This window comes from Croceitalea sp. MTPC5, from assembly GCF_036985505.1.
Lineage (GTDB): Bacteria > Bacteroidota > Bacteroidia > Flavobacteriales > Flavobacteriaceae > Croceitalea.
In genome coordinates this window covers 575,935-806,620 of sequence record NZ_BTGQ01000001.1, presented here as the reverse complement: position 1 = coordinate 806,620, position 230,686 = coordinate 575,935, and the positions used below count along the sequence as shown (strand labels likewise).

Genomic DNA, 230,686 nt, shown 5'->3' with positions numbered 1-230,686 from the left:
AGGGTGGTGTTCAGCAATATCCCGTCCTATTTCACCAAATTGCGGCACCAATGCAAACGGAAGCAATAACACGAATATCCACATAAAGAAATGGTTCAGCGTGGCAAAATGCCTGGGATAGGGAAAATTTTTGATACGTTCGCTTTTGCCCTGTAACGTAAACAACTCTTCTAAAACACCTTCCAATTTTAAAAAGGCAAACTCCCAAATGAGACCTCGCTCCTTAAGTTGCCTCAAATGATGTGATTGTTGGTATAAAATAGCAGTTTGTTTGTTGTTCTTTTTTAGTACGTCTTCTAAATCCCCTTCTGAAAGATAGGGTTCTAAGTCACTGGTCAGCTCAAATTCATGTTCTGGTGGTCTGGCATCCCAATCTTGATTGGTTCTGTGTTTTGCAGTAGTCTCCCATGATCGTTGTGCCCTCATAGCATGTCTTAGGGCCGTCATCCAGGCAATATGGCGATAGGTCAATACCTCAATTTCCTTTTGTAGTTCTTCGTTCTGTAGCGGGTTTTCAGCTTTTTCATTGGTGACCATGTCTTGCACGAACATCCCGAAGGTTCGTGAGGTATTGACCACCCCACCCCAAATTTTTCGGGCCTCCCAAATTCTACCATAGGCGGAGTTGTTTTGAAAACCGATGACAAAGGCCACGGCGGTACCTATTAAGGCCAAGGGCGTCCAAGGAATTTTTAGCCAGGCCAAGTCAAGAAAATAATATGTGGCGACGACGCCCAAAATGATGATGATAAACAATAGGGTCTCAAAACGGGTCCAAACCGCCATATGAAAGGCGGAATAGGTTTTTTTGGTGTACATGGAAGCAGTTTTTTCTAGGAGACAAGCTACGAAATTATGACTATTAAATGACGTTGGTATTTTTAATCGATATTTCGCTTTTCATATCGAAAATATGTTTAGCATTAGTTGATCGGTTTGAATTTAAGAAAGGGATCTTACCAAGAAAAACAGACTAAGAAATTTGTAGTTTAATAACGCTACTTGTGAAATGAAAGCTTATAGTATTTATCTAGTTGAAAAACGATTGTTCGGATTTCATTCAAAAAATCTTTTCAGCACTAAAGTATCAGTATGATATTTTGATTCAATTTCACTTTTATAGTTTACTTTTGCCCTCATAATGCTATCTTTTAATTCAAGGATTTTCCAACTTCGGTGAGGAATAGAAGGCACCATACTATATAATTTCATTTTCAAAAATTCATTATTGCTACTGTAAACTAGTTCTGATGTATTGGTTTCTAAACAATTGAATTTAATTTCATTTGAATTGATTTCATAGATGCATGGCCAAAGTGAGTCAATTGGAAAAGGGGAGGGAGGTGGTTTAAAATTGATTTCATAGTTCTTCTGCCAAAACTCAGAAATCCATTTTCCAGTAATAGTTCGCTTATTTAAAAACATCTTTCTTTTGACAAATGTAATTGTGTGGTTTTCGTTAAATGGGCTATATAGGCGTGCTTCAAAACGATCTAATTGAATCTTGGTAAAGTAAAAATGATTTATTCCTATTCTAATTAATGGGTAGATGTTTTTACCAAGTTGGTAGTCAAACTTACTGTGCAAGTTAACATCAATTAGTATGGAGTCTTGTGCATCATAAATCATTTCCCATGAAGAATCCTCTTCATTCTCAATCTTCTGGACATAAACATCGTAGGTATTTCCAGGGAAATTATCTTTTAAATCGAAATATTCTTTTCGTTGCCAAAAATAAAACGCAGCTGTCAAGACCACAAACGTCAAAGCTATTGCGAGAATAACTTTAATGAGCTTGGAAAATTTTATAATAGTCATTTATAGAATCAATTAATTCTTATCCCCCAAATACTTCGCCGTAAACGACGCATTACTATGCACCATTGCTGAAGTACTTTCTGCTATAAAATCACGACTGTTCGCATAAAATTTTAATTTTTAGAATTGTAAAAAAGCCAAATCCAAAAAAAAACAACCAACAGCTCCAGTTACATTAAAAAACAATAGTGTTTTATTCTTATTGTACTTATTAAAAATTGATAAAGTACTTGGTATGAGATATAAGTTTCCAATTAAGGTAATTGGTAAAATCATCGTTCCAAATCCCCAGCAACAACCAAACTCATTCATTATTTGTAATGTCCCAGGTATAAAAAAGAAGATGTTGGATAAAACAATGAATATTGCTAAAAAAATGTTTATAATACGGAATTCTTTGCCCATCGCAGCTAAATCTTCTCCGCTAAATACTTCGCCGTAAATGACTCCTTACTTTTTACGATTTCTTCAGGAGTACCTTCCGCTAGTAGATAACCCCCATTTACACCACCTTCAGGGCCAAGGTCAATGATATAATCCGCACATTTGATCAGTTCAATATTGTGTTCGATGACAACAATGGAGTGCCCTTTGGCCAATAATTCGTCAAAAGACTTCAAGAGTTTCTTGATGTCGTGAAAATGAAGTCCTGTAGTGGGTTCATCAAAGATAAACAGGGCTTTTTCCTTGGTATTTCCTTTGACCAAAAAAGAAGCTAGTTTAATACGTTGTGCCTCACCACCAGAGAGTGTCGAAGAGCTTTGCCCCAAGGTTACATAGCCTAGGCCGACATCTTGCAAGGGTTGTAACTTGTTTACGATCTTATTTTGTTTGTGGGTTTCAAAGTGGGCAATGGCCTCATCAATGGTCAAATTGAGAATATCATTGATACTTTTACCCTCAAACTTTACTTCCAAAACCTCTCTTTTAAAGCGTCTGCCATCACAAACATCACATTCGAGGTGTACATCGGCCATAAATTGCATTTCTACAGTGATTTCACCTTCACCCTTACACTTTTCACAGCGCCCACCATCGACATTGAATGAAAAGTGTTTGGCCTGGTAGCCACGAAGTTTACTTAGCTTTTGGGTCGCAAACAAGGCCCGAATATCATCATAGGCCTTGATATAGGTTACGGGATTGGAACGAGAGGACCGGCCAATCGGGTTCTGGTCCACAAATTCCACATGCTTGATTTGGGCATACTTGCCATCTACTTTTGTGAATTGGCCAGCCTTTTCACCATAACCGCCCACTTCCTTTAATATCGAAGGATAGAGTATTTTTTTGACCAAAGTACTCTTACCGCTACCGGAAACCCCAGTAACCACGGTCAGCATGTTCAAAGGAAAAGTAACATCAATATTTTTCAAGTTGTTTTCACGGGCACCGACAATTTGAATATAGTTTTTAGAATTACGCCTTTCTTTCGGTACCGCTATCTCCATCGCTCCGTTCAAATAAGATGCGGTCAACGAATCTGATTGTAGTATGGCTTTCATTGGCCCCGTCGCGACGACCTTGCCCCCTAGGGTGCCCGCCTCTGGGCCAATGTCGATAACTTCGTCTGCCGCTTTCATAATATCTTCATCGTGTTCCACTACAATAACGGTATTGCCCAGGTCCCGTAACGATTTTAACACTTCGATCAAGTTTTCCGTATCCTTGGGGTGTAGGCCGATACTCGGTTCATCCAAGATGTACATCGAACCGACCAAACTACTGCCCAGTGATGTCGCCAAGTTGATACGCTGGCTTTCCCCACCTGATAGGGTATTTGATTTACGGTTCAAAGTGAGATAGTTCAACCCTACCTTATTCAAAAAATCCAATCGCGTGTTGATTTCCTTTAGCAAGCGTTTTGCAATGTGGGTGTCATGTTCTGATAGTTGCATTTCTGCAAAGAAGACGACCAAATCTTTTATCGGCAATTCAATAATATCAGAAATGGACTTACCATTTACTTTTACGTAATCAGCTTCCTTTCGTAACCTTTTTCCATTGCAAAGGGAACATTTGGTCTTACCGCGATAACGCGAAAGCATTACCCGATTTTGGATTTTATAACTTTTCTCTTCTAACTGTTCAAAGAACTTATGGATACCTATAAAATGGTCATTACCATTCCAAACCACCGATTTTTGGTCTTCAGAAAGTTCGAACCAAGGCTTGTGTATGGGGAAATCAAATTTATAGGCGGAGTTCACCAGTTGTTCGCGATACCAGCCCATACTTTCGCCACGCCATGGGAATATGGCCTCTTCATACACCGAAAGTGCCGTATTGGGCACGACCAAATCGGGGTCGATACCGATGACATCCCCATAACCTTCACATTTCGGGCAAGCGCCATAGGGGTTATTGAAACTGAAAAGGTGTACGTTGGGTTCTAGAAACTTCATACCATCCAATTCAAACTGATTGCTGAATAGCCGTTGCGTTTTCGTATCCAATTCCTCAATGGCACAATTTCCCTTTCCCTCGAAAAAGGCATTGTCGACCGCATTACCCAATCGGTTCAAAAAATCTTCGTCCGTTTTAACTACGATCCTATCCACCACCAAATCAAATTGCTTTCCGATAGTCTCGGGTACTTGATCGATACGCATGATCTCCCCGTTATATTTGATACGTGCGTAACCTTGTTTTGAGAATAGTTGTAACGATTTTAGGGCATCCCTATCTTCTTTTATATGTATAGGGGCCAGTAAGAGCAATTTTGTACCTTCTTTAAAGTTCTTTACATAATTGACCACATCGGTGACCGTGTTCTTTTTGACCTCTTCGCCCGAAATGGGGGAGATGGTCTTGCCAATACGGGCGAACAACAACTTGAGGTAATCGTAAACCTCAGTAGTCGTGCCAACAGTCGAACGGGGATTTGTGGAATTTACCTTTTGCTCAATGGCAATGGCAGGGGCAATGCCCTTGATATAGTCTACTTTAGGTTTATCGAGCTTCCCTAGAAATTGTCGCGCGTAAGACGAGAGGCTTTCCACATACCTACGTTGACCTTCTGCATATAGGGTGTCAAAAGCAAGGCTCGACTTTCCGGATCCGGATAATCCGGTGATGACGACCAACTTGTTTCGGGGTATAACGACGTCAATATTTTTGAGATTATGAAGTTTGGCACCCTTTATGATGATGTTTTTCTTGGGGTCAACGTCTAAAACAGTGGGCATTTGCGTATATTTAAGCAACAAAGATACAATTGATTGTACTTAATGTCTATATTGTTAACTTTGACATCTAAAATAACGCATATCACAACATAGTTTTTCATGAGGAGCCCCTTGTAACTATATTTGGTGTGTAATTAAAATCCTGATAGGCCTATACAGAAATAATTACTTTTTTAAAATTATACTAATAACTCAAAGTCCAAACCCTTGGTGGTCTGGCGCTAATTTTAACCAAAAAGTAATTTGTATGGAACTACAAATCGACGACTCGATATTGGTAAGCAATTATGTTGCAGGAGACGAAAAAGCCCTTGAAGTCTTAATTAACCGACACAACCAAAGAATTACCAGCTTTATTTATTCCAAAGTTCTGGATCGGGATATTACCGAAGATATTTTTCAAGATACTTTTATCAAGGTCATCAAGACCCTAAAAAGGGGTTCTTACAATGAAGAGGGCAAATTTTTACCTTGGGTCATGCGAATTGCGCACAACTTGATTATCGACCATTTTCGTAAGAACAAAAGAATGCCAAAGTTCGAAGGTAATGATGACTTCAATATTTTTTCGGTTATCAAAGATGATAAGTTGAATGCCGAAAAGCAGCTGATCAAAGACCAAATCGATAGTGATTTGACCTTATTGATTGACGAACTACCAGATGACCAGCGTGAAGTTTTGATGATGCGTATCTATAAGGATATGAGCTTTAAAGAAATATCTGAAAACACCGGTGTCAGCATCAATACTGCCCTAGGCCGTATGCGCTACGCTTTGATCAACCTAAGAAAAATCGTTGACAAACATAATATCGTTTTAACGAATTAATCTGCATTAGGTCGAACGGAGCAATATTTCCATTTTACTGGCGTTATCCTATCATAACATTAATGCTAGAATATGGAAGAAATTTACTCTGAAGAACAAAAAATTTGTAGAATCACAAAGGCTAGACCTGAGACAGTCTCGTTTTTGCTCGCATTCTCTAAGTCAATGAAGGTCATTGATTGTAACAACATGAAATTCGAAACGGTTTTGAACTAAACCTCGGATTCAATGAATTAAAAAAACCGCTATTTAGCGGTTTTTTTAGTTTTATAATAGTCGTTCAATACCGATTTTCTGCCAATAGTCTTCGTGATGATGTCTTTTTCCAAATTCCATCCCCGGGCCGGTGAATATTCCCTGCCATACCAAATGATTTGAAGATGCAAATCATTCCAAAGTGCTTTCGGAAAGAGTCGTTTGGCATCTTTTTCAGTTTGTACCACATTTTTTCCATTACTAAAACCCCATCGGTACAATAACCGGTGAATATGGGTATCTACAGGAAACGCCGGAATTCCAAACGCCTGTGAAACTACCACACTGGCCGTTTTATGTCCGACGGCAGGTAGTTCTTCCAACAGTTCCATCTCTTGAGGGACCACTCCATTATATTTTTCAATCAAAATTTTAGAAAGACCGTGTATTCCTTTTGATTTCATGGGCGATAAGCCAACGGGTTTTATAATTTCCCTGATTTCTTCAACAGTCAATTTGACCATGTCGTAAGGATTATCGGCCCGTTCAAAAAGTAGGGGGGTTATTTTGTTTACCCTTACATCGGTACTTTGTGCGGATAACAATACCGCTATCAATAAGGTGTAGGGGTCTTGGTGGTCTAGAGGAACTGGAATAGTCGGATAAAGTTCTTGTAAAGTTTGAATCGTAAAGGCAACCTTATCCTGTTTTGTCATTTTTTTGTTTAATTTTATCAAAAATATTTTAAACAAAAATAATTTTGATATGAATACTTTAAAAGAAGGCGATAAAGTACCTGAATTTTCATCAAAAGACCAAGATGGAAACACTATAAATTTATCTGATTATCGTGGTAAAAAGCTTGTTGTTTTTTTCTATCCACGTGCCAATACTCCGGGTTGTACGGCCGAAGCATGTAATCTACGTGATAATTATGCCGAGCTGCAAGCGCAGGGGTACCATATTTTGGGCGTTAGCGAAGATTCTGAAAAAAAACAGACTAATTTTAAAAATAAATACGAGTTCCAGTTTCCGCTATTGGCCGATGAAGACCATACGGTCATTGATGCCTTTGGTGTCTGGGGACCAAAAAAATTCATGGGCAAGAGCTATGACGGCTTGCATCGTACTACGTTTATCGTGAATGGAGAAGGTGTCGTTGAGCGGGTTATTTCAAAAGTAAAGACCAAAGACCATGCTGCGCAGATTCTTGAGGCGTAGTCTCAAAAAATCACCCTAATAGGATCAAATACAAAATTATTTGGTCCTATTTTTCCTTTACTCCTCTTCAACTTCTTCTGCCTCAATTTGCTTGCGAACAAACAGCTTTTTTTCTTTAATGACTTCGGCAATACCTTCGGGCAACATTTCTTCCCAACCTTCTTCGCCATTGGTAATGCGCTTTAATACTTCCCTAGAGAAGATATCCATGATATCGGGGTCGTAATCAATGATATCCATGACCTTATTATTGTACTTAAAGAATTTGTACAGTTCTTTCATACGGGGGTGCACCTTAACATTGTTGCTGGTCATTATCTGCCCCGTATTTGAGTCTTTCATGGGGTAGAGGTACACTTTTAAATCTTTAAAGAACAGTTTACCAAAGGCCTCTAGAATACCACCACTTAAATGGCGATAGTATTTTTCATCAAAGACATCGACCAAATTATTGACCCCCATAGTCAAGCCGATACGTGCCTTGGTGTAATTGTTCAGGTACTCTACCAGCTTGTAATATTCTTGAAATTTCGAGATCATTACGGTATGACCCAGGGAGCATAGTAACTCGGCCCTGTCCATAAAGTCCTGTTCATCGATTTCACCTGATGCCCGCAGATTTGATAGTGTAATCTCAAAAATGACGATGGTATTGTCGTAATCTACGGTTTGTTCGCGCACGAAAATATCGTATGATTTTTGAAACATGTCCATATTTACCTTGGTAACCGGCCTGAAACTCCCTCTTAGGGCTAAAATATTCTTCTTGTATAAAATGGATGCTGGCAAAAGGTTATTACCATCAGGACCAAACATCACGGCATCGGTCATGTCATTTTTAATAAGTTGTAGGCTCATTAAACGGTTATCGACACCTTTAAAACTGGGCCCGGTAAAGTTGATCATGTCAATCTCAAGGGTGTCCTTGTCGATATGATCATAGAGGTATTTCAAGAGCTTTCGCGGTCTATCGTGTTTGAAATAGGCCCCGTAAATCAGGTTAACACCAAGTATACCCAGGGTTTCTTGCTGTAACCGTGCCTCATTTTGTTTAAAGCGAACATGAAGTATGATCTCATCGTATTCTTTCTGTTTCGGATCCAATTGAAACCGTAGGCCTATCCATCCGTGCCCTTTGTAACGCTTTGAGAAATCTATGGTGGCCACGGTATTGGCATAAGAAAAGAACAAATAATCAGGATTGCTGTTTCTGTCGATTCGCTTTTCCACCAAATCCATTTCATGGCGCAACATTGTTTTCAATCGGGCTTGGGTCACATAGCGTCCATCCTCCTCAATCCCATAAATGGCATCACTGAACGATTTGTCGTAGGCGCTCATCGCTTTGGCAATGGTGCCAGAGGCCCCCCCTGACCTAAAGAAATGCCTGGCCGTTTCTTGGCCGGCACCTATTTCGGCAAAGGTTCCGTAGATATCCGGATTCAAATTGATACGAAGGGTTTTTGCTTTTATGGATGGTACGTTTTCAAAACCACCAACTTTAGTACCTAAGGGAGCCATGTATATGTCTTTGTTGTTAACAAAGTTAAGAAGTTAGAAAAATCTTTTAGACAAATATGTTATAATTTTGACTTAAATGGATTGCAGTTTGAAAATCACTTTTTTGGGTACGGGAACATCTCAGGGAATTCCGATTTTGGGGAGCCGACATCCCGTTTGTTTAAGTGCCGATGAAAAGGATAAGCGACTGCGGGTTTCCGTTCTGGTCTCATGGGCCGATTGTAATTATGTCATTGATTGCGGCCCCGATTTTAGACAGCAGCTCTTGCGAAATCCTATCGATCAATTGAATGGTATTTTATTTACCCATGAGCATTCAGACCATACCGCGGGTATCGATGATATACGACCTTTTTTCTTTCGACAAGGTGACATTCCCATATATGCCCATGAGCGGGTGGTGAAAGCCTTAAAAAGACGGTTTGATTATATTTTTGCCGATGCCGACAGGTACCCGGGAGCTCCGGCAGTAGCTATAAATTTGGTCGATAAGCATACGCCTTTCGAACTTTCAGGTCTTAAAGTGACGCCCATTGAAGTACTGCACAATCGATTACCGGTACTTGGCTATCGTATTGGGGATTTTGTGTATTTGACCGATGTGAAGCGCGTTGAAGAAGAAGAACTTTCAAAACTTGAAAACTGTAAGGTGTTAGTGGTGAATGCTTTGCGAATCGAACCGCACCATTCCCATTTTAATTTGGAAGAGGCGTTGGAGTTCGCCAACAGCGTAGGGGCTGAGCGTACTTATTTCACACATATTAGCCATCTTTTGGGATTTCACGAAGAAGTTCAAAAAGAACTGCCCGAAGGTGTATTTTTGGCCTATGATAATTTGAAAATTACGATTTAAAATGAAAAAGAATATTTTTCTGTACCTCTTTGTCTTCGTGTCGTTGATTGCGTTGTATATGATTGTCAATGGTAACAAAATACAAAACGCCAATCAAATGGAAATCGAAAAACTACAGGATGAGGTATCGGCACTAAAAGATTCGGTACAGCAAGAAAAACTGCGGGTTTTGGATATGCAGTACTTCTCATTGGAAAACAACGACGATGCCCTGGCCTACTATGACCATTTGAGTTTGAAGCAGCCCACACGTTATATCGAGGATAAGCTTTTGGAAACCAACGAGCGCCGGGGCGATAATCCGTTGATACCGTATGAGGGTATGGAAAGTGATTTTAAGATCAACAAAATAAAGGTAATGAACCATAAATGGATCGTTGCTGATTTTTCAGACGGCCAATATTGGGGCGATTTGATCATCAAGTATGAGTTAAAAGACGATTTAAGCGTCGATTTCACCCTACTTGACCACTTGTTGTATACTCGCAGTAATTAGGCTATTTCCTTTATTCATCTTGGTTTTCTGGGGAGATGCGATAGGTATAGCGCTCAGGTCCCACTAGTATACTATCGTTTTGTATAAAAGGGATAAGGTACTTTTTGGCATAATCGCGGAACCCAACGAAGTTTGAGACTTTCCATTCGAGTTCCACGGCTTTTTGGTCCGCATAATCTTCCATTCCCCTTTTTTCGTCGACCAAGCCAATGAATGTAGTGTTGGTCGTTTGATAAATCTTGGTCCAACCTTGATCGGCGACAAGTTCATAACCCAGCCTTTGTTCATAGAACCGTTGCATTTTGAGCATATCATTGTGATAGGTCCAGGTAATGGTACCGTAGAAGTCCAAATCAGCTATTTTGGTCTTTACGGGCCTTACCGTGGAAAGGACAGCCATGAAAAGTTCATTTTCAGGGTGCTGTTTAAACTGTTCAAATTCCAATAAATAGCCTCCTGGGTCAATAGCTACGAAACCATCATGAGGGCCGCCTACCCGAGGTTTGTAGGTGTATTTTATAGGTATGTCCTCACGCTGTACATGGGCATACCATGACGCTAATTCGTCGGTCAACAAGGCAATTGCCGTTGACTTTGGGTCTTTGATGGTATGCTTTTCATCAAAGGGATGCAATTGAATATACCCCTTGCTACTGATTTGAAATGTACTACTATCCTTTTGATGAAGGCCCAAAGTGTTTTTGTAAAAGGAAATGGCCCCCTCTAAATCAGCATAATACAAATGTGTCGTTTGTTCTTTGACCTTAAAAGAGGTGAGGTCGCGGTATGCTGAGTTTTTACGAAGTAATTCGTTGATTCCTTTTGGGCTATACCCCAATAGACGGCCTAAGCGCCTTGAGTTGGCCTCTAAGGCTTTGAAATCTTTACTTTCGATGACCAATGCATCCTCTTTCCACTGCAGATATTGGTGCAATCGGTTTCCCTTATAAATCAGTACTACTTCTTTGCCCTTAGCGATATCATCGGGAAATAATAGTGAATTCGGAAGGTTTTCCTCGCGGTACAACGCTACATCATAGTCTTGGGCAATACCCTCAAAATCATTCCACAGGGCATTCACTTCGTCGGTTTGCATCGGATAATGAAAAGCGACGGGTTTGGCATCGTTGGCGACCATTTCACAATACACCCCAAAAGCTGTTAAGGCTTGATGGTCTTTTGTATCACAAGAATTGAAGAGCAGTACGATTCCGAAAAAGGCTAAAAACCATTTTAACATAAAGGTCACTGATGGTTGATTCAAAACGTTCTGTAATCGCCCCCTAAATATTGGTTCGCTTCCGCTTCGGCGAATTTGGCATTCGCACTGTCCCAATGTAGGGTCTCATTCGGAAAGCGACCTGCGATAACACCTAATAAAATGGTTTCCGTCAGGCGTGACGCATACGAAAATGGTGCTGTACATTCATCTGTTCCCAAACAGGCGTCCACAAATTGATGGTAATGCTTTGGACCTTCTGAGGCGTAATTGCGAATGGGTTTTCCCATGTTGTGGATTTTTTCTATTTCCGCGATTTCAGCCGAGATATCCACATATTCACCATTCACTATTTTTTTTGGGAGCTCCATAAAGTGCGGTAATAACAGGCGCCCCTTTTCACCGATGAACATCGCGCCTTGTTCAGGCAGTTGCCCCTGTTCGGTTTGTTTGGTCTCTAAAGAGATCTTATCCTTTAGATCATCTTTGTCACCAGTGTCATCTTGATTTTTCGTACCACTGTTTTCCATTGCCCCTGGTAATCTAAGGTCTTCATGCAGTTGAGGGGCTCCCGGACCATCATACCAAACCCATTTTAGGGTGTCGGCGGTATATGCCGTACCCGGAAATTCATAGGTTACCACATTGTTTTCAGGATATCCGAAGCCATTCGGTGCCCTGCATTCATTTTTAATGGTCATCGGTACATCTAGCGCCAAGGCATTGTAGGGCGTATCAAAAATATGTACGCCCATATCGCCCAAGGTGCCACAACCGTAATCCATTAACTTTCTCCAATTACCGGGATGATAGACGTTTTCTTTGTACGGTCGTTCAGAAGAAGTCCCTAACCATAGGTTCCAGTCCAAGGTTTCCGGTACTGGGTCTTGTCCCACTGGTTCCGCCCCGTCATACCCCCAATTTTTTGGAGACCAGGCCCGTACGGTATGTACCTTACCGATAATACCCGACTGGATCAATAGGGTTGCCAATTTATAGTCATAAAAGGAGTGGACTTGAATCCCCATTTGGGTGACCAATCCTCTCTCTTCTGCTATTTTTTTCATTTCCCTTGCCTCAGAGACATAGTGCGTAAGGGGCTTTTGACAATAAACGGCTTTGTCCATATTCATGGCCATTAAAGAGGCGGGTGCATGGGTGTGATCCGGGGTAGAGACGATAACGGCATCTATTTCTAGGGCCATTTCGTTGAGCATCACGCGATAATCGGTGTAGGTATTTGCTTTAGGGTGTAATTTTTTTGCTGCTGCCAAATTATTGGCATCCACATCACACAATGCCATTACATCAACCTTTTGGTGTGAAGCGATATCCCTTAAATCTTCGGCACCCATATTGCCCACACCAATGTGGGCGGTGCGTAAGCGTTTTGTATTGGTAGGTGGTTTGGGATTATTTTTGGCCTCCGTTTTACACGCCAATAAAATGGAAGGCATTACAGCTGTCGAAGAAGCTAAAATAGCTGACTTTTTCAGGAAGTCTCTTTTTTTCATCGAATAGGAAATTTTGGTTATTACGTAAGGTACTAAAGCTTACCTACAAGATACCGCAATTTTATGAAATAGTGCCAGATGAAACCAATGATGCGGCAGCTGTTGTGGTGTTAGGTATGCAAAAGCCATAACAAGTTAGGTGCAAAACAAGGGTAAAACCATGAGCTGGCCTCTGGAATCGTTTTTAAAGCGTATTCTTTTTTGAAAGTATCTTGCTACCTGAAAGCCAATTGTTTTTCGAGCCAACTTTTAAACGAGTGGAAATTCTGGGGCGCAACCCCATGGCCAACGGGAAACTCCTCATATTGATGCGTGATACCCATTTGGTTTAAAAAAGGCGATGCTTTCTGCGCCCATTCTATTGGAATCACCTGATCGACTTGCCCATGGGAAATATAAAAACTTAACTTAGAATGGTCTTTTGAAGCATAAGCGCTATCTAAAATCCCTTCATTGATGTAGCCACTGAGCGCGATGACATTCTTGATTTTTTCAGGATAGGATAGTGCCACGGCATAACTTAGTATCGTTCCTTGGCTAAAACCAAGTAAGGTAATGTTTGATTCATCAAGATCAAAGGCCTTGCAGGCCCCTTCAATAAAGGCCACGATTTTTTCGCGCGATGCAATGGCCTGTTGGTCATCGCTCCATTTCCCTTGTTCCGCGTCAAAATTAATGGCGTACCATGCGTGCCCGTAAGGGTCTAAATCGTATGGGGCACGTACCGAAAGCACGCATAGTTCTTGTGGTAGTTCGCTTGCGAATGAGAATAGGTCTTCTTCATTACTACCATAGCCATGCAGCATTATCAAGACCGGTGCGTTCTTTTTTTGTGGTGTAGCCGGGCGTACCAGATATGTCATTGAAAGTGGGGGAGTGTCCATTAATGTGATTTAGGGAATAAAAGTAAACCATTTTTGAAAATACCCCCCTAGATACGGTAGCAGCTTTGTTTTTCCCTTTATGGCCTGTGAAAAACCATATCCCCAGAGTATAAGATACCCTACAAACAATATTGGGGAGACGTAGGCAATACCCGTAAAAGATACCACAATCGCCAGGGCATGGAATAGTAGATGTATACCGAATGCCTGTCTAATATGAAATCGGGCGTATGCATTTTTAGGTTCCATGTTCATGGTCATGGCGATTAAACTGCCAACGATGGTGAAATAGGCGATTAAAGCCGCATTTTTTCCTTCAGTGATTTCTTTTGGGGACATTACTTAAAAATGGATTTTCCGTTGTTGATACTGCCGTAGACCTTCCCTTTCAATTCTTTCCCCAAGAAAATGGCGTTTTTCGATTTTGAATGGATATCCTTCCCTTCAAAAACATATTTTACCTCTGGGTCGAAAAGTGTCAGGCATGCTTTTTGGCCTTCTTCGATTTTAGGGGTATCCATTCCGAAACGTTCCCGGCCTTTTGTCAAATAGGTAATGGCCCCATCAACGCCATAGAGATTGTTCAAGGCGCCAAAAGCACTTTCTAAACCTATAGTGCCAAAACCTGCGTTGTCAAACTCCACTCGTTTTTCTTCAATGGTCATGGGTCTGTGATCTGAGGTCACAAAGTCTATCGTTCCATTTTGTACCCCTTTGGCCAAGAATATCGTATCCCGCTTTGTTCGAAGTGGGGGTTTGACCTTAAAATTGGTGTCGAAACTTTCCAATTCCTCATCGCAAAGTACCAGATTATGAATGGCGACACTGGTGGTAACGTTCAATCCTTTTTTCTTGGCATTGGCAATGAGCTTGACCGACGCTGCCGTTGAAATCGTCGGAATGTGAAGCTTGCCCCCGGTATATTCCAGAATATAAAGGTCTCGGGCTATTTGAAGTTCTTCGCTAAGACTCGGAATACCCTTGAGACCTAATTTTGTGGATATTTCCCCTTCATTAACGATTCCTCTGCCCTTTATGGCCACATCCTCAGGAAAAGAACAAACAAGCCCATCAAAATTCTGTGCATAGAGCAGTGCGATTTTTAATAGATTACTGTTGTTGATAGCACGTTTATAGTCATAGAATGCTACTGCGCCCATGGTGTGCATGTTGAACAGCTCAGCCAGTGCATCACCTTTTCCATCAAGGGTCAATGCCCCCAAAGGATGCAGGGTCGTACTACTACTTCGAGAACTTTCCTTTAAAAAAACTATGTCAGACCCCGTATTCGGCAAAGGTTTGGTATTGGCATTGAGCAAAACATCGGTAAAACCGCTTTTACCGGCCACCTCAAGGCCATTGGCAATGGTCTCACGTTCTTCATAACCGGGTTCCCCAAAACTGACACTACTGTCAAACCAACCCACAGAGACACAGAGATTGTCCAGTTTTATTTCCGTGGTGTTTTTTGGTAAGGCTATTTTCGCAGCTATTTTGGTTATCGTACCATTGGCAATCAATATGTCCCTAGTCTTATGGTGGAGTGCAGCAGTAGCGGGAGCGTATATTTTGGCAGACTTAAGAAGTAGGTTCATGAAAGAAATTTTTGTAGCAATACTTCCGTTAATGCAAAAAGCAAGGCAAAAATAACAAACCATTTCCAATAGTCGGTTATTGTATTATCTTCTTGAAGTTGTTGAAACAAGTCAGAAATGGAACTTCCTACCTTTTCCGCATTCAAGTCCTGTGTATTCCTATAATTTAAAATACCCTCCGTTCTTGCATGGTTGAATGCAATGTGCTGAACGGTATCACTACCGTTCAGGGCCGCATAAATTCCATCTTCGTCAAGGTATTCTGAAAAGCTTAGTTGTACACGATCATTGAATCTTTGCTGCATCGGCACATATTCCTTCCCTTCTTTCCGTAATTTGATAATATGATCCCGGTCAAGATCAACTGCGATATCCAATGAGGTTTTAGTACCCAAGTTTTGATATAATTGTGCAGTTTTCAAACTGTTTTGGGCTAGATTATAAAATGTGGGAACGATTAGTGGGGAACCGGTAAAATTGGAGTTTTCACCAGCTAAAGATGCCGTAAACACATGCAATTGATCATCACCGACCAAAAAACCACTGCCGTTGGCATAAGATAAGGCCCTGGGTGCGTTGTAATCGATTTGAAAAGACGTTTGCACTTCAGGATAATCAAAATTGGTGACTTTTTTTTCAAATACATTTTTGTATAGGGGATGGTCAAATGAAATTTGGGTAATCGACTGTTGGGAAGCTGTCTTACCCATGAATTTGATACCCGCCAATGCCGATAGAAAGGTATTGTAAGAAGAAAAGTCAATGTCAACCCCAGGAACGACAACAAGATGGCCGCCATCGTTGTAATAGGAAATCAATATGTTTTGAAGGCTGGTCGGTACGGATTTAAGTCCATTTAGAACCACCAGGTTCTGCGTTGAGATTTTACTATAGTTGAGTTCTTGAAGTGAAAAGGAAAGAAAATCGAATTCATCTGGCGTGAATAAACGAGTTAGATAGTTATCATTTTGCCCATTTATCGCCAGTACTTTAATAGGGTCTTTTTTCGCGATAGTAAAATAAAATTGATTATCGTACCGTAAGCTATTATCCTCAATTGCAAGTCTTGCCTTGATCTCGTTACCAATAGGTAACGAAAACAAAACCTCTGAAGTTGATTTCCCCTTTGGTTCAACGGCGGTCTTCGCAATTAGGGTATTGCCATCAAAAAGAGAAATGGGTAGATTTTGATCTTCTGCCAGTCCACTCAGTACCGCGATCAATTCTATTTGGTTGTCTTTTTCCTCCCCGAAATACACAGAATCAATAGCGATATTGGTGGTATTTTCAGGGGTCATTTGGGCCAGGTGTACCTTGAGGTTTTTTGTGGAATCCACACTGCGCTCTTTTAAAAAAGAATCTTGAAAATCAGAAACCACAATCAGGTTTTTTTGACTATTGGTATTATCTGAAAATAAGCTGTTGGCCTTGAGCAGAACGGCTTCGTATGTCAACTGACCTGGGCCGGTATTCAACGTCAGCAATTGATTTTGTATGGCGTCGAAGGAGGTGTTTTTGAAAGTCTTTCGGTTGGTAAAGAGGCTTATGTCACTTTCTTGCGGAACCGACTTGATCAAATCTTGAACGGCCTTATCCAAAAGACTGAGTCCATCTATTTTGGCCTGCATACTAAAACTATCATCTAAATAGATAACGGTTTCTTTTTCTTGTAATACCGTTTCCTTGGCAAAAAAGGGTTGCGCAAAGGCCAACACTAAACAAGCCAGTAAGAGTAATCGTGTACACAACAACAACCACTTTTTGAGGGTGTTGCTCTTACGTGACTCGGCGACTACCTTTTGCAGCATAGCTACATTGGTAAATGGTGTTTTTTTAAATTTTCGTAGTTGAAATAGATGGATAAAAATCGGAATCAACAGTAGGAGTAGGGCCCAAAGAATTTCTGGATGTTTAAACTGCATTCTTCAAATTGATTTTGTAAATATACGGCTTTAAACGGTTGACCTTTTTAGCTTTTGTTGTTAAGGGAATGGTAATTTTGTTCAAGGGTCAAGGGTCAAGGGTCAAGGGTCAAGGGTAAGGGATGTTGGTACTGTTTTATAGTTCAGCAAAAGAAATAGAAATCTTGCATGGGGTGTTGGTTCCGATTTCTAAAGTAATCCTTGATGTCTTTTTGCGCATCTTCATTGGCCACGGTTACAATACTTTGCGGATTATCAAGGTTTTCAAGTTCTGAAAAATGATACAGGCATTTACCATATATTTTTTTATTGATTTTTTTGGGATTGTCACATAACCATAAAAAGGGGATTTCGCGCTCTAGGAGCACTTTGGCAATGGTTTTGCCCTTAAAACCTGCCCCCCAGACCACCAAAGGTCTTTTTCTATCGTAATCGAGCCTTAGAAAATAGTGGATTTTAATATCCAGAAAATAATTTTGGGCATAATGTTCATGGGTTCTTGAGGTGCGGGTGTCATAATCGCGCCATAAGTGGAGCACTTCATCGCATGGAATCACCTTTATCCCCCTTTCATAAAATCGAAAGGTAAGGTCATAGTCTTCAGGATAGCGATTGGGTTCAAAACCCTTACATAGTTCAAAATCGTCTCTATGAATGAGCCAGCAGGGTGAGGGTATGACACATTCTTTGTAAATCTCTGAGTAGTTGCTCCCTTTTTTGGTCAAATCGTTGAGCCATGCTTCATACCGTTGGTATCCGTTACTAATGCCCGTAGCTGAAAAATACCGTACTTGACCCACGGCGATATGACCCTTACCAAACTTGAATAGAGCTGTTCGCATTACTTCAAGGCGGTGAGGTTTCATGATATCGTCAGAATCCATTCGGGTGATATAGTTTCCAGTGCTCAATCGATATGCAGTTCGTAAGGCAGGGATAATTCCTCTGCCCTCATTGGCATGCACTTTGATCCGAGGGTCTTTTTGTGCGAAACCTTCCGCCACTTGGCGACTGGCATCGTCTGAATGGTCATCAATGGCAATGACCTCCCAATCTTGATAAGACTGTGCGCAAATAGAACCTAAGCATTCCGGCAGAAAATGTGCCGTATTTTTAAAGGGAATAAGAATACTGACCAAATCAGGTTTATCTTTTTAAAACCTTGGCGATTTGGGCTTCCGCCATTTTACCAAGAATCGCATACCCTTTTGGGGTGAGGTGTACCTCATCAGTGGTCAATTCTTTGGGCAAACCATTTCTATCGTCGGCCATTTCAGAAAAATAATCCAAATAAGGTACCTTTTGGTTTGCTGCCATGGATTTCAGCATCCCGTTCAATTTTGGGATTTTGATATTGGGCTGTAATTTTTCTTCCCGCCAGGGGTAGTCGTATGCCGGTAAAACGGAACAAACTACAGGGGTAATATTATTAGCCCTTGCCAATTCTACCATAGACAAAATATTATCCCGAATTTCTTCAAGGGTAATCGGCCCCGTGTTTTTGGCAATATCATTGGTACCAGCTAAAATCAGCACCACTTTTGGCTGCAGGTTGATGACATCTTGCCGAAAACGAAGCAACATCTGCGGTGTTGTTTGTCCGCTAATGCCCCGATTTACGTACGGTTTTCCATGAAAGAATGTTTGTGGCCAACTTTCCGTGATGGAATTACCCATAAAAACAACCCTATTTTCATCGCTTTTTGGCGACTCTAGTTTTTCATTGGCGCTTTTGTACTTTTCCAAGTTGGGCCAATCTTGGGCTTTTATTTTTTGTGAAGCCGTAAAAATTGATATGAGGACTAACAAAATGATTTTGGTTTTGGTCATTGCTTTAGTTTTTCGCTTTTTGGGGGTGTTATCATAATATGGGCGCGGTGTGTACCCGGATTCATCAACCAGGCATGGCCAGGTGGGGTAGGGGTTGTGGGCAGCCCCGTGCTTTCACCTGTAGCAAAGGGAACATAAAATACATAGCGCACATATCCGTTCTCAATTGCGTTGGTTTTGGCATTTACCTCACCAGTAAAAACACAAAGGGTGGTCTTGTCAGGCATTTTTAATTTGCCTGATTTCACTTCTTGTTCGCGTATATCAAAGATTTCTTGGAATGCTTTTCCTTCTTGCTTTAGTTGACGCCCCCGCGCCATAAATCCATCGAGGTCTTTATGATAGGCCGCAGTGGAGAAAGTTTCTTTTTTGGGATCGGATGCTATGGCGATATAATCATTGTTTCCTTCCCGTAAGGTCACAAAGTTGCCCGATGTGTCATAGCCGTATACTTTTGCCCCTTCTTTATAATCTTGCGGAACGGCCATCAGTGCGGTTTTGATTTGCCATGCTGCTGAAGGCACGTCTTGTGAAAAACTGGGTAGAACCAAACAAATTCCCAATACAATGAATACGGCTCTTTTCATTTTTTACGATTTAGTATTTGGCGCTTTTGCCCGTATTCGAAGTCCTTTTGATAAACGCGCGGATGTCGTCATTGGCTTTTTGTAGATCTTCTCGCCTTAGGTACATCATATGGCCCGAACGGTACCCTTTAAAATCAAATCGGTCTTTCATGCTGCCACTTGGATCAACCTGCCACATGGTATATTTGGCCTGAAAATAGGTTGTAGCACCGTCGTAGTAGCCTGATTGTATCAAAACATTGAGATAAGGGTTCTGGGCCATTGCCTGCCTAAGGTTATCCCTCGTATTGTCATCATCATTGTTCCATGGCCGAACAGGGCCGAACATATTGTACTTAATATCCGTTTTGAAGTTGAGTTCCTCTTGTAGATAGTAATTGATGGCCGGGGTAAAACTATGGAGCCATGAGGTGAGTTCCGAACTATAATCGGGGCGCATACCGGCCAATTGCCGATCGATCCCCAAGTAACGGGAATCTAACCTGCCTACGGTATAACCGCGGTCTTTTAAAAGGTTTTTCCAAAAATATTGAACGGGTACTACAAGGTTTTGATCCAATATTTCCTTTTTTGAAAGTCCCGAATAATACGCCATTTTTTCTGCTACGGTATTCTTTTCCGTCTCACCGATGAATCCTCCTTTGGCCAATGCCGGAATCAGGGTGTTCACAGCATAACCTTCAGATTCTGGCAACACCTCTAAAAGGTCTTTTTGTTGTAATTCTGGTGGTAAAGCCTTGTGGTGCCAAGCGGCGGCGGTAAAATACGGTAGACTGATGGCATTTTCGACGGCACCACCGGTATTGTATAATTTATAATCAGCAGGTGAGACCATAATTACCCCATTCAAATACATCCATTGTTGGTTTTGCAAGGCCAGTGAAAGCCCCATAACACGGGTGCCACCATAACTTTCCCCAACAATATATTTTGGGGAGCGCCACCTATTATTTCGGGTCACAAAAGTATTCAACCACTCGGCCAGGTATTTGATATCGGCGTTGATACCAAAAAACTTTTCACGATCTACTTCCTTACCACTTTCAGGAATGGTTCTTGAATAGCCGGTATTTGCCGGGTTGACATAGACGATATCGGTAACGTCAAGCACAGAGAAAGGATTTTCCTTAACCCCATAAGGCTGTACGGGATATCCCTCATCATCGATTTTGAGTATACGAGGTCCGGTGTAGGCCAAATGCATCCATACGGAGCCTGAGCCAGGACCACCGTTAAAGGAAATCAATAAGGGCCGCTTTGTTCTATCCTTTACATTGTTTCTAGTGTAATAGGTATAATGTAACGATGCAATGGGTTCCCCCATTTCGTCCCAAACAGGTTGTGTGCCGGTCGTTGCCGTATAATTGATGGATGCACCGTTTATGGTGACGCTATGTTGTGTGGTTACCGTAGTGTCAATAGGAAGTTTACGGGATTGCGAATACAAGGCAAACACTGCAAATAATGCAGCCAACGAAAGAGTTGTTTTTTTCATTTTTGGTTCAATTAGTCTGTTTTAAAAGTAATGATTTTGTTCAAGAAATTGTGAATACTAGGTTTTCGAAGTGATTGTTTTTTATCTTTAAAAGAACTTTATCATGTAAATATCAAATGAAAAGAAGAAAATTCAACGCAACACTGGCTTTGGGTTCCAGTGGAATCGCATTGACCTCGAACATACCCATGGCCTGTGCCATTGATACCAAACAGAACAAAAAAAAATTGGGTATCGCCCTTGTAGGTTTGGGCCAGTATAGTACCTACCAGTTGGCACCGGCGTTACAAGATACCGAGCATTGCTATTTGGCCGGAGTGGTTACGGGGACCCCTGAAAAAGAACAAATCTGGGCCGACAAATACAATTTGCCCAAAGCGAATATTTATGACTATGACAATTTTGATACCATTAAAGATAACGATGCCATAGATATTGTCTACGTGGTCTTACCGAATAGTATGCATGCTGATTTTTCAATACGTGCCGCCAGGGCCGGAAAGCATGTGATATGTGAAAAACCGATGGCCATGAATGTCGAGGAGTGTGATGCCATTATGGCCGCGTGCAAGAAGGAGGGGGTCAAATTGGGAATGGGTTATCGATTGCACTCTGAGCCCTATACCCAAGAAGTAAAACGCTTCGTAAGGGAAAAAACGTTCGGCAATGTCAAATACATTTCTGCTGATGCCGCATATCATTCCACGACCGATCCTGACCAGTGGCGTTTGAACAAATCGTTGTCAGGGGGTGGTGCCTTGGTCAATATGGGGGTCTATGCCATACAAAGTGTGATTTACGGAACGGGTGAGAACCCCATTTCGGTTTCCGCACAAGAATATAGTACGAGGCCCGATTATTTTAAGGATACCGATGAAACGATTACGGCCCAATTTGAGTTTGAGAGTGGTGCCGTAGGCAATATCATGACCTCTCATAATGCCAACGTGAACAAGCTGTATGCTTCTTGCGATCAAGGTTGGTTCGAGCTGAATCCGGCCAACAATTATGGGCCTTTGAAGGGCAGGACCTCTGAGGGGACCAAAATAAGTTTTCCACATGAAAGCCAACAAAAATTGCAAATGGATGATTTTGCCAAACACATTCTTTTTAATGCCCCAAATCTAGCCCCTGGTGAAATGGGAAAGCGAGATATGATGATTGTAGAGGCCATTTATAGATCGATAGCCGAGGGAGGGAAAAAACAGGAATTGCATTTTGAACCTGAGTACGGATTTTCGAAATGAATATTTGAATGCTATTTTTTCGCAATTACGACAGATGGGTTAAATGTGTTTTCGTCTGCATTGTAATGTTCGCCTTGTTTTTTCGTTAATATGCGTTATCCACATGATGCCCTTGCTTAAATTTATTCGACCAATTTTGTACTTTAAAGTCCTGTTTGAAGGCCTGATGCTGACTTATCAATAGTCCTATTTACAAAAGACAACTGATAGAAGTCATATAGCGATAAGTTCCTGTGCTTTGGGCACAAAAGTTTCGGATGCAGGTCGGGACGGATTTCTTACGTAATCCGTCACTTGGATACTAATTAACGTGGGTTCGACGTAACAGCAGATCCAAAAGGGAACAAAAGTCAACAAAAATAGACAGTTGTCACCCCGAGCGCAGTCGAGGGCTTGAAAGAATGTCCATGTTAAGAGCGGTTTCGACGGAGCTTGTCTTGAGCGAAGTCGAAAGGCCCAACCTGACATAAGTCTATAAATCACGAGAAACCTAATAAGTGACAGGTTTCTTACGTCGAACCCACGTTAGTTAATAAAAGTTATGATTTCATACGTTGGTTTCCCTATTTGGAGCTTTCCAAGAATAGGGAAGTAAGCCGCTCAAATCGAAAAACAGGAATAGAACTATCAATTTATACATTTAAAAGAGTATGGATGCGGGTCATCCCAAATCAAAAAAATTACCACCCTGAATTAAACTAGCCTTTATTTTTATTGCAAATCCATCCTAGTGAACTTTTAAAATTCTAAAAATCAATGACTTAACATTAATTTTTATTTTAAATTACAACTAGGTGACCATAACTTAACATGTTAACGATTTATTAAAAAACGCATGACTTAAAGTAAATATGGGATTAACGAGGGCCTTAATTACCTCTTCTAATTTTGATGCCAACATAATCCTAAAAACTTTAAATCATGCACATGAAAAAAATTGTAGTAACCCTTTTATTTCTGACTTCCCTTTCCGTTGGGTTCGTTGGTTGTGAAGGAGAAGATGGTCTAGATGGCCGTGACGGCATCGATGGGGTCGATGGTCAAGATGGTGTTGACGGCGCAGATGGGGAAGACGGACAAGATTTGACCGTAGATGATCTGGTGCCCTTGGAATCTTCTGTGGTTCCTGATGAGGTATTCGAACTCAAAGGTGGTTTCGCAGGCAGTGCCAATCTTGAGATGGTCTTGTCATCCGCCGACATTCTTCCCTCTGATTCTACCTTTGTTTACGGTTCTTTTATGGACGGAGCGGCCTTATATCGAAACAATGATGGCACCTATGCGTTTATCAACAATTTGGAATCCGATTTTTCAATAGCCCGCATTCGAATGAATGGTGAACTTCAACCTATGGAAGGGGATTATATCGTTAGCGCAACGGCCACCGCTTTCACCGCACAATGCTCCGGTTCTTCAATTACCCCCGAAGAGCACGGTTTCGGACCCTTGTACCTTTCTGGTGGGGAATGGGGCGGCAATGCCAAAGGCGTCTACCGGGTAAATCCATTCAGAAGTCCTGATGATCGTGTAGAAGCAGAGAGGTTGCCAGCCCTTGGGGAGTGGTCGACTGAAAATGCCGTTGTTATTGGAAAAGATGCCTATCCAAGCCAAACAGTGGTTTTTATGGGCGATGATGACAGTAACAACTCCTATCCAGAATCACACTTTGCCATGTATGTGGGTAGTCGCGGCGATTTAAGCGGAGGGGAACTTTACGTTCTTCGCGGAAAAGACACTACGGAAACCGCTATCGGCGGTGGTGGCCTGAAATTTGAGATGGGTATGGTTGAAGATGCCGAATATGAGGTGGAATGGGTAAGGATGACCGAAAGGACCATTGATGAATTGAACCAAGAGGCTATTGATTCCGTTGCCATTGGGTTTCAACGTATCGAGGATATTGATTGGCAACGAGGTTCTGCGGACAACAATAGAAACATTTATTTCAATGCCACGGGAAGATACCGTTCTGATAACCCAGATTTGGCCAATAGGGGTACTACTTTTGGCAGGGTATACAAATTGGAGCTAAATCCTGATGATCCGACTGGTGATGCCAAGATTACAGTGGTCATCGACGGTGACCGCGAAGGCGGTAATGGTGACGGAATGCATTCCCCAGACAATATTTTGGTTACCCAGAACTATGTTTACATTCAAGAAGACCCTAATGGGTACCAAGATTTGAATCCTGATATTCAAGGCTATGCCAAGCTATGGCAGTATGAAATTGCCACAGGCGCTGTTACTGAGGTCATGGAGTGTAACCAGACCGCTGCGACGGAATTGGGGTATGGCACATTGACCAATTACTGGGAAATTACGGGTCTTATCGATGTCACCGATATCATTGGGGCCAGTGAACCGACCTTTCTAGGCGGTGCACAAGTGCACGGGTGGAATTTTAGCACAACACCTGCAACTGCGGTAAGGGCCGATGGACTCAAGTTCTATGATCCCACGGCTATTGATGAAGGATCGGCAAGGTTGGAAGGTTCCTTCTTGTTTAAGATTACAGGCTTACCAAGATAGTTTTTTTGAAATAACTTAAACAAAAGGTTCCCGCTGAAAAGTGGGAACCTTTTATGATTAAAACACGTTTCCCTTATGCATATCCATCGCGTATTTTTTAATGTATTCATATTATTTTTTTTAGTCTTATCCTGCAAAAATAAAACAGTTTCAAAAGAGGTGGTGGCCAATGGTGTTTCACCGTATAACGAAGCTATTAGGCAATATTATTTCAAAACATTGGACAGTGCCGCTTTTTACATGCAACAATTGGATACCTTGAACCCATTAAGTAAAAACAGAACAGCTTTTCTCAACAGCAGAAAATGGTACAAAAGGGTAGAACCCTTGCTCATGGCCTATGACTATCAGAATTACCTTTCTATGAACGCCCCAAATCTTTTAAAAGTTGAGATAGATGACTATCAAGACATTAAAGTGGTAAAACCAAAAAGCTATCAAGTTCTGGAGGAAATGCTTTTTGGGGAAGATGACGTCAAGCATGAAGAAATGCATAGGGTCATCAACTATCTTCAAGTCAGGATACCCTACATACGAAGAAACCATATCATATATAGACAAACAAACCGGCATCATTTGAAAATGGTGAGGGATGCCATTGTTAACATCGCTACTAAGGGAATAACGGGATTTGACTCCCCAATGCTCTCGAATTCATTGGAGGAGGCCGTTCAAAATTACATCACCCTCAAACAGGTGATGGACATTTTTAAAGATGCCTATACCGATAAATCAATACGGTCTGATTGGGTCGCGGCAATAGACGCCTCCATACGATTTTTACTAGCCTCGGATTTTGATTCTTTTGATCGTTATATATTTATAAAAGACCACACGAACAAACAATTAAAACTTGTCAACCGCACTGCGAAAGATTTGAATATCAAATTAAATACATCAAGAGCCTTAAACCCTACTTCTGAAAATCTTTTTGCAAAGGATTTTTTTAACCTTAAAATGTTTTCGTTACCCGGTTCCCCGCCCATTACTGAAGAAAGGGTTTCCCTTGGGCAAACCTTATTCAACGATAAGGCACTGTCAAAAGATGGCTTGATGAGCTGTGCCACCTGTCATATCAAAGCAAAGGCATTTACAGACGGTTATCCCAAGGCTTTGGGCAACGATGGCAGGCCTTTGTTGCGAAATACCCCCACATTGTCGTACGCCGTTTATCAGACCACCATGTTCTATGATGGTAGGGGCGATGGCTTAGAGGCCCAAATCGTCAGTGTGGCCAATAACGAAAATGAATTCCATGTAGACTTGAACACGATGGAAGAAAGGGTCAAGAACAATACCATGTATCAATCGCAATTTGATTCGTTGTACCCCGATGGGGTCACCAATCGTAACGTACGACATGCCATGGCCACTTACATACGAAGTTTGGCACCATTTGATTCTAAGTTTGATAAAAACATGCAGGGCAAAGAAGAATCGTTAACCTCTAAAGAAAAACTTGGCTTTAATCTGTTCATGGGCAAGGCGGCCTGTGCTACTTGTCATTTTCCGCCGGCTTTTAACGGCACCGTACCCCCCAAGTACATGGAAACCGAGTTTGAAAATTTGGGTGTTCCGAAAAACGCGAGTTTTGAACATCCCATACTTGATGGGGATTTAGGACAATATTTTCCTTATAAGGTGGCGGAAAGAAAATCTTTCTTTAAGACTTCAACGGTACGAAATATAGCACTTACTGCGCCCTATATGCATAATGGGGTCTACCAAACCCTCGATGAGGTCATGAATTTTTATAATGTGGGTGGTGGTCAAGGTATGGGCCTTGAGGTTCCGTATCAAACGTTACCTCCAGATTCCCTTGGTCTCACAACAAAAGAGACCGAGGCCATTATCGCTTTTATGAACACATTGACCGACAAGGCGTATGGAACATCGAACTGAACCACCATGACTAAAGACCAATAGGTTTGGGTTTCGTCCAAAGGCGATTAAAGAACTATTAGTTACCGCCAATGGCTTTACGTCTTGTGCAAAGCGAAAGAAAGATTGTAAGGAAAAATATCGAAGTTTTCGACTAAAGGCAAGGGATTTGCCCCTAGATTGATTTATTAAAACTTTTCGAACACGCCCAATCCGAAAAGCGCAAAATCATATTTGACCGGATCGTTCGGGTCCAATTTTCTTAAATTATCATCCAATTCGGCTAAAGCTTTGGCATCGTTTTGCTTTCGTTTGAGCAGTTTTAGCTTTCGAGCCACATTGCCCGAGTGCACATCAAGGGGGCAAGAAAGTTTAGCGGTCGGAATTTCTTTCCAAAGATTAAAATCGACCCCTTTCATGGAAGAACGTACCATCCAACGTAAAAACATATTGATACGTTTTGCCGCTGAACCCTTTAAGGGATCTGAAACGTGTTTTTGGGTACGGACTTCATGGGGCAGTTCAAAAAAAAGTTGTTTAAATGTTGAAATGGCCCCTTGCAGTGATTTCTGCCCTTGCCCTAATGAAAATATCGGTTCAAGGCCACCATAATGGTTATAGATATGTCGCAATGCGGTAATGAAATAACCCAGATCTTGGCCATTGAAGGTTCGGTGCACAAAAGGGTTCAATGCATCCAAATCATTTTTATGGTGGTTCAGTACGAAATCATAAGGACTATTGTCCAACAGTCCCATTAATCGAGAGGCATTATTTATAATACTTTTGCGGTTGCCCCAGGAAATGGTCGCCGTTAAAAAACCGCTGATCTCAATATCTTCCTTTTTCGAAAACCGATGCGGAATCTGTAGGGGATCGGCCTCTAAAAATTTGGGGTGCTCGTATTCTGCCGCTTTTTCATCTAAAAAGCGTTTTAATTCCCCTTTGGTCATGCCCCCGGGTTTACGATCAAACCATCGACCATGGTCAGTTTACGATCTGCCATATCGGCCAGTTCTTTGTTATGCGTTACGATAACAAAAGTTTGGCCGAATTCTTCCCGTAATTTAAAAAATAGCTGATGCAGGTTTTCCGCGCTTTCCGAATCTAGATTACCACTGGGTTCATCGGCAAAAATAACCGAGGGTGCGTTGATCAGTGAACGGGCAACGGCGACACGCTGTTGCTCGCCGCCCGATAATTCTTTGGGGCGATGGCCATGGCGGTGCGACAGGCCCAGAAAATCCAATAGCTCTTTTCCCCTTTTTTCAGCTTCGGCCTTTGGTGTTTTTTTGATAAAGGCCGGAATACAAACATTTTCCAAAGCGGTAAACTCAGGTAATAGTTGGTGAAACTGAAAAATGAAACCAATATGTTCATTTCTAAACTTAGCCAATTTTTTGTCGTTGAGTTTGGTGACATCAATACCTTTTATCTCAATACGGCTAACCGGCTTATTCGTGGGGGTATCCAAGGTACCTAAAATTTGAAGCAGGGTGGTTTTTCCTGCACCCGAAGGCCCTACGATAGAGACGATTTCACCAGTATCGATTTGTATATCAACACCTTTAAGTACCTCTAGGTCCCCGTAATACTTTTGAATAGTGGCCGCTTTGATCATAGCTTCTTAAATTGATGGTGAAAGTAAGCATTAGTGGGCATTGCACAAAAATGGGATTCGGGTCTTTCGACCAAATTACTAAGCAAAAGTTAAATATATTGGTTCTATTGTTTTATCGGATTAATTGTTTAACATTTACATAAAATGAGTAAACAAAAATATCAAAATTTGGAAACCGCGATTTTTGCCAATGGATGTTTTTGGTGTACGGAAGCGGTTTTTCAAAGACTTGAAGGCGTATCGGAGGTTTTTCCAGGATTTACCGGTGGACACATAAAAAATCCCCCTTACAGAGAAGTCTGCACGGAAAGAACGGGTCATGCAGAAGCTGTTCAAGTGCTTTTTGACCCTTCGGTGATTGCCTATGAGGCGCTTTTAGAGGTGTTTTTTGCCACACATGATCCCACAACGTTGAACCGACAGGGCAATGATGTGGGTACCCGATATCGAAGCGAAATATTTTATACTTCCGCAGCACAAAAAGAGGCTTCTGAAAAGTTTATCTCCTTTTTAGAAAAGCAACGTATTTTTGATACTCCGATAGTAACTGTAATTTCTGAGGCCCAACCGTTTTATAAAGCTGAGGAAGTGCATCATAATTATTACAATGCGAATACCGAACAACCCTATTGTCAGTTAGTTATTGACCCTAAAATCAAGAAGATCCAAAAATACCACGCAAATAAATTAAAATCAGTTTCCCAATAATATGGCACCGTATAAAAACCTAGAAGAATACAATATCAACATTACCAATGAAGTCAAAGATCGTTTCGCGAAGATCATAGACGAAATAGGGGAGGACGTTGATCGTGAAGGCCTTGTAAAAACACCAGAGCGGGCAGCAAAAGCAATGCTGTTTTTAACCCAGGGGTACAAACAAGATGCTGAAGAGATTTTGAAAGGCGCCATGTTCAAAGAAGATTATGATGATATGGTCATCATAAAAGATATTGAACTATACTCGTTGTGTGAGCACCACATGTTGCCATTTTTCGGTAAAGCCCATATCGCATACATACCTAATGGCCATATTGTCGGTTTGAGCAAGATCCCGAGAATCGTGGATGTGTTTGCAAGAAGGTTACAAGTTCAAGAACGGCTTACCCATGATATTCTAGAATGTTTGAACAATACCCTAAGGCCCAAGGGTGTAGCAGTGGTCATTGAAGCTTCACATATGTGTATGATGATGCGTGGTGTCCAAAAACAGAACTCGGTAACGACGACTTCCGGTTTTAGGGGGCAATTTGAAAAAATTGAGACCCGAAACGAATTTTTAAAATTGATCAGCTCAAATTTGTCTTAAATTAACCGGTCTTCAATTTGTTGTATTCCAAACGGAAGTAGTACTTTTCAGCATGTCAAAATTAAAGGACACGAAATTTCAAAACCTGTTTCTCAGTTTATTGTTTGACGCCTTGGGCATGCTTTCATTTGCAATACCGGGTATTGGTGAGTTTACCGATGTCATCTGGGCCCCAATAGCAGGTTGGTTGATGACCCGAATGTATAAGGGAAAATTAGGCCAAGCGGCAGGTGTGGTCACTTTTGTTGAAGAGCTCGTACCTGGGTTGGACGTTGTACCCACCTTCACTATCATGTGGATTTACACCTACTTGCTTAAAACAAAAAAAAAGGAATCTTAAAGTGTTTTGCGGGCCTAATCAATTCAGTTTGAAATGAAAAAAATCCTTCAAGCGTTATTACTTATTGTATTTCAGCTTTCATTGGCTCAAAACACGTTCAAAGCTAGTTTTGAAAATAGCATAAGGCCCTCAAAGGAACAGATACGTATCGATGTTTCCGATGATTTAGGGAATACAGGGTATTTACCGGTTTCCATTGTGAAAGGCAGTACTAAGGGACCTATTTTTACAATAATCGCTGGAGTCCATGGTTTTGAATATCCTCCAATAATTGCAACACAGCAATTACTACAAGAAATAGATACAGCCAAGCTCAAAGGCACCCTAATTTTTATTCCCATAGCCAATAGGGGTTCATTTTATTCCCGCACACCCTTCATGAACCCGCAAGACAATGTCAATTTGAACAGTGCTTTTCCGGGTAATTCAACAGGGACGATTACCCAACGTTTGGCCAATGTGATTACCAAAAATATTATTCCGGTAACCGATGTTCTTTTAGATATTCATGGTGGGGATGCCCCAGAAGATCTATTATCATTCATATGTTACTACGATAACAAAAACAGACCTAAGCAAACCAAAAAGGCTAGGGAGCTTTCAGAAAAAAGTGGATTTGAATACGTGGTATCTTACCCCTACACCATAGCTGACAATGAGCCAGCAAAATATACTTTTAAGCAGGCGGTTCAAGATGGTAAGGTTGGCTTAAGTATGGAAAGTGGAAAATTAGGGAATGTACATGAAGAAGCGGTTGCGTTAATAAAGAATGGGGTGTACAATATACTTGCTGAAATGAACATGTATGGCCACAGTACATTGCATAGCCCTAATTTTACAAAACTTAATGATCAAGTGTATATCAGCTCGAAAGTTCAAGGTATATTTTATAGTTCATACAAAGCTGGTGACTTCGTTACAGAAGGTGAGCTTATTGGATATACTACTGATGAATTCGGCACGGTAATCGAGGAATATAAAGCCTCAAAAACCGGTATCATTTTATACATGCTTAAAACACCACCCGTCAATATAGGTGACACCGTGATGTGTTTGAGCTCGTATTTAAAAGAAAACGAGTAGGTACATCACGGACCTCAAGTATCAGTTCACTAACTGTGTGTACAACATTCGTCACCCGCACATTTGCAATACTTTCTGTTATACAAGTGCAAAAATATGAGGCTTACGGATGGTACATATATAGCCTCTTCCAGCAATGAAAAGAAAGAAAACTTTTCATTCAAGATTACTGTTGCCAAAAGTATCCAACTTATCCAAAGCGCCAATCGAACCTGTGGTTTTGAGCTAGTTTTACCCGACCACCATACTGCGACCAATGAAACCACGAAAAAGAGGATATCGAGAAAATCCCACCATTGTGGATGAGAATCATAATGTATACTTAAACCTGCCTGCGCAACGAATAGAAAAGGAGTCGTAATGTAATGTATCAAGCACAGGCCACTGGCTAGCGCTCCGATTAGATTATGTGACAATGCTGTTTTTAATGTTCTCATATGGAATTTAGAACTGTTTAAAAAAGTAATTTTACTAATGGTTTGTGCACTACATTGTACAAGGTGGAAAACATTGGTTTGTGTATTGCTCAACTAAATATGCAAATGAAAACGTTTGATACTTCTAACTGAACCTAATATTCCATCTTCCTTAGTAACCAAAACTCTTGTGCTGATAAAATGTTGATAATTATACTTTTAGGTTTAACCTAAGTCTTAAACTATTTTTAGGATAAATCGCTTTAGTTTAATAAGACTCCCCACCATTTTTACTAGCAATATCATAGGCCGTCAAATACAATGTCTATTCAAAGGCTTTTAAGAAAAAATAATCTACCGGGAAGAAAAGGGTGGACCCCTCATTGAAAGGACCTTAAGTCTTCTTTCTAAGAAAACATCCTTATGGGTGGAAATTAAAATACCAAGTAAGGCAGTGAAGACCAAAACCAACGTGTTGGACCATATACCAAAAGATTGCCCCAAAAATTGGGCGCATAGCTCACAGGCAATATTGGTTTCGTCAATTTGGGAATGGATACCCATATCAGTGCTATGGGCCTCAAAACCATGGGCGATAAAAACATGAATGGTATGGAATGTCAACTGCAGCAGCAATACGGCTGCCAGTAGCATTACAATATACCTATTTGTTTTCTCGCTTCTCATTGAAAAGAAGGGAGTAGCAGTACACTACTCCCAATATTACTACTAATTAATCGAATTCTTTGGGTACTTGTATTTACTGAATGTTCAACAAAAATGATAAGTTGAAATCAGTATCGCCATCGGTAGCACCAGTGGTGGCCGTCTTAATATCTGGCTGGTGCTGTAACCTTGCGGTGAAATTGCCTCCAGCTAAGGGGGCAGCTCCGGTAGTCCACGTAGTCTCTAGCCCAACGGGGTTTCCTGATCCATCTTGGTTGTCAGAATCCTCATCTTCATAATTTATTGGGTTGGATGCCATATCGATATTACCATCACCAGTAGGGTCAGCAAATGCGCCATCAGTGAAACTGAAGAAAATCTGATGTTCATCATCTTCGTCTTCAATCTCTTCACCGATATCTTCGACATCGTTTGGATTTAAAGCGTTCTGAATTACAAATGTTAAGACGTAAGTCGTATTCACACTTAGGGTAATGCCAGCAGGATCTACGATTAAATCTTGAACGCCTTCCCCATCTGGATCTACGGCAGATGCGGTTACCACATCAGTCGGGTCTGTAGTGTTGGTAAATACCAACGAAACATTGGTAATGACCTCTACTTCTTCTTCTTCTTCTGGTGCGGCATCATCATCATCACTACAACCTACTATGGCAATAGCGGCAAACAAAAGGGCCATTAAACGCAAATTTTTCAATTGATCGATCGTTTTCATTTTTTCTTTTTTTTAAGGATTTAATTGTTTTACTAATTCTAAGTTACTATTGTGGTACTATCTTTTTAAATTGTTAAGGTGCTCTAGCCGTCATGGATATATATAGGGATATTTTGATACCGCATTTACTTTGAGTTAAATTTATAATTCAAGGTGAATAGGATGTTTCTTCCGGGTTCATCGGCAAAAAACCGCAGTTCATTCAAATAATCCCGATAACGGGAATTCAATAGGTTTTGTGCCGTAACACTTGCACTCAGGTTTTTCCAACCAAAGGTCCAGGAAAGATCCAATAAAAAATAACCTTCGGGGGCATCGGTGAAATCAAAGATTTCAGAATCGCTCGTTATCATTTCGGACCCATCTACCAAACTTTCAATCGAAACTGTACGTGGCGCTTGAAATTGTCTAAAAGTGTAGCTTGGGCGTATGGTCCATTTCGAGGAATCAAACTTCCAGATTTTACCTTGGTTCCATTCCAATCCATAACTGGTCGAGATAGGGGGTTGGTTGATCAAGGCCTCATTCTCGCCTATGTTTCTCGACCACAAGTAATTGATGCCAAAAGTTCCTGAAATTTGATTGGTCCATTGCCTTTTCCAACTGTAATCGGCACCTAAGAACAAGGCATCCACTTGATTATAAATAAAAGCTGTCGTCGGTCCCCTTACGCTTCCCGAGACTGTTATGGGTCTATCAAAAATATAGTTGTCTATAAAATGGGAATAGACGGTAAGCTTGTGGGAGTTACCGTTCTTATTGGTCTCAAATTCGTTAATGAACTTAAAACCCCGTTCGGGCTCGACATTACTATCATCCAGTGCAATTACCTCACTCGTGTCAATGGGGAAATCACCATCACTGTCCGTAAATCGCAGTAAGCCATAAATCAGTCTAAAACCTTCTTGCCCAAAGCTGAAAAGTTCTGCCACATTGGGGGTACGCCATGCCGAACCGATATTTGTCCTGAAAACACTATTTTCAGAAAAACGCCTTACATAACCCAATGATGCCGTGAAGTTCGTAAAACTATAGTTGTCCCTAAAGATATCTTGATTGGTCTCTCGACCTCGTACATCGTTGGTCTCAAAATCAAAACGAAGGCCGGCTTCAAAGGTGTTTTTTCCAAAAGTAATGCTCTCTACCCCAAAAGCGCTAAACCGATCCGTGTTGTAGTTGGGAATAAAAGGAGTGGTCTGGGTACCCGGGTTATTGTCATTGTTCTGACTAAAATATTGAACACCGAGTAGGCCGTCCAATCCATGCCATTTAGGATGTTTCCACGCCAACTGGTAATCGTAGGTCAATAAATCAAGGTCGATGATGGGCAGTTCAATATTTCTGCGTACATCAAATTCATCTCGTTGATTCAATTGTATTCCGCCGATAAGTGTAAGTTTTCCTGTATCTGAATACCACCAATTGACTTCTGCTTTTGCCAGATGGTGTTGTGTAGTTTGATTCGGTGCGGTAATGTCATAAGAAAAAGGGTCGGCCGGTTCAGGGGTGCTGGCATTGAATGCTTGGATCAATGCTTCGGGGCTATTTACAAAAGAGGCCCTTAGTACCCCCAGGTTTTGGTCGATATAGCTATACTGTACTTTGAAGTCCCATTCATCTTTATGGTACAATACGCCCAACCCAAAGGCACTTTCTTCTTTTCCGGTGTTGGTGAGATTATAGTCTGGGGCTTTACGATCGCCTATTCTAGTGTAGTTGCCATTGGCATAATAGCTCCACTTTTCCGTGCCGTGTCCGATTTCAAAGGTGGTATGGTATCCGCGTCCGTTGGTTTGGTACCCGGTACCGATATTCGCATACAAGGGATTGTTCAATAAAAGCGGATTGGATTCTACGACAATGGCCCCCCCGAGGGCCTCTGGCCCATAGCGCACCCCAGCGGCACCTTTTATTACCGTAATGCTATTGGCAGAGGCGATATCGATTTCAGGGGCATGATCCGTGCCCCAATTTTGAAAACCATGTTTCACGCCATTATTTAAGATTAAGATTCGATTACCGAACAAGCCATGAATGACCGGTAATTGAACATTGTTACCCGTAGAGATGAAGGTCAAACCTTGCTCTTTTGCAAGAACCGCCGCAAGTGATCGTGTCGGGTTACTGACAATCTCGGCCTTTCCTACGGTGACCTGGGCAATGGTCTCCGTACCTTCTTCCTTGTTTCGTTTCGCTTGAATGATTACCTCCTCTAAATCCGTCACCTCTTCGGTCAAGTAAAAATGCATCGCAGAATCATGTTCATGGTCTTTGGTTGAATCGGCATACCCAATACAAGAAATAATGAGCGTATTTTGTTTGGAACATAGCCCATTGATCTCGAAGTAACCTTTGCTATCGGTAGTAGTGTATTTTTTCGTACCCTCGACCTTAACAACCGCATTGGGTACGGGTTCTTCGGTATCGACGTCAAGAACCTGGCCGCTCGCTGAAAAGCTGCAAGGTCGATCCTGACCATTGATCGATACTACATAGGTAATGAAAAAAGATGCTAATAAAAGCTTAAGCTTCATTAGAGCATGACATTTAATTGTTCTTAAATACTTTGGAAACCCTTGTTTAATTTAGGATTAAAGTGAATTGAATTGAGGAAAGACCTTATATTAAGGTAGGAGGGGGACGACCGAAACGAGCGTCATCAAAATGTGATTTGAGCTGAATGCCTTCATAGGTAGCTACCTGTTTTGAAAAAACAGGAACCTCATCAGCCTCTGGATGAACAATTTGATCGGGAGTAAAAAATTCAACGACCTGGTTCGCAATGGCGTGCTCGCAGAGCTCGCAATCATCAACATGGGTATCGTCGGAATAATGGGAGTAGATAGGTAAAGCAGATACCTTTAAGGCAATCAGCGCAAACAATAAAAGTGTATACAACTGCTTTTTGGTTACCATAAGCTACAAATCTAAGTTTTTTGCCCAAACCGCCAATGTTAATAAAATCATAATTCTATTTAAATAAAAAGCCCAAGCCTAAGCGTTTCAGCATTTTCTTTTCAAAAGCCCAAAAGAACGTAAACTGGCCGAATAGCCATCCGAAGAAAACCAATAAAACTTGGTAGATGGGGAAAATAAGCAGAATACGAACAGGCCAGTAGATCCAACCAGAAACCATTTCCTTTTCCAAACCAATAAAATTGGTCAATGGAGCGGCCAATTTCGCTGAAGCACTGCCCGTAATCGCAAAAACTATAAATATGATTATGATCTGAAAATTGGAGTCAATGCCCCATCGTTGCTTTAGCTTTTCCATTGAATAAATTTGCAGCGCAAATGTAAAACTTATATTCTGGGAAGAAAAGGCCCCAATCGTTGATTAAAGCGTCGTTGAAAATAGATGAAATAATTATAAAGCTGGTAATTGACATCATAACCATAGTCGATGCCATGTTCGTAATTGATTTGCAATTCGTAGAGCAATGGGTCAAAAACCCTAGGTTCAAGAACCCTGCGATTCCACTCCAATACATAAAAATAGTTCCGTTGTTCTAAAAAGCTTTGGGAATAATAACCTTTAGGTTGTGCAATTTGATTCAACCACCTATTGAAGCCGATATCCATGATAATGATATCGTATTCCAAATCTGTTTCCCCGACTTCTTCGTCAGGGTCATCTTGTTGGACGAACAGTTCTTTTTCTTTTTCGGTCAATTCAACGTAATCGTCTTGGCCCAATGATGACATTGAATAGCATAAGAGGAGGATAAGGGTAAGGTATACTTGTATCTTTTTCATATTCATAAAATACGAAAAAAGCCGTTTAGAATAGCTAAACGGCTTGTTAAATCCATTTGAATAATCATTATTTTCCGAATAGGCCCCCTAGTAATCCACCGAGTCCACCTTTCTTTTGGCCATTTCCAGAAAGTACCATGCCGGCCAAATCATCGATAACGCTGCCATCACCGTCAGAATCTAAAAAGCTCTCAATCAAACTCTGTTGTTTATTGGCAGTTCGGGTGCCGCCCATAAGGCCACCCAACAATCCACTTAAGGCATCGGGACTGTTGACGTTCTGTTGTCGGGTCTGTTTACCTAGATATCCTAAAAGAATAGGTGCAGCTATCTTAAGTATTTGACCGACCGAACCGGCATCAATACCCGATTTGTTACTGAGGGCGTTTTCTACTTGAGGTTGTTTTGAACCGAATACATGACCAAGAATACCAGCACCATCGTCCATTACGTTTTGGTCGACCCCGCCACCAAAAAGGCCGCCCAGGTTATCCAATATACTGCCATCGTGCTTAGACGACAAGGCACTCATCAGGCCTTGGGCGCCACCTGGTGTCGAAGCATTTTTTTTCATCGCTCCCATGAGCAACGGCATGGCCATGGCCAATACATCTGCCGTTTTGTTCTCTGGTTGCCCGGTTTGACCTGAAACACCGCTGATCAATTGTTTGCCGATAGGGCTATTTAATAAATCCAATAATCCTGACATTTTATAGTACTGTTTAATGTTAATGCGTTAATGTACAAAAAAGAACTCGATGCACATAGTATTGGTTATAAGTCTATTGCAATAAATTGATTATTTGGGTAGCTAATTCCATTCCGATCCTTTCTTGCGCTTCTTTGGTCGCTGCGCCGATATGGGGCGTTAACGAGATATTCGGATGCATCAGGATTCGAATTTCCGGATTAGGCTCTGACTCGAATACATCAAGACCGGCAAACGAGACTTTACCGGATTCCAATGCATCTACCAAGGCGACTTCATCCAAGGTTCCTCCCCTTGATGCATTGATAATACCAACCCCGTTTTTCATCTGGTCGATTTCAGCTTTTCCAATGACATACCCTTTTTGTGCCGGAACATGAAGTGTGATGAAATCAGAAACCTTCAAAACTTCTTCCAATTTGTTGTTTTGAAGTGTAAATAGCACTTTTTGGCCATCAAAGAAATTGATTTCTACCTCTTGTGTTTCGTTGTGATGATCTGTGAACAATACCTTCATGCCAATGCCCAATGCAATCTTGGCCACTTCTTGCCCTATTCTTCCAAAACCGACAATACCAAGTGTCTTACCGCGCAGTTCACCACCGTTGGCGTATGATTTTTTTAATTTTTTGAATCCACTATCGCCTTCTAAGGGCATATTACGGTTGGCATCATATAAGTAACGCACCCCACCGAACAAATGGGCGAAGACCAACTCGGAAACTGATTGGGATGAGGCCCCTGGGGTATTGATGACGTGGATGCCTTTTTCTTTTGCATGATCACCATCGATATTGTCCATACCAACACCGCCACGTCCAATAAGTTTTAAAGTAGGGCAAGCATCAATCAAATCTTTTCGAACTTCGGTAGCGCTTCGTACCAAAAGGGCGTCAACCTGATTTTCGTTGATGAACTTCTTCAATTGTTCTTGGGCGACCCTAGTGGTGATAACCTCAAAGTTGGCTTTCTGCAACTCTTTAATTGCGGGTGGTGAAATTCCGTCGTTTGCAAGTACTCTCATTTGTCAATGTTAAATGCTAAGTTTTAAGTTGGCTTGTTTTTACAATTTTTGTCAGGATTTTAATCAATTCTTCCGTATCCTCTAAATAAGAATTTACAGGCGATTCAACTATTTTTGCTTCTTTTATGAGCCTTAACCAATATCTTGTTTCCCCAGCCTCTTTAGAGGCAATGGCCATTTTTGCAATAAAATCTTTTTTTGTTTGCCCCGCCCCAGCTTCACTAATATTTATTTGCACCAATACTGGTTGCTGAGCGCAATAGCTGATTGGCAAAAATAAATTCGTGTTGATCCCTAAGCAATTTTACAAGTGAAATGATACTTAATGAAAATTCAAAGCTTTTATTCTCTAAGATACTAGTCATTTAAAGCTTGAAATTTAAGACTTAAAATTAAAAATCATCCTTTACGTTCCAGTTCACTCATGATGTCGACTAAAGTACCTACACTCTCTAATGATAGGGCATTGTACATTGAAGCGCGATAACCACCTACCGAACGATGACCATTGATTCCATTGATTCCGGCCTCTTTGCATTTGGAATCAAAGACTTCTTTTAGGGTGTCGTCGGTAATATTGAAGGTTGCGTTCATATGAGAACGATCTTCTTTGGCCGCAAATCCAGAGAAAACCGGATTCAAGTCAATTTCTGAATAGATAAGGTTGGCCTTTTTTTCGTTGAGTTCTTCGATCGCAGCGATGCCCCCCAAGTCTTTTAGCCATTGTAGGGTCAACATCGATACATATACCGCAAAAACGGGCGGTGTATTGAACATACTATCTTTTGCGATATGGGTCTTATAATCCAACATGGAAGGAATTTTTCTGGAAACCTTTCCGAGAACGGACTCTTTGACTACTATTAAAGTGGTACCGGCAGGGCCCATATTCTTCTGCGCACCTGCATAGATCAAATCAAATTGGGAAAAGTCTAATTGGCGTGAGAAAATATCGGAACTCATATCACAGACTAACGGACAATCCGTTTTCGGAAATTCTTTGATTTGGGTACCAAAAATGGTATTGTTCGATGTTAAATGCAAATAATCCAACCCCTTGGGAATAGTATATCCTTTTGGGATATAATTGAAGTTTTGTTCTTGTGAGGATGCTACCTCTACCACCTCACCGAACAAACGTGCTTCTTTAATGGCTTTCAAGCTCCAAGTTCCCGTATTCACGTAGCCTGCTTTTGTTTCCAACAGGTTGAAGGCAGCGGTCAAAAATTGGGTGCTCGCCCCACCTTGCAAAAATAAAGCGGTATATCCTTTACCTTCTAAACCAAGAAGTTCCAACGCCAACGAACGTGCAGTTTCCATGATTTCAACAAATGCCGCGCTTCGATGCGATATTTCAATAAGGGAAAGTCCGCTTCCATCTAACTCTATGACGGCTTCTGCTGCCTTTTGCATTACTGTTTTCGGAAGAATACATGGACCGGCACTGAAATTGTGTTTTTGCATGGTGCTATATTATATGGATATTACAATAAGGGGCAAAGGTCTTAAAATTTTAGCGAATGGAAAACAACGATTTTTATAGTTGACTTAAGACGGGTTCAGGGTCAATAAGAATTGAATGGTATCGATATTATCGGCATAATCCATTAAACCGGGCTTCTGGGTAGTACCAAAAGCGATACCATTTAGGACATTTGAATTGCCCACTACACATTGCAACTTTTCTGTTTCAGTTTTTAGTTTTTTTGTCAACTCCTCGATTTTTGAATAGCGCTCAAAATATAAAGTACCGATTGGAGACCCATAATTTTCATCTTCTTTTAAGAGCAAGAAGTTATTGTCTAAAACCTTAAAATCTGACATTAAAAAGACGGCTTTGTTGTAGTCGTAATTGTTGGCATATTTATGGTTATCGATTATGGATTGGTATTCGAATATGGCCTCAAAGAAAATCTTGAAATCATAATCTTCAGGAACGAATAATTTGGATACACTTCTGCAGCCCAAGCCAAAATATTGAAAAATATCCTGCCCCAAGGCCTTCAATGCCTCTTGGGATTCATCCCCGCTGAGCACGGCTATGGAATTTCGGTTTTTACGGATGATATTGGGGTATTTGCCAAAATAATATTCAAAATAACGCCCTGTATTGGTACTTCCGGTCGCAATTACGGCATCAAAGGCCTCTAATTTAGTTTCGGTAAAACGAATTTTGCCTTCTAAAGATGCATTTTCGAAAGTTAGATACCTCGCGATAAAAGGTAAGAGCAGATTATCGTTTGAGGATAGTTTTGCCAATACTTTATGGCCGGTAACCAATACACAGATAAAATCATGAAAACCGACCAAAGGGATATTGCCTGCCATAATAATGGCTATGGTTTTTGGTTCGCTGTTTGGCTTGAAGCTATAAGCCCTCAGCCAATTTTCAAGATTCTCTTTGGTCAGCACTTCACCCCATTGGGTCAAAGCGAATATGACGTTTTCCCTTGTGAACCATCCGTTACTTTGTTTGCCCCTTTTTATTATTTCTTCTAATTCAATCGACCATTTATCCGTTTTTTGCGTTTGGGTATCACAAAAATCCCTTAAAAATTTTCCTAGATTACTAAAAGCGCTTAAAATACCCGGTTGTGCCTCCATTATATTTGTAAGGTAATGTTTTGGGGTTTATTTTTGTGTAAAAATAGCAATGCTGGGTCACTCTGGCATGAAAAAAGAAGATTATGGCGATTATTATTACCGATGAGTGCATCAATTGTGGGGCTTGTGAACCTGAATGTCCGAATACCGCAATTTATGAAGGTGCTGATGAGTGGCGTTACAGTGATGGAACATCCCTAACGGGAGATGTCGTGTTGCCTGATGGAAAAGCGGTGAACGCCGATGAGGTACAAGAGCCCATAAGCGATGAGATCTATTATATTTCACCAGATAAGTGTACTGAATGTATGGGTTTTCATGAAGAACCGCAGTGTGCTGCCGTGTGTCCAGTAGATTGCTGTGTTCCCGATGAAGATAGGGAAGAAACCGAAGAAGAACTTTTAGGGAAGCAGAAGTTTATGCATCCCGATGGATAGCACTATCTAAATTTAAACAGTCCCGAATTTTAATGATTCGGGTTTTTTATGGAAAAAGAGCAAGAATATAGTGGAATCTGGAAGAATATTGGATGCATACTCTCTGCCATCGCGATTTTTGGTATTCTAGCTTTTATCGGTATTATGGCATATCAATTGTTCAGCGGTCTTTAGCGACGGGACTGTTTGGAAATTTCACTGTTATTTTCACGGAATCCATTTTCAAAAAGTCTCTCGGTTTAATGGAAAACTTTAAGAATAATAGAGGCTAAATCGCTTTGCTTGGTGAGACTTAAACCTTTTTACATTTTAATTATGTTCCATCTCTACCCCCATCAAAAGGTTTAAACTTAAAGTCATATTTTTGCACGCTATTTTAGTCTAATGTCTAGAATCTAATTTCTTTTTTATGAAAGCCGGAATCGTAGGATTGCCAAATGTGGGGAAATCGACCCTTTTTAATTGTTTGTCCAATGCAAAAGCACAAAGCGCTAACTTTCCTTTTTGTACCATCGAGCCTAATATTGGGGTGGTCAATGTGCCCGATACCAGATTGGAAAAACTGGAATCACTGGTCAATCCAGAAAAGGTTATCCCTGCGACGGTAGAAATCGTTGACATTGCCGGTCTGGTAAAAGGTGCCAGTAAGGGCGAGGGACTGGGTAACCAGTTCTTGGGCAATATTCGTGAGACCGATGCGATTCTTCATGTTTTACGCTGTTTCGATAACGATAATATCGTGCATGTCGATGGTTCCGTAGACCCTACACGGGATAAGGAAACCATTGATATCGAATTACAGCTTCGAGATTTGGAAAGTGTGGAAAAGAAGCTTGACAAGGTAAAACGCGCTGCAAAAACGGGGAATAAAGAGGCGCAAAAAGAAGAAGCGGTACTCATAAAACTCAAAGAGGGCCTTGAAGCTGGGATATCAGTGCGTGCTATTGCGTTGACCGATGATGAACGAATGGATTACGTTAAGCCTTTACAATTGATCACCGATAAGCCGGTGCTCTATGTCTGTAATGTTGATGAAGATGGTGCAGCAAATGGCAATGACTATGTTGAAAAGGTAAAAGCAACGGTCGCCAATGAGAATGCCGAGGTCATTTTTTTGGCCGTGGGTACGGAAGCGGACATCACCGAATTGGAAACGTTTGAAGAACGGCAGCTATTTTTAGAAGATTTGGGACTTTCTGAGCCGGGTTCAGCAAAATTGATTCGGGGTGCCTATAAACTGTTGAATCTTGAAACGTATTTCACAGCGGGACCCAAAGAAGTACGGGCGTGGACGATACCTATTGGGGCGACCGCTCCGCAAGCTGCTGGGGTGATCCACACCGATTTCGAAAAAGGGTTTATTCGCGCTGAAGTGATTTCATATGACGATTATATAAGCTATGGCAGTGAGGCCAAGGTAAAAGAAGCCGGTAAGATGCGGGTCGAAGGGAAGGAGTATATCGTTAAAGACGGCGATGTGATGCACTTTAGGTTCAATGTTTAGTTTCTTAAAATCGTTGATGCACACCTACGCAGCAATATTGATGAAAAATCGATAGTGTTTTATTTCTTCTATCAACAATTACCCGTATTTTTTGTTGATTACTTTCCGCAGCAGGCATTTTGATTTTTGCCCCTAAATTCTATATTAGTGCGATGTAGAAGTTGTTGACCGGGGAACTCCCATAAAATTCAAAAACCATTTTGACGATTGATAACCTACAAAAAGTATAAAGATGGCAAATACCCAATATACCGAAGATAACATACGCTCCCTTGACTGGAAAGAGCATATTCGCATGCGTCCGGGTATGTATATCGGTAAATTGGGCGATGGGTCGTCTGCCGATGATGGCATCTATATCCTTTTGAAGGAGGTCATTGACAACTGTATTGATGAGTTTGTTATGGGGGCCGGAAAGACCATCGAGATCAATATCAAAGATAGTGAAGTGCGTGTTCGTGATTATGGGCGTGGCATTCCATTAGGGAAAGTGGTCGATGTGGTCTCAAAAATGAACACGGGCGGAAAGTATGATTCAAGGGCCTTTAAAAAATCAGTGGGGCTGAATGGGGTAGGTACGAAAGCTGTCAATGCGCTGTCAAATTTTTTCAAGGTAGAATCCATACGCGATGGACAATCAAAGGCCGCATCGTTTAAAGCAGGCAATCTTGTTCAAGAAGATTTGGTCGATTCCACAAAACGTCGGGGCACCAAAGTAACCTTTGTGCCAGATGAGACCATCTTCAAAAAATACAAGTACCGTAATGAGTATGTAGAACGCATGCTCAAGAATTATGTATACTTAAATCCAGGACTGACCATAGTTTTTAACGGTGAAAAGTTTCATTCTGAAAACGGCCTGAAAGACCTTTTGGAGGATAATAACAACCAAGAAGATTTTTTGTATCCGATCATCCACCTCAAAGGCGATGATATTGAAGTGGCGATAACCCATAGTAAGACCCAGTACAGTGAAGAGTACCATTCTTTTGTCAACGGGCAGCATACCACCCAGGGCGGTACCCACCAAGCAGCTTTTCGAGAAGCTATCGTGCGGACGGTCCGTGATTTTTATGGAAAGAACTACGATGCTTCCGATATCAGAAAATCAATCATTTCCGCCATTGCGATCAAAGTAATGGAACCGGTATTTGAAAGTCAGACCAAGACAAAATTGGGCTCTACGGATATGGGAGGGGATCTGCCCACGGTACGCACCTATATCAACGACTTTATCGGCAGGTATTTGGATAACTACCTACATAAGAATCCCGCCGCCGCTGAGGCACTTCAAAAAAAAATCGTTCAAGCGGAAAAAGAACGAAAAGAACTGTCCGGAATTCGAAAATTGGCACGTGATAGGGCGAAAAAAGCAAGTCTTCACAATAAGAAACTTCGTGATTGTAGGGTACACCTTCAAGACATGAAGAAAGACAGGCGGTTAGAGAGCACATTGTTCATTACCGAAGGGGATTCCGCATCGGGCTCCATAACCAAATCAAGGGATGTCAATACCCAGGCGGTATTCAGTCTCAGGGGAAAGCCACTGAACTCTTACGGAATGTCTAAAAAAATCGTTTATGAAAACGAAGAGTTCAATTTGCTTCAGGCAGCCTTGAATATTGAGGATTCGATGGAAGACCTGCGATACAATAATATCGTCATTGCTACGGATGCCGATGTTGACGGTATGCATATTCGATTACTATTGATTACTTTTTTTCTCCAGTTTTTTCCAGAATTGATAAAAGAGAACCATTTGTACATTCTGCAAACACCACTGTTCAGGGTTCGAAATAAAAAGGAAACGATTTACTGCTATAGCGAAGAAGAACGGCGAAATGCAATCGAAAAATTAACGGGTAAACCCGAGATTACCCGATTTAAGGGTTTGGGCGAGATTTCCCCCGACGAGTTCAAATATTTTATCGGCGATGATATTCGTTTAGAACCGGTAATGTTGGATAAGGCCATGTCCATAGAGGAATTATTGAAGTTCTACATGGGGAAAAATACGCCTGATAGGCAAGAATTCATCATTAAAAATCTTAAAGTAGAACTTGATTTAGTTGAAGAAAATCAACTGTAAATCATATTTATAAGCGATTTGTAATACATGGAAGAGAACGAAGAGTTGACAGAGGGGTTTTCAAATCAAGAAGAAGCTTCTGACAATGCGCTGACCCGGGTAACGGGCATGTATAAAGATTGGTTTTTAGACTATGCTTCTTACGTCATTCTTGAACGGGCGGTACCGGCAATAGAAGATGGGTTCAAGCCCGTGCAGCGTCGTATCATGCACTCGTTGAAAGAGTTGGATGATGGCAGGTATAATAAAGTAGCTAATGTAGTTGGGCATACGATGCAATATCACCCCCATGGTGACGCCAGTATCGCTGATGCCATGGTTCAGATAGGTCAGAAAGACCTGCTTATTGATACACAGGGTAACTGGGGAAATATCTTGACCGGCGACAGGGCTGCAGCTTCACGATACATAGAGGCCCGATTATCAAAGTTTGCCTTAGACGTTATTTTCAGCCCGAAAATCACCGAATGGCAACTTTCTTATGATGGTAGAAAAAAAGAGCCGGTCAATCTCCCAGTAAAGTTTCCATTGCTTCTTGCACAGGGTGCGGAGGGGATTGCGGTTGGTTTGTCAACAAAAGTGTTGCCCCACAATTTCAATGAGCTCATTGATGCCTCCATAAAACATTTAAAAGGAAAGGGGTTTAAACTGTTTCCCGATTTTCCAACGGCTGGGATCATAGATGTCACCAATTACAATGATGGCTTAAGAGGCGGTAAGATCCGTGTTCGGGCACGAATAGATACTTTTGATAAGAACACCTTGGTTATTAAGGAGATACCTTATGGAACCAATACCTCTTCTTTGATAGATTCCATACTTAAGGCGAATGACAAGGGTAAGATAAAAATCAAGAAAATCGAGGATAATACAGCTGCGGAGGTCGAGATTTTGGTCCATCTTCCCTCTGGAATATCCCCTGATAAAACGATAGATGCCCTTTATGCATTTACGGCCTGCGAATCGTCGATTTCCCCATTGGGATGTATTATTGAAGATAATAAGCCCATTTTTATGGGTATGGGCGAAATGCTTCGAAGGTCAACCGATAATACCGTGGAACTTTTAAAGGCAGAGCTTGAGATTCAATTGCACGAACTGGAAGAGCAATGGCATTTTGCTTCTTTGGAACGGATTTTCATCGAAAATCGCATCTATCGAGAAATAGAGGAAGAAGAGACTTGGGAAGGGGTCATTCAAGCTATCGATAAAGGGCTTAAGCCTCACATCGAACATTTGCGAAGGCCGGTCACTGAGGATGATATCGTGCGGTTGACCGAAATCCGTATCAAACGTATCTCGAAATTTGATTTGGACAAGGCAAAACAGCATCTGGATAATTTAGAGGAGCGCATTGCGGAGACCAAGAACCATTTGACCCACCTTGTTGATTTCGCCATTGATTATTTTCAAGACCTGAAAAAGAAATATGGCAAGGGTCGGGAGCGCAAATCTGAAATACGCATTTTTGATGATATCGAGGCGACAAAGGTCGTTATTCGTAATACAAAACTTTATGTAAATCGTGAAGAGGGCTTCGTGGGCACGTCTTTGCGTCGTGATGAATATGTTACCGATTGCAGTGATATCGATGACATCATTGTCTTTACTAAAAAAGGGGAGATGATGGTGACCAAAGTCGACGCCAAGACTTTTGTGGACAAGAACATCATTCATGTCGCTGTCTTCAAGAAAAAGGACAAGCGCACCACCTATAATATGATTTATAAAGATGGTCGTGGCGGACCGAGTTATATCAAACGCTTTAACGTAACTAGCATTACACGTGATAAGCTGTACCCTTTGACCACTGGAAAAGCCAATTCTGAGGTGCTTTATTTCACTGCAAACCCTAATGGTGAGGCTGAGGTGGTGACCGTGCATTTGCGGCAGTCTGGAAGCATTAAAAAGTTGAAATGGGATATTGATTTTGCCGATGTTTTGATCAAGGGGCGGGGCTCGAAAGGGAATATTGTGACCAAATACCCGGTGAAACGCATTGAATTGAAAGAAAAGGGGCTTTCGACCTTAAAACCCCGAAAAATATGGTTTGATGATATCGTACAGCGTCTAAATGTCGATGAGCGCGGGGAACTTTTGGGGGAATTTAGACCAGATGACATGTTGTTGGTGGCGAACCAAAAGGGTTTCGTCAAGACCATTTTACCCGATTTGAATACCCGATTCGACGATGATATGATCATCCTTGAGAAATGGAAATCCAAAAAACCGATTTCGGCAATCTACTTTGATGGTGAAAAAGAGCGGTATTACATCAAGCGCTTTTTAATTGAAAACACCAATAAAGAAGAACTTATTATAAGCGAACACCCTAAGTCACAATTAGAATTGATTTCTACGGATTGGAGACCTGTGGTCGAATTGGAATTTGTAAAACCCAGGGGCAAAGATGCCAAACCAAATTTAAAAGTGGATGTAGAGGATTTTATTTCGGTAAAAGGAATTCGTGCCATGGGCAATCAACTGACTTCAGAAAAGGTGAGGAATGTAAATTCGTTAGAATCCCTTCCTTTTGAAGAACCTGAAACACAAACAGCGCATGAAATTGAAGTTGTGGATGAAGAAAATGTTTTCAATGGGGAAACTGGCACGGATTCTGATACTAAAGGTTTAGATCAAACAACTTTGTTTTAGAACATTATTCTAGCTATTTTATGCGTTATCTATTGATACAAACCTTATTTAAATACTTGATTTTTTATGGATTTTACTAACCCGTTGGTGTACGGAGTGCCCGTTTTTATTGCGTTTATCCTATTTGAGTTAACGTATAGCAAAACACATGGTGATGATGATTTATATGATTGGAAAGATTTAGCGGCTAGTGGATTCATGGGAGTGGGCTCTGCACTTTTGGGTCCTTTGTTTAAGGTTATCTTTGCAATCGTTCTTTTTAATGGGGTCTACGAATTGTGCAATCCGCTTGTAAACGGGGTGCGTCAAAATTTTCTGGGCTACGAGTCTTTTGGGTATGTCTGGTACGTATGGCTGCTCTGTATGTTGGCCGATGATTTTACCTATTATTGGTTTCATAGGGCCAACCATGAGATTCGATTGTTGTGGGCGGCGCATATCGTACACCATTCCTCTGACAATTTCAATTTGGGCACGGCCATTAGAAACGGCTGGTTTACCATACTGTACAAACCCCTATTTTATGTGTGGATGACCGCTATCGGTTTTCCTCCTGAAATGGTGGTGGTCTGTTTGGGTATCGAGGCATTATGGCAATTTCAACTGCATTCGGTCTATGTGCCTAAACTGGGGTTTTTAGAAAAGATTTTCAACACCCATACCATGCATCAAGTACACCATGCCCAGAACGTGGAATATTTGGATAAGAACCATGGGGGTTTTCTGAACATTTTTGATAAGCTTTTCGGTACTTGGAAAGAACTTGATGATACCATTGATGTAAAGTACGGGGTAATCCATGCACCTGAATCATACAATCCTATGGTGATTTTGACACATGAGTTCAAGGATATTTGGAACGACATGAAGAAATCACCAAAACTATCCCACAAATTGATGTATGTCTTCGGTCCTCCAGGGTGGAGTCATGACGGCAGTACCATGACCGTAAAGCAACAGCAAGCTTTATTTAAGAAACAAAAGGAGGGCAATCCGAAGATGGCCTTTAGTAGGCCCAATTAGACACGCTAACATAGCTTTTTTGGTGTTCCCTGCAGCAACGGCATTGTTTTTTGGATAATCTTCAAACGATTAATCGTCAGAAGTTTTAGTTATAGGTTTTTTGTTTTTCCGCATGCGCATATCCAAAAACTCTACCATGAGTGAAAATGCAATGGCGAAGTAGAGGTATCCTTTTGGTATGGTTCCTACTTCGTTGTTGAACACTACGAGATGGGACAAGTGGGCGGCTTCTGCAATCAACATAAATCCGATCAAGATCAAAAACGAAAGACCGAGAACCTGTATCGAAGGGTGTTTGCCCACAAATTCGCCAACGGGATTGGCGAACAGCATCATGATAATGACCGATACCACAACGGCAACGATCATTAAAATAAGGGCATCGTCCGGATTTGGTGAAATACCGTTGGTCATACCGATGGCGGTTAGAATGGAATCAAAGGAAAATACGATATTTATGACCGTAATTTGAATGATGGCATTGGTCAGTGATGAAGAACGTCCCTTTTTTACCTCACGTTCATCATGCCCTCTGTCCTCAACTTTTTCATGAATCTCCTTAGTGCTCTTATAGAGTAGAAACAATCCTCCCAAAAACAAAATTAACGCTTGCCAACTGATGCCACCATGAATCCAAGACTCATTCAAGACCAGAAAAGGTTTTTTTAGTGAGGTCAACCATGTAATACCGAACAAAAGCACGATCCGCATGACCATGGCGAGCACCAACCCGATATTGGTCGCTTTCTTCCGATTTTTTTGTTCGAGTTTTCCGGCGGCAATAGATATGAAAATGATGTTGTCGATGCCTAAAACAATCTCAAGAAAAGTAAGTGTTAAAAGGGCTACCCAGGCATCGGGGCTCGCAAAAATTTCAAACATGGTCAGTTTATTTTATAAGCGGTACCCCGCAATCGCTTCGAATCGCCAACCGTACCGAATTCAAATGTATAAGAACTATCCGTAGTAGTCAAAATTTTTATTAAGATCGGTTTTTCTTCAGCCCGGTTATTAGGATTGATACGTCTTAAAACATATTCACAATCGTTGACCCATTTCACGGTCGAAGAATCTTGATTTCCTTGAAAATAGTCTATTTCAAGGGTTTCGGTACGGCTAAAATTAGTGGTTACTTCTTCGCCATCGATTGTCGAGGTAAACTTGAAGTTTCCGGTTTTAAAATCGTTACAGGCCCTTTTGGGGGGTGTCTGACATGCCATGCACAAAAAAACAAGGCCTAAAATGTGAAGGGGTGTTTTCATGATTACAAATTAACGGAATACCTGTTATTCATGAGCGCTTATTTTTCAGGATTATAAGATTCGAAGGTGCCATCTGTATAGAAAATGATGACGCGTTGTACTTTTTTAGAGGTACTTTCCTGCTTTTCAAGTGTATTGAAAGTGCTTTCTTTTGCAATGTGGGTTTGTTGTTCTTTTGGATTTCCATTTGGAGTAGGGGTGGCCTTTGAGGTTGAAACCGTGGGGAAGTTACCTTTTCCGTTGAGCAACCAGTATAAGTTCACTTCAGGAAATTTATCGATGACCTTTAACGTGAAATCCAGACTGGGTTTATTTCTACCCGATAGTAAATGTGACATGCTGGATCGTGGCACCCCAACCTGGTCTGCGAAACCTGAGGGGGTCAACTCAAAATGGCGCAAAAGCTGCTTTAACCGTAAAATAAAGTCATTGCTCACAATTGTAAATTGTTTTCATCAAAATTACGATAATATTCCGATGTAAAGTCTGCGTGAGGGCACCTAAAAACAACGTAATTATTAAATTAATGATTTCAATAATAGAATTTAAATAATTGATTTAAAAATAATTAAAAGTTTTACAATTTTGATTATGAAATTGATTTTACAATTGTTACTTTTTAAGGGATTCGCCTGTGAGGGACCTTACGAATTTGCAATAAAACAATTCACTTTTGTAAACTATCTAGGTTAATTGAAGAGTAGATGGAGGATTTTAAAGCGTTTACGTGGTCAGGTCATGTTTCAGATGACTTTTTAAGGTGAAAATTAGAATCAATAGCTATTTTCTTACATAATTTTCAAAAAAACATGGTTTTCTTTACGTAATATTTCTTAATTGATTAATTTTGTTGAAAATAATAGTGTTATGAGCAAAGTAAAGCTTGATGAAATTGATCATCAAATATTGGATATGTTAATTGACAATACCCGAACCCCTTTTACTGATATTGCAAAAAAATTGCTGATATCTGCGGGTACGGTACATGTTAGGGTCAAAAAAATGGAGGAAGCCGGAATCATCAAAGGATCTTCATTGACCTTGGATTACGTAAAATTAGGATATTCCTTTATTGCCTATGTTGGTATTTTCTTGGAGAAAACACATCAAACGAAGTTCGTTTTAGAACGACTCAATCAAATACCCTATGTCACCGTGGCCCATATCACTACTGGTAAGTTCAATATCTTTTGCAAAATAAGGGCTAAGGATACCACACATGCTAAGAACATTATTTTTAAAATTGATGATATTGAGGGTATCAGCCGAACGGAAACCATGATTTCCCTCGAAGAAAGCATCAATGATAAAAAGAGATTGATGCACACCATATTCAATGAATTGTAGTGGTTGGGTTAAAAGTCGACGAACTCTCACCTTCAGAATACCATCCCTACTATGAACCGTACATTCAGATGGTAGGGGAATCCGATTTATCGCAATGCCTAACATCTGGAATCGATGAAATGGTACATCTTGTCAATGGCATCGATCAAGAGCATATGGATTATGCCTATGATACCGATAAATGGACAATAGGGGAAGTACTGGTGCACCTGATCGATACAGAACGTATTTTTCAATACAGGGCCTTACGTTTTGCTAGGGGTGATAAAACACCTTTGACAAGTTTTGATCAAAATAGGTATGTTATGGCAAGTAAGGCCAATAAAAAAGGGAAAGAGGTTATACTTAAAGATTTCTTGGCGGTACGTCAGGCCACTATCAGTTTGTATGAAATGTTCGATACTGACGAGTTACGTCAGATGGGTATCGCCAGTGATGCCGAAATGAGCGTTCGGGCATTGGGGTTTTTGATATGTGGCCACCAAAAACATCACCTTCGAATACTTCGCGAACGCTATCTTTAGCTTAAAATGGGTAAAGTTGTCATCTCGTTTTATTCATCGCTAAATTCGAGCCCTAAATTTTCGCTTTCCAAATGGGATTCCTTTGGGGCCTTATCGAATTGTTTCTCTATATTTTCCTCAAAATTGGCAATGAAATTAGACAAGCTTTTGCTGATTTTCACCAGATAGATCGTGTCATGGGTTTTGATTTCAACTGCCTCTATTAATTCGCCATTGGCTTTTTTGAGCACGATAATGTCTTCATCGCCATAGCCATGTGGATAAAGGTCTATTAATTGCGCAGCGAGTGAGTGGTCCAATTTCTTGTAATCGATAATAACTCTTCTCATCGTAGGTTTATTTAGGTTTACGTTACCTAAACTAAATAATTTTTCATCCTATTGGGGCAAAGAGTTGTCAAACACGATTTTTAGTATATGTATTTAGGGTTCTTTGTAGTATGCAAATGCCTCATTGAAAAGATGGGTAGGTACCTTAATATCGATAACGGCCTGACCCAATTCTGCCAATAAGACAAAATTGATGTTGCCGTGCGTATTCTTTTTATCATGTTTCAATAAATCGATGATAATGGCAATATCTTTTTTAGTGAAATTCACTTTTTTAAAGTGCTTTCCGAATTCCTGCTTGATATCGTCCAATTCCATTTTTGAAAGTCCGGTCAATTTGTGTGAAAGATATCCTTCAAGGATCATTCCGATTGCGATGGCTTCACCGTGCAGCAAGGTTTTCAATTTACTGTTTTCTAGAAAATACGACTCTATGGCGTGCCCCAAGGTGTGACCAAAGTTCAACGCTTTGCGAACACCTTTTTCAGTAGGGTCTTTTGAGACGATGGTGTCCTTTATTTTAATGGACTTGCGAATGTTTTCTTCATCAAATAGATTGATGGGGCCTGAAAGTGCCTTCCAATAGGTTTTGTCAGCAATAAGGCCGTGCTTGAGCATTTCGGCGAAACCACTGCGCAACTGGTTTTCGGGTAAGGTCTTCAAAAACTCTGGAAATAGTAGTACCATTCGAGGCTGATTGATTACCCCGACTTGATTTTTTAACACGCCGAGGTCTACTCCGGTCTTACCTCCGACCGAGGCATCCACCATCGCCAAAAGGGTAGTGGGGATGTTGATAAAATCGATTCCCCTTTTAAAGGTAGAAGCAACGAACCCACCTAAATCCGTCACGACTCCTCCGCCCAGATTGATTAAAATACTTTTGCGGTCCCCGCCGTTCTGTGATAAGTCGTTCCAAACTTTGACACAAGCTTCAATGGTCTTGTTTTCTTCACCTGGCTTGATGGTGAACGTAGCTGAGGGCTCCATGGCCAATAAGTTCAAAAAGGGGCCTAGACAATACTCTTCGGTGTTTTTGTCGACCAATATAAAAATATGGGAATAGTCGTTTTGAGTCAAAAACTGGTTGAGACCAGCTTCTGCGACCTCATTAAAATAAATATCATGTGTGGTGGTTGAACCGGTATGCATAGCCATCGTATGAGCTGTAAAATAAACACATATTTTATTGAAAAGTATATTAGGGGGCACCTTATATTTGTTTCTTTATGAATTTGACATTTATGAAGCGTATTTTTGAAGATACTTCAATTGCTTTCAAGTTGAAAAGCGATTCCGAACTCGAACGGGCCTATTTTTTATTTAAACTGATATCCAACCAACCTTTGGTGAAAATTGGTACTGCCGTCACCAATTTTGCAATAAATGCGCACCTACCGGTAGAAGGCCTGATTCGGGCGACCGTATTTGACCATTTCTGCGGGGGGGTGAATGAAGCCGATTGCATGCCGATCATAGATAAAATGTACGAAGAGGGGGTTGCCGCAATTTTAGATTATTCCGTGGAAGGAAAGCATGTTGAAAACCAATTGGATAGTGCCTTGCAGAAAGTATTGGGGGTATTGGACTTCGTGAAAGAAAAACAAGCCATACCTTTTGCCGTTTTCAAACCCTCTGCCTTTGGTCGTTTTGAATTGTTTGAAAAAGTGAATTCAAAAAAAGGTTTATCCGTTTCTGAAGCTGAGGAATGGCAGCGTGTGGTCAATCGATACGATAAGGTCTGTAAAAAGGCCTATGACCTCGATGTTGCGTTGTTGATTGATGCTGAAGAAAGCTGGATTCAAGATGCTGCCGATGATTTGGCCTATGATATGATGTGCAAATACAACAAAAGGAAGGTCGTTGTTTTCAATACCGCACAGCTATACCGTTGGGATAGAATGTCTTATTTGGAAGAAGTTTGCAGCAAGGCCCGGAATGAAGGTTTCAAGGTAGGCATTAAGGTGGTCCGTGGTGCCTATATGGAGAAAGAGAACGGTCGCGCTGAGGATGCCGGTCAAAAGAGTCCGATTTGTGCGACGAAAGGTGCTACGGATAACAACTTTGACGCTGCCGTTACCTTTATGTTGGATAATTTGGATGTGTTTTCAATTTTTTCAGGGACCCATAACGAGTCCAGTAGCTATCAGTTAATGGAACAGATGAAGCAAAAAGGTATTACAAACGATAATGATCATATCTGGTTTGGGCAATTGTATGGAATGAGTGATCATATCAGTTATAATCTGGCCAAAGCAGGATACAATGTGGCCAAGTACTTGCCCTATGGACCGGTGCGGGATGTCATGCCTTATCTTATCAGAAGGGCTGAAGAAAATACCTCGGTAGCGGGGCAAACTTCTCGAGAGCTCGAATTGTTGAAGAAGGAGAAAGCCCGTAGAAAACTGTAGTTGAACTTACTTGTGACCCAAATGGATTCCTGCCTTTGCAGGAATGACAACGGTGATTGTTTCTGGATGAAAGGACTACGTACTGTCATTCCAAATTCATTTTGGAATCCACCTGACGATGATTTTGTATGGATTCCTGCTTTCGCAGGAATGACAATAACGAATCGGGTTTTGATGGTTTTTTGCCTTCGCAGCAACGACATCACGGAAGTGGCTACTTTAATCATACCAATCACCAGCCAAATCTTTCCATTGTGGATTCCCTTTGATAATGAGGTTTATCTTCCATTGACGTTTCCATGCTTTTATTCTTTTCTCCCTAAGTATGGCTTCATTGACATCTGTAAAAATCTCGAAATAAACCAATTTATGGAGTCCGTATCTTTTTGAGAAACCTTCGAGCAATCCTCTTTTATGTTCGAATATTCTACGTTCCAGGTTATTTGTCATTCCAGTGTAAAGCGTTCCATTCTTTTTATTGGTTAGGATGTAAACATAATATTGATGTATGGTCTTGTACATTCGAATTTGGACCCGTTTTTTAAGCAAAACGATAAGTTAGTTAAATAATATGTACCGTATGGGTTCCTGCCTTCGCAGGAATGACAATAACGAATTGGGTTTGGATGGTTTTTTTACCTCTCGGTGATTGGTTTTGAATGGATTCCTGCCTTCGCAGGAATGACAATAGTGATTGGGTATGAGTGAAAGGGTCCCACAATGTCATTCCAAACTTGTTTTGGAATCCACCTGACGATGAGCCCAAATGAATTTCTGCTTTCGCAGGAATAACAACGAAGATTGGTTTTGAAAAGTTCTTAGTCGCGTGGCGTTTGGTCTAAGCGCACTACCTCGACCTTTTCTGGGCAATTTCGCACTTGAATAGCTTTAGGGCCGTTTGAGATATGATACACTTTACAAGGTTTGGCTTTGGTATCACTTTGTCCGAAATCAATGGTGCCATCCTTAAAAAAAGACTTCCAGAGCACGGAGTCTTGGGTGAACTGGGCTTCCAATTCTGGCGCATAGGCGATGGGTTTAGATCTTAGGTCTTTTAAAACCCGACAATTCGGGAAGTAACAAAATTCCGTACCACTATCCGCCGATTTCTTTTTTAGGAAAAAGGCCAGAAACACGATTCCAATCGAAAGACCTACCAAATACCAGCCCAAACGTTTTATAAATGCCATTAAAAAATTAAAAAGTTGATATCGTTATAGGGGAGTCCGAACCAATCACCAACCGATTTGTTGGTCAAAATGCCATGATAGAGGTAAAGTCCGTTGCGAAGCCCTTTGTCAAATCGCAATGAATTTTCAAGACCACCGTCTTCACCGATTTTCAATAAATAAGGTGTAAAGATATTACTAATTGAGATAGAGGAGGTACGCGGATAACGCGACGGAATATTCGGGACCCCATAATGGACTACCCCGAACTTTTCGACAGTAGGCTTTTTATGGGTCGTAATCTCAGAAGTCTCGAAACACCCACCCATATCAATGCTTACATCGATGACTACGGCACCTTTTTTCATATTTTCGACCATGGCACTCGAAACAACCACAGGGGAGCGATCTTTGCCACGGGTCGCCCCGATGGCCACGTCACAACGTTTTAAGGACTTCAACAAATTTTTGGGTTGTATGGTCGAGGTGTAAACCGTTTGCTTCAGGTTTGTCTGTATATTGCGCAGTTTGGTAATGGAATTATCGAATATTTTCACATTGGCGCCAAGCCCGAGTGCCGAACGTGCCGCAAATTCCCCTACGGTCCCGGCGCCTATGATAACCACCTCAACAGGGGGCACTCCGCTAATGTTGCCAAACATCAAGCCATTACCGTTGCCGGTCGTAGCCATCAATTCTGATGCAATCAAAATGGAAGAGATACCTGCAATTTCGCTTAACGACCGTACGGCGGGGTACTTGCCATCTTCATCACGAATATATTCAAAGGCGATGGCCGTAATCCGTTTTTTGGCGAGGTGCTCAAAATATTCCTTTGATTGTGTTTTGATCTGCAAGGCTGAAATGATTATGGTCTGCGGATTGATCAATTCAATTTCAGCAAGGGTAGGGGGCTCTACTTTTAACAATAACGGACATGAAAACACCTTTTTGGTATCGTTGCAAATCTCGGCACCCGCCTCGGTATAATCTTTATCAGAATAGTTGGCCCCTTCACCGGCCCCGGCCTCGATCATGACCCGATGCCCATTGGCCGTAATGGCATTAACCGCATCTGGCGTCAAACAAATACGCTTTTCTTGGTATTGGTTCTCTTTAGGGAGGCCAATAAAAAGCTCCCCTTTTTGTTTTAAGATCTCAAGGGTCTCTTCTTGGGGCAGTAATTGTTGTTTGCTAAAAGGAGAGGAAGGTTGGTTCATGTAATGTAAATCTAATCAAATAGGGCAAACCCCTATGCCTAGTTTATTAACTTGGTTACCGCTTTTTTAGAACGGTCAGACCCATAATGGTGGCTCTAGGTGATTCAAATTTACATTTTTTTCTCAAGGGTCTCTTTGCGTTGCTCCAACTTTTCCCGTTCTTTACGCAATTCTTCCTTTGCTTTAAGAACATTCAATTCTTCGTCCATGGCGTCGAGATCGATACCATGTACATGTTTGTCATAAAGCTTTAAACGGATAAAATAAACAAAGGGGATTATTACAATACAAACGGGTAATAACCACATTAAGTTCTCACTGTCAATAACTTCATCTTCAGAAAAATAAAGTTCAAATAACTGAAAACTATACATTAAAATCGGAATCAATATAATATGGTGCCACCAATGTCTACAAGTAAGGAACCAAATTACTAATAGGTAAAAAGGAACTAACTTTGATACTAGAAACCAAACATGTGATTCCACACTTGGGTACCCGTTTAAACCTATGGTTAAACCTAAAATATTAAAAGTATCTCCCTCCCCAGCACCTGGCATGTATTCATGTGTTTTAAACACAAAAGGGGAAAGCATAATAAGGAAAGCCACCAAAGATTCAATAAGAATTCTTTTTTTTGCTAGTTGGTTAAATTTAGTTTTCCGCTTCATTAACTTAAAGTTACAAATAGGACAACGAAAAAGGGGCAATATTAGTATTGCCCCCTTTAAGATAATTTAAAAAGTAGAAGTTATCTTTTCTTCATAACAACTTCACTTTTCTTAATACCAGTATCTTGGTCGTCGATAGTAATCGTAGAAACCGCGGTGGTCGCCAACATTACAACGGCCAAGATTCCAAAAATCATTCTTTTAGTGTTCATCGTACTAAATTTTTGGATTAATAAATGAATTCATTAAATGCAAATGTAGGAAAAAATACAGTCATAAATGCATTTCAACGAAAAAAAATGCATTTCAACTGAGATTTACAACATTTCATCGACCTGAATTCTCTCAATGGAAATTTAGCAAAAGAATTTTAAGAAGCTATTTGTAAGAATCAATATTCGATACGACGGGTCGTTTCGTCGATAAACAGCAATTTTAGGGGTAAGATACCTTCTGGTAGCAGATTGGGTATCTTTTCTGGCCATTCGATAAAGATATAGGCATCTTTCTCAAAGTAGTCGTCCAAGCCCAAATCATAAGCTTCTTCTTCAGAGCTTAAGCGATAGAAATCAAAATGATAAGCAAGTAGTTCCCCTGAATCATCGTGATATTCGTTGACGATACCAAATGTAGGACTATTGCCACAGTCTACTGCTCCTATATGTTGTAACATCACTTTAATTAACGTGGTTTTACCGACACCCATTTCGCCGTAAAAACAAAAAACTTTTTTCGTTGTTTTTGTTAAAACTGCAGCGGCTATATCGAAAATATCCTTCTTGTTATAGATTATATTCATAAGAATTGTATCTTTTTGCCATGGTTGTATTCCCAGGGGAATTTAAGGACAATTATTTAAAAGAACTATTGCTAGCGGTCATACTCTTCTGTTTGCCAGCATTGATTTTAGCACATAAATTTTTTCAAGAAGACATCGCCAGTGAACTTGTTTTCTTTGGTCTTACATTTAAAAACACCCTATATGATGATCAGGTAATGGCCTATATCTTTTTATTGTCGCTGATTCCTTTTATGTATATGGTGTTCTTCTTTTTTCATGCTAAAGGTATAATGAGGTTAACATTATTGCTACCGATTTTGTGGACCGTTTATGATCAAAGCCTGAGTATTTTTTACATGATGGAACCTATCAATGCTTATGGAAAAACGCTTTCTTTCTGTTTGGCCTTGATAGCATTGTATTTTTTATTGAAATCATTTGTTCCAAATTTGTTGACTTTCAAAAAACTAATAAATCTCAAAAGAGCATCAAAAAACCTAAGTTCTTTGGTTCCGATAGGGATATTTTGTCTTTTGTATTGTTATAATTTGATTCCTGATGATTTGAATGTCTTCTTTATAGGTGATATAAAAATTGATAGCTTCCTTTATCGATCTTTTCAAGTATTATTTTACTTATTGGGAATTAAGCTTAGTATGTTGTTATTGTTATTAACATGGTATTTCACTGAAAAAAAATGGTGGAAATATGCCTTGTTAAGTCCAATCTTAATAACGATTTACCAACTAAGCACCTTCTTTAACACGGAGACCGACATTCTTGATGAATATGAAATTATAAGGGGATTCCCTTTTTTAGTGTTGATTGCAGTGCTATTGGTAGCCTTATCAAAAAATGCCAAAGACCAATACGTTGTACAGTCAGTCTACCGGAAAACCAGCTCGCAAATTGAAAAGTTATTGGAACAAAGAAATCAGGAACACGTAAATGCGATTTTGGATACCAAAAGACGATTGACCGACCTAAAAGAACAAAAGGCGACCGCCCATATCAACGATTTGATGGAAATCAAGAAGCAACTGGAACATGAATTGGGGGAACGGACCTAGTTTTTTCCTTTTTAATAGCTATAGTAAGCATAAATGACAAAATCTAGAGAAATATCGAAAAAAGGGTTTACTAAGGAAGTCGCGATGGCAGCACTGCTGTTTTGTCTGCCTTTGTTAATTTCCTTACACTTGTTATTTGCTGAATACAATACAATTACTTTTGACTTCTTTGGTATTACATGGACTCATGGCTTTTCTGCCGACCAAGCTTTCGGTTGGGTTGCCTTGACCACAGCAATGTCCTTAATGTATTTGTTTCTTTTTTACCAAAACTCGAAAGGTTTGGTAAAACTGGTTATACAACCCTTTATATGGTACCTGTTCTATAATTTTTTAAGTTCATTTTTTCCATCCATACCCGAATTTTTTGATCAACCCCGTGTTGTTCTGGTGATTCTAAGCAGTGTTCTGCTATGGTGGATAGCGCAAGTATTTAGAAGTGGAATTTTGAAGTCGAATGAATATCATACAACAAGTTTGTCGAAAAATGTGATTTATGCCTTGGTCATAGTTTTGGCATTTTTCATTCACATCAGTAATGAGTTTATCCCTCAGACATGGATTGAAATGGATTTGGGTTTTATGGTTGTCGGTAGTTTTGGATTTGAAAGTACGGAACTTTTTCTATGGGCCTTGGGCTTTAAACTAGGTCTATTGTTGCCCCTTTTAGTTTGGTTCTTTATGGAAAAGAAATGGTGGAAATATGCCCTTTTGAGCCCAATCTTAGTTACGGTATATCAACATATTGCAATTTTTAACACGGAGACTGATAGCCTGGATGATACTGAAATTTTTCAAGCCTTACCATTTTTGGTGCTGATTGCAGTGATATTGGTGGCCTTATCAAAAAATGCAAAAGACCAGTATATTGTAAAATCAGTCTACCAAAAAACCAGCTCTCGAATTGAAAAGTTATTGGAACAAAAAAATCAAAATCACATAAATACGATTTCGGATACCAAAAGACGATTGACCGACTTAAAAGAACAAAAAACAACCGTCAATATCAACGATTTGATGGAAATCAAGAAGCGATTGGAACATGAATTGAGGGAACGGGCCTAGTTTTTTGTTTTTAATAGGTATAGCAACCAATAATGTCAAGATTTAAGAAAATATCAAAAAAAGGTTTTACCAAGGAAGTTGCGATGGCAGCACTGCTGTTTTGTCTGCCTGTGTTGATTCTGTTACACTTGTTATTTGATGACGATAGTGCCGCAACTTTGGATATTTTTGGTTTTAGATGGACCCATGGCTTTGTTAGCGATGAAGTATTTAGTTGGATTGCCTTGACCACATTTCTGTCGTTAGTCTATTTGTTTCTTTTTTACCAAAGCTCGAAAGGGTTGGTAAAACTGGTTATCCAACCCTTTATATGGTACCTCTTCTATAATTTTTTAAGTTCATTTTTTCCATCCATACCTGAATTTTTTGATCAACCCCATGTAGTTCTGGTAACTCTAAGCGGTGTTATAGTATGGTGGATAATGCAAGTATTAAGAGGGGGAATTTCGGACTCGAATCAATATCATTCAACAAGTTTGTCGAAAAATGTGATTTGTGCCTTGATCATAGTTTTGGCATTTTTCATTCGCGTCAGTAATGAATTTATCCCTAAAACATGGCTCGAAGTGGATTTGGGGTTTATGGTTGTCGGTAGCTTTGGGTTTCCAAGTTTTGAACTTTTTCTATGGGGTTTGGGCTTTAAATTAGGTTTATTGTTACCTCTTATAGCTTGGTTTTTCTATGAAAAGAAATGGTGGCATTATGCCTTGTTAAGTCCAATTTTAGTAACGGTATATCAAATAAGGTCTATTTTTAATACAGAGACGCACATCATGGATCAATATGAGATTCTTCAAGCCTTACCCTTGTTGACCCTGATTGGGTTACTATTGATTGCCCTATCAAAAAATGCCAAGGATCAGTATATAGGTAGCACGATTTATGAAGGGACCAAGAGGCGTATCGAAAAAATGGTATTGCATCAAAGCCAAAAAGAGGCCGATGACATTGAGGAAGTGAAACGTATGTTCCATAAATTGAAAGGGGAGCGGTCTACTACGGAAATCGATGCTTTAAAATCACTAAAGAAAACCTTGGAAAATAAACTAAGGAATACCTAATGAATGATGGATACCTTGGCATGATACCCTGCAAAAGTTGGCGTCTAGTCGCCTGATTTCTTATTGCGTTTTTCAATTTCAGCGGTCACCTCGTTCAGCAATTCCTTAAGCTCTTTCTCGTGGCGTTCCTTGATTTTTGCCTCGATGATCTTTTCAAGTCGTTTTTGCTCGCTTAAGGGCAGTTCCCCTGTTTTTAAGATTTCGGGGTCTGGCTTGAGCATTTCACCCTCACCGGTAATCAACCAAATCAAATTTAATTGCGGATAGGTACTTATAATCGTCTCAATGACATCACTGCCGATAGAGGCATTATTCTTTTTCATCCGCAGGGTATAGCCATTGCTGGCCCCTATAGAAAGGTCAAATTGTCGTGCACTTAGCCCCGCGTGTTGTATAAACTCCATTAAGCGGTCTACGGTCTTGAACATAGTGAATTTTTATGCGGTATTACAAATATACTATTTTCTATATAAAAGCTTTGAAGTAAGGATAAAGAATTAAATTTTGAGAATAATTACGATAATATAGAATATTTACTATATTTGAAATTCAGCTAGAAATCCATGAAACAAGTTTTTCCGAAAGAAATCATCGTATATACCGTACAGCATTTTATTCCCAAGAATTCTGTCGGTAGTAAGGTCATTTACGGTTTGATACTCACCTTGTTGATTGGGGGCTTTGTAAGCCTACCATTTATAAAGATTCCCATCTTCACCGCTGCCCGAGGCCTGATTAGGCCAAATATCGAAAGGGTGTCCATCACAAGTATCAACCAAGGTAGGGTCACCTTCTCAAACCTACATAATAATACTACAGTCTCCCCCGGTGATACCCTGCTCGTATTGGAAACCACAGTACTTGACGAAAAGCTTCAACTCAGTACGAAGAAAATCACAACCTTGGAAAAAGAGGTGAACGACCTGAAAAACCTTATTGTAGCTCAGTCCCCGAGCAGTACACACTTGAAGACCCCAAAATACCGGCGGCAATTGATTGAACACCGATCTCTATTGGCAGAACATCATACCAAAATCAGAAAGCTCAAAGAGGATTTTAAAAGAAATAAGAAACTATTGTCAAAAGGGGTTATTGCACAGGTGGAATTCGACGAGATCAAGCTCAACTACGACCTTGCCGAAAATGCATTATACCAGATAAAGAAAAGACAATTGAATATCTGGCAAACCGACCTCTCAGAATCCCTTATCGTGCTTGAAGAATTGGAAAACAATATCAAACAAGTACTTGGTGATAAGAACAGCTATGTATTAAAGGCCCCTGTGAAAGGGGTACTGATGAATACACAGGGCCTGCACAAAGGCAGTTTCGTAAATACCGGTGCCGTACTAGGTGAGATTACCCCGGATACCGAACTGATTGCCGAGTGCTATGTCGCTACCAGTGATATCGGTCTGATCGATACCGGAAAAGAGGTCAAATTTCAAATCGATGCCTTTAACTACAACCAGTGGGGCTTTGCCTACGGTAGCATAATAGGGGTCGCCGATGACGTGGTCCTCATCGAAGAGCGGCCCGTGTATAAAATCCAGTGCAAACTGAATACACGAACCCTAAGCCTTAAAAATGGGTATAAGGGGCAACTGGGCAAGGGAATGACCTTGAACGCAAGATTTCAACTGGCCGAACGAACACTCTACCAATTATTATATGATAAAGTGGACGATTGGGTCAATCCATCGAAAAAAGCGCTGGCCCAATATTAACTACAGATGTTATGGAATTTATTCAAGAATTAAAGAAAATGGAACGTTTGCACCAAATGGTCAAAAAAAGGGCTACGGGGCCTATCGATGTCATTGCCAGAAAGCTGGGCATCAGTATTTCATGTGCCCATAGATTATTGGAACAACTAGAGCAGTTTGGCCAACCCATTCGTTACGATGCGCGTGTCCAGACCTTTTCGTACATATACGGTTTTCATTCGAAAGTTGATATTACCATCGCTACGGTAAGCGATAACATGAAGATACCCTATACGACCTCTACCGGCCAGCTTATCCACAAGCATTCATTTTCATTTTCATAGTATCAAAGAATGGCAAAAAGAACGATAAAACAACATGATATTACCGATTGTGGGGCAGCTTGTCTGGCATCGATATCCGCCCATTACAAATTAAAATACCCCATTGCACGTATTCGGCAATATGCGGGGACCGATAAAAAAGGGACCAATGTATTTGGCTTGATCAAAGCAGCGGAAAAACTCAGTTTCGATGCCAAGGGGGTCCGTGGTGATTTTGAGAGCCTGTTCAAGATACCAAAGCCGTCTATTGCCCACATCATCGTTAAGGAAAAACTACATCATTATGTAGTCATCTATGGGGTCACGAAAACCCACGTACTGGTCATGGACCCCGGTTCAGGCAAAATGGAAAAACGGTCGCATGAAGCCTTCAAAAAAGAATGGACAGGGGTGCTGGTACTGCTCGTTCCGAACCAGGGGTTTAAAAAGGGTAATGAAAAGGTGTCCAATCTCAAAAGGTTCTGGTTTTTGTTAAAGCCCCATGGCACGGTATTGGTGCAAGCCTTTTTTGGGGCCGTTGTCTACACCTTGCTTGGCTTCTCCACGTCCATCTATATCCAAAAGATCACGGACCATGTTCTGGTCGATGGCAATACCAAACTGTTGAACCTATTGGGCCTGATAATGATAGCCCTATTATTGGGGAAGGTGCTGATCGGTGTTTTTAAGGATGTTTTCTTGATCAAAACGGGGCAACAGATCGATGCAAGGCTGATACTCGGCTACTACAAACACCTTTTAAAATTGCCCCAGCAGTTTTTTGATACCATGCGGGTAGGCGAAATCATTTCAAGGATTGGCGATGCCGTAAAGATCAGGAATTTTATCAATGGGGTCGCGTTGACCCTGACCGTGAACATCTTGATCGTGGCTTTTTCATTTGGGCTGATGTTCACCTACTATTGGAAGCTGGCCCTTATCATGGCCACGATCATCCCCATTTACCTATTGATCTATGTCGTCGTGAACCAGCTTAATAAAAAAGTGGAGCGAAAGGTCATGGAAGACGCTGCCGATTTAGAAAGCCAATTGGTGGAATCATTGAATTCGGTCGGAACGATAAAACGTTTTGGTCTAGAGGGTTATGCCAATCTCAAAACAGAGACCCGGTTTATCAAGTTATTGAACACAGGATATCAATCGGCCCTCAACGCCGTTTTTTCAGGCACCTCGTCCAATACCATCTCACAACTGTTCGTTATCGTCCTTATATGGACAGGATCTATTTTTGTGATCCAAAAAGAGATCACCCCGGGTGAGCTGTTGTCCTTTTACGCGATAGTGGGGTATTTTACCGGCCCCTTGGTTAGCTTGATCGGTGCGAACAAAGAAATCCAGAATGCCTTGATCGCTGCCGATCGTCTGTTTGAGATATTGGACCTTGAACAGGAGGAGGGCCGTAAGAGAATGGAACTGTCACCGGATAAAATAGGTAATATCAAATTTGAAAAAGTGGACTTCAGCTATGGTACTAGGGTAGAAGTATTCAAAGCTTTTGAACTTGAAATAAAGAAGGGGGAGATTACGGCCTTCGTAGGTGAAAGTGGCTATGGTAAATCAACCTTGGTCTCCTTACTACAGAACATCTATCCCATTAGTAATGGGAGTATCCATATCGGCAACACCAATCTGCGGTACATTGAAAACGAGAGCCTTCGTAGGCTAGTAGCGGTAGTACCGCAAAAAATAGACCTGTTTGCCGGTAATGTTGTTGAGAACATAGCCGTTGGTGAAATGGAGCCTAACATGGAATTTATACTAGAAATCTGCACCCGAATCGGTATTATGGAATTCATTGAGGGCTTACCCAATGGTTTTGGTACTTATCTGGGGGAGAATGGGGCAAGCCTTTCTGGCGGTCAGAAACAGCGGATTGCTATTGCACGGGCCCTGTACAAACAACCCGAAATATTGGTTTTGGATGAAGCAACCAGTTCATTGGATAGTGGTTCGGAGACCTTCGTGCAAAAAGTGGTACAACAACTTCGAGAGCAGCACAAAACGATTATCATCATTGCGCACCGTCTGAGTACCGTCGTCAATGCCGATACTATTGTGGTGTTGGACAAAGGAAAAGTAGTCGAACAGGGGCCTCATGAACTGCTCTATGCCAAAAAGGGCCTATACCACAACTTATGGCGGCAACAATTACCTAGGATCACCTATAAACTAAAACCTGCAATGTAAAAATGGAATGATATGAAACAGTTGACAAGACAAATAGCATTATTGGAGCGCGTAGATCGATTAATACGTTTGAAGGCCACAGGAAGGCCCAAGAAATTGGCCGAACGGTTAGAAGTTTCTGAAGCTACGGTGTTCAGGATGATAGATACCATGAAGGAACTAAACGCCCCGGTTTATTATGATTTGGCTAACCAAAGTTATGCATATTCAAAGCCCACTAGCTTCAGATGTGGGTTTTTTATGGAAGATTTGGATAAAGACACACAGCGTAATTTAACAGGTGGGTTCGGGTTTAAAAACATTGGACGGTTGTTGAAATTTTAACATTTTATCTTGTTGACTCTCAATAAATGAGAGTGCCCTTGCCCATCTTTACCAAGTGATCAAAACAGCGCGCAACGGAAATTCTGGTTTTGATTGCAAAAAACAAATGTTTAATTAAATTTTTAAAATGAAAGATTTAAACCACTTTCATGTAATTGAATTACATGAAAAAGAATTAAAAAAAACCGATGGTGGCCTTTTTGGCATATTTGAAGGTGTAGTTACAGCGGTCATCGCCATAGGTTTACAAGGAGTATATGAATTAGGAAAAGCCCATGGGGCGGAACATAAATAAATAGATATGAAAGTAGAAGAATTGACTAAAGAAGAGGTAAAAAAAATAAATGCTGGATTGCCTTATTGTGGTAGCGAGAAGCACAATTTAACTTCATTCTTGTTGAATGCACTTGCCCCGGGTTTAGGAGGATTATATGACTTAGGCCACTTGGTGGGATCAGAGTGATTATGTTTAAAGCGCATAAGAAATTGCTTCTTATGCGCTAATTTTTTAAATTTACTTATGAAGAAAAAAAATTATTTTATTGTAAGCCTAGTCATATCATTACTATTATTAGCTACCATATATTATTTTGGCAAAAAAGATGGTAATGAACATAATGACATCATTAAGGTCAGTGAGGGCAGATAGCCGTTTCTTTTTAACCTTTCAAAAGAGCGATTAAGAATCTTTTGTATTGTTTACATGGACTTGTTGTTCTCAATTCAGAAATATTCCAAAGAATTTTTCAATACTTATATTATAAATGGAATATGCCAACCAAGAAAGATGATATCACCTAATAAACCCCTGAATTAATTACTTAATTGGTTTTACATTCTTCTATCCATAGAAAATAGGGATAAATGAAAACCCAATACATACGCCATGGTATAACATTAGTCATACTAGCAATGACTTATATGTTGGTCAGGGAATTTATCAGGCCTTATGTAATAGCCAACTACTCTTGTTCGATATGCGAGGATATTCTATACAGTATTCCTAATTTCATAGGTGCTTTAATGATGTTTTTCTTTTTCTTTTATTTTTTAAAATATTCTAAAGTGAAAACGTTCTCCTTTTCGTTGCTTTTGGTAGTGCTCTTTGAGTTGCACGATGTTTATTTTGAAAATTCAAAATTTGACGTTAGGGATATATTTTTTAGTCTAACGTCATTATTCCTATGTTTATTCCTCTCAAAAAGCAATTCAAAAAATCAAATTCCTTAAGGTTTTATACCCCCATAAGGGTACTCAAAAAGGTATACGGACCAAATAATAAAATCACGCAAAGATGTCATAAAATCTTGTCGGGGTTCATTTACTTAGGCTTGCTCATCTGAGGACTACAATATCACTTAGCCTCTAAAACCACAAAAGGAATGATCATTTCCTCTAACGAAATGCCGCCATGTTGGTAGGTATTTCGATAATAGCTGACATAGTGGTTGTAGTTGTTGGGGTAGGCAAAAAAGAGATCGTTTTTGGCGAATATGAACGAACTGCTGACATTGATATTCGGCAGATGGATCTGTTTGGGGTCTTTTGCGGCCAATACTTCCTTTTCTTGATAGGTCAAGCTTCGCCCAGTTTTATACCGAAGGTTGAGACTGGTATCGCGGTCACCAATGACCTTTGAAGGATGTTTTACATTGATGGTACCGTGATCCGTGGTTAATATCAATTTCTTGCCGAGTTGCTGTGCTTTTTGAATAATATCCAACAATGGTGAGTTTTTGAACCAACTAAGGGTAAGGGAACGGTAGGCCTTGTCATTGCTGGCCAATTCTTTAATGACTTCCATTTCGGTCTTGGAGTGGGAGAGCATGTCGACAAAATTGTACACAATGACCGTCAAATCATTACCTTTTTGCGATTTGAAATTTTGGGCCAGTTGTTTCCCCTGCTTTAAGCTGCTTATTTTGTGATAGTCCCATTTAATATCCATTTGCAACCGTCGCAACTGGGCACCTAAAAACTCAGCCTCGAATAGATTTTTACCCCCTTCATCCGTATCATTTTTCCACCAATCGGGGTGTTGTTTTTCCATTTCCAGTGGGGTGAGTCCAGAAAAAATGGCATTTCGCGCATATTGGGTAGCCGTCGGTAGAATACTATAATAATGTGTTTCCGTCTTTTTCTTATAGAAATTAGAGACCACATCCTCAAAAGAAAGCCATTGGTCATAGCGTAGGTTATCGATGACCACAAGTAAGGTGGAACTATCTTTCAATTCAGATACGACCTTCTTTTGAAACAATTCATGCGATAGGGTTGGACCATCATCGGTTGAAAACCAATCGCGGTAGTTTTTATCGACAAACTTGCTGAACTGACTGTTCGCTTCCATTTTTTGAGATTCCAATATTTCGAACATCCCAGAGTCTTCTATCCCCTCGAGCTGTAGTTCCCAATAAATCAGTTTTTTATACAATTCTGCCCATTCTTCATGTGTCTTTACCATCGAAAGGTCCATGGCTATTTGTCGAAACTCTTGCTGGTAGTTCGCCGTTGTACGCTCTGATACCAATCTCGAATTGTCCAAACTCTTTTTGAGTGATAACAAGATTTGATTGGGATTGACGGGTTTGATCAAATAATCGGCAATTTTACTGCCGATAGCCTCATCCATAATGAATTCCTCTTCACTTTTCGTAATCATGACCACGGGTAACGAGGGATCTATTTTTTTGATTTCCGCCAAGGTTTCGAGCCCTGAAAGGCCCGGCATATTTTCATCCAAAAAGATGATGTCAAAATTCGTATGGTTCAATTCATCAAGTGCATCTTGACCACTTGGGCAAGTAACTACTTGATAGCCTTTGTTTTGAAGAAAAAGAATATGGGGTTTCAATAAGTCAATCTCATCATCGACCCAAAGAATTGTAATCGTGCTCATATAGTATATCTTTGTCCTGAAAATATAGTACACTTGGCGCAGCGCAACAAGCTTAAAATATTTAACGATCCAATCTACGGTTTTATTGGCACTCCCAATGAACTTATTTACAATCTTATAGGGCACCCCTTTTTTCAACGGTTACGGCGAATTTCTCAAATGGGCCTGTCGTATATCGTTTACCCTGGGGCCCATCATACCCGCTTTCATCATGCCTTGGGCAGTATGCACTTAATGGTGCAGGCGATTAGGGTACTTCGATTTAAAAAAGTGGAAATCACTGAAGAGGAAGAAATGGGGCTCTTGGTCGCCATTCTACTTCACGATATTGGGCATGGCCCATTCTCGCATGCTTTGGAGTTTTCTTTGGTCGAGAATGTAAGTCATGAGTCGCTATCACTTCGATTAATTGAAAAATTGAATGAAGAATTTGATGGTGCATTGACCATGGCAATAGCCATTTTCAAAGGCGAGCACCCCAAAAGGTTCTTGAATCAGTTGGTTTCGAGCCAATTGGATACCGATCGTTTGGATTATTTAAAACGCGACAGTTTTTACACCGGGGTGACGGAGGGCAATATCAGCTCTGAACGCATTATCACCATGCTGAACGTACAAGACGACGAATTGGTGGTCGAGGAAAAAGGCATCTATTCGGTAGAAAAGTTTTTAATGGCCCGCCGTTTCATGTATTGGCAGGTGTATCTGCACAAAACCAGCTTGGTGGCGGAACAATTGCTCCTTAAACTGATCAAACGCTCGAAACTGTTGTTGCAAGAGGGGCATGAATTGGAATGTGCGGCTGCGCTGAAGTACTTTTTGACCCGAAATGGGGCAGATCGATTTGACGAGAGCACGTTGCTGCAATTTGTGCTATTGGATGATGTAGATATCATTTCAGCATTAAAAACCTGGCAATTCCATGACGATTTCGTGCTTTCTAAGCTAAGCGGTATGCTATTGAACCGCAACCTATTGGAGATACGCATCAAGAACAATCCGATAGCCGACGAAAAGATGCGGAAAAAGCGCAACTGGGTGAAATCATCATATGGTTTGCGTGATGGGGAAGCTGATTATTTCGTTTTCTCCGGTGAAATAAGTAATCGTGCCTATAATGCGGACTATCAAAATATAAATATCGCTAGAAAGTCAGGAAAGCTGACCGATGTCGCCAATGCCTCAGATCATTTGAATTTAAAAGCATTGTCAAAAAAAGTGACCAAGTATTATGTTTGCTATCCGAAGGAAAGCGTTTGACAAATTTTCTTACTTTTGCCAAAAATGAACGAAGATAGGGAGGTCCATTTCGACGCTCAAACAATAAAATCCTATTCCGGTTCAGTACAAGAAGGTTGCCTACATTGGTAAGCTTCCTGAAGCCAATACAATCGTTCTAAGGTATTAAAACATTACACGTTTGAAATTTACAGCCACCCAAATTGCCGGAATTTTAGAAGGAGAGATTGAGGGCAATCCTGAAACAGCCGTCCATAAACTTTCCAAAATCGAAGAGGGTGAAACGGGTTCGCTTACATTTTTGGCCAATCCTAAATATACCGCCTACATTTATTCCACCAAAGCTTCCATTACCATAGTCAACAAAGACTTTGTACCTGAACAATCACTATCGACTACTTTGATAAAAGTTGATGACGCCTACAAGTCCTTTTCAAAATTATTGGAGTATTACAATCAGGTCAAAAACAATAAGACCGGTATTGAAGATCCCGTTTTCGTCTCTGAATCCGCGACATATGGGGAGGGCTTTTATTTAGGGGCTTTTTCGTATTTGGGGGAAAATGTGGATATAGGCAGTCAAGTTAAAGTATATCCCAATGTCTATATTGGGGATAACGTGACCATAGGGGATAACGTGACGATTTTTGCAGGAGCAAAAATTTATTCCGAGTCCATTATTGGTGACGGATGTGTGATTCATAGCGGTGCAATCATAGGTGCTGATGGTTTTGGTTTTACACCTAATGAAAAAGGGGAATATACCAAGGTTCCGCAAACAGGTAATGTAATTTTAGAAAACAACGTCGATGTTGGTGCCGGTACGACGATTGACCGTGCGACCCTTGGCTCGACGATTCTTAGAAAAGGCGTTAAACTGGACAATCAGATACAAATCGCCCATAATGTGGAGATTGGTGAACATACCGCCATAGCGGCCCAAACGGGGGTTGCCGGATCGACCAAAATCGGAAAATATTGTTTAATTGGTGGGCAAGTGGGTATCGTAGGGCATATCACCATCGGTGACCGGGTTCGCATTCAGGCACAGTCAGGTATTGGTCGAAATGTCAAAGATGATGAAGTATTACAAGGGTCCCCTGCATTGAACTATGGGGATTATAACAAATCATATGTTCATTTTAAGAATCTACCGAAACTAGTTAACCGAATCTCTGAAATAGAAAAGAACATTCACATTGAAGACAGAAAGTAAACAACGTACCATAGCAAAACAGGTCATGCTCCAGGGAGTAGGGTTGCATACTGGTGAAGAAGTCACGATGACTTTTGTTCCCGCACCTGCGAATCACGGTTTTTCCTTTAAAAGGGTCGACCTTGAAGGGGAGCCTATCATTGAAGCCGATGCGAATTACGTGGTAAATACCCAAAGGGGTACGAATTTAGAGAAGAACGGGGTCAAGATACAGACTTCTGAACATGTACTTGCCGCTTTGGTCGGTATGGATATCGATAATGTAATGATCGAACTCAATGCCCCAGAACCACCGATTATGGACGGTTCTTCAAAATACTTCATTGAAGCATTGGAAGAGGCTGGTATTGTAGAGCAAGAAGAGCCCCGTGAAGTCTATGTGGTCAAAGATGTTATTGCCTACAAAGATGAGGCAACCGGTAGTGAAATAACAGTGATACCGGCCGAAACGTATCAAATCACCACCATGGTCGATTTCGGAACGAAGGTATTGGGTACACAAAACGCCACCCTAGAAGACCTTTCTCAATTTAAAACAGAGATTGCCAATGCCCGTACCTTTAGTTTTTTACATGAACTTGAAATGTTATTGGAACATGGATTGATCAAAGGGGGCGATTTGAACAATGCCATTGTATATGTGGATAAGGAAATTTCAGAATCCACAATGAAGAAATTGGAAAAGGCATTCAACAAAAAGAAACTTTCGGTAAAGCCAAATGGGATTTTGGATAACCTGACCTTGCACCAACCTAATGAAGCCGCAAGACATAAGTTATTGGATGTTATAGGTGACCTAGCCTTGGCGGGTACTCGTATTCAAGGAAAAGTGATCGCCAACAAACCAGGCCATTACGTGAATACCCAGTTTGCCAAAAAATTGCATAAGATCATAAAACAAGAACGTAGAAACTATGTTCCAGAAGTTGATTTGCATGCAAAACCTTTAAAGGATATCACGGAAATCATGAAAATGCTCCCCCACAGACCCCCTTTCTTGTTGGTGGATAAAATCATGGAGCTTTCCGACCAACATGTCATCGGTATCAAAAATGTGACGATGAACGAGCCATTTTTTGTGGGCCATTTTCCTGGGGCGCCGGTTATGCCTGGGGTATTACAACTTGAGGCTATGGCACAAACGGGGGGTATCTTGGTATTGAGTACGGTACCAGATCCTGAAAACTATTTGACCTATCTCTTGAAAATAGATAATGTTCGGTATAAACAACAAGTGGTACCCGGTGATACTTTGATATTCAAATTGGATTTGATGACACCGATACGACGTGGTATATGTCAGATGCAGGCCCGGGCCTATGCGAACGGAAAATTAGTTTCTGAAGCTGAGATTATGGCACAAATAATAAAAGTTAAAAGAGAATAAGCATGAATCAGCCCCTTGCCTATGTGCACCCAGGCGCTAAAATCGCGAAAAACGTTGTTATTGAACCCTTTACCGTAATCCATAATAACGTGATTATTGGTGAAGGTACATGGATAGGCTCGAATGTCACCATTATGGAAGGTGCCCGTATCGGAAAAAATTGCAATATTTTTCCGGGTGCGGTTATCTCAGCACCGCCACAAGATTTGAAGTATCAAGGTGAAGAGACTACCGTTCATATAGGTGATAATACCACTATTCGAGAGTGTGCCACTATTAATAAGGGTACTGCCGACCGCATGAAAACGGTAATTGGTAATAATTGCCTGATTATGGCGTATTGCCATATCGCACATGATTGCTTGGTCAGTGACGGATGCATTTTCAGCAATGATTCCACACTTGCCGGTCATGTAACAATCGGTGAAAATGTGGTTTTGGCCGGTATGGTAGCAGTGCATCAATTTGTATCCATTGGCAAACATGCCTTTGTAACGGGGGGATCCTTGGTACGAAAGGATGTACCGCCTTTTGTGAAAGCGGCGCGCGAACCCCTTTCTTATGTCGGTATTAATTCCATCGGATTAAGAAGACGCGGATTCGAATCACATAAGATTCGTGAAATACAGAATATTTATAGGATATTATATCAAAGAAATTACAATAACTCACAGGCAGCCTCTATCATAGAAGCTGAAATGGAGGCTACTCCTGAACGTGATGAAATTCTACAATTTATTAGGGATTCTCAACGTGGGATCATGAAAGGATATTTTAGCTCAAATTAATTATGGCAAGTACATCAGATATTAGAAAGGGATTGTGCATCAAGTACAACAATGATATTTACAAGATTATTGAGTTTCTACACGTGAAACCGGGCAAAGGGCCGGCATTCGTTAGAACGAAGTTGAAAAGTGTAACCACGGGCAAAGTGGTCGATAATACCTTTTCAGCGGGTCATAAGATTGAAGATGTTCGTGTAGAGACGAGATCGTATCAATATTTATATCCTGAAGGCGACACCTTTCATTTTATGAATACCGATGACTACAACCAAATCACACTTCAAAAAGAAACCCTTGACGCCCCTGATTTGCTGAAAGAAGGTGAAGTGGTCAAGATATTGTTCAATACCGAGGATAGTATGCCGCTTTCAGTAGAAATGCCGGCAAGTGTAACTTTAGAGGTAACCCATTCAGAACCTGGGGTAAAGGGCAATACGGCCACGAATGCCACTAAACCCGCTACGGTAGAGACCGGGGCCCGTATCAATGTGCCACTCTTCATCAATGAGGGGGATAAAATCAAGATTGATACTGAGAAAGGGGCGTATATCGAAAGGGTAAAGGAGTAGTAAAGGATGAAATTTCCAAGAACGTATTCCTTAAAAGAAATAGCGGCGCTCATTGATACCCCTTTCGTGGGCTCAGATGATTTCCCCGTATCGGGCATGAACGAGATCCATGTAGTTGAACCTGGTGATATTGTATTTGTAGACCATCCGAAGTACTATGACAAAGCCTTGAATTCCAAGGCTACCGTAGTCTTGATCAATAAAGAGGTTGCGTGCCCAGAGGGAAAAGCCTTGTTGATATCAGAGGATCCTTTTAGGGATTTTAATACATTGACCCGGTACTTCAAACCTTTTGAATCCGCAGCTGCATCCGTTTCCGAATCAGCAACAATAGGTCATGGAACCATTGTTCAGCCAAATGCCTTTATCGGGAACAATGTGAAAATCGGTACCGACTGTGTGATACACGCGAATGTTTCCATTTATGACAACTGTGTCATCGGTAATAATGTGACCATTCATTCTGGAACGATATTGGGTGCCGACGCCTTCTATTACAAAAAACGTCCCGAAGGCTATGATAAATTAGTATCGGGCGGAAGGGTAGTCGTTGAAGATGATGTTGATATTGGGGCCAACTGTACCATTGATAGGGGGGTCACTGGTGACACTACCATTGGTAAAGGTTCTAAATTGGATAATCAAATACAAATAGGCCATGATACGGTTTTAGGCGAAAAGTGTTTGATTGCTTCCCACACAGGTATTGCCGGTTGCGTGGTAATTGAAGATGAGGTGACCCTATGGGGGCAAGTCGGTGTGATCAGCGGTATTACCATAGGCAAAGGTGCTGTAGTGTATGCGCAGTCTGGTATAGGCAATTCATTGGAAGGCGGTAAAACCTATTTTGGAAGTCCGGCTGTTGAGGCAAGACATAAAATGCGCGAACTCGCTACAATTAAAAATATGCCTTCCATACTTAAAAAATTAGAAAATAAATAGCTTGTTGTTTACTTTTCAGTTGCTATTCAAAAAGCTATTTTTGTTATCCGATATAAAAAAATAACGATGAGTGTTTTAGTAAATAAAGATTCTAAAATTATAGTACAAGGTTTTACTGGCAGTGAAGGCACGTTCCATGCAGAGCAAATGATTGCCTATGGTACCAACATTGTTGGGGGCGTTACGCCGGGCAAAGGAGGTCAAGAGCATTTAGAAAAACCTGTTTTCAACACCGTTGAAGAGGCAGTTCAAAAGGTCGGGGCAGATACCTCCATTATTTTCGTTCCACCGGCTTTTGCCGCTGATGCCATTATGGAAGCAGCCAACGCCGGTATCAAGGTAATCATTACCATTACCGAAGGTATACCAGTAGCCGATATGGTGAAGGCGAATAACTATATTAAGGATATGGACTGCACTTTGGTAGGACCCAATTGTCCGGGAGTGATTACTCCAGGAGAGGCTAAAGTGGGAATCATGCCCGGTTTTGTCTTTAAAAAGGGCAATGTCGGTATCGTTTCGAAATCAGGTACTTTGACGTACGAGGCGGCGGATCAGGTCGTGAGACAGGGATTAGGTATCACAACGGCAATTGGTATCGGTGGGGATCCAATCATCGGAACAACGACAAAACAGGCGGTAGAGCTGTTGATCAATGACCCGGAAACGGAATGTGTCGTAATGATCGGTGAAATCGGGGGGCAGTTAGAGGCTGATGCTGCCAATTGGTATAAAGAAAGTGGAAGTAAAAAACCAATTGTTGGTTTTATTGCCGGGGAAACAGCACCTGCAGGAAGAACTATGGGGCATGCTGGGGCAATTGTAGGTGGTAGTGATGATACCGCACAGGCCAAGAAAAGAATCATGGCGGAATGTGGAATACATGTTGTGGATTCCCCTGCGGAAATAGGAAAGAAAGTTAAAGAGGTAATGGCGTAAAACTCCGTTAAAACTATTATAAATCCCGATTTTATCGGGATTTTTTCATTTAATTGAGATTCGCAAAACGTATATTTGAATAACCACCAACAAATTTTCAAAATGAAATTACTACAAGACAAAAACGTCATTATCACAGGTGCGAGCCGGGGAATTGGAAAAGGGATTGCAGCGGTTTTTGCAGAACACGGGGCCAATGTTGCCTTTACCTATAGCTCAAGTGAGGCCCCTGCCTTAGCCCTGGAAAAAACATTGACCGAATTAGGGGTCAAGGCCAAGGCCTATAAAAGTAATGCCGCTAGTTTCGAGGCTTCTGAGGCACTTGTGCAAGCTGTTTTGGAAGATTTTGGTGGAATTGACGTGCTTATAAATAATGCAGGTATCACCAAAGACAATTTATTGATGCGCATGGGTGAGGCCGATTTCGATAGTGTTATTGAAATCAATTTGAAATCGGTGTTCAATATGACCAAAGCCGTACAGCGTACACTACTTAAACAACGAAAGGGATCTATAATCAATATGAGCAGTGTGGTCGGTGTCAAAGGTAATGCTGGGCAAACCAATTATGCCGCTTCAAAAGCGGGTATGATAGGCTTTACAAAATCGGTGGCTTTAGAACTTGGATCGAGAAATATTCGTTGTAACGCCATTGCACCGGGTTTTATAGAGACCGAAATGACCGATAAGCTCGATGAAAAGACCGTTCAGGGTTGGCGTGATGCGATTCCTCTGAAAAGGGGAGGTTCACCCGAAGATGTGGCCAATGCATGTCTGTTTTTAGCTTCTGACCTATCTGGTTACGTAACCGGCCAAGTACTTAATGTAGATGGCGGAATGTTGACCTAATTTTAGATACGATATCGGGTAATGCAAGCGACTCAGTTGATTCTTCTTATAATAGCCTTTCTACTATCGGTTGCACTGACTTGGTTCCAATATTTTCACAGTACGACAAAGGGCAACGTCAAGATTTGGTTGGCGGCATTGCGCTTTGTTGCGTTGTTTTCACTTTTTATACTACTCATCAATCCCAAATATGAGAAAGAGCGGATTTTGTTGGAAAAACAAAATCTTATTCTGGCAGTGGATGGGTCAAAATCCATTGATTTTTTAAAAGGAAGTGAAGCAGCCCTGGAAGTTCTTGCCAAATTGCAAAACAATACGGACTTATCTGACAGGTTCAACATTAAAACCCACTTGTTCGGGGGGAGCCTCTTGAATCAGGATAGTATCGTATTTGATAAAAGGATTACCAATATCTCAAAGGCATTGGGTTCGCTCAATGAAGTTTACGGAAATGAGCAAAACGTAGTCATATTATTGACCGATGGCAATCAAACCTTGGGCAATGATTTTGAATTTCAGTCCGTAAATGACAATACCAGTGTTTTACCCGTGGCCTTGGGTGATACTACCCAATATGAAGATATCGGGGTGACGCGGATAAATGTCAATAAATATGCTTTTTTACAGAATGAATTTCCCGTTGAGGCCACATTTGTCCATAACGGTAAGAAACCGATAAAAAAAGCCGTAAGGGTCTATTTAGACGATACTTTGGTACATAGGGAGACCTTGGAGTTCGCAGGCGATGGCGGTGCCAAGACCATCAAGACCTTGCTAAAGGCCTCTAGTGTCGGGGTAAAAAGAATCAAACTAGAGGTAGCCGCCTTGACCAACGAAAGAAACAAGGCGAACAATACGAAACTAGTCGCCATAGAGGTCATTGATGAAAAGACCCAGATTTCAATAGTCTCGAACCTGAACCATCCGGATATTGGAATGTTAAAAAAATCAATAGAAGCGAACGAGCAACGTTCCGTGGGTATTCTTAGACCCTCTGTTGATTTAAAGGAACTCGATGATAAGGATATATTGATTTTATACCAACCGGACGCTTCCTTTAAAAGGATATACGATTTTATTGAAAATAAGGGAATCGGCAGTTTTACCATAACGGGTACGAAAACGGACTGGAATTCCCTCAACACTTTCAATACGGTATTCACGAAAGAAGATCTAGATCAGTCTGAAGATGTAATTCCAAGTAAAAACAACGCGTTTGGTCTGTTTGATTTGGCCACCATGTCATTTACTGATTTTCCACCATTGCAATCCAGTTTCGGGGATCTGCTCATCACGAGACCTGTTGATATTATCGCCTATCAGGGCGTGAAGGGAATAACATTGAGCGACCCCTTATTCTTTGTCACAAATACCGACAACCGGAAACAAGCATTTCTTTTAGGGGAGGATATTTGGAAATGGAGGGTACAGGCCTATCGAAATGATAGAAGCTTTGAAAACTTTGATACCTTCATGGGCAAATTGATGTTGTTCTTATCGGATTCAGAAAAGAAAGAACGCTTGGTGGTACAATACAATGCCATATATGAAGGTGCCGCTGAAGCAGGGATCAGTGCTTCTTACTTTGATAGAAGCTATAATTTCGATGCTAATGCCACATTACGGTTGGTGGTAAAAAGTCGCGGAACTGATTTTGAACGCGAAGTGCCCATGCTTCTCTCGAACAATACGTATAAGGCTGATTTATCCGATTTAGATGCTGGCACCTTTGATTTCACAGTACGGGTCGAAGGTGAAGGTTTATCAAAGAAAGGGCAATTCCAAATTTTGGAATTTGATTTGGAAGAACAATTTCTGGCTGCCGATTACCGCAAATTAGAACGATTTGCACTACGGAACAACAGTGAACTCTTTTATCCTGAAGAAACCGAAAAAATGACAACATTGTTGCTTGACGACAATCGGTATGTGCCAATACAGAAAAGCTCTAAAAATGTAGTACCTTTAATTGATTTTCGGTGGTTTTTAGGGCTTATAGTATTAAGTTTGGCGACGGAATGGTTAGTGAGAAAATATAATGGTTTAATATAAAAATTGAGTTATGGATAGATTACCCAAGATTGCGCTACCTGTAGTTTTTGCAATCATTTTAGTAATAATTTTAATTTCAAAATCTGCAGTAACCATTGGTTCAGGTGAGGCTGGGGTTTTATATCGAACGTTCGGGGGTGGTGTGGTCACCGACAAGGCACCATTGGGTGAAGGTTTTCATCTTGTCGCCCCATGGAACAAGGTCTATATTTATGAGGTGAGACAGCAAGAAGTCTTCGAAAAAATGAACGTACTTTCAAGTAATGGCCTTGATATCAAATTGGATGCCTCGGCATGGTTTCAACCGAAGTTCAATGATCTGGGCAAATTACATCAAGAAAAAGGCGAAGACTACGTGCAAAGGGTACTATTGCCGACTATACGTTCGGCGGCGAGATCAGTGGTAGGGCGTTATACCCCTGAACAGCTGTATTCAAGTAAGCGTGATGCCATTCAGGCGGAGATTTTTGAAGAAACAAAAAAAATAGTTGAGGATGAATACATCCAACTAAATGAAATCTTGGTACGTGACGTTACTTTACCACCAACGATCAAAGACGCTATCGAACGAAAATTGAAGCAAGAGCAAGAATCATTGGAATATGAATTTCGTTTGGTGACTGCTTCAAAAGAAGCCGAAAAAGTACGGATCGAGGCACAGGGTAAAGCCGATGCCAATAGAATATTAAGTGCTTCCTTGACCGATAAAATCTTGAAAGATAAAGGGATTGATGCAACACTTGAACTTTCAAAATCACCGAATGCAAAGGTGGTGGTTGTAGGTTCTGGTGGTGACGGTTTACCACTCATCTTAGGAAATAACTAAGAATTACTTTTTTGTATGGAAATTATATTTTAATTTTAACCCATAATGAAAAAAGGAAATACACATCATCATATCCAATATCACGCTCAGGCGAGGTAAGGATATTTTGTGTGTTACAAAATAATTAAAAACCCGTTTGAGCAATCAAACGGGTTTTATTTTTTACCCATTTTGATTGTTTGGACAACAAATTGAAAGAATGACAAAAATTAGGATCGCTATTCAAAAAAGTGGAAGACTGAACGAGGATTCCCTAAAAATTTTAAAGGAGGCAGGTATTTCCATCGACAATGGCAAGGATCAACTGAAAGCTACCGCACGAAATTTTCCCCTTGAGGTCTTTTATTTAAGAAATGGGGATATTCCCCAATATTTGAGGGATGGGGTCGTTGATATCGCTATCATCGGTGAAAACGTTCTTATTGAAAAAGGGGCTGGAATTACCATTGCAGAACGTCTAAATTTTTCAAAATGCAAGGTCTCCTTGGCCATACCTAAATCGGTGAAATACAACTCGGTCAAAGACTTTGAAGGTAAGCGTATTGCAACCTCCTATCCAAATACGGTAAAAAATTACCTAGAAGAAAAAGGGATAAATGCCGAATTGCATATTATCAATGGTTCTGTAGAAATAGCGCCCAACATTGGGTTGGCCGATGGAATCTGTGATATTGTATCAAGTGGAAGTACCTTGTTCAAAAACAATTTGAAAGAGGTGGAAGTCATGCTGACCAGTGAAGCGGTAATCGCGGTTTCACCGCTGATCGACGACGATAGAAGCATCCTTTTAAAGAAACTGCAATTTAGGATTCAATCGGTCTTAAGGGCAAGGCAATCAAAATATGTTTTGTTGAATGCGCCAAATGAGAACTTAGATAGAATACTTCAATTACTACCGGGTATGCGTAGCCCCACGGTACTTCCTTTAGCAGAAGAGGGGTGGAGTTCTGTTCATACCGTAATCAACAAAGATAAGTTCTGGGAAGTTATTGATGAGTTGAAGGCGGCAGGTGCAGAGGGTATTTTGGTTTGTCCAATCGAAAAAATGGTTTTGTAATGCAAAAAATAGTTGCTCCCAGCAAATCAGAATGGCCTGAACTACTAAAAAGACCTACGCAGACCTTTGACCAAATTGAAGATACCGTTGCGACCGTATTCAATGAGGTCAGAACGAATGGTGATTTGGCAGTGGCCCGTTATACGCAGAAATTTGACGGGGTCGAATTGGATGGGTTTCAAGTGACATCAGATGAATTTGAAAGGGCCATTAAAGCCGTCGATACGAAATTAAAGGATGCGATTTGGGTCGCAAAGAACAATATCACCGCTTTCCACAAGGCACAATTGACCGCAAGGGTGGAAATTGAGACCATGCCAGGGGTCTCTTGTTGGCAAGAAAAACGGCCTATTCAAAAGGTAGGCTTGTATATACCAGGTGGTACGGCCCCTTTGTTTTCCACAATACTGATGCTGGCCATTCCCGCAAAAATTGCGGGTTGCCAAGAGATTATTTTGTGTAGTCCACCCGATGAAAATGGCGAACTTCATCCTGCTATTTTGTATACGGCGAACTTATGTGGCGTAACAAAGGTTTTCAAGATGGGTGGAATACAGGCCATAGCCGCACTTACCCATGGAACGGATAGTGTGCCAAAGGTTCATAAGTTGTTTGGCCCGGGCAATCAATACGTTACCGTAGCAAAACAATGGGCTACAAAATATGGTGTTGCTATTGACATGCCAGCAGGTCCGAGTGAGCTTTTGGTAGCTGCCGATGACACGGCGAATCCTGCCTTTGTGGCTTCAGATTTATTGAGCCAAGCTGAACATGGTATTGATAGTCAAGTTATTTTGGTATCGACCTCAAAGCAATTGATTGAAAAAGTAGCGGAAGAAGTGCAGGAACAGCTAGTACATCTCCCAAGAAAAAAAATCGCGCAAAAGGCGATTGCCAATAGTAAGTTGATTTATGTCGAAAATGATCAATTGGCCGTAGAATTGATAAATGAGTATGGTCCGGAGCACTACATCGTCTGCGTAAAGAATGAAGATTTCTATGTACGTCATACGGTCAATGCCGGATCGGTGTTCATTGGTAACTACACGCCTGAGAGTGCTGGGGATTACGCCTCTGGAACGAATCATACACTACCCACTAACGGGTATGCGAAACAGTATAGCGGCGTGAATCTCGATAGTTTTATGAAGAGCATGACCTTTCAGAAAATTACAAAAGAAGGTATTAAAGAGCTTGGCCACACTATTCAATTAATGGCAGAAGCTGAAGGTCTGTATGCCCATAAAAATGCAGTTACCTTGAGGTTAAAGCAACTGGAAGGAGAAAAATCTTAATATGGAAAGATTTGACTTAAATAAGCTGGTTCGAGAAAATGTAAGGGTTTTAAGACCTTATTCTTCAGCTAGGGATGAATTTGTTTCGAAAGGGGAGACGATGATCTTTTTAGATGCCAATGAAAATCCCTTTGACAATGGTGTGAATCGATACCCTGATCCCCACCAACGCAGTTTGAAGGCCGTGTTGGCAGAACAAAAAGGCGTAAATGGAAGTCAAGTGCTTTTTGGGAATGGCAGCGATGAAGTTTTGGATTTGCTTTTTCGAGCATTTTGTGAACCAAATAGGGATAATATTATTTCATTACCCCCGACCTATGGGATGTACAAGGTATTGGCGGGCACCAATGCGATCGAAAATCGGGAGGTACTTTTAAATGAAGATTTTCAACCTGATATTGAGGCTATTTTCGCAAGAATCGATAGCAATACCAAACTCTTATTTCTGTGTTCCCCAAACAACCCTACTGGTAATTTAATTGATGATAAGAAGATTGAAAAGCTCTTAGGTAGTTTCAATGGACTAGTCATTATCGATGAGGCTTATATCGATTTTTCAGGTTCGGAATCTTGGATAGAAAAATTGCATGACTATCCGAATTTGGTCGTAACCCAGACTTTATCGAAAGCTTATGGAATGGCGGCCATACGGCTTGGAATTTGTTATGCTTCTGAAGAAATCATAACTATCCTTAAAAAAATCAAACCGCCATATAATGTCAATGAACTAACGCAAAAAGAAGCATTGAAAGGTATTATGGACCGATTGGGTGTGCAAGAACAGGTTGATGCAATTATAGCGCAACGCAAAAAGCTATCCGAAGCCTTGGTCGATATTCCTTTTATCTCAAAAGTATATCATAGTGATGCCAATTTCGTCTTGGTAAAAGTTGATGCGGCTGACGAACGCTATCAACAAGTATTGAATGAAGGCGTTGTGATTCGTAACAGAAGTACACAACCACTGTGTACCAACACCTTGCGCTTTACCATTGGCACCGAATTGGAAAATGACAGATTACTTGAAGTATTAAAAGCATTGAAATAATGGCACAGAAAGTACTATTTATTGACAGGGATGGCACCATCATCAAAGAAACGGTAGATGAACAGATAGATGCTTTCGAAAAGATGGTTTTTTACCCTAAAGTGTTTACGTATTTAGGGAAAATTGCAAAAGAATTGGATTATAAGTTGGTAATGATAACCAATCAAGATGGTTTAGGTACTGAGGCGTTTCCTGAAGAAACCTTTTGGCCCGTGCACAACTTTATTTTAAAGTCTTTTGAAAATGAAGGTGTAGTTTTTGAAGAAATTTATATTGACAAGACCTTTCCGCATGAGAATGCAGCTACGCGAAAGCCACAAACAGGTCTCTTGACGGAGTATTTTACCGACATCTATGATTTAGAAAACTCTTTTGTAATCGGAGATCGATTGACCGATATGGAGTTAGCCAAGAATTTGGGGGCGAAAGGAATCTTTATTGATGATAAAACGCTTTTGGGTACGGATGAGATAACCGTTTCAGAGAATGACCTATCCGATTATATCACAATGCAATCAAACGACTGGGAAAAGATATATGAGTTTCTGAAAATGCAATCACGTTATGCGGAAGTGCACCGAAAAACAAATGAAACAACGATTCAAATTGCGCTAAACCTAGATGGCAAGGGTAAAAGCGATATTAAGACCGGACTTGCCTTTTTTGATCATATGTTGGACCAATTGGCCAGACATGGTCAAATGGATTTACAGTTACATGTTGATGGCGATTTAGAAGTTGACGAACACCACACAATCGAGGATACGGCCATAGCCCTAGGGGAAGTATTTCATAAAGCATTGGGGAATAAGTTAGGTATTGAACGCTACGGATTTTGTTTGCCGATGGATGATTGTTTAGCCCAAGTGGCCATTGACTTTGGTGGAAGAAATTGGTTGGTTTGGGAAGCCGACTTTAAACGTGAAATGGTCGGGGACATGCCAACTGAGATGTTTTACCATTTCTTTAAATCATTTACCGATGGCGCTAAGGCGAATTTAAATATCAAAGCAGAAGGCACCAATGAACATCATAAGATAGAGGCGATTTTCAAGGCCTTTGCAAAGTCCATTAAAATGGCCGTAAAGCGTGATGTTGAAAAAATGGTGTTACCAAGTACTAAGGGAGTTTTATGAGGTTTGAGGTACGAAGTGAAAGGTAAAAAGTAATGCAAGATTTAAAATTTAGAACTCGAAAATTTGCAATAGACTCTTGGAAGTTTTGTAAACTGGTTCCACGTTCTAGGGAGTTTGATGCTTGGGTAAGACAGTTAATTCGAAGCTCAAGTTATGTTGGTGCAAATTACAGAGTTTCACAAAGAGCAAAGTCTACTGCTGATTTTATAAATAAGTTAAAAATAGTTGAAGAAGAAGTCGATGAATCAGCATATTGGTTAGAGTTGTTTCAAGAAGTATATGCCGATCATAAAGAAGATGCATCTATTTTACATAAAGAAGCAACTGAACTGTTGGCAATCATTGTAGCATCGATAAAAACAGCAAAAAAGAATAAAAGGACTTAATCACAATACCAATGAAATTGATTCCTAATTATATTTTGTACCTCGTACTTCAACCCTTTAATCTTATCATATGGGGCTTGTAATAATCGACTACGGTGCTGGTAATATTCAGAGCATAAAGTTTGCTTTTCAGAGATTGGGTATTCAGGCGCAATTAAGTAATGACATTGAAACCATTCAAAGTGCGGACAAGGTTATATTCCCCGGGGTGGGGGAAGCGAGTAGCGCCATGAAAAAGTTAAACCAGAGCGGATTAAACGATTTGATTCCTCAATTAAAGCAACCGGTTTTGGGTATTTGTTTGGGAATGCAGTTAATGTGCAACTCATCAGAAGAGGGCAATACCAAAGGTTTGGGTATTTTTGATGTGGATGTGGTCAAATTTAATTCAGGTGTAAAAGTGCCCCAAATAGGGTGGAACAAGATCGGGAATTTAAAATCCCCATTGTTTCAAGGCCTAAATGAAGATTATATTTATTTGGTACATAGTTTTTATGCTCCGAAAGGTGCCGAGACAATAGCAACAAGTACGTATGGTTTGGAGTATAGTGCCGCTTTACGGAAAGACAATTTTTACGGTACCCAGTTCCATCCTGAGAAATCAGGGGAATACGGTGCTACGATTTTAGAAAATTTTATTTCAATTTAAAATGGATGAGGCATTCTTTATTTCAGAAGATAAATTGAAACTTGATATTGATTTCATCCACAGCTATCTCTCTGAAGAATCGTATTGGGCAAAAGGAAGGTCTGTTGAAGCTGTCAAAAGGTCAATTGAAAACTCGTCATGCCTTGGTGTTTATACTAAAAATTGGAAACAGATTGGTTTTGCAAGATTAGTTACCGATCAAGTAGTATTTGCCTGGATAATGGACGTTTTTATAGACAAGGATTATAGGGGAAAAGGAATTTCTAAAAAGCTGATGCATCATATACTGCAAATGCCGGAAATTACTGATGTAAATGGAATTGGATTAAGAACCATTGACGCCCATGGGCTCTACAAGAAGTTTGGCTTTGAAAGAATTAGAGATGCGGAAACCTGGATGCTAAAGAAAATAAGAGAATGAGAATATTACCAGCTATTGATATTATAGAAGGGAAATGTGTACGTCTTTCAAAAGGGGATTATGGTACCAAGAAGATTTACAATGAAAACCCTTTAGAGGTAGCCAAATCTTTTGAAGACCACGGAATTGAATATTTACATTTGGTCGATTTAGATGGTGCCAAGTCAAAACATATCGTAAACTACAAGGCTTTGGAGCAAATCGCTTCAAAAACCAATTTGAAGATAGACTTTGGGGGTGGACTCAAATCAGATGACGATTTACGCATAGCCTTTGAGAGTGGGGCAAACCAAATTACAGGGGGTAGTATTGCCGTAAAGGATAGGCCCACTTTTTTGCGATGGTTAAATGTTTACGGCGCCGATAAGATAGTTCTTGGAGCCGATGCCCTAGACGAAAAAGTAGCGGTCTCGGGTTGGCAAGAAGAATCAAATGAAAAACTGATTCCCTTTGTCAAAGAGTATCAAAAAATAGGGGTCAAGTATGTCATTTGCACCGATATTTCAAAAGATGGTATGTTGCAAGGCCCTTCTTTTAAGTTGTATGAAAAATTACTGAAAGAAACCAGAATACATAAAACATCCATTACCGGTGCCGGTGTGGAAGATTTTGAAGAAGTTGGTATCAATCTTATAGCAAGTGGTGGTATCTCAGATTACGATGAACTGCCAAAACTAAGGCAACTTGGTTGCGAGGGCGTTATTATTGGCAAAGCCATTTATGAAAATAAGATCAGTCTAAAACAATTGGAACAATTCATAGTAGCGGAATAATCATGGAAAGTGATGTTATAAAAGAGTTTGTAGAAAATGCTATCTATCGTTTGGACGAAAGCACCCGAATGATCTCTATTGCTTTTGATACACTTAATGAAGAAGAAATATGGCAAAGGCCAAATGAATCTTCCAACAGCGTCGGAAACCTCATTTTGCATTTATGTGGTAATATTACCCAATATGCAATCTCTTCTTTAGGGGAAGTTGAGGATGTAAGGGATAGGGATAGTGAATTCAAAACTACTTTGGGTTTAACAAAAAAGGAGTTGTTAAAGAAACTTTTGAATACAGTTTCCGCGGCAAAGTCGACCATTGAAAATATGACTTTGGAACAGTGGTTGAAAAAGCGGGAAGTCCAAGGATTTTATTTTTCGGGTATTGGCGTAGTTCTTCATGTTGTGGAACATTATAGCTATCATACGGGTCAAATAGCCTTTTGGGCAAAACAGTTGAAAAACAAGCAGCTCGGTTTTTATGATGGGCATGATTTAAACATTAAAAGTCCCCTAACCCCCAAAGGGGGAATAAAGAATTAACTATGCATAGTTTTGTAAAAGACACTTTTAACTCAGTTATAAATCCTCCCCTTTTGGGGGAGCTAGAGGGGGCTTTATGTTAACAAAAAGAATCATTCCCTGTTTAGATATAAAAGATGGTAGAACCGTGAAAGGAGTCAACTTTGTTGACTTGCGTGATGCCGGTGATCCAGTAGAATTGGCCCAACGCTATGCCAATGAGGGTGCAGACGAGCTTGTTTTTCTAGATATATCCGCGACCGAGCAAAAGCGTAAGACCCTCGCAGAATTGGTGTTTCACGTTGCTGAAAAACTGAATATTCCGTTTACTGTAGGTGGCGGAATAGCCTCGGTGGAAGATGTGGATATCTTGCTTAAAAATGGTGCCGATAAAGTTTCTATTAATTCCTCGGCGGTTAAAAGGCCAGAACTTATCAATGAATTGGTTGCTAAGTTTGGTTCACAGTGTATTGTAGTGGCGATTGATGCAAAACAACTCGAAGGAAACTGGAAAGTACACTTGGTAGGAGGTAAGGTACCTACGGAATTGGATTTATTTGAATGGGCAAAAGAAGTAGAGCAGCGTGGGGCTGGGGAAATTTTATTTACCTCAATGGATAATGATGGTACTAAGAACGGGTTTGCCAATAAGGCGCTAGCGCGATTATCAGAAGAACTTAATATTCCCATTATTGCCTCTGGTGGGGCCGGAACAATAGCGCATTTTTCAGAAACTTTTAAAACAGGAAGGTCAGATGCTGCATTGGCTGCAAGTGTTTTTCATTTCAAGGAAATCGAGATAAAAGATTTGAAGAATACCTTAAAAAAAGAAGGTATTCCAGTAAGAATATCAAGTGCCCAAGCTGAAAAGGGAATCAATAATGAATAAAAAAGTAAGTAGATGAGCAAGGATGATAATAAAATAGGTTTTAATCCTCCCCCTTGGGGGGAGTTAGAGGGGGCTCTGGTACCTGCTATTATTCAAGATGCAATGACCAAAAATGTCTTGATGCTAGGTTATATGAATGAAGAAGCGGTCAAGAGAACCCAAGAAACCAAAAAAGTAACTTTTTTTAGTAGAAGTAAACAACGATTATGGACTAAAGGGGAAGAGAGCGGTAATTTTCTAAATCTAGTCAGTATCAAAAATGATTGTGACAATGATGCCTTGTTGATTTCCGTACATCCGGTCGGTCCTACCTGTCATACCGGTACGGACACTTGTTGGGCTGAAGAAAATAGGTCAACTTTTGGCTTTCTTTCTAAACTTGAAGAAATCATCACTTCGCGTAAAGAGCATAAAGAAAACGAGAATAGCTATGTAGCCTCACTTTTTCGTAAAGGGATTAACAAGATTGCCCAAAAAGTCGGTGAAGAGGCGGTGGAGACCGTGATTGAGGCCAAAGACGATAATGACGATTTGTTTCTGAATGAAAGTGCGGATCTATTATTTCACTACCTGATCTTACTTCAGGCCAAAGGCTTCACGTTGAATGATATCGTTAAAGTTTTAGAGTCAAGGCATTAATTGTTTTATGCAAAGGGTCATTTTTTAAAAAGGGATTGCCCCATAACGATTTCGCGTACCTTTTCTTTGTAGTTTCTACTGAGTGGAACGCAAGCTTTCGTTAAATGCAATTGTGTTTTTTCAAGCGTCCGAATTTTATCAATTGCTACTACAAAAGACTTATGGACTTGAACAAAGTTAGAGTATGGTAGCATATCCCATATTCTTTTTAAGGGCATAAGTGTCATATACTTCTGTTCTGTAGTGTAAAAAACAACATAATTTTGTTGTGCCTGCACATACTCTATTTCGGCCACGGCTATTTTTTCATAAACGTTGTCGCACTTGATAAAGAAATAGGAAGAAGAGTTGTCTTTTTGAGACTTAAAGCCAGATGCAGGAATAAGCTTAAAATAATCTTTTGCTTTTAAGATAGATTTATAGAACCTACTAAAGGTAATAGGCTTTACCAGATAATCCAACACGTCTAGCTCATACCCCTCAAGAGCATAATTGGGGTAGGCCGTCGTTAAAATCACCATAGGACGATGAGCGGTGTTTTTTAAATACTCCAACCCGGTCATTAAGGGCATTTGAATATCCAAAAAAATAAGGTCAATGGTAGTTTTTTCTATTAGGGCAGCAATTTGCGTTGGGTTTGCACCCTCGCCACAAAATTCTAAAAAATCCACTTTATGGATGTAGTCTACAATGCATTCACGTGCTAATGGTTCATCATCGATAACTAGGCAATTCATCATCTCAACTAGGCCGTTTTACTATTTTTAGCTACTTGTGTTTTCAATGTGATATCTAAAAAGACCACATATTCTTTGCTTGATTTTAGCACTTCCAACTTGTGGGAGTTTGGGTATAAGAGCGCTAACCTTCGCTTAACGTTTGTCAATCCGATACCAGAAGATTCCTCAGTATTGGTAATGGTTAATTCAGGTTTGCTATTAGAAACCTCCAATTGCAAACCATTATGATGCACATTTAGATCAATGGTAATCCAATTTCTTGAATCAATATGGTGTGAAACATGTTTAAAGGCATTCTCTATAAATGGCATCAATAAAAACGGCGCTATTTGAAGTCCATTGGTATTTGAACTATCTAAAGCTACTTGCAAATCTAAATTTGACAAATCTTGCCGTAATGTTTCAAGTTCGATATAGTTTTTTAGGTAATTCAGTTCTTGTTCTAAATCTATTTCAGGCGCGTTACATTGATACAATTGGTAACGGAGTAATTCAGAAAATTTCGCCAAAGACTCCGAGGCCATATCCTGATTTTTATGAATTAAGACAAAAATGGAATTTATGGTATTGAATAAGAAATGTGGATTGTACTGTGAACGCAAAAATTTAAGTTCGGTAGTCAGGTTTTCTTTTTCTGCTGCATTTCTTTTTTTCTCTGAGGCTATCCAGTTTTTGGTCAATTTAATACTCATGGCCAAGGTCATACTTGCAAGGGTAGAGGGCAAGGCATTCGCTTTAAAGAGTTGAAAAAATTCTGTTGGGGCAACATAAAAAAGTTCTTGAAAAGGAATACCTACGATGAATGCATTTACATAATACCCCCCTATAATACCAAAAGAGGTCACAAGAATTGTTGCTAAAAGTGCAGGAATATAAATGAGGTGTTTCCCTTTTTGTAAAAACTTCGGGATAAGATAGTAGAGGTTAAAATAGACTCCCAAGGCCTGCATAACCACATAAAAAACAAATTTGATGGAGTAGTTAGAGAAGAATATATTGTTAACAGCTTCTAAGGCCCCACTAGTGAGTGCCCACCAGAAATAGTGGTATAAAAACCAAAATCCTAAATGGTATAATTTGTATCTCGCGAAAAATGATATCGCTTTTTCAAACAAAACGGTCATACTTTATTTAAAAATACTTAAAAAGATAGGAGTTGATATGACTTATGTTCTGAAATTGACATGAGGTAACATATCGATGACGAATGACTGTTTTTAATCAATTTCGCCTGACATAGCTTACTTTCTGCTTCTTGTCAATTCGTTGCTACCACTAGACAATCTCATTTTCAATAGGGTTATGTTTCAATTTTCTTTGGCAGAAACCAGTAAAAGTCATGAATAAAAAATGGATTGTGGCACTCAGCGTTTTAGTACTTGTTAGGGTAACTTCTTGCAATCAAAAAGGTCAAATTATTGAAGAAAAAAAACCAGACAAAGAAGAAGTTGTTGAACAAATTACAGCAACGGGACTTGCCGTGCGAGAAGCCTTTAAAAGGGGCGATGTTGAAACCATTAAATTGTACCACCATCCAGACGTAGTCAAGGCATTGGGTTACAATAACCTTAGGGTCGGCCGTGAAGCTGTTCTGGATGGACTAAGGGAAACCATGGCTAATTTTGACCTTGAGTTTTTGAATGAAAAGGAAGAAGAGCTATTTCTACTTAAAGAAGATTTGGTCATAAAACAGATGCTTTTTGGGCTACGACTTATTTCCAAAAATGGTGATGACCCATTTGTATTTAGGGGGCGTACCCTCATTATTTTACAGCGCTACGATGAAAGCCCGACTGGTTGGGCCACCATTCACGAGATTATTCAGCCCTATCAAGATTAAAAATCAAATAGTGATGAAAAAAATAAGCTACACCATTTTAGTACTAACCTTAGCTAAAAGTGCTTTTGCTTTTCAACAAGCCGATAAAAGAACGGAACTAATAACAAAGCAAAGTCAAAAGTTGGCAAAATCAATAAAATGGGAATCTTTAGAAGAAACCCTTTCCATTTTTGATGTTGAAGCTACCCTTATGCCAGAATATCATATGTCGATTCGGGGCAATTCAAAAGTCAGGGCGTATTATATGCAGTTTTTTGAAAAGGCCAACACCTCGAAATTTACAAAAGAACCTTTTGAGATAGTTGATTTAAAAAACCATTTCATCGAACTTGGTACCTATACCCATGAGTACAGTACGCCCAAAGAAAAAAACTTTGAATATGTTGGAAAGTATATGACCTATTGGAAATTTAATGGTAATGGGGTGCCAAAAATTATGGCACACATTTGGGGAGGGTCAAGTTATACAGCGCCAGAAAATTTGAATTTCGTTTCTATTGATGTTCTAGATCTAGAACCTATTAAAGCCAATACCCAATGGAAAAAAGATATCGAAGAAGCTAGAAAGTTTTCTCACAAGGCTGTATTTTCCGGTGACACCAAAACACAATTAAAATCATATGCTGATGATGCTATCTATATGACCTATTATGACCCGCCATTTATTGGAAAAGAAAAAATCACGGAATACTTTGAAGTTCATAATAACGGACGTGTTCCGATGGATTCCTTAATGACCAAAATTGTAAAAGTGATTGATATGGGTAATCATGCACTAAAATTTGGGGAGTATTATGTGGAATGGACCTGGGAAGGAAAGCCATCCTATATTAAAGGTAAGGGATTGACACTATATAAACGGATGCAAGACGGTACGATTAAAATTTATAGACAAATGATCAATCATAGCATGCCCCCATCAACCAAAGAATAAAAAAAGGATTATGAAATATAGTATTACCGCCTTGATATTTCTATTTGTTTTCAATAGTTTTTGTCAAAAGGGTAAAATTGAGTTCGAAACTAATGGAAAACATGAAGTAAACAGTTCTGAAAACCCTTTTCAGAATTTCATAGGGGAATGGACCCTTAAAGATGATAAATGGACTCAAAATTGGGGTGGTACAACCGAAATCATCACTATACCGAAACACCATACCATTTCTTCACCATTGAATACAAAGAACGGTTTGCTTTCAATTATTGATGGGCCAGAACCCAATGGACATATTTTTTGGTCATATAATCCAGTTACAAAAGAAGTACGCCATTTATCAAATTTTGGTGAACTTAGGGCGGGAGTGGGAGAAGGTAGTGTTTCTGAGAAGGGCGATGTGAAACTCAAAATCAGTTTTGAAGGCGAACCGAAAGATACCTACAGAATCTATAATTACAAGTGGCTTACCAAAAATTCATACCATATGACATCGATTCAGTACAGCTTGGACAATTTTCCAACGGGACTTTTTTATGAAGGTACTTTTGTGCGATTGATAAAGTATGAAAGTATGCCATTAAGAATGCAGATTGAGAAAATTTTGGCCGTTCTTGATAACAATGCACTAACTGTCGAAGAGCAACTTGAGGTATACGATGATGCTGTTGTTCATATGGCTCCTGGTAGCCAAGTAAACTTTGGTAAGGAGGCATTGCGAGTGTATTTAAATGAGCAGCGTCAATACGGTAGTGCTGAAATGCAACACAAAATTGTTGAAATGGAGGTCTATGAAGATGTGGTATTAATGCAAGGTGAAGTCACAGGAACCTTTTACCCTAAAGATGGGACCCGCCCGGTTGAATTTAAAACAAAAAACCTTTTTGTTTTTGATTCGAAAGAAGGGGTCTTAAAGATTAAGAAAATCATTTATAACACCTCACCACCAAACAACGAATAGTTTTTCAATTTCTCCAGAAGGCCTTTTTAACCAGAGCATAGGCGCATTTTCTTTCAACATTCTAAGATTAATATCGAGTAAAGTCTCGTAGTGCGAAACATATGTTCGCTTTGTTGACGGCACTAAAATCCATTCTTGTTTGTAGGGAATATAATATTCAAAGTTTTTAAATTCTTGGGTATTGAAATCCTCAAACCGAATCCAACTCCCTTGAATGCAATTTTTATTTAAAGGTCTAATGTTAGTCGCATTTGCCCCATAGGGTTTGAATAGTTGAGCCTTAAAGCAGGCCTCTTGCCGAATTTCATTCAAATTCAAATCTAAACTTTCAAGCTTTGGGTTCAGTTCTTCATTAAAAAGTAAAGGAAATTGCTTCCCTTTTAGTTTATCCAATTTGGTATAGAACATATCGCGCTTGTTTGGCCCCATTAAACGATGCATTGGTTCGGTAATCCGAGGATTGATAATGTAGAATTTATAGGCTAATTCCACATGATAACTGGTAGCAGTGGGTTTATGACGAATCAAAAAGTCAAGTTCGCCGATACGCTCTTTGTTTTTGTCTACCAAGAGGTTTTTGGCAATGAGGTCCCAATCCTCTGAAAACTGAATTAATTGCGCAAAAACATGTTCCATTTTATGTCCTATTCGCAAGCGTTCAGGAATCGGTAAAGCCTTGAAAATGGTAAAATCCAATTCTGGAAACCTGAATTGGGAAATTCCGAATTGTGTATTTATCCACAATGAAGGTGTCCTATAAAAGCCAAGACATAATTCTCGTTCCATAGCTGCAAACTTAAACGAAACCGTTAAGTTTTCTTTAAAGCAAAGGTCATGAATATAGAATGTGTTAATTTTATGTGATGGCTATGAATTTGAGAAAAGGATTTCGCTTTACATCTTACGAAGCTCCGAATCTATCCCCCTTTGAAAAACTTTTTGAGATTTTTCAAGAATTGATTACGCACACCTCTGGTGATTTTGATGAGGCAATCGATTGGTTGCGGGAACTGGACAAGGAATATGAGCTTACTACAGAAGCGTATACCATTGATGACTTTATTGAAGATTTAAAGGCCAAGGGATATATACGTGAAGAATTTGAAGATGGTGGTGGCAATATGGGGGAAGACGGTGAAGATGGTGATGAAGGGTCTGGCAAAGGCACGATATCCATCACTGCCAAATTGGAACGAATGATTCGCCAACGCGCTTTAGATCAAATTTTCGGTAAAATCAAGCGTAGTGGCTCTGGCAATCATAAAACAGGTAAATCGGGCAGGGGAGATGAGCATACAGGCGAGTTTAGGGAATACCGTTATGGTGATGGTCTAGACCGCATATCAATGACTGAAAGTCTTAAAAATGCCCAAATCAACCATGGTATTGGAAATTTTATGCTGGATGAAGGTGATTTAGTTGTTGAAGATACCCAATATAAGGCCCAAATGAGTACGGTACTGATGATAGATATTAGTCATAGTATGATTTTGTATGGGGAAGATCGTATTACACCTGCAAAAAAAGTAGCCATGGCCTTGGCAGAATTGATTACCACAAGATACCCGAAAGATACTTTGGATATCTTGGTTTTCGGCAACGATGCTTGGCCTATACCCATTAAAGACCTGCCATACCTAAAAGTCGGTCCCTATCATACCAATACGGTTGCCGGTCTGCAGTTGGCAATGGATATGTTGCGCAGAAAACGAAACACCAATAAGCAGATTTTTATGATTACCGACGGCAAACCGAGCTGCTTGCGAATGCCAGATGGCACGTATTACAAAAACAGTGTTGGCTTAGACGATTATATTGTGGAGAAGTGCTATGCTATGGCATCCCAAGCCAGAAAATTACACATTCCCATTACTACGTTTATGATAGCACAAGACCCGTATTTAATGCAGTTTATACGAGAGTTTACGCAAGCCAATAAAGGAAAGGCATTTTATACCGGTTTAAAAGGGTTAGGCGAAATGATTTTTGAGGACTACGAAAATAACAGAAGAAAAAAAATAAAGTAAAACAGACTAAAGAAGTAAGGTATAAGACGTTTTTATTCTTGTCTATACTTCCAGTTTCAAGAAAAATATGAAAATAGAACAAATAAAGACCTTAGGGCAACTTAAAAAGGCAGGCTTTCAATCAAAGCGTATTAAAGATGAGCTTCGCGATAACTTGATTGCAAAAATTCAAAAGAACGAGAATATCTTCGAAGGTGTCTGGGGTTATGAAAATTCGGTTATTCCAGAATTGGAAAGGGCTATCCTTTCAAGGCATAATATCAATTTATTAGGGCTGAGGGGGCAGGCAAAAACACGTTTGGCCAGGTTAATGGTTAACTTATTGGATGAATACATACCCGTAGTGCAAGGTTCTGAAATCCATGATGACCCACTGCAACCAATATCTCGTTTTGCTATTGAACTGATTAAAGAAAAAGGGGATGACACCCCTATTGAGTGGCTGCATCGTGGTGACCGTTTCTATGAAAAACTGGCTACCCCTGATGTCACCGTGGCCGATTTGATAGGTGATGTAGACCCCATTAAAGCCGCAAACTTAAAATTAAGCTATGCCGATGATAGGGTCATTCATTTCGGAATGATTCCCCGAGCGAACCGTTGTATTTTCGTAATCAATGAATTACCTGATCTTCAGGCACGTATTCAAGTATCGTTATTTAACATTCTGCAAGAAGGTGACATACAGATTAGGGGGTTTAAACTCCGCTTGCCTTTGGATTTGCAATTTATCTTTACGGCAAATCCTGAAGACTATACGAATAGGGGAAGCATTGTTACACCGTTAAAAGATAGGATCGGTTCTCAAATTCTAACGCATTACCCAGAGGATATTGCTACTGCAAAACGAATTACCAAACAAGAGGCGAATTTAGATACAAGACAATCTGATTTGATTCATGTGCCCGAATTGGCCATGGATCTGTTAGAGCAGATTAGTTTTGAAGCGAGGGATAGTGAATATGTAGATGCAAAGAGTGGTGTTAGTGCCCGAATGAGCATTACCGCCTTTGAAAATCTACTGAGCACTGCAGAACGAAGAATTTTAAAGTCGGGAGAAAGCGATACCATCATTCGCCTAAGTGATTTTATGGGCGTCGTACCTGCTATTACCGGTAAAATAGAATTGGTCTATGAAGGAGAGCAAGAGGGCGCTGCGTTCGTAGCCGAAAATTTGATTGATGACGCAATTAAAACACTGTTTCCTAATCTGTTTCCTAAAATCAATAAATTGGAGCATAAAAACGCGGAAACCCCCTATGATGAATTGATCTCATGGTTTTTTGATAAAGAGGCATTGGAATTATTGGATGAGGATGATGACAATACCTACAAATCTAAATTAGACGCTGTGACTCCTTTACATCAACTGGTAAAAGAGCATCACCCCGATCTGGATAAAAAGGACGGTTATTTTATGAAGGAATTGGCTTTATGGGGTCTGGTCGCCCATAAAAAACTGAGTAAATACCGAATGTCTGATGGGGTGCGCTTTAAGGATATGTATGGAAGTTACATAAGTGGACTTTAAGCTAAGATTTTCTTCTTAAAGGCATTAATTTAAGGAAGGTGAGGCTTCTCCAGATCCATTCCAATGGGCCATAATGGAAATATTTAAGCCATATGTTGCTTAGCCACATTTGTAATGCAATTACAATTATGGACATCAAGAATACATAGGTATTGGGTATTTTCGTTAAATAGCCCAATCCCCATCCGAAGAAAATAAAGGTCCCTAAGATACTTTGAAAAACGTAGTTGGTCAAAGCCATTTTACCATAGCCTATAAACCTTTGCAAAAACTTTTGTGGTTTGTTCTTTTGATATAGAATTACAAAAACGGCTACGATTAAAACCGTCATTGCCACATTCATTAAGTCAAAGAAGGTAAGGCCCAACATTGCGGTCCATGACTTGAATTGTACATTCGGCCCCATAGCGGCGAAAGTTGCGATCATTGCCACGACGGAAATTCCTAAAAGGATCAAAGCACCTATCCAAAGATGTTTTATGAACTTCTTCTCCGTAAAATGGTTTTTGAAAAATTCCATTCGTCCTATATAGAGGCCTAATAAGAAAAAGCCAAAGGTCAAATAGCCTCTTGAGAAGATTCCGAATTGAAACTCGAATTTACTTAGATTACCCTCAATGGCATTTGAGGCAAATACCTCTGTGATCGAGCCATGCCGTAATACATCGAAATACGCTGCAATCATGGGGCTCTCAGGTGTCAACTCCTCTTTCATTAGCAAGCCTTCACCATTCGTAAAATAGAACACGATGAAGCGACCTAACCCTAGAAAAAGTATCGCAGCTAGACCCAGAATCCATTTACTATTGATTTTATGAAACGGGATTAAGAAAACGCCCAAAAATGCATAAAGGGTCAAGATATCACCACGATAGAACATACTATGTATGAAACCAATGGCGAATAAGAGGATCAATCGCCAGAGAAAACGACCACTAAAGTTGGTGCCGCGTTTACTTCCATTGTCCATTTGAATGTAAAAACTCAAACCAAAAAGAAAAGAGAATAAAGCAAAGAATTTCCCCCTAAAAAGAAAACTTACGAACCCATTTGCCACTTGGTCTAAAATCGATGGGTTCATCGATTCCATCACAGAAATCGGTAAAGGTGAGGCTACGAAATTCTCGAGCATATGGCAGAAAACAATTCCCGCTAAGGCAAAACCCCGTAGGGCATCTATAATTTCAATTCTTTGAAAGGTGGATTGATTTTTGGCCGTTGTTGACATGTGGTGGTTGCTTGATGTTGTTGATAAGACTATGTCCGCTACTTTTTTGTTACAGTTTTCACAAGCAAATTTTTTTTAAATGTATATTGTAAGCTACAAGGTAATGCATTCATGACGAAAAAAATCATAAAGTCACCGAAGTTGAAGGGTATCAAACCGTTCCGTTCTAAATCAAAATTAGGTGAGGCACCTGGTGCGATTACCTACATAGGCAATCGTAGAAAACAGGTTACGGCGATCACGGCCATCAATTATAGCGAATCAGCGTATCAAACCAAAGGTGTATCCGTCGACATGCTGGGCGCCATTTTTGAGAACAAGCAAACGTCATTCATCGATGTGGTAGGTATAAGTGATGTCGAAACCATCGCGGCCATAGGACGAAAGTTTGAGTTGAACAACCTACTACTTGAAGATTTGGTCGACACCATGCAACGGCCAAAAATCGATGAATATGAAGATTATGTTTTTGGGGTTTTTAAAATGTTGTATTTAGATGAACACTATCAATTGGTCATTGAACACGTAGCCCTGATCCTCGTCGAAAACTCCGTATTGGTTTTTCAAGAGACGGAAGATGACGTATTTGGGGAGGTAATCAAAAGGATTGAGAATAAATTTGGAAGAATTCGAAGTCGAGGGGCCGATTACCTGTTCTTCGCATTGTTGGATGCCATAGTGGATAATTATTTCGTGGTTTTAGAGGATATCAAGAATAAGTTGGAATTACTTGAAGAAGAGGTGTATGATAATCCCAGAAAAGATGTGGCCAATAAAATCCAATTGTTGAAGAAAGAAATTTTACGGATCCGAAAATGGATTTTCCCCGTAAAGGAGTTGATCAATAGGCTTATTATTTCTGAACATCCTTTAATAAAAAAAGAGACCAAACTTTTTCTTCGTGATACTTTTGATCATTGCTCTGAAATCAATGAGGATATCATGCTCTATAGGGAAATGTCGACCAGCCTTATGGAAATGTACATGACCAATATGAGCAATAAAATGAATGAGGTAATGAAGGTACTCACGGTCATAGCTTCCATTTTTATTCCACTGACCTTTATTGCCGGTATTTATGGGATGAATTTTGATAACATGCCTGAACTTCACACAGAAAACGGATACTATTATTTATGGGGCGTTTTTATATTGATTTTCTTAGGACTGTTAATTTACTTTAAGAAAAAAGACTGGCTTTAACACACTATTATGTTAATGGTCATCACAAAGGGTTAAACCTTGTTAAATCACTTGACAAATCTTCATATGCCCTTATATTAAAGGTGTTGGTTTACTGTTCTAGTAAACAGGCATTCGCCAAAAGTGGTTGCACTATATAAGCAACGTTAAATTTTCCTCACTACCAACAATAACATATTTTTTGAACTAGGCCCTGGGGAAACCCCAGCGTTATAAAACACCTAAAAATGAACTATTTAAATTTAGAAGAAGAGCAAGTATTACCAGTAGTCAACGAATTGAACACACTACTGGCTGATTATCATTTGTATTACCAAAAATTAAGGAATTTCCATTGGAACATTACGGGGGAAAACTTTTTTGATTTACATGAGAAATTTGAAACCCTATATACCGATGCCAGAATAAAAATCGATGAGATCGCAGAACGTATTTTAACCCTACGTTACCATCCGATGAGCAATTTTAGCAACTATTTGGAAAAGTCATCCATTAATGAAAGCGGGTCTGATTTAAATGACCAGAAAATGGTCGAAGAAATTCTTTTTGCCCACGGTATCTTACTAAAGCAAATGAGTAAAGTCATAAAGAAGGCAGAAAGCATCAACGATGAAGGAACGGTAGATTTAATTGGTGCCTACATCAGGGAGCTGGAAAAAAGTAGTTGGATGCTAAATGCATGGGGCAAAAGAAAGGATGAGAAATTAAAGACATCCTTGAACGCATAAAATTTTTGAAAACAATTTATTAAACTAAAAACATAAAAATGAAAATATATAAGACAATAGCAATATCAATGGCATTATTAACTGGTACAACCACATTCGCGCAAGATGCAACGCAGGCCGGTGTTTCAAAAGAGAGTACCAAAAAAACGTATAAGTTGTACCAAAATGGGGAACTTATTAAAAACTCGGTACTCATAGAAACCACTAGAAACCAAGCGGTAATGTTGGAAAAGGAAGATAAGGACAATGTGAATCAAGACAGGGTCATTCCACCAACCGTGGTAGTCAAAACCGTGAAAATCGATAATGATGCCGATAATCAGTATGATGAAGTTGTTAAGTTCAGTTATACTACCAATGCAAAGACGGATTTTACCTTGGTATCTGGCCGCGATAATTTAATGGTAGCGGTAGAAGATGGTGAAAACTTAAGCATATTAGAAAATAGGACGATTAATTTAGACGATGAAATGAATCCTGAAAAGGCGTATGTTTTCACTTTAGATGATGGAAACGAGATTGAATTTAAGGTGGAATCATTCAATAAAATGGACTCCAGTTCAGAATCCAAGTAATCTAATATAGTGTGACATGTTTAAAAACACACTTACTTATCTGATTATAGCACTAGGAAGCGGGATAGTAAGCCTAATGGTTACAGAGGTAACCATGGTATCCATCATCACAGCAGGTTTAGCCATCCTCTTTCTAGTATTTTTTCTAATCAGTTATATCAAAAACTCCTTTCAAAAATTAGAGCCATAGAGGCAGAATACTTTAGTATTAAGTATTGTATTCTAAATTATTATACTAGCAAATGACCAGAAGGATTGATGAATCTTGAAAAAAAATCAAGAATACTATTGAAGCATGGGATAGACAATTGAGAAAAGGTATAAAAAGAAAAGAAAGGTACTGTCAAAAACCATAGAGCTTAATTAAATCATTGAAGAGGGCGCACTTAGCGCCCTTTTTTCATTCAAAAAAACCAATGCCCTAGTTTTTTTGTATTTTCAAGAAAATTAAAGTGGTGCAAGAGATTGGCTATGTTATAGGAGTTACTGTTCTAATCTATGTGGTTATCAGTATACTCTTGTACTTTCTACAAGACTATTTTTTGTTCAAACCGGAAAAGCTTCCAAAAGAATTTCAGTTTCATTACGAAAACCAAGAAACTGAAGAATATAATATAGAAACAAGGGACGGTGCCGTCATTAACGGACTTCGTTTTAAGGCCCAAGACCCCAAGGGTGTCGTCTTCTATTTAAAGGGAAACTCAAAAAGCATAAAGGGTTGGGGTAAATTCGCCGTCGATTTTACCCGTCATGGCTTTGACGTGATTATGGTAGATTATCGCGGTTTCGGTAAAAGTACAGGGCGTAGAACCCAGAAAGCCGTAAAACGTGATATGCAGGTTATTTACAACAAAATCAAGGAAAAAGTTTCTGAGAAATATATCATACTATACGGTAGGTCATTGGGTTCTGGTTTCGCCACCAAGTTGGCCTCAATGAACAACCCTCGGATGTTGATTTTAGATGCTCCCTATTACAGTTTGAGTAAAGTAGCAAAGAAGTATATTCCCTTTATGCCGCTGTCGTTACTTATCAAATTTCCCATGCCAACCTATAAATGGTTGAAATACGTGAAGTGTCCTATTCACATCATTCATGGAACCGATGACCGTTTGATACCTTATAAGACCAGTGTTAGACTATCTCGAATAAATCCAAAGACCACTACACTTCACACGGTGATAGGTGGTGGCCATAAAAACCTCAATACTTTTGAGGCCTATCATAAAATGCTTTCCGAAATTGTAAATTCAAAGCCTGGTAAAGTAAATTTAGAAGGTTCAAGTATCCATGTCAAACACAGTTCCAAACCATCTAATGCGAAAGTTTAAAAAGATAGCCCTAATAATCCTTTCCACATTCCTTCTAATTTCCATTATGCTCTATTTTTTACAGGAAAAACTAATTTTTCTACCTACGTCCTTATCACAAGAACATACCTATCAATTTACGGAACCTTTTGAGGAATTTTTTTTGACCGCCGATGATGGTGCCAGACTTAATGGACTTCATTTCAAACGTGAAAATCCGAAAGGAACCATCCTTTATTTTCATGGCAATGCCGGGGATTTATCACGGTGGGGTGAAATTGCCACCTTTTTTGTACAAAAAGATTATAGTGTAATCATCATGGATTACCGGACTTATGGCAAAAGTATGGGTAAGCTTAGTGAAGAGGCCTTGTTCAAAGATGCCCAGCTTTTTTATGATTATACACTAAAAAACTACAGTGAAGACCAAATTATAGTTTATGGCCGTTCTTTGGGCTGTGCGATAGCGACCTATACGGCTTCGAAAAATAGCCCTAAGAAACTGGTCTTGGAAACCCCTTTTTATAATTTATTGGAAGTAGCTAAAAAGCGGTTCCCCATACTGCCCGTTAAGTGGTTGTTAACCTATAAGTTCGAATCCAATAAATACATCACTGACATTACATGCCCAATAACCATTTTCCACGGTACGGAGGACGCCGTGGTACCCTATGAATCGGGAAAAAAGCTTTATGACCTGGCCTTTGGCAAAAAAACATTCGTTACCATACCCGGTGGTGGACACAATGATTTGATAAACTTTGAGGCCTATACCCGGCATATTGACAAAGCTTTAGATTGAAATGGTTACTTATTAGTAAGCCCTATCCATTTCAATACAACATGTTCCTGTTGACACAGTTGTATCAGTATTATCCCAAGATATTTTTTTCGATAAAGATGTTTATCAACTGTTAGTATTCAAAAAAATCAATCAAAGAGGTTCGAGGATAAGTACCGATCACCACGATCACATACGATGGAGACAATGACACCTTTTGTCAATCGTTTGGCAATTCGTATTGCAACGACGGCGGCCCCACCGCTGCTCATACCGGAAAAAATTCCTTCCTCTTTTGCAAGTCGCTTGGCCATGGTGATAGCATCTTTTTCATTGACGTATAAAATGTCATCTACTTTTTTGGGGTCAAAGATACTAGGTACATATTCGGGTGACCATTTGCGTATACCCGGTATGCGAGCCCCTTCTTCAGGTTGCACGCCAATGATTTGAACGTTTGAATTTTGTTCTTTGAGGTACGTGGAAGTTCCGGTAATTGTGCCGGTAGTGCCCATGCTAGAAACAAAATGGGTGATGCTACCCTGTGTGTCCTTCCATAGTTCGGGCCCCGTCGTTTTATAATGTGCCTTCCAGTTATCATCATTCCCAAATTGGTTGAGCATGGTGAAACCTTCATTTTTCACCTTGTTTTCCACATAATCCCGAGCACCTTCAATGCCGATATCGGCAGGGGTCAAGGTTACTTTTGCCCCATAGGCACGCATCGTTTGCACCCTTTCATACGTTGAATTTTCAGGCATTACCAGTTCAATGTCCAGTCCGTAGCTACTTGCGACCAAAGCCAATCCAATACCGGTATTGCCACTGGTGGCCTCTATCAATTTTGAATCTTTATTGAAATCCCCACGCTCCAAACCCATTTTGATCATATGGTAGGCTGGGCGGTCTTTTACGCTCCCTCCCGGGTTGTGTCCTTCCAACTTGAAGTATAGCGTTACGTTTGGGTTATCGTTCAGAACCCTTGATTTGATCAATGGGGTGTTTCCAATCAGGTTCAGTATGGAATTAGACATTAGTACTTGTTTTGATTTTAATTTCTGGGGTATGGAATACTTTTGAATTCGGCGGAATTGATGCCGTTAACCAAGCATTACCACCTATCACGGAGTTTTCTCCGATAACGGTCTCACCACCTAGGATTGTCGCGTTTGCATAAATGGTAACGTTTGATTCGATGGTGGGGTGTCTTTTGGTCTGACGGAGGGATTTATTGACGAAAAGGGCCCCTAGGGTAACCCCTTGATAAATCTTCACATCATCTTTTATAATTGCGGTCTCACCAATGACGACACCGGTTGCATGGTCAATAAAAAATGATTTACCTATGGTCGCACCAGGATTGATATCCACTCCCGTCTGGCGGTGCGCGTATTCCGTCATCAATCGGGGTACTAAAGGAAAACCTTCGTTATAGAGCACGTGGGCAAGGCGGTAAATGGCAATCGCATAAAAACCAGGGTAGGCCATGTAGACTTCTTGTATGGACAATGAAGCGGGATCACAATTTAAGATGGCCTCGGCATCCAAGTTCAGTTTTTCAAGAATTTCGGGCAGCTGCTGCACATAATTGTTCCAGACCTTGGTACAGGGTTTATGGGTTTCCCAACAGGCAAGATCGACCAGTTCATTGAACTGTCCCTCTAACACCTCAAGATTACTTTCAATGTCGGTATTGATGTCAAACAGGGTATAGAATAGGGTATCCGTAAAGATTTCGGTATGGCTTTTCAATCGGTAGTCTAAGTAGGGCTGTTTTTTATGCTTCCTTAGCGTGGCAATTATTTTTTGTTTGTCCATTGCAAATTGGCTTGTACAGTTCAAAATTAAATATTCTCAAAAAAGCAATCACTGTTGAAATGGTTAACTTTAGCCTAAAATAAGACCGATTTGTGATATGGCTAACCTAATGGTGAACAGCAAGGCGCTGGATTTTTTAAAGAGATTGGAAAAAAACAATAACCGTGAGTGGTTCACGGAACATAAGGATGAGTTCAAAACCCATGAACTTGAAATGAAAGGTCTGTTCACCGCATTGACAGAACATTTGAATAAGCACGATCAGATTGAAAAAATGAAAATGTTTCGTATTTATCGTGATGTTCGCTTTTCGAAGGATAAAACGCCTTACAAAACCCAATTCTCAGTTTCGTTCTCAAGGGCAGGAGCGGAGCGGCGTGGGGGATACCATTTATGTATAAAACCAAGGGAAACCTTTATAGCTACGGGCTTTTGGGCCCCGAATAAAGAGGACTTGCTACGTATACGAAAAGAATTGGAAGTAGATGCATCTGAATTTCGGGAAATCATTAATGAAGAAGCATTACAAACCATTTGGGGTGATTTGAAGGGTGATGCGGTTAAAACGGCACCGAAAGGGTTTGACAAAGATCATCCTGATATTGATTTGATTCGCCATAAACAATTCATCTTTGTCAGAAATTTTTCCGATCAAGAAGTCTTATCAGATGATTTTCTGAGTCATGTCGATGATTCGTTCAGGGCCATAAGACCCTATTTTGATTTTATGGGTTCTGTGTTGACTACAAATTTGAATGGGGAATCGCTAATAGGCTAATTGTATTCTTTCCAATAATTGGATTTGGTCTTTTAAGCGTTTGATGACCATGTTCATCATTCGTTTGTTCAATGCAGAGGAATTCTGGATGTATATCCGGTATTCCTCAACGGTAAATTGACCGATTACCATACCTTTTAAAGAATTTCTAAGCTTGATATCTTTTTGTATGGCCTTGGCGATATAGTCCAGTCTTTGCTCTAACGAAAGTTCATAAAAAGCGTTCTTGTGTTTTTTGATGTAGTTTTTGAACACTTCGATGAACAGATCATTTTGCATCTTTAAGATAGGTCTCAACGTTTCATTTTGAAAACGTTCCCCATCACTCATCATAGGGTTGATTTGAGTTGTTTTTATCTCGGGCCTTACCTTTAGCAAATTCTGCGAACGCTCTTTCATACGGCATTTGTTTAGTTAAAATTACGTGATGTGACCTTCGATAATCGGAATACCCTTGGGTAGTTTTCAACTTCTTATAAACAAAAAGGCCGTGTTACCGGTGGGTCGTACCCCCACTTGTAACGCGGCCTGTAAGCCTTGAAAATATTATTTACTCTCTAGAAAAACCTCAAATGACTTCATTTCAAGAGGTTGCTTCTTGAGGTATTTCGATTTCAACTTGGCAAAACTTTCTTTTGCGTCAACAAACCTAGTGGAAATAACCTTAAGGTTTTCAAGCTCAGAGCTTGAGGGTTTATCGTAGCTCGAGGCGAGTTTACTATACAAATCCGCCATTTTTTCGCGTAACTGCGGCTCGGCAGAACCCACATAATTATCCCCTGTTGTGATGACCAAGGTTTCTTTAAGCGAATTTAGCTTCGAAACTGTTTTGGAATCGCCTTTGGCCTCGGCATGGGTCAAGATTTCATCGACCTCGTAAACCAAGTATGCCAGTTCTTGGGTCATGTCATATAATTGCATCGTGGTCGAGTTCTTCAGTTCCCTATCGGTAGCGCTCAACGGTGATTTGGGATCATATACCACATCGAAAGTGTGCTCAAAGGTTTCCTTACCTTTTGTCATTACCGCCTTATAGGTTCCCGCAGGAACTTGGGGCGAGGTAAATCCGCCAAAACTGAAGGTCTTGCCCTTGGCCACTTTTGGTTGCTTTCTGGTATAGTTCCAGTCCACGATATTGATGCCTTTTGATTTGCCCGGCCCCAATTCAGCGATTAAATTTCCATCCATGTCTTGGATTTCCATTTTCATTTTACCAAAAGTGTGTCGTTTCTTCAAGTAATACTTGATCTGCACGTCTTTGCTCTTATTGGGACCAACGAATTGGGTCTCGCCGCCAAAGTTTCCAGAAAATCCGCCCGTTTCACTGATTATGGTATTAGGGGTATCGAAAAAATGAACGTTTTGCGCTAAGACCTCATCGTTGATATCACGCAGGGGTGAAATGTCATCTATGATAATGATTCCACGCCCATGGGTGCCCATTACCAAATCGTTGGTTTTTTTCTGTAGGTCAATGAAATGGACCGCCACAGAAGGCATGTTATTGGTGAATTTTTTCCAATTTTCACCTCCGTCCATGGTAATGTACAATCCAAATTCGGTACCTAGAAACAATAGATCGGGGTTTACATAGTCTTCTTGTATGTTTCTAGCGAAACCAACCACATCATCGGAAATGATATTTTTCCATGTTTTTCCGAAGTCGGTCGTCTTATAGGCATACGGGTTCTTGTCATTCGCGGTATGCCCATCAAAAACGGCATAGGCAGTGCCTTTTTCAAAAGTACTGGCCTCGATATGATAGCACCAGGTGTTTGCCGGAAGCCCAGGAATATTAGCAACGGTATTGGTCCATGTTTTTCCCCCATCTTGGGTTACTTGAACGTTTCCGTCATCGGTACCCACCCAAATGACATTTTCATCTAGGGATGATTCTGCAATAGTGAAAATCGTAGTGTGGTTTTCAGCCCCCGAATTATCCATCGAAAGACCACCTGAATCTTCTTGATTCTGTTTCGTTGGATCATTGGTGGTAAGATCTGGGGAAATGATTTTCCAGCTATCACCCATATCTTCTGACTTGTGCAAATATTGGCTTCCCATATAAAAGCGATCAGGCTGATGTGTGCTTATCGCCATTGGGGCATTCCAGTTCCAACGTAGTTTTTGGTCTTCAGAAACCTGTAAAGGCTGAATGGTCTTTGTCAAATTTCTTTCGACATCATAGCGCCACACATTCTCTGCACCTTGCATCTCGGAATAAATAATATTTTTGGTAGGATGTTTCAATACGCGAAATCCATCACCATAACCAACGGAATTCCAGTCACGGGCCTCTACACCACCCGGTGATGAAGAAGGTCCATACCAAGACCCATTATCTTGTAATCCGCCATATATGTTATAGGGTTCGGCATTGTCAACGCTAATATGGTAAAATTGCGATAAGGGAAGATTTTCCACAATTTCCATATTTGTGCCACCATCCCAGGTTCGATATACCCCTCCATCGGTTCCCACATACATGATATCGGAATCTTTAATGCTAAATACGATATCATGAATGTCAGAGTGCATGTTACCTAAAGCCTTAAAGGTTTTTCCACCATCCCTCGATATGGAACCGCTCAAACCACCTTTAACTACCACATCCTCATTTTTGGGATCGACGACAATCCTCGAAAAATAAAAGGGACGTACGGTAATACCGAAATCATTGTTCAATTGCTCCCAGCTTGCACCGGCATCATTACTGCGATATAGACCTTTACGTTCATTTTTTTCCGCTTCGATTACCGTATAAAGAACTTTAGGATTGGAAGGGGCAATCGCTATGCCCAAACGGCCTAGTTTTCCTTCTGGGAAACCATTATGGATCTTATTCCAGGTTTTACCCGCATCGGTAGACTTATAAAGGGCGCTATTGGCCCCGCCAGATTCGAAAGACCATCCTGTTCTTCTGAACTCCCACATACTGGCATATAAGGTATTTGGGTCTGAGGGATCCATTGCCAAATCAGCACATCCGGTTTTTTGATCTACATATAACAATTTTTCCCAAGTTGCTCCGGCATCAGTTGATTTATAGACACCGCGTTCTTCGCTATCGCCCCAAAGTGCGCCTAGCACACCAACATAAACCTCATTTGAATTTTTTGGATTTACAATGATATTGGCAATTCGGTCAGAGTTTTCAAAACCTAGTTTTGTCCAGTTGGCACCGCCATCGACAGATTTGTATAGGCCATCACCAACGGATACGCTATTGCGCGTCCAGGTTTCACCCGTACCTACGTATATGGTATTGTCAGGGTCGTTGGGGTCAAGTTCGACAGCCCCGATAGACTGGCAATAGTCATCAAAAATCGGATTGAACGTAGTACCTGCGTCGTTGGATTTCCAAACGCCACCACCGGCCGTTCCGGCATAAATTATCCTACTGTTCGTAGGATGGTTTTCCATGTCGTTAATACGACCACTCATTAAGGCCGGCCCAATATGACGTGCGTTCATATCGCCAAAAAGCGCTTTACCATCAATGGAGCCCAAGTCTTGTGCGTTAGCTGTTGTCAAAGACGCTAACCCCAGTACGAGACCCGATATAAATATTTTTTTCATGATTGATAGGTTTAAAAAAAAGAGACCCACATAGGGGTCCCTCAAAATTTAGTAGCATTTATTTTTTTTCTTCACCGACTTCCTCAGGAAAGCTAAAAGAACTGTCGTCCACGGTGGGGTTCAGTTCAATTGCACTTATTGTAATAGGCTGTGATTGGCCGTCTTTGACACCTTGGGTCATTGAAAATGGAAAGTACATTCCGTCAACCTCTTGATAGTCGCTCATGGTAGTTTCAGACGTCTGGCCCTTCGCGGGTCCTGATTTGATTTCTGATTGTACTGCAATGGGTACGAAGTTTTCGGTATCAAAAAAATAAAAAGAAATATCCTCTTCTTGATTTCCGTCGACCATAATAGGTTCTTTGACCAGTTTTATCTTATAGGTCTCGGCACCGTCAATGGTTTCCTTACCCATAAGTTCTACGGTATAGCCCTTTTCTTTATAATCCATAAAAGAATCTGGGAAATCGTTGGTATTCAACTTAAAATTAGCGGTTTGCTCGGCATCGCTCTTCTCTGCTTTCATCGTCATGAAATTATGACTCCATAAGGTCTCCCCATCAAAAACCCCTTGTTTGATCTCTTTACCTTGAAAAGTAATGACGGTCATTTGGCGCCCGTCTTTAAGTTGGTAAATTTCCAATGGAATTTCCATCCCCTGTTGATTTACCTTAGCGGTCATTTTCATACCAGTCATGTTTTTCCAGTTATCCATGCCTCCGGTATTTTCAAAATAATTGGCAATGATCTCATCAGCCGTTTGGGCCTGAAGTGGTATCGCCATTGCGAAAAATAGGGCGACAATACTGAATTTCAATTTTTTCATTTTAGTAGATTTTATTTGTAATAGCTATAGGTGTGAAAATTACTAATAATGTTACAGATTGGGCATATTTTATTTATTGTTTTGCTTTATTAGGGGTGCTAGCTTCTAATACAGCAAATCCATACCTTTGATTTTAAATAGCACTGTAATGAAATTTGGTAAGGTCGAGCATCCTGAGCTCATTGATTTTTCTTTTCCCGAAGATCACCCTGAAACTGAAATCGTATTGAAAAAACATGATAAGGACGGGGATTTCAAGATATTCGTGGGCTGCGCAAAATGGAATAGACAAGATTTGAAGAATTTTTATCCAAGGGGTACGAAAGATGAGCTTTCGTACTACTCCGGTCAATTCAATTCCATTGAGCTCAATGCTACCTTTTACCGTATTTTTCCTGCGGAAACGTATCAAAAATGGTATGATAAAACGCCTGTTGGATTTAAGTTTTTTCCGAAAATGACCAATGAGGTAAGCCATTTGCGACGAATGAACGATAAGGTATATGAAATCGCCGACCGCTATCTTGAGGTGACCTCCCTACTTAAAGAAAAATTGGGAACCATTTTTTTACAAATGCACAATAATTTCGGACCCAAAAACTGGGACAGGGTAGTACGCTTTGTGGAATATTGGCCCAAAGAATTTCCATTGGCGATGGAATTCAGGCATACCGATTGGTTTAATGATGAAAAAGTTGCTAATGAATTGTACCATTTACTCGAAGAGAACAATATTGCCAACATTTTGGTTGATACGGCGGGTCGTAGGGATATCATGCATATGAGATTGACCAACAATGAAGCATTTGTTCGTTATGTTGGCGCAAATCATCAAAGTGATTATCCGAGATTGGACGATTGGGTCGAAAAGTTGGGGTATTGGAAAGCGAAAGGGCTAAGGAACATCCACTTTTTCGTACATCAAAATATGGAGTTGGAATCCCCTTTGCTCTCTGCATATTTTATTGAAAACCTTAATAAAAACCTCGGGGTTGGGCTTCAGATTCCTAAAACCACCCTTGGTAATAATCAAAAGGAGTTATTTTAATAGGCGGTACCGACCTCGACAAAGGTATTTTTTGAATGATATCGAGGTGCTTCCGGACTCGCCATGCAACAGGTAGAGCCTAAATAAAAAAGGGCTAGTTCATCCAATTTTTTAACCTCACTACCTATGCATACCTCAGGGTGCAATTCAATAGTACCTACGGCAGGTCCGCCAACAATGGACAAATACCAGGTTTCTCCATCACTATCTTTGATATCGATATTATACCGTTCGTTTCTAAAGGCCGGTAATGAGGGGTTTTGTTTATAGATCCATGGTCTTAATACGATCAAGTCACCTGGTATATGCTGTATTCGGGTAATTGTTCCATCTATTGGTGTGTGAATACGATGGTAATTTTTATTGTGTAAGAATACATTGGTAAAATAGTGCGCTTTCGGAATAACTTGGGCTTGAAGCCCAAAAATAGTATCAATATACCTCGAATCATATTTCACGGTACTTTTCTTAATTTCCCCTACTTTTCCTGCTTCACACAAAAGACCTTCACATGGCCAAACAGCGGGCTCCTGATTATGTGGAATTGACTTGAACTCGCGGGTAAAAAAATCTTGAAAACTCTCAAAATTGGCTTTGCCTAACGGCGGATCAAACTTTTGCAAATAGGTTTTGTCCTTATAATTTAACCATAAATAGGGTTTTATCAAGTATTTGGAAAACGACTTGGTATATATTCTAGCATACCATGCCGATAGTTTTCTTTGTAAGGTACTGGGCAGTCCTCCCCAAACTTGCACGGACAAAAATTTATAGCAATAGGCCCTCCAAGAAGGAACTTGAAACACGGTAAAACTAGGATCGGAATAATACTCTGGTGTAGTTTCCACGTTAAGAAATAGGCGTTGTTTATAAATTGGCCCTTAAATTTATTTTTTCCGCAATAAGGAGACCAACGGATTAAGAAAACTTTAGTTTAGGCTTAACAATTTTTATAATTGATCAAATCGACCTGTTAACATGGTAGATAAAACCCAAAATCCCTTTTTAATCGTATTTCTAGCATAATTTTATAAAAAAAAGACATGCGTTTTCATACCAGAAAATGGGTAAAACCAGAAGATCTAAATGCCAATGGCACCTTGTTCGCGGGCAAAGTGTTGGCGTGGCTTGATGAGCAGGCCGTAATCTATGGTATTATCCAATTGGAAAATAAGAGGGTTGTAACCAAATATATGTCAGAGGTGAATTTTATGAGCACTGCCGAACAAGGCGATATCATTGAAATCGGAATGGAGGTCACCAAGTTTGGCAAAAGTTCTTTAACGCTGAACTGTGAGGTGCGAAATAAGATGAATCATGAAACCATTGTGACCGTTGATAACGTGATTTTGGTAAATCTAGATGAAAAGGGAAAACCAAAGCCCCACGGTAAAACAAAAATCGAGTACGTGAAAGATCGTCTAGAAAAACTGGAAGCAAAAGGGTAGTGGCCAAGTGCCTTTTGCCACTTCAATAATTGGTATGGTCTTAAAGATAAATGCCAGGTCAACGTTCCCCCGTAAGTTTCATATGAATCGAAGAAGAAAGCGGATACGTTCTTCAGGGCGAAACCCTTTTTTTCCATCCTAATTTCTGAGCCCATAGTCCAAATTCTACTTGGGCAATTCGATTTCGGGTAATAACGTATACCATACTATGCCTGGTGTTTTTAACGGTACCGAAGAGGCCTAGATGGCCCTTGTCTTCTGATAAGGCAAGCTCAGCCTAACGATTGCGAAACAATCACCTAGTAGATTATGCAATTATCCTTTAATTTTTACAATAGTCTATTTTTCAAATATTTATATTTATTTATCTAAACTATTTAATCCGTAAAGGGCATTAGTACTTTATGGATAAATTGAATGCTCACAGAACTTAAGATAGTCCATCTATATCTTGCAAAATAAGTCTATCTGAATACACTTTAGGTAATGAGTTTCAAAAGTCTAACAACCAATATATTGTGTTTGTAAAAAGAGGGGTTTCGATTCTTTACCTGTATTACTATCTTGAGGATAAATGCGAACTAATTCCCCATCTATTGGGTACGCCTCTTGTCAAAAGAATTCCATGCTATTCTTTTCCGTTTTCCATTGCCACCGCATTATCAGGCATGCCATCAATACTACCGGTTTCCCCATTTTATCAATAGCTATACCTACAAATAAGGCGCTTTGACAACAAATTAGTACCACTAGGTAACAATTAATTGGACACTGTAGGTGAAATGAAGAGTTTTAATCTTATATAAACCAGTTTATTAGGTTTTTCCATTGAGACCCAATACACTTTAATCCACTATAATTGAACACTCGAGAATTACTAACGCATTTATCGAAACTGGAAAATGGCTTGGATAGCTTTTCATTTTCAGAGTTGAATACTACTGAGGCCAAGGCATTGAAGAAGTCATTTGAGTCCTTTAAAAATGGACTTGAGACCAAGGTGTTTGGCGGCGACAGTGTAGCCGCTTTACAGGCTGATGCATTGACGGTAACTTCCATAAATAATTCAAAAGAGCACACCGTCATTGCCAACGTAAGTCATGAAATTAGAACTCCCTTGAACGGGATCGTTGGTTTTGTAGATCTTTTGAAGGAGACCCCATTGACCCAAAAGCAATTTGAGCTTACCAATGCACTTTCAAAGGCTTCACAAAACTTGATGGATATTGTAAACGAACTTTTGGAGTTTTCTAAACTGGCCGCTGGTCGTGAGAAGTTCGCCAAAGTTCCCTTTAATCTAAGAAATCTCGTTAACGAAGTTGGTTTTTTATGTAGGACCCTGATTACGAATAAAGATATCACCCTTCAGGTCACAATGGACGAAGGCATACCACATTCCTTGATAGGGGATCCTGCAAAGCTCTCCCAGATACTACTGAACCTAATGGGGAATTCAGTGAAATTTGTTGAAAAAGGCAAGATTCAATTGAAAGTCCATTTTATCAAAGAAGAAAATAACGAGGTGTTTTTAGACTTTGACGTGGTTGACACCGGCATCGGTATTGCCAATGACAAATTAAATGACATTTTTGAGACTTACCAACAAGCTGAACCCGATACACAATTGAAATATGGGGGCTCGGGTCTGGGTCTTAGCATAGTTAAAGAATTGATAGGGAAAATGAAGGGCCAAATTACGGTGCAAAGTACTTTGGGCAGGGGTACGGTATTCAAAGTAACACTTCCCTTTGAAAAAGCCGCGACTGACGATGTTCAGCAAACAGTGACCAAGCAAAACAAAAGAGTGGAAGGGAAGGGCCTTGAAGGGACCAAGGTATTGGTTTTTGAAGACAACACGCTCAATCAGAAATTAATGGAGAACCGGTTGAAAAATTGGGGTTGTGAAACCATTATAACGGCCAATGGCCTATATGGACTCAAACTTTTGGAAAACCATCATTTCGATATGGTACTGATGGATTTGCGAATGCCTGGCATGAATGGCTTTGAGATAACAAGACGAATAAGGAACAATAGTAACTATATGCTTCAAACCATACCCATTATCGCAATATCGGCAGATATGAGTGCTTCTGACAAAGACAAGTGCCATGAATACGGAGTGAGCGACTTTATATTAAAGCCGTATAATTCTGATGAGCTGCAAAATATGATGGGGTTCCATTTGAACCAAAATAGGGTGGGCAATACCGGCACCCCCAATAATTGGGTAGCTGGACCGAAAATGAACCCTGCAAACTTGGCTCCCATACTTGAAGAGTGCCTTGGGCAGATTGAACTTTTAGACGAATTGATACGCCTTTTCAAGCAAAATATGTTAGAGTTTATCGGAAAGGTCAAAATGCACTTGCAAAACAACAACCTGCAAGGCATTGGCTTTGCTGCCCATAAGATAAAATCATCGTTGAAGATGATGGAGGCAAGTAGTCTGTTCGAAATATGTGAAACGATATCGGAAACCTGTAAAGAAAGTAAAGATACGCAGGCCCTTACGGTCTTATACCATCGATTTTTAGAGGAGTACCCCAAAGTAGAAAAATTCATTGACTTAGAAATCAAGAAGTTAAAATAATAAACCAGTCCCAAATTGAAACCAAAAAGACTATTGTTGGCAGAAGATGATACCATGCTCGCATCACTATTGAAATACCGTTTAGAAAAAGACGGTTATGTGGTCGCTGTAAAGCATGATGGCCATCAAATGAAAACGGCAATTACTCAACAATTGCCCGATGCCATAATCAGTGATGTCATGATGCCTTATTTTTCAGGTATCGAGTTGGTCGATTATTTAAGAAATGATTTAAAAACGGATATACCCATCATTCTCATATCGGCAGCCTCTAATGAGGAAAATGTTGTAAGTGCCCTAAAGTTGGGGGCAAATGATTTTATAGCCAAACCCGTAAGTCCCACAGAATTGTTGATTCGGGTAGCAAGAGAACTTAATAGATATTATTGAGTATAAGTAAAATTACATATTGCCATTATTTACTGATCAGTTCCCCAAAGATCCATACCGATATTTTATGGGACCTTACCGTGTTGTTTCTAATATTGGGAGGGCTTTACTTTTTATTCATTTTCTTTTTTAGAAATCGATTTTCAAGTATCGCACGAAAAAGAAAAAGTAAAAGGGCCGAATTGGCACCCGTGATAAGTAATTTTTTATTTTATACCCCACAAGACCCAAAAGAGGAACAAAAGGAATATGTGAGGTTAAAGATCGAGATACGTGAATATCTCGGGGATAAGAACTTTCGTAAAATATTGGCAAATATTCTTTTTGATTTGCAAAGGGATATTTCGGGGGATGCGAGAAACCGTCTGTTTAAGCTCTTCATAGAACTCGGTTTACATCATGATTCCTTTAAGAAATTATCGAGCTGGCGATGGAATACCGTTTCCCAAGGTATTCTTGAACTATCCCAAATGGAGGTTGCAGACTCTTTTCAGTTAATCTCAAAATTCATCAATGATCGCCGAGGTGTTGTACGAAAGCAAGCTGAAATTGCTATTGTTTCCTTAAACGATCATGGTATAGAGCATTTGTTGGATACTACAAAATATGCAATAAGTGAATGGCAGCAACTAAAACTTATCGAGGCCATTGGTACCATTAATGACTATCAACCACCCAAGTTCAAATCATGGTTGGTTTCCCACAATAAAGATGTGGTGCTTTTTAGCTTACGCTTGATACGACACTTCAACCAAAATGATGCGGCTGCTTCGATTGCCGAGCTTGTCAAACATAAGAATGACGAAGTTAAAATTGCGGCCATCGATTGTATTCAAGAGTTCAATTTTTTCGACTCTGTTGATATACTCAAAAAAGTCTTTTGGAAGTGCAATACCAAAGTGAAGATCCAAATTTTGGATACCGTTGGCAAAATAGGGAATCAGGGTGATCTGATGTTCTTGCATGAGGTCAGCAGTGTAGAGCATAATTTTGCGGTAGTGAGCAAGGCAAATGGGGCGATAAATACCATAGCACCTGACACGGTACTACCGACCCGAGACATTATTGAAGATTTAAATACACCGATCGTAAGGGATAAAAGCGGATTAGAGGATGCGGATTTCTTGCAAATAGATGTTGATTGCGATGAAGTTACCTATACTCAAAAAGCTATCGGAATTGAAGTGGATGAAGTGGAAGTCTATGATTTGGTTGCCGATGGGCAATCGCCAGAAACGACGCAACTGTTATCCGATAAAATTTCAGGTGATGGGGCTGAGACCGTAAGTAACATTGAGACCGAAGAAAGTCCGTTGTTGACTGAATTGGAGTATGAGCTTGATCAATCGCTAAATCAGTCGTTAGGTCTTATTGATGTGAACCTTGATCAAACCGGCACAAAAGATAATTTAGACGAACTACAGGAAGGCTATCAACGGATGTCTTCAGAAGAGCGCAGCCTTTTTCTTGATAGTTTTGAAAAACCAGGGCATCAAGAAGCAATTAGTGTCTTGGAATTTATCGTAGAAAATGAAGAAGAATCAGAGTTGCGCTTTCGGGCTTTCAATAAACTGAAACATCTCGATAACGAAATCGGGATGGAAGAAGAAATCGAAGAACTACCTGCAGTATCAAAGCCCGAAGACAAACTTCCGGAATACAGTGTTTTTTACGAATTGTATCGTTATGCCTCTGATATGGATTCTAAGGCCATCTTGATCAATGAGATGATGGATATCGGTGATGAAAAAGAGATTCCATTGCTACGGAATTTGGTGCAGACTGAACAAGGAAAGATCAAACAGCTTGCAGGGAAGGCACTTGCATATCTCACTAAAAAATATCCAGAAAAAGTATTAGGTTCCGAAGTGCATGAAACCACTGACCCCGCTCATTCTGAGACGCTCGACCAAACCAACTCGTCGGACACTGATCAGCTAGCTGAGATTCCTGTACAAAATGAACCAAGTAATACGACCGATGATGATATCGAAGACGAACGGATTCCCTTAGAGCTCTGTTTTCTTTATGACGAATTGGGAATTTCATATGATAAGGAAGACAAGAAAGAAGACCTAGGCTTGAATTTTGAATTGTCAGCTGAATTCTTTGCTATGATAGCCACTGAAAACCAAAATTTAGAAGATCAATGAGTGGTGGGATTTTTGATATAATCATTGAATACATCAACACCGTTTTCTTGGTGTTTTCGGTAATACTGTTCGCCATGTTTACCATAATGGGGTATTTGTCGACTAGAAATGCCATTCATTATAGAAATAAGAACAGCATTGGCGATCTTTCAAAAGTAATGGCATCACCATTGGCACCAACGATTACCATTATTGCACCTGCATACAATGAAGGGCTTACCATTGTTGAGAATATTCGTTCCCTGTTATCGCTGAAATATGTGAACTATGAGGTAATGGTAGTAAATGACGGTAGCAAAGATGACACACTTGAAAAGATGATCAATGCGTATCATCTTGAAAAGATAGACCGCCTTATTGACCCAAACTGGCGTTCAAAGCCCATACGTGGTATATATAAATCAAAACAACCCTCATTTTCAAAATTAACGGTGGTGGATAAAGAGAATGGGGGCAAATCAGATGCGATCAATACCGGTATATACCTATCAGAAAGTAAGTACGTGGGTTGTATCGACGTAGATTGTCTTTTACGGCCAGATGCCCTTTTACACGTTGTGAAGTCTTTTTATCAACGGAGTAAAAAAAGGGTCATCGCAGTTGGTGGGGTCATTCGGGTTGCAAATTCTTGTGGAATTTCAGGGGGGACCTTGGAGGAAATCAGATTGCCCGAAAATTGGCTTGCCAAGTTTCAGTTGTTGGAATATACCCGCTCTTTCTTGTTGGGCAGAATGGCTTGGGGTAGGATCGATAGCCTTTTGATCATCTCTGGGGCGTTTGGTTTCTTTGATCGTGAAATAGCCTTGGCGGTAGGTGGATATGATACCAATACTGTAGGGGAGGATATGGAGATCATTTTTAGAATGCGCCGTTATATGCATGAATTGAAAGAATCATATACCATTGAGTATATTCCGGATCCACTTTGTTGGACCGAGGTGCCCGAAGACCTTAAGATATTTGTCAACCAACGAGATCGTTGGGCTAGGGGAAACCTTGAGACCCTATTCAAACACAAGGATATGTTTTTCAATTCGCGATTTGGTCGGCTTGGCCTAGTGAGCTACCCCTATTGGTTTTTTTACGAATGGCTGGCCCCCTTAATGGAATTCTTTGGTTTTTTTACGATCATATTGTTCTGGTACCTCGGCATTTTGAATTGGGAATTTTTTGTGGCAATCACCGCCACTATCTACATGTTCTCGGTCATGTTCTCCTTTTATGCCATTCTCTGGGATGTCTATACCTATAACGAATACAAGCGAACCAAAGATATTTTGACGCTTATGTTATGCGCTCTGATAGAACCCTTTGTTTTTCACCCCATAGTGGTATGGTCTGCCGTACGGGGCAACTATAAAAAACTATTTCGGGTAAAATCTGGATGGGGGTCACAAGTACGAAAAGGTTTTGTAAAGGCCACTTAAATACTATGCATGAATACAAGTAAAAGGGATAGGTATACTTTAAAACAATACACAAGGGTGATTATTGCGTTCTTCGCGATACTCTTGGTATTGTTACTATACCAATACACCACACTTTACTTTAAGGGGGTGGTTGACACCATTTTGAGCACTAGTTTTTTTATTGCGGTCGCACATCAATTGGGGTATGCATCAATAGTTGCCCTTTTATTGGTTTTTCCCTTTAATTTTTGGGAAAATTATAGACCTGCATATGGTTTAAACCTGGTATTTGCCATACTCATTGTCTTACTGCTCATTGAAGCCATGTTGGTAAGTTATTATTGTACGGCATTGGTACCCTTGGGGTCTGACCTGTTAGGATATAGTTTTAAGGATATTAAAGAAACGATATCCAATTCAGGTGGAATTTCCATAATGCCCATTATTGGCGCTTTGGCGATGATCGCCCTTTTTTTTGGTACCTATAAGTTGACCTCGAGATACTATCATTATTTGGGTAGAATGTATCCCTTTACCATCATTCTTTTCAGTCTTTTTATCTCAACCTTGTTTTTGGAAGGTAAACCTATCAATCAGAACAAAACACAATATTTGGTCTTGAACCTATACAATTCAACGACGGAAGACACGAGCTACGATGCCAATGTTGAATATCCATTAATCAAAGCACAACAAACCACTGATGTTCTTGGCGAATATTTTGAATTGAAAGAAGAAAAACCCAATATCGTCTTTTTGATCGTTGAGGGACTAGGTCGTGATTTTGTCGGTGAGGGTGCCGAGTATGGTGGTTTCACGCCTTTTTTAGATTCACTGACCACAAAATCTTTGTATTGGGAAAATTGTTTGAGCACTACGGGGCGAACATTTGGGGTTATACCTGGCCTTCTTGGATCCTTACCCTTCGGAAGAAGCGGTTTTATGGAATTGGAAAAATATCCCAACAAGTTGACCCTTTTCAGTGTCCTAAAGAACAACGGCTACCATACTTCGTTTTACCAAGGCACCAATAGTTCTTTCGATGGTGTGGATCGATTTCTACTAAGTGAAAATTTGGATTTTGTTTTGGATAAATCCGGATTTGGCAACAAATACAAACTACAAGCTGAAGATGCTGCGGGTTCCACATGGGGTTATCCCGATAAGGAGCTGTTCAGAAAAAGTATGAGTCTGCCCAGAAACACGGGGCAACCAAGAATGGAGGCCTATATGACCATTAGTAATCATGAACCCTTCATTCCACCGAACCAAGAGCATTATACTAAAATGGTAAAAAAGCTACTACAAGAGGGCAGTTTTGATAGCAGGACCAAAAAGATCATCAAGAAGAACGATAATGTATTTGCTACGTTACTCTATACCGATAGTACCTTAAAATTTGTATTGGAAGCCTATAAAAAACAGCCAGGGTACGACAACACCATTTTCATCATCACTGGTGACCACAGGTTAATCCCGATTCCACAACGTAATGCCATAAGTCGATTTCATGTTCCCCTTATTGTATACAGTCCTTTACTAAAGACAACACGTAAAATGAGTTCCATTTCATCCCATTTTGACGTGACCCCTACGTTATTGGCCCTGTTGGATAATAAGTATGAGATGAAAATGCCGAAAAAAGTTGCCTGGATGGGTGATGCCCTAGATACGGAGATCGCATTCCGATCCACGAAGAATATTCCCTTGATGCGAAATAAGAATGAATTGAAAGAATACATCAGTGGTACGAAGGTCTATTCTGATGGTGCCATCTTCGAGATTGATGGTAATATGAATTTAGGAAGCTCATTTAGTGGCGCTGGGGTCGAAGAAAAACTAACTGCGTTCAAATCCATGAATGCCTACGTGACCACAAGTGATAAAATCATCCCAGATAGCTTAGCAATTTTCACTGTAAAGACCGAAAAATTCGCAAACAGTGAGATGGTCTGGATCAACAGTCTTTTGAATGAATACGATTCTGATAAGCTGTACTTCATTGCGCGTGATTTTGCGTTTGATAAAGAATATGATAAAGCCTTGTTGTTAAGCAGGTACATCATATCAGAATCGCCGAGCCATATTGACACGAAAATATTAACTGGCCGCGTGAACGCTTGGCGAGGAGCACGAACAAAGGCTATCGAGATTTTGAATGCCTGTATTAAGATGAACCCAAATTATATTGATTCATATGCCGCACTTTTTGATGTGTACTATTGGGATGGGCGCCATAGAGAAGCCTTAGCGTTGATCAAAAAGGTCGAGGAAAATAGTTCAAGCGTCAATGAAATCACGGATAAGATCGAAAGGGCCCGAAGGGAAGCAAGAAAAAATCAAATCGTAGCCCATAATTAGTCATGAAATTGAATCGTAAGACATATTGTACCCTGGTTACCGTAATACTTAGTTTTTATGGGTTTTGTCAAGACATGGCCTCTACTGAATTTGAAGACGAATCTTATGAAGAGGCCTTCGAACTGGCCTATCAAGGAAAACACCAATCCGCCAAACGGATTTTGGCCCAAGCGGTGAACGACGAGATCAACAACGACTTGGATGCCCGATTCTTACTCGCGCGCACCTATAGTTGGAGTGGTCAATATGACAAAGCGCGAGACGAGTTCAACAAAATTACCTCAAGTGAAAAAGAGAATGGGGATTTTTGGATTGCCGCTATAAAGAATGAACTTTATGCGAAAACCTACGCAATCGCATTAGGTCTGGCAAACAAGGCAGCATTGTATATCAAGAATGATGAAGAACTTCGACGACTTAAAACTTTAGCCTTAGAAGGTATAAACCAGCAAAAGTATGGCGAAAAAGGATGGTACAACCAAGAGGGGGCACCAGTCAATAACAAGACGGCTAAGAAGCACGCCAAAAAAAATGGGAACGAAACAACAAAATCTAAGAAATCAGCACCAATAGAAGAAAGCAAGACCACGGAAGAAGCCGAAAAACCCAAAAATCGAATTGGGGTCAATAATGCATTCACGGTTTTTAGTGAACGGTATGAACCCGTCGTTTTCTCAAGCGTAACCTTTAGGCACCAAACCAAGATTGGCAGTGTTATACCCCGTGTTAATTACAGTAATCGTTCGGGGCAACATGGTCTTCAATACGATATTGACTTTTATCCAAAGTTCTTGAAACGATTTTACGCCTACCTCAATTATGGTTATTCGAACTCCACGATATTTCCTAGACAAAAGTTTGGGGGTGATATCTATGTCAACCTGCCCAATGCCATTGAATTTTCTGCAGGGGGGCGTTATATCAGTACCAATACCCAAGATATTAGGGCAATTACAAACTCTTTAGGGTATTACAAGGGTAATTATTACTTTTCGTTACGGTCATTCGTATCTCCAAGGGAGAATAACTTACTGAGCGTATCTGGCAACCTACTCATTAGAAAGTATTTAAGGGATGCCGAGAATTTTATGGGAATCAGTGTTGGGTTAGGTTTCTCACCAGAGCTAAGGCAGTTTTTTTCAGGTGGGGAGTTATTGTCTGAAACAGTATTGTTCGTAGGGTCGCAACGATTGAACCTGCAATATCAGTTCACGCCAAAGAAATCGCCTAATATTTACCGTGCCAATCTAGGCGTACGTAGACAAGAGTTTGCGTTTGCCGCGGGTACTTACTTTTGGGCCATTTCTGCCGGACTTACCTACGAGGTAAAGTTCTAGTATTGAAAATCTATTCTGGATCAAATACCCATTTATCGGCATACATGCCATATACAAGGCCAATCTCATTGTCTTGAACGTATTGTTCATCCTTTCCGGGGTCGAAGTTGACGTTGTATACATATACCTTGATATCATTGTCCCTAAGTTGTTTCAATAATTTGGTTTGACTTCGGATGATCCTTCTTGAAACAGCCGCATATTTGATGTTATTGACTTTTAAATAATTGACCTTGTCACCGACCAATTCAAGCAAAGGTTGTTGCGAGATGATGACTTGAATACCATTTCTAGAAGCTTCATCCATAGCCATATAACTGAAGAGTTCCATTAACAATCGCTCTTTGGCAACAAAATTTTTGGCAAAGGCTACAGGGTCATTTAGCTTGTCGGTCACCAAGATGGCATCAGGGTGCGCTGCAAACCAATCGTTGATTCCCTTCATATCCAATGTGGTATAATCGCCATAAATCTTATGTTTCTTGAATTCGTTAAGGGAAGGGGGCAATTCCCCTTTATAATCCGTGAACCGTGCCCACATTTTCCAATCATGTGCCGCTACTAATTGATTGTCTGAAGTTTCGATGATATCCAACTCAAAAAGACGAAATCCTTTTTTATAATTTTCATCAAGGGCCTCTTTAGAGTTGGTTGATTTAATGCCATTTACCTCTCCGCCTGCATGTGCAATGTAACGGTCGTTGCTCGGCTCAAACTCGTAAGTTATTTTCGGAAAGTAAACGGTTGCATCGGATATTGTTTTTGGTATCGCGATGGACTTAATGACTGAAACCGTATCAACGGATTCTACTATACCATTGACCAAGTTGTGCATGACATAAGCTTGCCTACTTTTTAGGGTACTTAACTGTTCAAGCCCCAGGGCAGCAAGTTCATGTGATTTTGAAAATGAACCCTTAACCGCAGAATCATGGGCAATTATTATGAAACTGGCTTTATTGCTAAGCATATTGGTGATATGATCAAGAAATTCAGCAAAGGCATCTTCGCTACCATAGGTGTCAAAACCACGGAATTCATATGCGCTTGAAGAATTGAAATGGATGACGGTCAAGCCCCTTTCAATGACTTCTTCGATATCCCCAATGCTAAAACTACTTCGTTTCTTGGCATTGAACCCATGGCTCTGAATGACAAGCATAGTTTCATTTAAGGGTTCGATAGTTGTTTTCGCATCACTTTCTTGAAAGGCTCCAACGAAAAGAAACAAAATGGCCCATAAGGTATGTAAAGGTTTGGTCAATTGCATTTTTCTTGTTTTACAGCATTGATTTATACAATAGAGTACACTTGTATACTGTTAGATAACGTTGCTGAAAAGGGCTTATTGCAGAAATATAATCAATGCTGCAGGGTAAATAATGACAGGCTATTCCTACAAATAATTTCACAACAACTTTTAGCAGGTTCACCACAAATTATTGGCATGTGATAATGTTTATGATAAGTTTACGTTCATAATAGCAGACCCGAATTTTTAAATTTATTAACCATGTTGTATGATACCTATGGCGAAGAATACTTGGCCTTCTTGCAAGAATTGAATGAAATATTGAGTTTAAATGAATTGGCAGAGTTAGATTATCTGTAAACCTACTTAAAAGAGTTACCATGAAAAACCAAAATCAGGAAAATAGTGCTTACGTAAATTTTATTCAAAATTTGAATGAGATTCTAGTAAACTACAATATTAGTCAATTGAATTGTTCTTAATTTTAAGTGTATATCAATAAAAAAGGGCTTCTAGTAATAGAGGCCCTTTTTTTATAGAACTCATTTAGACTTTTTAGCTAATTGAAAAAGTCTAAATGAGTTCACAGTTTTAAAAACTATCCTAAATAGGTTTTCAATATTTTACTTTTGGAACTATGCCGTAACTTTCGAATCGCTTTTTCCCGAATTTGGCGTACACGCTCTCGGGTTAAATCGAATGTAGAACCTATCTCTTCCAAGGTCATTGAAGGTTGTTCACCAATACCGTAATACAATCGCACTACATCCGCCTCCCTTGGGGAAAGCGTATCAAGCGCACGGTTGATTTCGGTATTCAGGGATTGGTGCATCAAATCGTAATCGGGTTTAGGGGATTCACCGGCCCGCATCACATCATAAAGATTTGAAGTTTCCCCTTCTTTTAGGGGGGCATCCATAGATACGTGACGTCCTGAATTTTTCAAGGATTGTTTTACCTCAGTAACGGTCATATCCAATTCCTTTGCGATTTCCTCCGCTGAAGGTGGGCGTTCATGGGCCTGTTCCAAATAGGAAAAAGTCTTTTTGATCTTGTTTATGGAACCAATTTTATTCAACGGCAGTCGAACGACCCTTGACTGCTCGGCCAAAGCTTGTAGTATGGACTGGCGGATCCACCAAACCGCATAGGATATAAATTTGAAACCACGGGTCTCATCAAATCGTTTGGCGGCCTTTACTAATCCGACATTACCCTCATTAATCAAATCAGGTAATTTTAAACCTTGGTTTTGGTATTGTTTTGCGACCGAGACCACGAACCTTAAGTTGGCATTGGTCAGCTTCTCTAAGGCTATTTGGTCTCCTTCCCTGATTCTTTGGGCTAATTCAACTTCTTCTTGGGCAGTTATTAAATCAATTTTACTAATGTCTTGTAAGTACTTATCTAAAGATTTGGATTCGCGGTTGGTAACCTGCTTAATGATTTTTAGTTGCCTCATTCGTTGTTCTCGTTTAAATGGATATAAGACCTCAGTATACATTTTTAGAATCGAAAATCCAAATGGGTATTGGTTTTATTATAAAATTTTTATCATCAACAATACAAATGGGGCCTATCGCCAATGCACATAAAAATTGTTGATAGTATTTGAAATATTTCCTGCTTAAGAATAAACTTTACGCTTAAAAATCTTATAATTTTGTAAGGTTTGCTAATTACGAATTCAAATTACCGATACCCTTTTGGAGATACAGAAAGACGTTGCTAAAAAAAACCTTTACGACTACCAGCTTGAAGATCTGACCACGATCTTCAAACAATTGGATGAACTCCCAAAGGGCAGTAACCTGCTGTATCAATTACCGACGGGGGGCGGAAAAACCGTGGTTTTCTCTGAAATTACGAGACGTTACATCGAGCAGACCCAGAAAAAGGTAGTCGTGTTGACCCATAGGATCGAGTTAAGTCGACAAACCTCTAAAATGTTGAACGGTTTTGGGGTCTCGAACAAAATTATCAGTAGTGACGTCAAAGAGTTGGACGATCAAGACGAGTATACCTGTTTTGTCGCTATGGTCGAAACCTTGAATAATAGGTTGCAAGAAGATAAGGTGAAAATCAATAATATTGGCTTGGTCATTATAGATGAGGCCCATTACAACTCGTTCAGAAAATTATTCAAGTATTTTGAAGCGGCCACGATACTTGGGGTAACGGCCACGCCGTTGAGTTCAAATATCAAATTGCCCATGAAGGACCACTACAAAAAGTTGATTGTAGGTAAGTCCATCAAATCACTTATTGAAAAAAACTTTCTGGCCCGTGCAAACCTATACAATTACGATGTGAGCCTTAAAAGCCTCAAATTGGGTATCCATGGCGACTATACCGTAAAGTCCTCAGACGAGTTCTACAGTAACCAAAGTATGTTGGGCAAGTTGATGAGCGCCTATGAAGAAGTGGCAAAAGGTACCAAAACCCTGATTTTCAATAATGGTATCAATACCTCGCATTATGTTTATGAGACCTTCAAAAAGGCGGGTTACAATGTAAGGCATCTTGATAATAGAAACTCCATAAGCGAACGTAAGGAAATTTTGGATTGGTTCTCAAAAACACCCGATGCCATTCTTTCATCCGTTAGCATTTTAACCACAGGTTTTGATGAGCCTTCAGTAAAAAGTATTATTCTGAATCGGGCCACCCGTTCATTGACCCTGTACTTTCAAATGATCGGTCGTGGATCTAGGGTGCTACCCGATAAAAGCGAATTCAACGTAATCGACCTGGGCAACAATATCGCCCGTTTTGGTCCTTGGGATGAACCCATAGATTGGCAGGAGATTTTTCATTTTCCGGATTTCTATTTGGAAAATATTAAAAATGATGAAGAGATTGAGCGGGAGTTTGTGTATGAAATGCCCGAGGAACTAAAAGCCAAGTTCAGTAAGTCAAAGGACATCCATTTCGACATCAAAGCGGAATATAAAAAGGTCTTTGCAGAGGGTGGTAAGTCAAAATTGGTATTGGAACGCAGTATCGAACAGCATGCCAACATTTGCGTGGAGAACAGTGAAGATGTATTTGATGCCCGTATTTTGGCCAAGGAACTTAAGGATGAAATTGCCTACCGTGTGCGACAGTATTCGTATTGTATCATGAACAATACCAAGAACTACAAAGAATGGCTTGAAGAAGATTATGAGCGTAAATTGCGCTCAAGCATCTCTAAAAAGTTTGCCCAAATGATGTAGTGGTAAAAGTAGAAAGTTTCAAGTACGAAGTCAGAAGTAAAAAGATGGACGTTTGAAGTGCTGATTTTTAAATTGTTATGAATTACACTTGCTATTACCAATCATTATTGAACTGGTTTGTTGTATTTTGGGTTTGAACTTGATCCTTGAACTTAACACGTGAAAAAAGCCCTAGTTATCGGTTATGTTTGGCCTGAACCCAAGACGACGGCCGCGGGCAATCGTATGCTGCAACTGCTTCATGGCTTTCTTGAATATGACTATCATATCGTTTTTGCGACTACGGCCTCTAAGACGCAATACTCAGAAGATTTGGTACACTTGGGTATTCAAGAGCAACCCATTGCGTTGAATGATTCAAGTTTTGATGTTTTTGTTCAAGGGTTGAACCCTGATGTTGTGCTCTTTGACCGTTTTATGGTCGAAGAACAGTTTGGCTGGCGCGTGGCCGAGTTTGTGCCAAAGGCCCTGCGTATTTTGAATACGGAAGATTTGCACTCCCTGCGTAAAACGAGGCAGCTAGTACACCGAAAAGGGGAGGAGTTTACAATTAGCCATTGGCTTCAGCACGACATGACCAAACGCGAAATCGCCAGTCTCTATCGTTCTGATTTGACCCTGCTGGTTTCACATTATGAGAAAAAATTATTGGAGGAAGAACTCCATATTCCCGCTGTGCTGGTATACCATTTGCCTTTTCTACTGGAAGCAATCACGGAGAAAGACCGAAAAGCATTTCCGGTTTTTGAAAAACGAAAAGATTTTAGCTGTTTTGGCAATGGCAGGCATGCCCCAAATATTGATGCCCTAAAGTATTTGAACGATGCCATTTGGCCTTTGATTCGAAAAGAGTTGCCTGAAGCCAAGCTCCATGTCTATGGAGCATACCTTCCACAACAAATACAAGAATTACATCGACCACAAAAAGGTTTTTTTGTTCATGGTTGGGTCGAGGACCTGAATACGGAACTGCAAAAGACAAGAATCAATTTAGCACCACTTCGTTTTGGGGCAGGTATCAAAGGCAAATTGACGCGAGCCATGCAAAATGGCATCCCAAGTGTAACCACAGCAATCGGGGCTGAGGGTATGTACGGTGCTATGGATTGGGCGGGGGAAATAACTGAAAAACCTAATGATTTTGCTCAAAAGGCGATTGATTTATACCAAAACGAGCAAAAATGGCATAAAAAACAGCAAAATGGCCTTGATATTATCAACGGACTTTATAGCAAGGAAAAGCTTCTGCCTGCTTTTTTTAAAGTTTTGGAAAATCTAAGAACCAACATCGTCGAACAGCGCGCTAAAAACTTTATAGGGCAACTGCTTCAACAACAATCTATGGCAAGTACCAAGTATATGGCAAAATGGATTGAGGAGAAGAACAAAAAAAAATAGAAGTTTTGTTAATGGTTTGGGCTAAGCGCAATAATGGATCCTATACTACTATCTTTCATCAATATGTAAGCATGTAAAAACAAAGACAATGGGGTAAACACAAAAACCACCCTTATTTTTATCTTATGTTACGGAACTTTTTTAAAAGTTGGAATCATCTAGTTCATCAAGGGTAGTTTTAATTGCCTTAATTCGACTAATCCAATTCCTGTTGGCTAAATATATTGCACACAATAGGCCCAAAATCATGCCGGCGAATAAGAAGTATTTCTCTCTTGTAAAATCAATTGATGATGTGAAAAATATGATGAATGCTGAGCCAGATAAAAATGCGGTAAACAGAATTGAAAGTGCCACTTTTTTTAAATTAGTTTGAAATTGTCGAAGCGACTTTTTTAAGTTGCTATCTTTTACGGGATTTTGCAAGACAAGCCATCCAACAAAGCGAACAATGATAAACGCCACCGTACAAACAATTAAAAAAGCATTCGCCCATAGCGGTTTAGTTGCACCGTCTAACCCTGTATAGTATACCGTTAAAAAAACGGATAGCAAAATAGCCTCAATCAAAAATTTGATTTTAATCTTTTGAATTTTTGGATGGTTATTAATTTTGGTCATCATGAGCAGCTCCGTTTGGCTTTTTTCACCTTGTTGGGAATTTTTCCAAGTAGATTTTATATTTTCCATGTCCATTTTTCTATTTTTTTAAAATTGTTTTTAGTTTTTCTTTGATTCTGCTGACTTTGACGCCTACATAATTTTCAGTGATCCCAATCATTTCGGCGATTTCCTTGTATGGATAATCCTCTAAATACAGCGCAATTATTGCTCTATCGGCCTTTGTCAAAGTCCTGATTGCCTCAAATAAGCGTTCCTCGTTTTCTGAGGCTTCTCGTGTATTGTTTTGAACATTATTATTAAGAAGATCTTTTTTGAACTCAATGTTGATCGTGTTCTTTCTGAAAATGGCTATCCCGGTATTTAGGGCAATTCGATACATCCAACTGCTTATTTTCGATTCTTCCCTAAAGTGTGGAAATGCCCTCCATAATTGAAGCACGATTTCTTGAAACAGGTCTTCTTGGTCTTCTTTGGTATCTCGGTACATCTTGCAGACTTTGTAAATGATGCCTTGATGGGCTTCTATGTTTTTCAGAAAAGCCTTTTCCATCTAGTTATCCGCTTTTTTAAATTGTAACGACTTACCCATTCCATTGGCTAACAAGCCTGTAACTAAATTGGTTTCGTTCATTTCAAAAGTGAATTCAACGTCTACTTTTTTACCATAAAACCGATGATTGGTTTTTGGGTAGATCTCAAAAGGTGGATTTCTTCCAAGTTTGGCATAGAGCCTATTTTCGAAGTTGATTATGGAAAGTATCATTTGGTTTCCATCTGCGATGAACTTACCACTATACATCGACATATATTCAGGTTTTTTCGAAACTTCTTTTATGGATGGAAGCCGAAATGGTTTGCCAAATACAATTTTCTCCACGTCCAATGCAATACTACTTATGGGTAATGCGGATATATTACTCAAGATGATGATACTAGTTTGGCTATCTGGATACATAGAAGTAAAAGTGGAATAACCCCAAGTTCCACCACCGTGATAGTAACTTTTAGGCGTATCGGAATTCAGATACCAACCATACCCATAGTGGTCACCATTTTTTGCAATCGCATGGTCGGATTTTTCAAATATAATATCTTGGGTTTTTTGGGTTAAAAGCGTATTAGAGTAAAAACTGTTATTCCATTTCAATAAATCATAAGAGGTAGCATATAGGTCTCCCGCACCTTTAAGTAAGGAGTAATTTCTGTAAGGCGCAACTACTAAACTATCATCCTTAATTAAATGATAACCCGAAGTCATTTTAGGAAGTATTTTTAAGTTGTCAGCAACATTGGTTTCCTTCATTTGTAGTTTGCTTAGGATTTTATCCTGTAAAATAACTTCAAAATTGCTTTTGTAAACGTTTTCGAGAATTGATACCAATAGATAGTAGCCTAAACTCGAATATTTCATTTTTGAACCTGGTTCAAACAAAAGGTCGAGGCCATTAATCTCTTTTATGACTTGTTCAGGTGTCATTTGTAGTTTTGACTTTATCTGCCAGTAGTCTTTAATTCCCTCGTTATGTGGTAATCCTGAACTGTGTTTTAGTAGTTGTAGAATGGTAATGTCTTTGAACTTTGGTGACAATGCTATTAGATAGTCGTTTACCCTATCATGTACATTTAGCTTTTGTTCTTCCTGGGCGATAGCGATAAGAGTACCTGTGAATGTTTTAGTTATTGAAGCTATTCGATATTTGGCTCCATTTTCCAATTGGATATCATTTTCAAACGATGCCATCCCTATGGATTTTTGAAATATGATGTCGTGTCCATTCGAAATCAGTATCTCTCCGTTAAAACCCTTATTATGATGGATTACCTTAAGGTAGGTTTCAAGTGTCCGTGAGTCGAATTTTGGCGACTGGGCTTGCATTATCTTTCCTAGTACGAATATCATAATAAGTACAATGAGTAATTTTGAAGTTTTCATTAGACAACCATTTAAGTTTCATTTGCTTTATAGGTTGCCTGAAGTGTTCAAAATCTTACAGAAGGTTTACTTTTTTACGAATGTGTTTCAAATGTGTCGTACGAAAAGGCTAGAAGCCAGGTAATCCCTTTTTTGTGTTTGATAAAGAAATTGACAGAAAAAACGATTGTTATAAAGTGTAACGTATCCATCCTATTCAAAGGTTTTTAACAGGGGTAGTCATTTCAAAATGGCAATACGACGGAATTTCCGTTATTTTGTAACTCACCAAATAGAAATACCACATGTCAACAGCCAATTGGCAGACTGCCATAGAATTTGAGGATATCACCTATAAAAAAAGTAACGGTGTAGCGCGTATCGCCTTTAATCGCCCTAATGTGCGCAATGCCTTTCGCCCCAATACGACCAGCGAATTGATCAAGGCGTTTTACGATGCCCAAGAAGATACTTCGATTGGGGTGGTCTTGCTTTCTGCTGAAGGCCCTTCGACCAAAGATGGTATCTGGTCTTTTTGTAGCGGTGGCGACCAAAAGGCTAGGGGGCACCAAGGCTACGTGGGGCAAGATGGCCAACACCGCTTGAATATTCTTGAAGTACAGCGTATGATTCGATTTATGCCAAAAGTGGTCATCGCGGTCGTACCGGGTTGGGCGGTAGGCGGCGGACATAGTCTGCATGTCGTTTGCGATATGACCTTGGCCAGTAAAGAACATGCGATTTTTAAACAGACCGATGCAGACGTCACGAGTTTTGACGGAGGCTATGGATCGGCTTATCTAGCGAAAATGGTCGGACAGAAAAAGGCGCGTGAAATCTTCTTTTTAGGGCGTAATTATTCTGCCCAAGAGGCCTTTGAGATGGGCATGGTGAATGCCGTGATTCCCCATGATGATTTAGAGGCGACCGCCTATCAATGGGCGCAAGAGGTATTGGCAAAATCACCGACCTCCATCAAAATGTTGAAATTCGCAATGAACCTGACCGACGACGGTATGGTCGGCCAACAGGTTTTTGCCGGTGAAGCTACCCGTTTGGCCTATATGACCGATGAAGCTAAAGAGGGGAGAAATGCCTTTTTAGAAAAGCGAAAACCAGATTTTGGTAAAGATAAATGGTTACCCTAGTGATTTTTTAAAGCTTTTTTCGAAGTTTTTGCAATCGTGAGGTCAACTTTTCGATTCGTTCCTCCGTTTTGGCAATTTTGAGTTCAGCCTTTTTCTGTTCCACGGCATCCATTTTGCCTTGTTTTTTGGTCAACTTGGTTTGCAATTTCCTTAACCGTGCTTTTTCTGAATCGAGGTTAGCTTCGGTTTTGGAAATATCGTTGGCTAGGGCACTACTTTTTTTAAGCGCCTTTTTGGCTTTTTTCGCATCTTTTTCATCCTTCTTGGCTTTTTTGATTGATTTAGCAATCTTTTCCATTTGAACTTTGTCGGAATCTGAAACCCCAGTGGAATCCTGCGCCTGGAGTGTGAAATTGAAAAAAGTACCCATTAAAAGTAAAATAACCAGCTTTTTCATGTTGTCCTGTTTATCCGTAAGAAACGCATTTTGCATTTAAGTCACAATATCCTAACCTAAAAATAGAAAAATGCTATTCTAGAACCGCTGATTGCATAGGCGTCTTGTTGAATCCGAAACAAAGGTTGCGTAACAGAACATCCACCTCCTTTTAATTTGGGTCTTGAGGGATTTAAACTAAAAAGAGCCCCGTCTTTCGACTAAAGGCCCTTTTACGAGAACACTATATGAAAATGAAAAAATTTACTTTCTGATTTATTACATAGTAAAAGTACTACCATGACCACCCGATTGGAAATTATTGTTGTGAACTTCAATCCTTTTGTGGTTTAGTTTTGGTTTTAACAATTTTGTATTTCAATTCCGCTTTTGTTGCCTTAAAAATTGGCTGTCAATACAATATCCGTAAACTAAAAAGAGCCCTGTCTTTTGAACAAGGCTCTTTTACGAGAACACTATATGAAAATGAAAAAATTATTTACTTGATTATTACAGTGTAAATGTAGCTGTAGTGTATCTCGAATCGAAATTATTGTTGTGAACTTTAACCCTTTTGTGGTCTAATCGAGGTTTTAACAATGTTATAAGTTCGGTTTCACTTTTTTGTCTTAAAAATTGACTATCAATGCGATACCCGTAAACTAAAAAGAGCCCTGTCTTTTGAACAAGGCTCTTTTACGAGAACACTATATGAAAATGAAAAATCGTTTACTTGATTATTACGTTGTAAATGTAGCGGTAGTGTATCTCGAATCGAAATTATTGTTGTGAATGCGTATCGTTTTGTGGTCAAGTAGGGCTAACACTACTATTTGGCGCATTCAAAGACGCTATTCAATGGCTTTGCACAGTGCGGCAAGAAAGCCATTGATATCAAATTCCGGTGTTTCAGCCAAACCGGTGCGGACGACCACCAAATCTTTGGAGGGGATTATAAAGACATACTGCCCTTGAAATCCATTCATAGAGAAAAGGTCTTTAGGAACGTCAGGATATTTGCCTTCTGCATTGAGCCAAAAGTGAGCTCCGTAAACCCCGTTAGACAATTGAGTGGGGGTTTTCACGTAATCTACCCATTCAGAAGAAAAAAGCTGTTCCCCATTCCAAGTTCCCTTATCCAGATACAATTGCCCAAAGCGTGCCCAATCACGTGTACTTGCCCATGCATATGATGACCCCACGTAATTGCCTTTTAAATCAGCCTCGATAAGCATACTGTGACCTCCAATTTTATCGATAAGGGCCTGGTACGGAAAATCAAGGTATTCTTGGTGCGATCGAAACTGTTGTCGCAGTATTCCTGACAAGAGATTAGTAGTTCCTGACGAGTAGTTCCAAACCTCGGTAGGTTTGGCAGTCGCCTTTTTTCCTCGTTGTGCCTTGGTCATGTCACTGTCTAAAAACAACATCTTGGTAACATCTGAAATGCCGGAATAATCTTCGTTCCATTCCAACCCACTTTGCATACGCATCAGATGGTTCAAAGTAATATTCTTTCTATCATCATCTTTCCATTCTGCAATAGGCGCAGGCCAGTCCATAGCTATTTTTTGTTGATGTGATAAAACACCAAAACAGGTCGCCAAAATACTTTTGGTCATTGACCAACCCAGCACGGGGGTATTCTTATCAAAACCCTCAATATAATCCTCGTGTAAAAGATGTCCTTTGTAGAGTACTAAAAGGGTCCTGGTCCTTTGAATCGCATTATTGGCGAAAGGCATTTGTACTGCTTTTTGCAACTGCCCGTAATCGATTGAGGTAAACAAAGAATCTTTCGGTGCCTCATGTCCGTACGGATAAGGGGCATTGATTTTTATAAAATTCCGATTGGGTTGCAAATACTGCTCGCCATCATCATAATCGCTATTTACCAACACCGTGCCTAAACCCTGTCGGTCAATTGCCTTACGTGTCATGAGTCCGTAGACATTGGCCGAGGCACTTGTATTTTCTTGATCTATCGTAGTGGTAGCCAGTTCTATCAAGGGCATCGACAGGTCGGTTTCTTGAATCATTTCAGGTTGATGGCCAGCTATAAAAACACTTGAGGCAAGATATTTTGAGGCATAGCCACTGATAATGTTAAGTTTGGGATAGTTCAGAAAAACTACCACGGCAACGATTACCAATACGATTGGAAGTACTTTTTTGAAACGTTTCATAGGGATGAATCAATTGTTTTTATCGTAACTTTCAGAGTCTAAATATAAGTATTTACCGTATGTCGAATATTGGATTGATCATTGAGGAAAGAAGCCGTGATATCGGTGATTTTTTAGTGGGTAGGTTGATTCCCTTCCGAAAAAAAAGGATGATAGGCCCCTTCATTTTTATCGACCATATGGGTCCTACTAAGCTGGGTCCTGACCATTATATGGATGTAGATCAACACCCACACATTGGCCTTTCTACATTGACCTTTATGCTTGAAGGTGAAATCATGCATGAGGACAGTTTGGGCACCAAACAACTGATACAACCCGGTTCCGTAAACTGGATGACCGCGGGAAAAGGCGTTTCACATACAGAACGCACTCCAACGGCCCTTCGAAATGGAAAAGAGTTTGTCGCCCATGGATATCAGATTTGGGTTGCCCTCCCCAAAGACCTTGAGGATATCGAGCCCAGTTTTCATCATATAGCAGCAGATAAATTACCTAAATGGGAAGATAACGGTGCAAAATTTACCCTTGTCGCCGGCCAAGGATATGATAGAACTTCACCTGTACCTGTATATTCACCATTGTTCATGGTAGAAGTAAAGAACTCAAATTCATACAGTCTGGACGTTTCGGGTAAATTGAAGGGTGAAATCGGTATTTGTATCGTAGAAGGTGGAATCACTGCTTGTGGACAGACTATTGAAAAGGGAAATATCTTGGTCTCAAAGGTCGAGGACACCTGTGATATCCTACTTGATGCGAATTCACATATACTACTTTTTGGAGGGGATGCTTTTTCTGAAGAACGCTTTATACATTGGAATTTCGTCTCGGCATCAAAGGAAAAAATTGAAAAGGCAAAACGCGATTGGAAGGATAAAACATTTCCGATGATGGAACACGATGACTCTTACGTTCCCTTACCAGGATCATAAAACCTGACCTTGCTTTGTTTTCAAATCCAACGATAGTGACCTTATGACACGTACCGTATTTTTTATGTTTATTCTCATTTGCCTTTCGTGTAAGCAAAATAAGCCTAGAAAAGAACAAGCCCTATTTGACACCTATTGTGCCAGCTGCCATGTAGCCCCAAGAATTGATGAACTACCAAAGGACATCTGGAAAAATGCCGTACTGCCAGACATGGCCGCAAAAATGGACATTGAAGAGCTATACCACGATCCACAGGACGTAGTGCCGGGTTTCAGACCAAAGATCAAGCTTCGTGATTGGGTTGCATTGCAGAACTACATTATTGAATTGGCTCCTGAAAAACTAGCTGAGAACGCTGTGACGAAACAAGAAACCTTGCAATTGTTCGAATCGAGACCATTGGCGATTGATAAAGCGAATGGTGCGTTACTGACGTATTTACATTTTAGGGATAGTGATACCACATTGCTATATGGGGCCATTGATGGTAAGTTAGAGGCCTTGAATTTGATGACCAAAGCGAAAAAGTTGATTTATAAAGGATCTTCAGCACTTACCTGGTACAATCAATACAAACAGCATGAAGTATTCACCGAGGTCGGTATTTTAGATCCCTCAGAACAGCAAAGGGGAAAGCTTTCCATTAGACAAGATTCGAGTGCATTTGCTATAGAAGAAGCTATGCACAGACCCGTACACACCCTATATGAGGATTTGAACGGTAACGGTAACCCAGAATTTGTGGTCAGTGAGTTTGGGAATGACACGGGACAATTGGTTCTTATTGAACAAATCGATTCGCTACAATATGAAAAAACGGTACTATTAAATCAACCAGGGTGTGTGCGAACCATCGCTAAAGATATGAATCACGATAGTAATCTTGATTTAGTCCTAATGACTACCCAGGGTAATGAGGGTATTACCATTCTGTATCAGACCGGGGATTTAAAGTTTTCCGCAGCACGACCAATTGAATTTAGTCCCGTTTATGGCAGCAGTTGGTTTGAGGTTGTCGATTACAATAAAGACGGCCATTACGATATTGTTACCGTAAATGGGGATAATGCGGATAAATCTTATGTGCATAAACCCTATCATGGTATGCGTATCTATTTGAACAAGGGGGATAATAGTTTTTATGAGGCCTATTTTTATCCATTAAATGGGGCCACGCGGGTTATTGCGAATGATTTTGATCAAGATGGCGATATGGATTTCGGGTTGATCAGTACCTTTCCTGATTATGAAAAAGCAGCTTCAAAATCATTTGTTTATTTGGAAAATTTAGAAGCCCCTGATTTCGAGTTTGGCACCAAAATACTACCGGATCCCAACATGGGTAGGTGGTTTTTGATGGACACCGCTGATTTTGATGCTGATGGCGATGAAGACATTGTGTTGGGCTCTTTTACCTATGTTTTTACCCCCGTGCCCGAAAACCTATCAAAACGTTGGGCGAAAGAAAATGTGGATATTTTGATTCTAGAAAATAAGCTGTTTTGAGGCGGTACGTTCACTATTTGGTTGTTTTATGTTTGTTGGGTCTTGGCTGTCACCCTGAGCGACAACAATTCGATAAACATGATTGGTACGGTCTTGAAGTGACTGCTTCGGCCTACAATTCATTAAGCTACCAAACGGATAATACCCCGTCCATAACGGCTTGGGGAGATACCCTAAAACCGGGAATGAAATGTATTGCCATATCTAGGGATTTACTAGCTTTAGGTTTTCACCATAACATGATGGTACGAATTGATACTTTTTCAGATACCTTTTATGTGAAAGATAAAATGCATCAACGCTGGAAGAACCGAATTGACATTTACATGGGCAAAGATGTTCAAAAAGCAAGGGATTGGGGTAAACGAAAATTGCAAATATGCTATGCCGTAAAGCGGGACAGTCTCCCAAAAAATTAGGACCATGACAAAATATTACCTTACCGTTCTTATACTAACATGCCTGTTATCATGTGCTACGCCGAACCGCATTGTTGAAAAGCCCATAGTCTTTGATGCACAACGTATGGCATTGACCAAGGCATATTTACAGGATAGGTATGGATTGCAAGGCGAATCAGCTGAAATAGTGCCTAAGATGATCGTTTTACATTGGACGGTGATACCCACTCTTGAAAAATCATTTGAAGCATTTAAGAACGCTACTTTACCAGATTGGCGCCCAGATATTGAAAGTGTTAGTGGTTTGAATGTATCCGCGCATTTTTTGGTGGACAGAAATGGTAAAATCCATCGTTTAATGCCAGAAACTACGATGGCACGTCATGTTATCGGGCTAAACCATTGCGCTATTGGTATCGAAAACGTAGGGGGAACCGAGGCCTTGCCACTGACCAAAAAGCAGTTGAGGGCCAATATCTTTTTGGTACGCTATTTAGCGGAAAAGTATGACATTGATTATGTAATAGGTCATCATGAATACCAACGGTTTGAAGGCCATCCACTATGGTTGGAAGTAGATGAAGGCTATCGCACCGAGAAAACAGATCCAGGGGATGAATTCATGAAAAAAGTGCGAGCTGCCACCAAAAAGTATAATTTTAAATCAATTCCCGAAAAATAACTTTTATGCGAACCAAACTTCTTTTAGTTCTTGTTTTTTGCAGCATACAATCCATTGTTTCTCAAGAGCTTACCGAACAGTTGTATGAAACCTATGAAAGCCATAGGGAGGCTACTTTAGACAAGCGTAGGGTTAAGTACCATCAACTTGTTCCGTTGATTGAAAAGCTCAAAACGAATCCAAAGTTTGAAGTGCATAAGGTGGGACAGTCCATCGAGGGAAGGGATTTAAATCTTATTAGTATTGGTAGCGGACCAACCAATATATTCTTATGGTCTCAAATGCATGGTAACGAACCAACCGCGACCCAAGCAATTTTTGATATTTTGAATTTTTTGAACGCCGAAGAATTTAAAACTGAGAAAGCTACGATCTTATCCAATTTGAAATTGCATTTTCTTCCAATGTTGAACCCTGATGGGGCCGAGGTCTTTCAAAGGCGTAATGCCCTCGGTATTGATATCAATCGTGATGCGTTGCGTTTACAATCCCCAGAAGGGCAAACCTTGAAACGGGTTCGCGACAGTTTGAATGCCGATTTCGGATTTAATTTGCATGACCAAAGTACCTATTACAATGCGGAACGTACCCCCAAGCCAGCAACGATATCGTATTTGGCCACGGCCTATAATTACGAAAAGGACATTAATGAAGTACGTGCCAATGCCATGAAGGTAATTGTTTTTATGAACGATATCATTCAAAAATATGCTCCTGGTCAAGTGGGCAGGTACAATGATGATTTTGAACCTAGGGCATTTGGGGATAATATCGCAAAATGGGGTACCAGTCTCATATTGATTGAATCCGGTGGTTTTCAAAATGATGTGGAAAAACAAAAGATTCGAAAATTGAACTATGTGTCCATCCTTTCTGCCTTATATACCATCGCTAAAGAAAGTTATGTGGATATACCTATCGAAGAATATGAAAAGATCCCTCGAAACAACCGTAACCTTTTTGATTTAAAAATCACTAATGCCACCTATCAATTATTAGGAAAGGACTATATACTGGACTTAGGTATAAACCGAAATGAGGTGGACGATGAAACACACTCGAATTTTTACTATAGTAGTTTTATTGCAGATCAAGGGGATTTATCGACCTATTATGGGTACGAAACCTTTGATGCCAAGGGCTATACCATTGTTCCACCAAAAATGGGGAGTGCTACCGTAAGTGCTGAAAAAAAGATGGCCGACGTTACGGAAAGCGAACGATTCTTGAACCTTGGGCAAGCTTATATTCGAACCAAGGCGATTCCGAAAGAGGTTAACCATTCCGGTGTGCCGCTGCACGTAGTCGGCCCAAACTATAAACTTCAAGATTTTCGACTAAAACCAGGAATAAATCCTACTTTTTTCCTGGAAAAGGATGGTGAACTTACCCATGCCGTAATCAATGGATTTTTATTGGACTTAAACGAACCCTTGAAAAATCAAAAGTTTAAAAATGCCCTGATTTATCGTTAATACCCAAATTGAATGTTCGTGTTATAACCGTTTACCAAGAGTATCACCAACATGATTATGAGGGTACAAACAATACTGGAGAAAACGGAAAGAAGAATACTTTTGGTCCAAAGGGAATAGGGGGCTATGGGGCCGTTTTTTAAAATGTCTCTGATAACATCCATAATGATATTGATTTAAGATTCATATAATTTAAGCTTAAGGATGTTGTTGTTCGTTTTCATAACTAAAACAATCCGCGGGTCAAATACCCTACTTTTTGTCAGATTTGTTGGGTTGAGGGCCATGTTTTGGAATTTCAGTACCTTAACTATCCATTTAAATAGCGAAATGAAGCACATAGCACTTATAATCATACTGTCCGTCAGCACCTTATGCCATGTCATTGGTCAAGAACAAATTCCACTTTTTAACGGTAAAAATTTAGAAGGATGGATTAATCACGGAACCGAAAAATGGTATGTTGAAAATGGCGAACTGATATGTGAAAGTGGCCCTGATGAAGCTTATGGATATCTTTCAACCGTAGAAAACTATAAAAACTTTGAGTTGACCTTAGAGTTCAAACAAGAAGCGGACGGCAATAGTGGTGTTTTCTTAAGGTCTACTTTTGAGGGTACTAAAGTAACCGGTTGGCAAGTAGAGGTGGCCCCACCAACAAAACATACCGGTGGTATTTATGAATCTTATGGAAGGGGCTGGTTGATCAAGCCCGACCCTAATAAAGACCATATCCTAAAAATGGGGGCTTGGAATAGTATGAAAATCGTGGCCAATGGCCCTAAAATCACCACTTATCTAAATGGGGTTCAAATGGTACAATTGGAAGATGGGAAAATAGGAAATGGTGAAGGAGCTATCGCCCTTCAAATACATGACGGTGGAGGTATAAAAGTGAAGTGGCGCAATATCAAGCTCAAACCTGTGGAATAGCAGTAAGTGGTGGTAGGTATACTAAAATAACGTGAGTTTGACGTAAGAAACCTGTCACTTATTTGGGTTTCCCGCGATTTATAAACTTATGTCAGGTTGAGCCTTTCGACTTCGCTCAAGACAGGCTCCGTCGAAACCTCTCTTTAAATGTACATTCTTTCAAGCCCTCGACTGCACTTCGACTGCGCTCAGTGTGACACGTTCGGGATGACAACTGTCTATTACTGTCGGCATTTGTTCTCTTTTGGATCTACTGTTACGTCGAACCCACGTTAAAATAAAACCATACAATCAGGGATAGTGATAGGTTAAAAAACCATCTTTTAATTCGAGCCTGCCTTGTCGGTAGACAGGCGCAGTCGAGAACTTTGTCAGGTGATAAACAGGTTTGGACTTTACGGGACTTAATCTAAAGGAACTACGGTAAATTTTTTAAACTCAATCGGGCCATGATCCCCTTGGATCAAGAAGGGCCCAGGTTCCCCTTCTTTACTATCGATTGCCCCACCAGTGATACCAGGTATCGTCTGGTCATTGATGATCGTTTTTCCATTGGCTACTATAGTAACGCGACGTCCGATCAACGTGATGTCATAAGTTTGCCATTCCCCGGCACTTTTCGCTGCATTTTCATTGGGCTCTAGAAAGCCATAGACACCCCCAAAATAAATATCGGAAGGCGGCAGGCCAATATTATCGGCTATTTGAACCTCATACCGTCCTCTTAAATAGATTCCGCTATTGCTACCTTCCGGATAGCGAAATTCAATGCTTGCCTTAAAATCGGCAAATTCTTGATCACTAATTAAATTTGCCCCTGATTTGGGGCTTTTTAAAATACCATCTTGCACAACCCATTGATTTTCGCCATTGGCATGCCATCCCGATAAATCCTTGCCATTGAACAAATCAATTGGATCCTTAGGTTTGGGTGGGGTATTCCGTACCAAAGATGGTGCTTTGGTGCCCTTCCAAGTGTAAAGTTTGCCATCGACATACTTCATCGTACCGATAAGGGCATCACCAACAAGTTTAGCGTTGAATTGCATTGGGCCGCCTTCAGGTTCCCATTGTCTTGGAATGGAAAAAGTAATTACACCTTCATTTTCAACGATTTCAGCAATAGGTCTAGCGCTTCCCAAGGCGAAAACAAAACGACCGATCAATGTAGCATGACCTGAATGTTTGATTTCTAACCACGACGGAACCGTTTTTCCCTCGAATTCCATTTCAATATCCCATCGTCCTTCTAAGGCCTTGGTATTCTGGGCATTTAAAGATGTAGCAAACAAACAGATGCCTAATATAAAAATCAATGATCTCATTTCTCGTCGGTTTTAAATCACACACAAGATAATGAATTCAATGATTCATGTGATATTACTTTGATGTTAAGCTGGAGCCTAACCCCTTATTCACAGCCTCCTGTAAAGCCAGTAGCATTGAATTTGGTTTGTACGGCCCCTTGCAATGCACCATTGGTGAGTTGAATGACCAAATTGTTTTCACCACTACCATCACGTTTCGGGGTGCAATATTCGAACAGGTAAAAGCTATTGGCCTGCTCAGAGACCCTTGCGGAAATCTGATTGAAGGTAGCCTCCAGTTCTGCGGCATTGGCAGCGACGACACTTGCTGTTTTGCCAATTTCAGTAAGTACTTGGGTGTCAATTTCGGCACCTAGCCCAATGGTGAAAAAAGAAATATTTGGGTTTGCATTGTTTACGGCATTCAAGGCACTCTGTTCGGTAAACCGTGATGCTTGGTCCGTACCATCAGTGAACAATACGACTGATGCTGCACCAATAATACTTTGTTCATTGGTCTCTTGTATAAGTTCTTCGGCAATATTGGTCGATTTGATAACCGCGCCATACAAATCGGTAGAAGGATCATTGCTTATATTTTCATCTATGGCTGCTATCGAAGCCGTTAATTCTTCAGCAGAGGATGTCAATGGATTTAACAAGTGTAGTACATCTTCCCCATCAAACCAATAGATGGCCATTTTAAAAGAATCGGTCTCCGGTGTTGGCATAACATTGTTCACGAAGCTTGTAGAAGCCACCTTTAGTTCTTCCAAACTACTTTGCAAAACGGAGTTGCTTAAGTCAAGCACCAGCAGGGTATTGTTATTGAATACCTGTGAATTGGGTGAGATTCTTGCAAAAGATTCAGAAGGTGAAATGGTATTGAAACAATCGTCATTCCTGCCCTGTTCGTAAATGGTAAATTGGCTGGCGGTGAGTCCTGAAACCGGATTCCCCAAATTATCGGTTACTTTAAAGAGCACGGAAACCTTACTAGGTAGTGTGGTAAACTCTTCCTGTATGGAGAGTAGTAAATCATTATCTTCAAATCCTAGACAAGAATCAGGTTCTTCCCCTTTACCCAATTCACTTTGGTTCAAGTCAAAGTTGACATCATCGTCTGAATTGCCACAAGCGGTAATAAGTAAAATTGCAAAGAGGGAAGCTAAAAGTTTTTTGAAGGTTTTCATTTTCAAAATTTATCGGTTCTTCCAGTTCAACGCAAAAACTCCGCCAATAGTGTACATTAAGAAAAATTTGTAGTTTCATAAAAAACAAACAAAACGTGATGAAAACATTGCTAAAGCGTTTTTTGAACTTAGTGTTGGTGTTGCATTTTAGTACTGCAACCTGCCAAACTATCGCAGAACAGTTGGGGTATGAAAAAGATGCCAAACTCTTGATAATCCATGCCGATGACCTTGGGGTGACGCATTCTGAGAACAGGGCGAGTATTCAAGGCTTGGAATCAACCCCTGTAAACTCAGCCAGTATCATGGTACCGTGCCCCTGGTTTCTTGAAATAGCCGACTATGCCCAGGAAAACAAGACCCTGGACCTTGGTCTGCACCTTACCTTGAACAGTGAATGGAATTTTTATAAATGGGCCCCGGTAAGCTCGAAAGATTCCGTTAGAAGCCTTGTCGATGCCAATGGCTATTTTTTTGATAATATTCCTGAGGTAGTCGAAAAAGGGAACCCCGAAGAAGTTAAGATAGAGTTGCAAAACCAAGTTGAAATGGCATTGCGTAACGGAATAGATGTGACGCATTTAGATGCCCATATGGGTACAGCGGGCGCAACAAAGGAATTTTTGAAAAGTTATATTTCCGTTGGAAACGAATTCAAGCTGCCTGTGTTACTGGATGGAGCCAACCAATCGATGCAAGACGGCGAAATAAAGAAGTTGGTAAAAAATGGAAACCAAATTATCGTCGATGGAATATACACGGCATATCCAACCCATTTCCAAGAGGGTATGGCTGATTTCTATACCAAAACCTTAAACGAATTACAAGCCGGTCTAAATATCATCTTGATCCATTTGGCCTATGACGATGAAGAAATGCAGGCGGTGACCGTCGAAAAGGAATTTTGGGGTGCTTCGTGGCGGCAGGCGGATGTGGATTTTTTTTCAAGTGATAGTGTTAGGCAATTGCTTCGAAACAATGAAATAACATTGGTAACATGGCGGGAGATTCGTGACAAGATCCTTCGAAAACAAGTGCAACATTAAATATTTGTTAAAGTGGGGCTTGACTTGTTAAAAAAAAGAAAACACCCTTAAATTTTGGTAACTTAATACCAACAAAGAATCAATAGAAAAACTATGCCAACGTTTCAAATTAATGTCAACGGAGAATCCAAGTCCGTTGAAGTAGCTGCAGACACCCCTGTTTTATGGGTTTTACGTGACCATTTAGATTTAGTGGGCACGAAATACGGATGTGGGATAGGGCAATGTGGTGCCTGTACCATTCATGTTGACGGTACCGCTATGCGAAGTTGTTCCATGACCTTAGGGCAATTGGACGGTAAGTCAATAACGACCATTGAAGGATTATCCGAAGATGGCAAACACCCCGTTCAAGAAGCTTGGAAAGAAGTTGATGTGCCACAATGCGGGTATTGTCAAGCAGGTCAAATCATGACGGCTTCCGCCTTTTTAGAACAGAATCCGAATCCATCGGAAGAAGAGATTAAAAATGCCATGCACGGCAACATTTGTCGTTGTGCTTCTTATAATCGGATTTATCGTGCGGTGGAAAAAGCGGCCGAGAACATGAACTAATCAAAAACACAAAAATGTCAAATTCAACAATAAAATTTAGCAGAAGGGCTTTTATGCGCACTTCTTCCTTGGCAGGTGGAGGCTTATTGATAGGCTTTAACCTATTTCAAGCCTGTAAGCCTAAGGCCGCTCCGCCGGTGGATTTAGCGCAATTAGATTACAATGATTTCAATGCGTTTATAAAAATTGCGGATAACGGTGCGGTAACCATATTTTCACCTAATCCCGAAATCGGTCAAGGGGTAAAAACTTCGATGCCCATGATCATCGCGGAAGAACTGGATGTGGCGTGGAAAGATGTTTATGTGGAACAAGGTATTCTAGATACCAAAAATTACACACGGCAAGTCGCCGGTGGAAGCCAGTCCATACGTCACGGATGGGATGCCCTCAGGCAAACGGGCGCTACCGCAAAACAGATGCTGGTCAATGCCGCTGCCGCACGTTGGGGCGTAGATGCGTCAACATGTACGGTCAATGAGGGTGTGATTACCAATGCTGCAGGTGAAACCTTGGGTTATGGTGATGTGGTCAATGAAGCAGCACAAATGGAAGTGCCGGAAAATGTTGCCTTAAAAGACCCAAAGAACTATAAAATTATAGGTACCGATGCCCGAAATGTTGATATCGATAAGATTACGACAGGGAAACCATTGTATGGTCTAGACTATAAGAAAGAAGGAATGGTGTATGCATCAGTGTTGCGACCCCCTGCTTTTGGACAAAAATTGGTCTCTTACGATGCTTCCGAGGCCGAAAGCATGCCTGGGGTTATAGATGTCATTGAAATCGGGGCCAAAGTACAGGCACTCTTTGAAGAAGACCCGAGTTTTGCAAGTAAGATTTCGAGTAGTAATAAAGTTGTTGTCATTGCCGAATCCACGTGGCAGGCCATGAAGGCCAAAGCGGCCATTACTGCCGAATGGGAAGATGATGTGCTCATGGAGAGCACTGAAAACCATGATCAAATGCTAACGGGCTTTTTAGATGGAACCCAGTTTGACACAAGGAGGAAGGATGGCGATGTGAAAAAAGCATTCAAAGAAGCCGATATGGTCTTGGAGCGCACTTATGAATCCCCTTTTCTGCCACATAACTGTATGGAGCCCATGAACTTTTTCGCGGATGTAACCGATGCAAAGGTCCATTTGGTGGGTCCGATACAAACACCGGCTTGGAAGGCAGGCCTAATTGCTAAAATGCTCGGCCGTGGTGAAGATGAGATTCTTTTAGAAATGACCCGAATGGGCGGTGGATTTGGTCGTCGTTTGTATGGCGATTTTGTCTTGGAGGCTGCCGAAATTTCAGATGCCATCAGAAAACCGGTAAAGGTAGTTTACAGTCGTGAAGATGATATGGCGGTCGGTGTATATCGACCAGCGATCAAGTATCGTATCAAGGCCTCTGTGAAAGATGGGCAATTGACCGGATACCACCTAAAAGAAGCTGCAATCAATGATAACATGTATGGCTTGATCCCAAATTTCTTTCCCGCAGGTGCGATTGAAAATTACCAAGTCGATACTAAAAGTTATAAGAGTAATATAACCACGGGGGCTTGGCGGGCACCCTACACTAATTTTCTGGCCTATGCGGAACAAAGCTTTTTTGATGAGTTGGCAGAGGCAATGGAGGTAGACAAAGTACAGCTCCGTATCGATCTACTTAAAAAAGTGGACGCGGCAGCTGATGAAAGCATAGAATATTCCCCTGAACGAATGATAAAGGTCATTGAGACCGCAGTGGAAAAATCAGGATGGGGTGCAAAACCCAAAGGGGTATATCAGGGCTTTGTCAACTATTATTGCCACAATACCCATGTGGCTGAAGTTGCCGATGTCGAAATTGAAAATGGTACGCCAGTAGTGAAAAAAGTGACTTGTGTGGTCGATTGTGGTATTGTTGTGAACCCATTAGGGGCCCTGAACCAAATTGAGGGCGGTGTAATCGATGGTATTGGGCATTCGATGTACGGCGATTTTGGTTTTGAAGCTGGATTGCCCTCTGCAATGAATTTTGACCGCTACCGATTGATAAGAATGAAAGAAGCCCCAAAAGTCGAGGTTCATCTAATGGAGAACGAATATTCACCAACAGGTTTGGGTGAGCCAACACTTCCACCAGCTGGGGGTGCCGTAGCCAATGCCTTGAAAGCGGCAACCGGCAAGCGCATCTACCAACAACCTTTTGTAAAGAACCCAGAATTATTAAAAGTCCCTGAAGAACCAGTAATCGGATAATCAATATGACAATTTTATTGTTCGGGGTTACCAAGGATATCGTTGGTAGCCCTTCACTTTCTATACCTACAACAAGTATAACGGGCAAAAGTATCCCCAAAACCGTAAAAGAATTACGGGTATTTTTAGGGAATGCCTATCCAGAACTCAACAAATTATCGTCATTGGCAATAGCCGTCAACAACAATTACGCACATGATGACAATGAAATCAACTCTTATGACGAAATTGCATTGATTCCACCGGTGAGTGGGGGGTGATTGAAATTAAAAAGTTAGAAATAGAAAAGTTGGAATTGCGACGAAATAAAAAGCATAAAGGCTATAAACCCATTTAGAATACCTATGGATTTGATGTTTTTAGTTGTGTTTGAACTTGTAACTTGAATTAGGAATTTACAAAGATGTTGATAGACAATCACAATAGAACGATTAATTACCTGCGTTTGGCAGTAACTGACCGTTGCAACCTACGCTGCAATTACTGTATGCCTTCGGAAGGAATTAACTTCGTTAAAAATGATAAATTATTGACCATTGAAGAACTGGAAAAAATTTCTGAAATTCTGGTTGAACAAGGTATTGATAAAATTCGCATTACCGGAGGGGAACCTTTCGTACGTAAGGACATAATGGGATTGCTCCGTTATTTATCCCAAGTTGAAGGATTGAAGGATATTTCCGTTACCACGAATGCCTCGCTAATCGGACCACATATCAATGAATTGAAAGCATTGGGTATCAAGAACATCAATGTCAGTTTGGATGCCATCAATAGGGAGACTTTTGAGCGTATTACACGTCGAAACCAATATGATACGGTACATGGGAATTTGATTCGATTGATAACGGAGGGTTTCAATGTTCGTGTTAATTTTATTGTTTTAGACGGGCAAAACGAACAGGATATTATTCCCATTTTAGAAGTAATGAAACATTATCCTGTTTCCATTCGCTTTTTGGAAGAAATGCCATTCAACGGCGGCAGTAAGTCTTTTCAGCGCATCAAATGGGATTATAAGGCTATTTTAGACCATATCACGGAACACTTTCCTGAATATCGAAAATTAGAATCCCCTAAAACATCGACTTCCATCAATTATCAAATTGAAGGCCATAAAAGTACCTTTGGGCTGATTCCATCCTTCAGCAGAACGTTTTGTGGTAGTTGCAATCGCCTGCGTGTAACCGCCACAGGTGATGTAATAACGTGTCTGTACGGAAAACCCAAGGCAAATCTTAGGGAAATCGTGCGCGGCCACAGTACCGAGGAAGATTTAAAGCAAGCGATCTTAAAAGCAGTAGGTACTAGGGCCAAAACAGGATTTGAGGCACAAGAAGAACACACGGGGGTTTTTGATAGTTCGATGACCTCGATTGGAGGATAATAGGGGAAGAATAGTTGACACGTTGAATCGAATTTATAAGCTGACCTTAAAATGGATACAAAATTATACGGTTTAATATTATCCGGTGGAAAAAGCACCCGTATGGGCAGCGACAAAGGGTTGATTGAATACCATGGTGTTCCACAACGGGAGTATTTATATAAATTAGCGCAAACGGTCTGTGAAAAGACTTTTTTAAGTATCCGTTCAGAGCAAGAAACGGAATTGGGGTCTGAATATAATTACATCATAGACAAAAATGAATATAAGGGGCCTTTAAACGGAATTTTAAGTGCCCATAGGGAATATCCAAAAGTTGCTTGGTTGGTGCTTGCATGCGATTTACCCCTTTTAAATCAAAGCACGATCGCCCAATTGGTGACGAACCGGAATCTCGATGCATACGCTACTGCATCTGCTACTGCCAAAACCAGACTTCCAGAACCTTTAGTTGCCATTTGGGAACCCTTGGGGCTACAACATGCGGTTGAGCACATGAAAACGGCCCAAAGTTCTTGTCCAAGAAAGTTTTTGATAAATTCGGATACGCAATTGGTGTTTCCTGAAAATGACGAGGAATTATACAATGCGAATTCCTTGGAGGAATATGAGTTTGCGAAAACAAAGGTTGAAAAATGAATAGCCCTTCAAGATACCGTCGTCAAGAAAATCTTGAAAGCTTTGGTTCGAACAATCAAAGTAAGTTGCTGAACAGTAGGGTTTTGATTGTTGGTCTAGGTGGTTTGGGAATTCCAGTGGCCCAATACCTTAACGCCATGGGCATCGGAACTTTGGGTTTGGTAGAAAATGACCGTATCGAACTCCATAACCTTCAGCGGCAAGTTCTTTATACCGAAACGGATGTTGGTAGGGCAAAGTTAACCGTGGCCCTGGAAAAATTAAGGAATCAAAATTCGAACACAAACTTAGAATCCTATCCCACATTTTTAACTGTGGAAAATGCAATCGATATCATATCTCATTTTGATGTAGTTGTAGATGCCACCGATAATTTTGCCACCAGGTATTTATTGAATGACGCCTGTGTTATCGCTAAAAAACCCTTTATTTATGGGGCATTACATTCATTTGAAGGACAGGTAAGTGTATTCAATTATAAAGGTGGTCCTACCTATCGTTGTTTGTTTCCTGATGCTCCAAAAATCAATGAGATTCCCAATTGTGATGTCAATGGGGTTTTAGGGGTGCTGCCAGGTATTATAGGTTCGTTACAGGCGCTTGAAGTCGTTAAGGTTATTACTGGAATAGGAGAGGCCTTATCAGGTAAATTATTGCTATACGACGGTATGTCACAAACTACCCAAAAGATACGATTTGAAGCTGACACCAAAAACCAAGAAATAGAACTGCTACAAGACGATTACGGTTTTTCAGGTTGTGAAACGGTTGCAGAAATTACGGCAGAAGCGTTTATGGCACTTGAAACGCCTGTTCAACTTATCGATGTGCGTACCCAAAAAGAGTATATGGAGAACCATATGGACAATGCACTTCATATTCCTATCGATGAACTTGTTCAAGAAAGTTCCTGTTTGGATTTTAGGTATCCCGTGTATTTTTTATGCCAATCGGGTAAGCGTAGTGAAGCTGCGGTAAAATTAGTGCAAGAAAGAAATCCTGACGCCATATTGATTTCCATTTCTGGCGGAATGAACGAAATAACTTCATTATGCCATTAGAAATAGGCGAGCTCGTTTATGTGATGCTCCTATTTTTTATTGTGGCCCTATTATATGCCGCAGTAGGTTTTGGAGGGGGGTCAAGCTACTTGGCACTTTTAACACTCTTACTGACCAGTTTTTTCGTTATTCGAAGTACGGCACTGCTTTGCAATTTAATGGTTGTTTCAGGTAGTTGCTATTTATTTTATAGAAAGGGGCATTTAAAAATCAAAAAATTCCTTCCTTTTATATTGGCCAGTGTACCCATGGCGTTTCTAGGGGCTTCCTTTCGTTTGAAAGAGCATATTTTTTTCATCATTCTTGGTATCTCACTGATAATAGCTGCTTTAGCACTTGTTATTCAAACCCTGAATTTAAAATCAAAATACAACACGGTTACCTATCCACTATATCTGCCCTATATTTTAGGTGCCGGAATTGGGTTTTTGTCGGGTCTAGTGGGCATTGGTGGGGGAATATTTCTGGCACCGATCTTAAACCAGATGAAATGGGACAAACCAATAACCATAGCTGCTTTGGCCAGCTTTTTTATTTTAGTGAATTCGATTTCTGGGATTAGCGGTTTGGTGACGGGAGGTACTTTTGAACTTTTTTGGCCCGAAATTATAGGTTTGTTGGCTGCAGTTTTGATTGGAGGTCAACTAGGTGTTCGGCTAAGCTTAAGTAGGATTTCTGCAAAGGGAATCCGTCTATTGACGGCGCTATTGGTTCTCTTTGTTGGGGTAAGGGTATTGTTGGATAATGGTCTACAAATCAATTTTTTATGATGATTTCATTTCAAGAAGCTTTTGACTTGGTATTGGCAAATACGGCAGATTTTGGTAGCGTTACTGTTCCACTTGATAAAGCACATGGTAGGGTTTTGGCGGAAACCATTTATGCGGATAGGGATTTTCCACCTTTTGATAGGGCGACCAAAGATGGCATTGCCTTAAACTATCAAGCGATTGAAAATGGCAAGTCTAGGTTTAAGATTATGGGTATCGCTGCCGCTGGTAGTCCGCAAATGACCTTAGATGATTCAGATGCGTGTATTGAGGTCATGACGGGAGCTATGCTGCCTATAAATTGCGATACTGTAGTAATGTACGAGCATATAGGCATCAAAGACGGTGTTGCGACCCTCGAAAAACCTGTAAAAAGTGGACAGAATATTCACGGCAAAGGTAGTGATGAACCCATCGGCAGCGAAATCCTGAAAGCGGGCACCTCCATTACTGCCGCGGAAATCGGGGTATTGGCCTCGGTCGGAAAAGCTTTTGTAAAGGTTAAAAAGAACCCGACTATTTGTATTGTTTCCACAGGTGATGAACTCGTCGATGTTGGCGAAGTTCCAAAGCCCCATCAGATTCGAAAATCCAATTCACATACCTTACGGGCAGCATTATTGAACCAAGGTCTAATTGCAACGGCAATGCATATCGCAGATGACAAAGAATCCACCATAAAAGGCATTTCCAGTGCCCTAAAAGAATATGATGCGATTTTGTTAAGTGGGGGAGTGTCCAAAGGAAAATATGATTATTTACCCGAGGTTTTTGAGACCTTGGGTATTGAAAAAGTATTTCACAAGGTAAAACAACGTCCCGGAAAGCCTTTTTGGTTTGGTCGTCATCAGGCAACTAAGACCACTGTTTTTGCTTTTCCAGGAAATCCTGGATCCACCTTTGCAAATTACCAGTACTATTTTTTACCCTGGTTGCAAAAAAGTTTGGGCACATCAAGCAAAGAAATTACCGTAACTTTAGGGGAGTCTTTTGATAATAGTACTGATTTGACACGGTTTATAAGAGCCAAACTTAAAATTGAAGAGGGGCGATTAATGGCAAACTTGGTTTATGGTAATGGCTCAGGTGATTTAACCAGTCTTACCAAGGCCAATGGCTTTGTACGATTACAACCTCAAAAAAAATATACGAAAGGCGAAAATGTGCCTTTTAGAGCTACCCGAAGAATCTTGGTATGACCCACGAATTAAAGAAAATAGTAAGCGCTTATGAAACCGCAAAAAGTGAAGGTATTTCATGTGTCTTAGCCACAGTTGTGGCGTTGGACGGTTCTTCATATCGAAGACCCGGGGTTCGCATGCTTTTACAGGAAAATGGAACAATGACGGGTGCTGTAAGCGGCGGTTGTGTAGAAAAAGAAGTGTTTCGACAGGCCATTTCGGTATTTAGCTCAAAACTTTCGAAGATAATGACCTATGATGGCCGTTATCGTTTGGGGTGTGAGGGCATACTGTATATTCTATTGGAACCTTTTGAGCCCGATATCTATTTTATAAAGAATTTTTGGAATGCTATTAAACAACGGACTTCCATAGAAATAACAAGTCATTATCAGAAAGAACATGATATAAATGCTGATTTTGGCTCCATTTTTTATTTAAACGATACACCATTTCAAGTACGAAATTCCCCTTTTGATACATCGGGTACGTTGTTATTCGAACAATCATTACCACCTTGTTTTAAATTGGTCATTATTGGTTCAGAGCATGATGCGGTGCAATTGTGTTCTTTTGCTGCCATGACGGGGTGGGAGGCTACGATGGTGGTCAACCCTAGGGAAGAAAAATCAATCCATGATTTTCCTGGGGCCTCCGATTTTATAAGTGTGGAAGCCGAGGTTTTTGAACCTGATTTTGATGCACATACCGCTGTGGTTTTGATGACGCATAGTTATGTCAAAGATTTACAATTTTTAATTGCGCTAAGGGATACGAGATTATCCTATTTAGGATTATTGGGCCCCTCTCGAAGAAGGGAAAAGTTATTTAATGAACTTCTGGAAAGGTATCCAGAGATTTCAGAAACTTATTTAGAGTTGATTCACGGTCCGGCAGGAATCCATATTGGAGCAGAGACCCCCCAAGAAATTGCAATATCCGTAATGGCCGAAATTTTGTCCGTGGTCAATAAAAAGGAGCCCATATTATTGAAGGCAAAAGGAGGTAGTATTCACAGTTGATGGAGACGAAAACAGATGCCATAGGGGTTATCGTATTGGCGGCAGGTGCTTCTAGGCGAATGGGGCGCCCCAAACAATTATTGCAATGGAAACATACCACTTTATTGGGGCACAGCATAGATGAAGCCCTTCAACTCACTAAGGATGTTGTGGTTGTTTTAGGAGCCAATTTTGAACAAATCAAGAAACAAATCAAAAATAAACCAGTTGGTATTGTACAAAATAAAGCTTGGCAAGATGGAATGGGCACCTCCATTGCTTTAGGGATTTCTGAACTCATGAATAAAAAGGCCTATACCGGTATTTTGATAATGCTTGCCGACCAACCGTTATTAGATGCGTTTTTCTTAAAGAAGATCGTGGGGTCCTTTTATGAAAGAAACGTAAAGATAGCTGCCACCGATTACGGTCATGGTAAGGGGGTTCCCGCAATATTCCACCAATCCTTATTTAAGGAATTACGTAAATTGAATCAAGATTTCGGTGCAAGAAAATTGATGAAGGGCTATCGTAGTGAAATAGTAGGGGTCGCCGCTAATAGCAAGGCTGCCGATATTGATACCCAAGAAGATTATGATAATTTGATTAAAGAAAACAGCCCAAAATGAAAAGATTAAGTATTCTAATAGCCGTTCTCAGTTCAAGTCTAATACTGGCCCAAGAAATGAGTTTTGAAACGTACGATCCGAAATCTACTTTGGTCGTGCCCCAAAATCCGATTTCAAGTGCAAAGTTCAAGTTCATCGATATCCATAGTCACCAGTTCAGGATGGCTCAACAAGATTTATCTGAATTAATAGCTGATATGGACGACTTAAATGAAGGGATTATGGTCAATTTGAGTGGTGGCTCTGGTGCCGGGTTACGGGCCATGCTTACAAACGTGAATGAAAATTACCCAAATCGATTCGTCATTTTTGCCAATGTTGACTTTGGGGGCGTAGGTACTGAAGAATGGGGGAGAAAGGCAGCCGAACAATTGGAGGCCGATGTCAAGGCAGGGGCCAAAGGACTTAAAATTTATAAGAGCCTTGGGCTACGCCATAAAGATATTAACGGCAATCGCATAGCGATTGATGATCCAAGGCTAGATCCCATTTGGCTTAAATGTGCTGAATTGGGGATACCGGTATTGATTCATGCCGCTGATCCCAAATCATTTTGGGACCCCATGGACAGTACCAATGAGCGATGGCTAGAACTTAAGACGAAACCAAGGCGAAAACGTTCGGCCACCAATCCTGCGCCTTGGCAACAAATTATTGATGAACAGCACCGTATGTTCAAAAAACATACAAAGACCAAATTCATAAACGCCCATATGGGGTGGTATGCGAATAATTTGAATAGGTTAGGGCAGTTGTTGGATGAATTGCCGAACATGTACGTAGGTATTGCGGCCGTTATTGCCGAATTGGGTAGACAGCCCAGGCAAGCAAGGGCTTTCTTTATCAAATATCAAAATCGGATATTATTCGGTAAAGACAGCTGGAAACCAGAGGAGTTTCCAACATATTTTAGGGTGCTTGAAACAGCCGATGAGTACTTTCCATATTATAAAAAGTATCATGCTTTTTGGGCTATGTATGGGCTTGATTTACCGGACGAAGTATTAAAGAAAGTATACTATAAAAACGCTTTAAACCTAATTCCGGGGTTGGATAAATCACTTTTTACGGAGTAAGGCCTCTTCTGAAAGTCTTCTTTTGTCCATACGTGTGACTGAGAAATCCGTTTCCTGAAAAATTCCGCAAGAGACCTGCGTTCTAACCAATGAGGTTTTTTTCTTTTTGGCCAGTGATGCAATTTGTGGGTTCAGATAGCGCATACTATACGAACGTTGCGATTATCCTTCTATTGTTTCAAAGTCGACTGTTTTCGCAAGTACTAGCTGTCCCCGTATATGTTCAAGTATGGCCATCCAGTTCATTTTCAATATCAAGGCGGCGGTCGGAATATTGTCTTCTTCGATAGCTTGAATAATGGATTCATTTTGATTGTCAACCTGCTCATAAAAAGAGGCTTCGGTTAGCAACAATTGCTCGTAAAAAACAACCCTTGCTTCCAAATCTTGTAGCAATGACAATAAGGTCTTGTTCGCGCAATCACCGACTAAAATATGGTGGAAAATCATTCTTGTGTGTACTCTTGTAGAAGGGGAGTGGGCTTGCTGTAGCTTTTTTTGGATAGCTTTTAACTGGGCCAAGGTATTTGTTTTGAAAGAAGAACCCTCAAGTGCCATCATTTCCAATTGAGCAATGGTTTCATAAAGATCCCCTGCCTCAGAAAAAGACAACTCAGGTACTACAAAACCCCTATTGGGTATTGCATTTACAATCCGGGCTTGTTCCAATTGACTTAAGGCTTCTCGAATTGGCGTGACACTAATACCAAGGTCCCTTGATATTTGTGCCAAGTTCAAGGTTTTTCCAATGGTAATCGTCCCCTTGGTTATTTGTGAGAGTAGATGTGACCTGACCCGGTTTCGTAAGATTGCTTTAGGCTGCATGTCTGGCAATAATCGTATACGATTTATAACCAGAATACTTCCTTAATATTGTTTTATATTTAAATTTTCAAACCAAAATTGAAAATATGACCAAATACCCTACACTTGTTCTCATCGTTTTTTTCATGTTTTTTTCATGTAAACAAAAAGCCACTCAATCCAAGGTTGCCAGTTTATACGAAACCCAATTTTTTAAGGATATTCAGTTGGCCGCAATCTTCAAAGACTCCAAAACCTTTGTCGATTTGGTTCCAAAAGAATCGTATATGATTTTAGAAGAGCGGTATTTGCGTGAAAAAGAGGCCCCCGACTTCAGTTTAAAGGCTTTTGTTGAGGCTAATTTTGAGGATAAGTCCATGAAATCCCTTGAATTCAAAACGGATACCACCAAAACGATGTACGAACACATCAATATCATGTGGGATAAGCTCACTCGGGGTCCTGATAAAGCCGTTGCGAATTCCTCAAGAATTCCGCTGCCCCACAAGTATGTCGTACCTGGGGGGCGCTTTCAAGAAATTTATTACTGGGACAGTTATTTCACTTTAGAGGGATTACTGGCCGCCGACAGAAGGGATTTAGCAAAAAATATGGTAGATAATTTCACCTTTTTAATAGACTCCATAGGTTTTATACCAAACGGTACAAGAGATTATTACAGAACGCGTTCACAACCCCCGTTCTATGGCATGATGGTCAATGCTCTTGCCCGTGAAGATGATAATATGCTTTTGTACTACCTACCTGAACTCTTAAAGGAGTATGAATTTTTCATGGCCCATGATTCCATTGACCGACCCTATGGGGCAAGTAAGCATGTCGTGCAGATGATTGGGGGCAATCTACTCAATCGCTACTACGATTCCGGTCGAAAGCCAAGACCTGAAGCTTACAAAGAAGATTTGCATTTGGCCTCTGAATTTGAAAGTGTTGAGGATAAGGCCGATTTGTATCAAAACCTTCGTTCCAGTGCGGAATCAGGCTGGGATTTCAGCTCTAGATGGTATCAAAACGAGGATGATTTTTCAAGTACGATGACTCTGGCAATACTACCGGTGGATTTAAATTGCTTGCTCTATAATTTAGAGACCCTTTTGGCCAAGGCCGTTAGAATGAAAGGTGATCGGGATGGGGCCGCTTATTTTCGTGGAAAAGCATCCGTGCGCAGAGGGTTAATACGGGAATACATGTGGAATGAAGAGTTGGGATTCTACATGGATTTTGATTTCAAACGTGCTGAACAGACCGATGAATTGACCTTGGCTGGAGTATATCCGTTGTTTTATGGTATTGCCAACAAGACACAGGCCGAACGGGTCAAAAATGTCATCATGGAACAATTTTTAAAAGACGGCGGATTGGTGACCACACTCAAGAATTCAGGGCAACAATGGGATGCGCCTAATGGATGGGCACCATTACAATGGATAGCGGTCAATGGACTTTTGAATTATGGCTACATCACCGAGGCAAAAGAAATTATGGAACGCTGGTTGGCCTTAAATGAAAAGGTCTTTAAAAATACGGGCAAAATGATGGAAAAATACAATGTTGAAGATCTGACCTTGCTCTCTGGCGGCGGTGAATATGAGACCCAAGACGGTTTCGGTTGGACGAATGGGGTGGCATTGGGTTTTAAGACGATACTAGAGGATATGGAAGCCAAGGGGTATTGAACTTACACGGGAACCCACCAATTCTCGGCTGTTCTTAGGTAGATTCCGTCGGTGTTTCATAAAGAAAGGACTATATAGTGCCAACGGTTGTCCACTTCATGAACCTGGATTCCATAAGTAGTGAAATCCTATTGAAGTAGGTGTAAGTTGGGGCAATAACAAGGTTGGAACGTAGCGTTTCATTTTTGTAGCGTACAAAAGACCGTTAAATTTTTAGGTTTTTCATCGATATTAGGTGGTTTCTTGCACTAAAAAGACGCGCTTAACGTTTTTCGTGGCAAATACAACCAAGATGATGATAAGAAAAATAAATCTTTTAGTTACTGCGGGAATCTTACTTTGCTCTTTGTCCTGTAGTGAAGATGCGAATGAAGATACCGTTTTGACCCAAGAGCTTAGTCAAACGGAATTACAAACAATCTTAGACACCGATGAAGTGACAAGTGCCTTAGACACTGCCTTGGCAGAATTGTATACTGGCAATTCGAATTCCAATAAATCCTTCCAAACCTCCAATGATTGTTATACTGCTGAATACACCGAAACCGGTTTTACGGCGACATTCAATAATTGCGTATTGAATGGTACCGAAAATGCAAATGGTACCCTTACCGTGATATATGGCGCTGATTCAAATACGGCAAGCTACACGGCTACTTTCGAGGATTTTTTCATAGGGAACATTAAGATAAACGGAACAAGAACTTTTACCCTGAATACGACAGGTACTGAAGAAGCTATCTCGTTTACCATCAGTAGTAACATTACGGTAGAATTTGAAACTGGGGAAACCATTTCTGAAAATGGTACAAAAACCTTTGATTTTGTTTTCGCTGAAGGAGAGGATACCCTTTGGAACCTCTCAGGAAGTTGGACCGTACAACTCAATGGGGACACCTACACGATTTCTGGGGATGTTTCAAGAACCTTGGTTTGTGAGCACTGGAGTTCTGGTATAATGCAGGTAAATAAAAATGGTCTGGAAGTAGCTGTAGACTTTGGGGATGGCACTTGTGACAATACGGCAACACTTACGTATCCTGACGGTACTTCTGATGAAATCACCTTGTAAGTAAGTGATACTGTTAAAAACTATAAAGCCTCGTGAAAACGAGGCTTTTTTTATTTACTTAATCTACCAATAAATCGTTTAGGGTAGAAGATTTTAAGTAACTTACCTTTCCGATTAACCTAAAACAACAACTACAATGAAACGATTCCGTCAACCTTTCATCTATGTACTTCTCGGCTTGTGTTTGGGCTTTCCGCTTTTAGCCCAAGAAAAGCTAAAGGAAGATATCTATAACGGTCTTAAATTTAGAAGTTTGGGCCCTGCCCTTACTTCCGGCCGTATTGCTGATATTGCGATACATCCCGATAATGGGAATGTTTGGTATGTGGCTGTAGCTTCTGGGGGGGTATGGAAAACGGTGAATGCGGGTACCACATTTGAACCTATTTTTGATGCCCAATCCAGTTATTCCATAGGTTGTGTCACTATTGACCCGAGTGATCCCAGCACGATTTGGGTAGGTACGGGAGAGAATGTTGGTGGACGCCATATCGGTTTTGGTGATGGGGTCTATGTCAGTCATGATGAAGGTAAGACTTGGAAGAATATGGGCCTCAAAAACTCGGAACATCTTTCGAAGATTATAGTACATCCCGATAATTCAGATAAGATTTATGTGGCCTCACAAGGCCCGTTGTGGAGCAAAGGCGGGGAACGTGGTTTTTATCTTTCCGAGGACGGCGGGGTAACTTGGGAAAAAACCCTTGGTAACGATGCTTGGACAGGTGTTACGGATATGGTGATGGACTTTGAAAATCCTGAGGTATTGTATGCCGCGGCTTGGGATAGACATCGTACCGTAGCGGCCTATATGGGAGGTGGCCCTGGTTCGGGCCTACATAAATCCACGGATGGGGGAAAGACCTGGACGGAGCTAAAATCAAGACTTCCTACCTCAAATATGGGTAAAATAGGTTTGGCGATATCACCCTTTGATGCACAAACCATTTATGCGGCCATTGAGCTTGATCGCAAAAAGGGTGCTGTTTACATATCAACAAACGGTGGGGCTTCTTGGACCAAACAATCAGATGCCGTTTCTGGTGGTACCGGCCCACATTATTATCAAGAGCTATATGCTTCGCCACATGAAGAGGGTAAATTGTATTTGATGAGCAATTATACCCAAGAATCAAACGACCATGGTAAAACATTTACTTTTTTGAATGAGGATAAAAAGCATGTAGACAGTCATGCCGTGGCCTTTAAAAAGAATGACCCTAATTACATACTCTTTGGTACTGATGGCGGATTGTATGAATCTTACGACGGCACAAAGACCTGGCGGTACTTTGATAATTTGCCGGTCACACAGTACTATAAGGTTGCCGTTGATGATAGTAGTCCATTTTACAATATCTATGGGGGTACCCAAGATAATGGTTCGCATGGTGGGCCCTCGAGAACTATACGGGCAAATGGTATCTTAAACCAAGATTGGTGGATCACCCTTGGCGCTGATGGGCATCAATCGGCTACGGAACCTGGTAATCCTGATATTACCTATGGTGAATTTCAACAGGGTTGGTTATGGCGTATCGACCAAACCACTGGCGAGACTGTCTTTGTACAGCCGCAGCCGTCAGCAGGCGATCCCCACGAACGATTTAATTGGGACGCCCCTATTCTGGTAAGCCCCCATAACCCCAAACGCCTTTATTTTGCTTCGTATCGTGTTTGGAAATCAGAAAATCGAGGGGATGATTGGACATCAATTTCTGGGGATTTGACACGTAATGAAGAACGTTTCGAACTTCCCATCCTTGGAAAACAGCAAAGCTGGGACAACCCATGGGATGTTGGGGCGATGAGTGAATACAATACGATTACCTCTTTGGCAGAATCGCCGGTACAAGAAGGGTTACTCTATGCAGGCACTGATGACGGTATCTTACAGGTATCTGAAGATGGCGGTAACAATTGGCGCAAAGTGCTTTTGGGGAATATCAAAGGGGTTCCTTCCCGCGCTTTTGTGAACGATGTTCGTGCAGATTTGTATGATGCCGGCACCGTGTATTTGGTATTGGATAATCACAAAGAGGGCGATTACAAGCCCTATCTGCTCAAAAGCTCTGACAAGGGCAGAACATGGGGCTTTATCAATGGCGATCTTCCCAAAAAATTGATTACCTGGCGTATTGTGCAAGACCATAAAAAGAAGGACCTACTCTTTGCAGCTACCGAGTTTGGGGTTTATTTTACAAGGAATAGCGGAAGCAACTGGACCCAGTTAAAAGGAGGTTTACCAACAATATCATTCCGTGATGTTACCATTCAAAGAAGGGAAGACGATTTGGTCGGAGCCTCTTTCGGACGTGGCTTTTTTGTGCTGGATAATATAGCCCCTTTACGGGATTATGATACCTCAAAATCAAACGAGGTTCAGTTTTTCGAAACCAAACCCGCATATCGGTATATTCAGAAAGATGCCGTTTATGGCCAAGGAAATTCACAGTACGCAGCCAAAAACCCTGATTACGGTGCTAGCTTTACCTACTATCTACCAAATAAAATTACATCATTAAAAGCAGCTCGAACCAAAAAAGAAAAAGAGTTGACCAAGCAGAATGCGTCCATTCCGTTTCCGGGGTGGGAGGCATTGGCAATTGAAAAGAATCACGAAACACCAGAAGTGGTTTTAATGGTTAAGGACCAACAGGGGAATTTAGTGAATACGGTCAAAGGATCCAATGAAAAGGGATTTAATCGCGTAGCGTGGAATTTGACCTATGCGGACCGATCGGGAATCCCTTTAAAGGCCCCAAGCCCAAATCCTGATGAAGAGTTTTTAGGTTCGCCATATTTGGTTACCCCAGGGACGTATTCGGTGACACTATATCAAAACCTGAATGGCGAATTGACCGAACTTGCAGGCCCAAAAACTTTTTTGGTCAAGAAATTGAAAGATGGTGCATTGCCTGCAAAACCCGCTGATGAAATAGATGCTTTTAGGGAAAACTTCCAGTCATTTCAACAAGACTTGATGGCAACCGCCACGGTGCTGCAAGAGGCCAAGAAGCAGTTAGGTGCCATGAAACGAGCCTATAAACAAGCGAAGCGTCCGTCCGTGGCATTGTTCAATGAGTTAAGCGACGCTCAAAGATCAGTGCAACAACTTGATGGAATCTTAAATGGGAATCCTGCTAAGAACGAAGTAGGGGAGCGTAATGCACCTTCACCCCAAGATGGTTCGTTTATAGGCTATGTAGCATTGGGTAATACCTATGGCCCTACTGGAAACCAGAAGAAGGCTTTTGCCAGGGCTGAACGGCAATTGAAAGACTTGAAAACTGATTTACGCGTGTTGGTTAAAACGACCATACCCAACTTGGCGTCAAAACTAAAGGCTGCAGGTGCTCCTTGGATCGAGGGCCAAGGTTTAGGGGAAGACTAATAGTACGATTTACTTGTTTAGTTGCTCAACCAAGGTTTCGTAATCGGTAATCCAAGTAAATAAATGACCCCCTAAATTTACAATGGGGGTCTCAAGGGAATCAAGCGATATCGTTTTGGCCAATGACTTTTGTAGTTGTTCTTTAACCTCAGGTTGGTCATTTAATTTTATTTCTCTAAAAATGTAGAGGTTTGTGTTCAGTTTGCTTATCAGACTATCACATTTCATACAATTTGAGGGGCTATAGATAGTGATTTGTTTTTTTGGTTCAATCATCTTCGGCGGAACCTCAATCAAGGTGAATGGTTTTTTTAAGGCGCGTCTTGACAAACTATCATTTACTTTTAACTGATGGGTATATTTTGGTTCTTTACCTCTGAAAAGTATCAAGGTTTTCATTAACACTTTTGATGTAGCTGGAATTCGAGTCCATCTTGGTTTTGACTGGCTTTACCTGAAATTAGTCCCTTTTACTGAGAGTAGTACGTCGTAGTCGGTCTCAGTGTCATTTACGGCATATAAAGCCAAGCGGTTGTTCGATTTTTCATCTACGATTTTTATGGGTTGCGATTGACTTATACTAAAGACCGAATTCAGAAATGCAATAGATAGTAAGAATGTTCTCATACGATACTTTTTATGCTCCGTATAGAATATAGGAAAAATAGTATTACAAAGTATCACATGGCCCATACCCAATAGTACATTTAGGATTAACCGTCCAAATTTGTCGGCAATTCAAAAACCTCCAACCCAAAATAGGGTACGGCCGCCAGTATATGGTCAAAAATATCGGCCATGATGTACTCGTAGTTTTGCCATCTTTTATCACTACTGAAAGCATAAACCTCTAAGGGTATACCTTGTGGGGTAGGGGCCAGTTGTCTTGTCATTAGGGTCATATTGTCATTTATGGCGCTATGGTTTTCGAGGTAAGACTCGATATATTTTCTAAATACCCCAAGATTGGTCATATTTCTTCCATTGATCAATAATGACTTGTCAATGTTCTGTTCTTGATTGCTTTCTTGGATTTTCCCTTGCCGCTCTTTGAGGTATGGGGCTATCAATTGTATCTTCCCCATCTCATTAATTTCTTCATTTGCAAGAAATTTTATGCTTTGTTGCTTGATAATGATGGCCCTTTTAATGCGACGCCCCCCAGAAGATTGCATTCCCCTCCAGTTTTTAAAGCTATCTGAAATGAGTGCGTATGTGGGTATCGTGGTTATGGTCTTATCAAAATTTTGGACTTTCACCGTTGCCAAGTTGATTTCAACGACATCGCCATCCGCACCGTACTTTTCAAAGGTTATCCAGTCCCCGATTCGCACCATATCGTTAATACTAACTTGAATACTGGCCACAAAACCGAGAATGGTATCCCTGAATATTAAAAGTAGAATGGCGGAGGCAGCACCAAGGCCCGTTAAAAACTTCCAAACATCCGTACCGGTAATAATGGCCAATATCATCATGATACCACCTGCCCATGCAAAGATCATGAATACCTGAATATAACTATTGATTGGTTTATCCTTAAAGCGGGGTAAGGTCTTTAAAAAGTCCCTTATAGTCTGAAATAGGCTCCTTACGATACGCAAGACTAAAATGACCCCAAGTATTTGCAGCAATTTTATGGCTATACCCTTGCCGTAGTCGAAGTCATAAAATACTATCGGTATCAATTCAAAGGCAAGTAGTAATGGAATGATATGGGCCAAAAATCGTGGCAGGCGATTGGTAACTGCAAAGTTGTCAAAATTTGTTTTCGTCCTTTTGGCAAGCCTAGATGAAAAAAGTCGAATTATTTTCCAAAGAACGTAATCAACGATCGCAACCAATATGAGGACTGCAATCAATAGGATGGAGACATTGATATAGCTTGCATAAACCTCTGGTATGCCATTTTCAACCAATAACTCATAAAGGGTATGCCCCCATGTAGTCGTTTCCATAAATCAGTTTCAAACAAGGGTACAACAAAACTGCCAAAAGTTAAATTGAGGTCAAATTGTCGTATTATTGTCGCCTATGGAACATCAACCCAAGCGTACATTTTTGATTGTTGCCGCATTTTTTGCGATTTACGTAATTTGGGGTTCCACCTATTTATTGAACAAAATAGCAGTTGCCGAATTACCACCTTTCATGCTGGCAGGGGTACGTTTTTTTACCGCTAGTCTTATCATATTCGTAATTGCGAAGGTATTGGGTAGGTCATTGGCAATTACCAAAAAGCAATTTCTCAATGCCACCTTTGTCGGCTTTCTTTTTTTATCATTGGGTAATGGCCTGGCGGTATGGGCCCTGAAATATGTGGATTCAGGTTTTGCAGCACTGGAGATTTCGGCACAACCCTTGGTCATCTTAGTATTAATGTGGATTCTTCAAGGGAAGAAAATACAGCAAATGTCAATGGTCGGTGTAGTTTTTGGAATGATAGGCATCTATTTATTGGTAGGACAAAAAGAGCTATTGCGTCAAGAAAATGCAATATTGGGCATGATTATGATTTTTGGCTGCATGCTAAGCTGGGGATACGGTAGCCTTTTTGTTGCAAAGGCGGATTTACCAAAAAACTATTTTGTAAACACAGGCTACCAAATGCTAATGGGTGGTGTATTACTTGGGGTGATGAGTCTATTGTTTGGTGAGACCTGGAACAATCCCATAAGATGGAGTGCAGAGGTACAGTTGGTCATGTTATTGCTTATCTTCTTTGGTAGTATCATCGCTTTTACCTCCTTTAATTTCCTTTTGAAATCCGTTTCCCCTGAAAAAGTAGCGACTTCTACCTATGTCAACCCCATAGTGGCACTCGTATTGGGTTGGTATTTTTTAGGGGAGGAAATAACCGTGCAATCCGGTATTGCGGCGATTGTATTATTGACTGGGGTCTATTTTATAAACACCAAGAAAAAATCAATGCTCTTCAAGAGGTTTAAAAGATAGTGTCAAGCTTTTCTTTGTGCAGTACCCTGATTTCACCTTCGTGCAATCCATCTAAATCAATAGACCCAATTCGAGTTCTGATCAAGCGTAGTGTCGGAAAACCTACCGCAGCCGTCATTTTTCTGACCTGACGGAATTTACCCTCTGTTAATACTAGACGTATCCACGAGGTGCCCCGGGTCGTATTCATGCGAATACGTCTATCGGCTTCTGGTAATGCCGGAATATTTTTAACAAATTCCACAAAACAAGGTTTGGTCCGGTATTTTTTGCCGAATAAGCCAATGGTGACCCCCTCTCGTAATCTAGCCAGTGAAATGGGATCGATTACCCCATCCAATTGTACGTGATACTCCTTTTCAATACCGCCACGATTGATGGTATCACTTAGCTTTCCATCTGTGGTCAATAGCAAAAGGCCCTCCGATTTTTCATCGAGGCGACCAATGGGCATTACGCCTTTTGGAAACGTTCCTAGCTCGGTCAAGAATTGCTTCTTACGGTTTTGCCGTTCATCATTTGACCCCATCTGGCTGAGAATGCCAAATGGTTTATATATGACGTAGTGCTTATGATATATAGGCATTTGACAAAAATAGCAAAGTTGAAATGTCTTATTTTAGATGTATTGTGAAAAATAATAAACTTAAAATGGATAAAATTTACTTCAATAAAAGGATGTTATTAGTGTTTGGTGTGACCTTTGGTTCTTGTTTAGTCTCTTGTAAAAGGGAAACGATTCAACTTTTCAATGGTGAGGATCTATCGGGTTGGCATGTAGATGTGCCCTTATTGGATTCTGTTCCTAATGCTACCAATCCTTTCATCGTACGGGATAAGAAATTGGTGAGTTTAGGCACGCCCCAAGGGCATTTGATTACCGATGAAATTTTTAGTGACTATAGATTGACCTTGCAGTATCGTTTTGCGAGTGAACCTGGTAATTGTGGAATTCTGGTCCATGCTTCCACACCTAGGGTGCTTTATAAGATGTTTCCAAAATCCATAGAAGTACAACTAATGCACGCCAATGCCGGGGATTTTTGGTGCATCGTAGAAGATATTACTACCGATGATATGGAAGCCAGGCGCGGCTCAAAGTCCGACTGGGGAATTACGGAAGGCAAATTAAGGCGTATTAAAAACCTAACGGACGATTCGGAAAAACCCCTTGGGGAATGGAATTCACTTCGAGTGGAATGTAGAAAGAATGAAGTTACCGTATGGGTGAATGACGTTTTGGTGAACTATGGATATAATGCGACTACTTCAAAAGGTCAAATTGCCATACAGGCAGAAGGGTCAGAGGTTGAGTTCAAGGCCATTCAACTTATACATTTAGATTGATTGGGTTTAGTAATAAGGAACCTAAGAATGTATAAAATGTAAATTCAAGGAATCGGATTCTAGGTTTTGTACAATTCACGACATGGATAGTACAATTGATGTCATTGTATTTTTTGGATTGCCAACGAGATCGCATATTTGCCTTATCAATCAAAAACAATCAATCGATTATTCATCAATCAAAAAACGAGCAATCATGAATCAGTTATCAAAATTTATTGCAGCACTTTTAGTGAAAATCATCATTTTACTAATGGTTTTTGGGGCGAACGGACTTTCTGCCCAAAGAAGAAGTACCTCGGTCAACATCAATAATAATGGCAAAACGACCATTTCGATAAAGAACGGTCTTGGCAATAATTTTTCCATTGAATATAAAGGGGAGATAACCCTTTCCGATGATGATACTGATGTGGTAGCAATTTCCCGCGGAGGGTATATGGAAATTAAAAAATCGGCATTCGGTAACCGTCGCCGTATTTCCATTGAACCCAATGATAGTGGTGGTTTAATCAAAAAATATTACGTTGGAAGTTCACAAAAGAGCTTTGATGCCGAGGGTAAAAAATGGCTATCTGAAATCCTTTTAGAAGTAGTCCGTACGACGACTTTAGGTGCTGAAAAACGGGTTAACCGCCTATATAAAGCTGGGGGTTCTTACAAAGTGCTGAAAGAAGTTGGTAAGATTACAAGCAACCATGTGAAGTCTAGGTATATCAAGTTATTATTGAAGAAAGAGCTGAAAGAGGCAGACTTGATAGCCGTATTGAATGAAGTCGCAGAAATTGATTCCAACCATCATCAGGCCGATATTTTAAAGAACAATACCAATGTCTTTTTAGCGCATAAGGGTACGACTGCTGCATATATAAAGGCGGCGGGAACCATCGATTCAGATCATCACAAAGCAGAAGTGTTGAAAAAATCAATCAATGATGGTAGCATTTCAGATACCCAGATGAAAGCACTGTTCGCAATTACCCAAGATATAGATTCAGACCATCACAAGGCAAGTGTTCTTCAAACCGTATTGGAACGTCGGTCTTTAAACCAAACCAATCTCAAATTATTGGTGAATACCACAAGGGATATTGATTCAGACCATCACAAAGCATCCGTACTAAAAAAGGCACTGAACTCTGAAGAACTTGGTTCTGATGTGTACAATACTTTGTTGACCTCTGTTAGTAGTATTGACTCTGACCATCATTTGGCAAGTGTCTTCACCCAGTTATTGCGAAATGAGATAGACGGGGCATCACTATTACGGTTATTACGTGTCATGCAAGACAATATGTCCTCTGACAACCATCAGGCGACGGTCTTGAAGAAAGTCCTACAAGAACAACGGTTAAGTGGCAATAGCTTATCGGAATACCTTTCCGTGCTTCGTAATATGGATTCTGACCATCATAAAGCCAGCGTATTCAAAACACTCTCAAGAAATGATTTTTCCGACGCCGAATTGGTCCAAATATTGAAAGCGACCACTAGCATAGGCTCTGACCATCATAAGGCAGAAAGCTTATTGGGTTTTGCAAGCAAGGTTCGAAGTGCTGACCGTGAGGTGCAAGATGCGTATACCAGCGCTTGCAAGGATATTGACTCTGAATCGCATTTCGGAAGGGCGTTAAAGGCAATTCAATAAGCAAGACCTTAAACAAACCATACCCTTTGTAGTTTTAATAATTACTATTTTGGTGGTATGGAGTGGCTTCTCAAGAACATTGTATACCAACCAATCGTGAAAAAACATCTAAGCCTACTCTTTATTGGGTCCGCCCTAGGTATTTTAATATATGGCTTTGTCAATTTCAACCTATTGCAAAGCACTAAGGAAATGTACCTGAGTGGGTTTTTGGGTGTTTTAACACTCTACCTTACCGTGCTTACAAATGGTGTTTTAAATCGGTTGGTACCGTTTAAAAAATTCCCGGGATTACGCATTTTGGTGGGAATCGTATGGAGCACGGTCTTTAGTTTTTTCTTAGCGTATATTGGTTTCATACTGTATTTGGGGATAAGTGGCCATCAGATGGATACTACGCTGCGCTATGAGGTATTCACCAAACTCGCTATTCTCCTTTTTTGTGCTGCTCTTTTGTATAATATCATCTATTTTGCCCTTTATTCTTATAATGACTATGCGAAGGGACAGCTCATGGCATTGCAGCTTGAAAGAAAACAAGATGAATTGCGATTACTGACCTTAAAATCGCAATTGAGCCCCCATTTTTTATTCAACAGTATCAATTCATTGACGGCTTTGTTTCGTAAAGATGTGGAGCGGGCAGAGGTCTTTATTCGTTCCCTGGCAAAATCATACCAATACACGTTAGAAAAGTATGGCGCGAATACCGTTGCCTTCAGGGAAGAACTTTCATTCGTTGAAGCCTATTTATTTTTGGTCAAGACCCGTTTTGGTGATGCCTGTACCGTTGCAATAGCTATAGATCAAACGGTATTTGACAAACAAATTCCACCATTGACCCTTCAATTGCTTGTCGAGAATGCAGTCAAACACAATAGTTTTGATCTCGAAAGGCCACTGAAAATTCGAATTTCGAATACCGCATCCACACTGATAATTTCAAATAATAAGACTGAAAATAAAATTCAGGTGAGTTCTACAAAAATTGGGCTAAAGAATATTAAGGCACGGTATGAACTTTTAACCAACCAAGCCGTAGAGGTTTTTGATGAGACGCAGTTCACGGTAAAAATCCCTTTACTCTAATGCGGAAACTTTTTATACACCATCCGATATTTCGCTTGTTAAGTCCTATATTCAGTGGTGTTCTAGTCTATCTGTTATTACTTCTCATCAATAACAATATCAATCAATTACAAGGGGCATTCTTAAGTGAGGAACTTTATGTCTGCATCGTACTTGCCTATTTAATTCAAGAGTCATCACGGTTTTCATTATTGTTTTTTGACCGAAGGCAAAGGCCAAAATCATTTTTAGTGAAACTAACTTTGCAAATAGCCATTTCGGTGGCAATAACGCTATTGTTGGTTACCTTATGTATGTATCTGTATTTTAAGTATGTGCTATTCTATACGCCCAACATGAGGGAGTTGTCCATCTTTAATGTCATTTTTGGTTTTATAGCCATCATTTATATCACATTATATTTAAGCCACCACTTTCTATATAAAATAAATACTGAAAGAATCACTACCGAGCTAGAGGCGAAACATTCCATAGAAGAAGATTTTATTCAATTTAAAAAGGGGATTAATCCACAACTCTTATACGAAAGTTTGGAGGCCATGTTGGTGCTGATGAAGCGTGACACGGAAGCAGCTGAACAATTAGCAGATCATTTTGCTACGGTGTACCGGTATATCCTTGCAAAAAATAAGAGGGAACTTGTGCCGATTGAAGAAGAACTTATGGTATTGCATGAGCTAATAAAGTTGTTCAATCATCTTCCGTATAGGCATATCGAACTCATAAGTGACATCAAAGGGTATCAATGGACGGTAACTACAAGTCTGTTACTATTAGTGGAGTCGATTATAAGGACTACCATCGCTTCTAAAGATGAAAAATTGACCGTACATCTTCAAGAACATCAAAATTGGTTTCAACTCAGCTACGCGCCACAAGATAAGTTGGCAATCGCCTTGGATGAAACAACGATCAAAACGGTTTGCAATAGCTATTCCTTTTATGCTTTGGAAAAGGTGCAACTATTTGAAAAAGATGGGTTAAGAGTGATACAATTACCTAAACTGAACTACGATGAACATAGTAATTATTGAAGATGAACCTCTGGCTGCTGAAAAACTGCGGAGGTATCTTGAAAAGTGTAAGGGTACAATGAATATTATCGCAGAACTTGCATCCCTTTCAACGGCGGTCCCTTGGATATCAGAGCACATTGACGAAGTTGATTTGTTTTTTATGGATGTGCAACTATCGGATGGGTTGAGTTTTGAGCTGTTCTCCAGTTTAAATATCAATAAACCCGTTATTTTCACGACTGCTTTTGACGAATTCGCCATAGATGCTTTCAAGGTCAATAGTATAGATTACCTGTTAAAACCAGTAACCTTTACCGATCTTTCACGTTCCCTACGAAAGCTCGAGTCAATTCAAAAACAATTTGCAAATGCTGAAAATGTAAGTGCTATTCTACAAAATATTTCAAAGAAATCTTTTAAGGATCGCTTCCTGGTAAAAACCGGTAATCATATTAAGTCAATACGTATTGAGGATATTATTGCCTTTCAAGCTGAGGGCCGAGATGTTTCGTTGTGGACGAATAAGGGTAAAGAGTATGTCATCGAACACAAACTGGAGGCCTTGGACGATTTATTGGATCCAAAACTATTTTTTAGGGTCAATAGAAGTTTTATAGTTTCGCTTCAAAGTATCAATGACGTTATCGTCTACTCAAACCGTAGGCTAAAATTAACCTTAGATCCGGATATTAATACGGGGATTGTGGTCAGTAGGGAAAAGGTTTCTTCATTTAAACAATGGTTTGAGGGTGGTTAGGGCTGCTTTATTCTAAGCGGTCTATGTAAAATGTATCCTAATCTTTATAGGAAAAGGTTGATTTTCAAAGATAGGGCAGTCATGGTATTCTCGATTTTTTTCGGTAGGAATCCTGTTATTTTACGTTGGCTGCAATGTTAAAAATGCGATTATCTAAAAATTCTGAGATCGGTATTTTTAACTTGGTTTGATTTTTGTGCTTATATTTTGTGTTTTCCAAAGCTGTTTTTGCTGAAGGGTTTCACTCGTTAAAAAGAGCGTGTTACCCATTAAAACGGGGTTATGGCTAATTGATGGTTGGGTAATGGTTACCAACCTACTAGATTGCTTAAAAATCAACTATTATGAAAAAAATTGAACGCTATTCCATCCTCTGTATCCTACTCGCATTTACGGCCTGTAAAACCGCTAAAACCAACGACTACACTGAAGCGCAATTGACGGAATTCAAGGATCAGATTGAAAACCGTAGGTTTACCATTGATGCGAGATGGGCAAATCCCTTATCCACCAGAAGTATAAACGCAATAGCAAACGCAGGTCTATTGGCTCCTGGCAGTACAACAAACCGAATTGACTTGATAGGCACCCAAAGCACCTTGGAGATAGAGGGTGATAGTGTATCCGCCAATCTGCCTTATTATGGTGAGCGACAAATCGCAGGTGCGTATAATAATGCCGATGTAGGTATTAAATTCAATGGGTTGCCAAACGATTTCAAACTTGATTTCAATGCCAAACGGCAAGCTTATGAAATGCAGTTCAGTATTAAGAACAAAACAGAGGTCTTTGATGTAAATGCTACCTTGTTTCCGAACAACAAAGTCGCTTTATATATCAATAGTTCACAACGACTTACCATTCAGTACCAAGGCAATTTATTGTTTTCGGAATCGGATGATTCAAAGTAACGGAAATCCCATTTTTAAAGACCATAAGCTTCAAAAAGTTATTTTTTAAGGGGGTATTGTCGTGTGGTTTCCAATTCCGGTCTTTTTTAAAAATGGACCCTGGGCCCCAATGGCACTTGCTTGGGGTAAGGCCATTTTTCTTCATAACAAAATTGCCTTAACTTACACCATCAAACATGTTCAGCGCAAAAAGGGATACGACTATTGATAAGGCTTAAGGTTATCAGACAGTATCAATCCTTTAAAAAAGCATTTAAAAACCTGTGAAATGGCTATTATGACAAATAAGTACTTTGGCCTAGCGGTCATAATCTCAATGGGCTTATTATTTTCCTGTAAAGACCAGAATACCCAAAAAGAAACACCACTTGTGCAATACGACGAGGTACCATCAACATTGCCGATAGATCGGTTGAACCTACGGCAAGGGTTCAAGATCGAGGTATACGCTGATAGTATTGACGGGGCCCGTTCTATGGCAATGGGTGAAAACGGCACCTTGTTCGTAGGTACCCGAAATGAGAACAAAGTGTATGCTATACAAGATAGGGACAACGATTTTCGGGCCGATAGGGTCATGGTTTTGGATTCATTGGAGGTTCCCAATGGTATTGCATATAAAGACGGTGCGCTTTATGTTGCTGAAGTGGGCCGTTTATTACGCTATGATGACATTGAATCGAAACTGGATGAATTACCGAGTCCGGAAGTAGTCTATGATGACTACCCGACGGAATTCCATCACGGTTGGAAGTATATCGCTTTCGGGCCCGACGGTAAGCTATATGTACCTGTCGGTGCACCTTGTAATATTTGTGACTCAACCGTAGTGGATAAACGGTATGCGAGTATCACAAGAATGGACCCAGATGGAAGTAACCGTGAGATTTATGCCCATGGGGTGCGAAACACGGTCGGTTTCACATGGCATCCTGAAACGAAGGAGCTTTGGTTTACCGATAATGGACGTGATATGATGGGTGATGACGTTCCGCCTTGCGAATTAAATCGAATAGCAGAGCAGGGCCAGCATTTTGGATACCCATTTTGTCATGGTGGCGATGTTGAAGACCCTGAATTTGGCAAACGGCGACCTTGTTCCGAATTCATACCGCCTGTACAGCAATTAGGAGCTCATGTAGCTCCACTCGGTGTGAAATTCCATAGTGGGAAGATGTTTCCTGAACTGTATAAGAACCATGCCTTTATCGCCGAACATGGTTCATGGAACCGATCTTCGAAAGTGGGCTATAAAATCTCAATGGTTAAACTCGATGATAACGAAGCCGTTTCTTATGAGACTTTTATAGATGGCTGGTTAGATGAAGAAAGCCAAGAACGTTTTGGTAGGCCAGTTGATTTATTGTTCTTGAAAGACGGGTCCATGCTGATTTCCGATGATTTCGGGGATGCTATCTACCGCGTTAGCTATGTAGGTGATGAAGTAGCCATGGACTGATGTACATTTGAAAGTTGAAAAAGCTTAAGAAAAGACTGAGGTTTATGCTATGGATCGTTTTGGGTATTGTACTCTTTGTTGCGATTGGCTACCTATCCTTTGTCAATTTCTATCCAAGTTTTGGGGGCACCATTTCTAAAGAGTTACAATTGAAATATACCTCTTCCCCAAATTTCAAGAACGGCAAATTTGTAAATACGGACCATTCCATACCCAAAAAGCTAAGTTTTTCGGAAACCTTGGGTTTGACGAAGAAGTTCTTCTTTACTAAGGTCCCCAAAGGTCGTCCGGATGCAAATATTGAGGTAAAAAAAATTGATTCCGCTGCTATTGCCGACTATCAGGGCCCTGCCAGGCTTATTTGGTTCGGACATTCAGCATTTTTACTGCAAGTCGAAGGTAAAAACATCCTGATCGATCCTATGTTTGGTGATGTGGCGGCCCCACACGATTGGTTGGGTACAAATCGATTTAATTCGCAAATGCCTATCGATATTGCCGAACTCAATAAGATTGATGCGGTTGTAATTTCCCATGACCATTACGACCATTTAGATTACGGGTCCATTAAAGAACTAAAGACAAAAGTGGGGCATTATTTCACACCCTTGGGGGTGAGGACACACTTGGAAGCTTGGGGTGTGGCCAAAAATCGGATTACGGAATTGGACTGGTGGCAAGATATCGATTTTGAAGGGATCAAATTGGTATGTACCCCCGCACAGCATTTTTCGGGTCGTAAATTTGATAATGGCCAGAGTACTTTGTGGAGTTCGTGGGTGATCCAATCCAAAGAAGAAAATATCTTTTTTAGTGGTGATAGTGGTTACGCACCCCATTTTAAAAAGATAGGTGATAGCTATGGCCCTTTTAAGTTTGCAATGATCGAATGTGGGCAATACAATGACATGTGGCCCGATATCCATATGTTTCCTGAAGAGACGGCACAAGCTGCGGTGGACCTGCGAGCCAAAACAATGATGCCCATACATTGGGGAAGTTTCAAATTGGCGTTACACAGTTGGACGGATCCCGTGGAGCGTGTAACCAAAAAGGCACGGGAACTTGAAATACCCATGGTCACCCCTCAAATTGGGGAATTTATTTTGTTGGATGATCTTAATAACAACACGACTTGGTGGGATTAATTTGCCATATGGTAAGGCAATGTCAAGCCTAATTGGAATAACTAGATAATCAAAAAAGTTGAAAGAAAATTGCAAGCCAAAATCAAATATAATTTTTCAGGCAAAATATGGAAACACAATGCTAATGGAGGATGGTTTTTTGTTTCCTTACCAAAAGGCGTAACCAAAGAAATTAGGGAAAACCTACGATGGCAAGAAGAAGGCTGGGGACGTATGAAAGCCACCGCCGTAGTCAATGGAATGAAATGGGATACCGCCATTTGGTTCGACAAGAAATATGGTACCTACCTGCTTCCATTAAAAGCGGACATTAGAAAAAAGGCCGATTTGAAATTGGGGGATACCATTACACTGGCTGTTTTGATATAGTTAAAATAGTCGCGCAAGACCATCGAACTTCGCATAACCGGGTCTAATCGGCTTGTTGTACTAAAGTCATCGAGCCCTACCTTTTTTAAGCCACATTGTACGACTATCATGGTTCAATCTTAGGGCTTATCGGCTCGTGCTATCAACATCTTAAAATAATCGTGCCTTATCGACATCTAAAGTTGTATACTATTCGTATTAGTAGTGGACTAACTTTCATTTTAGGCACGTGACATACAATATACCTCATTGTTTACGGATTATTTTGAACCTTATCTTTTTTGGGTTTTTCCTTATCTCGGCCCGAGCTCAAGACAATCTCCGTTACGAGGGCCCTTTGACCATCGGTAATTATACAGGTGACGCTACGTATGGTTATGTCGTTTCAAACGGCGATACGATTTTAAATGGTCCATTTCGACTCAAACGGGCAAATCTTGATGCTCTATTGCAAAAACAAGATTATTCTTTCGACTTCTCTGGCCGTTATGTAAATGACTATCCGACCGGGTTTTGGGATTTTAAGTTTGGCGAGTTCAAATCAAACAATGAATCTCAAGTCATAGATTACCAATATCGTGTTGCCGTTAGTGGAATACAAGAAGAAGCATCGGGTAACTTGGTCAAAGGTAAGCCTGATGGTACCTGGACATATACCGTTAATCGCATCGAAGACTCCGAGGTTTCGCAGACCTTATTTAAAAGTAGCATTTTATTTGACAAAGGCGTTCCGCAACAAAGTTTCCGTATTGAAAACGATAGTCTGACCCTTGCAGGTCGTTTTTTAAGAAATGGACTGGCCCATGATGAATGGTCCCTATTTGAATCCACTGGGCTGGGTGCTGCGGAGAGTTGGTTCTTTGATGATGGTTTATTACATAAAATCCAATACGAATTGGATGGTACTTTAACAACGATACCAATTTATCAAGATAGGCCGAATCGCACGCAAATCGTGAACCTAGATACCCGCTATATTAAGGTTTTGACTATTTGGCAATCTTTAGATCGAACTTCCAGCACATCGATTGGTGGTTCTATGCAGTACCTTCTTTCTGAGAATGCTACGTATTATAAGAAAATCGATGACATTCTCTCAGAACTTGGAAAATCCTCATTTCTACCCGAATTCAAGGTTAAGGTACCGTTCTATCCGTTAACCGATAATGAAGAACGCACACTTGATTCCATTACGCAACAATTTGAGAAGGCTAAAGGGGCCAGCGATTCATTTTTAAGCGATACGCAACTGAATATCTTAAAACTTTCAGATGAGGAAGCTGCCTATTTGTATGCTGTAACGGATAGTATCTCCAAAAATTTTTTAAACCCTATTGCCCGCATATTGGAATACCGGGAACAAGAAGTCTTGAGACACCTTCCTTTAGGTGCATTAATAGAAAGCCTTTGGCCTGATGGCAAACCGACAACGAACATCGGGGTTACCATAACATTGGATTCCATAACCAAAGAAAAAAACTTTGAAGCTTCGAATACCAAAGGATTCCAATTTTCAAAAAATGATGTTGCGTCCTTAGGCGAACTTATGGACTACGCTTCCATCTGTATGGATTCCATTCAGCAGGTTCTAAATAAAAGGCTGACCAATGAAAAACGTCAGCAAGAACTTGTGGCCATAGAAGAACGTTTGATAGCACAACAACAACAGTTAAAGATGTACGTTGACACCGCCAACGTAAGTAGCAATGCAGAGCGAAAAGCTTTAAATCAATTAAAATCGTTGGCAGATGCCGAATTGACCGAATATGCCTCTTTAGAAGGCTTAGAACCTAAATTAAAAGATGCCCGTGACCTTTTGGACTGTTTCGAGGCGTACGGTTATTTAGCCCGTTCCGTTGCCTTATTACCTGATAACTGGAAAACCATACAAGAAAAGTACAAAGACAGGATTTGGAATCCGTTTATGGCCACTCTTATGGATGAAGAGGTCAAGAAACGAATCACCTCTGCCTATAGAAAGGCATTGGTTCCTTATTTCTTGGCAAAAATTTCCCCAGGGCTTGAGTGTGATGAAGTTGAACCGTTGAATGCTTTGATGCAAGATACCTATCAGCGCATGTTGGAACTTCGCCTTGAGAACACGGCAAAACTAGAGCGAAAACTTCGTAGAACAACAGATCCTGAAACGGTATTGGAGTTGTTCGGCTTAACATCAACCCTAAAAACAAAAGAGTAGATGAAAGGTCGTTATAAGAATACAGCTATATTCGTGGCGTTTTTATTGATGTATTGCGCACAGGGATTCACCCAAGAAACGAATGAAGAAGTGCTTCCGCCATTTTCTGAATTCAAAGATCCAAAAACACGAACCTGGTTCAATACCTATGGAAACATTCGAATTTCAAAACGTTTGTTTTGGGTAGCCCAAACCCATTTTCGGTTTGAGGAAACAGAAGAAACGCCATTTATCGGGCAGATTGGGCAAGTCTACAACCGTCACGCCATTGGGTACATCTACAATAAGAAGATCAATGCCGCACTCGGGGGCGTAATGCGTATCAATTTCAATACCGATGAAAGCTCGACAGATCGAAACGTGGTTCCGGAATTTAGAATATGGCACCAGTACCAGTTCGCCATGCCCGTGTACAGTGCAATGATCTATCATAGAATTCGTATTGAGCACAGATGGACCCAAGGTTTTGAAGAAAACAGTGAGTATATCTTTCGCAATAGATGGCGTTATATGTTCAGGGCAAAAATTCCATTGAACAATCATAAGCTAGAACCTAAAACCCTTTATGTTTCCCCAGAAGCCGAATTGATTATGCAAAGTGGCCGTGCCGTGGTAGGTAGTGTTATGGAAGATTTACGCTTGACCACAACATTGGGTTACATTCTCACGCCCCGTTTGACCGTAGCTGGGGGGTTGATGTATTCTCAGGGACAGACCCTTGAAAATGCCGGTATTTTCAAACAAAACTTAACACTGCGTTTCCATCTTTATTTTTCACCCGATTTTAGAAAGGTGCGCAACAAATTACCGGCAATACATCTAAATGATTGATATCGTACGTAAGTACTACAATATTTGGTGAAATGAAGAAAAGACTATTAATCCCATACATTTTGTTGGCCATTTCATTGGTTCTCATAATGGTGTTCCTCTTTACCACTAATGGTTTAAGAAATCAATTGGATCAATCGAAAACCGAGCAAGCGGCCCTAACTGAAAAAATAGGGGTATATCAAAATTTAACGGCCATGGACTCCCTTGTGGTTCAGAATGATTATCGCTCGGCACTGAAAGGCTATCACGACCTGCAAAAGGCACAAGGCCCCGATAGTCTAACGATCCAATATCGAATTCTATTGACCGAAAGACTAAAGCGTTACCAATTTGAAAAAAATGAGTTATTGGCTATTGAAACGCTCGAGGATTCCAGTATTGTAAAAGAAAATGCGACCCCTTTAGAAATCAGGCGTTACGATTCTTTGAGTTTTGCCCATGAAAAGGCAAAAATACAGCTTAAACGGCTCCGAAATCAGCTGCAGCGGAAATCCGCCGGGGAATATTTGACCTTTAATAGTAAAAAAGGGAACCAAATGCATTACGTAGGGCAGGTCAAGAATCATAAGGCAAATGGTGTAGGTATCGCGTTATTGGATTCTGGAAGCCGCTACGAGGGGGAATGGCTTAATAATGAGCGTCATGGTAAAGGTACCTACTACTGGCCCGATGGAGAGTACTATATAGGTGCTTATGAAAATGATAGACGAAACGGTCTCGGTACCTATTATTGGCCTAACGGAGAAAAATACGTCGGTTTTTGGAAAGATGATAAACGTAATGGTCAAGGCAAATTCTACGGATCTGATGGTGCCATTTTAACAAGCGGTGTCTGGAAGAACGATAAGTTGGTAGAAACCGACAAAAAAGAAAGAAAGGCCAGACGCTAAATGAAATGGGGCATTTATCCATTTCATTACTTCACCAGATTGACATTTCATCACGCATTTAAGACATTTCGGTAAGGTTGTTTGGCTTCTTGATAGGGGATAGTGGAGCTTGCACAAAAATAGTGTATCAATCAACAAAACCCTAGTGATGAAAAACGTTTCCGTACTTCTAATTGTATTGTTCAGTGCTACCATGGGCGCCCAAGAGCAGCTTACCTCTGAAAAATGGCAAGAAGATCTCAGATTTCTTCAAAGGACGGTTCATGAAAAGTATCCGTTCTTATTTAAAAAAATAACTGCGAAGGCTTTTGATGAAAAAGTTGAGGAATTCTATGTAGCCATTCCAAATATGCAAGCGCATGAGGTCGTTGTGGGCTTTTCGAGAATAATAGCCTCGTTCAAATATGGCCATACCAGAATGGGCTATAGTAAGAGCCCGGTTCCTTTTCATCATATCCCCATTGATTTTTATGAGTTCAAAGATGGATTATTCATTAAATCAGCACATAAAGACCATGGAACTATTGTCGGGGCAAAAATTGTGGCAATTGAAGGAGTGAAAATCAGTAAAGCACTTCAATTGGTGGCGCCAACGGTTCCACTTGAAAACGAACAATTTTATAAAGGGTATGGGCTAAACCATCTCACTTTTCCAGAAGTCTTACATGCCCAAGGGGTAACGGATTCTTTACTGGATAGTTTCACTCTTACACTAGAAAAAGACGGAATACAATTTGACTATAGCATACCTTCTACAACGAAACCTGATGCACCCATGAAATATGGAGAGCTCATTACAGGGACTGATTGGGTTGATGGGCGCGATAGATCGTTTACGCCATATTACTTAAAAAACTTTGATAAAATCTATTATTTCGAATTTCTACCAAAAGAAAAAATAGTTTATGTGAGGCATAGCAGGATTAGGAACGACGAAAATGAAAAAGTTGAGGACTTTTATAATCGGGTTTTTAAATTTATTGAAGTCAATGATGTTGAAAAGTTCGTGATTGATGTCCGTTTGAATGGTGGTGGAAACAATTTTTTGAACAAACCGATAATCACTGGAATCATAGCCAATACAAAAATAAACCAACCGGGCCGGTTCTTTGTTATTACAGGTCGTCGCACCTTCTCAGCCGCTCAAAGCCTGATCAATGAATTGGACAATTACACCAACGTGCTTTTTGTGGGGGAACCTTCTAGTGAGAACATCAATTTTTATGGTGACAATAAACGAGTAATCTTGCCGAAGTCAGGCTTACCGGTGTATCTTTCATTCGCTTGGTGGCAAGACAAACCCCAATGGGAAAATGCTGATTTTATTAAACCGCACTATCCCGTGGAATTTACCTATAATGACTACGTGACCAATCAAGACCCTGTCTTGAAGACCATTCTAGACTTTTACCCCACAAATTTCACTATGGAACCATTGGTTTACCTTAATCAACTTTTTGAAGAGGGCAAATCAAAAAAAGCGATTACCGCAGCACAGCGCATGGCCAAAGACTATGCCTATAGCTTTATTGATTTTGAACGTGAAATCAGTAATAAGGCCTTCATATTGTTGGGTAACGATAACGAGCGCGCGCTCTTTTTCTTTGAATTGGCAACGGAGGTTTTTCCAAAATCCCAAAATACCTGGGCTAATTTAGGCCAAGCACAATGGGAAACGGGTAATTTTGAAGGTGCTAAAAATTCTTTCGAAAAAGTGCTGAACCTATCCAATGATGGCAGTGCCGCCGATGTAAAAGCCAGAAGGATGCTTCAGAAAATTGAAGCCAAAGAAAAGAAGTAGTTGTATTGGAATACCGTAATAAAGCTTTCAAGATCCTTTAATTTTTAGCTTCCCAACCCATAATTTCATAAGTGGTGTCATTAGCGTCAAGACTATAACGCATTGGCAGCCATTCACCACTATCATCTTTCGTATTATTTTTCATAATGGCTTCGGTTTTCCAATTGCCCCTTGAAAATTTGAATTTTGCGGGCAAATGTAGTTCTGTGGTAATTTCCCTTTCATAATCAGAGATCTTTCGTAAGCGAAATATAGGGTTCCAATTGGTTAGGTTTCTCTGATTTCCCGCTATATAAACATTGTCATCTTTATTCGGAACCTTGACCTTGATCTTTACTTGGTAGGCTTCATTAGAAAGACCGATACACAGCTGATGCGAACTGTAAAAATCTTCATAAATGGAAGCTGTCGTTTTTACAGGTGTTCTACTGTCTAAAACCTCCTTTCCATCAACCACGAACAAATAATTATAGACACCCTCATCAATCTTGTATTTACCTATCCATTTGCCATCTTTCTTAATTAGAAAATCAAAAGCTACGGGTAACCCTTTTACAAAGACTTGTTTGGCATCTTGAAACCCGTTTAGCTCAATGGTAACATTGGTGTTTGCTTCAAAATTCCCCTCAAAAAGATTTAAGATTTTATCCACCTCCATACTGGTATCAGGAACTTCCTTCTTATAATCCTTTACTATTGCTTTTGCTTTTTCAACATTGCCATTTTGATAGTATACGATTGCTCTTGCAGAACGCATCCAATGTCCTGTAGGATTCGATTTTAAATGTTGCTCTAAAAACGGCAACAGTTCCATATTATAATTTTCCTGAAATAAATGGACGAAAACAGCTAATATTTCCTTCTTTCTTTCTTCAGACAAATCAAGCCCTTGGTACATTTTAAAGGTTGACATTCCCCCATGTTTTAGATAGTTGTCGTACAATACCGATATAGGATGGGTTTTGAACAAATCACGGATTAAATAAGATTTTCTACCTTTTGATACTAATTCAGAAATTGAAGTCTTAAATGGATTTTTGTAATCTGAAGTAAAATAAAACCAAATATCCCCGGTATTAAGGTTCTGTATATTGGTATAAATGGTATGGCCCCCGTAAAAGCCTTTCCCTTTTATAGAGGTCATTTCACAAATATCGGTGAAGGAAGCTAGCCCGACTTCTTGCTTTTCAAGATTCTTCTTTACGATTGGAAACCTCCAATAACGCTCTTTATTAGAACTATCCTCATTTCCGCAGATATCGAAATTAGTCGAAATTTGATACTTCTCGTTTTTTAATAGTCTACTGCCCGAAGGGCCAATAATCCCATAGTTTCCATATTTGTCGGCGAGATGCATCTGTGCACTATTAAAGCCAACGTCAAACCAGTAAACATCAAAAAATTCCATTACTTCTTGTACGGTCTCAAAATTGGCCAGAATATGGCTTAATATTTTAAAGTCTCCCTGCGGAAAACTTTTCTTTTCATGCAAGTCTTTAATCAGGGTCGTGGAAATTGAGTTAAAATCATAAAACAGTCCCGCTTCATTCATACCGCCCTCGATACCACCGTTTTCGCCATTTTTTTCAGATTCATAGGAAAGTGTGAAATAGCTATATTTGGTGTCTTCCGTTTTAGGAAATACATTGATATAGTTGGCAAAACTATAAGAGCCGTCTTCATTATTTGCGGCCCATACATGACCATTTTTGTCTTTACCACAGAAGATTGTGCATGCAGTCGTGAGATTAGGAAGCATCATAAAGAACGTTAAATAAGTAAGACCGATCGTATTTAAAACTGATAATTTGCGCATTACTTTTCTCATTTTTGAGTCTTTAACTTGAGTTAGACTTAAGAACCCCGTCACTTATTTGGTTTCTAGCGGTTTATAAACTTATGTCAGGTTGAGCGCAGTCGAAACCTCTTTAAATATATATTTTTTCAAGCCCTCGACTGCGCCCGAGGTGATAATTGCTTGTTTTTGTTGGCATTTGTCCTCTTTTGGACCGACGGTTACATTGAACCCACATTATTCAAATGGTAGGGTACTATTTACCCCACTTTAGTTATCAATACAAATTTAAGCCTACAAAGAATTAAGATAATTGTAGAAATCTGCAACTAAACCGTAGCTACGACTAAATTCTTTTGCTTAGAAAATTCTTTTGGGGAGACACCACTAAAGCGCTTAAATTCTTTGGTAAAATGAGCGTTGTCGAAATAGCCTAAATCTAGAGCAGTATGTAAAATATTGTATCCCTTTTTAAGTATTATACTAGATTTTCTTAAGCGAATAATAGTTTGATATTCTTTTGGGCTGATCCCGATATATTTCATGAAATCATTTCCCAACGTTCTGATGGACTGTTTATATTCAGGAAGTAAATCGGCCATACTTTGCATTCCATTATGTTTTTTAATGAAGATGACGGTTTGTATAAAATTGTGTTTGATTACAATATTGCTTCTGAATTCCTTTAAAAACAAATGACCAATGGTTTTTGAGGCCATTAGCTTTTGTTGGTCACATTGCCAATCGATTTTAGCTAAAACCTTAGTGGTTTCAATGAATAGATCGGAAAAAATAATTCTGCCATCAATTATTGAATCCACTAAATTAATAGCATGATTTTGAGATAAAATGGCTAAGGTCCAAGGTTGAAATTTTACACCACAGACCTTGTAAGGACCTGAGGCATTTAGATGACCAGAAAAACGCAATTGCCCCCAAAATAAAATTTTATTTGGTGAGACTACGTCTTTATTACGAGCACTAACAGAAATAGGACGATTAGCGACCATCAGCTCTGGATGACCATCAGGCAAGAAAAAGCTATGCTCGGGATCATAACATTCGAAATAGTAAATGCTGTTTAAATAATCATTGTAGGGATAGGGTATTTTAAATTCTTTTATCTTCAAAAGGAACTAAAAACTTTTGTTGGTGAAAAATCAGGTCAGCACTAAGATAGACGTATTTTTTAGCGGAATAGTTGCCTTTAGCATTTTGATCTGAATAATTCGCCTTGGCAGAACCGGATAAGGCAAAATATTTTGCCTTCCTTTTTCCTATGGGATTTATAAACCCAATCAACCCATCACTTCTTTTCATATCACCTATCCTTTTGCGGCATACAGAAGCCTATCCTTATATTTTCAATGCTTCTTGGCTACCACATAAAGTAAGACGCCCTACAGGGAATTTTGGAACTGAATTGTACATCGGATTCATAAAAGCCCTTTTTGGTGGAACAATTTTCCATCCCTCTTTTCGAAACAGTTCTATAAGGTTATCACTAAACAAAGACACCAAAAGATTATGATTTAAAAAGGGGATGTCATTGTAAAATAGGGTCGTAGGTATCTTGGCTATATCAGTCGTGGTATCTGATTTTGAAAATAGGGCAGAAGGGAGGTGCTATTGCGAATCAATGGATTTATTCTTGTTGAAAACACATAGACCAACGGTGATTCGTATAATCGATTTAAAATTTAAACTTACTTTTTAAACGTAAAAAGCCAGCGCCTTTTCTTCCTATACCTAAAGGTGTAACATCACTGTCGTTTAAAGGTTTTTCAAAAGAAGCTTCCATCATAAAGCCTTCTTTCACTTCGTGCCCTATGCCCATAAGCAAATCCATTCTGGGCGGTTCACCAGCTAGTCTAAAATCCCATTCCGCTTGGGCACCACCAAGAAGATACGTCTTCTGCGAAATGAATTTTTTTAACAGGATAGGAACCCTAAAACGTTCGGCAATCAAATCGCGATGGTAAAATCCGCTTAATGCCACATCAAGGCCATTGGTCAATCCATAAGTAACGTTAAAATCGGTATATCGTGAATTGTCCCCAAAATCAGGATATCCGAAGCTATCGATATTTAGTGCTGGTTTTTCGATTTCCTGCGCTTGCGACCAAAACTGAAAACAACCTAAAAAAACCATGAAAATCCACTTTGTCATAACACCAATTTACTACATAAATGTTTGTTTGCCCATTAAAATCACTTGATTTACGAGTTATTTAACTGTTAAAAAGATTTGATGTTATTGATACATTAATTTAAAACGGCAAGTGTATAACTTACTTTCCTTCAATATCTTACCAAGATAAATACTATGATTTAACAATTTTCTACAGTAGAATTGGCTATATTTAAAAAAATAGTTGTGATGAGAACGAACCTTTCCACTAAATGGGAACTACTTTTGTTGCCCACTTTTTTTTTGATACTGTTGTTAAGTTCATGTAGCAGTTCTTCTTCCACTGAGGAAGTGCCGCCACCATTACTTAACGAGCCGGTCGATGCAAAAGCCGTTTTATTTGTGGGCAATAGTCTGACCAATAATAATAGCATGGCTGAAATGGTACGCCAAATGGCTTTTACCACAAACCGCTCCCTTTTATACACACTACATGCGCCAGGTGGCACCACGATTGCAGAACATGCCAGTTCTACCGAACTGGAGGCTAAAATCAACTCCCGGGAGTGGAATTTTGTATCCATCCAAGCACAGAGTTTTGCCTTTGTCCAAGATACGCCTTTCGTTGAAAACAATGTCTTTCCAGACGTTTTAACGGTGGTGGATAAGGTCAGCGCCAATAACAGTTTTACCATACCACTCTATTATATGACTTGGGGACAGAAAGATGGGGACGAGACGCTCTGCGGCCCATTACCGGATTACTGCACATTTGAGGGTATGAACGGAATTATTAAAGAGAATTACCTGAACATAATGAACAGAACCAATGGGCAGGTCAGTCCAGGCGCGGAACTTTGGAGTGTTATCAGAGATCGTCATCCTGAGTTGGATCTTTATGCATTTGATGGCCGTCACCCAAGTATATTGGGTAGTTATGTCATCGCATTATCGTTCTATACCATGATTTTTAAAGCAGACCCAACTGAGGTTACTTGGCACCGGGATGAGCTCGATGCGGCAGATGAAGAATTACTACGAGACATAGTTAAAGAAGTGGTTTTTGACCGGATTTCAGAATGGCAGGCAAATTAAAGTGAATTATTGCAGCTGTATTTTCTTTATCAAGAGTACTACGACCGGGTATAATTGTTGATTAAATTGCTTCATTGTAAACGGCCCATATAGATTGGGCTGTGTATCTATACCGTATTAAAAACGGTATCTTACGATTAAGAAAGTACATCAAATTACCGTGTAATCGACGACCTAGACCTCGATTTAAGAACCCACTGAAATAAACCTTCTTGTCAACTACCAAATCTACGTTTTGGATTCTTCCAAAAAATGACCTTGTATGGAACAGTGGCATGTTTTTCTTAAAAAAAAGGTTTTTTGTAAGAAAATAAACTCAAAACGAGACAAGAACCTTAGAATTTATAAGGTTTTCCTATAGTTGGATTTAAAAGCTAATTTTTATATTTAAACACTCCAACCAATAGACTTCCTACAATTGAATTCCCCCATGGAAATTACCCAAGATCGGGTATTGACGAATTCTTGAAAATAGTCAAACTTTAGCAAATGCAATAAAATTTAAGAACACCAACTAAACCAATAAGACCAGTACGCTTAGTGCAAAGTGGACAACCAAAACCAATTGAAAATGAACGTGAATATTCCGTCGTATTTAGACAAAGAATTTGTCATCAATGACAACTTGGCCCTTATTCGCAACCCCAATAACCTAAAACAATTTTCTAGGTATAAAAGCGGTGATACCATTCCTCCCGATTCCCAAATAGGGCAAAGGAAACAAATCCCTTTACGTACAAAGGTCAGGGCTGAAGCGGTAAAAACGGATAGTGCGAAGAATGTTTATGTGTATGCCATACCTATTGATGCCCCTAACTTTATCCCCTCAGGTTGGACGCGTTCAACGAATATAGCTGGAGGGCTTCTCAATGAGATCGTAAATTACGTTCCAGCAGAATGGGATTTGGAGCCCATGGGCGATAATTTCACCGTTATAGACAAAAATGCACTTGTCCGTCAAGGTCCCTCCAATTTCGATAGTATCGGCGAGGTTGTGCCTTATGGCAGCTATGTGGAAATTACGGCACGTTCGAGGCAGACGAATCCTATTGGAAAATATGTTCGAATACGCCATGTGGTAATCAAAAATGGTATTTTGACCTCGGGTGAGCCTATAGGATGGACGCATTCCAGCAATTTAGTCGCGGGAAATTCGCAGGTATTCAAAACGGAACAATGGGCGCATAGTAAAGGGGACAATGCTGCATGGCGAAGTGGTAATTTCATTGGGGCTAAAATACTTATTGCAATCATAGGGACCGGAGGCCAACTGCAGAAAATTGCCATGGAAACTTTTGAACCGTATCTGAGCTTAATGGAAGCGGCCAAAAAGAATAATCTTACTATTAGCATTACCAGTGGGTTTAGAACATTTGCGAAACAAGAACGACTTTATGACGGTTGGAAAAATGGAGAGGCCGGTTTTAATCGAGCGGCCAAACCCGGACGCTCGAATCATCAAAATGGAATCGCCTTTGATTTGAACACCATAGGCTTTGAGGGCACCGTACTTTATGATTGGTTAAAGGATAATGCCCCGCGTTTCGGGTTTATCCGTACCGTAAACAAGGAACATTGGCATTGGGAGTATCTACCCGATACGGCAAATGAACTTCGTGCCGAAGGCAAATTTAAGCTAGATAGGGTCACCAAATAAAACCTCAAAAAGAATAGCCGAACCAATCCAAAACCAAAATCGATCTTAAAAATTCAAAATAGCACAAAATGACAGGAAGTGTAGCTTTAGACGTTGTTATCGGACTTGTTTTCATATATTCCATATACAGTCTGTTGGCGTCCATCGTTCAAGAGATGATTGCAAATTTTCTGGGCTTACGCGCCAGAAATTTAAGGCATGGCATAAGTAGGATGCTCAAGGACGAACCGAAAAAAAAGAGTAGTAACATTGTTACGAGAGCAGTCTGGGATACTAAAGAACGCCTAAAGCGCAATCTTATCCCAGAAAAGGAAACACATAATTTGGTGAAAGCCTTTTATGAGCAACCAGTTATCAAATACCTCGCCTCAGGGCGCTTCTTTTCAAAACCCTCTTATATCAATCCGTCAGATTTTTCAAAGGCCCTAATGGAAATCCTCAAAGCAAAGGGTGACCCAAATTCCTCGGTAATAGATAGGGTAAGGGAGGGCTTGTCAAATGCCGATCAAGATATGGGGGAAGAGACCAGAACCTATCTGCTTTCACTATTAGAAGATGCCCAAAACGATTTGGTAAGGTTTAAGTTCAACCTAGAGGAGTGGTTTGACCATACCATGAATCGTGCAAGCGGGTGGTACAAGCGTACCATTCAGGCTATTTTAGTATTAATCGGTTTCGGGGTGGCGGTATGCTTTAATGTGAATACGGTGGAAATCGTATCGATCTTGGCCAAAGATGAAGCGGCCAGGGATGGTATGGTGCAACTAGCTTCCAACTACATGAACGAAAATGAAGAGATCTTAGCGCTGTACAGGAAAGGGCAAAAAACCTCGGATACCCCTGAAACGGAGAAAGATTCAATTAACGAAGAAGTTGTTGAAGCACCAGTAGATGAACTCACCCTTAACAGGATGGATTTCGATAGTAAGCTTGACAGCCTGTTAAAAGTAAGAACGGATTTGGAAAAAGATCGTGAAGAGGTGAACAATATTATGGGTTTTAGACCAATTGAGGATTTGCCTGCCGAACCGTTGACCACTTATAAGGGCGAACGTACTTCAAGACACCGTATTGTCGAAAGCTGTGGCGAAGCGTATATCGTCACGTTCCCAAGTGCCTTTTTGGCGAACAGAACGAAGGATTACTATAGTATTGAGAAAAGAACGGTTGGTACGAAAACCGATACCTATGCCGCTTTTCAAGACATACCGTATATATGGGCCAACTTTTGGGGCTATCTCATCACAGCCTTCGCGATTTCACTAGGGGCACCTTTCTGGTTCGATATACTCAGTAAGCTGATTAAGATTAGAAGTTCCGTACAAGCAAAATCAACAACTGCCAGTATAGCGGAAAATAGGCAACAGGGGGCAGTTCCGGTAAATGAAAGGGTAGGCTAATGAAAGTGACCGTCACGAAATATCTGAACGTTAGGGTCGGTGAACCTAGCATAAACGCGCCCAATTACCAGTATTTGGTACCAGGTTGCGTTATCGAAGTGGATGGGAAGCTGTATGAAGGGGAACCTTTTCATGGCAATACCCTGTGGTATAAGGATAAAGCCGGAAATTATTATTGGAGTGGGGGGATTCATCCCAATCCTGAGCTCCTTTCACTAATTACGGATTCCGATTTTTGGTTCGAAAAACTTCACATAAATGATATTTGGGAGACTTATGCTGAACAAGGAGATCAAAGTACAGTACTCATTTTAGACACTGGAATCAATGATGAGCTTGACACTTTCTCAGGAGCCCTTTACGAAACTCCTAAAAATTTTGTGCCGGGTTCCACAACTACAAAGAGTGTAGATCCCCAAAATCATGGTACTCATTGCGCGGGCATAATTGCATCTAGACCTTTGAAGTACAGAATTGGTATCGCACCATATTCAAAATTAATGGTTGCCAAAATCAATGAACGTGGGTCACTCAAAGATGCCAGTAGCATGAATGACGCCTTAGAAGAGTATCTCAAACCCAAATACGATGGGCTAATAGATATTATATCCATTAGCCAATCTTTGCTATTGTCCGATGTAGACTTGGAGAGACTGATTAACGAACATTTGGCCAAAGGTAGGATTGTCATCACTGCTATCGGAAATGATAGCTTTCAGGAAAACCTGAATATTGAGCAATATCCTGGATTTTACAAAAGCACTATTGCTGTTGGAGCCTGTGAGCGAGATCATAGTTTATCCAACTATACGTGTTATCCATCAGCAGTGGATATTTTTTGCTATGGTACCGATATTAAGTCATACACAAAGGAGAATTACCCTTTACCGCTTACGGGAACAAGCCAGGCCACGGCCATGGTATCGGGTATCTGTGCACTGGTCGTTTCTTATTTAAAAAAGCGGGGTGAAACGATATCCAATACCGAATTAAAGAAGTTACTGCAACGTACCGCGATTCCCTTAACAAACAACAATGATTACAAATTGATACAACCTAAAATGATTTTTGAACAATTAATACTAGCCGTATGAAACAGTTACAACTTACTAAAATGTATTGGCCGGTGGTGTTGGCATTGACTTTGTTTTTTAGTGGATTACATGCACAAGACCAAGACAGAATAGCCTATTATGATGCTATTGCCCTGTCCAAATTATATGAAAGCAACAAACCTGATGGAATACCCGTACTTAATGCAGAAACTTGGGAAGTCTTAAAATATTATTATCCAGATAGATTGGATTTGCCTAAAGTGTTTACCAACCCATTCTTAAAAAACTATTTCGCACAAGGGACAAGTGCAAGTCTTTTGGGTACAGCTGAATTTAGCAAAAATCTAGAGCAGGGTTTCGGTGGCCTAGGAGGCCTCAATGTCACAACCATAGCTGATGGCCTCGCTAAGTTTTTGGTAAAACGAACGAAACAAGAATTAAGTATCAACTTTTTTCAACGATTTATTGATGTTTTGGAGGACGACAAAACCAAAGATCTACAGCTACTCTTTCCAGATACCTATGGGGTTTTAAAAATCGTAGATCAAGAAGTATATCAATTCGCAAATTACATCAACACCCTACGGGAGACCTTTGAGAAAGACCTTCAAAATATCCTGACAAATTTGGAGGCCTATTTGGATACAAACCGAAAAAACCGATATGCCACTGATGGCAATGATGAAATTGCACAAAAAATCGAATATTTTCAGGCGGCCTTGTTGCTAGTGAACAACATACGTCAGGGCAGTCATCCTGCAGAGGCCATTGGCAAATTGAAGGATGTATCCTTTCATCCTAACAATAAAATACTGATTGATGTAAAGGAAGCCGCAAAGGTTTTTACAATTTTTTCGAACTCCTTAAGGTCCACCAATGCTAATCGGTATTGGATAAATACTGAAGAATCAAGGGTACTCACGAACCCTGTGACCTTCAATATTTATTTGGGGTTATTATACCAACAATATGGAACTGTACCCATCTTTCAACAATCCTTTGGGGAGTATTTAAAAAAGGTTGCCGAAAATGATGCCTTTATAGAAAATTACAAGAATTACATTAAGAAGTTCATTGAGCAGTCAGAAAAAGTGGCACTGGCCATAACCGACATTAAACAGAAGAAGAATGCTGGCGAAAAACTGGATTCGTATAAAGAATTATTTCAATCTTCGGTTGGATTATTAAAAAACCTTGAAGAAGTTTCAAAACTTAATTTTGGAATAGAACTTATCGAAAAGAATGGAGTTATCCATATTTTTAATCTGGTCAATAGTATTTATTTAGATATCAATGAAGGTAAGTACAATGCGCTAATCGTGGATTTATCCAACCTTTTGACCAAAATTTTTGGAGAACGGAATTTTGCATGGAAAAACGAGTTGGTGCGATATGGCACCTTCGTCGCCAATGTGGCCAAAGCTGAAGATAGTGATGAAGTACAGGCAGCCATTGAGGCCATAGCACTACCTGTTGGCAGCGCTTCCATAAAAAAAGGATCTAAATTTAATGTAGCCTTAAACTCCTATGTTGGTCTTTCAGGGGGATATGAACGTAACGGACAGACTGGGGACTTTGATTTTAGTCTAGGTGTCAATGCCCCTGTTGGGGTAGCCTTAAGTTGGGGGCACAATACTACCAAAAGGAGCGGTTCAAGCAGCCTCTATTTTCCGCTTATTGATATCGGGGCGGTAACCAGTTTTCGATTTGGTGATGACCAGACCGAGGAGCTTCCCGAAATTAAATTGGAAAATATTTTCGCCCCCGGTGTTTATTATGTTTATGGCTTCCCAAAAGCGCCGATTTCTTTGGGCCTAGGTGGGCAGTTTGGGCCTCAGTTGCGTGAAATCACATTGACGGATAATTCGAATCTCGACAACGGGATTTCCTTTACCCTACAATTCTTTATCGCAGTAGACATTCCCCTACTTAATTTTTATACCAAATCAAGATAGTTCAAATCACTGCTTATAAAATGTCATCCATTCAAAAGTGTAACCGTATGTTCGAGGATTTTAATTTTAGCAAGGAAGATATTTCCCTAGCGAAAAGTTTTTTTGATGAGGCCGATGCCCTGCTGCAAGCTTCAATAGCAGACCCAGAATCCGGGCTTGGTAAAAAATTGGATGAAGAGGGGCAGATTGGCATCAATTATATATCCGATGCCATGGTTTCTGAGATTACCTTGGATAGCAATGGCGATGAAGTACCAAAAAAGCGGCCTGTTATTGACTTGGTACAACAAGGCGGTGGTATGTGGGGTATCGCTCTGTTGGGGTACTGTTATATCTTGGAAAAAGTGGGTATTCGTTTTTTTAGTCATGGGGGCACCAGTGCCGGTGCCATCAATGCCTTGTTTTTATCTTCCATTCCGGCCGGTATTTATAAGCTACCCCCATACGTTCGAAAGGAAACTGCCAATAGTTCGCTTAAATCGGAATTACTAACGCTAATGGTCTCTAAAATGGATTTTTCGGCCTTTATCGATAGTAAGGGTATTGCACAGTGGTTTCAGTTAAAATTGTTCAAAAGTGTACGATCTGGACGGTTACAGCTACTCATCGGTCTCTCATTGGTACTCATTCTTAGTTTGGTATATTTCATACTGAGTGTAACATTGGTCGAATATGGTATGACCACTATTCAGGATGTGAGCTACTTTTCCTTTGTAATCGGAACCTTCAATACCATCGCCTTAGTCTTATTGATTTACATTTTGATTACAAAAAAATTAGGGGAACGGTTCGGGTTGAACACTGGTGATAAGTTTTTGGATTGGGTCAAAGGGAACCTTGAAATACTGGGGATACAAACGACGGAAGACCTTTATGCCAATTTGGGCAAGACTAATCTAATACGCGAAAAGAATACCCCCGATAAAGAGGGCGCGATGATCTACACCGTACAGAACCCGGTGACCGAAAAGGGGAATACAACCAAGAAAACCCCTCGGGTCAAATCAAAACACCCAGAATTGGTATTCATCACGGCCAATTTAACCCACCATCGTATTGTGAGGTTTCCGGCACGTGCTGGCGATTATTGGGAGAATCATATGAAGGTACATCCGGCTGCCTATGTGAGGGCGTCTATGTCGTTACCATTTATATTTGAGACCTTTGTCCCGAATAATGACACGCATTTCAGTATTAAGGAACCGGCCAATAAGGTGAAATTTGAGGTTCGCATGGTCGATGGCGGCATGTTATCCAATTTTCCCATACGTGATTTTCACAGAAGTGATGGTAAATCGCCTAGTTTTCCAACTTTTGGGATATTACTTTCAGAACGTCCTAAGATTGCATCACAGAAACATATGCAAGGGAAGAAAAATACCCTTGCCCGATTTATTTCCAGTTTTATCTCAACCTTCAGGAATTTTTATGACAACGACTACCTTCTAAATCAAGAAGAGATAAACATGTTGATAGAAACAGTGAATACACTACAAGAGGGCAGTAAAAACACCCATATCAATTGGTTGGATTTTGGTATGTCAAATGACGACAAAAAGTTGTTGTTTAAACGAGGTGCGGAAGCGGCTATCAAGCAACTTGTAAAATTTGATTGGGAAACGTATAGGGGAATTCGGCAAAAAACAGTCACCAGATGAGTTATAAAGACAAATTGAATAGCGCAAGTAATAAATGGGCCATACTTTTCATAGGTACCATCGTAGCATTTCTACCATTTTACCATAGTGACGTCATCAAGGTTCCTAAATTGGGAAAATTACAGTTTTCACGGAAACTGGAAGAATTCAATGCCCTGGCCTTGAAATTATCCGATGCCATTTATAATAATCTGTTGTACGATGTGGTCTTTATAGCGGTATACACCCTATTTTTTTATTTCGCCTTTAAGGTCTTTGAACTCTCTTCGAAAGCATCCTTTACAAAAAGGTTCAAAATGGTATTTGTCATTCCGGGTATTTTAGACCTTTTAGAAAACCTACTTACCTGCCACTTGCTTTCAAATCCTGATAAAACACTGGTCTTTGATATATTTTTCTGGGTCGTAAGGGCGAAGTTTACGGTCATCATCCCCTTTGTGATCATCAATTTCACCATAGTCATCTATTATCTGATTAAGCTCTATGATGCTTATGTGATTCGAAAAAAAGAACGTCAAGAACATAAAACGGCGATTCGTAGCGAATAAGGAAAGCAGGGATGTTACCTGGACTATGACTGGTATATACGTTTGGCATACCATCAATTTTCACGAAGGTCCATGTTGTTCCGGTCGCTACGGTTCCAATAAGTCGTGTACCCCGTTCTTTAAATGATAAAGCGTATTGATTTCGGTGTCGGTGAGCTTTCGGTTGAAAATGGACAGCTCATCCATAAGCCCAATATAACCAAGCCCTAAATATATATTGGATTGTTCTGGATTCCATGTAAAAGGGGTTCCGATGGTATTACGGCTACCCCTGTGTTCTCCATTGATGTAAAGTGAGGCTTGACCATTTTCGGTGTTCAGGTTGGAAAAATTAATCAAAATGTGGGTCCATGCGTCACTACCGAAGGGTGGATTTTTGACCCCGGTAAGGCGATTTATGAATATTGGATTTTCATTATCAGGTCCTTTGGGGTTTGGATTCCAGACCTCTCGATCCCCTATAACGCCCAATCTAAAATCACGCGGGTTTTCTTTGGTAAAGTCTACCCAAATAGCGGCGTCATTATAACCCGAATCGGTAATTTGAATGGGATCGCAATACCCCGGTTCCAAGTCCGTTTCAGGATCTAGGCTTAGCCAGAAAGAAATGGCACCGCTCCAGTTTTCCGTATTATAGGCCACGTTCTTTTCACTGGCATAGTAGATCGTGCCGCGACTACGTGCCGTAAATACCAGACCAGACCCATACCTTCCTTTTCCCGCTTCCCTTCGAATATCGGTTTTATGCAAGCCTTGTCTGGCCGAATCCCTCTCCCTTCTATTGGGTACGGTATATAAATGGGCATCCCCTAAGGCAAAATCCGCATCTATGGAGTCATCGAATGAGGCATAAAAGGTAAGCGCCTCTTTTAAAATGGTAGCTGCTGGGTTTTCTGAAGTTATTTCCTCGGCTGATTTCTTTTGCTTGCAAGCGCAAATCAAGATAAGGTTGAGGGTTATTAAGAGGATGGTGGTCGTAGCGGTTGGTTTAAGTGGCATGGCATGAAAATAAAATTTGTTCTGCTATCAAAGATACCTATTAATGGATTTGGTCTTTAGTACGTTGGATTGCTTCTGATTCCTTTGAAAAGCGTTTTAAAAGTACAAAATTGAGTATTGAAAACACTATTCAGCAGCACAAGGGAATAAAATATAAAAGACAAACGGATTGACGAACAACAATCAAATCATGAAAAAGACTGTAAGCCACACGCTGCCCTTCATATAACAACATTTCTCGATTTGACCTAAAAGTGTATCTTTAATATATGGAAATGCTGCGTGCGTATTTTAACGGTTTTGGAGCGCTCTCCGAAGCAAATATGGATTTCTTATTAGGCCATATTCACGAGGGGAGTCTATCAAAAAAGCAAAAGCTTATCCAAGCCAACCAGACTGTTGGTTCAATTTACTTTGTAACAGAAGGGTTTCTACATTATTACACGCATAATGATTTTGGAAATCAAGTAACCTTAAAGATTATCGCACCAAATTTTTGTTGGACGATCATGGATAGTTTCTTCCATCAAAGACCGACCTTAGATGAATGTCAGGCCCTTAGCGATGTGCGTTTCCATGAACTTAAAAAATCGGATTTTTTAAAGATCAAGGCCAAGAATGTAATACTTAGTAATTTTATCCAAAACATTACCGAACAGATTTTATCGGCCAAAGCATTAGAAGTCAGAAAACAGCTAAGCATGTCAGCGGAAGAGCGTTATCTCGATATCTTAAATACAAACCCCAAGATTGTGCGAGAGGTTCCCGTAAGTATCTTGGCTTCCCTTATAGGAACTTCTAGGGAAACCCTTCATCGAATTCGTAGGCGACTTTCCGCAGCTTGATTTCTTAATTTTTTGTTAGTGTGTCATATGACACAGTTTTTTTATGTCGTATTCGTGATTTTTAGGTATTGATATCCATACATAACACCAAAAAAATCGAGAAACCATGAAAAAGCTAATGCGAATCTTATTTATTATTGCCCCTTTAATGTTACTAGCGCAATCAAACAAGGCTGAAAAGGTATATACGTATGCCCTGCAACTTGATACCCCGCAAGAAAAACTGTGGAACACCCTTATCGATTTTCCCAACTTTGACAAATGGGATGATTCGGTGGTCGATGTGCGATGTGCCGGAGCGCTCAAAAAAAAGGGTATTTGTCAGGCCATCTTAGCCACAGGTGAACTCTTTGAGATTACGATTACTGATTTTGTCGAAAACGAGGGCTACACGTTACGGTATAAATTGTCGTCTGGTAACGTATATGTCAAAAGGGCCATAGACCCAAGTAACAATACCCTCACCGAAACGGTTTGGTACACCGGAATTTCAAAAAGGACCTTTGAGAAATACAAAGGGAAAGACTATAAGGAAATTCAAGAAAAAAGAATGCTGGCGCTAAAAGAATATATCACGGATTAAGATTAAACCCTAACTACGAGGTGATCTTGCCATTACCCAAGAGCGATCATCCGATGTTGGAAGTAAAGTAAAGCATACCAAGGCAGCCTTGAAGCGTTCTGAATAGCTAATGCAAGTACTCGTTAGTAAAGTCGTTGCAATGGAAGAGCTATCGTAAGGGCAATGAATTTGAAAAACTGCCGGTAAAATTGCAAAGGGATCTTTCTAAAGTTCCCGAATCTTCATATTGCGAAACCAAGCATTGAAATACCAGTTTTGAAGGGCAATCTTACCTTGGGTAGCCGCTCCGAAACCTTTGGTGTCCTTAAAACGTGAAGCAGCAATTTTATCACGCCAAGCCGTCGATGTAAAATCTTCTTTAGCGGTTAGTTTTCCATTGAGGTAGAATTCAACTTTTCCGTTTCGCTGTATAATTTTAGAGGTGTTCCACTGTGCGGTATTGTGCACTTCAACCGGATTGTGCTGGGGCGATATTCCCCAAAGGCAGCCCGCTCGTTTCAAAGGGGTGTTCGTATCTGAATGGGTTGGCTCCAACAATTGGTATTCCGGTCCCGTTTGATAGGTAGCTTGATACTGTGGGGATTCTTGTACATTGATAAAGACACCTCCGTTTCCACGTATGGCCATTTTCCAATCAAAAACCAGCTCATAATCTTCATATTCCTTGTCGGTGGTCAAATCGCCGAAAACCCTATTTTCATTGGTCGCGTTACAAAAAAGGGTGCCATTGCGCACTTCCCATGCAGAAAACCGGGTAGAATCCGGCTTATTGTAGAGGTGCCATCCATCTAAAGTTTCTCCATCGAAAAGCAAGACCCAACCTTGTTCCTTTTCACTGGCTGATAATTGGTTGTGCACTTGGTTTTCAGCTACCCATTTTTTGGTCCTCCAAGTTTGTTTTTTGGATTTTCCGTCCGTTCCGCAAGACACCATTAGAAATACGATTATAACTGCGCCAAGAAAGATGTTTCGAACCATTCCGCTTTTTATTTTAAGCTCTAAAAACTACAATAATATTCCCATTTTCCAGTAAAATGGCACTACTTTTTAAGTTACTCTTTTTAAGAGTACAAATCATGGGTTGATTGCCTTAAAATTAGTATTGACAAGGCGACATAAAGTTTAAAAGGGTTTCATGACCGGTTTAAAACTTCCCTAAAAGTATTGTATAAGTTTTGTGAGAGCCAAAATTGTAATGTATCTGGAATGAACACGGTATTATTTATTCTGATTTATAAATTGTATCACCTCCTCGGCAAACCGATCTGGTTCCGTGGACATGGGTGAGTGTCCCGATCTTTCAAAAAACACAAGTTTTTTTTCGTTGGAACCTAAATTGTCAAAAGCTTCTTGGGCATAGAATTCAGGAACGACCATGTCATACCTCCCCCAAAGTACCAATGAAGGGATGCGAATCGCTGAAAGTTGTTCTGTGTATGACAATTCCCCTATAATATCCTCATCTAAGATGGATTGGATTTTTAATAAGTTCCATACAAAAGTGAGTAGATTATAATCAGAAACCCGAATTCCCCCATTTTCCGGTCCGTTGATAAGATTATCATTTTTTAAAGAATCCTCGGCATTGAACGCAAGGCTATTCAAAATGGCAAAATCGTCAAGACTGACCGTATTTCTATCGATTTTATCCAGTTCTTCATAAACAGATTCCCAAAAGGACACACTGTTTTCAAGTTCAATTTGGACTGCGGCAACCCGCTCAAAGTTCTTAATATATTCGAAGTAGAGATCTCTCGGATTGTGACTACCATCGACATTGATCCATCCTAAAAATGCACTTTGATCTTTTAATAAAGTTGCGGGGCCCAGGGCACCTCCCCAGCTATGGCCTAATAAAAAGAACCTGGAGTCATTGCCATAAATACGCTGTATGACCTTCACCAAGGCAAGCACATCCTCAGCCATCAAATCAATAGTGACCTCATCTTCTGAATAGCTCCCCTGTGACATACCGGAACCACGCTGGTCAAAATAGACCACCCCATAGTTATACTCAATCCGATCAAACGCATTTCCTTGAAAACCTAAACCGGCACCACCCGGACCGCCGTGTAAGGTGATAAGAAATATCTTTTCATTGGCATTTCCCTTGATATAGGCCGGCATATCGGCACCTTTATGACGTACAAAGACCGTAGCGTCAAGATTATTCAATGTATGCTCATTTGAGCAGGAATTCACAAACAATGTCGCCATTGCCAGAACCATTATTTTGAAGTTATGGATAACAAACTGTTTCATTGTTTTTTATTTTTAAAGTTGAACCGAAAACCATATTGCAAGAAAAAAGTTGGGAGTGTTCCTGCATTATAGTTAAATCGCGGGCTATAATTGATATTGAAATAGCTTCCAGAACGTACTTTCCCTTTACGCTGTTTACCTATTCCTACTGATAAGGAGGGTGAATAAAATCCACGGCCTGGTAAGAATACCCGATCTACCGAATCGCCATCAACCTCATAGGTCTCAGGCAAAAAAGAACGATAGTACCCAAGGGGGTTTAGTTCGATACCGAATTGTTTGCCCTTTTTATTGGTGCGTCGCCATGTAAGACCAAAATTAGTGTACACCCCAGTATCCGTTTTTGATGAGAAGTTCGTTACGAATCCCAAATTCCCATTAAATAAGAACTGATGGGTATTCGTACGCTCGTTGCCTTTACGAATTTTCGTTTTCCCGCTTTCCTTCCAAAGATATTCGGTTCCAACTGACAGGCCATTACTCCAAAATACCGTTCCTATGAACCCCACTTTGAATTCAACCCTATCCCAAAAGTGTTCAGGGAGTGGGGTCTTCGAAGTTTGGTCTTTTGATGTGTTTTGCCCGTAATTAAGGGTGGTGCATAAGAATAGCAAAAATACAGGCACCTGCGATTTATGTTTCATATTTGATTGGTTGAAAACAAAAATATCTTTACAAGAATCAATTTTCGTTAAAGATTGTGTAATTAATACTTAAGGAATAGCCAAAAGAGTAACGCACCTTTACCCTTTTCCTTATTCAAGTCGATTTAAATCGATGTTCATTTTGGCATCTGAAAAGTCTGTTACTACGAGGTTCGCTGATTCCAGGTTGGATACGAAGGCAATGGTTAATCACCTTGGCTATGATTTTGGTAAACCCGCTATTTTTTTTGATACGATGACCTTATACATCGCACTAACGGGCACGATCTTGTTTTCAATCGACAAATGTGTCTTAGTTGCTTTGGTTACCCTTTCCAAATTGGCAATGTACGACTTATGGGTACGTTGGAAGTTTTCGGATAATAAAGTGGCGATATGGATTAGTGTTTCTGAAATCAGGTACATTCTTGAATCGGTAAATATCTTCAAATAATTCCCAAAACTCTGAATATACAAAATGGATGTAAAAGGAATATTGACCGGAACCCCATCGTGCCTTATTTGAAGTTCTTCGTTCCCACTATTTTTTTTTACTTGTTTTAGATTTGAAGTCGAGACTTTGTTTATTGCTTTTAAAAACCGTTCAATTTTTATGGGCTTAAGTAAATAATCCACAACCCCATGCTCATAACTCTCCAACGCATATTCAGAATAAGCAGTCGTCAAGATAACTTTTGGTGGGTTAATCATGGAGCGTAAAATGCCCATTCCGTTGAGCTCGGGCATTTCAATATCCAAAAAAACAAGGTCAAGTTCGTTGTGTTGGGAGAAATTGACAAATTCAAGCGGATTTCCGGTACTTAGTACCAATTCAAAGGTGTTGATTTTCGAACAATAGTCCTCCAGCACTTTACGCGCTAGAATCTCGTCATCTATGATGCCAATTTTCATCATTTATTCGGGGCTTTTAGATCAATGCTTAAATCAACGCGGTATACTTTTTCCGTATCACTGATTTTCAACACGTGCGATTCGGGATAGAGCAGGTTTAGACGTCTTTCCACATTCTCAAGCCCCATGCCCTCCCGCTTTGATTTAGGGACTACGGTAGGCTTTGAATTCACAGTGCTAAAATGGAGTGTGTTATCTTTAATGGAGGTAGAAATATCAATCGTACTCTGTTGATTGGTACTTTGGGCACCATGTTTAATGGCATTCTCTACGAATGGGATAAGCAACATCGGTGCTATGGTATTATGAGATACCGGCCCATCAATCGAAAATTCAATAGTACAACGTTTGCTCAACCTTTTTTCCTCTAGCAATAAATAGTTTTCTACAAATTCCAGTTCTTCTTTTAATAAGACCGCATCTTTTTTAGCACTCTCTAATTGATACCGCATCAATTCCGAAAGTTGCATGACCACATCGGGGGTTTCTGATGATTGCTGTCTTGACAGGGAATAAATACTGTTCAATGAGTTGAATAAAAAATGTGGATTTACCTGTTCTTTTAAATAGTTCAATTCCAGCTCTTTTTGTAATTTCTCTTTTTCATCGTTCGCACTTCTGAAGATGATATTCCTTCTTACAAAGAATGCAGCCATTCCGGTTCCTGTAGTATAAATTAGAAAAGAAGACATTTTATAAACACCTATCCATTTTGGATAGGCCTTTAAAAAAGCACCCATAAATATGGTCGCAATAAGCAGCAAACCATAGACTATATACCTTTTCTTATCATAAATGAACGGAATGAGGATAAAATGGTTTACCCATATAACACCCATAATGGCCACTGCATAGCTTAGTTGCCAGACATAAAAAGAATAGGTGGTATCATATTTATCCCTGAATAACCATCCGCCCAATATTTCAAGTAGGGCTACCAATAAAAAGGCACCTATGTTTAGGAGTATTGTGTTATTTACCGACCTTTTAAACATACACGCTGACATTACAAAGTGGATAAAAATACCATATATAACTACAAGCTTCCGTAATTTCTGATGAAAGGCTTATATCAATGACGAGCGGGTTTTGTCATTTAATTGTGATGCTCGTCCTATTTACACTATTTGATACGGCACATTCCATATTTTCATGCCTGAATCGACATGTTGTTTCCAACTTATTATGACACCAAAGACCATGAAAAGCAAAACCGGATTACTTCTTTTAATTGTTCTTTTTCTAGGATGCAAAAACGAGCCAAATAAGATATCCTATACTGAAAGCGAAACACAACCAAAATATGAAACCTATAATTATTCGGGATTCACAAAAGAAGAACAATACGCATTCCATAAACACATTTTAGAAGGTGGCGAATGGACGGTAGGTGGCAAGATAGAGCGGTATGCATATTTGAATTTCCCGGAGATAATGAATTATTCACAAATTCTTAGGTCGGATACCCCTAAAATTCTAGAGGAAGCACCCAGGGATACTATAAAAAACTTTAGCACCACAACGGATTTAAAAAAAGGAGGTGGATTGTCTTTAAACGATTATATACAACAAGCAGAAGTGAATGGATTGATCGTTGTCCACAAGGGTATAATCGTTTTTGAAGGATATCCTAGGATGTTTCCGACCGATTTACACACCCATCTCATAACAACCCATGTCTTTGTAAGTACTTCCATTGCGATTTTAGAAGATAGGGGCTTGATTGATACGAGCAAGCCCATTGATTACTACTTTGACATCCTTAAAAATTCAGGTTGGGATGGTGTTCCTGTAATCGATATCCTTTCCATGAGTTCCGGAACCGATAGTCCTTTCGAGACTTACGAAGAACGTTTTGACCCTATCAAGGATTTGGCAACAGCGAAATCCGTTGCACCATCGGGAACAAAACACCAATATTCGATTGCGGATGTTCTTGTGTTAACCCTGTTGGTCGAAAAAATCAGCGGCCTAAGCTTTCAGGATTTTGTGGAACAGGAAATATGGGGAAAAATAGGATCGGAAGATAATGCACTCTTGGGAATCAATGCGAACGGTACGTCTGCCGCATTTTTAAATGGCATGTCATCCACACTTCGAGATCTTGCCAGGTTTGGCCTTGCCTTTACGCCCAGTGGTAGAACTGGCGAAAACCCGATAATTTCCGATGCGCACCTACTTAAAATTCGAGATGTCAATAAAAACCTTGATATATCGCGAGATCCAAAAGAAAAGAAATACAGCAGTTACCTGTGGAGTGCAGTATACGAAGATGGCGATTTTTACAAATTGGCACACGGTGGGCAAGGCCTTTACATATCACCTGAAAAAGATCTCGTCATTGCATTTTTTGGAACGGCCAATACGAATCGCGAAAGCAGCCGACTTCATGTTATTTCTCGGCAGCTTGCCACATCCGGTCTGTTTGATCTAGACTAAAATAATCCATACCGTAGGGGTCTCTATTATACCAAAACTATAACTATATAAAAGAAGCTAAAAATGAACATGATTAAATTCATAGTACTCTCCATCACCATGTGTACAACGGCTGCCATTGCGCAGCAAAATGATGCAAAAGAATTGACGTCGATTACAAAGGGATCCCCCTTGGTATCACCACAGATTCAGGTAGTTCCCATAAAAGACTCGAATACGGAAAGAAACTATGAATTGTACGTAGAGCTGCCAGAAGATTATTCTGAGAATACTGATAAAACCTATCCTGTACTTTATTATACAGATGCGATGTGGCATCTCGAAATATTAGCTGCCTCCCAAGAATTCATTCTTGAAGATATAATTCTAGTTGGAATTTCATGGCAGAAGGACGTTTCAGAAGATTTAATGGAACAATATGGGGCGCACGCAAGTCGGTTTACCGATTATTCATTCTGGAAAAAGACAAATCCTAATCATCCCAAATTAAAATTTGGTGAAGCCAAAAATCATTTAGAATTTATTCGCAACAATGTGATTAAATATGTGGATAACAACTATCGCACGGATCCCAACAGTCGTTCCTATTTCGGTTACTCGCTGAGCGGTGCATTTGGTGCGTATATCTTATTGACCCAACCCGATACTTTTAATAATTACATTCTTGGTAGTCCATTAAGTAAGGGCTTAGTACCCTATCTTTCTGAGATTAATTCTACACTTGTGCCTAAGGCGTCCATTAACAGCAAGACACGGCATGCCAATGTATTTATTGCATATGGCACCTTAGAAAAAGATAAGACCGAACCTATCGACGAATATTTAAAATTGTTGGAGAATAGAAAGGATTTAAGTTTATCTGTAAGAAATAAAACAATGGAAGGTGATCATCAAACTGCGTTCCCAAGGGTTGCTATAGAAAGTGTCGCCTGGTTGTCATCTGCAATGAATCCAGTTTCAAGTCATGGCAATGAGGTCTCCTTCTGGTCGATTCCACACCTAAATAATCCATATGTAAGTACAACACCAGCTGACAGAAAAGATGGAATTGCAGTGGATACCTTATCGGTAACTGGCAAAGACCGAGAGGCTATACTACAACTTTCGCAAGATATTTTCGATGGCAAATATGGCAATTATGATGCGCTACTAATTTCACATCAGAATAAATTGATTTATGAATCCTATTACAAAAAGGGCCGTATCAATGTGCCGCATGGACAGGCCTCTGCCGTAAAAGGGTATACTAGTTTGGTGCTGGGTAGGGCCATTGAAATGGGATATTTGAGTATGGACGACCTCGACAAACCGTTGATCCATTTCTTAAAAGATTTGGATCCTAAAAAGTTTGCGCCAGGGGTGGAGAAAATAACACTTCATAAGGCATTGACCATGCAGGGTGGATTGACGATTGACCGAGAAGCGTGGAAAGAAATTGAAAACGATTCGGTTCGTTTGAAAGGGCAGGGGTTGGTTCAGGCCTTATTGGAAGCTACCGCACCTATTACCTCAGCGTCTCAAACCTATTTATACGGAAATTTTAATCCGATGATGGTGATGACGGTCATCGATGCCGTGGTACCGGGCACTGCAGCGGATTTCATTAAAACGGAGCTACTTGATAAATTGGGTATTACCGATTATGAGTGGTCAAAACACGCCAGCGGATTACCACAAGCCGGATGGAAGGTCAGTATGAGATCCCGGGATATGCTTAAATTGGGTCATTTGGTGCAAAACAAGGGTAAATTGGGTGGAGAACAATTCATTTCCGCAGCTTATCTGGAAAAAGCCACCAGCGGTGTCGTAAGACCTGCCATAGATTGGATGCCGAAGAATTATTTGTACGGATACTTTTGGTACTATACCCCAGTAAAAGTGGGCGACAAAACCTATGCGATGTGCTTGGCCTGGGGTGGAGGGGGACAACGTGTCATGGTTGTTGAAGAACTGGACTTGACCATTGTTATCTCAGGGCACGACCGGGATGATGACAAAATCATGAAACCTATTTTTGAAACTGTGGTCCCTGCATTTGTAAAAGAATAACCCCTTTTTGATATACTACCGAGGGAATCCAAAAAAAAGCTTTTGTAGATGAGCGGTTGGCAATGGTTAAAAATTTGCCCACTTCTTGAGCTGCATCTCACTCATGTTTTCAAAGGTCTACAAGACCTTCCAAAATAATGCCATTGGCTGTTGTTTCAAGTCGGTAAGAGTCCTTTGACTTTTTAAACTTTCTTTCCAAAAGATAATGAAATGAACGAATACGATTAGGCTTTGGCCAAATTGAATTCTAGGTTCATGAATTCCTTAAAAATAATGCATAAGCAATGAATAGACACCACCCATACCGAAAAAGGCACGTTCGGCCGGGCTTATTATGCGAGCCGATGGTGGGAGGGGAGGGTAACCTACCTACGAAAAAGTGTGTGGAGCGGGCTTTTATTATAAATTTTGATCCTTAGACAGCGTTTTTGTGTTTTAAGGCATTCTATATATAGAACTCATTTTGGCTTTTTCAATTGGCTAAATCCCGACGGTTCGGGAGCTCTTTTTCACTCGCTTTTTGTCTTTTTCTCATTCCGTAGCCCAGCTATGCACCTTAAAAAAGACTTCAATCGAACAAAAAATGATTGATTTTCGCTTCAATCCAAAAAGCCTAAATGAGTTCATAGTATCAATCTTTAAATAATCGAAAATGAAAAAAACACTTTTAGTATTGGCATTCTTGTTTTCTTCTCTTGCTACATTTCCAAATCAAAAAAGCGATCCTCCCAAAGAATCAGGGGCAAACGCTATTGTTTGTGTTTATCGGCCTAACAATTTTGTAGGTTTCGGTGCTGTATTTAACCTTAAAGTCAATGGGGAAAAAACAGGTAAAATCAAGAATGGAAAAAAAATAATTTTAACGTTACCGGTAGGGAAAACCAATTTTGAAGTAAGGGGTAAAACCATAGCACTTGAACTACAAGCAGGAAAAACCTATTACCTCCGTTCCGTTTTGGTACGTAATATGCTTCTTGGAAAGCCTGATTTAGTAGTTGTTACTGAAGAGTTTGCAAAAACGGAATTAAAAAGCATAAAGTAATATAGTATGTAAACAGTAGTTACTAGTACTTTATTGAATTTCAACCTTTAAAATATACGTCTTTTGATTAGTAATCAAATAGTTATAAAATGCATTCATGGAAATAGAAGAGCACAAAAAAAGCTTTACAAAACCTATGCTCAAAAAATGTTTGTCCATTGCTATCGCTATGTTTCAAATAAAGAAGATGTTGAGGATATTTTAGCGGAAGGCTTTATAAAGGTTTTCAATAATTTGACTAAAGTTGAGTATAGGGATGCCAAGAGTTTTGAGGGGTGGGTAAGGCAAATTATGGTCAATGAATGCCTCTCTTTTTTAAGAAAAAAGAAAATGTTGTTTTATGATCTTGAGGAAAACGAACTAATTGAAGATAGTTACACCATTAATTTGGATGTTGATGCCCAATATATTTATAAAATGATCCTTTCCCTGCCCATAGGTTATCGTACGGTTTTTAATCTATATGCAATAGAAGGCTATTCACATGCTGAAATTTCCGAAAAATTGAATATTGCGCCAAGCACTTCAAGATCACAATTGACCAAGGCTCGGGCAATACTAAAAAAGCTGGTAGTTAAAAACAGTACGCTATGAAAGAAAACGAATTTGATAACTTCATCAAGACCAAAGTTGATAGTTTGGATAGTCTTATAGGTATTGAATTTGAAGAAGATTTTCTATGGAAAAAGGTAAGCACGAAAATTCCGAAGGGCACTAACGGCGGATTGTATCTTTTGGTTTCCGCATCTGTACTAACGCTTACAGGAATGATCTACTTCTTTCTTTTCGCTCCAAATGAGTCGCTAGAAGAAAAAGAACTAGGAGTTCCTGCCAAAATAAATAAAGTAGTAATTGACACCATAGCTAACAAAGAGAAGGATTCTATAAAAAAGACCAAGGGGGTAATCCATCAAAAAAATCCTCTTCAAAATAAATCCGTAATAAAGGAGATACCTGCCGAAAATGATCAAAGGATTGGAATAAACGATACAGTTGATACTAAAGACAAATCAAACCGAAAACCAATTGATACAAATACAATAGATGGACTATCAAGAGTATCCCATCAAAATAAATTACATAAGGTTAATTTTGAAAAGGTTACAGAAACCAGAGCCTATGTTCATGTATATAGACGTGGTAAAGTTGCTGGGGCATTAAACTATTTTACTTTGAAGGCCAATGGTAAAAAAATCGGAACTATTTCAAATGGGGAATATGAAGTTTTTATGGTTGAGTCAGGATTAACGGAGTTTGAAATAAAAAGAAAGAAGATCAAAATAAATCTAGAAGCAAGGAAAAATTATTACCTAAGAACTGAATTGGTGTTTTTAGGAAAGACCAAATTTGAGTTGGTTACCGAATCTTTTGCAAAAGAAGAATTGAAATCCAGAAAAGAGTGAGGAAATTTGTATCATATATTGTTGAAATATCAAAACATTTGCATTAAATTGCACCAATAGTATGACGATTTAAACATGTTTATTATGGCAACAGTTCGTAAAACGGTAACCTTTACTGAACAGCAAGATAAATGGATAAAAGCTCAAATCGAAGCTGGAGAATTCACAAACGACAGTGAGTACTTAAGAAATCTTGTGCGGCAAGATCAAGCCAACAAATCTAAATTTCTTTCTCTTAAAACGAAACTAGTTGAAGGGCTTGAAAGCGGTGTTAGTTCCAAATCATTACCGGAAATTATGAAAGAAGTTGAAGCACGCATGCGTGAAGATGGGCGTTTATAAGTTATCCGGTAAAGCTGAGATTGATTTGGCTGAAATGTACGAGTTTGGCATATACAAATTCGGACTTACTCAAGCACAAAAGTATTTTTATGATATGCAGGAAGCATTTGAAATACTTGCTGAAAATGGGAATTTAGGCCGAGATGCCTCAGAATTTATTGAAGGTTTAAAAAGATTCTCTTATAAAGTGCACACGATATTCTATCTGCAAACTTCGAGCGGAATTTTTATTCTTAGGGTTTTAAGTCACCGCATGGACTATGATTGGAACCTCCGAAAAGGTTAGAAATAGACAGATATTAGGTATATAACTTATCGCAATTTTACATAACGTCGGATTCTGGAACATTTTTGTTCTATAATGTACCGCGTTATGTAACTTTGCTTGGGTAAAGCAAAGTATTTGGGACTTCAATTTCTCTAAATTTTTCTTCTAAAAGTTTCTTCTCAAAAGGTAATGGAACACTTATTATGCGACCCGAGGTACGAGGGGAGTGTAATGTGTGTGGAATGGCAAAACACTTAATAAAATAATTATACTACACTATCCATCTATAATAATTTATATTTGGAAGACTCAAGAAATTAATACGTAAAATGGCAAAGGGAACAACTAGAAATAGAAAATTTGCTTCGGTAAAAGACAAATTAGTTCATATCAATAAAAATTGTCACGAGCCAGAGTTGTTCGAAGACCTAAAGCAATTATTTAGGGCTAAAGGATTTAAAAACGTTGAAATTACTCATGGTAGTAAAGAGTATGGTAAAGACCTTGTTTTTACTTTTTATGATGCAGCTTTTGATGAGACTTTTTGGTATGGTGTAATTGTTAAGAACAAAAATGCTAGACAAAACGACTTTGTGAACGGAGGAGAAATAGCTCAACAAATTGAACTCGCTTTCAATGTGCCATTTCTTAATAGTCAAGGCAAAAAAATGCCTATTTCTAGGATTTTTATAGTTATAAATGGCTCGGTTACAGACAACGCAAAAGAAGTTCTGTCGAATACGTACGACCATCAAAAAATGTCGAATATCATTATTTGGGACTATCAAAGACTAGGAAATGAAATTGACACTCACATTAAAGAATTATTTCTAGATAATATTGAACCAGTTATAAATGTTTTTGCCGCAATGCAAATTCAAAAATTATCAGACATTTCCAGAACCAATCAATTGTTTGATTTAAAGATTCATGAAATCGATGATATTTTTGTAAATGTTCAAACCACATATTCCAGACATCTCAAGAAAATAGATGAATATGTCCAATTTAATGGGGATGAACCAAAAAAGAGTAACATAAAAAGCTCAGAAGAGTTTGATGGTGCATTAGAAATTCTTAATTCAAAGAAAAACTTCATAGTTCATGGCATCGCGACGTCCGGTAAAACTTTACTTTTAAAAAGATTAGGTATAAAAGCTTTAAAATACGACAAGAGAAACTTAGCAGTTTTTTTCTTTGAAGCCCCTGATATAGTTAAAAAATATGGTAATGGTAAGTTCGACGTTAACGAGCTTATTAAAAAGCAATTTTCAGAATACACCGAGGGTGAATTATTTAAATCGGAAGATTTCGAAGGTTCAATTTTATTATTTGATTCTATTGATGATGTTTCAAACGAAGAAGTAAAGCTCAATATTTTTAAGACTCTTGATGATTACACAAAAGATGAAAAAAATAAATTTACTCAAGTAGTAATCGCCACCAAGACGACAGAAACACTGGATATTAACAAAATTCTAGGCGATTTTGAAAAAACTGAGCTATTACCTTTCAACTTAGGACAGGCGTTAAAACTAGTAAATAAGATTATACCCGATAACAAGGTTAAATCTGTTGCTTTTACAAATGCCATTAAGGACTCCATGCTGGATTCTTCTATTCTCAGAACGCCTTTAGCACTTACTTTAATGGCAATTCTCTACAGGGATGGACTAATCGACTTGGAAGAGTTACCTGCTAATGTCACAGAGCTTTATAATAAGTTTGTTGATACTTATTTGGACAGATGGGACACTAATAAGGGAATTTCACAGCAGTATAAATATGAACAAACAAAAATTATTTTAGCATTCATTGCATTTGAGATGCATAGAGCTGGAATAAATGAAATATCGGCTGACGAACTAATTTCCAAATTAAAACAATTAAGGATAGAATATAACTATGAGGAATTAGACGATGTCGAAACATTTGTTTCTCACTTAAAACTTAAGAAAGGTGTTTTTAACTACGACGAGCAGAATGATGAGTTTTATTTTTTCAATCATCTTTTTCAAGAATATTTCGTTAGTATACACATTGATGAAAGTAGTGAAGCCAAATTAAAAGACAATTTTTTTGATGAGTGGTGGGAAAATGTTATTGTTTTTTATTGCGGTAAAAATCCAAAAAGGGATATTTTCCTATTGGATTCAAGTAAGAAAGTTATTCCGACAGAACTAAAAGATTGTTACGTCTTTTTACAGTTATTGTCCAAATGCCTTCAGGCCAACCATTCAATTTCTATAAAAAGTAGGTTAGAAATAATTAAAAGAATGGTTTATGAGTTTGATAAGTTTTGCATTTTATTCCTTAAGGAAGGAAAGCAAGGAAAAACGATCGCTGCCGCTTCTGCTTCTATCGACGTTATTTTAAGCTTTAGAGCATTTTTCGAAAAACTATTCTCGTCTAAACACATTTCAAACAAAGAATGTTTTAAATACTTTGAGGAGTTGTTAACTAGTGAGAATAGCCTTTCAGAAGCAACTAGGTATTGCATAGCACATTTTTACAGTTTTAAAACAAATGATACAGGAGCTTTAGAAATATTCCTTAAAGACGAGGAGAAAGATATTATTTGGGAGCGCATGTTGTACGTTGATTTGAATTTCTTAAGATTTAAGAAAAAGGATTTGAAATCATATCAAAGAATAAAAAGAAAAGTTAATAAAAATCGTTTTTTAATACAAAGTAGATTGAGAAGTGCTAGTACAACTATTCTCTTAGATGATGTAAGTGAAGATGAAAAAGAATAGGTAGTTTAGGCATAAGAGAATTTTGGCAAAACAATAGGGGAGAGGAGCGTTAAGAATTTTAGGGGGCCGGTTACAATAATTGTTGACCGCTAAATTGGTTCTTTTAACTTAAAACGGTCTTAATAGTCAGAATGGATCCTAAAATTTAGCGACCGACTCGTACATTGTTTCCAAAATTATCTGTTAGCCTTGATTTTTTTGTTACTTTTTTTATCAAGAAAAAAAGTAAAGAAACTCTATCGAATGGAAGAATTTCGCAAGAAGGCAGAAAGCGCATTAAGGGCTGAGTTGACCAAAGAAGGCCTTGAAATCTACGAAAAGGAAAATGATAAGGAAGGAGTCGATTTTATTGTAAAAAGTAAAAACGGAAAGCAATCAGAAGTCTTTTTGCAACCAATGGACTTGATTGCGCAACAGAGTTCAAAAGTACCTAAAGAAAAGTTGGGTGAACCTAGAGAAAACCTTTGGGTAGCGTTGATAGGTTTTATACCAGATAAAGAGCCTTTGATATTCCTAATTCCTTCTGAAACCTTAGCGAAACCTTATAATTTCGTCTTTTTCGAGAATAATGTCGGTATGCACACATATTTGTCAAATTGGGAAATAAAGGTCTTTACAAAAGGTATGGAGAAGTTAGGCGAGTATATTAGCTATAATCAAATAGAGAATTTCAAATAAGATTCTAGAATCAGGTATATCTCTACATTATGTCAAATAGAAATTAAAAAGAGGTTTCTAAGAACGCGAAGAGGTAGCAAGTGCTCAGAAATTTCATTTTCGAAATTTCTGAGCTGTTGCGGCAGGCTGACGACATGTTTGTGAAAAATTTACTGGCAGGCAGTTTCTCATAAATCTCATATTTCAAAAAATCTAAAAGGTTTTGCTTTTTTTTTGGCGCTGGCCAAGTGGCTGGGAATTGCGTATAAAATAAAATGCCTGAGCATTTTGATTTTATGAAAGCAATAAGCTGTTGGCCGAGCGGCAATTTTACATAACGGCTAATTATAGATACAGCCGAAAGGTTTCTAGCTGGGGTTCTCTGAGAATTTGAAATTTTCTAAAATTTTTTTTCCGTGTAGAAATATTGAAGCTACGTAAATTAAACAGGTTGATGACCCTGTTGGTAATTCCCTTAAAAGCTACAAACGTGAGGGATATTTTATATAATAGAATTATGACTTACAGCCGTTAAGTGACATTCCAGTAAAACGGCTTTTACATAATGGCTGACGATATGATTCGCTGACGCGAAGGTCATATCTGCAATTATGTAAAATGCAAGCATGCGCCGTTTTACACAATAGACCAATCTGTACTATAATTTATATTATGTAAAATAGAAAATATCAAGATATGTCATGAACCTCGGTACTACCCACTACACAAACCCGCAATTATTGACAATCCCCCCTTGTATCCAATACGTACTGGGCTAAATCACGGTCAAATTTCTTAAAACGTTTTAAAAGACCCTCAACATTTTTAACAGCCTCCTTAAAATCATAATCCTCATGCTGCAACTCGTTAAATAGTTGCATATGGTCCTTAGCCAACTCCTTCAGACTTACCCTGAGATCCCTCAGTCGAATAAAGCATTCATAATTTCGAGGTTCATAGATATAGGAATTCATTTTTTTCGACAATCTTAAAACACATTTGTGGTTACGTTCTAGACGAACGACCAATTGATCTAAATCCTTTATGTCTGATGTTACCGTCATCGAATGCTGTTTTAGCCTTAGTGTGCTTTTGGTCGTGGTTTCTTTGTTTAAGTTACGGAAAATCCCATAAATTATGGTATGACTAATATCTTATTTTCGGATTTTAACAGTGGTTACCATTATGTTAAGTAATCAATAAGATATTGATAATTAGCAATTTAAATTCAATTTTTAAAATGTATCGTTCTTATCCGGGATTTACCTCTTATCCCCTCAATTTTATAGGTTACGGTGTGGAATAACGTCTTAATCGGAAGTTAAAAATGAACAGAACGTTAAACAAAATAAAATATTCCCATCCTTTATCGCAATGCGTGGCCTAAAACAGGAAAGCACCACTCCCCTGGCGCCAACAAAGATTTGTAACATTAGAAAGTAAAAGGGATATCGGTCCGTCCTCGTAAGCTTTGTATGGATTTTTCGACTTAAATTTGGTACGTTAAAGGCCTGTCCATGATCAAAAAACCATTACTTAGTCTGCTTCTTTTCAGTGTTTCCTATTTGATATTTGCACAACAAAATCAAATCAGCAACGCGGCGATTACCTTTGAATTCGTTGCCAAAAAAGTAAAGGGGCAAATTGCAGGTTTTCAATCGGAATCAAGTATAGACTTTCAAAACCTCGAGAATAGTGTGCTCAAAGGCTCCGTAGCCGTTAAAACATTGGATACCAACAACGGTTTGCGTAATTGGTCGCTTAAAAATGGGAAGTATTTTGATGAAGATGACCATCCTAGGCTTTATTTTGAAAGTACGTCCATCACTAAAATGGAAAACGAATATATGGTCAAGGGGAATTTGACGATAAAGGGAATTACAAAGCCATGGTCGATTCTTTTTAAAAAATCATCCGATTCGCTCAAGGGTGAAGGTCAATTGTATACCTCTGACTTCGATATCCGTATCAAAAAGAAGCGTGAAGACAACCTGGTCAAGATTTATTTTGATTTTGAATTGGATTAAAGCAAAGCTCCGGCTGGCTGTAATTGACGCTTGATTTTGAAATAGTAACGTAATTGGGGCCTGGTGAGAATATTCGACATTTCACCATTCTCGTACCTATCTAGTTTCTTTAACAGATATCTCTTCTGCTTTTCGGGAGCATCCAATACGTAGATTTTTTCCCGACGCATTAAATACTCTATAAGTGTTTTTTCAAAAAGCAGTACTTGGTTACTGTCCATGACCAAATTGGGTTGGTATTGTTGTAGGAGTTCTTTTGCCTCAGCCTCTACTTTTGGACTAGGATCACCTTGTAAATAGGGGTCCTGGGCCGAAATCCTTCCCATAAAAACCAAAAGTATGATCCACACTAATTTTGTATTTCCCATAATTTCTAAACTTTAGCTAAAAATTATGGAATGTACCCCTTAAACAGGTGCCTTTTCCGTCAAAAGTTTGACGCAATTACCCAACCTATTCACGTGGCTTGGTATTGAACAGAAAATTATGAATCTTTCCCACTCCCCAATTTCCCAAGGGAAAGTAAAGCGCAAAGAACAAGGCCATTCCCAGGCTAAAGTTACGTACGTTAAAGAATCGATCTAGAATATTGTTCGGATAGGCATAAGAGGTCTCAAAAGCATATCCCCCAAATTCCAATAGTCCCATAGCGATTAAGCCATAGGCATATTGTGCATGAAATGGCAAGCCCCTTAATAATAGGGAAATCGGCACCATGTATAGAATATAACAGGTAATGACCTGCCACCAATAGGTAAACCGCGCAATTTCAACCTGCGCCCCAAACCAGTCCATCACCATGCCCCAAATAAAGTAGACCAGACAATAGGTCAACAATAGTTTTTTATCGACATTCAATTTCGTTTGAATCGATTCCCAAACTGTGCTCATTGATTTTTGTGTTTAATTTTTTGAACTATCGGCATCGCTGTGTCCTAAGCCTAAATGCTATGCCTTTTCATTTTGCTTTTTGTCGATGATGGCCAAGGCATCTTTAACGGTTTGCATGCCGTCCATATCCTCATTTTCCAGACGAATGTCAAATTCATCCTCCACATCCAACACAATATCGACCAGATTGGCGGAATTGATGTTCAGCTCAGTTGTAAAGTTGCTATTTAGATTAACATCCTCAATTGATACATCATCAGGAAGATATATCTTTACAATCTTTTTTAATTTCTCGTACTTTTTTTTTTCATCCATAGTTTAAGCGCTATACCTGCTAAAAATAATACAGGCATTTACATCTCCAAAGCCAAAACTGGCTTTTGCGATAATTTTTGATTCGAAATCCATAGACTGCATTGGTATACAAGTTTCATCTATGGTTTTCAAGATTTCGGGGTGCACATCAAGGCAATTCAGGCTGCCATATAGTTTTTGGTTTTTCAGTTGTAAGACCGTCCCGACACATTCGATACTGCCAGCTGCGGCCAAACAATGGCCAAAATGACTTTTAAAGGAGTTTATTTTTGGAAAGTCCTTTCCGGTACGTTGCAAGGCCTCGCTCCAGTTCTTGATTTCAACCGGATCTTTCGCCGTCGCGGTAAGGTGCCCGTTTATCGCTTGAACGGCATGGGTGTCAATACCTGCATTCTGTAATGCTTCTTGAATACAACGTTTTACCGCGGTATTGTTCGGGGCGGTCATGCTGCCCCCTAACCGTTGTCCGCCACTATTCAGGTGTCCTCCCAGTATTTCCGCATATATGGTAGCACCCCGTTCTAGGGCACTTTCCAAAGATTCCAAGACCAGCGCCCCTGCTCCACTGCCCGGAACGAATCCGGATGCCGTCGCACTCATAGGACGGCTTGCGGCCGAAGGATTTTCATTGAATTTTCTAGGTAGAATGCGCATGGCGTCAAATCCGCCCCATACATAGGGGCCACTGTCGCTGCAGCTTCCTACAAGCATACGTGTTGCCTTTCTTGACTGAATGCGCTCAAAACCCATTAAAATGGCTTCTGTTCCCGTTGTGCATGCAGAGGAATTCGTTGTCACTTGATTGCCGGCCCCAATAAGCCCCCCTAAGTAGGCACTGATACCGCTTGCCATCGTTTGAATGACCGCCGTACTACCCAAACGTCGTACTTGACCTTCATCCACTTTATAAATGGCCTCCCTGAATTTATCCACGCCAAGTATTCCAGTTCCGAAAACGATTCCGGTGTCCCAATCGGGTGCATTAGCTCCATCAGACTTTAAATTGGCGTCTTTCCAGGCATCCAAACCTGCCATAACCCCATAAAAGAGCCCGCTGGCATTCAATCCCTTTAATTGAACATTAGTGAAGTACTTATTTAGGTTTATATCTTCAATATTCGGTTTTCCAGCGACTTGACATGAAAAATTTAGATTTTCCAGCTCGCTATGAAATGTGATTCCGCTGGTATTGGATTGCAAGGTCTGTTCAAATGCCTCTAGGCCAACTCCGTTCGGGGCGCAAACCCCAAGCCCGGTCACCACTACCCTATTCTTCATCACCGTCAACTTTGAACATTCCTGAAATCGTTCCGCTACAGATCAAATCCTCCTTCGTATCGAATAGCTTCACCTTACACTTTAACTTCTGAAACCTAAAATACACTTTTTCAGACTCAACACGAACCTGTTCACCTGGGTAGACGGGCTTGAGATATTGCATTTCAGCACTCGATAGTCCGATTTTAAGTGCTTTTGACAGCTTTTCCTTTAAAAGATGTATTCCGAGGCATACGACGCCTATCTGTGCGCAGCACTCCGTCAAAAGAACACCGGGTGTAACGGGAAGGTCCTTGAAATGACCTCTGTAAAAGTCCGCATCCCCAGCAAAGGTATAGTGTCCCACTACCCCTTCGTCATTGACATTCTCAAGAGTGTCTACAAACAAAAAGGGTTCACTGTAGGGTAATTGCCGTAAGATGTATTCGTAATCCGTTTTCATCGCAAACTTTCCCCTCCATCCACTTTTAGTACGGTTCCCGTTATCCATTTCGCTTCGGGGGTGGTCATAAGATAGACCACATTGGCCACGTCTTCAGGGGTGGTAAGCCTTTTATTCGGATTTCGCTCCAATGCAGCAGCCTTTAAGGTCGCACTACCGGGTATCATTGTAAAAGACTTGGTTTCCGTAACCCCGGCCTGAATGCAATTCGATTTGATGCCCATAGGCGCAAACTCTAGCGCAATATTCCGCATCATGGCCTCGAGGGCCGCTTTTGCTGCAGAGATCGCAGCGTAATTTGACCATGCCTTTGTATTTCCCTCACTTGTAAAAGCTATGGTTCGTAAATCTTCGTTAAATAGCTCTTGATCAACAAGTAACTTCACCCAATCATAAAACGAGGTCGCCATAGCGCCTATGGTCAAACTAAAATCTTGGTGCTGCAAGGTCGATTCGGTCGTGGATTGCATTGGTTTTAGGTTGCCCTTTGCAATACTATGCACTAAAACAGCGATTTTTTCATCTTTGAGTTGTGCCTTTATTTTGGGGATAAGTTCGTTCTGTCTTTCGATACTAGTGGCATCAACATTAAACGCCACTAGTGTCATTCTTGTTGAACGTACACTATCAAATTGTTTTTCAATTTCAGGCAAATCACTTCGTCTATCACGGTGCACGACCAGTATATTGAAGTCATGTGCCGCCAATTTCTTTACCACGGCGAGCCCTAGGCCAGAACTTCCACCCAATACCAATGCCCATTTATTCGTTTCGGTTACTGCCATTACCATTCAATTAATACCCGTTGTGCTGAAAAACCGGGACCAAAACTCAGAATAAGTCCCTGTTCACCTGTTTCAATGGCCTGATTCATAAAACGTTCTAAAACATACAGCACGGTACAACTGCTCATATTTCCATATTCTTGGAGTACCGTACGGGTCTCGTCAATATTTTTTCCCAATTTACCAAAAAGGTCCTCAACGGTCTGAACTATTTTACGTCCTCCGGGATGAAAGACCAGATGATCTACCTTCTCGATATTCGAACCGTGTTTTTCTAAAAAAGGATGGACAATTTCAGGAAAGTGGGATGCGATTACCTCGGGAACCGCGGGATCCAATATCATTTTTAAGCCAGCATTCGTCAAATCAAATCCCATTAAATGGGTAGCATCCTGAAAGTGGTACATTTCTTCGCCGATAATCTGAGGGCCTTGCCCCCCTTGCTCTGACGAAAGTAATACGCAAGCAGCGCCATCACCAAAAATAGCGGCGCTAACCATATTGGCCATGCTGTAATCGTTAAGCTGAAAAGTCGCGGTCGGACTCTCGACGGCAACGATGGCCGCCCGTTTACCGGGATTGTTCTTTAAAAAATTCGCTGCATAGATCAAACCCGATACCCCGGCAGCGCAACCCATTTCGGTAACAGGCAATCGTACCACATCTTGTTTAAGGTGCAATTCATTGATCAAATAGGCATCCAAAGAAGGAATCATGATACCAGTACAACTTACCGTAATAATGTAGTCAAGGGAATCGGCTTGCCAGTCTGCCTTTTGCAGGGCATTCCGTAAGACTTTAGAGCCCAGTTTTTTGACCTCTCGAACGTAAATGGCATTCTTTTCCTCAAAAGAAGTGGCATGGAACACCTCATCGATGTCCATAATGCTATAACGCTTATCCACCCCCGCCCCTTCGAATATTTTGACCACTTTTCTACGAAAGCGTTCTTCTTGATTGGACAGCCATAAATCAACGAACGGAATAATATCCTCCGTGGTGCGACTATATTGGGGTAAAGCCTTTGAAACGGCGGTTATTCTTACTGGGGTCATAAGGTATTGTGTCGTTTTGTTTTCATGACCCATACATATCTAAAGGCCCATTTCCATTTGATTTCATGGTTCATAGTTGGCAATCCCCTAGCAAGGTCCTCTAATTCATTTTTCAAAAATCCTTTGCTTATGGATACCAATCCGTCATATTTGGCCACATAGGTCTTGATAAAAAATATACTGAACAGTTTAAAAAGTGCGTATGCAAGTTTACTGCGCTGTAGGTCGTTAATGACCACACCTAACTTTGCCAGTTTTGAAAATTTATCCAAGAAGACCTGAATCTGTTCTTCCGTAAAATGATGCATGGTCAAGGTGCAGAGTAAGATGTCACATTCAAAATCAGTACCGAGTTCCAAAATATCCTGCCTGAGATAGGATATCGAAGGATAGGCCTTTGACTTCCTCCTTGCATTTTGAAGCACGTCGTCCCTTAGGTCGACACCTATGAATTTAAAGGTAATGGCTTTATCGTTTAGGGTTTTTGCCAACCTGCGAAGCATCTCCCCATCACCGCAACCCATATCTAAAATCGTATACGATTTTTTATCACTTGATTCAATCAGCTTTTTTACAGTGCTAATAGTAATTCCATATCCACCGAGTAGTTTGTTGCACCTGTTGATGTCGAGATAGGCTTCCCGATATTTTTCGGCGTCCATGTTGGGGTTGTCCATTAACTCGAGCTCGGTGCTTCGAAGGGTGAAATCCATTATACTAATATAGGTTTTCCATGGGTACGACGAATCATAGATCGTAATATTTTTTCAGAACGCGCTACCGTATTCATGGCGATATTGGCACTTGTTGAATTCATCAAAAGGCGTTGTAATTGCCGCCCCATCCATAAACGGTGGTCAAATTGCCGTTTCCATTGAATCGTATACGATTTTTCTAAGTCTGCCCTAGTACTTTTGACCGTACTTTCATGTTGCAATATTTGTTCTGCAGCGATTTTTCCTGAATGAATTGCCATTGCCATGCCATTACCGCAAAGGGGATGGATCAGTCCTGCGCTATCACCACACATCAACACATGCTTTTCAACAGGTTCTTTCGGCTCAAAAGAGATTTGCGCAATGCTTAAGGGCTTTTTGAATAAGGGTTCGGCATTTTCCAAAAATTCGGCCAGTAGTGGATTTTCCCCCACCACCATTTTGTTGAATCCTGAAATATCGGGGAACTTCCTGAAGCTTTCAAAAGTGGTCAGATAACAAAAGTTGATTGCCCCTGTTTCCGTTTTGGAAAGCCCCCCATATCCCCCGTCAAAATTATGCAAGGCGACAAGATTATCAGGAAAGTCCTTCGCATCGTAATGGCATTTGACCCCTAACCATGGCGATTTATGCGCAATGAACTTGCGCTCTAGTTTTTTGTCCAATAGGGATCGCTTGCCATAGGCCCCCAGCACATACCCACTTTCAAAATTACCGTTTTGCGTTGTCTCTATTTCAAACCTATCGGTATGAAAATCAACATTGGTTACGGTGTCAAATAAAAAAGATACTTTATGTTCAAGTGCTTTTTTGTAGAGGAGCTCGTCTAAAGCATAGCGGCTTATTCCAAATCCACCAAGGGGTAATTTTGTTTTGATGGATTTTCCTGTTCGCGTACTGATCTCAAGGGTGTCAATGGCAACGGTGGTATGTTGTTCGATGGCTACACCTAGATAGTTCAAATAGGGCCTGACCTCATTGGAAACGTACTCCCCACAAACCTTATGGTTCGGATAGTGGTTTTTTTCAATGACCAGTACTTTTTTATCGTATTTGGCCAGATGTATTGCCGCTGTCAAACCTGCTAATCCGCCCCCAATAATGACCACTTCATGATTCACGGCCTTAAGGTACTTCTTAAAAACAAAAAATCCCGGTAATTTGACCGGGATTTGTATTCTGTGCAGGTTTTGCTATTAATCCTTTGTGTTATCGAAGGCTTCTTGCTTAAGTGCATCGCTGGCGATAATGGCCAGCTCGACCCTTCTGTTCGCCGCTTTGCCCGCAGCGGTCTCGTTGCTCTCTTTGGGTTGTGTTTCCCCATACCATTTCGTGGTAAAACGATTGGCGGAAATGCCTTGGGCCATTAAATAATCGGAGACCGATTCAGCCCTTTGTTGTGATAAGGTCCAATTGTACTCATCACTACCGGCACTATCAGTATGGCCCTCTACCAAAATATTGGAGTTCGGATATTCTTTAAAAATGCCCGCAAGTTTATTCAGTGTATTCGCAGACTCCCCTTTCACATCAGACTTGTTGGTGTCGAAGAACACCCCTGCATCTTGGGTAAAGGTCACATTGATACCCTCACCTACCCGTTTCACTTCCGCACCGGGAATCTCCTCTTCTATACGTTCTGCCTGTTTGTCCATACGATTACCGATATATCCACCGGCAGCACCGCCCACCACGGCCCCGATAATGGCTCCTAAAGCGGTATTCCCCTTTCCTACGTTATTGCCTATTACACCTCCAAGTACGGCGCCACCGGATGCACCGATTACAGCTCCTTTTTGCTTATTATTCGCGTTTTGAACCGCATTGCAACCAATTAGTAGTACAAGGGTTGCTAGCACCAAGGTGCTTTTAAATTCGTATTTTCTCATTGTTCTTATTGTTTAGTAAATTGATAAACTAGGGTTACGGGCTCTCCGTCAACCGATACATTCGACTTTAACGTCATGGTCTGCTCATTGAGATTGACGATGTCCAAACGGTATCCCAGACCACCTGAAATATCGTTTCTTTTTTCGTCTATGAACTTGAACTGTAATTGACTCAATCGATTGGCAGGCTCGTAAATGGACCATTTTATGAAACGATCGCCAGATTGGCAAAGTGAACTGGGTTGGATTGTATACCTGCCGGTGTTGTTGTTATCCCTGAAAAACCATTGGCTGCCCTCAAAACAAATGTCTTCGGCATCACCGAAAATAACCGCTTTGAAACTGCCGGTATTGTTCTCGTAGCCTACATCGTTCAATATCCAGGTGCCGCTCAATAGATTTCCTTGTTGACGAGCAGCCTTTGTACCTGTACAGGCGACGACTAACAGTCCGATGACCGCTATCCCTAAAAGTTTTATTGTTTTCATATTTGTTGGATTTTAAATAAATACGTGTTCCAAGGAAATTAGACGTCCACCTTGTGTTAAATTTTGTTAAAGCTGATTCCCTTTCCTCCACTGCAAATTTGGGATAATGACCGAAGGAAGCTTACTTCAAGTGCGTTAAATGTTAACGCTTTTCGTAACTATCAATAAGCGAGTAAGGCCTTCAGTTCCTTTTCGAATCGTTTTTTCGGCAGGTAATTTGCCTCTAGGTTGGTCGCGAAGGGTATGGGGGTCTCCAGGCTGCCTACTCTTTTTACGGGAGCATCCAAATACTCAAAACAATTTTCCATGACCATGGCGGCAATATCACTTGCAATCCCCCCAAATAAGGAATCTTCTTGTAGAATGATCAATCGATTTGTTTTTTTGACCGAAGCGCAGACACTTTCAATATCCAGAGGTTTTAGGGTCCTTAGATCAAGAAGTTCGGCGTCAATTTCCGGATGCCCATCAAGCACCTCCAATGCCCAATGCACCCCGGCACCATAAGAGGCAATGGTAACTGCATTTCCTTCCCGAATACGGGCGGCCTTGCCAAATGGCAAGGTATAATAATTCTCGGGTACCGCGCCATAGATGCTGCGGTATAACCCTTTATGTTCGAAAAAGAGAACGGGGTTTGGATCGTTTATGGCTGTATTCAATAGTCCTTTCGCATCTTTCGGAAAAGCTGGGTAGGCTACCTTCAATCCGGGTGTTTTTGTAAACCAGGCCTCATTGGTCTGTGAATGGAAGGGTCCTGCCCCCACCCCGCCACCACAAGGCATTCGAATGACCACATCTGCCTTTTCGGCCCAACGGTAATTGGTTTTTGCCAAATAATTTACGATCGGATTGAAACCAGAGCTTACAAAATCGGCAAACTGCATTTCTACGATGGCCTTCATACCATTGATGGAAAGCCCCATGGCCGCAGAAACAATAGCGGACTCACAAATCGGGGTGTTTCGTACCCTATTCTTTCCGAACATTTTGGTGAACCCTTCCGTAATTTTAAATACGCCGCCGTACTCGGCAATATCCTGCCCCATGATCACCAATTCGTTATGGCGTTCCATAGACTGTCGTAAAGCCTCCGAAATGGCATCCACCAAACGAATATCCTTAGTGTTTTCAGAGAGTTTTAAATGCTCAAAATCAAAATTATGGTATACATCATTTAACTCTTTTGTTTCAGATGATTCCATCATCGGTTCCTCAAAAGCCAAGGCTAAGTTTGCATTGATTTCTTCGGTAATACGTGTTTTCGACGCTGCAATGTTGGCCTCGGTCAACACCCCTTTTTTCAGCAAGAAGTCCTCATAGTTGGTTATGGGGTCTTTTTGCGCCCATTTTTTCATGAGTTTTTGGGGAACGTACTTCGTGCCGCTGGCCTCTTCATGCCCACGCATTCGAAACGTCTTGAATTCCAACAAAATTGGTCTTGGGCGCTTTCTAATTGCCTTACAAAGCTCCGCGACCTTTGAATGGACCTCGAGTATATTATTACCATCTATGATGCGGCATTCCATACCATAACCCTTTGCCCTATCGGCCAAGTGTTCACAATTGTATTGTTCGTTGGTCGGGGTCGATAAGCCATAACCATTGTTCTCAATGCAAAAAAGCACGGGCAGGTTCCATACCGAGGCGACGTTCAACGCTTCGTGAAAATCACCCTCGCTGGTCGCGCCCTCACCGGTAAACACGGCAGTGACCCGTTTTGTCTTTCTCAATTTTTCAGCAAGCGCGATTCCATCGGCCACCCCAAGTTGGGGCCCCAAATGCGAAATCATACCCACTATCTTATGTTCTTGAGAGCCAAAATGAAAACTTCTGTCCCGACCTTTCGTGAATCCTGATGATTTGCCCTGCCATTGCGAAAAAAGACGGTTTAAGGGCACCTCGCGTGTGGTAAAAACGCCAAGGTTGCGATGCATGGGCAAAATGTACTCTTCGGCCTTCAAAGCAGCGGTTACCCCTACTGAAATTGCCTCTTGGCCAATACCACTGAACCATTTTGAGATTTTTCCCTGTCGAAGCAAGATGAGCATCTTTTCTTCGATCATTCGGGGTTTGAGCATCTTTTCATATAAGTCGACCAAGACTTCATTTTCAAGATTGCCGATATGGTAGCGCATAAGGTTTGGTTTCTTTCGGATAAAAGTAGTAAAAAAGTGTACCATCAAAAGATGTCGAAAACAAAAGGTTCTTAAAGATTGATTAACTTTGACCTTCATTAAATCGTAGTGCTATGAACGCCATTCCCAGTGTTGACCTAAGAGACTTTACAGCAGGTGACCCTTTGCGAAAAGCCAAGTTTATCAAAGAAATCGGAAGTGCTTTTGAAGATATCGGTTTTGTGGCCTTGAGCGGGCACTTTTTGTCAGATGGGTTGGTGCGGGAGCTTTACAGCGAAATCAAGGCGTTTTTCGCTTTGCAGCAGCATGTAAAGGATTCGTATGAAATTGATGGTATCGGCGGGCAACGCGGGTATACTTCTTTCGGTAAGGAACATGCAAAGGGAAGAAAGGAAGGAGATCTGAAGGAATTTTGGCATTTCGGCCAGTATGTTCAGAATGACCCCAATCTCGAAGCGGAGTATCCTGACAATGTCATTGTAAGTGAATTACCAAATTTCAATAGTGTCGGTAAGGAGACTTTCAAGATGCTTGAAAAAACCGCAAAATATGTGCTCCGTGCCCTGGCCTTGCACTTGGATTTGGAAGAGACCTATTTCGATGAATGGATAAAAAACGGGAATTCGATTTTACGCCCCATCCATTACCCGCCCATTACCGAAGAGCCTAAAAATGCGGTTCGTGCCGCGGCGCATGGCGATATCAACCTTATTACCTTACTCATGGGGGCCCATGGTAAAGGACTGCAGGTGAAAAACCACAATGGGGAATGGGTAGATGCCATTGCGGCACCAGATCAGCTTATGATCAACGTGGGTGACATGTTATCCCGATTGACCAATACCAAATTAAAATCGACCATCCATCAAGTGGTGAATCCGCCGAAAGAACTATGGGGCACTTCGAGGTATTCGATACCTTTTTTCATGCATCCCATCAGTGAAATGCCCTTGAATTGCCTCGCTAATTGTGTCGATGAACAACATCCAAAGCAATTTGAGGATATTACCGCGGGCGAATACCTACATGAGCGATTGATTGAACTCGGATTAGTCAAGGAATAACTATGGACTTAAGTGAGCAGTTAAAGAATCTTTTCCCAGACCATGTTCCTGAGGAAAAGGAAACGGAAGACGGTGGGCAACCTGATTATTGGATGCAAGACGCCCCCATTCGTTGCAAATACGAAAAACGAAAAGGCAAGCCCATTACCATATTGGAGGGCTATACCGGGGCGGATGCGGATTTTAAGAAATTGGCAAAGGATATCAAATCCTTTCTAAGTGTCGGCGGCAGTTACAAGAATGATACCATCATCATACAAGGCGACTATCGCGATAAGATCATGCAATTTTTGAAAGATAAAGGGTTCGTGGTCAAACGAGTTGGAGGATAAGGCATTTTCGGCAAGAAATATGTCAATTTTAATCGTTCAACTGTTAAATTCTTCGATAACACGTACTCCTTTTGGCAAAAATATTTTTGTTTTTTTTGTTTAAGCTTTACTTTAGTGGTCTAACCTAAACAAACCCACCCTAAAAATGAAATCATTGTTGCATATCACTAATGGGGACAGCTTCACCGATAGGTTGAATACCTTGAACCTCAAAGGGGATATTATCACGTGGCGTGAAATGTTGTGTGAGGGAAAAACGTTGAGCACCGTTGGTAGCGAGTCATTCTGGAAGACCCGTTTTGAGTTTTTGAATAAGAATTACAAGGTTTCCAAATCGTGGTTCGTAGAAAAGACCCTGAAGGAATACCGCTCACTTTGCAACCACAAGCAACAAGACCAGATCGTACTTTGGTTTGAATACGATCTTTTTTGCCAAATTAATATGTTGGCCGTACTTAGTTGGCTAAAGACCCATCGTAGGCATGCCGAAATATCCCTTATCTGCAGTGGTAAGGAAGACGATAGCGAGCACATGTTCGCATTGAATGAGCTGACCAATGCGCAGTTTTTGGACCGCTACGAAAATAGAACGGTGTTATCTCAAGACGACATCGAGTACGCGGATTATGTATGGCAGTTGTATTGTAGTGACAACCCGATACGATTAGAGAATTTGACCGATTTTGAAAACTATAGTTTTGATTATTTATCAGCTGCGGTACAAGCGCATCTGAAACGTTTTCCGACCATCAAAAATGGGCTCAATAAGGTGGAGAATACCATTTTGAAGGTCGCGGCTACAGAAAAGCCCAAATCAAGGCATGCGCTGTTAGGTACGATTCTAGCGCGACAAGATCCCTATGGATATGGCGATAGCCAATATGGACGTATCATCACATCACTAAAGCCCTTGTTTTCTTCTCTCAACCCTGTTCGCATATCAAAGAAAGGAAAAGAGGTTATGGATGGTAAAGCCAACTATTACGCGCTCCTTCGTGATAATGATGCCTATTTGGGTGGCGCCCTTAAGTACAATTTTTTATATAATGAGAGCGCTGAACGAATCTTAAAGCTCTAAAATGGCCATTGCCACATCTGAGCTGATCCTTAATGACGATGGCAGTGTATATCACTTGAACCTTCTACCCGAAGACATTGCGGGTACCATTATCTTGGTGGGTAATCCGGATCGTGTACCCGAGGTAACCAAATATTTCGACACCATAACGCTCAAAAAGCGCAAGCGTGAGTTCAACATCCACACGGGGACCTGCAATGGTAAAAGAATTTCAGTGGTTTCTACGGGAATCGGTACGGATAATATCGATATCGTATTAAATGAATTGGATGCCCTTGCCAATATTGACCTAAAGGCACGCAAGGTAAAAGAACAGACCCAATCATTGAATATCATTCGTATCGGCACTTCAGGGGCAATACAAGAAGATATCCCCGTTGATTCATTTCTACTATCTGAATTCGGTATCGGTCTTGACGGCCTACTCCATTTTTATAATGCCGAAGAACAACAATATACCGCATTGAAAACGGCGCTCGATAACCATATCAACTGGCAACCACACCATATCGCCCCTTATGTTTTTGAAGCGGATGGAAGTCTGGCCAGAACACTACGCTCAAATGACATGCGATTAGGGATTACGGTGACCAATGCCGGGTTTTATGCCCCACAGGGAAGGGCACTGCGTTTGCAGCCTAAACTTCTTGACTTTCATCAAAAACTTCGTGAATTCCAATTTGAAGGCAGGCAGATCACCAATTTAGAAATGGAGACTGCCGCAATTTATGGGTTATCCAAACTCTTGGGGCACAGGGCCGTATCCATGAACGCCATTCTTGCCAATCGGGCAAACGGTAATTTCTCAAAGAACCCAAAGAGAACGGTGGATACCTTGATTCAATATTGCCTAGAGAAATTGACTTAACGTTGCCTTTAACTATATTGTGGCTCGAATACCTATTTTTGATGAAATCGGAATCAATATCCGTAATGAGTCATGAACATCATTATCCATGTCAGGTCTCGACCGCGCTTGTTTGCCCACAAGGCAAGCTGTAGATGACCATATTATATGATTCATTACCAACATTCAGAAAATAGCAATATGAACCACAGAAAATTCAAGCATCGCGACATTAATTGGCTTTACTTTAATGAACGTGTGTTGCTTGAAGCAGCGAATAAAGACACTCCACTTTTAGAGCGTTTAAAGTTTTTAGCCATCTTTTCATCCAACCTTGATGAGTTTTTCAAAGTACGCATATCACAATTGCGACAACTTAAGAAAGTGGATAAACAACTCCGCAAAAAGTTGGTGCTAAAGGCGAATAAAAAATTGAAGTTCATTTTAAAAACGGTAAACGAGCAACAAGGGGTCTTTGGTCGTGTAGTGGATGATACGCTAAACGAGCTTAGAAAACACCAAATCTATATTCGAGACATTGCGGAATTGGATGACGGGCAGAAAGCATTTCTTACCACCTATTTTAATGCCAATATTAAACCATTTTGTAAGCTGCTGGACACTGATGCCACTTTTGAGCCTGCCGATGGCCAATTATATCTGTTGGTTGATTCTGGCCAAGGTAAGTTCAATGCGTTGACCATACCTTCAAAAGAGTGCGAGCGATTTATTGCCTTGCCAGGTGAAAGATCCAATTTTATTTTTCTAGATGACGTTTTAAGGCTTAACCTAAATGATTTTTTTAGAGGGCAAGAGGTCATTGGTTCTTACAGCATAAAGATCTCAAGGGATGCCGAACTCTATCTCGAAGATGATTATGAAGATACGCAGTTGGTCGAAAAGATATATCAGTCCCTAGGGCAACGAAAATCCGGACAACCGACCCGATTGTTATACGATGCCGAGTTACCTGAAAACTTACGGAACATCTTGAAAAACAGCTTAGGACTTGGCACTGTGGACATGATATCAGGTGGCCGTTATCACAATATGTCCGATTTTTTTGGTTTTCCGATTCCTGAACATACCGAAGCCTTACAATATCGGCCCCTACCCCCACTGGAACATCCGAAATTATCTTTAAGCGAGGCTATCTTTGACGACATCTCTGAAAAAGACCAATTGGTTCATTTTCCATACCAAAGTTTTTCCTTAGTCGAGCGTTTTATTCATGCGGCTGCAATAGATCAGGGCGTTACTACGATAAAAATGTCCCTTTATCGCATCGCGAAATCCTCGAAATTGACCGATTCCATTTTATTGGCCCTTAAAAATGGAAAGAAGGTATTGTTATTTGTTGAGGCCCAGGCCCGTTTTGATGAAAAGAACAACATTACCTGGGGCCGCACCTTTGAGGAAAAAGGGGCAAAAGTATTGTTTAGCGTACCGAATATAAAGGTACACTCTAAGGTTGCCTTGGTAGAAAGGGAGGAAGAAGGCCGATTAAAGCGATACGCATACATCGCTACGGGGAATTTCAATTCAAAAACCGCAAAACTCTATTGCGACCATGGCTTGTTCACCGCACATGATAGAATTACGCAAGATCTTTCACAGGTATTTGATGTTTTAGAACGAAAGCTCATTATACCCAAGTTAAAACACCTATTGGTCTCTCCCTTTACGACCCGAAACAAGTTCATGGAACTGGTTCAGAATGAGATAAATTTCGTTAAAACAGGCAAAGCGGGTAAGATTACCTTAAAAATGAATAGTCTGGAAGACACCAAAATGATCAATGCCCTATATGAAGCAAGTGAGGCTGGTGTTGAAGTAAGGTTGATCGTTCGGGGTTTTTGTTGTCTTGTTCCAAAAAAGGAAGAGGATATGTTGCCAAATGAAAAACCAATAGTCATTACCAGCATCATAGACCGTTATTTGGAGCACGGAAGGATATACCTTTTCGAAAACGGAGGTGACGAGCTGATGTATATGGGTTCTGCGGATTGGATGACTCGAAATTTGGATAGACGGATTGAAGTGCTCACCCCCATATTGGATTCGGACATCTTCGGTGAATTAAGGGCTATCCTTCAAATTCAATTATCCGATAATGTAAAAGCACGCTTCTTGGATGCCAAGAGTTCGAATGAAAGGGTTCTTCCCTTACCAAAAGAGCCTGAAATTCGTTCGCAGTATACGATATATGACTATTTGAAACGTAAAGTAAGATGAAAAAAGTTAAGATTGCCGGGGTGCCTGAGCATTTTAACCTTCCGTGGCACATGGCCATTGCTGATGGTGCCTTCGAAGATAGAGGTATTGATTTAAGTTGGACCGATATTCCTGAAGGCACGGGTAGGATGTCGCAAATGCTAGCCGACGGGGAAACCGATTTGGCCATTATCTTGACCGAAGGTATCGTTAAAAGTATTTCTGAAGGTAATTCCACAAAAATCGTACAAGAATATATCGCCTCACCCCTATTATGGGGTATCCATGTGGCCTACAAAAGCCCTTATGGCACACTGGCCGATCTTAAAGGTACTAAGGCCGCCATAAGTAGGAAAGGAAGTGGAAGCCATTTGATGGCCTTTGTAAATGCCCATAATCAAGGGTGGAATACCGAAAACCTCAAGTTTGAGATCATCCATAATTTAGATGGGGCGGTTGCGGCATTAAGCCAAGGTCAGGCCGATTATTTTATGTGGGAGCGCTTCACCACGAAACCCTTGGTAGATGCCAAGGTTTTTAGACGTTTGGATGATTGCCCAACCCCATGGCCCTGTTTCGTTCTTGCTGCCACGGATGATTTTATTTCAAATAACAGTTCGCTTTTAGGCCATATATTGGAGGTCATCAATACCTATACGATGGAATTCAAGAAAATTCCAAGTATCGACCGTACCATAGCCAATCGATATGGCCAAGATGTAACTGATGTACGACGATGGTTGTCATTGACCACTTGGGGGCAGCAACAGCTGTCAAGTCAAAGTTTGAAAGACGTTCAAGAACGCTTAGTGTCCTTGGAATTGCTTTCTCAAATCAGGAAGGACGATAGATTCCTGTACCCTTGAATCAAGAAAAGTGTTTGTTGATCAGCACGCGAAAAGTCAGGTCCGATAAAGGCTTTTGCGCCGTATCATCCACATTCGGGTCGGCCATCGCCTTGGCGACCACCTTTTCCGTATCAACAGCGGTCAACATTACGACAGTATTCTTTTCTTTGAAGTCGGCATCAAACTTTTCCTCATAATTCGCAAGAAATTCCCAGCCATTCATGACGGGCATGTTGGTGTCCAACACTATTAGGCAAGGTGCTATCTCTTTTCCGTTTAGAACCAGAAAGTCAATGGCCTCTTTTCCGTTGAGCACGACATTTACTTCTAAATTTGAATCTAATTGTTTGACAAATAGTTTATTAAGAAAATTGGTCGTCTCATCGTCATCAATCAATAAAATCGATTTTATTCTACCCACCCCATGGATTTTTATACGTACCTATACAACAAACGTAATAATTTTCTTATTGTTTTAACAGTCCTTCTTAATTTTTAGTCACCAACTTATCAACGGTCTTTCCGTTTGCTTTAAGATCTCATTGGTTTTACTAAAATGACCGTTGCCGAACCATAGGCCCCTATTTGCGCTTAACGGTGAAGGATGTCCCGACTCCAACACATGGTGTTTTGAGGTATCGATGAGCTGTTTTTTCTTTTTGGCGAAGCCTCCCCATAATAAGAAAACCAAATTTTCATGCCTTTGGGACACCAACCGAATAACGGCATCGGTAAATTGTTCCCAACCCTTGTTCTGATGACTACCAGCCTGATGGGCCCTAACGGTCAAGGTAGCATTCAATAATAGGACGCCTTGTGCCGCCCAGTGCTCTAAATTGCCACTTTTAGGGTATGCAATACCCAGATCGACTTTGATTTCCTTAAAGATATTGACCAGCGAAGGAGGATGCGGAATACCGTCCTTTACTGAAAAGCATAGTCCATTTGCTTGGTTCGGCCCATGATAGGGATCTTGGCCAATGATGACGACCTTGGTCTCTTGAAACGGACAATGGTCAAATGCCGCGAAAATGTCCTTTCCCTTGGGGTAACACGTATGATGTTGGTATTCTTTTTTTACGAATGCGGCCAATTGCTTAAAATAGGGTTTTTCAAATTCGGGCTGCAAATGGGTTTTCCAAGTTGCATCTATGTTCACATCCATGACCGACTAATTTTGAATACAAATTTAAACTTTGATCGAACTTATTCTTGAATTAAAAGTCAAAATCCAATACTTTAGGGAACAATACCGAAAAAACAAATCAAGCGGATGCAAATAGCCTATAAAACCTTATATCTAAAAAAATTGTTTCCATTACGTATCAGCAGGGGGGTGCGCGATGGGCAATCGAATTTATACGTTTCCGTGACCGATGGCAATTACACAGGTTGGGGAGAAACCTCCCCTGGGGAATCCGAGGGTGCTGCTACCCCTGAGGCCGCACGAGAAGCCTTGGAACGATTTTTAGCGACAAAGCCCGATCTTACCTCCCCTTTTGAAACCTACGATGCGGGCTTAAGATCTAACGTAGCCCCATGTGCTTTGGCCGCCTTGGATATCGCACTTTGGGATCTTCTGGCAAAAAAAGCCGGCCTACCCCTTTATCAACTATTGGGTTTTTCAAAACCAAAACAGGCCACCTCCATTACCATTGGTATCATGGGGCCGAATGAAGCTAAAGAACGACTGCCGTTGATCTTGGAGAATATGGGGTTACGGACTTTAAAGGTCAAATTGGGGAGTACTGACGGAATTGAAGCTGATAAGGCCCTATACAATGAAGTATTGGACTATCATAAAAAGTATCCGATTTCGATTCGTGTCGATGCCAATGGGGGCTGGTCTTTAGATGATGCCAAGCATATGATGCAATGG

228 protein-coding genes (2 of these 228 running past the window's edge) are annotated in these 230,686 nt (G+C 40.3%); 134 read left to right on the top strand and 94 right to left on the bottom strand.

The window, feature by feature from the left end; all coding sequences use genetic code 11:
* The 3 genes from AACM45_RS03730 to uvrA form a co-directional block, all read right to left on the bottom strand.
* On the bottom strand, positions 1-819 hold the 5' portion of the coding sequence (locus tag AACM45_RS03730) for a bestrophin family protein (protein ID WP_339140855.1). It extends 237 nt beyond the left edge of the window; the window shows 819 of its 1,056 coding nt (coding positions 1-819); its start codon is at positions 817-819; its stop codon lies off the left edge, out of view.
* A gap of 237 nt (positions 820-1,056) precedes the next feature.
* Positions 1,057-1,818, bottom strand: coding sequence for a hypothetical protein (locus tag AACM45_RS03725; RefSeq protein ID WP_339140854.1), 762 nt, complete (start codon positions 1,816-1,818; stop codon positions 1,057-1,059).
* A gap of 410 nt (positions 1,819-2,228) precedes the next feature.
* Complete coding sequence (uvrA, locus tag AACM45_RS03720) at positions 2,229-5,006, bottom strand: excinuclease ABC subunit UvrA (RefSeq protein ID WP_339140852.1); 2,778 nt, start codon at positions 5,004-5,006, stop codon at positions 2,229-2,231.
* Positions 5,007-5,253: 247 nt separating this feature from the next.
* Between uvrA and AACM45_RS03715 the strand changes: the two genes are divergently transcribed.
* Positions 5,254-5,835 (top strand): RNA polymerase sigma factor, encoded by a 582-nt coding sequence (locus tag AACM45_RS03715; protein WP_339140850.1) that lies wholly within the window; start codon positions 5,254-5,256, stop codon positions 5,833-5,835.
* A 245-nt stretch (positions 5,836-6,080) separates the two neighbouring features.
* On the opposite strand, the gene AACM45_RS03710 is transcribed toward AACM45_RS03715, so the two are convergent.
* Complete coding sequence (locus AACM45_RS03710; protein WP_339140848.1) at positions 6,081-6,746, bottom strand: endonuclease III domain-containing protein; 666 nt, start codon at positions 6,744-6,746, stop codon at positions 6,081-6,083.
* A gap of 49 nt (positions 6,747-6,795) precedes the next feature.
* Here AACM45_RS03710 and bcp point away from each other — a divergent pair, with 49 nt between their 5' ends.
* Entirely contained in the window at positions 6,796-7,251 is a 456-nt protein-coding gene (gene bcp / locus AACM45_RS03705) for a thioredoxin-dependent thiol peroxidase (RefSeq protein WP_339140847.1), read from the top strand.
* Positions 7,252-7,308: 57 nt separating this feature from the next.
* Here the strand turns inward: bcp and AACM45_RS03700 are convergent, their stop codons facing one another.
* Positions 7,309-8,772 carry a TonB-dependent receptor gene (locus AACM45_RS03700; RefSeq protein ID WP_339140846.1) on the bottom strand — a complete coding sequence of 488 codons (1,464 nt, stop codon included), beginning with the start codon at positions 8,770-8,772 and terminating at the stop codon, positions 7,309-7,311.
* 88 nt (positions 8,773-8,860) lie between these two features.
* Here AACM45_RS03700 and AACM45_RS03695 point away from each other — a divergent pair, with 88 nt between their 5' ends.
* Complete coding sequence (locus AACM45_RS03695) at positions 8,861-9,625, top strand: MBL fold metallo-hydrolase (protein WP_339140845.1); 765 nt, start codon at positions 8,861-8,863, stop codon at positions 9,623-9,625.
* Position 9,626: 1 nt separating this feature from the next.
* Positions 9,627-10,121 carry a hydrolase gene (locus tag AACM45_RS03690; protein WP_339140844.1) on the top strand — a complete coding sequence of 165 codons (495 nt, stop codon included), beginning with the start codon at positions 9,627-9,629 and terminating at the stop codon, positions 10,119-10,121.
* Between the two features lie 10 nt (positions 10,122-10,131).
* On the opposite strand, the gene AACM45_RS03685 is transcribed toward AACM45_RS03690, so the two are convergent.
* The 10 genes from AACM45_RS03685 to AACM45_RS03640 all read right to left on the bottom strand — a co-directional run bounded on the left by AACM45_RS03685 (position 10,132) and on the right by AACM45_RS03640 (position 21,167).
* The gene (locus AACM45_RS03685) at positions 10,132-11,361 is read right to left on the bottom strand and encodes a VOC family protein (RefSeq protein ID WP_339140843.1); all 1,230 of its coding nucleotides are present in this window, start codon (positions 11,359-11,361) and stop codon (positions 10,132-10,134) included.
* Positions 11,362-11,381: 20 nt separating this feature from the next.
* Positions 11,382-12,854 carry a Gfo/Idh/MocA family protein gene (locus AACM45_RS03680; RefSeq protein WP_339140842.1) on the bottom strand — a complete coding sequence of 491 codons (1,473 nt, stop codon included), beginning with the start codon at positions 12,852-12,854 and terminating at the stop codon, positions 11,382-11,384.
* A gap of 215 nt (positions 12,855-13,069) precedes the next feature.
* Positions 13,070-13,738 (bottom strand): alpha/beta hydrolase, encoded by a 669-nt coding sequence (locus tag AACM45_RS03675; RefSeq protein ID WP_339140840.1) that lies wholly within the window; start codon positions 13,736-13,738, stop codon positions 13,070-13,072.
* A gap of 9 nt (positions 13,739-13,747) precedes the next feature.
* The gene (locus AACM45_RS03670) at positions 13,748-14,077 is read right to left on the bottom strand and encodes a hypothetical protein (RefSeq protein WP_339140838.1); all 330 of its coding nucleotides are present in this window, start codon (positions 14,075-14,077) and stop codon (positions 13,748-13,750) included.
* The gene (locus tag AACM45_RS03665) at positions 14,077-15,333 is read right to left on the bottom strand and encodes a dihydroorotase (protein ID WP_339140837.1); all 1,257 of its coding nucleotides are present in this window, start codon (positions 15,331-15,333) and stop codon (positions 14,077-14,079) included. The genes AACM45_RS03670 and AACM45_RS03665 overlap by 1 nt, the downstream gene beginning before the upstream one ends.
* A complete protein-coding gene (locus AACM45_RS03660) occupies positions 15,330-17,255 on the bottom strand; it encodes a vWA domain-containing protein (RefSeq protein ID WP_339140836.1) in 1,926 nt (641 codons plus the stop codon). The genes AACM45_RS03665 and AACM45_RS03660 overlap by 4 nt, the downstream gene beginning before the upstream one ends.
* A 143-nt stretch (positions 17,256-17,398) precedes the next feature.
* A complete protein-coding gene (locus AACM45_RS03655; RefSeq protein WP_339140835.1) occupies positions 17,399-18,394 on the bottom strand; it encodes a glycosyltransferase family 2 protein in 996 nt (331 codons plus the stop codon).
* 7 nt (positions 18,395-18,401) lie between these two features.
* Positions 18,402-19,085 (bottom strand): SGNH/GDSL hydrolase family protein, encoded by a 684-nt coding sequence (locus tag AACM45_RS03650; protein WP_339140833.1) that lies wholly within the window; start codon positions 19,083-19,085, stop codon positions 18,402-18,404.
* Positions 19,082-19,672, bottom strand: a complete 591-nt coding sequence (locus AACM45_RS03645; protein ID WP_339140831.1) for a hypothetical protein — start codon at positions 19,670-19,672, stop codon at positions 19,082-19,084. The genes AACM45_RS03650 and AACM45_RS03645 overlap by 4 nt, the downstream gene beginning before the upstream one ends.
* A 10-nt stretch (positions 19,673-19,682) precedes the next feature.
* Complete coding sequence (locus AACM45_RS03640; RefSeq protein WP_339140829.1) at positions 19,683-21,167, bottom strand: S10 family peptidase; 1,485 nt, start codon at positions 21,165-21,167, stop codon at positions 19,683-19,685.
* Positions 21,168-21,283: 116 nt separating this feature from the next.
* Here AACM45_RS03640 and AACM45_RS03635 point away from each other — a divergent pair, with 116 nt between their 5' ends.
* The 3 genes from AACM45_RS03635 (at position 21,284) to AACM45_RS03625 (ending at position 26,848) form a co-directional block, all read left to right on the top strand.
* Positions 21,284-22,414 (top strand): Gfo/Idh/MocA family protein, encoded by a 1,131-nt coding sequence (locus AACM45_RS03635; protein ID WP_339140827.1) that lies wholly within the window; start codon positions 21,284-21,286, stop codon positions 22,412-22,414.
* Positions 22,415-23,341: 927 nt separating this feature from the next.
* Positions 23,342-24,946, top strand: coding sequence for a phosphatase (locus tag AACM45_RS03630; RefSeq protein WP_339140826.1), 1,605 nt, complete (start codon positions 23,342-23,344; stop codon positions 24,944-24,946).
* 75 nt (positions 24,947-25,021) lie between these two features.
* Entirely contained in the window at positions 25,022-26,848 is a 1,827-nt protein-coding gene (locus AACM45_RS03625; protein ID WP_339140825.1) for a cytochrome-c peroxidase, read from the top strand.
* Between the two features lie 167 nt (positions 26,849-27,015).
* Here the strand turns inward: AACM45_RS03625 and AACM45_RS03620 are convergent, their stop codons facing one another.
* Together AACM45_RS03620 and AACM45_RS03615 are read right to left on the bottom strand one after the other, a co-directional pair.
* Entirely contained in the window at positions 27,016-27,780 is a 765-nt protein-coding gene (locus AACM45_RS03620) for a TIGR02757 family protein (RefSeq protein WP_339140824.1), read from the bottom strand.
* A complete protein-coding gene (locus AACM45_RS03615) occupies positions 27,777-28,448 on the bottom strand; it encodes an ABC transporter ATP-binding protein (RefSeq protein ID WP_339140823.1) in 672 nt (223 codons plus the stop codon). The genes AACM45_RS03620 and AACM45_RS03615 overlap by 4 nt, the downstream gene beginning before the upstream one ends.
* 144 nt (positions 28,449-28,592) lie before the next feature.
* On the opposite strand from AACM45_RS03615, the gene msrA reads away from it, so the two are divergent.
* The 4 genes from msrA to AACM45_RS03595 are packed head-to-tail and all read left to right on the top strand — an operon-like array spanning position 28,593 to position 31,180.
* Positions 28,593-29,156: a peptide-methionine (S)-S-oxide reductase MsrA gene (gene msrA, locus AACM45_RS03610; RefSeq protein ID WP_339140822.1), complete on the top strand. Its 564-nt coding sequence runs from the start codon at positions 28,593-28,595 to the stop codon at positions 29,154-29,156.
* A 1-nt stretch (position 29,157) separates the two neighbouring features.
* A complete protein-coding gene (gene folE, locus AACM45_RS03605; RefSeq protein WP_339140821.1) occupies positions 29,158-29,757 on the top strand; it encodes a GTP cyclohydrolase I FolE in 600 nt (199 codons plus the stop codon).
* A gap of 52 nt (positions 29,758-29,809) precedes the next feature.
* Positions 29,810-30,097, top strand: coding sequence for a hypothetical protein (locus AACM45_RS03600; RefSeq protein ID WP_339140820.1), 288 nt, complete (start codon positions 29,810-29,812; stop codon positions 30,095-30,097).
* Positions 30,098-30,130: 33 nt separating this feature from the next.
* Complete coding sequence (locus AACM45_RS03595; protein WP_339140819.1) at positions 30,131-31,180, top strand: M14 family metallopeptidase; 1,050 nt, start codon at positions 30,131-30,133, stop codon at positions 31,178-31,180.
* A 29-nt stretch (positions 31,181-31,209) separates the two neighbouring features.
* Here the strand turns inward: AACM45_RS03595 and AACM45_RS03590 are convergent, their stop codons facing one another.
* The 13 genes from AACM45_RS03590 to AACM45_RS03530 form a co-directional block, all read right to left on the bottom strand.
* Positions 31,210-31,617, bottom strand: a complete 408-nt coding sequence (locus tag AACM45_RS03590) for a MerC domain-containing protein (RefSeq protein ID WP_339140817.1) — start codon at positions 31,615-31,617, stop codon at positions 31,210-31,212.
* A 333-nt stretch (positions 31,618-31,950) separates the two neighbouring features.
* Positions 31,951-32,283 carry a hypothetical protein gene (locus AACM45_RS03585; RefSeq protein ID WP_339140815.1) on the bottom strand — a complete coding sequence of 111 codons (333 nt, stop codon included), beginning with the start codon at positions 32,281-32,283 and terminating at the stop codon, positions 31,951-31,953.
* A gap of 73 nt (positions 32,284-32,356) precedes the next feature.
* Positions 32,357-32,998 carry a GTP cyclohydrolase gene (locus AACM45_RS03580; protein WP_339140814.1) on the bottom strand — a complete coding sequence of 214 codons (642 nt, stop codon included), beginning with the start codon at positions 32,996-32,998 and terminating at the stop codon, positions 32,357-32,359.
* A gap of 125 nt (positions 32,999-33,123) precedes the next feature.
* Entirely contained in the window at positions 33,124-35,532 is a 2,409-nt protein-coding gene (locus AACM45_RS03575; RefSeq protein WP_339140812.1) for a TonB-dependent receptor, read from the bottom strand.
* Positions 35,533-35,617: 85 nt separating this feature from the next.
* Entirely contained in the window at positions 35,618-35,914 is a 297-nt protein-coding gene (locus tag AACM45_RS03570) for a hypothetical protein (RefSeq protein WP_339140810.1), read from the bottom strand.
* A gap of 55 nt (positions 35,915-35,969) precedes the next feature.
* Positions 35,970-36,272, bottom strand: a complete 303-nt coding sequence (locus tag AACM45_RS03565) for a DUF6787 family protein (RefSeq protein WP_339140809.1) — start codon at positions 36,270-36,272, stop codon at positions 35,970-35,972.
* 29 nt (positions 36,273-36,301) lie between these two features.
* A complete protein-coding gene (locus AACM45_RS03560) occupies positions 36,302-36,754 on the bottom strand; it encodes a DUF6146 family protein (RefSeq protein WP_339140808.1) in 453 nt (150 codons plus the stop codon).
* Between the two features lie 67 nt (positions 36,755-36,821).
* Positions 36,822-37,463: a DUF937 domain-containing protein gene (locus AACM45_RS03555; RefSeq protein ID WP_339140807.1), complete on the bottom strand. Its 642-nt coding sequence runs from the start codon at positions 37,461-37,463 to the stop codon at positions 36,822-36,824.
* 73 nt (positions 37,464-37,536) lie between these two features.
* Entirely contained in the window at positions 37,537-38,487 is a 951-nt protein-coding gene (locus tag AACM45_RS03550; protein ID WP_339140806.1) for a D-2-hydroxyacid dehydrogenase, read from the bottom strand.
* 16 nt (positions 38,488-38,503) lie between these two features.
* Positions 38,504-38,761: a four helix bundle protein gene (locus tag AACM45_RS03545; protein ID WP_339140804.1), complete on the bottom strand. Its 258-nt coding sequence runs from the start codon at positions 38,759-38,761 to the stop codon at positions 38,504-38,506.
* Positions 38,709-38,852 carry a four helix bundle protein gene (locus AACM45_RS03540; RefSeq protein WP_339140803.1) on the bottom strand — a complete coding sequence of 48 codons (144 nt, stop codon included), beginning with the start codon at positions 38,850-38,852 and terminating at the stop codon, positions 38,709-38,711. Before AACM45_RS03540 ends, AACM45_RS03545 begins: the two co-directional genes overlap by 53 nt.
* 34 nt (positions 38,853-38,886) lie before the next feature.
* The gene (gene serC / locus AACM45_RS03535; RefSeq protein ID WP_339140802.1) at positions 38,887-39,951 is read right to left on the bottom strand and encodes a 3-phosphoserine/phosphohydroxythreonine transaminase; all 1,065 of its coding nucleotides are present in this window, start codon (positions 39,949-39,951) and stop codon (positions 38,887-38,889) included.
* Between the two features lie 84 nt (positions 39,952-40,035).
* Positions 40,036-41,091: an acyl-CoA reductase gene (locus AACM45_RS03530; RefSeq protein WP_339140800.1), complete on the bottom strand. Its 1,056-nt coding sequence runs from the start codon at positions 41,089-41,091 to the stop codon at positions 40,036-40,038.
* A gap of 83 nt (positions 41,092-41,174) precedes the next feature.
* On the opposite strand from AACM45_RS03530, the gene AACM45_RS03525 reads away from it, so the two are divergent.
* The 6 genes from AACM45_RS03525 (at position 41,175) to AACM45_RS03500 (ending at position 48,799) form a co-directional block, all read left to right on the top strand.
* Positions 41,175-41,528 (top strand): 4Fe-4S dicluster domain-containing protein, encoded by a 354-nt coding sequence (locus tag AACM45_RS03525; RefSeq protein ID WP_339140798.1) that lies wholly within the window; start codon positions 41,175-41,177, stop codon positions 41,526-41,528.
* Positions 41,529-41,576: 48 nt separating this feature from the next.
* Positions 41,577-41,702, top strand: a complete 126-nt coding sequence (locus AACM45_RS03520) for a hypothetical protein (protein WP_339140796.1) — start codon at positions 41,577-41,579, stop codon at positions 41,700-41,702.
* Between the two features lie 235 nt (positions 41,703-41,937).
* Positions 41,938-43,032, top strand: coding sequence for a redox-regulated ATPase YchF (ychF, locus tag AACM45_RS03515; protein WP_339140794.1), 1,095 nt, complete (start codon positions 41,938-41,940; stop codon positions 43,030-43,032).
* 232 nt (positions 43,033-43,264) lie between these two features.
* Positions 43,265-45,121 carry a DNA topoisomerase IV subunit B gene (locus AACM45_RS03510; RefSeq protein WP_339140793.1) on the top strand — a complete coding sequence of 619 codons (1,857 nt, stop codon included), beginning with the start codon at positions 43,265-43,267 and terminating at the stop codon, positions 45,119-45,121.
* Between the two features lie 27 nt (positions 45,122-45,148).
* Positions 45,149-47,776, top strand: a complete 2,628-nt coding sequence (locus AACM45_RS03505; protein WP_339140792.1) for a DNA gyrase/topoisomerase IV subunit A — start codon at positions 45,149-45,151, stop codon at positions 47,774-47,776.
* 66 nt (positions 47,777-47,842) lie between these two features.
* A complete protein-coding gene (locus tag AACM45_RS03500; RefSeq protein WP_339140790.1) occupies positions 47,843-48,799 on the top strand; it encodes a sterol desaturase family protein in 957 nt (318 codons plus the stop codon).
* A 69-nt stretch (positions 48,800-48,868) separates the two neighbouring features.
* On the opposite strand, the gene AACM45_RS03495 is transcribed toward AACM45_RS03500, so the two are convergent.
* From AACM45_RS03495 to AACM45_RS03485, 3 genes are read right to left on the bottom strand one after another with little or no spacing between them, the layout of a single operon-like run.
* Positions 48,869-49,681: a TerC family protein gene (locus AACM45_RS03495; RefSeq protein ID WP_339140788.1), complete on the bottom strand. Its 813-nt coding sequence runs from the start codon at positions 49,679-49,681 to the stop codon at positions 48,869-48,871.
* Positions 49,682-49,683: 2 nt separating this feature from the next.
* Positions 49,684-50,061: a DNA topoisomerase IV gene (locus tag AACM45_RS03490; RefSeq protein ID WP_339140786.1), complete on the bottom strand. Its 378-nt coding sequence runs from the start codon at positions 50,059-50,061 to the stop codon at positions 49,684-49,686.
* A 38-nt stretch (positions 50,062-50,099) separates the two neighbouring features.
* The gene (locus AACM45_RS03485; protein WP_339140784.1) at positions 50,100-50,498 is read right to left on the bottom strand and encodes a helix-turn-helix transcriptional regulator; all 399 of its coding nucleotides are present in this window, start codon (positions 50,496-50,498) and stop codon (positions 50,100-50,102) included.
* A gap of 430 nt (positions 50,499-50,928) precedes the next feature.
* On the opposite strand from AACM45_RS03485, the gene AACM45_RS03480 reads away from it, so the two are divergent.
* Both AACM45_RS03480 and AACM45_RS03475 read left to right on the top strand, forming a co-directional pair.
* Complete coding sequence (locus AACM45_RS03480) at positions 50,929-51,408, top strand: Lrp/AsnC family transcriptional regulator (protein WP_339140783.1); 480 nt, start codon at positions 50,929-50,931, stop codon at positions 51,406-51,408.
* Positions 51,408-51,932, top strand: coding sequence for a DinB family protein (locus AACM45_RS03475; protein ID WP_339140781.1), 525 nt, complete (start codon positions 51,408-51,410; stop codon positions 51,930-51,932). The genes AACM45_RS03480 and AACM45_RS03475 overlap by 1 nt, the downstream gene beginning before the upstream one ends.
* A 29-nt stretch (positions 51,933-51,961) precedes the next feature.
* On the opposite strand, the gene AACM45_RS03470 is transcribed toward AACM45_RS03475, so the two are convergent.
* Positions 51,962-52,261 (bottom strand): hypothetical protein, encoded by a 300-nt coding sequence (locus AACM45_RS03470; protein ID WP_339140780.1) that lies wholly within the window; start codon positions 52,259-52,261, stop codon positions 51,962-51,964.
* A gap of 93 nt (positions 52,262-52,354) precedes the next feature.
* Positions 52,355-53,413: a 3-dehydroquinate synthase gene (gene aroB / locus AACM45_RS03465; RefSeq protein WP_339140779.1), complete on the bottom strand. Its 1,059-nt coding sequence runs from the start codon at positions 53,411-53,413 to the stop codon at positions 52,355-52,357.
* A 92-nt stretch (positions 53,414-53,505) separates the two neighbouring features.
* Here aroB and AACM45_RS03460 point away from each other — a divergent pair, with 92 nt between their 5' ends.
* Positions 53,506-54,672, top strand: coding sequence for a proline dehydrogenase family protein (locus AACM45_RS03460; RefSeq protein ID WP_339140777.1), 1,167 nt, complete (start codon positions 53,506-53,508; stop codon positions 54,670-54,672).
* A 219-nt stretch (positions 54,673-54,891) separates the two neighbouring features.
* Here AACM45_RS03460 and AACM45_RS03455 read toward each other — a convergent pair whose 3' ends face one another.
* The 6 genes from AACM45_RS03455 to tsaE all read right to left on the bottom strand — a co-directional run bounded on the left by AACM45_RS03455 (position 54,892) and on the right by tsaE (position 58,531).
* A complete protein-coding gene (locus AACM45_RS03455) occupies positions 54,892-55,194 on the bottom strand; it encodes a GIY-YIG nuclease family protein (RefSeq protein WP_339140775.1) in 303 nt (100 codons plus the stop codon).
* 296 nt (positions 55,195-55,490) lie between these two features.
* Complete coding sequence (locus AACM45_RS03450; RefSeq protein ID WP_339140774.1) at positions 55,491-55,862, bottom strand: DUF4258 domain-containing protein; 372 nt, start codon at positions 55,860-55,862, stop codon at positions 55,491-55,493.
* Entirely contained in the window at positions 55,862-57,061 is a 1,200-nt protein-coding gene (locus AACM45_RS03445; protein WP_339140773.1) for an alanine dehydrogenase, read from the bottom strand. Before AACM45_RS03445 ends, AACM45_RS03450 begins: the two co-directional genes overlap by 1 nt.
* 110 nt (positions 57,062-57,171) lie before the next feature.
* Entirely contained in the window at positions 57,172-57,435 is a 264-nt protein-coding gene (locus AACM45_RS03440; protein ID WP_339140772.1) for a hypothetical protein, read from the bottom strand.
* A gap of 377 nt (positions 57,436-57,812) precedes the next feature.
* A complete protein-coding gene (locus AACM45_RS03435) occupies positions 57,813-57,944 on the bottom strand; it encodes a hypothetical protein (protein WP_339140770.1) in 132 nt (43 codons plus the stop codon).
* A gap of 179 nt (positions 57,945-58,123) precedes the next feature.
* On the bottom strand, positions 58,124-58,531 hold the full coding sequence (gene tsaE / locus AACM45_RS03430) for a tRNA (adenosine(37)-N6)-threonylcarbamoyltransferase complex ATPase subunit type 1 TsaE (RefSeq protein WP_339140769.1): 408 nt from the start codon (positions 58,529-58,531) through the stop codon (positions 58,124-58,126).
* A gap of 20 nt (positions 58,532-58,551) precedes the next feature.
* Here tsaE and AACM45_RS03425 point away from each other — a divergent pair, with 20 nt between their 5' ends.
* From AACM45_RS03425 to AACM45_RS03415, 3 genes are read left to right on the top strand one after another with little or no spacing between them, the layout of a single operon-like run.
* Positions 58,552-59,583, top strand: coding sequence for a hypothetical protein (locus AACM45_RS03425; protein WP_339140768.1), 1,032 nt, complete (start codon positions 58,552-58,554; stop codon positions 59,581-59,583).
* Positions 59,584-59,616: 33 nt separating this feature from the next.
* Positions 59,617-60,648: a hypothetical protein gene (locus tag AACM45_RS03420; RefSeq protein ID WP_339140766.1), complete on the top strand. Its 1,032-nt coding sequence runs from the start codon at positions 59,617-59,619 to the stop codon at positions 60,646-60,648.
* 32 nt (positions 60,649-60,680) lie between these two features.
* Complete coding sequence (locus AACM45_RS03415; RefSeq protein ID WP_339140765.1) at positions 60,681-61,709, top strand: hypothetical protein; 1,029 nt, start codon at positions 60,681-60,683, stop codon at positions 61,707-61,709.
* A gap of 44 nt (positions 61,710-61,753) precedes the next feature.
* On the opposite strand, the gene AACM45_RS03410 is transcribed toward AACM45_RS03415, so the two are convergent.
* Positions 61,754-62,137, bottom strand: coding sequence for a hypothetical protein (locus AACM45_RS03410; RefSeq protein ID WP_339140764.1), 384 nt, complete (start codon positions 62,135-62,137; stop codon positions 61,754-61,756).
* A 135-nt stretch (positions 62,138-62,272) separates the two neighbouring features.
* Between AACM45_RS03410 and AACM45_RS03405 the strand changes: the two genes are divergently transcribed.
* The 7 genes from AACM45_RS03405 to AACM45_RS03375 all read left to right on the top strand — a co-directional run bounded on the left by AACM45_RS03405 (position 62,273) and on the right by AACM45_RS03375 (position 66,919).
* On the top strand, positions 62,273-63,436 hold the full coding sequence (locus tag AACM45_RS03405; RefSeq protein WP_339140763.1) for an HlyD family secretion protein: 1,164 nt from the start codon (positions 62,273-62,275) through the stop codon (positions 63,434-63,436).
* A gap of 11 nt (positions 63,437-63,447) precedes the next feature.
* A complete protein-coding gene (locus AACM45_RS03400; protein ID WP_339140762.1) occupies positions 63,448-63,759 on the top strand; it encodes a hypothetical protein in 312 nt (103 codons plus the stop codon).
* 9 nt (positions 63,760-63,768) lie between these two features.
* The gene (locus AACM45_RS03395) at positions 63,769-65,946 is read left to right on the top strand and encodes a peptidase domain-containing ABC transporter (RefSeq protein WP_339140760.1); all 2,178 of its coding nucleotides are present in this window, start codon (positions 63,769-63,771) and stop codon (positions 65,944-65,946) included.
* A 12-nt stretch (positions 65,947-65,958) separates the two neighbouring features.
* A complete protein-coding gene (locus AACM45_RS03390) occupies positions 65,959-66,270 on the top strand; it encodes an HTH domain-containing protein (protein WP_339140758.1) in 312 nt (103 codons plus the stop codon).
* Positions 66,271-66,397: 127 nt separating this feature from the next.
* The gene (locus AACM45_RS03385) at positions 66,398-66,565 is read left to right on the top strand and encodes a hypothetical protein (RefSeq protein ID WP_339140757.1); all 168 of its coding nucleotides are present in this window, start codon (positions 66,398-66,400) and stop codon (positions 66,563-66,565) included.
* 6 nt (positions 66,566-66,571) lie between these two features.
* Positions 66,572-66,733, top strand: a complete 162-nt coding sequence (locus tag AACM45_RS03380; protein WP_339140756.1) for a hypothetical protein — start codon at positions 66,572-66,574, stop codon at positions 66,731-66,733.
* Positions 66,734-66,790: 57 nt separating this feature from the next.
* Positions 66,791-66,919 carry a hypothetical protein gene (locus AACM45_RS03375; RefSeq protein WP_339140755.1) on the top strand — a complete coding sequence of 43 codons (129 nt, stop codon included), beginning with the start codon at positions 66,791-66,793 and terminating at the stop codon, positions 66,917-66,919.
* 705 nt (positions 66,920-67,624) lie between these two features.
* On the opposite strand, the gene porX is transcribed toward AACM45_RS03375, so the two are convergent.
* The gene (gene porX, locus AACM45_RS03370) at positions 67,625-69,169 is read right to left on the bottom strand and encodes a T9SS response regulator signal transducer PorX (RefSeq protein WP_339140754.1); all 1,545 of its coding nucleotides are present in this window, start codon (positions 69,167-69,169) and stop codon (positions 67,625-67,627) included.
* A 33-nt stretch (positions 69,170-69,202) separates the two neighbouring features.
* Between porX and AACM45_RS03365 the strand changes: the two genes are divergently transcribed.
* From AACM45_RS03365 to hisIE, 21 genes are all read left to right on the top strand, one after another.
* Positions 69,203-70,429, top strand: a complete 1,227-nt coding sequence (locus AACM45_RS03365) for an HD domain-containing protein (protein WP_339140753.1) — start codon at positions 69,203-69,205, stop codon at positions 70,427-70,429.
* Between the two features lie 160 nt (positions 70,430-70,589).
* On the top strand, positions 70,590-71,624 hold the full coding sequence (gene lpxD, locus AACM45_RS03360) for a UDP-3-O-(3-hydroxymyristoyl)glucosamine N-acyltransferase (RefSeq protein ID WP_339140752.1): 1,035 nt from the start codon (positions 70,590-70,592) through the stop codon (positions 71,622-71,624).
* The gene (locus tag AACM45_RS03355) at positions 71,608-73,011 is read left to right on the top strand and encodes a bifunctional UDP-3-O-[3-hydroxymyristoyl] N-acetylglucosamine deacetylase/3-hydroxyacyl-ACP dehydratase (protein WP_339140751.1); all 1,404 of its coding nucleotides are present in this window, start codon (positions 71,608-71,610) and stop codon (positions 73,009-73,011) included. Before lpxD ends, AACM45_RS03355 begins: the two co-directional genes overlap by 17 nt.
* 2 nt (positions 73,012-73,013) lie before the next feature.
* Positions 73,014-73,799 (top strand): acyl-ACP--UDP-N-acetylglucosamine O-acyltransferase, encoded by a 786-nt coding sequence (gene lpxA / locus AACM45_RS03350; protein WP_339140749.1) that lies wholly within the window; start codon positions 73,014-73,016, stop codon positions 73,797-73,799.
* A 2-nt stretch (positions 73,800-73,801) separates the two neighbouring features.
* A complete protein-coding gene (efp, locus tag AACM45_RS03345; protein WP_339140748.1) occupies positions 73,802-74,368 on the top strand; it encodes an elongation factor P in 567 nt (188 codons plus the stop codon).
* Between the two features lie 6 nt (positions 74,369-74,374).
* The gene (locus AACM45_RS03340; protein WP_339140746.1) at positions 74,375-75,310 is read left to right on the top strand and encodes a UDP-3-O-(3-hydroxymyristoyl)glucosamine N-acyltransferase; all 936 of its coding nucleotides are present in this window, start codon (positions 74,375-74,377) and stop codon (positions 75,308-75,310) included.
* Between the two features lie 66 nt (positions 75,311-75,376).
* Positions 75,377-76,249, top strand: coding sequence for a succinate--CoA ligase subunit alpha (gene sucD, locus AACM45_RS03335; protein WP_339140745.1), 873 nt, complete (start codon positions 75,377-75,379; stop codon positions 76,247-76,249).
* Positions 76,250-76,351: 102 nt separating this feature from the next.
* Positions 76,352-77,098, top strand: coding sequence for a 3-oxoacyl-[acyl-carrier-protein] reductase (gene fabG / locus AACM45_RS03330; RefSeq protein WP_339140744.1), 747 nt, complete (start codon positions 76,352-76,354; stop codon positions 77,096-77,098).
* A 36-nt stretch (positions 77,099-77,134) separates the two neighbouring features.
* Entirely contained in the window at positions 77,135-79,150 is a 2,016-nt protein-coding gene (locus AACM45_RS03325) for a VWA domain-containing protein (protein WP_339140743.1), read from the top strand.
* Positions 79,151-79,160: 10 nt separating this feature from the next.
* Positions 79,161-79,976, top strand: coding sequence for a prohibitin family protein (locus tag AACM45_RS03320; protein WP_339140741.1), 816 nt, complete (start codon positions 79,161-79,163; stop codon positions 79,974-79,976).
* A 199-nt stretch (positions 79,977-80,175) separates the two neighbouring features.
* Positions 80,176-81,033, top strand: coding sequence for an ATP phosphoribosyltransferase (gene hisG, locus AACM45_RS03315; RefSeq protein ID WP_339140740.1), 858 nt, complete (start codon positions 80,176-80,178; stop codon positions 81,031-81,033).
* Positions 81,033-82,328, top strand: coding sequence for a histidinol dehydrogenase (hisD, locus tag AACM45_RS03310; protein ID WP_339140739.1), 1,296 nt, complete (start codon positions 81,033-81,035; stop codon positions 82,326-82,328). Before hisG ends, hisD begins: the two co-directional genes overlap by 1 nt.
* Position 82,329: 1 nt before the next feature.
* On the top strand, positions 82,330-83,376 hold the full coding sequence (gene hisC, locus AACM45_RS03305) for a histidinol-phosphate transaminase (RefSeq protein ID WP_339140738.1): 1,047 nt from the start codon (positions 82,330-82,332) through the stop codon (positions 83,374-83,376).
* Positions 83,376-84,512, top strand: a complete 1,137-nt coding sequence (hisB, locus tag AACM45_RS03300) for a bifunctional histidinol-phosphatase/imidazoleglycerol-phosphate dehydratase HisB (protein WP_339140737.1) — start codon at positions 83,376-83,378, stop codon at positions 84,510-84,512. The genes hisC and hisB overlap by 1 nt, the downstream gene beginning before the upstream one ends.
* A gap of 32 nt (positions 84,513-84,544) precedes the next feature.
* Positions 84,545-84,898 carry a four helix bundle protein gene (locus tag AACM45_RS03295; protein WP_339140736.1) on the top strand — a complete coding sequence of 118 codons (354 nt, stop codon included), beginning with the start codon at positions 84,545-84,547 and terminating at the stop codon, positions 84,896-84,898.
* Between the two features lie 70 nt (positions 84,899-84,968).
* Entirely contained in the window at positions 84,969-85,547 is a 579-nt protein-coding gene (gene hisH, locus AACM45_RS03290; RefSeq protein ID WP_339140734.1) for an imidazole glycerol phosphate synthase subunit HisH, read from the top strand.
* A 1-nt stretch (position 85,548) separates the two neighbouring features.
* On the top strand, positions 85,549-85,968 hold the full coding sequence (locus AACM45_RS03285) for a GNAT family N-acetyltransferase (RefSeq protein WP_339140733.1): 420 nt from the start codon (positions 85,549-85,551) through the stop codon (positions 85,966-85,968).
* A complete protein-coding gene (locus AACM45_RS03280) occupies positions 85,965-86,741 on the top strand; it encodes a 1-(5-phosphoribosyl)-5-[(5-phosphoribosylamino)methylideneamino]imidazole-4-carboxamide isomerase (protein WP_339140731.1) in 777 nt (258 codons plus the stop codon). The genes AACM45_RS03285 and AACM45_RS03280 overlap by 4 nt, the downstream gene beginning before the upstream one ends.
* 2 nt (positions 86,742-86,743) lie before the next feature.
* Positions 86,744-87,280, top strand: a complete 537-nt coding sequence (locus tag AACM45_RS03275) for a DinB family protein (protein ID WP_339140730.1) — start codon at positions 86,744-86,746, stop codon at positions 87,278-87,280.
* A gap of 76 nt (positions 87,281-87,356) precedes the next feature.
* A complete protein-coding gene (gene hisF, locus AACM45_RS03270; protein ID WP_339140728.1) occupies positions 87,357-88,148 on the top strand; it encodes an imidazole glycerol phosphate synthase subunit HisF in 792 nt (263 codons plus the stop codon).
* 12 nt (positions 88,149-88,160) lie between these two features.
* Positions 88,161-88,787: a bifunctional phosphoribosyl-AMP cyclohydrolase/phosphoribosyl-ATP diphosphatase HisIE gene (hisIE, locus tag AACM45_RS03265; RefSeq protein WP_339140726.1), complete on the top strand. Its 627-nt coding sequence runs from the start codon at positions 88,161-88,163 to the stop codon at positions 88,785-88,787.
* A gap of 17 nt (positions 88,788-88,804) precedes the next feature.
* Here hisIE and AACM45_RS03260 read toward each other — a convergent pair whose 3' ends face one another.
* Positions 88,805-89,527 (bottom strand): LytR/AlgR family response regulator transcription factor, encoded by a 723-nt coding sequence (locus AACM45_RS03260; RefSeq protein ID WP_339140724.1) that lies wholly within the window; start codon positions 89,525-89,527, stop codon positions 88,805-88,807.
* 5 nt (positions 89,528-89,532) lie between these two features.
* Positions 89,533-90,651, bottom strand: coding sequence for a sensor histidine kinase (locus AACM45_RS03255; RefSeq protein ID WP_339140723.1), 1,119 nt, complete (start codon positions 90,649-90,651; stop codon positions 89,533-89,535).
* A 215-nt stretch (positions 90,652-90,866) separates the two neighbouring features.
* On the opposite strand from AACM45_RS03255, the gene AACM45_RS03250 reads away from it, so the two are divergent.
* Genes AACM45_RS03250 through AACM45_RS03240 form a run of 3 tightly spaced genes read left to right on the top strand, consistent with a single transcriptional unit; the run spans position 90,867 to position 93,262 of the window.
* Entirely contained in the window at positions 90,867-91,367 is a 501-nt protein-coding gene (locus AACM45_RS03250) for a hypothetical protein (protein ID WP_339140722.1), read from the top strand.
* A gap of 13 nt (positions 91,368-91,380) precedes the next feature.
* Positions 91,381-92,301, top strand: a complete 921-nt coding sequence (locus AACM45_RS03245) for a nuclear transport factor 2 family protein (RefSeq protein ID WP_339140721.1) — start codon at positions 91,381-91,383, stop codon at positions 92,299-92,301.
* A 10-nt stretch (positions 92,302-92,311) separates the two neighbouring features.
* A complete protein-coding gene (locus tag AACM45_RS03240) occupies positions 92,312-93,262 on the top strand; it encodes a nuclear transport factor 2 family protein (RefSeq protein ID WP_339140719.1) in 951 nt (316 codons plus the stop codon).
* Here the strand turns inward: AACM45_RS03240 and AACM45_RS03235 are convergent.
* Positions 93,242-94,048 (bottom strand): DUF1853 family protein, encoded by an 807-nt coding sequence (locus AACM45_RS03235; protein ID WP_339140717.1) that lies wholly within the window; start codon positions 94,046-94,048, stop codon positions 93,242-93,244. The genes AACM45_RS03240 and AACM45_RS03235 overlap by 21 nt on opposite strands.
* Positions 94,049-94,125: 77 nt before the next feature.
* Between AACM45_RS03235 and AACM45_RS03230 the strand changes: the two genes are divergently transcribed.
* A complete protein-coding gene (locus AACM45_RS03230; RefSeq protein WP_339140716.1) occupies positions 94,126-95,289 on the top strand; it encodes a vWA domain-containing protein in 1,164 nt (387 codons plus the stop codon).
* Between the two features lie 67 nt (positions 95,290-95,356).
* Complete coding sequence (locus AACM45_RS03225; RefSeq protein ID WP_339140715.1) at positions 95,357-96,820, top strand: magnesium chelatase; 1,464 nt, start codon at positions 95,357-95,359, stop codon at positions 96,818-96,820.
* A 1-nt stretch (position 96,821) separates the two neighbouring features.
* Here the strand turns inward: AACM45_RS03225 and AACM45_RS03220 are convergent, their stop codons facing one another.
* Positions 96,822-98,048: a DUF418 domain-containing protein gene (locus tag AACM45_RS03220; protein ID WP_339140714.1), complete on the bottom strand. Its 1,227-nt coding sequence runs from the start codon at positions 98,046-98,048 to the stop codon at positions 96,822-96,824.
* A gap of 111 nt (positions 98,049-98,159) precedes the next feature.
* On the opposite strand from AACM45_RS03220, the gene corA reads away from it, so the two are divergent.
* The 5 genes from corA to AACM45_RS03195 all read left to right on the top strand — a co-directional run bounded on the left by corA (position 98,160) and on the right by AACM45_RS03195 (position 102,666).
* Positions 98,160-99,251, top strand: a complete 1,092-nt coding sequence (gene corA / locus AACM45_RS03215; protein ID WP_339140713.1) for a magnesium/cobalt transporter CorA — start codon at positions 98,160-98,162, stop codon at positions 99,249-99,251.
* Between the two features lie 227 nt (positions 99,252-99,478).
* Complete coding sequence (locus tag AACM45_RS03210; RefSeq protein ID WP_339140712.1) at positions 99,479-99,979, top strand: Dps family protein; 501 nt, start codon at positions 99,479-99,481, stop codon at positions 99,977-99,979.
* Positions 99,980-100,017: 38 nt separating this feature from the next.
* Complete coding sequence (locus AACM45_RS03205) at positions 100,018-100,554, top strand: hypothetical protein (RefSeq protein ID WP_339140711.1); 537 nt, start codon at positions 100,018-100,020, stop codon at positions 100,552-100,554.
* A 455-nt stretch (positions 100,555-101,009) separates the two neighbouring features.
* On the top strand, positions 101,010-101,885 hold the full coding sequence (locus AACM45_RS03200; protein WP_339141183.1) for an alpha/beta hydrolase: 876 nt from the start codon (positions 101,010-101,012) through the stop codon (positions 101,883-101,885).
* Positions 101,872-102,666, top strand: coding sequence for an alpha/beta hydrolase (locus AACM45_RS03195; protein ID WP_339140710.1), 795 nt, complete (start codon positions 101,872-101,874; stop codon positions 102,664-102,666). Before AACM45_RS03200 ends, AACM45_RS03195 begins: the two co-directional genes overlap by 14 nt.
* A 128-nt stretch (positions 102,667-102,794) precedes the next feature.
* On the opposite strand, the gene cysM is transcribed toward AACM45_RS03195, so the two are convergent.
* Positions 102,795-103,679: a cysteine synthase CysM gene (gene cysM / locus AACM45_RS03190; RefSeq protein WP_339140709.1), complete on the bottom strand. Its 885-nt coding sequence runs from the start codon at positions 103,677-103,679 to the stop codon at positions 102,795-102,797.
* Entirely contained in the window at positions 103,672-104,463 is a 792-nt protein-coding gene (gene epsC, locus AACM45_RS03185) for a serine O-acetyltransferase EpsC (RefSeq protein ID WP_339140708.1), read from the bottom strand. The genes cysM and epsC overlap by 8 nt, the downstream gene beginning before the upstream one ends.
* A 97-nt stretch (positions 104,464-104,560) precedes the next feature.
* Here epsC and AACM45_RS03180 point away from each other — a divergent pair, with 97 nt between their 5' ends.
* Entirely contained in the window at positions 104,561-105,241 is a 681-nt protein-coding gene (locus tag AACM45_RS03180) for a DUF2461 domain-containing protein (RefSeq protein WP_339140707.1), read from the top strand.
* On the opposite strand, the gene AACM45_RS03175 is transcribed toward AACM45_RS03180, so the two are convergent.
* From AACM45_RS03175 to AACM45_RS03165, 3 genes are all read right to left on the bottom strand, one after another.
* Positions 105,230-105,640 carry a glyoxalase gene (locus AACM45_RS03175; RefSeq protein ID WP_339140706.1) on the bottom strand — a complete coding sequence of 137 codons (411 nt, stop codon included), beginning with the start codon at positions 105,638-105,640 and terminating at the stop codon, positions 105,230-105,232. The two genes, AACM45_RS03180 and AACM45_RS03175, sit on opposite strands and share 12 nt — an antisense overlap.
* 147 nt (positions 105,641-105,787) lie before the next feature.
* Positions 105,788-108,820, bottom strand: a complete 3,033-nt coding sequence (locus AACM45_RS03170) for a WD40/YVTN/BNR-like repeat-containing protein (protein ID WP_339140705.1) — start codon at positions 108,818-108,820, stop codon at positions 105,788-105,790.
* A gap of 58 nt (positions 108,821-108,878) precedes the next feature.
* Complete coding sequence (locus AACM45_RS03165) at positions 108,879-109,646, bottom strand: outer membrane lipoprotein-sorting protein (protein WP_339140704.1); 768 nt, start codon at positions 109,644-109,646, stop codon at positions 108,879-108,881.
* A 148-nt stretch (positions 109,647-109,794) separates the two neighbouring features.
* Here AACM45_RS03165 and AACM45_RS03160 point away from each other — a divergent pair, with 148 nt between their 5' ends.
* Positions 109,795-110,694, top strand: a complete 900-nt coding sequence (locus AACM45_RS03160; RefSeq protein ID WP_339140703.1) for a DUF72 domain-containing protein — start codon at positions 109,795-109,797, stop codon at positions 110,692-110,694.
* On the opposite strand, the gene AACM45_RS03155 is transcribed toward AACM45_RS03160, so the two are convergent.
* Positions 110,691-111,542, bottom strand: a complete 852-nt coding sequence (locus AACM45_RS03155) for a phosphatidylserine decarboxylase (RefSeq protein WP_339140702.1) — start codon at positions 111,540-111,542, stop codon at positions 110,691-110,693. The genes AACM45_RS03160 and AACM45_RS03155 overlap by 4 nt on opposite strands.
* A 195-nt stretch (positions 111,543-111,737) precedes the next feature.
* Between AACM45_RS03155 and AACM45_RS03150 the strand changes: the two genes are divergently transcribed.
* The 7 genes from AACM45_RS03150 to AACM45_RS03120 all read left to right on the top strand — a co-directional run bounded on the left by AACM45_RS03150 (position 111,738) and on the right by AACM45_RS03120 (position 122,385).
* A complete protein-coding gene (locus AACM45_RS03150; RefSeq protein ID WP_339140701.1) occupies positions 111,738-112,142 on the top strand; it encodes an acyl-CoA thioesterase in 405 nt (134 codons plus the stop codon).
* A gap of 859 nt (positions 112,143-113,001) precedes the next feature.
* Positions 113,002-114,735 carry an ATP-binding protein gene (locus AACM45_RS03145; protein ID WP_339140700.1) on the top strand — a complete coding sequence of 578 codons (1,734 nt, stop codon included), beginning with the start codon at positions 113,002-113,004 and terminating at the stop codon, positions 114,733-114,735.
* A 15-nt stretch (positions 114,736-114,750) separates the two neighbouring features.
* A complete protein-coding gene (locus tag AACM45_RS03140; RefSeq protein WP_339140699.1) occupies positions 114,751-115,125 on the top strand; it encodes a response regulator transcription factor in 375 nt (124 codons plus the stop codon).
* The gene (locus tag AACM45_RS03135) at positions 115,122-117,278 is read left to right on the top strand and encodes a hypothetical protein (protein ID WP_339140698.1); all 2,157 of its coding nucleotides are present in this window, start codon (positions 115,122-115,124) and stop codon (positions 117,276-117,278) included. Before AACM45_RS03140 ends, AACM45_RS03135 begins: the two co-directional genes overlap by 4 nt.
* On the top strand, positions 117,275-118,705 hold the full coding sequence (locus AACM45_RS03130; RefSeq protein ID WP_339140697.1) for a glycosyltransferase family 2 protein: 1,431 nt from the start codon (positions 117,275-117,277) through the stop codon (positions 118,703-118,705). Before AACM45_RS03135 ends, AACM45_RS03130 begins: the two co-directional genes overlap by 4 nt.
* A 9-nt stretch (positions 118,706-118,714) precedes the next feature.
* The gene (locus AACM45_RS03125; protein WP_339140696.1) at positions 118,715-121,048 is read left to right on the top strand and encodes a sulfatase-like hydrolase/transferase; all 2,334 of its coding nucleotides are present in this window, start codon (positions 118,715-118,717) and stop codon (positions 121,046-121,048) included.
* An 8-nt stretch (positions 121,049-121,056) separates the two neighbouring features.
* Positions 121,057-122,385, top strand: a complete 1,329-nt coding sequence (locus AACM45_RS03120) for a YaiO family outer membrane beta-barrel protein (RefSeq protein WP_339140695.1) — start codon at positions 121,057-121,059, stop codon at positions 122,383-122,385.
* A gap of 10 nt (positions 122,386-122,395) precedes the next feature.
* Here the strand turns inward: AACM45_RS03120 and AACM45_RS03115 are convergent, their stop codons facing one another.
* Positions 122,396-123,655 (bottom strand): hypothetical protein, encoded by a 1,260-nt coding sequence (locus AACM45_RS03115; protein WP_339140694.1) that lies wholly within the window; start codon positions 123,653-123,655, stop codon positions 122,396-122,398.
* Between the two features lie 580 nt (positions 123,656-124,235).
* Entirely contained in the window at positions 124,236-125,099 is an 864-nt protein-coding gene (locus tag AACM45_RS03110; RefSeq protein WP_339140693.1) for a sigma-70 family RNA polymerase sigma factor, read from the bottom strand.
* A 244-nt stretch (positions 125,100-125,343) separates the two neighbouring features.
* Between AACM45_RS03110 and AACM45_RS03105 the strand changes: the two genes are divergently transcribed.
* Together AACM45_RS03105 and AACM45_RS03100 are read left to right on the top strand one after the other, a co-directional pair.
* Positions 125,344-126,855, top strand: a complete 1,512-nt coding sequence (locus AACM45_RS03105) for a DEAD/DEAH box helicase (RefSeq protein ID WP_339140692.1) — start codon at positions 125,344-125,346, stop codon at positions 126,853-126,855.
* 159 nt (positions 126,856-127,014) lie between these two features.
* Complete coding sequence (locus AACM45_RS03100; protein WP_339140691.1) at positions 127,015-128,253, top strand: glycosyltransferase; 1,239 nt, start codon at positions 127,015-127,017, stop codon at positions 128,251-128,253.
* Between the two features lie 141 nt (positions 128,254-128,394).
* Here AACM45_RS03100 and AACM45_RS03095 read toward each other — a convergent pair whose 3' ends face one another.
* Genes AACM45_RS03095 through AACM45_RS03085 form a run of 3 tightly spaced genes read right to left on the bottom strand, consistent with a single transcriptional unit; the run spans position 128,395 to position 130,810 of the window.
* Complete coding sequence (locus AACM45_RS03095; protein WP_339140690.1) at positions 128,395-128,943, bottom strand: hypothetical protein; 549 nt, start codon at positions 128,941-128,943, stop codon at positions 128,395-128,397.
* Between the two features lie 10 nt (positions 128,944-128,953).
* On the bottom strand, positions 128,954-129,427 hold the full coding sequence (locus tag AACM45_RS03090; RefSeq protein ID WP_339140689.1) for an RNA polymerase sigma factor: 474 nt from the start codon (positions 129,425-129,427) through the stop codon (positions 128,954-128,956).
* A complete protein-coding gene (locus AACM45_RS03085; protein ID WP_339140688.1) occupies positions 129,428-130,810 on the bottom strand; it encodes a serine hydrolase domain-containing protein in 1,383 nt (460 codons plus the stop codon).
* 284 nt (positions 130,811-131,094) lie between these two features.
* Between AACM45_RS03085 and AACM45_RS03080 the strand changes: the two genes are divergently transcribed.
* Positions 131,095-131,937: a 1,4-dihydroxy-2-naphthoyl-CoA synthase gene (locus AACM45_RS03080; RefSeq protein WP_339140687.1), complete on the top strand. Its 843-nt coding sequence runs from the start codon at positions 131,095-131,097 to the stop codon at positions 131,935-131,937.
* A 7-nt stretch (positions 131,938-131,944) separates the two neighbouring features.
* Here AACM45_RS03080 and AACM45_RS03075 read toward each other — a convergent pair whose 3' ends face one another.
* Together AACM45_RS03075 and AACM45_RS03070 are read right to left on the bottom strand one after the other, a co-directional pair.
* Complete coding sequence (locus AACM45_RS03075) at positions 131,945-132,334, bottom strand: hypothetical protein (protein WP_339140686.1); 390 nt, start codon at positions 132,332-132,334, stop codon at positions 131,945-131,947.
* Between the two features lie 830 nt (positions 132,335-133,164).
* Entirely contained in the window at positions 133,165-134,499 is a 1,335-nt protein-coding gene (locus tag AACM45_RS03070; RefSeq protein WP_339140685.1) for a serine hydrolase domain-containing protein, read from the bottom strand.
* Positions 134,500-134,558: 59 nt separating this feature from the next.
* Between AACM45_RS03070 and AACM45_RS03065 the strand changes: the two genes are divergently transcribed.
* Genes AACM45_RS03065 through AACM45_RS03045 form a run of 5 tightly spaced genes read left to right on the top strand, consistent with a single transcriptional unit; the run spans position 134,559 to position 139,499 of the window.
* Positions 134,559-135,434, top strand: coding sequence for a pirin family protein (locus AACM45_RS03065; protein WP_339140684.1), 876 nt, complete (start codon positions 134,559-134,561; stop codon positions 135,432-135,434).
* Between the two features lie 43 nt (positions 135,435-135,477).
* Positions 135,478-136,941 carry an FG-GAP repeat domain-containing protein gene (locus AACM45_RS03060; RefSeq protein ID WP_339140683.1) on the top strand — a complete coding sequence of 488 codons (1,464 nt, stop codon included), beginning with the start codon at positions 135,478-135,480 and terminating at the stop codon, positions 136,939-136,941.
* Positions 136,938-137,360 (top strand): 3D domain-containing protein, encoded by a 423-nt coding sequence (locus AACM45_RS03055; RefSeq protein ID WP_339140682.1) that lies wholly within the window; start codon positions 136,938-136,940, stop codon positions 137,358-137,360. The genes AACM45_RS03060 and AACM45_RS03055 overlap by 4 nt, the downstream gene beginning before the upstream one ends.
* Before the next feature lie 4 nt (positions 137,361-137,364).
* Positions 137,365-138,024, top strand: a complete 660-nt coding sequence (locus AACM45_RS03050; RefSeq protein ID WP_339140681.1) for an N-acetylmuramoyl-L-alanine amidase — start codon at positions 137,365-137,367, stop codon at positions 138,022-138,024.
* A 5-nt stretch (positions 138,025-138,029) separates the two neighbouring features.
* The gene (locus tag AACM45_RS03045) at positions 138,030-139,499 is read left to right on the top strand and encodes a M14 family zinc carboxypeptidase (RefSeq protein ID WP_339140680.1); all 1,470 of its coding nucleotides are present in this window, start codon (positions 138,030-138,032) and stop codon (positions 139,497-139,499) included.
* Here the strand turns inward: AACM45_RS03045 and AACM45_RS03040 are convergent.
* A complete protein-coding gene (locus AACM45_RS03040; protein WP_339140678.1) occupies positions 139,496-139,663 on the bottom strand; it encodes a hypothetical protein in 168 nt (55 codons plus the stop codon). The two genes, AACM45_RS03045 and AACM45_RS03040, sit on opposite strands and share 4 nt — an antisense overlap.
* A 166-nt stretch (positions 139,664-139,829) precedes the next feature.
* On the opposite strand from AACM45_RS03040, the gene AACM45_RS03035 reads away from it, so the two are divergent.
* Positions 139,830-140,432: a 3-keto-disaccharide hydrolase gene (locus AACM45_RS03035; protein WP_339140677.1), complete on the top strand. Its 603-nt coding sequence runs from the start codon at positions 139,830-139,832 to the stop codon at positions 140,430-140,432.
* A 404-nt stretch (positions 140,433-140,836) separates the two neighbouring features.
* On the opposite strand, the gene AACM45_RS03030 is transcribed toward AACM45_RS03035, so the two are convergent.
* Positions 140,837-141,757 (bottom strand): 3-keto-disaccharide hydrolase, encoded by a 921-nt coding sequence (locus tag AACM45_RS03030; RefSeq protein WP_339140675.1) that lies wholly within the window; start codon positions 141,755-141,757, stop codon positions 140,837-140,839.
* 86 nt (positions 141,758-141,843) lie between these two features.
* A complete protein-coding gene (locus AACM45_RS03025) occupies positions 141,844-142,932 on the bottom strand; it encodes a vWA domain-containing protein (protein ID WP_339140674.1) in 1,089 nt (362 codons plus the stop codon).
* A gap of 98 nt (positions 142,933-143,030) precedes the next feature.
* Here AACM45_RS03025 and AACM45_RS03020 point away from each other — a divergent pair, with 98 nt between their 5' ends.
* From AACM45_RS03020 to AACM45_RS02965, 12 genes are all read left to right on the top strand, one after another.
* The gene (locus AACM45_RS03020; protein ID WP_339140673.1) at positions 143,031-143,978 is read left to right on the top strand and encodes a polysaccharide deacetylase family protein; all 948 of its coding nucleotides are present in this window, start codon (positions 143,031-143,033) and stop codon (positions 143,976-143,978) included.
* A gap of 93 nt (positions 143,979-144,071) precedes the next feature.
* On the top strand, positions 144,072-144,533 hold the full coding sequence (locus AACM45_RS03015; protein ID WP_339140672.1) for a (2Fe-2S)-binding protein: 462 nt from the start codon (positions 144,072-144,074) through the stop codon (positions 144,531-144,533).
* A gap of 14 nt (positions 144,534-144,547) precedes the next feature.
* On the top strand, positions 144,548-146,773 hold the full coding sequence (locus AACM45_RS03010) for a xanthine dehydrogenase family protein molybdopterin-binding subunit (protein ID WP_339140671.1): 2,226 nt from the start codon (positions 144,548-144,550) through the stop codon (positions 146,771-146,773).
* A gap of 5 nt (positions 146,774-146,778) precedes the next feature.
* Positions 146,779-147,033 (top strand): MoaD/ThiS family protein, encoded by a 255-nt coding sequence (locus AACM45_RS03005; protein WP_339140670.1) that lies wholly within the window; start codon positions 146,779-146,781, stop codon positions 147,031-147,033.
* A 143-nt stretch (positions 147,034-147,176) separates the two neighbouring features.
* Positions 147,177-148,160, top strand: coding sequence for a GTP 3',8-cyclase MoaA (gene moaA / locus AACM45_RS03000; RefSeq protein ID WP_339140669.1), 984 nt, complete (start codon positions 147,177-147,179; stop codon positions 148,158-148,160).
* Positions 148,161-148,211: 51 nt separating this feature from the next.
* Entirely contained in the window at positions 148,212-148,799 is a 588-nt protein-coding gene (gene mobA / locus AACM45_RS02995) for a molybdenum cofactor guanylyltransferase (RefSeq protein WP_339140667.1), read from the top strand.
* Positions 148,796-149,860: a HesA/MoeB/ThiF family protein gene (locus AACM45_RS02990; protein ID WP_339140666.1), complete on the top strand. Its 1,065-nt coding sequence runs from the start codon at positions 148,796-148,798 to the stop codon at positions 149,858-149,860. The genes mobA and AACM45_RS02990 overlap by 4 nt, the downstream gene beginning before the upstream one ends.
* Complete coding sequence (locus AACM45_RS02985) at positions 149,851-150,630, top strand: sulfite exporter TauE/SafE family protein (RefSeq protein ID WP_339140664.1); 780 nt, start codon at positions 149,851-149,853, stop codon at positions 150,628-150,630. Before AACM45_RS02990 ends, AACM45_RS02985 begins: the two co-directional genes overlap by 10 nt.
* A complete protein-coding gene (locus tag AACM45_RS02980) occupies positions 150,627-151,829 on the top strand; it encodes a molybdopterin molybdotransferase MoeA (RefSeq protein ID WP_339140662.1) in 1,203 nt (400 codons plus the stop codon). Before AACM45_RS02985 ends, AACM45_RS02980 begins: the two co-directional genes overlap by 4 nt.
* Entirely contained in the window at positions 151,826-152,833 is a 1,008-nt protein-coding gene (locus AACM45_RS02975) for an XdhC family protein (protein ID WP_339140661.1), read from the top strand. Before AACM45_RS02980 ends, AACM45_RS02975 begins: the two co-directional genes overlap by 4 nt.
* Positions 152,833-153,441 (top strand): nucleotidyltransferase family protein, encoded by a 609-nt coding sequence (locus AACM45_RS02970; RefSeq protein WP_339140660.1) that lies wholly within the window; start codon positions 152,833-152,835, stop codon positions 153,439-153,441. The genes AACM45_RS02975 and AACM45_RS02970 overlap by 1 nt, the downstream gene beginning before the upstream one ends.
* Positions 153,438-154,517, top strand: coding sequence for an amidohydrolase family protein (locus AACM45_RS02965; protein ID WP_339140659.1), 1,080 nt, complete (start codon positions 153,438-153,440; stop codon positions 154,515-154,517). Before AACM45_RS02970 ends, AACM45_RS02965 begins: the two co-directional genes overlap by 4 nt.
* Here the strand turns inward: AACM45_RS02965 and AACM45_RS02960 are convergent.
* On the bottom strand, positions 154,500-154,661 hold the full coding sequence (locus AACM45_RS02960) for a hypothetical protein (protein WP_339140658.1): 162 nt from the start codon (positions 154,659-154,661) through the stop codon (positions 154,500-154,502). The genes AACM45_RS02965 and AACM45_RS02960 overlap by 18 nt on opposite strands.
* 18 nt (positions 154,662-154,679) lie before the next feature.
* The gene (locus AACM45_RS02955; RefSeq protein WP_339140657.1) at positions 154,680-155,342 is read right to left on the bottom strand and encodes a GntR family transcriptional regulator; all 663 of its coding nucleotides are present in this window, start codon (positions 155,340-155,342) and stop codon (positions 154,680-154,682) included.
* Between the two features lie 86 nt (positions 155,343-155,428).
* Between AACM45_RS02955 and AACM45_RS02950 the strand changes: the two genes are divergently transcribed.
* From AACM45_RS02950 to AACM45_RS02940, 3 genes are all read left to right on the top strand, one after another.
* The gene (locus AACM45_RS02950; protein WP_339140656.1) at positions 155,429-157,018 is read left to right on the top strand and encodes a trehalase family glycosidase; all 1,590 of its coding nucleotides are present in this window, start codon (positions 155,429-155,431) and stop codon (positions 157,016-157,018) included.
* 292 nt (positions 157,019-157,310) lie between these two features.
* Positions 157,311-158,090, top strand: a complete 780-nt coding sequence (locus AACM45_RS02945; RefSeq protein WP_339140655.1) for a hypothetical protein — start codon at positions 157,311-157,313, stop codon at positions 158,088-158,090.
* 136 nt (positions 158,091-158,226) lie between these two features.
* On the top strand, positions 158,227-161,484 hold the full coding sequence (locus tag AACM45_RS02940) for a WD40/YVTN/BNR-like repeat-containing protein (protein WP_339140654.1): 3,258 nt from the start codon (positions 158,227-158,229) through the stop codon (positions 161,482-161,484).
* Positions 161,485-161,493: 9 nt separating this feature from the next.
* Here AACM45_RS02940 and AACM45_RS02935 read toward each other — a convergent pair whose 3' ends face one another.
* From AACM45_RS02935 to AACM45_RS02925, 3 genes are all read right to left on the bottom strand, one after another.
* Positions 161,494-161,883 carry a hypothetical protein gene (locus AACM45_RS02935; RefSeq protein WP_339140652.1) on the bottom strand — a complete coding sequence of 130 codons (390 nt, stop codon included), beginning with the start codon at positions 161,881-161,883 and terminating at the stop codon, positions 161,494-161,496.
* A gap of 51 nt (positions 161,884-161,934) precedes the next feature.
* Positions 161,935-162,111: a hypothetical protein gene (locus AACM45_RS02930; protein WP_339140650.1), complete on the bottom strand. Its 177-nt coding sequence runs from the start codon at positions 162,109-162,111 to the stop codon at positions 161,935-161,937.
* Positions 162,112-162,197: 86 nt separating this feature from the next.
* Positions 162,198-163,442, bottom strand: coding sequence for a mechanosensitive ion channel family protein (locus AACM45_RS02925; RefSeq protein ID WP_339140648.1), 1,245 nt, complete (start codon positions 163,440-163,442; stop codon positions 162,198-162,200).
* 76 nt (positions 163,443-163,518) lie between these two features.
* Between AACM45_RS02925 and AACM45_RS02920 the strand changes: the two genes are divergently transcribed.
* A complete protein-coding gene (locus AACM45_RS02920) occupies positions 163,519-164,439 on the top strand; it encodes an EamA family transporter (RefSeq protein ID WP_339140647.1) in 921 nt (306 codons plus the stop codon).
* On the opposite strand, the gene AACM45_RS02915 is transcribed toward AACM45_RS02920, so the two are convergent.
* Entirely contained in the window at positions 164,429-165,025 is a 597-nt protein-coding gene (locus AACM45_RS02915) for a pseudouridine synthase (protein ID WP_339140646.1), read from the bottom strand. The genes AACM45_RS02920 and AACM45_RS02915 overlap by 11 nt on opposite strands.
* A gap of 65 nt (positions 165,026-165,090) precedes the next feature.
* On the opposite strand from AACM45_RS02915, the gene AACM45_RS02910 reads away from it, so the two are divergent.
* From AACM45_RS02910 to AACM45_RS02850, 13 genes are all read left to right on the top strand, one after another.
* Complete coding sequence (locus tag AACM45_RS02910) at positions 165,091-165,786, top strand: 3-keto-disaccharide hydrolase (protein WP_339140645.1); 696 nt, start codon at positions 165,091-165,093, stop codon at positions 165,784-165,786.
* A 196-nt stretch (positions 165,787-165,982) separates the two neighbouring features.
* The gene (locus AACM45_RS02905; protein ID WP_339140643.1) at positions 165,983-167,434 is read left to right on the top strand and encodes a hypothetical protein; all 1,452 of its coding nucleotides are present in this window, start codon (positions 165,983-165,985) and stop codon (positions 167,432-167,434) included.
* Positions 167,435-167,530: 96 nt separating this feature from the next.
* Positions 167,531-168,523 (top strand): sensor histidine kinase, encoded by a 993-nt coding sequence (locus AACM45_RS02900; protein WP_339140641.1) that lies wholly within the window; start codon positions 167,531-167,533, stop codon positions 168,521-168,523.
* The gene (locus tag AACM45_RS02895; protein WP_339140639.1) at positions 168,523-169,557 is read left to right on the top strand and encodes a histidine kinase; all 1,035 of its coding nucleotides are present in this window, start codon (positions 168,523-168,525) and stop codon (positions 169,555-169,557) included. Before AACM45_RS02900 ends, AACM45_RS02895 begins: the two co-directional genes overlap by 1 nt.
* Entirely contained in the window at positions 169,538-170,296 is a 759-nt protein-coding gene (locus tag AACM45_RS02890; RefSeq protein WP_339140637.1) for a LytR/AlgR family response regulator transcription factor, read from the top strand. Before AACM45_RS02895 ends, AACM45_RS02890 begins: the two co-directional genes overlap by 20 nt.
* Before the next feature lie 344 nt (positions 170,297-170,640).
* Positions 170,641-171,207, top strand: a complete 567-nt coding sequence (locus AACM45_RS02885; RefSeq protein ID WP_339140636.1) for a DUF4251 domain-containing protein — start codon at positions 170,641-170,643, stop codon at positions 171,205-171,207.
* Positions 171,208-171,484: 277 nt separating this feature from the next.
* Positions 171,485-172,666 carry a PQQ-dependent sugar dehydrogenase gene (locus AACM45_RS02880; RefSeq protein WP_339140635.1) on the top strand — a complete coding sequence of 394 codons (1,182 nt, stop codon included), beginning with the start codon at positions 171,485-171,487 and terminating at the stop codon, positions 172,664-172,666.
* A 44-nt stretch (positions 172,667-172,710) separates the two neighbouring features.
* The gene (locus tag AACM45_RS02875; RefSeq protein ID WP_339140633.1) at positions 172,711-173,814 is read left to right on the top strand and encodes an MBL fold metallo-hydrolase; all 1,104 of its coding nucleotides are present in this window, start codon (positions 172,711-172,713) and stop codon (positions 173,812-173,814) included.
* A 69-nt stretch (positions 173,815-173,883) separates the two neighbouring features.
* On the top strand, positions 173,884-174,183 hold the full coding sequence (locus tag AACM45_RS02870; RefSeq protein WP_339140632.1) for a DUF1905 domain-containing protein: 300 nt from the start codon (positions 173,884-173,886) through the stop codon (positions 174,181-174,183).
* A gap of 265 nt (positions 174,184-174,448) precedes the next feature.
* A complete protein-coding gene (locus tag AACM45_RS02865) occupies positions 174,449-176,380 on the top strand; it encodes a hypothetical protein (RefSeq protein ID WP_339140631.1) in 1,932 nt (643 codons plus the stop codon).
* A complete protein-coding gene (locus AACM45_RS02860) occupies positions 176,381-177,211 on the top strand; it encodes a DUF2490 domain-containing protein (protein WP_339140630.1) in 831 nt (276 codons plus the stop codon). It begins immediately after the preceding gene.
* A 32-nt stretch (positions 177,212-177,243) separates the two neighbouring features.
* Positions 177,244-178,104: an MORN repeat-containing protein gene (locus AACM45_RS02855; protein WP_339140628.1), complete on the top strand. Its 861-nt coding sequence runs from the start codon at positions 177,244-177,246 to the stop codon at positions 178,102-178,104.
* Positions 178,105-178,252: 148 nt separating this feature from the next.
* Positions 178,253-179,905, top strand: a complete 1,653-nt coding sequence (locus AACM45_RS02850; protein WP_339140627.1) for a hypothetical protein — start codon at positions 178,253-178,255, stop codon at positions 179,903-179,905.
* A 37-nt stretch (positions 179,906-179,942) separates the two neighbouring features.
* Here AACM45_RS02850 and AACM45_RS02845 read toward each other — a convergent pair whose 3' ends face one another.
* The 4 genes from AACM45_RS02845 to AACM45_RS02830 all read right to left on the bottom strand — a co-directional run bounded on the left by AACM45_RS02845 (position 179,943) and on the right by AACM45_RS02830 (position 183,870).
* Positions 179,943-181,721 carry a hypothetical protein gene (locus AACM45_RS02845; RefSeq protein ID WP_339140626.1) on the bottom strand — a complete coding sequence of 593 codons (1,779 nt, stop codon included), beginning with the start codon at positions 181,719-181,721 and terminating at the stop codon, positions 179,943-179,945.
* 308 nt (positions 181,722-182,029) lie between these two features.
* The gene (locus tag AACM45_RS02840; RefSeq protein ID WP_339140625.1) at positions 182,030-182,830 is read right to left on the bottom strand and encodes a helix-turn-helix domain-containing protein; all 801 of its coding nucleotides are present in this window, start codon (positions 182,828-182,830) and stop codon (positions 182,030-182,032) included.
* Positions 182,811-183,020: a hypothetical protein gene (locus AACM45_RS02835; RefSeq protein WP_339140624.1), complete on the bottom strand. Its 210-nt coding sequence runs from the start codon at positions 183,018-183,020 to the stop codon at positions 182,811-182,813. The genes AACM45_RS02840 and AACM45_RS02835 overlap by 20 nt, the downstream gene beginning before the upstream one ends.
* Before the next feature lie 373 nt (positions 183,021-183,393).
* Positions 183,394-183,870: a hypothetical protein gene (locus AACM45_RS02830; RefSeq protein WP_339140623.1), complete on the bottom strand. Its 477-nt coding sequence runs from the start codon at positions 183,868-183,870 to the stop codon at positions 183,394-183,396.
* 210 nt (positions 183,871-184,080) lie between these two features.
* Between AACM45_RS02830 and AACM45_RS02825 the strand changes: the two genes are divergently transcribed.
* The 7 genes from AACM45_RS02825 to AACM45_RS02795 all read left to right on the top strand — a co-directional run bounded on the left by AACM45_RS02825 (position 184,081) and on the right by AACM45_RS02795 (position 193,199).
* On the top strand, positions 184,081-184,926 hold the full coding sequence (locus AACM45_RS02825) for a hypothetical protein (protein ID WP_339140622.1): 846 nt from the start codon (positions 184,081-184,083) through the stop codon (positions 184,924-184,926).
* A 571-nt stretch (positions 184,927-185,497) separates the two neighbouring features.
* Positions 185,498-186,583, top strand: coding sequence for a M15 family metallopeptidase (locus AACM45_RS02820; RefSeq protein WP_339140620.1), 1,086 nt, complete (start codon positions 185,498-185,500; stop codon positions 186,581-186,583).
* Positions 186,584-186,651: 68 nt separating this feature from the next.
* Positions 186,652-187,983 carry a hypothetical protein gene (locus tag AACM45_RS02815; RefSeq protein ID WP_339140618.1) on the top strand — a complete coding sequence of 444 codons (1,332 nt, stop codon included), beginning with the start codon at positions 186,652-186,654 and terminating at the stop codon, positions 187,981-187,983.
* Positions 187,983-189,077 (top strand): S8 family peptidase, encoded by a 1,095-nt coding sequence (locus AACM45_RS02810; protein ID WP_339140616.1) that lies wholly within the window; start codon positions 187,983-187,985, stop codon positions 189,075-189,077. Before AACM45_RS02815 ends, AACM45_RS02810 begins: the two co-directional genes overlap by 1 nt.
* Entirely contained in the window at positions 189,074-190,993 is a 1,920-nt protein-coding gene (locus tag AACM45_RS02805) for a hypothetical protein (protein WP_339140614.1), read from the top strand. The genes AACM45_RS02810 and AACM45_RS02805 overlap by 4 nt, the downstream gene beginning before the upstream one ends.
* Positions 190,994-191,040: 47 nt before the next feature.
* On the top strand, positions 191,041-192,651 hold the full coding sequence (locus AACM45_RS02800) for a patatin-like phospholipase family protein (RefSeq protein WP_339140612.1): 1,611 nt from the start codon (positions 191,041-191,043) through the stop codon (positions 192,649-192,651).
* Positions 192,648-193,199 (top strand): hypothetical protein, encoded by a 552-nt coding sequence (locus tag AACM45_RS02795; RefSeq protein WP_339140610.1) that lies wholly within the window; start codon positions 192,648-192,650, stop codon positions 193,197-193,199. Before AACM45_RS02800 ends, AACM45_RS02795 begins: the two co-directional genes overlap by 4 nt.
* A gap of 87 nt (positions 193,200-193,286) precedes the next feature.
* Here AACM45_RS02795 and AACM45_RS02790 read toward each other — a convergent pair whose 3' ends face one another.
* The gene (locus AACM45_RS02790) at positions 193,287-194,198 is read right to left on the bottom strand and encodes a LamG-like jellyroll fold domain-containing protein (protein ID WP_339140608.1); all 912 of its coding nucleotides are present in this window, start codon (positions 194,196-194,198) and stop codon (positions 193,287-193,289) included.
* A gap of 275 nt (positions 194,199-194,473) precedes the next feature.
* On the opposite strand from AACM45_RS02790, the gene AACM45_RS02785 reads away from it, so the two are divergent.
* On the top strand, positions 194,474-195,043 hold the full coding sequence (locus AACM45_RS02785) for a Crp/Fnr family transcriptional regulator (protein WP_339140607.1): 570 nt from the start codon (positions 194,474-194,476) through the stop codon (positions 195,041-195,043).
* 106 nt (positions 195,044-195,149) lie between these two features.
* Entirely contained in the window at positions 195,150-195,626 is a 477-nt protein-coding gene (locus tag AACM45_RS02780) for a hypothetical protein (RefSeq protein ID WP_339140606.1), read from the top strand.
* A 204-nt stretch (positions 195,627-195,830) separates the two neighbouring features.
* Here the strand turns inward: AACM45_RS02780 and AACM45_RS02775 are convergent, their stop codons facing one another.
* From AACM45_RS02775 to AACM45_RS02755, 5 genes are all read right to left on the bottom strand, one after another.
* A complete protein-coding gene (locus tag AACM45_RS02775; protein WP_339140605.1) occupies positions 195,831-196,604 on the bottom strand; it encodes a 3-keto-disaccharide hydrolase in 774 nt (257 codons plus the stop codon).
* Positions 196,605-196,844: 240 nt separating this feature from the next.
* Entirely contained in the window at positions 196,845-197,888 is a 1,044-nt protein-coding gene (locus AACM45_RS02770) for an alpha/beta fold hydrolase (protein ID WP_339140604.1), read from the bottom strand.
* Complete coding sequence (locus tag AACM45_RS02765) at positions 197,885-198,532, bottom strand: hypothetical protein (protein ID WP_339140603.1); 648 nt, start codon at positions 198,530-198,532, stop codon at positions 197,885-197,887. Before AACM45_RS02765 ends, AACM45_RS02770 begins: the two co-directional genes overlap by 4 nt.
* A 219-nt stretch (positions 198,533-198,751) precedes the next feature.
* Positions 198,752-199,447: a LytR/AlgR family response regulator transcription factor gene (locus tag AACM45_RS02760; RefSeq protein WP_339140601.1), complete on the bottom strand. Its 696-nt coding sequence runs from the start codon at positions 199,445-199,447 to the stop codon at positions 198,752-198,754.
* Positions 199,444-200,439 (bottom strand): sensor histidine kinase, encoded by a 996-nt coding sequence (locus AACM45_RS02755; protein WP_339140599.1) that lies wholly within the window; start codon positions 200,437-200,439, stop codon positions 199,444-199,446. Before AACM45_RS02755 ends, AACM45_RS02760 begins: the two co-directional genes overlap by 4 nt.
* Before the next feature lie 205 nt (positions 200,440-200,644).
* Here AACM45_RS02755 and AACM45_RS02750 point away from each other — a divergent pair, with 205 nt between their 5' ends.
* From AACM45_RS02750 to AACM45_RS02710, 9 genes are all read left to right on the top strand, one after another.
* Positions 200,645-201,883 carry a serine hydrolase domain-containing protein gene (locus tag AACM45_RS02750; RefSeq protein WP_339140598.1) on the top strand — a complete coding sequence of 413 codons (1,239 nt, stop codon included), beginning with the start codon at positions 200,645-200,647 and terminating at the stop codon, positions 201,881-201,883.
* Positions 201,884-201,946: 63 nt separating this feature from the next.
* Entirely contained in the window at positions 201,947-203,932 is a 1,986-nt protein-coding gene (locus AACM45_RS02745; RefSeq protein ID WP_339140597.1) for an alpha/beta hydrolase-fold protein, read from the top strand.
* Positions 203,933-204,584: 652 nt separating this feature from the next.
* On the top strand, positions 204,585-204,974 hold the full coding sequence (locus tag AACM45_RS02740) for a DUF2846 domain-containing protein (RefSeq protein ID WP_339140596.1): 390 nt from the start codon (positions 204,585-204,587) through the stop codon (positions 204,972-204,974).
* A gap of 63 nt (positions 204,975-205,037) precedes the next feature.
* On the top strand, positions 205,038-205,568 hold the full coding sequence (locus AACM45_RS02735) for an RNA polymerase sigma factor (protein WP_339140595.1): 531 nt from the start codon (positions 205,038-205,040) through the stop codon (positions 205,566-205,568).
* The gene (locus tag AACM45_RS02730; protein WP_339140594.1) at positions 205,565-206,377 is read left to right on the top strand and encodes a hypothetical protein; all 813 of its coding nucleotides are present in this window, start codon (positions 205,565-205,567) and stop codon (positions 206,375-206,377) included. Before AACM45_RS02735 ends, AACM45_RS02730 begins: the two co-directional genes overlap by 4 nt.
* 84 nt (positions 206,378-206,461) lie before the next feature.
* Complete coding sequence (locus tag AACM45_RS02725; RefSeq protein WP_339140592.1) at positions 206,462-206,719, top strand: type II toxin-antitoxin system ParD family antitoxin; 258 nt, start codon at positions 206,462-206,464, stop codon at positions 206,717-206,719.
* Positions 206,706-207,005, top strand: a complete 300-nt coding sequence (locus AACM45_RS02720) for a type II toxin-antitoxin system RelE/ParE family toxin (protein WP_339140591.1) — start codon at positions 206,706-206,708, stop codon at positions 207,003-207,005. The genes AACM45_RS02725 and AACM45_RS02720 overlap by 14 nt, the downstream gene beginning before the upstream one ends.
* A 311-nt stretch (positions 207,006-207,316) precedes the next feature.
* On the top strand, positions 207,317-209,743 hold the full coding sequence (locus tag AACM45_RS02715; protein WP_339140590.1) for an NACHT domain-containing protein: 2,427 nt from the start codon (positions 207,317-207,319) through the stop codon (positions 209,741-209,743).
* A gap of 243 nt (positions 209,744-209,986) precedes the next feature.
* On the top strand, positions 209,987-210,421 hold the full coding sequence (locus tag AACM45_RS02710) for a hypothetical protein (RefSeq protein WP_339140589.1): 435 nt from the start codon (positions 209,987-209,989) through the stop codon (positions 210,419-210,421).
* Between the two features lie 716 nt (positions 210,422-211,137).
* On the opposite strand, the gene AACM45_RS02705 is transcribed toward AACM45_RS02710, so the two are convergent.
* Positions 211,138-211,464: a hypothetical protein gene (locus AACM45_RS02705; RefSeq protein WP_339140588.1), complete on the bottom strand. Its 327-nt coding sequence runs from the start codon at positions 211,462-211,464 to the stop codon at positions 211,138-211,140.
* A 453-nt stretch (positions 211,465-211,917) separates the two neighbouring features.
* Between AACM45_RS02705 and AACM45_RS02700 the strand changes: the two genes are divergently transcribed.
* The gene (locus tag AACM45_RS02700) at positions 211,918-212,427 is read left to right on the top strand and encodes a YceI family protein (RefSeq protein WP_339140587.1); all 510 of its coding nucleotides are present in this window, start codon (positions 211,918-211,920) and stop codon (positions 212,425-212,427) included.
* Here the strand turns inward: AACM45_RS02700 and AACM45_RS02695 are convergent.
* The 12 genes from AACM45_RS02695 to AACM45_RS02640 form a co-directional block, all read right to left on the bottom strand.
* A complete protein-coding gene (locus tag AACM45_RS02695; RefSeq protein WP_339140586.1) occupies positions 212,424-212,795 on the bottom strand; it encodes a hypothetical protein in 372 nt (123 codons plus the stop codon). The two genes, AACM45_RS02700 and AACM45_RS02695, sit on opposite strands and share 4 nt — an antisense overlap.
* Positions 212,796-212,880: 85 nt before the next feature.
* Complete coding sequence (locus tag AACM45_RS02690) at positions 212,881-213,318, bottom strand: hypothetical protein (protein WP_339140585.1); 438 nt, start codon at positions 213,316-213,318, stop codon at positions 212,881-212,883.
* 57 nt (positions 213,319-213,375) lie between these two features.
* On the bottom strand, positions 213,376-213,633 hold the full coding sequence (locus AACM45_RS02685) for a phosphopantetheine-binding protein (RefSeq protein ID WP_339140584.1): 258 nt from the start codon (positions 213,631-213,633) through the stop codon (positions 213,376-213,378).
* Positions 213,634-213,636: 3 nt separating this feature from the next.
* Positions 213,637-214,911: a beta-ketoacyl-[acyl-carrier-protein] synthase family protein gene (locus tag AACM45_RS02680; protein ID WP_339140583.1), complete on the bottom strand. Its 1,275-nt coding sequence runs from the start codon at positions 214,909-214,911 to the stop codon at positions 213,637-213,639.
* Entirely contained in the window at positions 214,901-215,353 is a 453-nt protein-coding gene (locus AACM45_RS02675; RefSeq protein WP_339140582.1) for a 3-hydroxyacyl-ACP dehydratase FabZ family protein, read from the bottom strand. Before AACM45_RS02675 ends, AACM45_RS02680 begins: the two co-directional genes overlap by 11 nt.
* Positions 215,350-216,138 (bottom strand): SDR family oxidoreductase, encoded by a 789-nt coding sequence (locus tag AACM45_RS02670; protein WP_339140581.1) that lies wholly within the window; start codon positions 216,136-216,138, stop codon positions 215,350-215,352. The genes AACM45_RS02675 and AACM45_RS02670 overlap by 4 nt, the downstream gene beginning before the upstream one ends.
* Positions 216,138-217,193 (bottom strand): type III polyketide synthase, encoded by a 1,056-nt coding sequence (locus AACM45_RS02665; RefSeq protein ID WP_339140579.1) that lies wholly within the window; start codon positions 217,191-217,193, stop codon positions 216,138-216,140. The genes AACM45_RS02670 and AACM45_RS02665 overlap by 1 nt, the downstream gene beginning before the upstream one ends.
* Entirely contained in the window at positions 217,190-217,906 is a 717-nt protein-coding gene (locus AACM45_RS02660; RefSeq protein ID WP_339140577.1) for a methyltransferase domain-containing protein, read from the bottom strand. Before AACM45_RS02660 ends, AACM45_RS02665 begins: the two co-directional genes overlap by 4 nt.
* The gene (locus AACM45_RS02655) at positions 217,906-219,030 is read right to left on the bottom strand and encodes an NAD(P)/FAD-dependent oxidoreductase (protein WP_339140576.1); all 1,125 of its coding nucleotides are present in this window, start codon (positions 219,028-219,030) and stop codon (positions 217,906-217,908) included. Before AACM45_RS02655 ends, AACM45_RS02660 begins: the two co-directional genes overlap by 1 nt.
* A 75-nt stretch (positions 219,031-219,105) precedes the next feature.
* Positions 219,106-219,798, bottom strand: coding sequence for an OmpA family protein (locus tag AACM45_RS02650; RefSeq protein ID WP_339140575.1), 693 nt, complete (start codon positions 219,796-219,798; stop codon positions 219,106-219,108).
* 5 nt (positions 219,799-219,803) lie between these two features.
* On the bottom strand, positions 219,804-220,286 hold the full coding sequence (locus tag AACM45_RS02645) for a lipocalin family protein (RefSeq protein WP_339140574.1): 483 nt from the start codon (positions 220,284-220,286) through the stop codon (positions 219,804-219,806).
* Positions 220,287-220,447: 161 nt separating this feature from the next.
* The gene (locus tag AACM45_RS02640; RefSeq protein WP_339140572.1) at positions 220,448-222,424 is read right to left on the bottom strand and encodes an alpha-ketoacid dehydrogenase subunit alpha/beta; all 1,977 of its coding nucleotides are present in this window, start codon (positions 222,422-222,424) and stop codon (positions 220,448-220,450) included.
* 113 nt (positions 222,425-222,537) lie between these two features.
* Here AACM45_RS02640 and AACM45_RS02635 point away from each other — a divergent pair, with 113 nt between their 5' ends.
* The 6 genes from AACM45_RS02635 (at position 222,538) to AACM45_RS02610 (ending at position 228,825) form a co-directional block, all read left to right on the top strand.
* Entirely contained in the window at positions 222,538-223,488 is a 951-nt protein-coding gene (locus tag AACM45_RS02635) for an isopenicillin N synthase family dioxygenase (protein WP_339140570.1), read from the top strand.
* A gap of 2 nt (positions 223,489-223,490) precedes the next feature.
* Positions 223,491-223,820: a translation initiation factor gene (locus AACM45_RS02630; RefSeq protein WP_339140569.1), complete on the top strand. Its 330-nt coding sequence runs from the start codon at positions 223,491-223,493 to the stop codon at positions 223,818-223,820.
* A 145-nt stretch (positions 223,821-223,965) separates the two neighbouring features.
* A complete protein-coding gene (locus tag AACM45_RS02625) occupies positions 223,966-224,898 on the top strand; it encodes a DUF1835 domain-containing protein (protein ID WP_339140567.1) in 933 nt (310 codons plus the stop codon).
* A gap of 1 nt (position 224,899) precedes the next feature.
* Entirely contained in the window at positions 224,900-225,766 is an 867-nt protein-coding gene (locus tag AACM45_RS02620; RefSeq protein ID WP_339140565.1) for a nucleoside phosphorylase, read from the top strand.
* A gap of 180 nt (positions 225,767-225,946) precedes the next feature.
* Positions 225,947-227,980, top strand: a complete 2,034-nt coding sequence (gene ppk1 / locus AACM45_RS02615; RefSeq protein ID WP_339140563.1) for a polyphosphate kinase 1 — start codon at positions 225,947-225,949, stop codon at positions 227,978-227,980.
* Positions 227,977-228,825, top strand: a complete 849-nt coding sequence (locus AACM45_RS02610) for a substrate-binding domain-containing protein (RefSeq protein ID WP_339140561.1) — start codon at positions 227,977-227,979, stop codon at positions 228,823-228,825. Before ppk1 ends, AACM45_RS02610 begins: the two co-directional genes overlap by 4 nt.
* A 1-nt stretch (position 228,826) precedes the next feature.
* Here AACM45_RS02610 and AACM45_RS02605 read toward each other — a convergent pair whose 3' ends face one another.
* Together AACM45_RS02605 and AACM45_RS02600 are read right to left on the bottom strand one after the other, a co-directional pair.
* Positions 228,827-229,228, bottom strand: coding sequence for a response regulator (locus tag AACM45_RS02605; RefSeq protein WP_339140558.1), 402 nt, complete (start codon positions 229,226-229,228; stop codon positions 228,827-228,829).
* A 78-nt stretch (positions 229,229-229,306) separates the two neighbouring features.
* Positions 229,307-229,972 carry a uracil-DNA glycosylase gene (locus AACM45_RS02600; protein WP_339140556.1) on the bottom strand — a complete coding sequence of 222 codons (666 nt, stop codon included), beginning with the start codon at positions 229,970-229,972 and terminating at the stop codon, positions 229,307-229,309.
* Positions 229,973-230,080: 108 nt separating this feature from the next.
* On the opposite strand from AACM45_RS02600, the gene AACM45_RS02595 reads away from it, so the two are divergent.
* Positions 230,081-230,686, top strand: the 5' portion of a protein-coding gene (locus AACM45_RS02595; protein ID WP_339140554.1) for a dipeptide epimerase. The gene runs 438 nt beyond the window's last position; 606 of the gene's 1,044 nt are visible here — the first part of the coding sequence; it begins with the start codon at positions 230,081-230,083; the stop codon falls past the right edge of the window.

Coding starts and splice junctions, on each gene's coding strand:
- AACM45_RS03725 (WP_339140854.1), bottom strand. CDS start 1,818: ATGACTATTATAAAATTTTCCAAGCTCATTAAAGTTATTCTCGCAATA.
- uvrA (WP_339140852.1), bottom strand. CDS start 5,006: ATGCCCACTGTTTTAGACGTTGACCCCAAGAAAAACATCATCATAAAG.
- AACM45_RS03715 (WP_339140850.1), top strand. CDS start 5,254: ATGGAACTACAAATCGACGACTCGATATTGGTAAGCAATTATGTTGCA.
- AACM45_RS03710 (WP_339140848.1), bottom strand. CDS start 6,746: ATGACAAAACAGGATAAGGTTGCCTTTACGATTCAAACTTTACAAGAA.
- bcp (WP_339140847.1), top strand. CDS start 6,796: ATGAATACTTTAAAAGAAGGCGATAAAGTACCTGAATTTTCATCAAAA.
- AACM45_RS03700 (WP_339140846.1), bottom strand. CDS start 8,772: ATGGCTCCCTTAGGTACTAAAGTTGGTGGTTTTGAAAACGTACCATCC.
- AACM45_RS03690 (WP_339140844.1), top strand. CDS start 9,627: ATGAAAAAGAATATTTTTCTGTACCTCTTTGTCTTCGTGTCGTTGATT.
- AACM45_RS03685 (WP_339140843.1), bottom strand. CDS start 11,361: ATGTTAAAATGGTTTTTAGCCTTTTTCGGAATCGTACTGCTCTTCAAT.
- AACM45_RS03680 (WP_339140842.1), bottom strand. CDS start 12,854: ATGAAAAAAAGAGACTTCCTGAAAAAGTCAGCTATTTTAGCTTCTTCG.
- AACM45_RS03675 (WP_339140840.1), bottom strand. CDS start 13,738: ATGGACACTCCCCCACTTTCAATGACATATCTGGTACGCCCGGCTACA.
- AACM45_RS03670 (WP_339140838.1), bottom strand. CDS start 14,077: ATGTCCCCAAAAGAAATCACTGAAGGAAAAAATGCGGCTTTAATCGCC.
- AACM45_RS03665 (WP_339140837.1), bottom strand. CDS start 15,333: ATGAACCTACTTCTTAAGTCTGCCAAAATATACGCTCCCGCTACTGCT.
- AACM45_RS03660 (WP_339140836.1), bottom strand. CDS start 17,255: ATGCAGTTTAAACATCCAGAAATTCTTTGGGCCCTACTCCTACTGTTG.
- AACM45_RS03650 (WP_339140833.1), bottom strand. CDS start 19,085: ATGACCAAAACCAAAATCATTTTGTTAGTCCTCATATCAATTTTTACG.
- AACM45_RS03645 (WP_339140831.1), bottom strand. CDS start 19,672: ATGAAAAGAGCCGTATTCATTGTATTGGGAATTTGTTTGGTTCTACCC.
- AACM45_RS03640 (WP_339140829.1), bottom strand. CDS start 21,167: ATGAAAAAAACAACTCTTTCGTTGGCTGCATTATTTGCAGTGTTTGCC.
- AACM45_RS03635 (WP_339140827.1), top strand. CDS start 21,284: ATGAAAAGAAGAAAATTCAACGCAACACTGGCTTTGGGTTCCAGTGGA.
- AACM45_RS03630 (WP_339140826.1), top strand. CDS start 23,342: ATGAAAAAAATTGTAGTAACCCTTTTATTTCTGACTTCCCTTTCCGTT.
- AACM45_RS03625 (WP_339140825.1), top strand. CDS start 25,022: ATGCATATCCATCGCGTATTTTTTAATGTATTCATATTATTTTTTTTA.
- AACM45_RS03620 (WP_339140824.1), bottom strand. CDS start 27,780: ATGACCAAAGGGGAATTAAAACGCTTTTTAGATGAAAAAGCGGCAGAA.
- AACM45_RS03615 (WP_339140823.1), bottom strand. CDS start 28,448: ATGATCAAAGCGGCCACTATTCAAAAGTATTACGGGGACCTAGAGGTA.
- msrA (WP_339140822.1), top strand. CDS start 28,593: ATGAGTAAACAAAAATATCAAAATTTGGAAACCGCGATTTTTGCCAAT.
- folE (WP_339140821.1), top strand. CDS start 29,158: ATGGCACCGTATAAAAACCTAGAAGAATACAATATCAACATTACCAAT.
- AACM45_RS03600 (WP_339140820.1), top strand. CDS start 29,810: ATGTCAAAATTAAAGGACACGAAATTTCAAAACCTGTTTCTCAGTTTA.
- AACM45_RS03595 (WP_339140819.1), top strand. CDS start 30,131: ATGAAAAAAATCCTTCAAGCGTTATTACTTATTGTATTTCAGCTTTCA.
- AACM45_RS03590 (WP_339140817.1), bottom strand. CDS start 31,617: ATGAGAACATTAAAAACAGCATTGTCACATAATCTAATCGGAGCGCTA.
- AACM45_RS03585 (WP_339140815.1), bottom strand. CDS start 32,283: ATGAGAAGCGAGAAAACAAATAGGTATATTGTAATGCTACTGGCAGCC.
- AACM45_RS03580 (WP_339140814.1), bottom strand. CDS start 32,998: ATGAAAACGATCGATCAATTGAAAAATTTGCGTTTAATGGCCCTTTTG.
- AACM45_RS03575 (WP_339140812.1), bottom strand. CDS start 35,532: ATGAAGCTTAAGCTTTTATTAGCATCTTTTTTCATTACCTATGTAGTA.
- AACM45_RS03570 (WP_339140810.1), bottom strand. CDS start 35,914: ATGGTAACCAAAAAGCAGTTGTATACACTTTTATTGTTTGCGCTGATT.
- AACM45_RS03565 (WP_339140809.1), bottom strand. CDS start 36,272: ATGGAAAAGCTAAAGCAACGATGGGGCATTGACTCCAATTTTCAGATC.
- AACM45_RS03560 (WP_339140808.1), bottom strand. CDS start 36,754: ATGAAAAAGATACAAGTATACCTTACCCTTATCCTCCTCTTATGCTAT.
- AACM45_RS03555 (WP_339140807.1), bottom strand. CDS start 37,463: ATGTCAGGATTATTGGATTTATTAAATAGCCCTATCGGCAAACAATTG.
- AACM45_RS03550 (WP_339140806.1), bottom strand. CDS start 38,487: ATGAGAGTACTTGCAAACGACGGAATTTCACCACCCGCAATTAAAGAG.
- AACM45_RS03540 (WP_339140803.1), bottom strand. CDS start 38,852: ATGACTAGTATCTTAGAGAATAAAAGCTTTGAATTTTCATTAAGTATC.
- serC (WP_339140802.1), bottom strand. CDS start 39,951: ATGCAAAAACACAATTTCAGTGCCGGTCCATGTATTCTTCCGAAAACA.
- AACM45_RS03530 (WP_339140800.1), bottom strand. CDS start 41,091: ATGGAGGCACAACCGGGTATTTTAAGCGCTTTTAGTAATCTAGGAAAA.
- AACM45_RS03525 (WP_339140798.1), top strand. CDS start 41,175: ATGGCGATTATTATTACCGATGAGTGCATCAATTGTGGGGCTTGTGAA.
- AACM45_RS03520 (WP_339140796.1), top strand. CDS start 41,577: ATGGAAAAAGAGCAAGAATATAGTGGAATCTGGAAGAATATTGGATGC.
- ychF (WP_339140794.1), top strand. CDS start 41,938: ATGAAAGCCGGAATCGTAGGATTGCCAAATGTGGGGAAATCGACCCTT.
- AACM45_RS03510 (WP_339140793.1), top strand. CDS start 43,265: ATGGCAAATACCCAATATACCGAAGATAACATACGCTCCCTTGACTGG.
- AACM45_RS03505 (WP_339140792.1), top strand. CDS start 45,149: ATGGAAGAGAACGAAGAGTTGACAGAGGGGTTTTCAAATCAAGAAGAA.
- AACM45_RS03500 (WP_339140790.1), top strand. CDS start 47,843: ATGGATTTTACTAACCCGTTGGTGTACGGAGTGCCCGTTTTTATTGCG.
- AACM45_RS03495 (WP_339140788.1), bottom strand. CDS start 49,681: ATGTTTGAAATTTTTGCGAGCCCCGATGCCTGGGTAGCCCTTTTAACA.
- AACM45_RS03490 (WP_339140786.1), bottom strand. CDS start 50,061: ATGAAAACACCCCTTCACATTTTAGGCCTTGTTTTTTTGTGCATGGCA.
- AACM45_RS03480 (WP_339140783.1), top strand. CDS start 50,929: ATGAGCAAAGTAAAGCTTGATGAAATTGATCATCAAATATTGGATATG.
- AACM45_RS03470 (WP_339140780.1), bottom strand. CDS start 52,261: ATGAGAAGAGTTATTATCGATTACAAGAAATTGGACCACTCACTCGCT.
- aroB (WP_339140779.1), bottom strand. CDS start 53,413: ATGCATACCGGTTCAACCACCACACATGATATTTATTTTAATGAGGTC.
- AACM45_RS03460 (WP_339140777.1), top strand. CDS start 53,506: ATGAAGCGTATTTTTGAAGATACTTCAATTGCTTTCAAGTTGAAAAGC.
- AACM45_RS03455 (WP_339140775.1), bottom strand. CDS start 55,194: ATGTACAAGACCATACATCAATATTATGTTTACATCCTAACCAATAAA.
- AACM45_RS03450 (WP_339140774.1), bottom strand. CDS start 55,862: ATGGCATTTATAAAACGTTTGGGCTGGTATTTGGTAGGTCTTTCGATT.
- AACM45_RS03445 (WP_339140773.1), bottom strand. CDS start 57,061: ATGAACCAACCTTCCTCTCCTTTTAGCAAACAACAATTACTGCCCCAA.
- AACM45_RS03440 (WP_339140772.1), bottom strand. CDS start 57,435: ATGTATAGTTTTCAGTTATTTGAACTTTATTTTTCTGAAGATGAAGTT.
- AACM45_RS03435 (WP_339140770.1), bottom strand. CDS start 57,944: ATGAACACTAAAAGAATGATTTTTGGAATCTTGGCCGTTGTAATGTTG.
- tsaE (WP_339140769.1), bottom strand. CDS start 58,531: ATGAATATAATCTATAACAAGAAGGATATTTTCGATATAGCCGCTGCA.
- AACM45_RS03425 (WP_339140768.1), top strand. CDS start 58,552: ATGGTTGTATTCCCAGGGGAATTTAAGGACAATTATTTAAAAGAACTA.
- AACM45_RS03420 (WP_339140766.1), top strand. CDS start 59,617: ATGACAAAATCTAGAGAAATATCGAAAAAAGGGTTTACTAAGGAAGTC.
- AACM45_RS03415 (WP_339140765.1), top strand. CDS start 60,681: ATGTCAAGATTTAAGAAAATATCAAAAAAAGGTTTTACCAAGGAAGTT.
- AACM45_RS03410 (WP_339140764.1), bottom strand. CDS start 62,137: ATGTTCAAGACCGTAGACCGCTTAATGGAGTTTATACAACACGCGGGG.
- AACM45_RS03405 (WP_339140763.1), top strand. CDS start 62,273: ATGAAACAAGTTTTTCCGAAAGAAATCATCGTATATACCGTACAGCAT.
- AACM45_RS03400 (WP_339140762.1), top strand. CDS start 63,448: ATGGAATTTATTCAAGAATTAAAGAAAATGGAACGTTTGCACCAAATG.
- AACM45_RS03395 (WP_339140760.1), top strand. CDS start 63,769: ATGGCAAAAAGAACGATAAAACAACATGATATTACCGATTGTGGGGCA.
- AACM45_RS03390 (WP_339140758.1), top strand. CDS start 65,959: ATGAAACAGTTGACAAGACAAATAGCATTATTGGAGCGCGTAGATCGA.
- AACM45_RS03385 (WP_339140757.1), top strand. CDS start 66,398: ATGAAAGATTTAAACCACTTTCATGTAATTGAATTACATGAAAAAGAA.
- AACM45_RS03380 (WP_339140756.1), top strand. CDS start 66,572: ATGAAAGTAGAAGAATTGACTAAAGAAGAGGTAAAAAAAATAAATGCT.
- AACM45_RS03375 (WP_339140755.1), top strand. CDS start 66,791: ATGAAGAAAAAAAATTATTTTATTGTAAGCCTAGTCATATCATTACTA.
- porX (WP_339140754.1), bottom strand. CDS start 69,169: ATGAGCACGATTACAATTCTTTGGGTCGATGATGAGATTGACTTATTG.
- lpxA (WP_339140749.1), top strand. CDS start 73,014: ATGAATCAGCCCCTTGCCTATGTGCACCCAGGCGCTAAAATCGCGAAA.
- efp (WP_339140748.1), top strand. CDS start 73,802: ATGGCAAGTACATCAGATATTAGAAAGGGATTGTGCATCAAGTACAAC.
- AACM45_RS03340 (WP_339140746.1), top strand. CDS start 74,375: ATGAAATTTCCAAGAACGTATTCCTTAAAAGAAATAGCGGCGCTCATT.
- sucD (WP_339140745.1), top strand. CDS start 75,377: ATGAGTGTTTTAGTAAATAAAGATTCTAAAATTATAGTACAAGGTTTT.
- fabG (WP_339140744.1), top strand. CDS start 76,352: ATGAAATTACTACAAGACAAAAACGTCATTATCACAGGTGCGAGCCGG.
- AACM45_RS03320 (WP_339140741.1), top strand. CDS start 79,161: ATGGATAGATTACCCAAGATTGCGCTACCTGTAGTTTTTGCAATCATT.
- hisG (WP_339140740.1), top strand. CDS start 80,176: ATGACAAAAATTAGGATCGCTATTCAAAAAAGTGGAAGACTGAACGAG.
- hisD (WP_339140739.1), top strand. CDS start 81,033: ATGCAAAAAATAGTTGCTCCCAGCAAATCAGAATGGCCTGAACTACTA.
- hisC (WP_339140738.1), top strand. CDS start 82,330: ATGGAAAGATTTGACTTAAATAAGCTGGTTCGAGAAAATGTAAGGGTT.
- hisB (WP_339140737.1), top strand. CDS start 83,376: ATGGCACAGAAAGTACTATTTATTGACAGGGATGGCACCATCATCAAA.
- AACM45_RS03295 (WP_339140736.1), top strand. CDS start 84,545: ATGCAAGATTTAAAATTTAGAACTCGAAAATTTGCAATAGACTCTTGG.
- hisH (WP_339140734.1), top strand. CDS start 84,969: ATGGGGCTTGTAATAATCGACTACGGTGCTGGTAATATTCAGAGCATA.
- AACM45_RS03285 (WP_339140733.1), top strand. CDS start 85,549: ATGGATGAGGCATTCTTTATTTCAGAAGATAAATTGAAACTTGATATT.
- AACM45_RS03280 (WP_339140731.1), top strand. CDS start 85,965: ATGAGAATATTACCAGCTATTGATATTATAGAAGGGAAATGTGTACGT.
- AACM45_RS03275 (WP_339140730.1), top strand. CDS start 86,744: ATGGAAAGTGATGTTATAAAAGAGTTTGTAGAAAATGCTATCTATCGT.
- hisF (WP_339140728.1), top strand. CDS start 87,357: ATGTTAACAAAAAGAATCATTCCCTGTTTAGATATAAAAGATGGTAGA.
- hisIE (WP_339140726.1), top strand. CDS start 88,161: ATGAGCAAGGATGATAATAAAATAGGTTTTAATCCTCCCCCTTGGGGG.
- AACM45_RS03260 (WP_339140724.1), bottom strand. CDS start 89,527: ATGATGAATTGCCTAGTTATCGATGATGAACCATTAGCACGTGAATGC.
- AACM45_RS03255 (WP_339140723.1), bottom strand. CDS start 90,651: ATGACCGTTTTGTTTGAAAAAGCGATATCATTTTTCGCGAGATACAAA.
- AACM45_RS03250 (WP_339140722.1), top strand. CDS start 90,867: ATGAATAAAAAATGGATTGTGGCACTCAGCGTTTTAGTACTTGTTAGG.
- AACM45_RS03245 (WP_339140721.1), top strand. CDS start 91,381: ATGAAAAAAATAAGCTACACCATTTTAGTACTAACCTTAGCTAAAAGT.
- AACM45_RS03240 (WP_339140719.1), top strand. CDS start 92,312: ATGAAATATAGTATTACCGCCTTGATATTTCTATTTGTTTTCAATAGT.
- AACM45_RS03235 (WP_339140717.1), bottom strand. CDS start 94,048: ATGGAACGAGAATTATGTCTTGGCTTTTATAGGACACCTTCATTGTGG.
- AACM45_RS03230 (WP_339140716.1), top strand. CDS start 94,126: ATGGCTATGAATTTGAGAAAAGGATTTCGCTTTACATCTTACGAAGCT.
- AACM45_RS03225 (WP_339140715.1), top strand. CDS start 95,357: ATGAAAATAGAACAAATAAAGACCTTAGGGCAACTTAAAAAGGCAGGC.
- AACM45_RS03220 (WP_339140714.1), bottom strand. CDS start 98,048: ATGTCAACAACGGCCAAAAATCAATCCACCTTTCAAAGAATTGAAATT.
- corA (WP_339140713.1), top strand. CDS start 98,160: ATGACGAAAAAAATCATAAAGTCACCGAAGTTGAAGGGTATCAAACCG.
- AACM45_RS03210 (WP_339140712.1), top strand. CDS start 99,479: ATGAACTATTTAAATTTAGAAGAAGAGCAAGTATTACCAGTAGTCAAC.
- AACM45_RS03205 (WP_339140711.1), top strand. CDS start 100,018: ATGAAAATATATAAGACAATAGCAATATCAATGGCATTATTAACTGGT.
- AACM45_RS03195 (WP_339140710.1), top strand. CDS start 101,872: ATGCGAAAGTTTAAAAAGATAGCCCTAATAATCCTTTCCACATTCCTT.
- cysM (WP_339140709.1), bottom strand. CDS start 103,679: ATGTCTAATTCCATACTGAACCTGATTGGAAACACCCCATTGATCAAA.
- epsC (WP_339140708.1), bottom strand. CDS start 104,463: ATGGACAAACAAAAAATAATTGCCACGCTAAGGAAGCATAAAAAACAG.
- AACM45_RS03180 (WP_339140707.1), top strand. CDS start 104,561: ATGGCTAACCTAATGGTGAACAGCAAGGCGCTGGATTTTTTAAAGAGA.
- AACM45_RS03175 (WP_339140706.1), bottom strand. CDS start 105,640: ATGAAAGAGCGTTCGCAGAATTTGCTAAAGGTAAGGCCCGAGATAAAA.
- AACM45_RS03170 (WP_339140705.1), bottom strand. CDS start 108,820: ATGAAAAAAATATTTATATCGGGTCTCGTACTGGGGTTAGCGTCTTTG.
- AACM45_RS03165 (WP_339140704.1), bottom strand. CDS start 109,646: ATGAAAAAATTGAAATTCAGTATTGTCGCCCTATTTTTCGCAATGGCG.
- AACM45_RS03160 (WP_339140703.1), top strand. CDS start 109,795: ATGAAATTTGGTAAGGTCGAGCATCCTGAGCTCATTGATTTTTCTTTT.
- AACM45_RS03150 (WP_339140701.1), top strand. CDS start 111,738: ATGCGTTTTCATACCAGAAAATGGGTAAAACCAGAAGATCTAAATGCC.
- AACM45_RS03130 (WP_339140697.1), top strand. CDS start 117,275: ATGAGTGGTGGGATTTTTGATATAATCATTGAATACATCAACACCGTT.
- AACM45_RS03125 (WP_339140696.1), top strand. CDS start 118,715: ATGAATACAAGTAAAAGGGATAGGTATACTTTAAAACAATACACAAGG.
- AACM45_RS03115 (WP_339140694.1), bottom strand. CDS start 123,655: ATGCAATTGACCAAACCTTTACATACCTTATGGGCCATTTTGTTTCTT.
- AACM45_RS03110 (WP_339140693.1), bottom strand. CDS start 125,099: ATGAGGCAACTAAAAATCATTAAGCAGGTTACCAACCGCGAATCCAAA.
- AACM45_RS03095 (WP_339140690.1), bottom strand. CDS start 128,943: ATGGAAAATATAAAATCTACTTGGAAAAATTCCCAACAAGGTGAAAAA.
- AACM45_RS03090 (WP_339140689.1), bottom strand. CDS start 129,427: ATGGAAAAGGCTTTTCTGAAAAACATAGAAGCCCATCAAGGCATCATT.
- AACM45_RS03085 (WP_339140688.1), bottom strand. CDS start 130,810: ATGAAAACTTCAAAATTACTCATTGTACTTATTATGATATTCGTACTA.
- AACM45_RS03080 (WP_339140687.1), top strand. CDS start 131,095: ATGTCAACAGCCAATTGGCAGACTGCCATAGAATTTGAGGATATCACC.
- AACM45_RS03075 (WP_339140686.1), bottom strand. CDS start 132,334: ATGAAAAAGCTGGTTATTTTACTTTTAATGGGTACTTTTTTCAATTTC.
- AACM45_RS03070 (WP_339140685.1), bottom strand. CDS start 134,499: ATGAAACGTTTCAAAAAAGTACTTCCAATCGTATTGGTAATCGTTGCC.
- AACM45_RS03065 (WP_339140684.1), top strand. CDS start 134,559: ATGTCGAATATTGGATTGATCATTGAGGAAAGAAGCCGTGATATCGGT.
- AACM45_RS03060 (WP_339140683.1), top strand. CDS start 135,478: ATGACACGTACCGTATTTTTTATGTTTATTCTCATTTGCCTTTCGTGT.
- AACM45_RS03050 (WP_339140681.1), top strand. CDS start 137,365: ATGACAAAATATTACCTTACCGTTCTTATACTAACATGCCTGTTATCA.
- AACM45_RS03045 (WP_339140680.1), top strand. CDS start 138,030: ATGCGAACCAAACTTCTTTTAGTTCTTGTTTTTTGCAGCATACAATCC.
- AACM45_RS03040 (WP_339140678.1), bottom strand. CDS start 139,663: ATGGATGTTATCAGAGACATTTTAAAAAACGGCCCCATAGCCCCCTAT.
- AACM45_RS03035 (WP_339140677.1), top strand. CDS start 139,830: ATGAAGCACATAGCACTTATAATCATACTGTCCGTCAGCACCTTATGC.
- AACM45_RS03030 (WP_339140675.1), bottom strand. CDS start 141,757: ATGAGATCATTGATTTTTATATTAGGCATCTGTTTGTTTGCTACATCT.
- AACM45_RS03025 (WP_339140674.1), bottom strand. CDS start 142,932: ATGAAAACCTTCAAAAAACTTTTAGCTTCCCTCTTTGCAATTTTACTT.
- AACM45_RS03020 (WP_339140673.1), top strand. CDS start 143,031: ATGAAAACATTGCTAAAGCGTTTTTTGAACTTAGTGTTGGTGTTGCAT.
- AACM45_RS03015 (WP_339140672.1), top strand. CDS start 144,072: ATGCCAACGTTTCAAATTAATGTCAACGGAGAATCCAAGTCCGTTGAA.
- AACM45_RS03010 (WP_339140671.1), top strand. CDS start 144,548: ATGTCAAATTCAACAATAAAATTTAGCAGAAGGGCTTTTATGCGCACT.
- AACM45_RS03005 (WP_339140670.1), top strand. CDS start 146,779: ATGACAATTTTATTGTTCGGGGTTACCAAGGATATCGTTGGTAGCCCT.
- moaA (WP_339140669.1), top strand. CDS start 147,177: ATGTTGATAGACAATCACAATAGAACGATTAATTACCTGCGTTTGGCA.
- mobA (WP_339140667.1), top strand. CDS start 148,212: ATGGATACAAAATTATACGGTTTAATATTATCCGGTGGAAAAAGCACC.
- AACM45_RS02990 (WP_339140666.1), top strand. CDS start 148,796: ATGAATAGCCCTTCAAGATACCGTCGTCAAGAAAATCTTGAAAGCTTT.
- AACM45_RS02985 (WP_339140664.1), top strand. CDS start 149,851: ATGCCATTAGAAATAGGCGAGCTCGTTTATGTGATGCTCCTATTTTTT.
- AACM45_RS02980 (WP_339140662.1), top strand. CDS start 150,627: ATGATGATTTCATTTCAAGAAGCTTTTGACTTGGTATTGGCAAATACG.
- AACM45_RS02975 (WP_339140661.1), top strand. CDS start 151,826: ATGACCCACGAATTAAAGAAAATAGTAAGCGCTTATGAAACCGCAAAA.
- AACM45_RS02970 (WP_339140660.1), top strand. CDS start 152,833: ATGGAGACGAAAACAGATGCCATAGGGGTTATCGTATTGGCGGCAGGT.
- AACM45_RS02965 (WP_339140659.1), top strand. CDS start 153,438: ATGAAAAGATTAAGTATTCTAATAGCCGTTCTCAGTTCAAGTCTAATA.
- AACM45_RS02960 (WP_339140658.1), bottom strand. CDS start 154,661: ATGCGCTATCTGAACCCACAAATTGCATCACTGGCCAAAAAGAAAAAA.
- AACM45_RS02955 (WP_339140657.1), bottom strand. CDS start 155,342: ATGCAGCCTAAAGCAATCTTACGAAACCGGGTCAGGTCACATCTACTC.
- AACM45_RS02950 (WP_339140656.1), top strand. CDS start 155,429: ATGACCAAATACCCTACACTTGTTCTCATCGTTTTTTTCATGTTTTTT.
- AACM45_RS02945 (WP_339140655.1), top strand. CDS start 157,311: ATGATGATAAGAAAAATAAATCTTTTAGTTACTGCGGGAATCTTACTT.
- AACM45_RS02940 (WP_339140654.1), top strand. CDS start 158,227: ATGAAACGATTCCGTCAACCTTTCATCTATGTACTTCTCGGCTTGTGT.
- AACM45_RS02935 (WP_339140652.1), bottom strand. CDS start 161,883: ATGAAAACCTTGATACTTTTCAGAGGTAAAGAACCAAAATATACCCAT.
- AACM45_RS02930 (WP_339140650.1), bottom strand. CDS start 162,111: ATGAGAACATTCTTACTATCTATTGCATTTCTGAATTCGGTCTTTAGT.
- AACM45_RS02925 (WP_339140648.1), bottom strand. CDS start 163,442: ATGGAAACGACTACATGGGGGCATACCCTTTATGAGTTATTGGTTGAA.
- AACM45_RS02920 (WP_339140647.1), top strand. CDS start 163,519: ATGGAACATCAACCCAAGCGTACATTTTTGATTGTTGCCGCATTTTTT.
- AACM45_RS02915 (WP_339140646.1), bottom strand. CDS start 165,025: ATGCCTATATATCATAAGCACTACGTCATATATAAACCATTTGGCATT.
- AACM45_RS02910 (WP_339140645.1), top strand. CDS start 165,091: ATGGATAAAATTTACTTCAATAAAAGGATGTTATTAGTGTTTGGTGTG.
- AACM45_RS02905 (WP_339140643.1), top strand. CDS start 165,983: ATGAATCAGTTATCAAAATTTATTGCAGCACTTTTAGTGAAAATCATC.
- AACM45_RS02895 (WP_339140639.1), top strand. CDS start 168,523: ATGCGGAAACTTTTTATACACCATCCGATATTTCGCTTGTTAAGTCCT.
- AACM45_RS02890 (WP_339140637.1), top strand. CDS start 169,538: ATGAACATAGTAATTATTGAAGATGAACCTCTGGCTGCTGAAAAACTG.
- AACM45_RS02885 (WP_339140636.1), top strand. CDS start 170,641: ATGAAAAAAATTGAACGCTATTCCATCCTCTGTATCCTACTCGCATTT.
- AACM45_RS02880 (WP_339140635.1), top strand. CDS start 171,485: ATGACAAATAAGTACTTTGGCCTAGCGGTCATAATCTCAATGGGCTTA.
- AACM45_RS02875 (WP_339140633.1), top strand. CDS start 172,711: ATGCTATGGATCGTTTTGGGTATTGTACTCTTTGTTGCGATTGGCTAC.
- AACM45_RS02860 (WP_339140630.1), top strand. CDS start 176,381: ATGAAAGGTCGTTATAAGAATACAGCTATATTCGTGGCGTTTTTATTG.
- AACM45_RS02855 (WP_339140628.1), top strand. CDS start 177,244: ATGAAGAAAAGACTATTAATCCCATACATTTTGTTGGCCATTTCATTG.
- AACM45_RS02850 (WP_339140627.1), top strand. CDS start 178,253: ATGAAAAACGTTTCCGTACTTCTAATTGTATTGTTCAGTGCTACCATG.
- AACM45_RS02845 (WP_339140626.1), bottom strand. CDS start 181,721: ATGCGCAAATTATCAGTTTTAAATACGATCGGTCTTACTTATTTAACG.
- AACM45_RS02835 (WP_339140624.1), bottom strand. CDS start 183,020: ATGAAAAGAAGTGATGGGTTGATTGGGTTTATAAATCCCATAGGAAAA.
- AACM45_RS02830 (WP_339140623.1), bottom strand. CDS start 183,870: ATGACAAAGTGGATTTTCATGGTTTTTTTAGGTTGTTTTCAGTTTTGG.
- AACM45_RS02825 (WP_339140622.1), top strand. CDS start 184,081: ATGAGAACGAACCTTTCCACTAAATGGGAACTACTTTTGTTGCCCACT.
- AACM45_RS02820 (WP_339140620.1), top strand. CDS start 185,498: ATGAACGTGAATATTCCGTCGTATTTAGACAAAGAATTTGTCATCAAT.
- AACM45_RS02815 (WP_339140618.1), top strand. CDS start 186,652: ATGACAGGAAGTGTAGCTTTAGACGTTGTTATCGGACTTGTTTTCATA.
- AACM45_RS02810 (WP_339140616.1), top strand. CDS start 187,983: ATGAAAGTGACCGTCACGAAATATCTGAACGTTAGGGTCGGTGAACCT.
- AACM45_RS02805 (WP_339140614.1), top strand. CDS start 189,074: ATGAAACAGTTACAACTTACTAAAATGTATTGGCCGGTGGTGTTGGCA.
- AACM45_RS02800 (WP_339140612.1), top strand. CDS start 191,041: ATGTTCGAGGATTTTAATTTTAGCAAGGAAGATATTTCCCTAGCGAAA.
- AACM45_RS02795 (WP_339140610.1), top strand. CDS start 192,648: ATGAGTTATAAAGACAAATTGAATAGCGCAAGTAATAAATGGGCCATA.
- AACM45_RS02790 (WP_339140608.1), bottom strand. CDS start 194,198: ATGCCACTTAAACCAACCGCTACGACCACCATCCTCTTAATAACCCTC.
- AACM45_RS02785 (WP_339140607.1), top strand. CDS start 194,474: ATGCTGCGTGCGTATTTTAACGGTTTTGGAGCGCTCTCCGAAGCAAAT.
- AACM45_RS02780 (WP_339140606.1), top strand. CDS start 195,150: ATGAAAAAGCTAATGCGAATCTTATTTATTATTGCCCCTTTAATGTTA.
- AACM45_RS02775 (WP_339140605.1), bottom strand. CDS start 196,604: ATGGTTCGAAACATCTTTCTTGGCGCAGTTATAATCGTATTTCTAATG.
- AACM45_RS02770 (WP_339140604.1), bottom strand. CDS start 197,888: ATGAAACAGTTTGTTATCCATAACTTCAAAATAATGGTTCTGGCAATG.
- AACM45_RS02765 (WP_339140603.1), bottom strand. CDS start 198,532: ATGAAACATAAATCGCAGGTGCCTGTATTTTTGCTATTCTTATGCACC.
- AACM45_RS02760 (WP_339140601.1), bottom strand. CDS start 199,447: ATGATGAAAATTGGCATCATAGATGACGAGATTCTAGCGCGTAAAGTG.
- AACM45_RS02755 (WP_339140599.1), bottom strand. CDS start 200,439: ATGTTTAAAAGGTCGGTAAATAACACAATACTCCTAAACATAGGTGCC.
- AACM45_RS02750 (WP_339140598.1), top strand. CDS start 200,645: ATGAAAAGCAAAACCGGATTACTTCTTTTAATTGTTCTTTTTCTAGGA.
- AACM45_RS02745 (WP_339140597.1), top strand. CDS start 201,947: ATGAACATGATTAAATTCATAGTACTCTCCATCACCATGTGTACAACG.
- AACM45_RS02740 (WP_339140596.1), top strand. CDS start 204,585: ATGAAAAAAACACTTTTAGTATTGGCATTCTTGTTTTCTTCTCTTGCT.
- AACM45_RS02730 (WP_339140594.1), top strand. CDS start 205,565: ATGAAAGAAAACGAATTTGATAACTTCATCAAGACCAAAGTTGATAGT.
- AACM45_RS02725 (WP_339140592.1), top strand. CDS start 206,462: ATGGCAACAGTTCGTAAAACGGTAACCTTTACTGAACAGCAAGATAAA.
- AACM45_RS02720 (WP_339140591.1), top strand. CDS start 206,706: ATGGGCGTTTATAAGTTATCCGGTAAAGCTGAGATTGATTTGGCTGAA.
- AACM45_RS02715 (WP_339140590.1), top strand. CDS start 207,317: ATGGCAAAGGGAACAACTAGAAATAGAAAATTTGCTTCGGTAAAAGAC.
- AACM45_RS02710 (WP_339140589.1), top strand. CDS start 209,987: ATGGAAGAATTTCGCAAGAAGGCAGAAAGCGCATTAAGGGCTGAGTTG.
- AACM45_RS02705 (WP_339140588.1), bottom strand. CDS start 211,464: ATGACGGTAACATCAGACATAAAGGATTTAGATCAATTGGTCGTTCGT.
- AACM45_RS02700 (WP_339140587.1), top strand. CDS start 211,918: ATGATCAAAAAACCATTACTTAGTCTGCTTCTTTTCAGTGTTTCCTAT.
- AACM45_RS02695 (WP_339140586.1), bottom strand. CDS start 212,795: ATGGGAAATACAAAATTAGTGTGGATCATACTTTTGGTTTTTATGGGA.
- AACM45_RS02690 (WP_339140585.1), bottom strand. CDS start 213,318: ATGAGCACAGTTTGGGAATCGATTCAAACGAAATTGAATGTCGATAAA.
- AACM45_RS02685 (WP_339140584.1), bottom strand. CDS start 213,633: ATGGATGAAAAAAAAAAGTACGAGAAATTAAAAAAGATTGTAAAGATA.
- AACM45_RS02680 (WP_339140583.1), bottom strand. CDS start 214,911: ATGAAGAATAGGGTAGTGGTGACCGGGCTTGGGGTTTGCGCCCCGAAC.
- AACM45_RS02675 (WP_339140582.1), bottom strand. CDS start 215,353: ATGAAAACGGATTACGAATACATCTTACGGCAATTACCCTACAGTGAA.
- AACM45_RS02670 (WP_339140581.1), bottom strand. CDS start 216,138: ATGGCAGTAACCGAAACGAATAAATGGGCATTGGTATTGGGTGGAAGT.
- AACM45_RS02665 (WP_339140579.1), bottom strand. CDS start 217,193: ATGACCCCAGTAAGAATAACCGCCGTTTCAAAGGCTTTACCCCAATAT.
- AACM45_RS02660 (WP_339140577.1), bottom strand. CDS start 217,906: ATGGATTTCACCCTTCGAAGCACCGAGCTCGAGTTAATGGACAACCCC.
- AACM45_RS02650 (WP_339140575.1), bottom strand. CDS start 219,798: ATGAGAAAATACGAATTTAAAAGCACCTTGGTGCTAGCAACCCTTGTA.
- AACM45_RS02645 (WP_339140574.1), bottom strand. CDS start 220,286: ATGAAAACAATAAAACTTTTAGGGATAGCGGTCATCGGACTGTTAGTC.
- AACM45_RS02640 (WP_339140572.1), bottom strand. CDS start 222,424: ATGCGCTACCATATCGGCAATCTTGAAAATGAAGTCTTGGTCGACTTA.
- AACM45_RS02635 (WP_339140570.1), top strand. CDS start 222,538: ATGAACGCCATTCCCAGTGTTGACCTAAGAGACTTTACAGCAGGTGAC.
- AACM45_RS02630 (WP_339140569.1), top strand. CDS start 223,491: ATGGACTTAAGTGAGCAGTTAAAGAATCTTTTCCCAGACCATGTTCCT.
- AACM45_RS02625 (WP_339140567.1), top strand. CDS start 223,966: ATGAAATCATTGTTGCATATCACTAATGGGGACAGCTTCACCGATAGG.
- AACM45_RS02620 (WP_339140565.1), top strand. CDS start 224,900: ATGGCCATTGCCACATCTGAGCTGATCCTTAATGACGATGGCAGTGTA.
- ppk1 (WP_339140563.1), top strand. CDS start 225,947: ATGAACCACAGAAAATTCAAGCATCGCGACATTAATTGGCTTTACTTT.
- AACM45_RS02610 (WP_339140561.1), top strand. CDS start 227,977: ATGAAAAAAGTTAAGATTGCCGGGGTGCCTGAGCATTTTAACCTTCCG.
- AACM45_RS02600 (WP_339140556.1), bottom strand. CDS start 229,972: ATGGATGTGAACATAGATGCAACTTGGAAAACCCATTTGCAGCCCGAA.